Raw genomic sequence first — 227,265 nt, 5'->3', positions numbered from 1 at the left:
GTCAGGGTGCGCTCGATATCGGCGGACAGCGCGCGGATCTGGCTGGCGACGTCGGACGACGACGACACCAGGGTCGCCTGCGCCTCGCGGGCGCTGTTCAGCACCGAGGTCGAGGCGGTGCCGCCGACGTCGGTCAGCGTGCGCTGGATTTCGGCCGACAGCGACCTGATCTCGTTGGTGACGTCGGTCGAGGTGGCGACCAGCGTGGTCTGCGCCTCGCGCGCGCCGGCCAGCACCGATGCCGCGGTCGAGGTGCCGGCGACCGCGAGGGTGCGCTCGACGTCGGCCGACAGCGACTTGATCTGGGCGAGCGTATCGCTCGACGCTGCGACCAGCTTGGACTGGGCCTCGGTCGCGCTGAGCAGCACCGTGTTCGCGGCGCTGGTGCCGACCGCGGTGAGGGCGCGTTCGATCTCGGACGAGGTGAGTTGCAGCTGCGCGCCGACCTCGGTCGACACCGACAGCATCGCTTCCTTGGCGGAGCGGGTGCCGCTCTGGATCGTGTCGCTGGTGCTGACGACGAGGCCGGTGAGCGAACGCTCGGCGTCGGCGACATGCGACTTGATGCCGAGCGAGAGTTCTTCGGCGCGCGCCATCAGCAGATCGCTGGCTTCGCGCCCGGTGTTCTCGAATCGACCGGCCACCGCGTCGATGCGCGAGCCGAGCAGGTCCTCGAATTGCGACACGCGCAGGTCGATGTCGGTCAGCACGGTGCCGACCCGGCCTTCGAGGCCTTCGTGGATCTCCTGGAAGCGGGCGCTGACGGTCGCCGCCAGTCCGGCGCTGCGGCTGTCGATCGTCTCGGTGACGTTGCCGATGCGCTGATCGATCGCGTGGATCGCCTGCGCGGTGCCGTCGGTGAGCGAGTTGGTGAGATGCGACAGGCGCTGATCGATTGCCTCGATCGCCTGCACCGCGCCCGCCGTCAGCGTGCCGGAGAGCTTGTCGATGCGGGTGTCGATCAGATCGACGGCCTGGCTCGTGCCGCTCGACATCGTGGTCGACAGTTCGGCGATCCGGCTGTCGATGGCGACGATCGCCTGATCCGAGCCGGTGGTCAGCGTTTCCGAGAGCCGCGCGATCCGGCTGTCGATCGATTCGGTGACGATCTGGGTGCGCGATGCGAAGCCGTCTTCGAGCGAGCGCAGGTGTTCGCTGACGGTTTCGTCCAGCAACTTGATCTTGACGTCGAGCGAGCCGTCGAGGCTGCCGACGCGGGTCTCGAACACGTTCTCGAAATGCGACAGGCGCTGATCCAGCGTGGCGCTGAGCTCGCCGCCGCGCGCGGTGACGCGCTGGTCGAAATTGTCGACGTAGTCCTTCAGCGTGGTCGAGATGTCCTGGGTACGCTGGCCCATGCGCTCGACGATGTCGCCGCCGTAGGTCTTCACGGTGCGGTCGAATTCGGAGATGTGGCGGGTGATCAGCGCGCCGAGCGTGCCCGAATCGCGCGCGAACTTCTCGGCGAGCTCGGAGCCCTGCTGCTTCACCAGATCGTCGAACGCGCTCATCTGCATGCTGAGGGCGTCGTGGGCGTTCTCGGTCTGGCTGACGACCTTGGCCACCAGCGTATTCACGGTGACGTCGAGCGCTTCGCTGGCCTTGTCGCCGCTGGTCAGGATCTGGTCTGCGAGGCGGTTGCCGGCGTCGTCGATCTTGCTGACGAGATCACCGCTGCGCAGCTCGAGTTCGAGCAGCAGCGAGTCCGAGGAGTTCTTCAGCGAGTCGTGGACCTGCTCGGTGCGCTCGGAAATGCCGTCGACGATGCTGGACGAACGCTGTTCGAACTCGCCGGTGATGCGATCGAGCCGCTCGTTGAGCATGTCGTGGACGCGGTCGGCGAGTTCGACGAATTCGTCGTGAACGTGCCCGGTCTTGAAATTCAGGCTGGCGGTCAGCCGCTCGCTGGCGTCGAGCACGGCGCGCGTGGTCTCGGCGCTGGCTTCTTCCAGGCGGTCGAGCAGATCGCCGCCGCGCTCGCCGAGGGCGAGGATCATGTTGTCGCCGGCGTGGCTCAGCGCACCGGTGATGTGGGCGCCGCGCTCTTCCAGCGCGCTGGTGATGCTCTTCGCAACTTCGTCGACGCGGCTGGCGATCGCGTCGGAGATCAGCGCGATGTCGTGGCGCAGATCGATCTGCACGCCGGAGATGGCGCTACGCACCTGCTCGGCCTGGCCGACCAGATTGTCGCGCTGATGCGCGATGTCCTGCAGCAGGGCGCGGATGCGGACTTCGTTGTCGGAGTAAGCGCGTTCCAGCGCCGAGACCTCGTTGGCGACCAGGGTCTCGAGCTCGCCGGCGCGCGCGATCGCGCGCTCGACGCCGTCGCCCATCGCCGCGACCTCGCGGCGGATCGCCTGACCGACGGTCACGACGGAATCGCTCGCCGCGATCTCGGGCTCCGAGAATCGGATCGCGACCTGCGCCATCGACTGCGCGATCATCCGCAGTTCCTGGCCGCGCCAGGTCAGGCTGGCGAGGAAGTAGAACAGCATCACCGGGGCGAGGAACAGCGCGATCAGGCCGACCAGCGCCATCGTGCCGCCGGCGCCCTGGCCGACCATCGCCTGCAGCGAGGGCAGGAAGCTGATGGTGAGGACGATGCCGCCGAAGATCCAGACCCCGGCGAAGATCGAGGCGAGGGTGTAGACGTTGCGGGCCGGACGGCCCTTCTGCAGCGCCTGCAGCAACTGGCCGATGGTCTCGCGGTCGTCATTGGCGGGGCGCTGCGCGAACTGACGGTCGTCGTCGTGTTGTTCGAATCCGGGACGGTCGGTTGCGATCCGCGGCTCCGGCGCGCCGTCGTTGAAAGCGGGCGGCGGCGAGAGCGCCGGCGAATTGTCGCTCCGCGCCGAGATCGGATCGTCGGTCGCCGCAGGCGCATCGCTGATGTTCAGGGCTTCCTGAATCGCGGACAGCGCCACTTCGGTCGGATCTTTGATCTTCTTGGGATTATTCGCCATGTGACCTACGCCCTCGTTCTACGCATCCGGGGACACTGCATGAAATCCGATCGCAGTTCGCCGGCTCCGGTCTGATGCTCAAAGCCGGCGCCGTCGAACCCCTCGACGCCGGACTTTTGTCCACCACTTCCGCAAACATCCTATTGGCTCGGTGCATCGAATGAAATGGCCGACGTTAAGACATTCTTAATCATCGTTAACGGGAGTTGCCGCTAACTCCTTCGGCTGACGTGAAAATCCCGATTGGCCCCGGAAACCGGCGGAAAATACCGGACAAAATGGCCTCAAACTTGCGGCGTTGTCCCGAAATGATCCGTTAACCAATCCCGTGCTTGGATCGGTAATTCGTCGACCGCGCCGTGGAAAACGCCGAATCCGCCGGGAGAGAGCCTGTTGTCGCTGCAGCTGGATGGGGTCGAGTGGATGGCGTCGCCACCGTTGGTGCCGGATTCCGGGGCGATCGATGAGGCCCATTTGGCGCGGATGACGCTTGGGGATAAGTCGCTCGCGCGCGAGGTTCTGACGATGTTCTCGGCGCAGGCGTCCCGCCTGGCGGCGGTGCTGTCGTCCTGGCCGGCGGACGCGGCGGCGCTGGCGCATACGCTGAAAGGCTCGGCGCGGGCGATCGGGGCATTCGCGGTGGCGGATGCGGCCGAGGAATTCGAGGATGCGCTGCGGCGCGGCAACGACGCCCCCGAGCGGCTCGCGGCGCTCGACGCCGCGGTCGATCACGCCCGGCGCGCGATCGGCGAACTGCTGGAGCGCTGATCCGCCATGCCCGGCGGCCGCAAAGCTCGCTGCGGCGAAAGGCCGATTGCAGTTCCCGATTTTGCTCGCCGCGGCGCTGGCGGAAAGCCGATCGACCCGCTATAGGACAGCCCGTCATCCTTCCCCTGTCCGAACGAGCAGAGCGTCCGACGAGCAATCATGGCCAAGATTCACTTTGTTGATCACTCCGGAGAGACCCGCATCGTCGACGTCGAGAACGGCGCGACCGTGATGGAAGCGGCGATCCGCAACGCCATCCCCGGCATCGAGGCCGAATGCGGCGGCGCCTGCGCCTGCGCGACCTGCCACGTCTATGTCGACGAGGCCTGGCGCGAGAAGGTCGGCGGCCCCTCGCCGATGGAAGAGGACATGCTCGACTTCGGCTACGACGTGCGCCCGAACTCGCGGCTGTCGTGCCAGATCAAGGTCTCGGACGAACTCGACGGCCTGGTGATCTCGACCCCGGATCGTCAGGCGTAATCACGCCCGCGGCGTCCGCTCTGCGTGATCGACGCCGCGCAGCCACCACGGCGCCAGGTTGGCGATCAATTGATCGGGCAACGGCGTCGGCTTGCGGCTGGTTGCGTCGACCAGCACGGTCACGGCGCGTGCCGAGGCGACGCAGACGCCCTCTGAAAACACCACCTGATCGAAATGCGTCGAGGTCCGGCCGAGCTTGACCAGGCCGATGCCGAGCTCGATGGTTCCCGGCCAGTGCAACTCGCTGCGGAAGTGGATATCGAGCCGCACCAGCACCCAGGACAGCCCCTCCGGGATCAGCCCGTGCGACGGCTGCTTCATCAGCGTGACCCGGCCGGTCTCGAAATAGCTGGCATAGACCGCGTTGTTGACGTGGTTGTTCGGATCGAGGTCGGCGAACCGGACATTGTCCGAAAGTCGGTAGGGGAAGTCCTCCAGCAGAGGCACAGCGTGGTCGCGGGATCGTGCAGACAAGGGCCATTCTCCGGGCTTCTGGAAACCATTGAGCGCAGTTCTTGAGCTAGAACAAGGTGCCGCAAGCCATTTATGGCTTTTCTCCCCCGCCGGGCTTGGCTAGACAAGCCGCGGCCGGACCGCCCGCGTCCGAAAATTCTTCAACACGAAAAGAATCACCATGACCGAAACGATCAAAACCGATGTGCTGATTGTCGGCGCGGGTCCGTGCGGACTATTCGCCGTGTTCGAACTGGGCCTGCTCGATATCAAGACTCACCTCGTCGACATTCTCGACAAGGTCGGCGGCCAGTGCGCCGAGCTGTATCCGGAAAAGCCGATCTACGACATTCCCGGCGTTCCGATGATCACGGGCCACGGCCTGACCGAAGCGCTGATGGAGCAGATCAAGCCGTTCAATCCGACCATCCATCTCAACGAGATGATCGAAAGCGTCGAGAAGATCGGCGACCCGGAGTTCCGCGTCACCACCAATGCCGGCACGGTGTTCGAGTGCAAGGTGCTGGTCGTCGCCGCGGGCGGCGGTTCGTTCCAGCCGAAGCGGCCGCCGGTGCCGGGCGTCGAAGCCTATGAAGGCAAGTCGGTGCACTACGCGGTGCGCAAGATGGAAGAGTTCCGCGGCAAGGACATCGTCATCGTCGGTGGCGGCGATAGCGCGCTGGACTGGACGCTGAACCTCAACCCGATCTGCAAGAGCATGACGCTGGTGCATCGCCGCGACGATTTTCGCGGCGCGCCGCACTCGGTCGAGCAGATGCGCCAGCTGGTCGCGAGCGGCAAGCTCGATCTCAAGATCGGCCAGATCACCGAACTGCAGGGCGAGGACGGCCAGCTCTCGGGCGCCACCATCAAGCTCAACGGCAACAGCATCGCGCAGATCAAGTGCGATGCGATGCTGCCGTTCTTCGGGCTGACGATGAAGCTCGGCCCGGTGGCGAATTGGGGCCTGCAGCTCGAGAACAATCTGATCCCGGTCGACACCGGCACGTTCGAGACCAACGTCCCCGGCATCTTCGCGATCGGCGACATCAACACCTATCCGGGCAAGCTGAAGCTGATCCTGTCGGGCTTCCACGAGGGCGCGCTGATGGCGCAGAAGGCGGTGAAATACGTCTATCCCGACAAGCGCGTCGTGTTCCAGTACACCACCTCGTCGACCAATCTGCAGAAGAAGCTCGGCGTGAACTGAGCGCGCGAACAGCTCGGCGGCGCTGCTGCCGGGCGATCACAGCAAGTCGTTAGTTCAGGGCGCGCCGCAAGGTGCGCCCTTTGTTTTGCGCCTGCCTGCGGCGTTTCGAGCTGTTAGAGCAGCTCTGGTTTTGATGGAATCACCGCCGTCATCCTGAGGTGCCCGCTGGCCGCGCCATGCGCGGCGCTGCGGGCCTCGAAGGATGAGCCGCAAGCGCCTTGGCGCATCCTTCGAGGCTCGCTGCGCTCGCACCTCAGGATGACGACTCCGCACGCGAGAATGCCGCGTCGCTTCAATCATTCGATGCGCGCGCCCCGGAACGACGGGGGCGTTTCGTGACTTGTGACTTCGAGGCATCGAAGGGCGGCGGCTCCGGGTGTCGCTGCGCTCAGCCGGACGACGCGTCTCCTCGGTCGCTCGCTGTTACTTCGTCCGTATCAGCTTCTTCATCGCCTTCGCCGGTCCCAGCCATAGCAGCAGGGCGATCAGCCTGGCGCGGGAGACCGGGAGGTCGCGGCGCTCGCGCAGCAGGTTCAGCAATGCGGCTTGCGCGAACTTCCGTTCGCCGGCGGTCAGCGTGGATCGCTGCGAGGTGATCGCAGCGAGGTCGATCGCGGACGCTGGCGCCGTGCGCGCCAGCGAGGGGTCGGCGAGTTCTAGCATCCGGAACAGCCGCGAGCTGTCGCGCTCGAAATTGCCGGGATCGTCATCGTGCCAGTCGGGCGGCGCGGTCAAGATCGCCGAGGGATCGGGGCCGCCGTGGCTGCGGGCGGCGCTGGCGAGCTTGGCGAGGCGGGCGGAATAGATCTGCCGCAACTCGCGGGTGCGTGTAACGCTGCCGCCGTGCTCGCGATAGCGGATCAGCACCTCGGGCAGGATGGCGATGGCGCCGATATCGGCGAGGCGCAGCCAGAAATCATAATCCTCGCCGGCCTCGAAGGCGGCGCGATAGCCGCCGATGCGCCGCGCGGCGTCTGTGCGGAACATCACCGTCGGATGGATGAACGGGCTCTTCTTGGTCAGCGTCTCGCGCAGGCCGTCCGGGCTCGGCCGCATCTGGCGGCCGGACGATGCGCCCTGGGCGTCGATGATCTCGGCCCAGCCGCCGAGCAGCACGACGTCCGGGTGCGCCTGCAGATAGTCGCGCTGCCGCGCGAGCCGCTCCGGCAGCGCGATGTCGTCGGCGTCGAGTCGCGCGATCAGCGGCGCGCGGGCCCGCGCCAGGCCCAGATTGAGCGCCGCGACCAGCCCCTCGCGGCTCTGCCGCAGCACGACGACACGCGGATCGCGGGCGCGCGCTTCATCGAGGATCGCCGGCGTCGCGTCGGTCGAGCCGTCGTCGATCACCAGGAGTTCGAGATCGGACAAGGTCTGCGCCAGCACGCTGTCGACCGCCTCGCGCAGCCAGCGCTGGCCGTCGCGAACCGGCAGGATCACCGAGACTTGTGGCGGCCGATGCGGCGACACTGTCGTCCTCACTCGATTTGTGCACGCGGCACGGACCCCGAGATAGACCGCGCCGGCCGCCGCTTTGCAAGCGGCGCGCGGTGGCGCGAATATCGGCGGTCGCGGCGAATTCGCGGCCGTCAACAATTACTTGCCATTGACGTTGCGAAGCCCGACCCGCTAGACCCGAGTCGACCTCGATCCGATTGATTGCAGCGCGGGCCTCGCCGCGCATGAATATTATTCAGGCCGGCTCCGAAGCCGGCACCACGCGACGGACAGAACTTGGCGCAGCCCCCCGACAGCCAGACCCCGCCGCCGCGACAACCCTGGCTGTGGATGGACGTATCGACCAGCGCTCGCGCGCGCTCCGGCCAGATGAACGGCACGCTGCGGGTCGAGCACAGAATCGCCACCGCGTTGCGCGAACGGATCGGACCGCAGCTCGGATTTTGCCGCTACGAACCGCTGCGACAGGACTACGTGCCGGTTGCGGCGGTGCCCGATCTCGGCGCCAAGCCGGTCGCCGCGGCGAAGCCGAAGGCGGCGCGTGCCACGATGCTGTCGTCGATCAAGCCGCTCGGCAAGAAACTCGAACGCGCGGTTCGTACTTCGGTGCGTGGCGCTGTCGCGCCGCTGCTGCAGAAAATGGCCGGCGGCGAGGGGCTGCCGCCGCCCGGCCCGGCTGCGGGCCACGAGGTGCTGCTGCTCGCCGGCGAGAACTGGTCGCGGGTCGACTACGCAGCGGTGGCGCGGATGCGCCGCGCGCGCGGAACCCGGATCGCGGCGGTGTGCCAGGACTTCATCCCGGTGGTCGCGCCGCAATTCTTCGCCGACGGCGAGTTCGTCACGCAGTTCGAGGCCTATGCGCAGTTCCTGATCCGCGAATGCGACATGGTGATTTCGATTTCCGACTCCACCAGCGCCGACGTGCGCGCCTATGCGCAGCGCCATGGCGGGTTGCGCGGCGCGATCGAGGTGGTGCATCTGGGCGCCGATCTGGCGACGCCGGCGACCGCGCGCCGGCCCGCTGCGCTCGGCGACGGGCAGGCGCAGCGCTTCGTGCTCAGCGTCTCGACCATCCAGTCGCGCAAGAATTTCGATCTGCTGTATCACTTGTGGCGGCGCTTGACCGAGCAGGGCACGCCTCGTCTGCCGACGCTGGTGATCGTCGGGCAGCCCGGCTTCGGCAGTGCCGACCTGCTGTGGCAGATCGCGCATGATCCGGTCACCGCGTCGTCGATCCTGCATCTGCCTCGCGCTGGCGACGAGGAACTGGCGTGGCTGTACCGGAACTGCGCGTTTACGCTGTATCCCTCGTTCTACGAGGGCTGGGGACTGCCGGTGTCGGAGAGCCTCGCCTTCGGCAAGTACTGTCTCGCATCGAACACGTCGTCACTGCCGGAAGCCGGCGCCGGCCTCGCGGGGCACCTCGATCCGCTGGATTTCGCAGCCTGGCGCGATGCGGTGCTTGACCTGATCCATTCCCCTGAGCAACTTGCCGGATACGAAGCCGCGATCCGGTCGAACTATCGCCCGGTAACCTGGGCGCAATCCGCCGGCCGGATGGTGGAGGTGCTGCGCAGCGTAGCGGCTGCCCCTGCCGGTTTCACGAGCTAGGAGTCCAATGGTATCCGTCGTCGCCCGATCGTCGCGCGCCCGGCAGACTCTGGCGCAGACCCGCGACTGGCTGATACGCATGCGGGCCGGCGAGAAGCTGTTCATCCTGTCGATGTGCCTGATCTATGCGCTGCACAGCATCTGGCTGGCGCGCACCGTCTTGTGGTTCCTGGTGCTGCCGGTGATGCTGATCACGGCGGCGCCGTATCGCAACCTGCTGCCGATCGCGAAATCGGGCGTGTTCATCGCTTCGGCGGTGTTTCTGTTGCTGATCATCGGCACCTCGGCGCTCGGCGGCGAGACCCCGTGGCCGATGCTGCTGCGAAACCTGCGCTACTTCGCGGCGGTCGTCGCCTTCGTGGCGATCGTCGCGCAATTGGTGCGCGGCGACGGCGATTTCCTGCGGCTGCTGTTCCTGGTGCTGGCGCCGGTGGCGGCGCTGGCGGCGATCCGCGACGTGGTATCGTTCACCGGTCTGTCGCTGGAGACGCTGATGACCACCCGGCTGCAGGGCGTCAGGGGGCTGACGGTCTACTACAACTCCAACGTCATCGGCATGATGTTCGCGATGCCCTGCGTCGGCGCGGCGGCGGTGATGGCGTCGCGCAGGTTACGGCGATGGCAGTTCGCGATGCTGGCGGCGTCGGTTCTGATCCTGCTCGGCGCCGTCGTGCTCACCGGCAGCCGCGGCTCGCTGATCGCCGCGACGGTCGGCATCGGCGTGTCGATCCTGTCGGCGAATTGGCGGCTGGCGGCGGCGATCGTGGCGCTGGTGGCGGTCGCGGCGGCGGTCACGCTGCTGACCCCGCTCGCCGGCGAGTTGCTGCAGCGGCGCGACAGCCTGCGATTGACGCTGTGGCCGATCTATTTCGACATGGCGATGCTGAAGCCGTGGCTCGGCTATGGTCTCGCTTTCGACACCCAGCGCATGCTGCCCGATGGCACCATGGTGATGAACGGACACAACATCTTTCTGTGCGCGGCGGTGAGGGGCGGCGTGTTCAGCGCGCTGGCGCTGTTCGGCATCGTGCTGGCCTCGTTGGTGAGCGCGCTGCGGGCGTGGTTGCGCCGCCGCGAGATCCTGGGGCTGGCGTTGCTGGCGGTCTGCCTCACCGCCACCACCGTCGACTACGAGATCATCCCGACCGACCTCGGCTATTTGTACGTTCTGTTCTGGCTTCCCGTCGGCATCTGCCTCGGCGCGGCGCTGGCCGAGGCGCCGCGCGGGCTTTCGGGCCGACACGCCGGTGCCGCGGGAACCGCTGCCGACGCGGCGCCGACCGTGACGTCACACAATCGCCAGCCGGCGGGTGCTTAGCTTTGCCGGCTGGATTGTCATACCGTTCCGCCATATTGTCGTCTCATCGCGATGTTTCAGGTGTTGCCATGAATACACATCGACCGATCCGTATCGTCGCATGGGCGGCTGTCGCCGCCTTTACCTACTTGCTCGCTGCGGCCGCGCCGGCCGCCGCGGCCGAACCGACCGCCGTCGGGCTCTGGCAACGCACTGATACCGGCAAGCCCACCGGCAAGCCGGTGGTCTGGGTGCTGATGCTGGATCGCGGCAACAATCTGTACGAAGGCATCGTCGCCAAGACCTTCGCCCAGCCCGGCCAGCCCGAAATCGCCGTTTGCGAGGAGTGCGAGGACGACCGCAAGGACCAGCCGGTGCTCGGCATCTCGCTGATCCGCGACATGAAGCGCAAGGGCCGGGTCTATGAGAACGGCAACATCCTCGACCCGCGCAACGGCGACGTCTGGAAGGCGATGCTCACCGTCAGCCCCGACGGCCAGATCCTGACGCTGCGCGGCTATCTGATGACGCCGGCGCTCGGCAAGGACGAGGACTGGTTCAGGCTGCCCGACACCGCGATCGCCCAGCTCGATCCCGCGATCGTCGCCAAGTTCATGCCGGAACAGGCCGCGGCCGCCGCCGCCCCGGTCGGCGCCAAGCCCGGCACCACCGCCGGCAAAGCGAAAGCCGCCCCCGCCCTGATGCAGAAGGGCGGCATGATGGCGCCCCCGCCGGCGAAGTAAGGGGACGGCACGGGCTGCGTGTTGCCCGGCTCGAGAATCAAACGGCGACCGCCCCGGCTGGCGGTCGCCGTTTTCGTATCAACTGTCTGCTGACGCGCCCGGCTTCCAGTCGTCGTACTTCTTCAGCAGTTCGGTTGGCTTGTCGAAGTTTGCTTCGAGGTCGAGCGCGGTCGCCATGATCTCGCAGCTCCTGAGGCCGAGGTTGCGGTACGCCTGGAACTGATCGGGATCGAAAAACTGATCTGCGGTTGTCTGGTGCGGAAAGTCGGCGTTGAGCGCGCGATAGCCGAGGGTGGCGAAATCCAGCCCCTCGACGATGGTCGATTTCAAATAGATCAGCACGCCGGTCTTGTTGGGCTCGCCACTCTTCGTCGCGGGATATTCGATTCGCGCGACCATGAACGGCGATTTGGCGAGAGGTAGGCCGCGCGGATATCTGTTCTTGGCCTCTTCGCCGAGAAAGAGTTCCGGTCCCTTGCCCTTGTCGGATGGGGCGAACTTCAGAGCGACGCCAAAGTCTTCCTTGATGCGATTGTGCGACGACACCAGAGCCGACAAGTTGATGTCCTTGTCCTGTTCAGCGTCGACCACGATGATCAGGTCGAGCCGCCGCCGCACCAGTTCGTACAGGCCGAGATTCTCGAAGTGGCCACCGTCGGAGAGTTCGAGGAATTTCGCCTTTCTGTGGTGACCGAATCCGAGAATGCCGGCGGTGAGTCCGGGCTGGAAATAGGTCGGAGCCTTCAGGACTTGCAGGCCGAACAGAGATTTAGCGGCGAGCCATCGCGGGTTCCCGACCCACAGTCCCAGCCTGATGTTGAGGATGGACATCACCGCCGAGAGGAAACGGTCGCGCGTCACGCCGGTTCCGATATAGCCGGCATTCGCATTGGTGGCCGCGCCGGAGGCCGCCATTGCCGAGGCCAGTGTCAGCGGACCCTGCAGCCGAAGGTAGTCGCGACTGCGCATCCAGCCGGTAGCCGAGGAGCCGATGATTGCCGGCGATATCAGAAAATTGTCGCCGCCGCGGAGCGCCAGCTTCGGATCGTCCGGCTCGTTGACCAGGATCGCATGGGCGTTGAGCAGGTGATAGGGCCGGTCGCCGCGCTCCTCGGCGCTGCGCACCACATCGACGACGGTGAGCGTATCGGCAACGTCGCTTTGCCGCGCTGTGCCCTGGCTGATAGCGTCGGTCATCGGCATGAAGGTTTCCATCAGCCGATCGCGATAGAACCGGTGGAGGCCGGTGGCATTGAGGCTGCCGGCGACGCCGATGGCGATCGACAGCATGAAGAGACCCGCGCCTCCCGTCAGAGCCCAGTTTGTATTGAGAAGAAACAATTGCCGGGCGGTAGCAAAGGAGAGAATAAGCAGTCCCGAAAGGAAGAGCAGCGACCCAGCTATCGCGAAGAATTTGCCGGCGACGCCCGGCAAGAGACTCTTGGCCTTGAGATAGTAGCCGTAAAGTGCGGTGCCGACTCCACTCAGCAGCGTGACGGTTCCCCAAACCGGCTCGAAAGCGCCGAGTTTGGACGGATCTGTCAGCTTCAAGGTGGCGACGATTAGGGGTAGAAGGCCGATAGACACTGCCGTGATCGCGATCGGGAGACCCTTGCTCGAGGCTTTTTCGAAACGTCGTCGCAGCGAATAGCTCCAGTTTTCGGGCAGCGACATCTGGGAAATTGCCACACTGATCGCGGCCGCGATCATGAATAATTCCAGCAGAAGCTGGGCGCCCAAGAGCGGCTGTAACGTTGCCGAACTATTGTATTTCCAGATCACATGAGCGGCCAAGCCGATGCCGACCGAAGCTGAGAGTGCGATCCAACGGCCTCGCTTGCCGGACGCCCTGATTGACGCCAGGTGACCGAGAAACGCGAAAAGGATCGTTCCAATAAAGATTGCGACGCCGACCGCGCCGGCCAATGACAGGAGAGCAATGAACGAAGGGCGGCAGGCGAACACGGTAGTTCCGACAGCGGTCTCGCATTTCGCCGCCAACTCGCCATCCGAGCTTGCGCCCGACAGAAAACTATCCAGGACCTCGAAGGACAGGAAGATCGCAATCAGCAGCGGCATCCAGACAGCGAGGCTCAGCAACACCGTACGCAGCACGGCCATGATCAGGCCGGCGAAGCCGATGCCGTCTCCCGAGGTGAGATACGAGCCGTGCTGACGAAGAAATTTGAGATTGAGGGCCGCCGCCTCCGCAACCGGGGACGCGTTCGCCCGCTCCTCCTGAAACGGGAAGCTGGCGGTGTCGGCTCCGAAACGATGAACGGTGCGCTCTCTCGACTTCTGCAGCGCCGCTTCAGCAACCACGCGGCGTTCGCACCAAAACCAGGACAATGCCGATCCGATATAGCCGCCGCCGGACACGGTGGACAGGTAGTGAATTCGTTGCAAGAGACCGCGTGACGCCAATCCCTCGAGCACGCCGAGGGCCACCGTGGCGGCGCGGATGCCGCCTCCCGACAAAGAGAGGCCAGCACGGTAGTCAGGTTTCGTCGTCGGCCATAGAAACGCTTCTTCTTCCGCCAGCATTGTGGCTTCATCGAGCAGCAATGTCGCGGTCGACCCAGCCGCCGGCGCGTCGCCAACCATCTGCACTGACTTGCCCTCGGTGCGCTCGCGTCGCGTCGCATCAGCCCCGAGCATGTCCATCATTGCTTGGCGCTGCCTGGCCACGTCCACGACTGTTCGTCGGTCCGGAAGGCGCCTTTCCTGCGTTCGAGATCGTTGATGCGTATGAAGCCTCCCGGTCTCAGGGTGGATTCGAAGGTCACGCAGGCGAGGCCCTCCGCATCAGCGATGTATCGCTTGATGGTGACCTGTCGATCAGCCAACGGTTCCGCATAGGCGGTGCCGAAGCCGAATTGCGCCCAAAACTGGCTGCGCTGACCGCTCTTGACGATTTCGGGATTGAACGAAAAGTCAGATGCGTTGCTCCGGCCTTGGTAAGGATCAGCGTTCGCGTCGTCCGAGCGCTTGCATCCGCGCGGTTGTGTCAGATAGCTCACATGAAAATTCTGAAGCGTCTTGCTATCGGCGCGATCCGTGATCTCACCATAGTCGTGGTAAAAATCGTAAGAGCGTATCCTCACGCTCTTGTTGGACGGAAAATTCGGATAGTTCTCGCATGTCTCCGATGGATGGTAACGCGTGTAGTTTTCCCGTATGAGCGCGACGCGACCGGTATTGGTGGCATAGGGTCCTTCGACGCCGGTCTTGATGATCAAGATCCCACGGCGCGCGGCACGCAACGCGGCGTCGCGTGCGATGTAAGCGAATGTCATCGTTCGTTGGCGACCGTTCGCGATCTCCGCCGTGAGAGCTCCAATTGGCCACCAGCCACCGTTCTTTCTGTACAGCCACGTGCCGTCGGCGTACGAGCCAGCGTTGTCGATCTGGCGACAGTCGGCGCTGGCGGTGGTTGCAGATGCGGCAATGGTCAAACAGGCAATTGCTAGTGTCTTTCGAACGCTCATGACTTCCTCCGCAATCGGCGTGTGCGGCACGCCGGCAAGAGTTAAGGCAAGGTGTTCTGCTCGCTCGCTGGGCGATTGGCATGTGCGTGAGAAGAAACGTTCAGGCCGAAATGCGCCTGCACTTTCAACATTCTGATAGTTCTTATCGATCGAACTTGAAACTAATCATACGCGCGCAGTTTGGCTGTCCGGAAAACAGCCCGCAGCACACGGCAAAACGCGCGACAGGCCGACTATAGCACGGCAGGTGCCGCCGTCCATAGCGTTCAGCGCCAGCTCGCCGCTACCAACTTCGCCGTCAGTCCGTATCGCCTACTCCACTGCTCCCGGCGGCGGCAGCGGTGCGCTGATCACGTTCGGTCCCGACTCCAGTTGCAGCACCGCTTCGGCGGCGGGCACCGCGGCGTCGGCCATCGCGGCGTGGCCTTCGGCGGAGGGGTGGACCGCGCCGCCATAGACCGCGGACACCACGCCCCAGGTGGCGTCGTGAATGTCGGCGGGCTGGATCGCCGCGGGCAGGCCTTGCGGGAACGTCATCGCCGCGAAGTAACTGTCATTGGCGTCGCGGATCCAGCGCGCGCGCGGCAGATAAGCGCGGTAATTGCTGGCGCCGGCACCGCAGCTCATCGGCGAATTCGCCGCCGCGACGATGTCGCTGGTGAAGCTGTCGCCGCGCGGCGAAAAGCAGGCGCGGTCGAATTCCGGATCGGTGTCGGCACGGGCGCAGAAGCCGTGATGGGCGAAGGTGCGCTGATGCGCGTCGACGAAGGTCATGGCGTCGGCGGACGGATTGCGGCACAGCACGCCGCCGCTGCATTGCGCCAGATCCTTCAGGCGCGGCAGGAACTCATTGTCGACGAAGGAGGCCACCGCGGCCAGCCGGTTGGGGTCGGCGTCGAACGAGGGATGGATGTCGAAGCCGGCGCGGCCGCCGGGGCAGGGGACGCCTCGGTTCGCCAGCGCCGGATTGGCGTAGGTGACGTAGACCACGCGCGACATGTCGTCGACCAGCCCCTTGAGCGCTTCACGCATCTTCGAAAAGCTCTGCGGCAGGGTTCGCGCCAGCGCGCTGCGCGACTCCTCGATCGAGCCGATCACGCCGGAGCGGCGGAAGATGCCGCGCTCGGTCGGGCTATCGACGATGACGTCGGCGACCAGGCCGGAGAAGTTGATGTCGTTGGCGCCGACCGACAGCAGCACCAGATCGAGCCCGCGTTGCGGCTGGCGTTTGCGCGCGGCGGCGAGCGCCTCGCGCAGCTCGGCGAGCTGGCTGTTGACGTTGCCGGGACAATTGGCGCCGGTCTTGGTGCGATAGCATTCGCGCGGCCGCTGCGAGCCGAACAGCCCGTCGGCGATGGTCGCCCCGGTGCAGGCCAGCGGCAGATAGGTCACCGCGATGTGCGGGTGACGCGCCGCCAGCGCCAGCGCGGTGCGGGTCTGGTAGCTGTACAGCGAGCGATGGCAGGCGGCGTTGAACCAGGTCGCCGAATAACGCTGCCAGTTGGCCAGCGTGTCCGGCGCCTCGCAGGCGCGGCCGCCTTTGTAGCCGGCGCGGCTCGGCCGATAATACTGGCCGGGGCGTGCGCCGGACCCGATGCCGAGATAGGAGCGATAGCAGAAGCCGTCGTCGGACAGCGCGATCGGCCGGTCGGGATTGCCTTCGCCGGATGCGATCGAGTCGCCCAGCCCCGCGATGAAGAAATCGCGCACCATGATCTCGGTGGTCACCCGGAGCGGCGCGTCGGCGCCGCTGGTGACGTCCACGGTCGCCACCGTCGGCTTGCCGTAGCGGGCGCGGAAATTGATCGGCTCGGCGCAGTCCAGCGTCGACGCCCGCGGGCCGTCGCCGTCGTCGAACAGCCAGGCGCAGATCGCGCCGACCGGGATCGCGCCGGTCAGCCGCACCGTGACCGGGTGTTCGGTCGGCGTCAGGTAGCTTTCCTTGACGCCGTCGCGGGTGCAGGGCTCGTTGACCCGGCCGGTCAGATCGATGCACAGCCGGTTGACGACGTTGCGGGCCCAGCCGCGGCCCTCGCTCTGCAGCCCCAGCGCCTGTTCGGAGGCGAGCACGGTGAGCCCGCGCAGCGCTTCGGCCTGCTCGCGAAAGTCGCGCTCCTCGCGAAACAGCCGGAAGCGGTTGCGGACCTCCCAGACGATCTGCATCGAGCCGTCGGTGACCGGGATCGCGGCGACGGGAGGCATGATCGGTAGGGCGGCGCCGGGCTGTTCGGGGCCCGGCGGCGGAGGCGCGGTCTGGGCGAGCGCGACGACGGACGGCAGCAGAACGGCCGCGGCGAGCGCGACCAGGCGGGCCGGAAGACGGAGCAGGGACAGTGTGATCATGCAGCGTTTGACGCCTCGGATGGGGCGAAAATATGGGAAAACGGCGGGTCCTATCTATACCCGCTCTGTCTCAGTCCCGCGAACCGCCGGCTGGTCGAGACACCGGCTTTGATCCGGGGTCGCACCGAGCCCGGCACCGACGAGGGACCGCTTCAAGCCGTGGAGATCGTTCGGGTCGTCGACGGCCGGCTGGACCTGCCCGCCTCGCCTCGTCTTGACGCCGCGCCGGCGCTCAGCCTTGCTTGCGCGGGCGCTGCGCGATCTGCCGGACCGGAGCCGCGGCGACCGGGTGGCCATTGCCGGCGCGTTTCTCCTGCCACGGCTTGATCACGCTCAGCCACAGCTCGCGCATGCCGAGGATCGAGATCGCGACGCCGAACGGCAGCAGGAAATACAACACGCGATAGATCAGCAGCGTGGCGATGATGTCCTCGCGGGCGAACATCGGCAGCGCCACCAGCATCGCGGCGTCGAACACGCCGAGGCTGCCGGGGGCATGGCTGGCGAAGCCGAGTAGCGTGGCGAGGATGAACACCACCGCCAGCGAGACGAAGTCGATATAGGGCTCGGACGGCATCAGCATGTACATCGCCATGGCGCAGAAGCCGAGATCGACCACGCCGATCAGCACCTGCACCAGCGTCAGCTTGGCCGACGGCAGTACCACCTTCCAGCCGTTCTGGCCGAGCTGGCGGCGCTTCTTGCCGGTCGCCAGCCACACGAAATACGCCGCGATGCCGGTGAGGCAGGCGACGCCGATCAGCTGGTTGACGCTGTCCGGCAACAGATCCATCGCGCTGGCGGCGGCGGGGTGCCAGATCATGCCGATGCCGAGCACGAACAGGTTACCGAGCCAGAACGTCAGGCCGGAGATGAAGCAGATCTTGGCGACGTCGATCGCGGTGAGGCCGTAGTCGGAATAGATCCGGAACCGGATCGCGCCGCCGGTGAACACCGTGGCGCCGAGATTGTGCCCGATGACATAAGAGGTGAAGGCCGACAGCGCCGCGATCCGGTACGGCACGTGCAGCTTGCCGATCGTTCGCAGGGCGAAGAAATCGTAGAAGGTCAGCGTGCAGAACGCGCCGACCACGAACAGCGCGGCGAGCCCGATCTGAGTTGGGGACTTCTCCGTCAGCGCGGTCAGGATGACGGCGCTGTCGACCCCCTTCAGGGTGTTGACCAGCGACGTGATCGCAAAGCCGATGATCAGAATGCTCGCGACGATGCCGAGCCGTTTCCACCCGACATACGTCTTGAAGCCGCGCCCCAGCGCGCTCAGCAGTCGATACATTCGTCCTCCCGGCGGGGCGGCAACGCGACGGGAGCCGCACGTATCACGGCCTGGCACTCGGCACCCGACAAACTCATCCGCGCAATTCCTTAGGGCATAACCGGCCCGTCGCGCAATCCGGCCCGCGGCCCGAACGACGCATCCATGGGACGGCCGGCGCGGTTGGCCCTTGACGTGGCGCAAACCAGCCGTCCGGCCTCGGCATGGCGGCCCACACGCATGGACAGCCCTTGCCACCGGCCAGGTCCATATAAGGGGCCACAGGTCCATGCGCCATCGGATAGGAGGCTTTCGTGCGGCATGCGGAACGGGTGTCCGGCGGGCTGGTTAATCCGGTCTCCAGGACGAGGCGGACTGCGAAACCGTCCGTGCCAACCCCGAGAGGAACCGCGATGGGACTGTTCACCAAAGACATCAAGACCATGGATGACCTGTTCGTGCACCAATTGCAGGACATCTATTACGCCGAGAAACAACTCGTGAAGGCGCTGCCGAAGATGGCCGACAAGGCCACAGATCCGCTGCTGAAGCAGGGTTTCATGACCCATCTCGAAGAGACCAAGGGTCATGTGAAGCGGCTCGAACAGGTGTTCGAGATGCACGGCGCGCCGGTCAAGGCGGTCGACTGCCCGGCGATCGACGGCATCATCGAAGAAGCCGACGAGACCGCCGGTGAGGTCGCCGACAAGACCGTGCTGGACGCCGCGCTGATCAACGCCGCGCAGGCCGCCGAGCACTATGAGATCGTCCGATACGGCAGCCTGGTGGCATGGGCGAAGCGGCTCGGCCGCAACGACTGCGCGGCCGTCCTGCAGAAGACGCTGGACGAGGAAAAGGCCACCGACAAGAAGCTCACCACGCTGGCCGAGAGCTCGATCAACATCCGCGCCGCGGGGTGATCGCGCCTCGCCGTGGTACAAAGTAAGCTGAGGCTAAACGCCGCGCGAAAAAAACGCGCGGCGTTTTTTGTTTTGCGGTGCGAGAGTTGAGCTCGTGTCGTCGCGCCTGGGTTGTGTCACCCGCTGATTGCGACGACCAAGTGACAATCAGGCGACGGTTCGACCAAGCTACGCAGATTCGTTTGGCCGCATCACTGTTCGTCTCAGAATCGCTCCGGCCGCACCACGGCGATATCCGAGACGGCGACGAAGCCGATCTGGTGAGACACCAGCGCGAACACGGCCTCGAGCACGGTGTCCAGTCTGGCTGCATCGACGATGCTGATCAGCATCAGCATTTGCGATGCGCTGCTGATCTGTCCCTCGGCGGTCCAGTCGCCGTCGCGGCCGTGACCGGCCAGGATCGGGACCACCGACCAGCCGGTGGCGCCGGCTTCGTCGAGCCGGGACGTCAGTCGCCGCAACAGCGGCGCCTCGACCACGATCTCGATACGCTTCTTGGGAAAAGTCTGCATGGCGAGCACTCCAGAGCGAGCGGGCGTTGTCATGGCGCGATACGGCCGGCGACGGCAATGTAGAGCGGGATGCCGACCAGCAGATTGAACGGGAAGGTGATGCCGAGCGACAGGGTCAGCGCCACCGCGGGATTGGCCTGCGGCAGCGCCAGCCGCATCGCTGCCGGCACCGCGATATAGGAGGCCGAAGCGGCCAGCGTGATCAGCACCGCGGTCGAGCCGGTCGACAGCCCGATGATCCAGGCGAGGCCGCCGGCGAGCGCGCCGCCGATCAGCGGCATCACCACCCCGAAGATCGTCACCGGCAGCGAGAGATGCCGCCTGCCTTGTGCCAGCCCGCGGCCGGCGACCAGGCCCATGTCGAGCAGGAACAGGCACAGCACGCCGGCGAAGGCGTCGGTGAGGAACGGCTTCAGCATCGCCGCCCCGCGGGCGCCGGTCAGCGCGCCGATCACGAAGGCGCCGAGCAGGATCACGATCGAACCGCTGAGCATGACCTCGCGCAGCACCGCACCGCGGCTTTCGCCGGGCGCGGCGGTGTCGGTCCGTCCGCGCGCGATCAGCAGCGCGGCGACGATCGCCGGGGTTTCCATCGCGGCGCCGACCGCCACCATGTAGCCGTCCCAGGCGATGCCGAGCTGGCCGAGCGTGCCGGTGACGGCGACGAAGGTGACGGCGGAGATCGAGCCGTAATGCGCCGCGACGGCGGCGGCGTTGACGGGGTCGAGCCGGCTGGTCGCGCGCAGGATCAGATAGGCCAGAAACGGCATCGCGAACGACAGCCCGATGCCCGCCGCGATCGTCGCGATCATGGTGCCGTCGACGCCCTGATGCGCCACCTCGACGCCGCCCTTGAAGCCGATCGACATCAACAGATACAGCGCCAGCAGCTTGGCCACCGGCTCGGGGATCGACAGATCGGAGCGCGCCAGCGCTGCGGCGACGCCGAGCACGAAGAACAGCACCATCGGCGAGAGAAGATTCTGCAACGCAAGATCGAGCATGGTCGGCCCCCTGATGCCGGGCGCGCCGATCCGGCCCGCGTCTCGGCAAGAGCGGGCGGGCTAGTTCGGTCGCGCGGCGGCGTGAGGCCCGCGGCAGCGGGCGGGGCGGAACCTAGGTGCGGTTGCAGCATCTTGGAAATTGATTATAGAAACTTCTATCATTGCATTTTACAATGGTTATCCGGATGCCGCGCCCGCTGCTCAATCTCGATCTCGACCTGGTCCGGGCATTCGTCGCCATCGCCACGCTGGGCAATTTCACCCGCGCGGCGGAGTCGCTGCGGCGCCAGCAATCGACCGTGTCGCTGCAGTTGCAGCGGCTGGAAGACGCGCTCGGCCGCAAGCTGCTGGAGCGCAATCCGCGCAGTGTCCGGCTGACGCCCGAGGGCGAGGTGTTTCTCGCCCATGCGCGCCGGCTGCTCGACGTCAACGACGAACTGGTCGCCCGCGTCACCGAGCCGGCGCTGCACGGCGCGGTGCGGCTCGGCACGCCCGAGGATTTCGCGACGCGGCATCTGCCCGAGGTGCTGTCGCGCTTCGCCCGGGCCTATCCGGCGGTGGCGCTGGAAGTGACCTGCGATCTGACGCTGCATGTCATCGACGGCTTCAGGAAAGGCAGCTTCGATCTGGCGCTGATCAAGCGCGAGCGGGTCGGCGAGGCCGCCGGCATCCGGGTGTGGCGCGAGCCGCTGGTGTGGGTCGCCGGCGAGGCGGCGCCGCAGCAGCGCGACGGGCCGCTGCCGCTGGTGGTGTCGCCGAGCCCCTGCGTCTACCGTAAGCGCGCCACCGAGGCCCTCGATAAGGCGCGGCGGCCGTGGCGGATCGCCTATACCTGCGGCTCGCTCGCCGGCTCGCTGGCGGCGGTGCGCGGCGGGCTCGGCGTCACGGTGCTGCCGAAGGACATGGTGCCGGAGGATCTGCACGTGATCGACGGAGGCCCGCTGCCGAGCCTCAGGGACACCGAGATCGCGTTGCTGCAGCGCGAGCGATTGTCCCTGCCGGCGCAGCGGCTGAAGGAGCACATCGTGCGCTCGCTGGGGTGAGTCATGCGCGAATGAGCTGCTTCCCGGCGGGCCGACTTGTGAGTATCAGCCCTTGCGCAGCGCGAAATGCGCTCCGCAGAACGCCATCACGGCGCCGAGCAGCAGCGTCGCGAGGCCCGAGACCACGCCCGCGGTGGTCGGCCCGGCCGACGGTGCCGAGGCCGCCTGGCCCGCGGCGGCCAGCACCAGCACGCCGATCGCGATCAGGAACTGCCGCATCCGCGGCGGGATCTGGCCGGCGACGGCGTGGTGCATCAGCGTCGCGGTGAAATAACCGCCGGCGAAGCCCGCGGTCGCCACCAGCCACCACGCCAGCGCCGCGCGCGCCGGCATGAATTCGGCGAGATCCGTGCGCCACAGCCCGCCGAGATCGAGCCCGATCCGCATCCCCAGCATATGCAGCGCCAACGCCAGCAGCACGCCGCTGACCAGCGCGCCGGCGAAGATCAGATGGCGGGGAAAGTAGGTGGTCTCGGATGTCGGCATCGGGCCTCGACGATCGATCGGCCAGGACGTTGTAGGAAACCGGGAGGGCGCGGGCAAGCAGCCGGGCGGCGCGCCGTTATCAGTTACGCCGTAGTCATCGTCTTTTTCGCCGCCTGGGCCAGGAAGCCGGAGCGGGTGAAGCCCTCGCGCTCGGCATGTTCGTCGATCTGCGCGAGCAGATCGGAGGGTAGCGTGATGTTGATTCGCACCGAGCGCACCGCCTGTGGCGTCACCGGGATCAGCACTGCGACGCCGTCGCGATTTTGCGGGTCCTGCATGATCTTCTCCAGCGTCGACGGTTCCGGGACCGCCTCGCCGTCCTCCGCCATGCCTTCGAGATGCAGCGCCAGCGCTTCCGCCGCCATGTCGCGCGCCTCGTCGAGGGTGCGGCCGGCGCTGATAGCGCCCGGCAGATCCGGAAACGACACGCCGTAGTCGCTGTCGGGGTCTTTGTGGATCAGCGCGATGTAATGAACCATGGCGTCACCTCAGTTTCAGGCCGGACTGCTGTTCGATGCTGCGCAACGTTCCGATCGGGACGTCGCGCTTGGGATGCGGCACAGTGGTGCGGCCGGGCTTGGTCGGATGCTTTGAACTGCAGGTGGCTGCCCTTCTGGGCCACCACGTACCAGCCATCGGCCTTCAAGGCCGCAATCACGGTCCGCGAGTTCATGGTGTATTTATACACATTCGCGCCGACCGCGAAAGGGCGGCCGCGCTGCCGCGAGCCGCGACGCGGCATTGCATCGCGACTGCCGCTGCGGCAATGACGCGCGAGCAGGAGGCGGCGACAGTGACAGGACCGGATCGGAACGCGGGCGCGGAGAGCGGGTCCTATGCTTTCAGGGCGTCGCTGATCGGCGCGGCGCAGCAATTCGAGCTCACCGACGACGGCCTGGTGTGGCGGATCGGTCCGAAATCCGGGCTGTGGCCCTATGCGACGATCGCGCAAGTGCGGCTCAGCTTCCGCCCGGTGTCGATGCAGTCGCAGCGCTATCGCGCCGACCTCGAGGACATCAATGGCGCGCGGCTACGCATCCTGTCGACGACCTGGCAGACCGTGACGCTGATGGCGCCGCAGAACGACGCCTATCGTGGTTTCATGCTGGAGCTGCACCGGCGGATGCGCGACGCCGGCAGCCGGGCCGAACTGATCGGCGGGCTGCGGCCCGGCATCCATACCGCCGCTCTGGTGCTGATCGCGCTGCTGGCGGCGGCGATGACCGGCCTGCTCGCCCGCGCGGTGGCGACCGGCTCGTGGTCGGGCGCGCTGTTCATCGTCGGATTCGCCGCGTTGTTCGGCTGGCAGATCGGCGGCTTCATTCGCCGCAACCGCCCGCGGCGCTACGGCTTCGACGAGGTGCCGAAGGATCTGCTGCCGTCGTGACACCTACTACTTGTCGTCCCGCACCACCAGCACCGAGCACGGCGCGTAGCGGACGACGTGGCCGGCGTTGGAGCCGAGGAAGTAGCTGCGCATCGCCGGGCGATGCGAGCTCATCACGATCAGGTCGGCCTTGATCGCGCCGACTTCCTCGATGATCTCGTGATAGATGCCGCCCTGGCGCACCGCGGTCGAGAGCCGCTCCGGCTCGATGCCGGACTCGCGCGCGACCTCGGCGAGCGCGACTTCGGCGTCGCCGCGCTGCTGGTCGTCGAAATCCGCCGGCACATATTCGGCCAGCACCACCGGAGTGATCGAGATCACGTGCAGCAACCGCACTTTGCCGTCGTAAGTCCGTGCCAGCGTCGCCGCGGTCTCGATCGCCCTCCGCGCCAGCGCAGTGTCGGCGAGATCGATCGGCACCAGAATCGATTTGAACATCGAAGGCCTCCCGCGACCGGATGGCGATGCACGTCAGTATGACGCAATGGTGGGAGCGAGCCAATCGACAAGAGGGCGGAGGACGGCAGGGAGATCGACGGCGCGAAGCGCCGTGCCCGGCTGTCGCCGCAGCCGGCTAACTCGCCTCGCGAAGGATCTTCGGGCTGATGAAGTGCTGCAGCTTGCCGGTGCCGAAGCGGGCGTCGGCCCAGTCGGCGATTGCAAAGTCGATCACCGCGACCGCGCTGGTCGGCATGCTGCCGGACAGCAGCTTGCGGTCGCCCTCGCTGGCGCCGCAGGTCAGGCCGAGCGCCAGTTCCTGCAGGCCCGGATTGTGGCCGACCAGCATCAGCTGGTTGATGCCGGCGGCGACGTCGTGGATCGCCTGCAGCAATTGGGCGGGGCTGGCGCTGTACAGTTCCGGAAGATGCTCGACCTGCGGCTCGGTGCCGGCCGGGAATAGGTCGGCGAGGATGTCCCAGGTCTGGCGGGTGCGCGTCGCGGTCGAGACCAGCACCTGATCCGGCACCAGTCTGTGCTCGGCCAGCCATTCGGCGATCGTCGCCGCGTCGGTCCGGCCGCGATCGTCGAGCCGGCGGTCGTGATCCTTGCCGCTCGGCGCATCCGTTTCGGTCTTGGCGTGACGCAGCAATATCAGACGGCGCATGGATCCCTTCCGGCGGCGCGAGCTTGCGGATTAATCGAGAACCCGGGACAGGACAAGGTGACAAGCGCCCGGGCTGTCCGTAAGGAAACGTCATGACCCCTCCGGCGACAAGTGCGACCAATGGACCGGACCCGTTCGCGCCCGACACGGCGGCGAATCCGCACGCGCGGCTGACCTTCGACCTCGACGTCGACCTGTGCGTGATCGGCGCCGGCCTGGCCGGATTGTCGGTGGCGCTGGAGGCGGCGCAGCAGGGCCTCAGCGTCGCCGTGCTCGAAGCGCGGCGGGTCGGCTGGGGCGCGTCCGGCGCCACGCTCGGCAGCGTGATGCCGGGCTACGGCGTGCCGATCGGCGACCTGATCGAACGGATCGGCGTCGCCCACACGGGCGAATTGTGGACATTGTCGCGCGAGGGCATGGCGATCGTCCGCGCGCGCGCCACCGAGGAGACGATGCCGGGCATCGCGCTGACGACGGGCGCGCTCGAAGTCTCCAATGTCGATCTCGGCGACCGGCTGATCGATCGGTTGCAGACGCTCGGCGTCGATTTCGGCACCGCGGTCGAGGGCTGGCAGATCGAGCGCGTGCGCGACATGCTGCGGACCAACCGCTATTTCCACGGCATCCATTTTCCCGACGCGTTCCAGCTCGATGGCCGCCGCTATGTTCGCGGGCTGGAGGCGATGGCGCGACGCGCCGGCGTCCGGATCTTCGAGGACACGCCGGCGCTCGGGATCGACTTCTCCGGCATCCGCAAGCGCGTGGCCACGCCGAACGCGCGGCTGCGCGCCTCCGACATCGTGCTCGCCGGCAATGTCGATCTCGGCGCGCCGTCGCCGCGGCTGACCGCGACGCTGCTGCCGATGTGGCGCGCCGCCGTGCTCACCGAGCCGCTCGGGGAGCGCCTGGCCGACGCGATCGCCTTTGCCGGCTCGATTGCCGATACCGACGGCGTCGATCACTACCGCATCGTCGGCGGCGACCGGCTGCTGTGGACCGGGCCGGAGACGACGTTCGAGGTCGCACCGAAGCGGCTCGAGGGCCTGATCCGGCGGCGGATCGCGGCGCTGTATCCGCAACTCGGCGCCGTGGCGATCGCGCAAAGCTGGAGCGGGGCGATCGGCCAGACCGTGCACGGCATGCCGCAGATCGGCGAATTGCGCCGCGGGCTGTGGGTGGCGAGCGGGTTCGGCCGACAGGGGCTGGCGACCACCGCGATCGCCGGCCGGCTGATCGCGCAGGGCATCGTCCATGGCGACCAGCGCTGGCGGCTGTTCGATCCGTTCGAACTGGTCTGGGCCGGCGGCCGGATCGGCCGCGTTGTCGGCCAGGGCGTCAGCATCGTCGAACGCCGCGCCGCGATGACCGCGGGCCTGCTGGCGCGCTATCGCGAACGCGCCGCCGTGCGCAGCCGGCTCCGCGAGGAGCGGCTGCAGGCCGCCAACAGCCGCGTGCGAAGTGCCGGGGGGCAGCGGCGGGCTGACGCGCCGCCGCGGGATCGCGCCGAGCCCGGCGCACAGGACGCCCGCCGCGGTGAACCCGGCCCGATCGAGTGATCTTGCCGCAGCGCACGCCGCGCTTGCTCGCGACAATGTGAGCGCGCCGGCAGGGCGCTGATGTAACTTTGAGGGTGCCGCCTGCGTATCTCGGACCAAGGCCACACAATCCGATCCGCCCCGCCCGCGCACCGCACGGAGACACCATGATCGACCGCCGCATCCTGCTCGCTTCCGCCGCGCTCGCGGCGGTGTTCGGATTCCGCTGGCTGCGGCCCGACGACGCCCGCGCCGCGGAAAAATTCGAGATCGAAAAGACGCCGGAGGAATGGCGCAAGCAGCTCACGCCGATGCAGTACCACATCCTGCGCGAGGAAGGCACCGAGCGGCCGTTCTCCAGCCCGCTGCTGAAGGAACACCGCAAGGGCACCTTCGCCTGCGCCGGCTGCGACCTGCCGCTGTTTTCGTCCGAGACCAAATACGACAGCGGCACCGGCTGGCCGAGCTTCTGGCAGCCGCTGCCGAACGCGGTCGGCGAGCGCAAGGACTCGACGCTCGGCATGGTGCGCACCGAAATCCACTGCCGCCGCTGCGGAGGCCATCTCGGCCATGTGTTCGACGACGGCCCGAAGCCGACCGGCCTGCGCTACTGCATGGACGGCTTCGCACTGACCTTCAAGCCGGAGACGTCGAAGCCGAGCTGACGGGCTCCCTGGGGCGGTTCGTCGCGGAACGGGCCGCCCCGAAGCATTTTGCTTGTCGCTACGTCTCAATTCGAGGTTTTCAAGCCGCGAAAGCCTCCGGCTCGATTGACAAGGCTGCGCCACCTCGCATCTAACCGCCACAATTCAACATCTGGAAATGTTGCGGCTGGCGGATGGATCGAGTTTTGTCCCGGTGGGGGTTTTCCATCGGTCTGTCGGCGTTGGTCGTGGCCGCGCTGGTGTTGCCGGTGGTGCTCGCTGCGTTGGTGTTTCCCACACCGCTCTACGACACCCGCGAACTGGTCGCCTGGGGCCGGCATTTTCCGCTGCTGACGCCTGTGCATCCGCCGATGATGGTGTGGGCCGGCGGCGCGGTGGATCGCCTGTTCGGGCCGTCCGGCACGGCGATCGTGTTCGTCAACCAGATCTGCCTCGCGATCGGGCTCGGCTATCTCTACGCCACGCTACGGCTGCTGGTCGACCGGGCGATGGCGGCCTACGTCCTGGCGCTCGCCGCGGCGTCGTTCTACGTCGTGTTCGCGCCGCTGTCGTGGGCGCTCAATGCCGACATCCTGCAGCTCATGTCCTGGCCGGCGGTGCTGTATCACTTCCTGCGCGGGCGCAGCACCGATCGCTGGCTGCATTGGATCCTGCTCGGCATCTGGGCGGCGATCGCGGCGCTGACGAAGTACAACGCCGCCGTGCTGTTCCTGGCGATGGCGGCGGGCATCGTCGCGGTGCCGTCGGTTCGCGCCTGCCTGCGCCGGCCGGGGCCCTATGTGGCAGTGCTGGTCGGCGCGCTGTTGTTCCTGCCGCACGCGATCGCGGCCTGGCGCTACGGCACCACCATCGCCTATGGCGAGCGGCATTTCACCGGCTTCGGTTCGGTTGCGGACACCGCGCGGCGGCTCGGCCTGCTGGTCGCCGGCTATCTGCCGCTGCTGCTGCCCGGCGCGATCGTGCTGGCGATCGCGGTCGGGCGGCGGATGATCGCGTGGCGGGTGCCGCGGTTTGCCGAGGCCAGTGACGAACTCAAGTTCATCGTCATCGTCAATGTCGCGATGTTCGCCGTGCTGGTGGTGCTGATCGCCGGCTGCGGTCTGGAATACATCGCCCGCTACGGCGCGCCATTCGCCGAACTCGCGGTGCTGGCGCTGGCGCCGCTGTTCACCTGGAACGAGTCGCGGCGCGCCGTGGCGGTGCGCCAGACCGTGCAGTCGCTCGGCGTGCTGTATGCTGTGCTCGCCGCCGGGGCTTCGGTCGTCTATCTGTTGTTCGCCTCGCATAGCGGGCTGCAGGAGCCGACCGCGCAGGCGGCGCGCGTCATCCTTGCCGACTGGAACAGCAAGTACAAATGCGGTCCCGGTTACTATCTGGGCGACCGCCAGACCGTCTACGGCATCGGCATCGCCGCCGGCCCCGACGGCGATTCGATGACCATCAACTTCATTCCGAAGGCGCGCTGGTTCGATACGGCGAAACTCGAAGCGAACGGCGCGGTGCTGGTCTACACGCTGCCGCAGGTCCCCGGCGATTTCGCCACGGCGTTTCCCGGTGCGACGATGTCCGAGGAAAAGCGCATCAGCGTGCCGGTGCTGCGCACCCACACCGGCAAAACCAAGGACTACTTCTATCGCTTCGTCGCGCCGAAGGCGTGCACGGGCTGAGGCCGGAGAGCCTTCGCTCACCGCGCGAGCGCGGACCATTTCTCGGCGGCGGCGATCGCGGCGGGACGCAGCGTATCGGCCGGCAGGCCGCGGTGCAGCGCCTTGGCGTATTCGCAGACCGCCATGAAGGTCGAGGCGCGGGCCTCGTCGACCTCGAAGGAATGCGGCGTGCCGTCGCCGGTCACCAGCCCGACCAGCCCGTTGAGGATCTCCAGCGCCGCCTTCGAATCCGCGAGCTCGGTCTGCTGCAAGCTCTGCAGCACCTGCTGCGCCATCTCGCCTTCGCTCATGCTCTCCCGCTCCGGCCTCGCGTTTCGATCGTCCGTGTCCGATGCCATAGCGCAATGCCGGATGTCGTGATCTGGCGCAAGGCGGAACCGCGTGCGGCGCGTCAGCTCGTCGCGCGGCGGCTGTCCATCAGCGCCCGGCGCAGCACCTTGGACAGGTCCTCGACCGAATACGGCTTGTGCAGCAATTCGAAGCCGTGATGGCCATCGTCGGCCAGCACGTGGGCGTAGCCCGAATTCAGCACCACCGGCAGGTGCGGCAGGCGCCTCCTGATCTCGCGGCCGAGCGCGACGCCGTCCATGCCGGGCATCACCACGTCGCTGAGCACCAGATGAAAGCGGGCGGCGTCGTCTTGGTCGAGCAATTGCAGCGCCTGCTCGGCGCTCGTCGCCAGCACGGTCTCGTAGCCGAGGTCGTGCAGCAGCTGGGTCGAGAACTCGCCGACCTCGGCGTTGTCTTCGACCACCAGCACGCAACGGCGCTCGGCTGGTCTGGTCGTATCGCCGTTGGGCACGCGATCGCGCACCTCGATCGGCTTGGAACTGAGCGGCAGCCGCAGCGTGATGGTGGTGCCGCAGCCGAGCGCGCTTTCGACGGTGACGTTGCCGCCGGATTGCTTGACGAAGCCGTAGACCTGCGACAGCCCGAGGCCGGTGCCGCGGCCGACGTCCTTGGTGGTGAAGAACGGCTCGAAGATGCGGTCGATCTGGTCCTGCGGAATGCCCGCGCCGGTGTCGGCGATCGACACCGCGACCACGTCCATGACGCCTGCGGCGGTTTCCTGCGCGGTCGGCGCCGCCGCTGCGACACGGATTTCCAGCGCGCCCTGGCCGTCCATCGCGTCGCGGGCATTGGCGACGAGATTGACCATCGCGGCGTCGAACTGATTGGCGTCGGCTTCGACCGCGAGCGGCCGCTGGTCGATCTTCAACGCGAAGCTGGCGCGCGAGCCGAGTGCGGTGCGCAGCATCTCGGCGGTCTGCTCGATCTGCCCGGCCGCGTCGAACACCTGGCGGTTCTGGGCGTGTCGGCGGGCGAAGGTGAGGAGCTGACCGGTCAGCTTGGCGGCGCGGTCGGCGGTGTCGGAGATCGCGTCGACGTAGCGGCGCATCCGCTCCGGCGGCAATTCGCGCCGGCGCAGCAGATCGGCGGAGGAGCGGATCACGGTCAGCAGATTGTTGAAGTCGTGCGCGACGCCGCCGGTGAGCTGGCCGATCGCTTCCATCTTCTGCGCCTGGCGGAAGGCTTCCTCGGCCTTGCGCCGCTCGGTGATCTCGACCGCCTCGGGCACGATCGCGATGATCTGCCCCTGCGCGTCGTGCACCGGGCGCATCTGGAAGTCGAACCAGCGCCAGCCGCCGACCGGCAGATCGAGCTGCATCTCGCGCCGCACGCTCTGGCCGGCAGCGACGGCGGCGACGTCGTCGCGGATCGTCTGTTGCATCCCGGGCGTGCCGGCGAACCACGGCGTGTCCCACAACGGCTGGCCGACGACGTCCTCGAGCCTCGCGCCGATGCCGGAGAGCGAGGTGAGGTTGGCGTCGATCACCGCGCCGTCGACGTCGAGCAGGGCCTGATAGGTGTAGCTCGCGGCGAAGATGGTGCGCAGCCGCGCCTCCTTCTGCCGCAGCTCGGCGGTGCGCTGCGCGACCTGCTCCTCGAGCCGGTCGTTGAGGTCGCGCAAGGCGGTCTCGGTCCGCTTGCGTTCGGTGATGTCGCGGAAATACACCGAGACGCTCTCGCCGTTGGTCGGCGCGACGCGCAGGTGAAACCAGCGGTCGCTCGACGGATGCTCGATCTCGAACTCGGATCCGATCCGCTGGGTGAGGGCGCGGCGAAGGCTGTCCTCGATCCGGCTGCCGACCACCGCCGGATAGGCCTCGGCGGCGACCTTCCCGATCAGGTCGGATGCGGAGCGCCGCATCATCCGTTCGGCGGCGGCGTTGACGTAGGTGAAACGGTAGTCGGCATCGAGCGCGATGAAGCCGTCGCTGATGCTGGCGAGAATGCCCTCGGCCCGTTGCCGCGCGGCCTGGGACTCCTGCCGCAACGCGTGCTCGGTGCGCAGCGCCTCGCGCCGCACCTCGGCGATGTCGAGATTGGAGCGCACCCGCGCCAGCAATTCGCGGGCGCTGAACGGCTTGCTGAGATAATCGTCGGCGCCGGCCTCGAGGCCCTCGACCCGCGCCTCTTCGCCGGCGCGCGCGGACAGGAAGATCACCGGCACGTCGGCCAGCGTGGAATCGCTGCGCAGCGCCTTCAGCAGGCTCAGGCCGTCGAGCCGCGGCATCATGATGTCGGAGATCACCAGGTCCGGCCGGTGCTTCCACGCCGCCTCCAGCGCGGCGACGCCGTCGCCGACGGTTTCGACCTCGTAGCTTTCGCCGAGCAGCCGGGTGACGTAGTCGCGCATGTCGGGATTGTCGTCGGCGAGCAGGATACGCGGCCGCGCCGCACCGCTGCTGATGGTGCCGCGCCCGAGATCCTCGGCGGTGGAGGCGTAGGGGGCGTCGGTCTCCGGGTCGCGTTCGCCCTGCAGCCAGCCCATCGCCTCGTCGAGATAGGCCTGGGCGCGGATATTGGTGGTGACCTGCAGCGCATCGTGTCTTGGGCGGTCGGCGGGCAGATGCGCGGCGCCGAACGGCAGCGTGACGCGGAAGGCGCTGCCGCGGCCGAGTTCGCTCTCGACGCCGATGCTGCCGCTGTGCAGCTTGACCAGTTCCTGCACCAGCGCCAGCCCGATGCCGCTGCCCTCGATCGAACGGCCGCGCGCGCCGTCGATGCGGCGGAAGCGCTCGAACAAATGCGGGATCTCGTCCGGCGGAATGCCGGTGCCGGTGTCGCGGACCACGATCTCGGCGGAGCGGCCGTCCGGCGTGGGGCGCAACGTGACGGCGATCTCGCCCTCGAAGGTGAACTTGAACGCGTTGGACAGCAGGTTGAGAACCACCTTCTCCCACATGTCGCGATCGACATGGACCGGCTGCGGCAACGGCGGCGCGTCGATCGTCAGGCGCAGCCCGGCCTTGTCGATGGCGGAGCGGAAGTTGGAGGCGAGCTCCGCCGTGAACGACGACAGGTCGACCGGGGTGAAATGCGCCGTGACCCGGCCGGCCTCGATCCGGGCGAAGTCGAGCAGGGTGTTGACCAGCTTCAGCAGCCGCAGGCCGTTGCGATGCGCGATGCCGAGCAGCGCCTGCTGATCGTTCGGCAGAGTCGCCTGATTGAGCACGTCCTCGAGCGGGCTGAGCATCAGCGTCAGCGGCGTGCGGAATTCATGGCTGACATTGGAGAAGAACGCGGTCTTGGCGCGGTCGATCTCGGCCAGCGCCTCGGCGCGGCGGCGTTCTTCCTCGTAGGAATCGCCGTTGGTGATCGCGGCGGCGATCTGCGCCGCCACCAGCGTGAGGAAATCCCGATAGGCGGTGTCGTACAGCCGGAACGGATTGAGGCCGGCGATCAGAAAGCCGGAATGGCCGGTGTCGCCGCTCGACTGGATCGGCACGACGATCGCCTGGCTCGGCGGCTGGCGCCAGCCGCCGGCCGGGAAATCGAACCCGAAATGCCCCGGCAGGTCGCGCATCAGCCGCGGCTCATTGAACTGAAGCGCCTCTGCCAGTGGCCAGTATTCGGCGCCTTCTTCCAGCGACAGCACCGGCTTGACGCCGGGGTGGTCGGCGTCGATCCCGGCCGAGGCGGCGAGCCGGACGCTCGCGTCGCCAGGTTCGACCAGATAGATCAGCGCGAAGGGCAAGTCGCGGGCATCGGTCGCAAGCGCTCGGGCGGCGCTGTCGCAGGCCTGCGCGACGGTGCGGGATTGCGCGGCGCTGCTGGCGAGATCGCGCAGCAGCGACAATTGCCGCTCGCTGATGACACGCTTGGTGTCGTCGGTATTGGCGCAGAAGATGCCGCCGGGGGAGCCGTCTTCGGTGGGGATCGGGCTGTAGGAGAAGGTGTAATAGGTTTCCTCGGGAAACCCGTTCCGCTCCATGATCAGGAGCTGGGCTTCGACATAGGTGCCTTCGTCGCCGCTGGTCGCCTTGGCCAGCAGCGGCGCGATATCGTCCCAGATTTCGTGCCAGACCTCCCGGGTCGGCCGGCCCAGCGCCCAGGGATGCTTGCCGCCGATGATCGCCTTGTAGGGGTCGTTATAAAGATAGATCAAATCCAGGCCCCAGCCGATCCAGATCGGCTGCTGCGAGGTCAGCATGATGCGCACGGCGGTCTTGAGCGCCTGCGGCCAATGCTCGGGCGGACCGAGCGACGTTGCCGCCCAATCGAATTGCCGCAGCAGGGTCGTGAGTTCGCCGCGCCCGAGAAACAGGTTCTCGTGACCAGCGGACCCGCGCCCCGGCGATGACCCCGGCCATTCGACGTCTGCCAACACTTCCCCCGCCAATTTGAACGGGCCGAACGCCCGAACCCGGCGAAAGGTTCCATCGGAACAACGGCTCCCGACGCCGTTTTTTGCTCCCCGCGATCGGCAAGAGTTGCCGCGCCCGGCAATTCCGCCACGTCGCCAGATGCTCCGGCGGTCATTCAAGTCTCTGAAAAACAACGAATTTACGGATTGGCACGGAGCTTGCGGGGAGTTTGCCGGATCGTGTCGTGAAGTCAGACAACAAACGGCCGCGTGTCGGCTCGAATTGGGAGAAGTGAGTAATGGGTATCTTCGGCGCTCTCACCACCTCGGTCGCGGGCCTGCGTGCGAACTCCTATGCGCTCGAGAACATCTCGGGCAACATCGCCAATTCGCAGACCACCGCCTTCAAGCGCGTCGACACCTCGTTTCTCGACCTGATCCCGCAGGCCGGCACCAACCAGCAGCTCGCGGGCTCCGTGACCGCGGAATCGCGGCTGACCAACACGCTGTCCGGCTCGGTGCAGTCGGCGTCGGTGTCGACCTACATGGCGATCAACGGCGAGGGCTTCTTCGCCGTCCAGAAGCCGGGCTCCTTCTCCGACAACAGCCCGGTGTTCACCGGCGTCAACAACTACACCCGCCGCGGCGACTTCTCGCTCGACAAGAACGGCTATCTGGTCAACGGCGCCGGCTATTATCTGCAGGGCGTGGCGATCGATCCGACCACCGGCAACCCGGTCGGCAGCACGCCGACGGTGCTGAAGTTCCAGAACGACTTTCTGCCGTCGCAGGAGACGACCAAGATCAACTATCGCGCCAATCTGGCGCGCTATCCGCTCACCACGAAGCAGGACACCTCGATCCCCGGATCGGAACTGCTGCGCGCCGCCGACTTCGCCAACAACCCGCAGGTCAGCGGCACCACGCCGCCGCCGTTCGGCGACAATTCCAGGGCCGGCCTGCAGATCAACGCCAAGGACGCCACCCCGATCACCGGCGCCACCACGCTGAGCGGCGCCGCCAGCACGGATTCGATCGGCGTCAACTTCGCGGTCGGCGACACCATCGTCGTCAACGGCACCACCATCACCTTCACCGCGTCCGGCGGCACCGACGACGCCACCAATATTCCGGTCGACTCGACGATCACCAATCTGCTGAGCAAGATCGACGCGATTTCCGGCGGCGGCGCGGCGTCGACGGTGACGTCGGGCGCGCTCGAATTGCACACCGGCACGGCCAGCGATCTGACCATCACCTCCACCAGCGCAGCCTTCGCCTCGCTCGGCCTGACCAGCCCGTTCAGCGTGATCCGCACCGGCGGCGGCACGGTCGGCACCGGCCAGGTGATCGGGACGGACAACCAGACTTTCCTCGACGAGTCGATCTCGGGTGGCGCCACCACCGCCTATGACGGCTCCGGCGCTCCGGTGAACGTGCAGTTCCGCTGGGCGAAGATCGACTCCGCGACGCTCGGCACCGGCCATTCCGACGTCTGGAACCTGTTCTATCAGGTCAATCCCGACGCCACCGGCACCGCGGTCGCGTGGCAGAACGTCAATACCAACTTCACTTTCAACTCCAGCGGCCAGATGAACCCGGTGATCGGCCAGCTCACGCTGACCAATCTGACGGTGTCCGGCGTGTCGCTCGGCAACGTGACGATGTCGTTCGGCACCGGCGGCCTGACGCAGTTCTCCGACACCAACGGCAACGTCCAGGTCAACCAGCTGCAGCAGGACGGCTACGCCGCCGGCCAGCTCACCAGCGTCTCGGTGAGCAACGAGGGCCGCGTCGTCGGCTCCTACTCCAACGGCCGCAACATCGATCTCGCCGAAGTCTCGGTCGCCACTTTCAACGGCGCCAACTTCCTCAAGCGCATCGACGGCGGCGCGTTCGAGGTGACCAACGAATCCGGCGAGGCGCTGTACGGCAAGGGCGGCAGCATCTCGGGTTCGTCGCTGGAATCGTCGAACACCGATATCGCCGACGAATTCACCAAGCTGATCGTCACCCAGCAGGCCTATTCGGCCAACACCAAGGTGATCACCACGGCCAACACCATGGTGCAGGACCTGCTCAACGTGATGCGCTGATCGGCGCGTCGCCCCTTTTCGTTCGTCCAACCGGTAGTCGGTCATGAGTCTCGGAGACGCACTTTCGATCGCAATGGCGGGCCTGCGCGCCAACCAGGCCTCGATGTCGCTGGTGTCGTCGAACGTCGCCAACGCCGAGACGCCGGGTTACGTCCGCAAGACCGTCAATCAGGTCACGACGCTGTCCGGCCCGTCGGGCAGCGGCGTTTCGATCACCGGTGTCAACCGCGAACTCGACGCCTATCTGCAGGCGCAGCTCCGCACCGAGACGTCGGGCGCGTCCTACGCCTCGTTGCGCTCCGACTTCCTGCAGCAATTGCAGGGACTGTTCGGCGATCCGAACTCGAACGGCACGCTGGAGGACGCGTTCAACGGTCTCACCGCGGCGACGCAGGCGCTCGCCACCAGCCCCGACAGCACCTCGGCGCGGATCGGCGTGCTCAACGCCGCGCAGGTGGTGTCCGGCGTGCTGAATTCGATGTCGAACGGCATCCAGACGCTGCGCACCGGCGCCGAGACCGGCCTGACCGACGCCGTCAACACGGCGAACAATCTGCTGCAGCAGATCGCCTCGATCAACAACAACATCCGCACCAACCCGGCCGGCGGCACCTCCACCGACGCGGCGACCGCGTCGCTGCTCGACCAGCGCGACGCCGCGATCAACCAGCTCGCGCAGCTGATGGACATCCGCGTCGTCACCGACGCCTCCAACCAGGTCACGGTGTTCACCGGTTCGGGCATGCAACTCGTCGGCATGCAGGCCGCCCAGCTCAGCTTCGACGCCCAGGGCACCGTGACGCCGAGCACCACCTGGAATCCCAACACCTCGGCGAGCGAGCTCGGCTCGGTCCGGATCGTCTACCCTGACGGCAGCACGGCCGACCTGACCAATTCGCTGAAGTCCGGCAAGATGGCGGCCTATGTCGAGCTGCGCGACAACACGCTGGTGCAGGCGCAAACCCAGCTCGACCAGTTCGCCGCGGCGATGGCCAGCGCGCTGTCGGACAAGACCACCGCCGGCACGCCGGCGACCTCCGGCGCGCAGACGGGTTTCGACCTCGATCTGACCGACATGAAGGCCGGCAACACGGTCAACATCACTTACACGGACACCACGACCGGCGCGCAGCGGACCGTCTCGGTGATGCGCGTCGACGATCCGACGGCGCTGCCGCTGCCGCAGACCGCGACGCTCAATCCCAACGACTACGTGGTCGGTATCGATTTCTCCGGCGCCTCGGGGTCGGTCACCGCGCAGCTCAACGCCGCGCTGAACGCGAGAAACCTGCAGTTCACCGGGACCTCGCCGAACATCACCGTCCTGAACAATCCCGGCTTCTCGACGGTGAATTCCGCCTCGGTGACGTCGACGGTGACGTCGCTGACCGGCGGCAGCGCCGAGGTGCCGCTGTTCACCGACGCCGGCTCGCCCTACACCGGCGCGATCAGCGGCAACGGCACGCAGATGACCGGCCTCGCGCAGCGCATCTCGGTCAATCCCGCGCTGGTCACCGATCCGTCGCGGCTGGTGGTGTATTCGACCACGCCGCCGACCGCGGCCGGCGACACCACGCGGCCGGATTTCATCACCAAGCAGCTCACCAGCAGCAAATATCTGTACTCGGCGACGACCGGCATCGGATCGAATGCCGCGCCCTACAACGGCACGCTGGAGAGCTTCCTGCAGCAATTCGTCAGCCAGCAGGGCTCGAATGCGCAGGCGGCGACACAGCTCGCCAGCGGACAAAGCGTCGTCCTGAATACGCTGCAGCAGAAATACGCGACCAATTCCGGCGTCAACATGGACGAGGAAATGGCGCATCTGCTTTCGCTGCAGAACGCCTATTCGGCGAACGCGCGAGTGATGTCGACGGTCAACCAGATGTATCAGACGCTGATGCAGGCGATGTGAGGCGGCGATGGCAATCGATGGCGTAAGCGGGCGTACGTCCTATATCGGCTCCGGGATTCTCAATCTCCGCAGCCAGATCGAGGATATGACCGCGCAACTCGCGAACGGGCGGGTCGCGACCAACTATGCGGGCATGGGCACCGGACGCGGCCTCGCGATCGGGCTGCGCGCGCAGGTGGCGAACATCGCCAGCTATTCCGACACCATGACCAACATCAACACCCGCATCAGCGTCGCCAATCTGGCGCTGCAGCGGCTCAACGACATCGGCAGCGAGGTCAAGGGCGCCGCCGCGAGCGCCGGCTCGACGCTCGACAACACCGGCCAAACGCCGGGGCAGAAGACCGCATCGCTCGACTTCTTCGATTCCGTCGACATGCTGAACTCGCAGACCAGCGACCGCTATCTGTTCTCCGGCCGCACCACCGACACCGCGCCGGTGACCGCCGCCGACCAGATCATGGACGGCAACGGCGCCGCGATCGCCGGGCTGAAACAGGTCATCAGAGAACGCCTCGAGGCCGACCTCGGCACCACCGGCATGGGGCGCACCATCGTCTCGGCCGGCGCCACGCCGACCTCGGTTCAGATCGGCGAGGATTTCGCCGCCGATCCGTATGCGTTGCCGACGCCGATCGGCGCCTCGCCCTACGGGCTGAAGATCTCGGCGATCTCGACCACGATCACCGGCGCCACGGTGACCCAGCCGACCGAGACGCCGCCGACCATCCCGCCGGCCGCGCCCAACCCGGTCGCGATGGGGATCGATCTCGGCGCCGTCGTGCCGACCGAAGGCCAGACCGTCTCGTTCACCTTCGACCTGCCGGACGGCACCCAGGAAACCATCAAGCTGACGGCGTCGTCGCAGACGCCGCTGCCGGCCAACAGCTTCGCGATCGATCCCGGCGACCCGCTGGCGGTGCCGCCGGTGCCGGCGTCGCCGGCGATCACGGCCGCCAATATGCAGGCGGCGCTGACCGATGCGGTGCAGAAATTGTCGGGCAGCGCGCTCGCCGCCGCCTCGGCGATCAAGGCCGGCGACGATTTCTTCAGCAACACGCCGCCGCTGCGCGTCGCCGGCACCGCGCCGTTCGGCAATGCCACCGCTTCGGTCGCGGGCACGCCGGCCGATACAGTGTTCTGGTACCATGGCGAGCCGGACTCGGCGTCCGACCCGGCGCGCGGCACCGCGGTCGGGCGGGTCGACGACGCCATCACCGTGCAATACGGCATCCGCGCCGACGAGCAGGCGTTGCGCAAGCAATTGCAGACGGTGGCGGTGTTCGCGGCCGTCACCACGTCGGCGACCGACCCCAACGGCTCCAACAAGCTGGCCGCGCTGAACCAGCGGGTGGCGGCGAACCTCGCCACGGTCCCGGGGCAGCAGACGATCCAGAACATCCAGGCCGATCTCGCCGGCGCGCAGGCGGCGATGAAGTCCACCGCCGACCGTCAGACCCAGACCAAGGCGCTGGCGCAGACCATGCTGGACTCGATCGAAGGCATCAACAACGACGAGGTCGCGACCAAGATCCTGGCGCTGCAGACCAGCCTGCAGGCGTCGTATCAGTTGACCTCGCAGCTCTATCAAATGAGCCTGGTCAAGTTTCTCTAGTTAACGATCTCTCAACAGATCGGCCGCCGTTGCGTCGAACGCACGGCGGCCTTTTTGTTTGTTCGCGGCCGGCACGGTCGGTCCAAGTCACGCGGATTCCAACATCTTTCGACTAAATGACTGCCCACCGGAGCGGCAGCGAGGCTTCCCAGGCGGGGCTCGAGGCGCCGGAAGCCCGTGGTTTTACGCGGATTTTGGTCGGTTAAAGCCGCTGCCGCTCCTTTACGCATTTTTAGAGTCTGCCGGTCATGGTTCCGCGGTCGATCAAGAAGATCGCAGTTGTGCACCAGGAAGGTAGCAAAAAATGTCAGGTATCGTTCTCTCGAATGCCGTCCGCCAGAACCTCTCGTCGCTTCAGGCCACGGCAGACTTGCTCGCCACCACCCAGAGCCGGCTCTCGTCCGGTAAGAAGGTGAACTCGGCGCTCGACAATCCGACCAACTTCTTCACCGCCGCCTCGCTCGACGCCCGCGCCAGCGACATCAACAACCTGCTCGACGGCATCAGCAGCGGCGTGCAGATCCTGCAGGCCGCCAACACCGGTATCACTTCGCTGACGAAGCTCGTCGACAGCGCCAAGTCGATCGCCAACCAGGCCCTGCAGACGACCTCGGGCTATGCCACGAAGTCGAACGTGTCCGCCACCATCTCCGGCGCCACCGCCGAGGATATCCGCGGCACCCAGAGCTTCGACAATGCGGTTGCGACCGGCAACGTGATCTTCGACGGCACCACCGGCGGCACCACGGCTGCGGCCGGCACCGATACGCTCGGTGGCGCGATCGTCAGCATCGCGGCTTCGGCGGCTGTGACCGTCCTCGGTGCGGTCGACGCGACGGCGACCGGCGCCGTGCTCTCGGTCGGCACCGCCGCCGCGACCGCGGCCGGCACCAACCTGATCAGCGAACTGACCAACGGTTCGACCGTGACGGCGACCGGCCCTGCCGCGGGTGACTCGATCACCGTCAACGGCAAGACCATCACCTTCACGACCGCCGGCGCGTCCAGCAAGGACTCCTCGGGCAACTACACGATCGGTCTCGACCAGACCGTCAACTCGCTGCTCGACACCATCGACACCGTCAACGGCAACACCGGCCTGTCCTCGGCCGTTACCGCCGGCCGGCTCGAACTGCACTCGGGCACCAACAGCCCGCTGACCGTTGGTGATAACGCCGGTGGCGCCGTTCTGGCCAAGCTCGGCCTGACCGCGCAGACCGTCGATACCGCTGCCGCCACCGCGTCGGCGAACATCTCGGCGAGCACGCAGCTGTTCAACACCCATGGTGGCCTGACCACCACGGCGATCGCCGACGGCACGACCTTGTCGGTCAACGGCAAGACCATCACCTTCAAGACCGCCGACGCGCCGCAGGGCAACAACATCCCGACCGGCACCGGCGTCCTCGGCCGCATCGGCACCGACGGCAACGGCAACTCGACGATCTATCTCGGCGACCAGACCAAGTTCACCAACGCGACGGTGGGCGATCTGTTGACCGCGATCGATCTCGCGAACGGCGTCAAGGCGGCGTCGATCTCGTCGGGTGTCGCGACCATCAGCACCAACTCCGGCCAGACGGCTTCCGCCGTCGCCGCCGGCATCACCACCATCCAGAGCTCGACCGGTGGCGATCTGAACGTCACGGCCTTCACCGACCTGTTCAAGAACCTCGGCCTGACCACTTCGAGTGGTACTGGTCCGCTGACCCTGACCAAGCAGCGCACCACCAGCGGCACCACGATGGGCACGCTGATCGCCGACGGCTCGACCTTGAACGTGAACGGTAAGACCATCACCTTCAAGAACGCCGCGGTTCCGACCGCGTCGTCGAGCCACACCGGCATCTCCGGCAACGTCGAAACCGACGGCAGCGGCAATTCGACCGTGTACCTGCAGAAGGGTACGCTCGATGACGTGCTGAAGGCGATCGACCTCGCCACCGGCGTCCGCGTCGCCACGCTCGGGATCTCCGGCGCGACGATTGCGACCGCCAATGGCTCCGCCAACTCGTCGATCACCAGCGGTTCGCTGAAGCTGTCGACCGGCCTCGCGTCGGATCTGACCATCAACGGCACCGGCAATGCGCTGGCCGCCCTCGGCCTCACCGGCCCGAGCGGGACCTCGACCTCGTTCACCGCGACCCGCGGCGTTGCCGCCGGCAGCCTGAACGGCAAGAGCTTGACCTTCTCCTCCTTCAATGGCGGTTCGGCGGTCAATGTCACGCTCGGCGATGGCAGCAACGGTACCGTCAAGTCGCTGGCCCAGCTCAACGTCGCGCTGGCTGCCAACAACCTGACGGCGTCGATCGACAACGCCTCCGGCAAGCTGACGATCGCAGCGTCGAACGACTACGCCTCCCGCACGCTGGGCGGCGCTGACGGCGGCGTGCTCGGCGGCACTCTGGCCTCGCAGTTGACCTTCACCGTGCCGACCGCACCGGTGGCCGACGTCAACGCCCAGAACACCCGCGCCGGCCTGGTCAAGCAGTTCAACGACGTGCTCGACCAGATCAAGACCACCGCGCAGGACTCTTCGTTCAACGGCGTCAACCTGCTGAACGGCGACAACCTGAAGTTGGTGTTCAACGAAACCGGCAAGTCCACGATCTCGATCCAGGGCGTGACCTTCAACCCGACCGGCCTCGGCCTGTCGACCCTGGCCTCGGGCACGGACTTCATCGACAACAACGCCACCAACTCGGTGTTGACCAAGCTGAGTGCCGCCTCGACCGCGCTGCGGTCGCAGTCGTCCGCTTTCGGTTCGAACCTGTCGATCGTGCAGGCCCGTCAGGACTTCTCGAAGAGCCTGATCAACGTGCTGCAGACCGGCTCGTCCAACCTGACGCTGGCCGACACCAACGAAGAAGCGGCGAACAGCCAGGCGCTGACGACCCGTCAGTCGATCGCGGTCTCGGCGCTGTCGCTGGCCAACCAGTCGCAGCAGAGCGTGCTCCAGCTGCTGCGCTAAAACTGAAGCGATCGTCGAACTAACGATCTGGAGAGCGGCGGGGGAAACCCCGCCGTTTTCTTTTGCCGCGCCGCCCCGATCGCGCCGGCGTCGACCGATCCGATCCGGCCGCGGGGGCATCGCTTGCCCTGTGCGTCGAAATGTGGTCGGAGTGAGTGATCGGCAAATCAGCGACGGCATCTCACCATGAGCCAGACCGCCCCGGTATCAGGTAGCAACGATTTGTCGCAGGCCGTCGTCGCGCCTCGCGCGCCGGCCGCCGAAGACGTTCTCGCCGCGATCATCGCTGCGTTGCCGGAGCTCGCGCATCACCATGCGCCGGGCGGGGCGGCGTATCAGGCGCTCGCCGCCGCGGCCCGCCAGGCGGTGGTGACGCTGTTCGCGCAGGGCGGCAAGGACGTGGCGTTCGGCCCGTTCGGGCCGATCAGCTTCCCGTATCATGCGATGGGGGCGGTCGATTCGCTCGACCTGTTCGGCCTCGACGAGCTGATCCTGTTCGCGTTTTATTGGCAGAACCGCGGCGTCTACCGGAAGACCGCCGACATCGGCGGCAATATCGGCCTGCACAGCCTGGTGATGGCGCGCTGCGACTTCGAGGTGCAGAGCTACGAGCCAGATCCCGAGCACATCGCGCTGTTCAAGGCCAACATGGCCGCCAACGGCGTCAGCACGGTGACGGTGCACGAGGCGGCGGTGTCGGCCGAGGCCGGCCAGGCGGAATTCCTGCGGCTGCGCGGCAATACCACCGGCAGCCATCTCGCCGGCGCCAAGAGCGATCCCTACGGCCAGATCGACCGCTTCGCCGTCCGGCTCGAGGCGTTTGCCGCGATCGCCGCACAGGTCGATTTCGCCAAGATCGACGCCGAGGGGCACGAGGCGGTGATCATCACCTCGCTGCCGGCCGAGCGCTGGGACGGCCTCGACGTGATGCTGGAGATCGGCAGCGACGCCAATGCCGCGGCGATCTTCGACTACGCCGCGAACGCGGGCGTGCATCTGTTCACGCAGAAGACCGGCTGGCGCAAGGCGGCCAAGATTGCCGACCTGCCGACCTCGTACAAGCAGGGCAGCGCCTTTCTCACCCGCAAGCACGCGATGCCGGGCCTGCCGCCGACCTAGGCGCGGACGAGCGCGACCGACCCCGATCCCACCTGCAAGAACACGCCGCCGGCCGCGCCGGCTTGCTCCCGTAGAGTCCCGAGGGGGCCTTCACGGACGACGCGAGGGCGGCTCACGCCGGCGCTGTTTTGTTTCCGCTCCGTGTCTGCGCGTTGCCAGTTTGTTGCGATTCAGTCATTAGTGACGAATCACGCGCATCTTGGGCGCCTGGAACGCAGATGATGAAGTCGCGCAAGACGAAGACCCGGGAGCCGCTCTCCCCAGAATCGTCGGGTGATATCCACGCGGATGTCGCCCCGAGCCCGCTGGTCTCCAAGGCGCAGCTGCTCGGCTATTTCGACTTCCTCCGTGACACGCTCGCCGCCACCCAGGTCTCCGATCGCGAAGGCCGGACCTTCGGTCCGGAGGTCGCGGCTTCGCTGGTGATGGCCTGGGCGCGCGAGGCCCATGCCGACGGCCGCAAGCTGATCTTCATCGGCAATGGCGGCAGCGCCGCGATCGCCAGTCACATGGCGACCGATTATTCCAAGAACGGCGGCATGCGCGCGCTGTGCCTGAACGACGGCGCGATGCTGACCTGCCTCGGCAATGACTACGGCTACGAGCAGGTGTTCGCCAAGCAGATCGAGCTGTTCGCGCAGGACGGCGACCTGCTGATCGCGATCTCGAGCTCGGGCCGCTCGCCGAACATCCTCAACGCGGTGGCGGTGGCGGAGCAGCGCGGCTGCCGAATCGTGACGCTGAGCGGCTTCTCCGCCGACAACCCGCTGCGCGGCCAGGGCGATATCAATTTCTATCTCGCTTCGGAGCAATACGGCTTCGTGGAGATCGGCCATCTGACGCTGTGCCACGCCATCCTCGATTTCGCCTGCGGCCAGCGCGTGCCGCTGCCGGCCGCCCCCTGATCGCGCCGCGCGGCCCTACCAGCGCGTGAAACAATGCACGTATGTCTCGCCGGCGATGCAGCAGTAGTTCGGGAATGCGGCGGATACGCCGCGATCCAGACTTTGCATTTGTGTGCTGACCGCGACGGCGGAGCCGATGGTTCCGGCGTGGCCCGCGACGCCCGACGTCTGCTTGTGCGAAATCTGCCCGTGAACCAACTCGATGGGATGACGCGATGAAGATTCTGGTGACCGGCGCCTGCGGCTATGTCGGGACCACGCTGGTGCCGAAGCTGCTGGCGCGCGGCGACGAGGTGGTGGCGTTCGACATCATGTGGTTCGGCAACGACCTCACCCCGCACCCGGCGCTGACGGTGGTGCGCGGCGACGTCCGCGACGCCGCGACGATTCCGCTCGACGGCATCGACGCCATCATCCATCTGGCGTCCGTCGCCAACGATCCGTGCGGCGATCTCAATCCGAAACTGACCTGGGAGATCAGCGCGCTCGCCACCATGCAGCTCGCCGACCGCGCCGCGCGCGAAGGCATCAAGCGCTTCATCTACGCGTCGTCCGGCAGCGTCTACGGCATCAAGGACGAAGAGCAGGTCACCGAGGATCTGACGCTGGAGCCGATCTCGGAATACAACAAGACCAAGATGGTGGCCGAGCGGGTGATGCTCAGCTACGCCGACGACATGGCGGTGCAGATCGTGCGGCCGGCGACGGTGTGCGGGCCGTCGCCGCGGATGCGGCTCGACGTCTCGGTCAACATGCTGACCATGCAGGCGCTGACCAATGGCGAGATCACCGTGTTCGGCGGCAATCAGGTCCGCCCCAACATCCATATCGACGACATCACCGACCTCTATGTGATGCTGCTGGAGCGGCCCGAGCTGCGCGGCGTCTACAATGCCGGCTTCGAGAACATCTCGATCCTCGACATCGCCAGGATGGTCGACGCCCAGGTGCCGACGAAGATCACCGTCACCGAATCCAACGACCCGCGCTCCTACCGGATCAATTCGGACAAACTGCTGGCGACCGGCTTCAAGCCGAACAAGACGGTGAACGACGCGATCCGCGAGATCATCGTCAAGTTCCAGCGCGGCGAATTGAAGAACGAGGACCGGCACTACAATCTGCGCTGGATGCAGCGGGGCGTGCAGGCGTGACCCGACCGATCCCGGCATCCTCTCCCGACGCGAAGGCCGGCGCGGCGTTCGGCAAGGTGCTGGTGATCGGCAGCAATTCCTTCACCGGCGCCGAGATGGTGCGCGATCTGCTCGACCACGGCGCCGAAGTGGTCGGCGTCAGCCGCTCGCCGGAGCCGCACCAGGCGTTCCTGCCGTATCGCTGGACCAACACCGAGCGGTTCCGCTTCCGCCAGCTCGATCTCAACCACGACCTCGACGCGCTGATGGCGCTGATCGAGGCCGAGCGGTGTCCCTGGATCATCAATTTCGCCGCGCAAAGCATGGTCGGCGAGAGCTGGCTCAATCCCGACCACTGGTTCATGACCAACGTGGTGTCCACTGTGCGATTGCACGAGCGGCTGCGGCACTGCGACTTCCTCGATCGCTACGTCCACGTCACCACGCCGGAGGTCTACGGCAACGCCACCGGCACGCTGACCGAGGAGGCGCCGTTCGATCCCTCGACGCCCTATGCGGTGTCGCGCGCGGCCGGCGACATGAGCCTGCGCTCGTATTTCCGCGCCTATCAGTTTCCGGTGCTGTACACCCGCGCCGCCAATGTCTACGGGCCGGGGCAGCGGCTGTACCGGATCGTGCCGCGCACCATCTTGTTCATCCGATTGGGCCGCAAGCTGCAACTGCACGGCGGCGGCACCTCGGAACGCTCGTTCATCGCAGCTTCCGACGTCGCCGACGCGACGCGGCGGATCGCGGCCGCAGGCACGCTCGGCGACACCTACCACATCGCGACCGACCGCATCGTCACCATCCGCGAGCTGGTCGAACTGATCTGCGCGACGATGGGCGTGAAGTTCGAGGATCACGTCGAGATCGTCGGCGAACGGCTCGGCAAGGACTCGGCTTACCGACTCGACAGCGGCAAGATCCGCCGTGAGCTCGGCTGGAGCGACCGCGTCACGCTGGAGCAGGGCATCGACGATACCATCCGCTGGGTCGATCGCTGGTTCGATGTGTTGAAGGACCAACCTTTCGACTATGCGCACAAGCCTTGAGGACATCGATGGGCCAGGAAATCGATCTGCTCGTCAACTACCCGCGCACCAAGCGCAATGTCGACGAGCGCGGCCAGACCAAATCCGAAGAGGACCGCGCGGTCGCGCGCCAGTTCGGCAAGGAGTTCTTCGACGGCGACCGCCGCCACGGCTATGGCGGCTTCAACTACATGCCGCGATTCTGGCAGCCGGTGATTCCGACGTTCCAGGCGCATTTCGGCCTCGACGCGTCGTCGTCGGTGCTCGACGTCGGCTGCGCCAAGGGCTTCATGCTGCACGACATGGCCGAGCTGATCCCGGGCATCACCGTCAAGGGCGTCGACGTCTCGGCCTATGCGATCGAACACGGCATCGACGACATGAGGCCGCATCTCAGCGTCGCCAGCGCGGTCGATCTGCCGTTCCCGGACAAATCGTTCGACGTGGTGATCTCGATCAACACCGTGCACAATCTCGTCCGTGACGACTGTGCGAGGGCGCTGCGCGAGATCGAGCGGGTGGCGCGCCGCGGCGCCTTCATCACGGTGGATGCCTATCGCGACGAGGAGGAGAGGCGTCGGATGATGGCGTGGAACCTCACCGCGCAGACCATCATGCATGTCGACGAATGGACCGCGTTCTTCGACGAGATCGGCTACACCGGCGACTACTACTGGTTCATCCCATGATCGGGTTGGTGCCATGAGCGAGCTGCCGCGCCGCCTGCTGTTTGACATGATGCGCATCCGCGCCGTCGAGGAGACGATCGCTAAGCGCTACGGCGAGCAGAAGATGCGCTGCCCGACGCATCTGTCGGTCGGGCAGGAGGCGGTGGCGGCCGCGGCCGGCGCGGCACTGGAACCGGCCGATCTCGCCGTCAGCGGCCACCGCGCGCATGCGCATTATCTCGCCAAGGGCGGCTCGCTGAAGGCGATGATCGCCGAGATCTACGGCCGTGTCACCGGCTGCTCGCGCGGCAAGGGCGGCTCGATGCATCTGATCGACGAGAGCGCCGGCTTCATGGGCTCGACCGCGATCGTCGGCGGCACCGTGCCGGTCGGCGTCGGGCTCGCTTATCCGATGAAGCTGAAGCGGACCGGGCAGATTGCCTGCGTGTTCCTCGGCGACGCCGTGCCGGAGACCGGGGTGTTCTTCGAGGCGGTGAACTTCGCTGTGCTGAAGAAACTCCCGGTGCTGTTCCTGTGTGAGAACAACGGCTATTCGGTGTATTCGCCGCTGTCGGTGCGCCAGCCGCCGGGGCGCAGGCTGTACGAGATGGTCGCGGGCTTCGGCCTGCCCACGCATCACGGCGACGGCAACGACGCCCGCGCGGTGCACGCCGCGCTGAGCGAGGGCGTCGCGGCGATCCGCGCCGGCGAGGGGCCGCGGTTCTACGAGTTCGAGACCTATCGCTGGCGCGAGCATTGCGGCCCGAACTACGACAACGACATCGGCTATCGCAGCGCCGCCGAATACGAAGCGTGGAAGCTGCGCGATCCGGTGCCGGCGCTGCAGCGCGCGCTGATCGGCGAGGGCGTAGTCAGCGAGTCCGGCATCGCCGCGATGCAGGCCGAGATCGACGCCGAGATCGACGAGGCGTTCGCCTTCGCCGAGGCGTCGCCGTTTCCCGACGCGGGCGAGGCCTTCACCGACGTCTATGCGAGGCCGGCATGAGCACGAGTTTCGCCGCCGCCATCCGTGATGGCCTCGCCACGGCGCTCGCCGCCGACGACAGCGTCATCTGCTTCGGGCTCGGCACCGACGATCCCAAAGGCGTGTTCGGTACTACGCTCGATTTGCACAAGCAATTCGGCCCGGACCGGGTGTTCGACATGCCGACCTCGGAAGCGGCGATGACCGGGATCGCGATCGGCGCCGCGCTGAACGGGCTGCGCCCGGTGATGACGCATCAGCGGCTCGACTTCGCGCTGCTGTCGCTCGATCAATTGGTCAACAACGCCGCCAAATGGCGCTTCATGTTCGGCGGCGCCCGCGGCGTGCCGATCACCATCCGGATGATCATCGGCCGCGGCTGGGGCCAGGGGCCGACGCATTCGCAGAGCCTGCAATCCTGGTTCGCGCATATTCCCGGGCTGAAAGTGGTGATGCCGACCACCGCCGAGGACGCCAAGGGCCTGCTGCTGGCCTCGATCTTCGACGACGATCCGGTGATCTTCCTCGAGCATCGCTGGCTGCACAATATGAATGGCGAGGTGCCCGCCGGCGACGTCCGCGAACCGCTCGGCAAGGCGCGCGTGGTGCGTAGCGGTGACGCGGTGACGATCGTGGCGATGAGCTACATGACGGTGGAGGCGCTGCACGCGGTCGATCACCTCGCCGCGCAGGGCATCAGTTGTGAGCTGATCGATCTGCGCACGATCCGCCCGCTGGACTGGCCGGCGGTGATCGCCTCGGTGCACAAGACCGGCCGGCTGCTGGCGCTCGACCCCGGCCATCTCACCGGCGGCGTCGCCGGCGAGATCGTGGCGCGGATCGCGACCGATCATTTCAGCAGCCTGACATGCGCGCCGCAGCGGCTCGCCGCGCCCGACGTGCCGGAAGCGACCAGCCCGGCGCTGACCAAGAATTATCACGTCCGCGCCGAGCACATCGCCGAGGCCGTCGGCCGGATGCTCGGCCGCGAGGTCGAGACCGCGTCGCTCGTTTCCAGACGCCAGTTCCCGCACGACGTGCCGGGCGACTGGTTCTCCGGGCCGTTCTGAGGGGGCGGTGATGGCACAGACATTCAACCTCATTGCGAGGAACGAAGCGACGAAGCAATCCAGGGGCGCCGACCGCGGCGCTCTGGATTGCTTCGCTTCGCTCGCAATGACGGGGATGGGTTCGATTTCCAAAGAGCGGAGTTCGCGATGCCCGTGACCTTCCGCGCCGCCGTTCTTCGTGAGCTGAATCGGCCGCTCGCCATCGAGACCGTCGAGGCGCCGCCGCTCGCGGCCGGGCAGGTGCTGGTCAAGCTGGCGTATTCCGGGGTGTGCCACAGCCAGGTGATGGAAGCGCGGGGCGGCCGCGGCGTCGATCGCTATCTGCCGCACATGCTCGGCCACGAGGGCTCGGGCGTCGTGGTCGAGACCGGCGCCGGCGTGACCAAGGTGAAGACGGGCGATCGCGTCATCCTCGGCTGGATCAAGGGCAAAGGCGCCGACGCGCAGGGCATCCGCTACAAGAGCGGCGACGGCTTCATCAATGCCGGCGCGGTGACGACGTTCAACGAATACGCCGTGGTCGCGGAGAACCGCGTGACCCTGCTGCCGCAGGGCCTGCCGATGGACGTCGCGGTGCTGTTCGGCTGCGCGCTGCCGGTCGGCGCCGGCATCGTCATCAATATCGCCAAGCCCGCGCCCGGCAGCACGCTCGCGGTGTTCGGGCTCGGCGGCATCGGGTTGTCGGCGCTGATGGCGTGCAAGCTGTTCGACTGCAGGCAACTGATCGCCGTCGATGTCGAGCCCGCGAAGCTGGCGATGGCGCGCGAACTCGGCGCCACCGCGACGATCGATGCGTCGCAGCAGGATCCGGTCGCTGCGATCCGGGAGCTGACCGGCGGGCTCGGTGTCGACTACGCCATTGAATCCGCCGGCCTGGTGCGCGTCATCGAGCAGGCGTTCGACGCCACGCGGCGGTTCGGCGGGCTGTGCGTGTTCGCCTCGCATCCGCGTTCCGGCGAAAAGATCGCGCTCGACCCGTTCGAACTGATCTGCGGCAAGCGCATCCTCGGCACCTGGGGTGGCGACGCCAATCCGGACCGCGACGTCGACCTGCTCGCCGGCCTGTTCCGCGCCGGCAAGCTGCCGCTGGCCTCGATGTTCAGCCGCCGCTACGCGCTCGACGAGATCAACATCGCCCTCGACGATCTCGAACAGCGCCGCAGCGTGCGGCCGCTGATCGAAATCGATGCGACATTGGGCTGACCGCGATGCTGCATCCCGAGACCGAAGCGACGCTGCAGGGGATCCGGGCCGAAGCCGGGCCGGACCGCGCCATCGTGTTCGTCTCCGGCAATTTCAATATCGTCCATCCCGGCCATCTGCGGCTGCTGAAATTCGCAGCCGAATGCGGCGACGTTCTGGTCGTCGGCGTCGTCGCCGATCCCGGCTTCGACTGGATGCTGCCGAGCGATCTGCGGCTCGAGGGCGTGCATGCGATCGGCTTCGTCGATCATGCCTTCCTGCTGCGCGACAGGCCCGAGGACGTCGTCGCCGCGTTGAAGCCCGCGGTGGTGGTGAAGGGCAAGGAGCACGAGGGCGCGGACAATCCCGAGAAGCCGGTGCTGGATTCCTACGGTGGTCGTTTGCTGTTTTCGTCCGGCGAGGTCGCGTTCTCGTCGCTGGATCTGATCCGGCGCGAATTCCGCGAGTTCAATCCGTCGTCGATCTTCAAGCCGCTGGACTATCCGCGCCGCCATCGCTTCGACGTCGCCGATCTCAAGACGGTGCTGGCGAAATTCCCGACGCTGAAGGTGCTGGTGATCGGCGATCTGATCGTCGACGAATACATCGCCTGCGATCCGCTCGGCATGTCGCAGGAAGATCCGACCATCGTGGTCACGCCGGTGCTGCGTGAATTGTTCGTCGGCGGCGCCGGCATCGTCGCCGGCCATGCCGCGGGGATGGGCTGCAAGGTCAGCCTGCTCACCGTCGGCGGCAAGGACGCGATGGCCGATCTCGCCCGCGAGCGGCTCGCCTCGTACGATGTCGACGCGACCATCCTGACCGACGAGAGCCGGCCGACCACCTGCAAGCAGCGTTTTCGCGCCGGTAACAAGACGCTGCTGCGCGTCAGCCACCTCAAGCAGCACGACATCGACGTCGATCTGCAGGACAGCATGCTGGCGACGGTGCGCGACAAGCTACCGAATATCGACCTCGTGGTGTTCTCCGATTTCAACTATGGCTGCCTGCCGACCAAGCTGGTCGAGGCGATCTCGGCGCTGTGCCGCGAGCGGTCGATCCCGATGGTCGCCGACAGCCAGTCGTCGTCGCAGGTCGGCGACATCTCGCGCTTCCGCAACATGTTGTTGATCAAGCCGACCGAGCGCGAGGCGCGGCTGGCGCTGCGCGATTTCGACTCCGGCCTGGTGGTGCTGGTCGAGGCGTTGCGGCAGAAGGCGAAGGCGAAGAACGTGATCCTGACGCTCGCCGCCGAAGGCCTGCTGGTGCACGCCGCCGGCGGCCGCGGCGGCTCGGTGCTGACCGATCGGCTGCCGGCGTTCAACACCGCGCCGAAGGACGCCGCGGGGGCCGGGGATTCGTTCTTCGTCTGCGCGGGGCTCGCGCTCGCCGTCGGCACCGACATCTGGCGCGCCGCCTATCTCGCCTCGATCGCGGCGGCCTGCCAGGTCGGCCGCATCGGCAACATTCCGGTCACCGCCGCCGATATCATCAAGGAACTCGACGCGTGAGCGCGCCGGCGAAAGCGCTGCTGGTTGCGGCGGGGCTCGGCACGCGGCTGCATCCGCTGACCGATGTGCTGCCGAAATGCCTGATGCCGATTGCCGGCCGGCCGCTGCTCGGGCTGTGGCTGGCGATGCTGCGCGACGCAGGCTTTTCGGAGATCGTCGTCAATCTGCATCACCACGCCGAATTGGTGGGCGAGTACATCCGGCGCTCGCCGTGGGCCGCCCACGTCGTGCTCGCGCCTGAAGAGACGCTGCTCGGCACCGGCGGCACGCTGCTGCGGCACCGCGAACGCTTCGCCGAAGGACCGACGCTGTTCGCCCATGCCGACAATCTCAGCCTGTTTTCGCCGCGCGATTTTCTTGCTGCGCACGCCGCGCGGCTGTCGGATTGCGCGATGACGATGATGAGTTTCGTCACCGATCATCCGCAGAGCTGCGGCATCCTCACGCTCGATGATCGAGGCCGCGTGCTGCAGATGGACGAGAAGCCGCAGCAGCCCAAGGGCGATCTCGCCAATGCGGCGGTCTATGTGATCGAGCCCGCAGTGATCGATTTCATTGCCTCGCTCGGCAAGCCCGTGGTCGATTTCTCGACCGAAGTGCTGCCGGTGTTCATGGGCCGGATCTTCTCGTTTCACAACGGTAGCTATCATCGCGACGTCGGCACGCCAGCCAGCCTGGCGCTGGCGCAGCTCGATTATCCGCTGGCCGTCGCGCAGTTCGACGCCTCTCGTCGTCATTGCGAGGAGGCGCAGCCGACGAAGCAATCCAGCTCAGTGCACGGGGCCATGGATTGCTTCGCTTCGCTCGCAATGACGGGGGATGATCCCTGGTTCGGCCTGATGACCGACAACGATGGCACGCTGGCCAAGGCGTTCGCGCGCGCGGCGGCGAAGACCTATGGCGGAGCACGCTAGATGCCCGGCAGTGTGATCATCGCGGCGATCTCCAGCGACATCGGCGTGCAACTGGCGAGGCTGTATCGCGCGCAGGGCTTCGCGGTGATCGGGACCTATCGCTCGACCGAAGACCTGGATCAACTGAAGGCCGACGCCGGCATACATCTGGTGCCTTGCGATTTGTCGGACGCTGACAGCGTGCGGCGAGCGAGCGCCGAGATCGCGGCGCTGAACAAGCCGTGGGAGCGCTTCATCAGCGCGGCGGGGCAATTGTCGCCGATCGGCGATTTCTTCGGGCGCGATTTCGGCGAATGGGAAGCGTCGCTGTCGTTGAATGCGGTGGCGCAGATGCGGCTGCTGCACGCGCTCTATCCGCTGCGTCAGACCAGCGCCGTGGCGAAGGTGGCGTTCCTGGTCGGCGGCGGCATCAACGGACCGTTCCGCAACTACTCGGCTTATTGTCTCGGCAAGGTGATGCTGCTGAAGCTGTGCGAACTGCTCGACGATGAATATCCGGACGTCCATGCCATCGCGGTCGGCACCGGCTGGGTCAACACCAAGATCCATCGCCAGACCGTCGCGGCTGGTGACTCCGCCGGTGTCAATCTCCGCCGCACGCTGGAATTTCTCGACAGCGGCCAGCAGGGCACCAGCATCCCGGATATTCTCGGCTGCATCGAATGGGCATTCGGCGCTGGCCGCGCCGCCACCGGCGGGCGCAATTTCTCGGTGGTGCACGATGCCTGGCGCGACGGCGGCGCGACGCTGGCCGCGCGGCTCGAAGCCGACGGCAACATCTACAAGCTGCGGCGGCACGGCAATTGAGCGCGCCCGCCCGCATCAGGAGGTTCGCGTGAAGCTCTCCGACTACGTCATCGACTTCCTCGCGCAGCGCGGCGTCAGCCATGTGTTCGGCATTTCCGGCGGCGCGGCGGTGCATATGTTCGATTCGGCGGCGAAGCATCCGGATGTCACGCCGATCTTCCCGCAGCACGAGCAGGCCGCCGCGATCGCCGCCGACGGCTACGCGCGCGCCACCGGCAAGCTCGGCGTCGCCATCACCACCTCCGGCCCCGGCGCGACCAATCTGCTGACCGGGGTGTGCTGCGCGTATTATGATTCAGTGCCGACGCTGATGATCACCGGGCAGGTCGCGACGCATCGGCTCAAGGGCAACAACGACGTCCGCCAGCTAGGCTTCCAGGAGACCGACGTGACGTCGATCTTCGCCACGGTGACGAAATATGCGGTGCAGATCTCCGATCCCGCGACGATCCGCTATCATCTGGAAAAGGCCTACTATCTCGCCTTCGAGGGCCGGCCCGGCGCGGTGCTGATCGATCTGCCGGACGATCTGCAGCGCGCCGAGATCGATCCGGAGGCGCTGGCGTCGTTCGTGCCGGAGACGCAGATCGCCACGACCGATCTCGACGCCGAGATCGTCGCCTTGCTGCCGCTGATCGCGCAGGCGAAGCGACCGGTGCTGGTGCTGGGCGGCGGGCTGTCGACGCCGCGGATCGGCGCCGCGCTCGATCAACTGATCGACCGGCTCGCCATGCCGGTGCTGACGACCTGGGCCGCGACCGATCTGATCGCGCATGATCATCCGCTGCGGGTCGGGCCGTTCGGTGTTTACGGGCCGCGGCTCGGCAATTTCACCGTGCAGAATGCCGACCTCATTCTCTGCCTCGGCAGCCGGCTGTCGCAGAACGTCACCGGCGGCATCCTGCCGTCGTTCGCGCGCGAGGCGACGATCGTGATGGTCGACGCCAGCCGCGGCGAGATGGACAAGTTCGACGCGCGCGGCATCGCCGTCGCGACGCGGATCGAGGCGCGGCTCGACGGGTTCGTGCCGAAGCTGCTCGGAGCGATCGAGGCCGCGCCGCCGCGCGACGAATGGCTGGCGCAGATCGCGCATTGGCGTAGCGCGCTGCCGGACGATCGTCCCGGTCCCGCGCCCGCCAATGCAGGCTTCGTGGACGCCTACGACTTCGTCGACAAGTTGAGCGAGACCGCGCCCGCCGACGAGCTGATCTATGTCGACACCGGCGGCAATCTGACCTGGACCTGCAACGGCTTCCGCATCCAGCGCGGCCAGCGGCTGATCTCCGACTGGAACAACACCGCGATGGGCTATGCGCTGCCGGCCGCGATCGGCGCGGCGGTGCAGGCGAAGGGCGGGGTGAGCTGCATCATCGGCGATGGCGGCCTGATGCTGTCGCTCGGCGAACTGGCGCTGCTGTCGCGTCACAGGCTGCCGGTGCGGCTGTTCCTGTTCAACAATCACGGGCACGGCATCCAGAAGCAGACATTGGAGACCTGGCTCGACGGCAACTATGTCGGCGTCGATGCGCCGAGCGGATTGTCGTTCGTCGATGTCGCCAAGGTCGCCGAGGCGATGGACCTGCCGGTGGTCACGATCAGCCGCAGCGCGGACATCGCCGCCAAGCTGCGCGAGGTCTATGCGCGGCAGGGACCGGTGTTCTGCAATGTCGAGATCAATCCCGCGCAGAAGCTGTATCCGGTGCTGAAATTCGGCGCGCCGCTGGAAAGCCAGATGCCGGCGATCGACGACGCGCTGATCGCGCGCGAGATGATCGTGCCGCCGTTCGTCCCCGGCGCGGCGCCGAAGCACAGCGGCGGCGCGGGGGTGTGAGGCTGCGGAATGCTGAGTGTATTGCGTGTTCGCTTACTTGCTCGGCTCATACTGAATCGCCACTCGCTCTACCGTCATCCTGAGGCGCGAGCGCAGCGAGCCTCGAAGGATGCGGCGGCGGGCATCATGTGCGGCCCATCCTTCGAGGCCCGCCGCGCCGCGCAGGGCGCGGCCCGACGGGCGCCTCAGGATGACGCTGTGCGTGGTGGTAGTGCGTAGTGGTAGGTCGTGTATCCCGACCTCAGCGCCGCTTGCCGTCCGCCGGCTTCGCGTCCGCCGGCGTCGCGCACCAGCGGCGCCACATCGTGCGGTAGGCGTCCTCGACGGCGCGGGTGTAGGCGGCGGGGCCGCAGCGCTCGGCGATGAAGGCGGGCAGGCCGCGGCGGATCGCGCGCAGCCGCTCGCGATCCGGATCGAGCGCGATCGCGATGTAGCGCTCTTCGCTGGTGGCGATGAAGTCCGGCAGGCCGGCGGCCGACAGGATCGCAGAGCCAACCCGGCTGGCGACGGTGTTGCCGAGCCGGCTCACCACCGGCACGCCCATATGCAGCGCTTCCCAGGTCGAAACGCCGCCGGCTTGCGGGAACGGATCGAGGCCGAGGTCGATCTGTTGCAGCGTCTCCAGATGCTCCTGCCGCGACGTCGAACCGAGCAGCGTGAGGCGTTCGGCGGCGATGCCTTGCGCGGCGAACTTGTCGAGCAGCGTCTGTCGCACGGCGGGATCGTCGATCTGGTGATCCTTCAGGATCAGCCGCGAGGTCGGATTGCCGGTCATGATCCGCGCCCAGGCCGCGATCGCCGCATCCGAGATCTTGCTGATGCGGTTGAGCGAGCCGTAGGTCAGATAGCCGTTGCGGTCGAACGGCAGCTCGGTGGCATGCAGCCCCGCAGGCGGCGGTTCGATGATCACGATCGAGGGCAGATCGTAGATCGCTTCCGCATAGAACTGTCGAACCTCGTTGGGTACCGCGACCGGATCGGCCAGCAGATAGTCGATCACCGGCAGGCCGGTGCCGGTGGCGTGGCCCCAGGCGGTGACCTGCACCGGCGCCGGCTTTCGCGCGAACACCCGCAGGCGGTTGCCGGCCGAATGGCCCGACAGGTCGATCAGGATGTCGACCTTGTCGGCGCGGATCGTGTCGGCGAGCCTGGCGTCGGTCCACTGCGAGGAGTCGCGCCACCTGTCGGCGATCGCCTCGAACGATTTGGTCGCGGCGTCGGGCAGCACGACGCCGGAGTAGCAGATCACTTCGACCTGCGTGCGGTCGTGATTCTCGATCACCGGGCGGAACGAGAACGCCGCGGAATGCTGGCGGAAATCGGCCGAGACGTAACCGACCACCAGGCGGCGCTCTGGGTCGCGATCGTTGGCGAGCGGCGCCGCATGGCTCTTGTACAGCCGCGCGCCGACGTGCTTCCACCAGTCCGCGCGCGCGGCCTGCTGCGACTGGAAGTCCGCATCGGAGCAGAAGTCCATCGAGAAGATCCGGCTGGAAATTGCCGGCTCGTAGTCCGGCTTCAGCGCCAGCGCGCGGCCGTGCAGCGCGGTCGCGGTGTCGGCGTCGCCGAGCGAGGCCATGCAATTGCCGAGCAGCGTCAGGGCGGGGACGAAGTCGGGCTCGATCTTCAGCAGCGCCGTGCAGGTCGCGAGCGCGCCCTCGACGTTCTTCATCTGCAGCAGCAGATCGGCGCGCGCGATGCCGGCGTCGATCGGTCGCTTGCCGATCGACAGCGCGCGGTCGTAGCTCGCCAGCGCCAGGTCGAACTGCTTCATCTCCTTCAGCGTGGTCGCCTGGTTCATGAAGGCGACGTCGTGCAGCGGATCGATCCTGATCGCCTGGGCGTAGCTGTTCAGCGCCTCGTCGTAGCGGCCGAGCTTGTGCAGCGCGTTGCCGCGGTCGTTCCAGGTGTCGGTGTGGTCCGGAACGAGCTCGAGCGCCCGGTCGAGGCTGGCGACCGCTTCGTCGTAGCGGCCGAGCGTGATCAGCACGTTGCCGCGATTGGCATGGGCGAAGGCGAGCGCCGGATCCAGCGCGATCGCCTTGTCGCAGGCGACCAGCGCTTCGTCGTAGCGCTGCGCGGCGTTGAGCACGCTGCCGAGGTCGGACTGCGCCTGCGCCGATTTCGGGTCTTCGATCAGCGCGCGCTTCAGCGAGCGGATGCCGGCGTCGAAATGTCCGGTCTGAAATTCGGCGAGGCCGAGAAAGTGCAGCGCCTGGAAGTTGTTCGGGCTCTTCTTCAGCACCTTCTTGTAGGCGGATTTCGCCTCGTCGTATTGCCCGGCCTGGTGCATCACCCGCGCCCGCATCAGCAGCAGCACGGGCTCGTAGGATTTGTCGTAGGGCGGCGAGGCGCTGGGGGCCTTGTTGCGTCCGGGCTGCATGGCGTTTCCGAATCGGCCTGAGGAAGACTGCTCGTCGGGCGATCCTACGCACCTTGGAGTCGATCGGGTAGATCGCGCGGATACTCGGAGGTTCGCGTAAAAACATCATTAACCATAAGGCCGCGCGTCCCCGCCGGACCGAACCTCAACAACGGATTAACGGCGACGCTGCGGAAAGCCACGAAACCGGCGAATCAGCGACCATTTCGCGCCTCCAGGGCCCGCCGAGGCCCGGGTCAGATCGATTCCTTGCGTTGATTTTGCTGCCTTTTTTGCCGCCGACGCGGCCTTAAGGCGCTGTTAACCATATTTTAAAGGCCGGCGGCCATAGTCTCGATGCTCAGGAAGAAGGTTGGCCGAGAATCGGCCGCGTTGATCCGGATCGCATCCGTGTATGTGCGACCGAGGTCCCTCTCCAGAAACAGGCGTCTCAACACAACCGGCAAACGTCGCGGCAAAGTCCGCGACGCGAGCAGCAGCGCGCGACTGAAGTCGCCGCCCAGCGCGGATCAGGAAGGTTTGCACCATGTCTGATGTGGTTCTTTCAGCAGCAGTTCGCCAGAATCTGCTTTCGCTGCAATCGACGGCGGATCTGCTCTCGACCACCCAGAATCGTCTTGCGAGCGGCAAGAAGGTCAACACCGCGCTCGACAATCCGACCAACTTCTTTACCGCCGCGGGGCTCGACAGCCGCGCCAGCGACATCAACAACCTGCTCGACGGCATCAGCAACGGCGTCCAGATCCTGCAGGCGGCCAACACCGGCATCACCTCGCTGAACAAGCTGATCGACACCGCCAAGTCGATCGCCAACCAGGCGCTGCAGTCGAACGTCGGCTACTCCACGAAATCCAACGTCTCGGCGACCATCGCGGGCGCCACCCCGGACGATCTGCGCGGCACCCAGACCTTCGCCAGCGCGACCGCCACCAGCAACGTGGTCTATGATGGCACCGCCGGCGGCACCAACGGCGTGTCGCTGACGGATACGCTCGGCGGCGGCGTCGGCAGCATCACCGGCACCAACATCACCAAGGCGGTCGCGGCCGACGCGACGGCCACCGGCGGCGTACTCTACACCGGCACGGCGACGGCGACGGCGACCAGCGCCGACCTGATCAGTTCGCTGACCAACGGCTCGACCGTGACGCCGACCGGCCCGCAGGCCGGCGACATCATCGTGGTCAACGGCAAGAACATCACCTTCACCACCACGGGCTCGGCGACCGCAGACAGCAACGGCAACTATACGATCGGCATCAACCAGCCGATCAGCGCGCTGCTGGCGAGCATCGACACCATCAACGGCAACACCAGCAACCCGTCGGTCGTCGACGCCAACGGCCATATCCAGCTCCACACCGGCACCAACCGTTCGCTGTCGATCAGCGACACCAGCAGCGGCACGGTGCTGGCGAAGCTCGGCTTCGGTTCGACGGTCACGGTCCCGCTCGGCACCGGCGCCGCCACGGCGATCACCGCGACCACGAAGCTGTTCAATTCGGTCGGCGGCCTCGGACCGGCGATCGCCGACGGCACCACGCTGACGGTCAACGGCAAGTCCGTCACCTTCAAGGCGAGCGATCCGCCGAGCGCCGCGGGCCTGCTCGCGGGCTCCGGCGTGCTCGGCAATATCGTCACGGATACGGCCGGCAACTCCACCATCTATATGGGGACGAGCAACACCTACACCTCGGCCACTGTCGGCGACGTGCTCACCGCGATCGATCTCGCCAGCGGCGTCAAGTCGGCGACGATCGCCAACGGCATCGCGACCTTCGCGGCCAACGGCACGCCGTCGCAGATCTCCGCCGGCGGCGCGGTGACGCTGCAGACTTCGACCGGCGCCGATCTCAGCATCACCGGCCCGGCCGACTTCCTGAGCTCGCTGAACCTGACCGCGTCGACCGGCCCGGGCCCGGCGACGCTCACCGCCACCCGTTCGACCGGCGCCGGCACCATCGGCACGCTGATCGAGGACGGCTCGACGCTGAACGTCAACGGCAACATCATCACCTTCAAGAACGCCCCGGTGCCGCTCGCCTCGGCCAGCCACACCGGCATCAGCGGCCATGTCGAGACCGACGGTCTCGGCAATTCGACCGTGTATCTGCAGGGCGGCACCATGGCCGACGTGCTGAAGGCGATCGACCTCGCCACCGGCGTGCAGACGGCGACGCTGTCGCAGACCGGCGCGACGCTGACGACGCAGACCGGCTCGGCCAACTCGTCGCTGTCCAGCGGCTCGCTGAAGGTCTCGACCGGCAGCGCCTCCGACCTCACCATCAGCGGCACCGGCAACGCGATGCTGGCGCTGGGCCTCGCCGGCAACACCGGCACCTCGACCGAGTTCAAGGCGTCGCGCTCGTCCGGCACCGGCGGCGTCAGCGGCAAGACGCTGAGCTTCACCTCGTTCAAGGGCGGCACCCCGGTCAGCGTCACCTTCGGCGACGGCACCGGCGGCACCGTGAAGACGCTGTCGCAGCTCAACGTCAAGCTGGCGACCAACAACATGATCGCGCAGATCGACGCCAACGGAAAGCTGACGATCTCGTCGAACAACGACTACGCCTCCGCGACGCTCGGCTCGACCACGGACGGCGGCACGCTCGGCGGCACCATCACCGCGACGCTGACCTTCTCGACGCCGAACCCGCCGGAACCGGACGTCACCGCGCAGGTGGCGCGCGCCAAGCTGGTCGAACAGTACAACAACGTCATCCAGCAGATCACCACGACGTCGCAGGACGCGTCGTTCAACGGCGTCAATCTGCTCAACGGCGATACGCTGAAGCTGGTGTTCAACGAGACCGGCAAGTCGACGCTGAACATCGTCGGCACCGCGCTGAGCCCGGCGGCGCTCGGCCTGCCGACGCTGGTGTCGGGCGTCGACTTCATCGACAACGCCTCGACCAACAAGACGCTGGCCTCGCTCAACACCGCGGCGACCACGCTGCGGTCGCAGGCGTCGTCCTACGGTTCCAACCTGTCGATCGTGCAGATCCGGCAGGACTTCGCCAAGAACCTGATCAACGTGCTGCAGACCGGCTCGTCGAACCTGACGCTGGCCGACACCAACGAGGAAGCCGCCAACAGCCAGGCGCTGTCGACCCGCCAGTCGATCGCGGTCTCGGCGCTGGCGCTGGCCAACCAGTCGCAGCAGAGCGTGCTGCAGCTGCTGCGATAATCGCGGCGGCGCGCGAACCGAGGCGAGGGCGCCCAGGCCGCCCTCGCGCCACCCGGCGATTCGGTTCGCCCGCAACGACGCGCTCGACTTATCCCCTGAAACACGGCATTGGATCGCGATGCAAAGCCTGCGCATAACAAGCGCGCGGGCTGGCGGAACGAGTCGTCCTTGGTCGCAATGACCGCAATCAAAGGAAAACACGATGCCATTGCGAGTCGAATTGAAGCCGTTCGAGCGGATCGTGATCGGCCAGAGCGTGATCACCAACTCCGATTCGCGCACCACGTTTCTGATCGACGGCGACGCGCCGATCCTGCGCGAAAAGGACATCCTCACCGCGGAGACCGCCAACACGCCGGTGAAGCGCGTCTATCTCTGCGTGCAGATGATGTATCTGCAGAACGACATTCCCGCCTATCAGGAACTGTATCTCGGCTTCATCAAGGAATTGCTCGAAGCCGTGCCGAGTTTTAGAGACACGATCGAGGCCACGAGTAATCTAATTTTAAGCGGCCAACTTTATAAGGCGTTGAGGGAAATACGCCCGCTGATCAAGCGTGAAGAAGAACTGTTACAGAGGTAACGATGTCGAGTGCTGCTCAGGCGTACGCCCGCACCGCGCAACGAACGGCTTCTCCGAGGGAGATCGAAGCGCAAGCATTGCTCAAGGCGGCGAGGCAACTCCAGGATGTCGTCACCAGTTGGGACGAGCGCGGCGCGATCGGACTCGACGCGGCGCTGATGTTCAACCGCAAGCTGTGGTCGATCTTCGTCAGCGACGCGATGCGCGACGACAATCCGCAGACCCTCGAGATCCGGCAGAACATCGCCAATATCGGCGTGTTCGTGCTGAGCCAGTCGACCGCGTTGCAGATGTCGCCGCAGGTCGAGCCGCTCAATGCGCTGATCGAGATCAACCGCAACATCGCCGCCGGTCTCAGCGGCCGCGGCTGACGCGGTCATTCCAATTCTCCGAGAGTGAAGCAGACATGCGTCGACGCCCGCGCTTGCGTCGGCAAGCCGGGGGCGTTGCATTCAATCGCCGTCCGCGTTCAGACGGTGCGGTCTGTCGGGATCGGGCCGGCGCGCTGCTGCAGCTTCGACTGATCCTGTTCGCGGAAGTAGGCGCGAGCCCGCAACTGCCACGATTCCGGATATTGGTTGACCACCTCGGCCGTTGTCTCGTCGACCAGCACGTAGACCATCGCGGCCGACGCCTGATCGAAGATCACCTGACGTGAGATGGTGTCGGCGCCGACTCTGGCGGCATTGCTGGCCACGGCATTGCTGCCGGCGCTATCGGCCGTCGCGGTGACGCTTTGCGGCGCGGGCAACTGCGTCGTGACCGCGGTTTGCACCGACTCAGGCTCCGGCCTGACGACGGGCGAGACCACCAGCTGCCCGACGGGCTTTATGGTGAAGTCGAAACTCATGGCAGCCTCCTGGCTCCATCTAGGTCAATGCACCCCCCCACCAAACATGGTGCACGGAACCCCTAAAGCTCCTCCTGCAAGCTGGTCGCGCATTTAATTCAATTGCCGCGCACGACAACGCCGCCGGCGGAGGGCCGGCGGCGCCGATTTGGCGGGCTGCGATCGGTCCGGCCGTCAGAGCGAGCGGCTGACGGCGATCGGCGTGAGATTGCGCGGGCCGGGTACGGTGCGCTTGCCGGCCGCGGTGTAGGTCTGCGGAATGTTGCGGCGCTGGATCTCGGCGTTGACGCCGCGCACGATGCCTTCCGACACCGCGTGGGCGGTGGCGAGCACCGTGAGGTTGACCTGCAGCATGGCGCGGAACACCTCGTGGTGGCGATGCAGTGCGCCGAGCAAATCGGGCGTCGCCTTCGCCATATAAGGCTGACTCGCCTTCACCAGCGTGATCGCGGTGATGTAGCTTTTCGTCAGCTCGTTCTTCTGGCTCTCGAGCCGCAGCGCATCCGGGATCTTGCCGGCGCGGACCAGTTCGGTTTCGCGTTCGATCACCGCCAGAAGCGCGTTCATGACCTCGGTCAGGCCGTTGGCGAGTTTGCGCGCGTCGGCCGGCGACGCGACCGGTTGAACCGGGGCGGGAGCGGGGGGCTGCGGGCGTTGCATCTGCGTCATGGCATCGTCCTTTGCGATCAGGTTGCGGCGTTCGCCTGCTGGAGAATCAGGGTCCTGAACACGTCGTTGGCGATGCCGACGCCGCCGGCCTTGGCGATGGTTTGCGAATATTGTTCGGTCAGCATCGACCGCCACACGCCGGTTCCGACGGTGTCGCCGAACGGGCCGTCGCCCTTCAGGCCGCTCGTCATCTGCGAGAACATCGAATTCAGAAACATCGCCTCGAACTGCTCGGCGGATTCCCGCGCCTTGGTCTGCGCCTTGGGCGAGACCTTGGTCAGCGCGGCGTTCAGGTCGATGTCGGGCCGGCCGTCGTGGGTGAGGGCGGTCCGCGCATAGGTGGTGGGAACGATCGACATCACATCACCTCGATATCGGCTTCGATGGCGCCGGCGGCCTTGATCGCCTGCAGGATGCCGATCAGGTCGCGCGGGCCGATGCCCAGGCCATTGAGGCCATCGACGAGCTGTTGCAGCGACACGCCGTCCTTGACCAGCGCCAGCTTCTTGCCGTCCTCGGTGACGCCGATCCGCGAATTCGGCGTGACCACGGTGCGGCCGTTCGCCAACGGATTGGGCTGGCTGACCTGCGGGCTTTCGGAGATCGAGACCGTGAGGTTGCCCTGCGCCACCGCGACGGTGGCGACGCGGACGTCGCGGCCCATCACGATGATGCCGCTGCGCTCGTCGATGATGATCTTGGCGGCCTGGTCCGGCTCGACCTGCAACTGCTCGATCTCGGTGACGAAGGCGACCGCGTTGCCTTTGAATTCCGCCGGGATCGTGAGCTGCACGGTCGAGGGGTCGATCGGCTCGGCGCTCTTGGTGCCGAGGAAATCATTGACCGCGGCGGCGATCCGCTTGGCGGTGGTGAAATCGGCGTTGCGCAGCGCCAGCCGCACCATCGGCAGCCGGTTCAGCGCGAATTCGATCTCGCGCTCGATGATCGCGCCGTTGGCGATGCGGCCGACGGTCGGCACGCCGCGGGTGATCTTGGCGGCCTCGCCCTCGGCCTGGAAACCGCCGATCGCGAGCGAGCCCTGGGCCACCGCGTAGACATTGCCGTCGGCGCCGAGCAGCGGCGTGACCAGCAGGGTGCCGCCCTGCAGATTCTTGGCGTCGCCGAGCGCCGAGACGGTGACGTCCATCCGGGTGCCCTGGGTGGCGAAGGCGGGCAGATTGCCGGTGACCATCACGGCCGCGACGTTGCCGGTGCGGATGGTGGCGCCGCGGATGTTGACGCCCATCCGCTCCAGCATCGCCTGCAGCGACTGCTTGGTGAAGGGAATGTTGTTGAGGGTGTCGCCGGTGCCGTTGAGGCCGACCACGAGGCCGTAGCCGATCAACTGGTTCTGCCGCACGCCCTCGATATTGGCGAGGTCCTTGATCCGCGAGGTGGCGTTGGCGGCCACGCCCGACAGCAGCAGCGCGGACAGGGCGGCTGCGGCCAGCTTCAGGATCACGGCGGAAACGCTCGGCATTCCAGTCTCCTCGGCGGCTGACGCGGCGGCACGCAGCGCAGTCACGCCAGCTTCCCTTGCGAGAGCCGTGCCAGTCCGGCGAGGCGGCGTAATCGATTGAAAAACCAGGGATAAAATACTGTCCGAGCGGCTGCGCGGCGGCCGTCACCGCGGCAAATCTGGCGCAACCGGCAAAATTTGCCGATCGTTTACCAGCTGTTAACCATAAACGACGACGCTGGGTTCCGAGGGCCTCGGGATGCCGGCCGGGTTGGGTGTAAGCTGTTCCCGCGCGGCGCCTGCCAGGACCTGTCCGGCGAGAGAGACCATGCGAATCTACGGCCCAAACGGCACAACCCCCTCGACGCCCTCCGGAACCACCCGGCGCACCGGTTCGAGCAGCTTTTCGCTGCCGACCAGTTCCCCACAGCCGGGGCAGGAGGCCCGCACCGCGAGCGCGCCGCTGGCGCCGACCGGGCTGGAGGCGCTTCTGGCGATGCAAGGGGTCGAGGACGCCACCGAGCGGCGCAAGCGCTCCGTGGCGCGCGGCCGCACCGCGCTCGACGTGCTCGACGACCTCAAGATCAGCCTGCTGGCGGGCACGTTCGACACCGCCACGGTGGCGCGTCTGCGCGCCGCGGCCGCGGAACTGAAAGCCTCCTCGGGCGACCCCGGCCTCGACGCGGTGCTGTCGGAGATCGAGCTGCGCGTCGAGGTCGAACTGGCCAAGGCCGGGCAATACTGATCAAAGACGCGGCAGGTTCTGCCGCGCAAACGCTGTGCGGCGGGCGCGAAGCCGGCGGCGGACGATATTGTCTGTCATCTGCGCGCGCTATATAAGCTGCCGCGCAGGCGGGGCTATTGCCGCCCAACAAGATCATGGATTGCCCCTTGGATAAGTTGAAAACCTATCGACCCTCCGAGAAAGAGCCGTTCATGAATGAACGGCAGCGCGAGTATTTTCGTGCCAAGCTATTGGCCTGGAAGGACGAGATTTTGCGCGAAGCAAAACTCACGCTCCAGACCCTCCAGGAAGAAAACGTCAATCATCCCGACCTGGCCGATCGCGCCTCGTCGGAAACCGACCGCGCCATCGAACTGCGTGCGCGCGATCGGCAGCGCAAGCTGATCTCCAAGATCGACGCTGCACTGCAGCGCATCGACGACAACACCTACGGCTATTGCGAAGAAACCGGCGAGCCGATTTCGCTGAAGCGGCTCGAAGCCCGCCCGATCGCCACGCTGTCGGTCGAAGCCCAGGAGCGCCACGAGAAGCGCGAGAAGGTCTATCGCGACGAGTAGTTGCGGTGCGCTTCTTGGCACTTCAATCGCGAAAGCGAAGCGGGCCTCGTGCCCGCTATTTTTTTGTCAGAGAGAGGCGGGCCTCGTGCCCGCTTTTTTGTCAGACACAAGAGCAGTCCGACCTCGCGCTGGCGATGACGCCGGTTCGCTCCGCGGCCAGCCTTCAATACCTGCGCTGGCTCTGGGGTGTTCGCGGCTGAGGCTGCTGGTCCTGCTGCCGCCGGCGGAAGGCGACGACCGGATTGATGTCGCAGCCGGCGCGGGTGCCCGACGCGGTGGTCATGCATTGCTCGTAGGAGTCGAACTGGCAATTGCCCGGATAGCCCCAATCGCCGCCCTGCAGGCAGTAGGGAAAGTCGCGGGCCGAGGCCGGCGCCGCCGCGAGCGTCAGGATGGCCGCGGCCGCAAGCAGGACGGCGTCGATCTTGGGCAAGTTGGTTTCTCCATCGCGAATGCCGGGATTCGACTTCCCAGATGCATCGATGTGCGGCAAATCCTTCGCACCTCGGATGAGCGCAGCGACCGACGGCAACTGCGCCGTCCAACTAACTGGACCGACTGGGCATTGCGTCCAGTGCGTGAAAGCACTGCAGCATTGTCACAATTCCGTCCCGTGTCTGATACATTTCCCTGGCGGATCGACCGGCCGGAAACCGCCTGTCGAGGGCCGATCGTCGCACCCATCCGGCAGAATCAGACCGCTATTCCACCCCCGGCGCGTTCGGTGCGGCACCGCGTTCTTCGACCTCACGGAAGTCGAGCTGGGATCTGATCGCGGCCTCATAGGTGCCATAGCCAGGCATCGTCTTTCCCGCCTCGACCTCTTTCGAGGACGTGACCTTCCTGCCTCGTTCGGCGATCTGCTCAACGACGTTTCTGGCCACGAGGATCATGCTGTCGTCTCAATGGAAGTTGGGACCACGTATACATACAGCGCATTGGTTTTCCAATTGCTTATCCGCACACGGTTTGTTTATCGGAAGCTAACGTGCCCGACAGGCAACAGTTTCTCGCGCTGTGTCGGATTGTCACTTGTCTGGATCCTCTCGTCGCACGGCGAGGTCATCCTCTCCGAGGACGTCACGGAAATTCTCCTCCACATGGTCGAGGCGCACCGAAACGTGATTGGCGTACCGCCATGCCACGGCGCTGCGATCTTCTCGCCCATCCAGCGTCCGATCGACTACCGGCACCCCCGACAACGTCAGGCGGACCGCCTGAGCTTCGCTGGGGCAGCTGATTTCGATCGGATCCGTCCTATCGTCGTCGCGCCAGAGCGCAATCACTCTGTCCATTGGACCCTTGGATCGATACTTGCCGATCTGATGCTGCCGCGTCATCAAACCACGAGAGGTTAGCGTCAGCACGGCGCAACCCGGATCCTCCGCCAGCACGGTTGCGTATCTCGCGGGCCAACGCGCTTTCAATTGCGGCGCGTCCATCAACAAAGCGAAGATGATGCTCGAACCGATCGCGCGTATCAGTTCCTGACAAGGATCAACACGTGCGAGATCTTCACAGATCATTGCCGAGATGACCGATGACTGCCGTACCACCGCGAAGTCGACGCGGCGGCTGAGCAGATCGATGTCTTCCGACCACAAGATCGATGGACTGAGTCTCCCCTCCAGCCCATAGGAGAGAACCTCGTCGCGATCCAGTGTCCAACGATGATGCTTCTCGCGTTTCGACAGAAAGCCGATCTTCTGGCTTCGGTCGTCACCCGTCGAGCCAGGTCCGGCCGATCGCTGAAAGGCGGCAACGCTGACGAAATTTCCGTGCCGACTGCCGTCCCCGGAAACGCCGGCGATGATGAACTCAAGGTCGGGAAGCGCTTGTGGCAGGCTTTCGCAAAGCTGATCCCAAGTGTCTTCGTCGAGCGCAAGTTCGGGAAAGACGATGCCGTGGACGACGTCGGCCTCTGTCTTCGCCGCCGCGGCGAGTTGCTTCACGAAGTCGACCAGCGTCGCAGTCGAGACACGCTTGAGCCACGTCTGTTCGAGATTGAAGAATCCCCAGCGTTTGGCGCCTTCGCCCGCATAGCCGGGCTGGGGCTGAAAGGCGGATGCCGGGATCGTATACGGAAACGGGATCAGAAGCAGATTCATGTGGCGCTCGTCGGGCGGTGCCTCCGACAGGAGATAGGGCAACCATCCCGCCCGAGCGATGCTGCGCGGCGGTAGCAGCGCCAAGTGATGTGACAGCGAGCGTAGAGTGCAGCCGACCGCCGCTGTACGCGCTTTGGGGAGCACGCAGACCACGTCCTGCGATGCGCCCGAAAACGAACTGATCGGACTATGCTGCAGGAACGGTGCGCCGCCCCGCGCTGCGCTTGATTTCGTGCTCGGCTTCTCGGTGGCGCGCCGCGCGATGTCGAAGAATATCTCATTGACCGGTGCGAAGAACCACGGCTGCTGCCCCGTCGGGCTGGCCTGCTCGATCTGGGAATACTCTGCGAATCCCATGTTCCTCGCTGCTTCGTCAGCGGCTATGAACAGAAACAGGGCCTCGGACCACCACGGCGGGGGTGGCGTGCTGGACTTGTACTCCGAGAAGATCGGGACGGCTCCGGCATGCTTCCAGACTGCGGTCCAGGCCTGGTGCAAGCGCCGAAGCGGTTCGCCGTCCCTCCCTCCGATCCAGTCGGCGAAGATCTTCGGCTTCTTGCTCGAGTAGTGTTCCAGTGGATTGAAAAGTCTCCATGCGGCGGCCGTCGCCCGCGCTTCTGCTATGAACTCCGGAGTTACCTCCACCTGCAACGCAGGCCGAGCGGGCCGGCTAGCGACGTGGGCGATGACATGGTGGTACGCGCCGCTGTACTGCAGAGCGTAGCCGGCGGCCGCGAAAATATCGGGCGGTAGAACCGGTGGAGTTTCGTATGCAGCCGGATATCTTCCGTCGAGCTTCGGGAAGGCAATGTAAGGCAACCCATTCCCGCCGTCGGGTCGGCGGCGGGCGAGGGGGAATAGTCTTTTCAAGCAATCGAAAAGAGTTTCGTGAGATTGAGCCGAACCATGCGCAATCAATCTTCAATATCCTTCAGCGTCTCAATTAGTTCATTTGTCACCGGGCGAATGCGGAAGTCAATTCTGTGTTGCGACCGAACAGCCCGCTCAGTGGTAGTGTGATCTGGTATTGGCGCGACCATCCCTCGAAAGACTGATACGGACGCGTGCTCCGCCTGATCCCAAAACAACCGCGGCCTCCGTCCGGGGGAGAGCCGGAGGAGGCCGCGTCGGAACACCTGACCGCGCCTAGGTTCGCGGCCGGGTGTGGGAGCTCGTTGGTTCAGGTCATGCGGATCAGAACGGCAGCAGCACGTCCATCACCTGCTGGCCGTAGCGCGGCTGCTGCACGTCGGTGATCTGGCCGCGGCCGCCATAGGCGATGCGGGCCTGCGCGATCTTGCTGGAGTCGATGGTGTTGTCGCTCTGAATGTCTTCCGGGCGGACGATGCCGGCGACGATCAGTTCGCGGACTTCGAAATTGACGCGGATTTCCTGCTTGCCCTCGACCACCAGATTGCCGTTCGGCAGCACCTGCGTCACCACCGCGGCGACGCTGGTCTGCAGTTTTTCCTGACGGTCGACGGTGCCCTTGCCGCCGCTGGATGACGATGAGTCGGTTGTCAAGATCCGGCCCGGCAGAACCTGCGCGGCGTCGCCGGTTAGCAGCTTGCTGCCGGCGAAGTCGGTGATGCCGGAATCTTCGCTGCCACTCCGGCTGCGCTTGGTCTCGTTGGCGATCGCGGCCTTGTCGGTGAAGTTCACCGTCACCGTCATGATGTCGCCGACCTTGGCGGCGCGCTGATCGCGGAAGAACGCGCGCGAGCCGTTCCGCCACAGCGAGTTGGCATTGTAGGACGCCACCTCGGGCTTCGGCATCGGCATCTGCACCGGCTTGTAGCCGGGCTGCGTGGTCGGATTTTCGATCGCGCTCAGCGCCGGTTTCTCACCGATCGCGGCGAGGCGGTCGATCGAGGAGCAGCCGCCGGCGAGCCCTCCCGTCGCGAGCAGCGCGGTGATCAGGACGATGCGGTTGGTCGATACTGACTTGAACATGGAACTTACTCGGTCCTGGCGGCGGCGGGGGGCGCGGCGGTGGGAACAGCGTTCGGCGCTGCGGCGGGATTGGCGCTGGCGAGGATGCGCGGGACGGCGACGTTCACCATCACCTGTCCGCGTCCGATCACGGTCGCGGCCACGGTGCGCTTCGAGTGCAGATTGAGCACGTTGATGACATCGCCCTCGGTGCCGGTTTCGAGCGCCTTGCCGCGCGATGTCAGATAGATGCCGGCGGCCTGATAGATCAGCGTGACACCCTGATCGCGGGTCACCAGATCGGGCTTGGCGAGATCGGCGGACCGCACCAACTGGCCGCTGCGCAAGGTGCGCCGCGCCTGCATGCCGATCGCGACCTCGCGCACGACGATGTCGGATGCGGCCTCGGCCTTGGGGCGGCGTTCGATCGCGACGTCGGAGGCCTTGATGACTTCGTTGCGTTCGATCGAGCGGGTCAGCACCGTGGCCGGGACGGTCTCGACCGCGGTGCCGGTCAGCCGCAGCCGTACCGGCGCATTGTCGGAGCCCGCGATCTCGAAATTGATGTCGAACCGGCCGCTGCGCCGATCGAACCGCTCGGAGACCAGTTGCAGCGCGCCGGTGTAGCTCGCCGGCAGCGTCTGGGCTTCGATCTCGCGATCCCAGGTCAATGTCAGGTCCTCGGCCTCGCCGAATCCGTGACGGCGCTGCAGCGTCTCGATCACCTGCTGCTCGATCTCCTTCGCCGCAACGCTGCGGGCGAGACGGGTGACGGTGACTTCGCGGATGTCGCGGGTGTCGACGCCGATCACCTGATGCGCCCGCAAGGCGGCGAGCACGGCGGCGGTCGGCAGCGCGCCGGTGGTGCCGAGGTCGGGCGCGCGATAGATCGCGATCTTCGCTGCGACGCCGGCATTCTCGATGACGTCGCCGATCCGCACCAATTCGTCGGCCACCTCGACATGCGCGCGCAACACCGGCGAGCGCAGCGCGTCGCCGGTCCGTTGGTCGAGCGCCGGCGCGGCGGGCGGCGGCGCGGTCTCCGCGGCGGTCGCGGCGAGCGGCGCGGCGAGCAGTGCGGTGATCAGGAGTGAGCGGATCATGGATCAGCTCCCTCAGCGGTACATGTTGGAAGTGGACTGCAGCATCTGGTCGGCGGCGCTGACGACCTTGGCGTTCATTTCGTACGCCCGCTGCGCGGAAATCAGGTCGGAGATCTCCGTCACCACTTCGACGTTCGCCTGTTCCAGCGTCTTCTGCATCATGTCGCCGAGGCCGTCGGCGGTGGCGATGCCGTCCTGCGGCGGGCCGGACGCTTGCGTCTCGATGAACAGGTTGTCGCCCTGCGGCTGCAGCCCGGTCTTGTTGATGAAGCGGGTCAGCCCGATCTGGCCGAGCACGGTCGGCGCGGTCGCGCCCGACACCGTCACCGACACCTGACCGTTGGTCGCGACTGTGATGCTGGTGGCGCCGTTCGGAATGGTGATGGTCGGCTGCAGCGGGTTGCCGTTGGCGGTGACGATGCGGCCGGTGTTGTCGGTGGTGAACGAGCCGTCGCGCGTGTAGCTGAAGGTGCCGTCCGGCATCTGGATCTTGAAGAAGCCCTCACCGCGGATGGCGAGATCGAGATCGTTGCCGGTGGTCGACAGCGTGCCCTGCGTCATCAGCCGCGGCGTGCCGACGGTCTTGACGCCGCCGCCGATGTCGACACCGACCGGCAGGATCGTGCCCTGGTCCGACGCCTGGGCGCCGACCCGCCGGACGTGGTCGTAGATCAGGTCCTGGAATTGAGCGGTCTGCTTCTTGAAGCCCGTCGTCCGCATATTGGCGATGTTGTTGGAGATCACCTGGACGTTGAGCTCCTGGGCGGCCATGCCGGTCGCCGCTGTGTAGAGTGCGCGCATCGTCGTTCTCCTTACGCCGGGACTTCGGCGAGCCGCTCGATGGCGGTCTTCTGCAGGTCGCCTTCCTGCTGCAACAACGACGACATCTTCTGGTAGGAGCGGGTGACGTCGAGCATCCGCGTCATTTCGAGCACCGAGTTCACGTTCGATTTCTCGACGTAACCCTGGCGTACGATGGCCTTGGTGTCGGGCGCGCCGGGATCGGAGGTCGCGGCGAACAGATTGTCGCCCTGCTTCTCCAGGCTCTGCGGCCGGGCGAACGACACCAGCCGCAGCTTGCCGCGCAGCGAGTCGATGGTGGCGGTGCCTTCGACCACGCTGACATTGCCGTCCTGCGCGATGTTGATCGCCTTGTCGGTCGGCTGGAACACGATCGGGCCGGAATTGCCGAGCACCGGATAGCCGGACGAGTTGACCAACTGGCCGCGCGGATTGATCGACAGCTTGCCGTCGCGGGTGAAGCGCTCGCCGGCGGGAGTCTGGACGACCAGGAACGCCGAGCCGTCGATCGCGACGTCGAGCGGGTCCTTGGTCTGGGTCATCGGACCGGTGGAAAAATCGAGATACGCGGCGCGGTCCTGTACGAAGCTGACGCGACGGTCGGGCCTCTGGAAATTGTCCTCATGCGCGCCGGTGTTCAGGTATTCCTGAAACACGGAGCGCTGGGCCTTGAAGCCGTTGGTGTTCATGTTGGCCAGATTGTTCGCGACGACATCCATCTGCCGTTCGAGCACGACCTGCCGCGACAAGCCGACCAGAAGCGTATTCTGCATCGGTGGTTCTCCCTTCTCGGATCCGCCCCCGGTCCTCCCAGACCTTCCGCGGATCGCCTCGAACCGGCGCTCTCCCAAGCAGCGGCTCGCCGATGTTTCTTGCGAGGGTCGTGCCAACTCGAAAAAATAAGTAAAATCAATATTTTACTCGTTTTGTAGGGTGGGAAGGCCCGGCAAATTAGGGACTTGTTGACCATGTCACCCGGCAGAATCTTCCTAGCTGGGGCTGCCTGGAAAGGTTCCGTTAACCATTGCGCCATAGCGTTGTCGGATCAGGGCTTCGTGCGCTGGCGGCTTCAGTCTCGCGTTTACGGTTCGCCTGGGCGGCACAGCGGCTCTTCTCGCAACGCGGACCTGCGGCCACATGGCAGACCCAGACAAACCGGAAGACGGCGCCGAGGCCGGCGAAGGCGGCGCGCCGAAGAGCAAGAAGAAGCTCATCATCATTGCCGCCGCGGCCGCGCTGGTGCTGATCGGCGGTGGCGGCGGCGCGTGGTTCTTCATGTCCAAGGGGCACGACGCCGAGAAAGAACACGCAGAGGCGGCCGAGAAGGTGAAGCCGCCGACCTTCGTCGAGGTACCGGAGATCATGGTCAATCTCGCCGGCTCGCCGGGCGAGCGGGTGCAGTACCTCAAGGCCAAGATCGTGCTCGAGCTGAAGGACGAAAAGCTGGTCGAGCAGATCAAGCCGACGATGCCGCGGATCACCGATCTGTTTCAGACGTATTTGCGCGAACTGCGCTCCGGCGATCTCAACGGCTCGGTCGGGATGTTCCGGATGAAGGAAGAACTGACCCGACGCGTCAACGTCGCGATCGCGCCGGCGCAGGTGACAGCGGTGCTGTTCAAGGAAGTACTGGTGCAGTGAGCTGACATGGCTGGCCAGGAACAACTCGATCAAGACGCCATCGCCGCCCAATGGGAAGCGTCGATGGCGTCGGAAGACCCCGAGGCCGCCGCGAAGGCGGCCGAGGAGAACGAACTCACCGGAACCATGGCGGAACAATGGGCCGCCATGGTCGAGGACGGCGGTCGCGATCTCGGCGGCACCGGCAAGAACAGCGGCGAGCGCGTGTTGTCGCAGGAGGAGATCGACAATCTCCTCGGCTTCAGCGTCGGCGAGGTGCATCTCGACGAGAACTCCGGCATCCGCGCGATCATCGATTCGGCGATGGTCTCCTACGAGCGCTTGCCGATGCTCGAAATCGTGTTCGACCGCTTGGTGCGGTTGATGACGACGAGCCTGCGCAATTTCACCTCCGACAACGTCGAAGTCTCGCTCGACCGCATCACCTCGGTGCGCTTCAGCGACTACATGAACTCGATCCCGCTGCCGGCGGTGCTGTGCGTGTTCAAGGCCGAGGAGTGGCAGAATTTCGGATTGGCCACGGTCGATTCGAGCCTGATCTATTCGATGATCGACGTGCTGCTCGGCGGCCGGCGCGGCCAGGCCGCGATCCGGATCGAGGGTCGGCCCTACACCACGATCGAAACCAATCTGGTGAAGCGGTTGCTGGAAGTCGTGCTCGCCGACGCCGAGCAGGCGTTCCGGCCGCTGTCGCCGGTGGCGTTCTCGATCGACCGGCTCGAAACCAATCCGCGCTTCGCCGCGATCAGCCGCCCGGCCAATGCGGCGATCCTGGTCCGTCTGCACATCGACATGGAAGACCGCGGCGGCAATATCGAGCTGCTGTTGCCTTACGCCACGATCGAACCGATCCGCGGCGTGCTGATGCAGATGTTCATGGGCGAGAAATTCGGCCGTGACCAGGTCTGGGAGGGCCATCTCGCCACCGAGATCGGCCAGGCCGACATTTCCGTCGACGCCGTATTGTACGAGGCGGAGGTGCCGCTGCGGCAGTTGATGGCGCTGCAGGTCGGCGACACGCTGCCGCTGGATCTGCGCGCCGACGCGCTGGTCGCGGTGCGCTGCGGCAGCGTCACGCTGACGGAAGGACGAATGGGCCGGGTCGGCGATCGCGTCGCCATCCGCGTCACCAAACCATTGCGCAAGCCGGTCACGACCTACGCGATGTTCGAGCGGACCGACGAGCAAAGCAAAATGATGGAGGCACAATGAGCCATACTCTCGGACTGGTCATCGAAAGTCTGGTCGCTGTGCTGCTGATCCTGACGATCGGCTATTGCTGGCTGCTCAACAAGCGGCTGCTCCGCCTCAGGGCCGACGAGCAATCATTGAAGGCGACGATCGGCGAACTGATCACCGTCACCGAGATCGCCGAACGCGCGATCGGCGGGCTCAAGCTCACGGTGCGTGAGGTCAACGACAATCTCGGCCGCGACATCGCCTCGGCGACGGCGCTGTCCGAACATCTCAAGAAGCAACTCGCCGAAGGCGACAGCGTGCTGCGCCGGCTGTCGAAGATCGTCGCCGCGGCGCGGCCGTCGTCGGAGCAGACCGACGAGGCGGTGTTGTCGCCGGCGCGCGCCAATGCGGCTGCCGCGGAGGCCTTCGCCGAGCGGCGACGACACAGCGGCCTGGCTGCATGAACGCATTTCGAGACATCCGCATCCTTCCGGTGGTTCTGGTCGCGATCCTCGGCCTCGCAGTGCTGAAGATCGCCGGCCTGCTGCTGGATGGCGGCTATGTGTTCGATTACGATCCGAAAGCGACCAAGCCGTCATGGGCGCAGTCCAACTTCAACTTCCCGGGCGGCAATACCAAACCGGTGGATTCCGAACTCGCGTCCGACATCACTGGCTCGGTGCCGGCGCCGCCGAAGAAGGAAGAGCCGGCGGTGGCCGCGCCGGCGGAGGTCAAGCTCGTCGAGCCGCCGGTCGAACAGCCGCCGGGCATTTCTCCGTCCGAGCGTGCGATCCTGGAGCGGCTGCAGGCGCGTCGGCAGGAGCTCGATGCGCGGGCGCGCGAAGTCGAGATCCGCGAGAGCCTGCTCAAGGCCGCGGAGAAGCGGATCGAGTCCCGCGTCGAGGAGATGAAGGCGACCGAGGGCCAGATCGGCAAGGCGACCGAACAGAAATCCGAGGCCGACGTCGCGCGCTTCAAGGGCATCATCACGATGTACGAGGCGATGAAGCCGAAGGACGCCGCCAAGATCTTCGACCGGCTGGAAATGCCGGTGCTGATCGAGATCGCGTCGCAGATCGCGCCACGCAAGATGTCCGACATCATGGGGCTGATGACTCCGGAGGCCGCCGAGAAGCTGACCGTCGAACTGGCGCGCCGCGCCACCGGCAAGAGCGCGGCCACTGCGTCGGCCGCGGCACTGCCGAAGATCGAGGGCCGGCCGATACCGGCCCGGCCATAGCTCGGCCGGACCCGACGGGCGTGGGGTCAATCGCAGATCCGCGTCAGCACGGCCTTGAAGCCCAGCGTCGGGGCTTCCGCCGCGACGCCTTCGACCTGCGCGAAATCGCCGATCGACGAGCCGTGGAAATCGACGCGGACCTCGTCGACACCGAACACGGAGGGAAGGCTCGGATCGACGGTGTGGCGGCGACTGGTCACCTCGCCGCGGATGGAGCGGCCGTCCTGCTCGTAGGATCCGATGAAGGCGAACGCCGAACTACCGCCGCGCAGCTTGCCGCCCTCTGCAAACAACACCCCCACGGCCTTGCGGCGAGGTGTTTCGAATTCGACTTTGTACAATCCCTTCAACAGCATGACGGACGCGATCCTAAGTGAAGCCGCTGCAATAACTACGCGTGGGGCAATTGGATACCATTCAACAATCGAGGCTGGGATCCGGGCCGGTCATACTACGAATAACGTGCTCAGCCGACCGATTTAAATCACAGATTGTAGAATCGGTGAAAATACGGCCGTGGGGCGATTTCCGGGCGGTCGCTTTTCGCGGTGTGACGCGATGGTTAAGCCATCGTTAACGGCTTCCGTGGTGGAGTGCGATGCGGATGGCCGCGCCGTGTCGGCGCGTGGCGACGTGCGAGCAATGCGAGAAGGCGGGGCGCGGCCCGCCCGGCAGAACAGGGTCGTTGACCGGAAGATACGAATGGCGCGGATGGCTGCCGCTGCAGTTTGGTCGCAGGCGCTCTGTCGGCGCCTCGCACGAGTCTGCCTGGCGTTAGGGCTGGTGCTCGCCGTCGCGCTGTCGCCCCGGCCGGCGTCCGCGCAGGCGGTTCGCGGCGAAGCGATTTTCGAGTCGGGCGGAGGCTACGGGCGGCTGCTGTTCAAGCTCGCCGAGGACGTCGAGTCCGACGTCGTCATGGCCGGCCTGATCGTGGTGATCCGGTTCAAGCGGCCGGTGGATATTTCGATCGACAAGCTCGCGGAGTCCGCGCCGAACTACATCGGCTCCGCGCGGCTGGATCCCGACGGCTACGCGGTTCGGTTGGCGCTGCTGCGCAAGTTCAGCGTCAATCCGATGTCCGCGGGCGAGCGGCTGTATATCGATTTTCTGCCGGACAATTGGGTCGGCGCGCCGCCCGGCCTGCCTCCGGACGTCGTCAAGGCGCTGGCCGAACGCGCCCGCGCGGCGGAGCGCGCGCTACGCGCCCAACAGGCCAAGGCGGATGTCAAGAAGAAGCCGCCGATCCGCGTTCGGGCGTCGATGCAGCCGACTTTCGTGCGCTACATCTTCGAAGTGCCGCCCGGCGTGCAGGTGTCGTCGACGCTGACCGACAAGAAGCTGACGGTGCTGTTCAACACCGGACTGAGTTTCGATCTCGCCGATGCACAACTCGCCGGCGCGCCGAATGTCGGATCGATCGGCCAGAAGATCGACGGTGACGGCTCGAGCGTGGACTTCGCGCTGATTGGCGGCGCCGACGTGCGTTCGTTTCGTGAGGACAAGAACTTCATCGTCGACGTCAGTTTTCAGCCGCAGGACGCCGAGCCGTCGAAGAAGACGTCGCAGGCGCCCATCCTGCCCGAAATCGCCCGGCTCGAACGCGAAGCCGCGCCCGCCGCACCGCGCGCCCCGGATGTCGCCCGAGCCGAGGCGAAGCCTGAGACCAAATCCGATGGCAAATCTGAAGCGAAGTCCGGTACCAAGCCGGAGGTGAAGCCGGCTGCCGCCGCAGCGACGCCGCCGGTGATCGCGCCGCCCCAGGCCGTCGCATCACCTGCCGGCCCGGCGGCGCGCAGCGACGCTCCAGCCCCTGCCGCGGTCGCGGCACCGGCTGTCGCGGCGCCTGTGGTCACGGCCCCGGCCGCGCCGGCTCCGGCCACGGTGGCGCCGGTTGCGGCGCCGCCTCCCGCAGCGAGCGAGACAACTCGGCCGTCGACGGAGACGGCCGTCCGCGCCGGCGCTCGCGCCGCGGCGGTCGAGGCTCCGAAGCTGCCACCTGCGCCCGAACCGCCGGCGGCGGCGGCGAACCCGGCTTTATCCAGCGCAGCACGACCGGTCGAGGCGCGCCGCAATACCGATGGCCTGCACCTCGCATTCGCGTTCGCGGCGCCGACGCCGGCCGCGCTGTTCCGGCGCGGCGACATCATCTGGCTGGTACTCGACAACACGACACCGTTCGACCTCACTTCGATCCGCCGCGAAGGTGGCGGCATCGTCGGAGATGTCAGCCGCGTCGAGCTCCCGAACGGGCAAGCGATCCGCCTGCGTCTCGATCGTCCGCAACTCGCGACGCTGAGCGACGACGACGGCTCCGGCAAGAACTGGTCGATCACGCTCGCGGATTCGGGGCGCGGCGCCGCGCGGCCGTTGACCGCGGTGCGCAACATCGCCGATCCGGCCCGCGCCACCGTTGCCGTGGCGCTCGCCGGCCTCGGCCAGATGCATCGCCTGACCGATCCGGAGGCCGGCGACGCGCTGACGGTGATCACCGCGCTGCCGCCGCCGCGCGGCTTCATCAAGCGGCAGAGTTTCGTCGAGTTCAGCCTGCTGGAATCGCTGCACGGTGTGGTCATCGAACTGAAATCCGACGACGTCACCGTCGAGACCGTCGCCGATGCGGTGGTGCTGTCGCGGCCCGGTGGACTGACGCTGTCGTCGGCCGAGCCGGCCGGGCAGGCCGGCTCTTCGGCAGAGCGGCCGTTCTTCGACATCACCCAATGGGCCAAAGACCAGGAGGGGCGTTTCTCCGACGCGCTCGACGCGCGGATCAGGACGGCGTCGACCGCCACCGGCGACGACCGGCTGCCGGCGCGGCTCGATCTGGCGCGGTTCTTCATGGCGCGCGGTCTGTATCACGAAGCCAAGGGCGCGCTCGACCTGGCGCTGCTCGGCGTCAAGCCCGGACAGGAAGACGTCGCGACGATGATCGGCCACGCCGCGGCGAGCGCGCTGATGCAGCGGCCGGAGCAGACACTGAAGGATGTCGCCAATCCGGTGATCGCCTCGACCTACGACGCGCAATTGTGGAAAGGCGTCGCGCTGGCGGGCCAGGGCAAATGGCCGGAGGCGCGCGAGAAGCTGAAATCGGTGCAGTTCGCGATTACCGCGCTGCCGCTCGACATGCAGCGCGAGGTGCTGGCCACCGCGATGCGCGCCTCGCTGGAAGTCCGCGACTACGCCGGCGCCGCCAAGATCAGCAGCGATTTCGATCTGGTCGGCATTCCGCCGGAGATGAAGCCCCCGCTCGCGGTGATGCGCGGCTGGCTCGACGAGGCGCTCGGGCGGGATCCGGAGGCGCTCAAGAGGTACAAGGAAGCGATGGCGTCGGCCGATCGCCAGGCCGCCAGCGAAGCCAAGTTCCGCGACGTCGTGCTGCGCAGCAAGCGCGGTGAGATGACGCCGGAGGAAGCGCTGCCCGAGCTCGAACGGCTGTCGACGACGTGGCGCGGCGACGATCTCGAAGTCCGCACCCAGCAATTGCTGTCGAAGCTCTACGCCAATGCCGGCCGCTACCGCGATTCACTGGCGGCGGCGCGGACCGCGACGCAACTCGCGCCGAATTCCGAATATGCCCGCCAGGCGCAGGACGACAGCCGGGCATTGTTCTCGCAGCTGTTCCTCGGCAACAAGGGCGACGACATTCCGCCGATCGAGGCGCTGGCGACGTTCTACGAATTTCGCGAGCTGACGCCGATCGGCCGCCGCGGCGACGAGATGATCCGCAGGCTCGCCGACCGCCTGGTCGCGGTCGATCTGCTGGATCAGGCGAGCGAGCTGTTGCAGTACCAGGTCGACAAGCGGCTCGAAGGCGCCGCGCGCGCCCAGGTCGCGGCGCGGCTGGCGATGGTCTATCTGATGAACCGCAAGCCGGATCGCGCGATCGCCGCGCTGCATTCGTCGCGAATCGCCGATCTCGCCGGTGAATTGCGCCAGCAGCGGCTGCTGCTCGAGGGGCGGGCGCAGAGCGACATCGGCCGCCACGATCTCGCGCTCGACATCATCACCAATATCAGTGGCCGCGAGGCGATCCGGCTGCGCTCCGACATCTACTGGGCGTCGCGGCGCTGGCGCGAATCCTCCGAACAGATCGAACTGTATCTCGGCGACCGCTGGCGCGATTTCACGCCGCTGTCGCAGGCCGAGAAAAGCGACGTCATCCGCGCCGTGGTCGGCTACGCGCTGGCCGAGGATGCGCTCGGTCTCGACCGTTTCCGAGAGAAGTTCGCGCCGTTGATGACCGACCCGGCCGACCGCGCCGCGTTCGACATCGCCAGCAGGCCGGCCGCGGGCGATACCGCGGCGTTTGCCGCGATCGCCAAGATGGCGGCGAGCGTCGATACGCTGGAGGGCTTCCTGCGCGAAATGAAGCAGCGCTTCCCCGACGCCAGCGCCCGCGCCACGCCGCCCGGCGCCGACATGACGTCGACCGGCGCGCTGCCGGAGATCCCGAAGATCCGCGTCATCAAGATGACGCGGTAGCTATCGCCTCTTCCGTCATTCCGGGGCGCGAGCGCAGCTCGCGAACCCGGAATCCGGAGGTTGTTTGCGCGGCCGAGATTCCGGGTTCGCGCCTTGCGGCGCGCCCCGGAATGACTCGGGGAGAGCGCGGACGAAACACGGCCCGTGCGACGTCAGAACTACCCGCTACCCGAATAGCTCTGCACCAGCGAGCCGGCGACCAGCGACCAGCCGTCGACCAGCACGAAGAAGATCAACTTGAACGGAAGCGACACCACCACCGGCGGCAGCATCATCATGCCCATCGACATCAGCACCGAGGCGACGACGAGGTCGATGATCAGGAACGGCAGGAACAGCAGGAAGCCGATCTCGAAGGCGCGCTTCAGTTCGGAGATCATGAAGGCCGGCATCAGGATGCGCAGCGACAAATCTTCCGGCGTCGCCGGCGGCGGCTCGCCGGAGAGGTCGAGGAACAGTTTGAGGTCCTTCTCGCGCACGTTCTTCTGCATGAAGATCCGCAGCGGGCCGGAGGCGCGCACCAGCGCGTCCTCGACGCTCATCTCGTTGGCGATCAGCGGCTTGATGCCGTCGTCGTAGGATTTCTGCAGCGTCGGCCCCATCACGAAGGCGGTGAGGAACAGCGCCAGCGCGATGATCACCATGTTGGGCGGCGCGGTCGCGGTGCCGAGCGCGGTGCGCAGCAGCGACAGCACCACCACGATCCGGGTGAACGACGTCATCATGATCAGGATCGACGGCGCGATCGACAGCACCGTCAGCAATGCGATCAACTGGATCGCGCGCTCGGTGACTCCGGTGCCGCCGCCGCCGAGATTGATGCTGACGTCCTGCGCATGGGCAGGCGCCGCCAGCGCGGCTGCGGCGGCGATCAGGACGGTGAGAAAAAGAACAACTCTACGCGGTGTGGCCGGGCGGCTCACGAAGGAGTCTTCGGACGCCCCAGCAGCGACGCCATCTCGTCTTCGAGGCTCTCGAACCCCGATTTCGGCGCTGCGGGCGGGGCGGTCGGCGGCTCGGGCGCGCGGGCTGCCGGGCGGGCCGGCGGTTCGGGCGCGACCGGCGGCGCGGCTTCCGGCTTGGCGTCGGCCGGGCGCCGCAGCGCGGCTTCCAGCCGGTTGGCCATCTCGGCGAGATTCTGGTCGGCGGACGACAGCGCGGACGGCGACGTCTGCGCCGGGGCAGGTGCCGCAGGCGGCGTGGGCCGCTCCGTGCGAATCGGCGGAGCGACCCTCGGCGGCTCGGGCCGCGGCGGGCGCGGCATCGCCGGCTCGGCGCGCGGACGTGGCGCGGGATCCATCCGCGGTTCTGGCCGCGGTTCGGCGCGCGGCTCTTGCCGAGGCTCGGATCTGGGCTCGGGGCGCGGTTCCGGACGCGGCTCGGGCCGGCTGATCGGCGGCAAATCGGGCCGGGTCATCGGCTCGGGGACGAGGCCGGCGAATGGATCGCTGGCGGGAAATTCACTGGCGCGGCGCGGCGGCATTGCCGGCGGGGCCGGCCTGCGCGCCTCATCGGCGAAAGACGGCCGCGCCGGGCGCGGCTGCGGCTCCGGTTCGGGCGCTTCGGCAGCGCCTTCGGCCTCCCAGTCCATCGGGCTCATCCGCGGCTCCACGCCGAGCCCCGGACGCGGCGCCTCGCGCGCCGGGTTGGCGCGCACGATGTTGGGTTCGACGACGATGTCGCTCGGGCCGCCGATCATCAACAGATGTTCGACATTGTCGCGGCGCACCAGAACCAGCCGGCGCCGGCCGTCGACTGCGGCGGCATCGATCACCGCCAGTCGCGGCATCCGGCCGCTCTTGGTGTGAGCGCCGAGGCGGTTGCCGGCGAATCGGCGGACCAGCCAAGCGGCTGCGCCGATCATCGCCAGGACGGCCAGAAACGCAAAAAAGAACAACAATGGTTGCGACATGCTCGATCCCCGGAGAGAAGCGGGTCGGTTCCGGCGTCTCCCGCCTTCACTGCCCGGATGAAGGTAGATGTCCGGCGACGCTCGGCGCCCCTCGTTCATCCTTCTTAATAAGCAGCGGCAAGAACTGCCATCCGATTTTTCTCATACGCCACGAATCATGGGGACCAAAACGGCCTCCGAGCGCGACAAACGCGATTTCGCGCAGCGTTCCGAAAGACATTCGTAACGAAATCGCAAGCCTTTCGTAACCAATCTTAACCGGCCGTTAACCATACCCCCGGCAAATTCTGCCTACTCCCCGGCGGAGTCGCAAAGTGGTGGCGACCGGGACGGAGGCGGCGATGGCGATCAATGATCTTCCGATGCTGGCGGCGCTGCGCACCAAGATGCAATGGCATCAGGAGCGCCAGAAAGTGCTGGCCGAGAACGTCTCGAACTCGGACACGCCGGGGTTCCAGCCGCGCGATCTGGTCGCGCCGAAATTCAATTCGGCCGGCCAGCTGACCGCCAGTTCCGCCGGCGGCGCGCTGCCGATGATGATGACGAGCGCGTCGCACATGAAAGCGCCCGGCGGCGCGGTTTCGTTTGCGGAGGATCGCCGCGCCGGATTCCAGACCCGTCCGGCCGGAAACGCCGTCAATCTCGAGGACCAGATGATGAAGGTCTCGGCCAACCAGATGGACTATGCCGCCGCGACCTCGCTCTACACCCGCAGTCTCGGCCTGCTGAAAACCGCAATCGGCAAGCGCTGACCCACGCCACCCGGGAGATTGAACCATGGCAGACGACGCAGGCGATTTTGCAAGGTCGATGGGCATTGCCACCTCCGGGCTGCGTGCCCAGGCCGGGCGGATGCGAGTGATCTCCGAAAATATCGCCAATGCGGATTCGACCGCGCAGAAGCCGGGCGGTGATCCGTATCGGCGCAAGGTGCCGACCTTCACCTCGGCGCTCGACCGCTCGCTCGACGCCCGCACTGTGGCGCTCGGCCGGGTCAAGCCGGACACCTCGGCGTTCCGGCTGAAATACGAACCGACCAATCCGGCCGCCGACGCCGCCGGCAACGTCAAGTACCCGAACGTCAATTCGATGATCGAAATGACCGACATGCGCAGCGCGCAGCGGTCCTACGAAGCCAACCTCAACGTCATCAGCGCGACGCGCCGGATGATCCAACGCACCCTCGATATCCTCAAGGCCTGAACCGGGCCCGAGCCGGGAGACCACCCATGGCGTCACCGATTTCCGCAGCCAATGCCTATGCGAGCCTCGCCCGGCTCGCCAATCCCGGCGGTGCCGGCAAGCCGACAGACAACGGCCCGTCGTTCGGCGCGCTGGTCAAGGACGCGATGGGCAGCGTCCTCGACGCCGGCCGCAAGTCCGACGCCCAGACCGTGGCGATGGCCAACGGCAAGTCGAACGTGATGGACGTGGTCACTGCGGTCGCCGAGACCGACGTCGCGGTGTCGACGCTGGTGTCGGTGCGCGATCGGGTGATCCAGTCCTACGAGGAAATCCTCCGGATGCAGATCTGATCGGCGACCGCTCGCAGATGGGTCGACGCCAACAGGTGCCGTCATTGCGAGCGAAGCGAAGCAATCCAGGACAAATTGGTGAAGCATCTGGATTGCTTCGTCGCTGCGCTGCTCGCAATGACGCCACACTGTAACGAAGGATCTCCAATATGACCGGTGCTGAAACTCTCGATATCGCCCGCGAAGCGGTCTGGACGATCGTGATCGTCTCGGCACCGCTGATGGTGGTCGGCCTGGTCGTCGGCGTGGCGGTGTCGCTGGTCCAGGCGCTGACCCAGATCCAGGAACAGACGCTGGTGTTCGTCCCGAAGATTCTGGCGATGTTCCTCACCTTGGTGCTGACGCTGCCGTTCATGGCCGACCGGCTGCACGCCGAAATGCTGCGGATCTCATCGCGAATCGTCGGCGGTTGACGCATGATCGGAGCCCGTGCCACCGGCCGGTGCGTGGGGGGCGTGGCGGTTCGCCGCGACGCCGGCGCGGCCACATCCGGTCCTGACGCAGTTTCTCGCCATGCGCATCGACATCTCGTTCCTGCCCGCGCTCGGCGCCGCCTTCATGCTGGTGTTCGCCCGCGTCGGCGCGATGGTGATGCTGTTGCCGACGCTCGGCGAGAGCAACATCCCGACGCGGATCAAGCTGTCGATCGCACTCGGCCTGACGCTGATCATCCTGCCATTGCACCGCAATGCCTATCAGGTCGACATGTCGTCGCTGACGCCGCTGCTGGTGCTGATGATTCAGGAAATCATCATCGGCATCGTGCTCGGCGCCACCGCGCGGGTGACGCTGTCGGCGCTGCAGGTCGCAGGTTCGGTGATCGCACAGCAACTCGGGCTCGGCTTCGTCACGGCGGTCGATCCGACCCAGGGGCAGCAGGGGCTGCTGATCGGCAATTTCCTCACCATCCTCGGCGTGACGATGCTGTTCGCCACGGACTCGCATCATCTGGTGATCGAGGCGCTCAGCGACAGCTACAAGATCTTCGCGCCCGGCGAATTGCTGAACAGCGGCGACGTCGCCGCGCTCGCCACCAAGGCGTTCGCCGCCTCGTTCAAGATCGGCATGCAGCTCGCCGCGCCGTTCCTGGTGTTCGGCCTGGTGTTCAACATCGGCCTCGGCATCCTGGCGCGGCTGATGCCGCAGATGCAGGTGTATTTCGTCGGCGTGCCGCTCTCGATCATGATCGGGTTCGTCATCTTCGCCGCCGTGCTGACGACGATGATGGGCACGTTTCTCGCCTATTTCGGCGGCGTCATGCAGGAATTGACGCCTCGCTGAGCCCGATCGCGCAGGATAGCTGAGCGATGTCGGACGACAGCGACCAGGAGAAACAAGAGGAGCCGACACAGAAACGCCTCGACGACGCGCTCGAGAAAGGCGACGTCGCCAAGAGTCAGGAGGTCAACACCTGGTTCGCGATCGCCGGCGCCACCCTGCTGCTGTCGTCGTTTTCGGGGTCGATCGGCTCCGGCATCACCGGGCCGATGCGGACGCTGATCGAGAAATCGTGGATGCTGCCGGTCGACGGCGTGGGCCTGCTGGCGCTGACCAAGAGTCTGCTGCTGATGCTGATCTCGGTTCTCGGCGTTCCGCTGGGGCTGCTGGCGCTGGTCGCGATCGGAAGCAATCTGATCCAGCATCGGCTGGTGTTCTCCACCGAGGGGCTGAAGCCGAAATTCAGCAAGCTGTCGCCGCTCGAGGGCGCCAAGCGGCTGTTCGGCAAGCAGGCGCTGGCGAATTTCCTCAAGGGCCTGTTCAAGGTGATCGCGCTCGGCGTGGTGATGGTCGCGGTGCTGTATCCGGAGCGCGACCGGCTCGACGCGCTGCTGCAAATGGACGTCGTGTCGTTGCTCGGCGTCACGGTGTCGCTGACGCTGAAACTGATGGGCACGGTGGCGGCGGTGCTCGCCTTCGTCGCCGCCGGCGATTTCTTCTTCCAGTATCACACCTGGCGCGAGCGGCAGAAGATGTCGCTGCAGGAGGTCAAGGACGAATACAAGCAGTCGGAAGGCGACCCGCACATCAAGGGCCGCATCCGGCAGATCCGCTATCAGCGGATGAAGAAGCGGATGATGGCGGCGGTGCCGGGCGCCTCCGTGGTCATCACCAACCCGACCCACTTCTCGGTGGCGCTGAAATACGAGCGCGGCATGCAGGCGCCGATCTGCGTCGCCAAGGGCGCCGACGCGATCGCGTTCAAGATCAGGGAAGTGGCGAAGGCGAACGACGTGCCGATCGTCGAAAACGTTCCCCTGGCGCGCGCGCTGTTCGCCACCGTCGAGGTCGACGAGGAGATTCCGGTCGAACACTACCACGCCGTCGCCGAGGTGATCGGCTATGTCATGAACCTGCGGCGACGCTTCGGCGGACGGCGGACCTAGGCGGTGGCGATGCCCGGGCCAGCCGATGTGGGTGAGCGGATTTTCCGGAGTTGCGGCTCCGATCGCGCCCTTCCGGCCGGTCGGGGGAGGCGCGGGGACAGAGGATGTACTTGCGCGGGCGGCTCCGATTCAGGCAGGTGGAGCCGGGCCGCCGCAGCGCCGGCGGGCAAGGGAACGGTTCGGTGACCATGACCATCAACGACCATCAGGCTCCGCCGCCCGCCGCGGAGCCGGCGCGCCGCGGTGGCAGCATCGCTCTGGTGTTGCTGGTGGCAGGCGCCATCGTCGCCGCCGCTGTGGCGTTCATGACGCTCGGCCGCGCCGAGGCGCAGCCCTATATTCTCGGCCTGCTGGCGCTGTTGGCGATGGTCGGGCTGTTCATGCTGTTCGCCTTCGCCGCCGGCATCGTCGGCTTCGCCGACCGGGCTGCCGACGATCCGGTGCTGCGGGCAATCGCGGAAGGCGCCTTCGACGGTATCGCCGTCACGGACGCGCGCGGCCATGTGGTCTATGCCAACCCGGTCTATCTGGCGCTGACTGGTGCGGCGACGATGCAGGACGTCCGTCCGGTCGAGCGGGTGTTCATCGGCAATCCCGATGTGTCGGAAGCCGTGTTCCGGCTGCTGAAGGCGGCGCGCGAGGGCAAGCGGCTGCAGGAAGAGGTTCGCGTCGCCGGCGCCGACGGCGCGCAGGGCCGCTGGATGCGGATGCGGGTGCGCCCACTCGGGCCCGGCAAGCGCGAGGCGAAGCAGACGGTGTGGTCGCTGGCCGACATCACCCGCGACCGCGAACACCAGGAAGACGTGTTCCAGGAGCTGCAGCACGCCATCGAATATCTCGACCACGCGCCTTGCGGGTTCTTTTCGGTCGATTCCGCGGGCAACCTCGTTTACGTCAACGCGACGCTGGCGAACTGGCTCGACCACGACCTCGCGGAGATCGGCTCGGGCGGCCTGAAGCTCGGCGACATCGTTTCCGGCGACGGCGCGGCGCTCTTGACCTCGATCGTGCCCGAGCCGGGCGAGGTCAAGACCGAGGTGTTCGACATCGATCTGAAGATGCGTAGCGGCAAGACCATGCCGGTGCGGCTGTATCACAAGCTCGCCTTCGGCGCCGACGGCGCGCCGGGCGCGTCGCGCACGCTGGTGATCAGCCGCGCCCGCGATGAGCGGCTCGATCCGCAGCGCGCCGCCGAAATCCGCTTCATGCGGTTCTTCGACCACACCCCGATGGCGATCGCCACGGTGGACAAAGCCGGTGCGGTGGTGCGCGCCAATGCCCGCTTCGCCAAGCTGGCGCAGAGTCTCGATCCGTCGGGTGGCGCGGCGAGATCGATCCTCGCCGCGGTCAGCACCCGCGATCGCGCCACGCTCGGCGCGGCGATCGATCAGGCCGCGCAGGGCCAAGCCGACATCGCGCCCGTCGAGGTGATGCTCGACGGTGCCAAGGAGCGCTGGGGCCAGTTCTTCGTCACCGCGGTCGCCGACGACGGCGACGCCGAGGCCGCGATCGTCTATCTGCTCGAGACCACCGAGCGCCGCGCGCTGGAGAACCAGGTCAACCAGGCGCAGAAGATGGACACGATCGGCCAGCTCGCCGGCGGCATCGCGCACGATTTCAACAACGTGCTCTCGGCCATCATGATGGCCAACGACTTCCTGCTGAACGCGCACAAGCCGACCGACCCGTCGTTCCAGGACATCATGCAGATCAAGCAGAACGCCACCCGCGCCGCCACGCTGGTGCGGCAGCTGCTGGCGTTCTCGCGCAAGCAGACGCTGCGGCCGCAGGTGCTCGATCTCGGCGAGGCGCTGACCGACATCGACCGGCTGCTGAAGCGGCTGATCGGCGAGAAGGTCTCACTCGAGATGCAGCACGGCCGCGATCTGTGGCGGGTCAAGGCCGACGTCTCGCAATTCGAGCAGGTGATCGTCAATCTCGCGGTCAATGCCCGCGACGCGATGCCCGACGGCGGCAAGCTGGCGATCCGCACCTCCAACGTCCCGGCCGCCGAGGCGGCGCAGCTCGCCCACAAGGGCATGCCGGCGGCGGACTACGTGCGGATCGACGTCAGCGACACCGGCACCGGCATTCCGGCCGACATCGTCGACAAGATCTTCGAGCCGTTTTTCTCGACCAAGGAAGTCGGCAAGGGCACCGGCCTCGGGCTGTCGACCGTGTACGGCATCATCAAGCAGACCGGCGGCTTCGTTTACGTCGACTCCGAGCCCGGCAAAGGCACCACCTTCCACATCTTCCTGCCGCGCCACGATGCGCTGCCCGAGGCGCAGCCGGACGCGCCGGCGCCGATCAGCAGCGCGACGACCGCCGCCGCGAAGCCCCGCGCCGACATGACCGGGCAGGGCACCATCCTGCTGGTCGAGGACGAGGAGGGGCTGCGCTCGCTCAACGCCCGCGGCCTGCGCTCGCGCGGCTACAACGTGATCGAAGCCGGCAACGGCATCGAGGCGCTGGAAGAGTTCGACGCTCATGGCGGTGCGGTCGATCTCGTGGTCTCCGACGTGGTGATGCCGGAGATGGACGGGCCGACTTTGCTGAAAGCGATGCGCGCGCGCAATTCCGAGCTCAAGATCATCTTCGTCTCCGGCTACGCCGAAGACGCGTTCGAGAAGAGCCTGCCGGAGAACGAACAATTCGCGTTCCTGGCGAAGCCCTTCGCGCTCAGCGCGCTGGTCGCGAAGGTGAAGGAGACGATGGGGGCGAACTAATCGCTCCATTGACCTATGCCTGCGCGCAGGCGGGGCGCGGTCCAGTCGAGGAAACTCCGCACCTTCGGCGGCAAGGGAACCGCCGGCGCATGGATGAGGTTCACCGGCAACGGTTCCGGTGCGAAATCCGGCAGCAATTCCCGCAACTGTCCGGCGCGCAGCTGGTCGGAGACTTGATAGGACAGCACGCGGATGATGCCGACGCCCGCCAATGCCGACTGGATCGCAGCCTCCGTCGTATTGACCGCGAGTTTGGGGCGCGGGTCGACGGCGAAGGCGGCGCTGTCCCGCCGGTAGCGCCATTCGGGCGCGGTCGCGAAGCCCTGGAAGCTGATGCCGTCGTGGCCGGCGAGGTCGTCCGGCCGGCGCGGCACGCCCCGGCGAGCGAGATAGTCGGGGCTCGCGCACAACACCCGGCGCACCGTGCCGACGCGCGTCCCGATCAGCGCGCTGTCTGCCAGATGCCCGATCCGCAGGGCGACGTCGATCTGCGCGTCGGCGAGGCTGACCTGTTGGTCGGCGAGCGTCAGGCGCAGATTGATTTCCGGCTGCTGCTTCAGAAAGTCCAACGCGATCGGCAGCAGATGCCGCTCACCGAATGCGACCGGCGCGGTGACGTGGAGTGCGCCGCGCAGCGCGCCGTAGTCGCCGGCGGCCTGTCGCTCCGCCGTCTCCAGCTCCTCGAGGATGCGGCGCGACGCGGCGACGAAGGCGCGTCCTTCCTCGGTCAATGTGAGGCCGCGGCTGGTCCGCCGAACCAGGCGGACGCCGAGGTGCTTTTCGAGCTCGCCGACCTTGCGGCTGATCGTTGCCAGAGGGGCGTGCAGCCGCCTTGCGCCGGCCGACAGGCTGCCCGCATCGACAACCGCCAGCAGCACCGACATCGCCTCGAACCGGTCCATGGCGCCCTTCCATAAATCGAGAGGCTAACTCTCAGAACAGCAAGATACCCCGTCGATTTTGGATGTCCTAACATTCTTCGAAACGGACGGCCGACGGGCTTTTTCCGCATGTCCAACGTCGCAAGAGAGAGCGCCAATGCCTCAACTGTCCCGCCGTAGCTTCGCCAGTGGCCTTCTCGGAGGGAGCCTCCTGGGAGGCGGCCTGATCGGTGGCGGTCTGGCGCCAGTCCAGGCCAAGACCCAGGCTGCTGCGACCGCGCCGGTCAGCGTGACTCCGCTGGCGCAGATCAAGATCGGCCGCTTCACCGTGACGGCGCTGACCGACGGCTATGCGGACATGCCCTACACCTTCTTCCCCGGCCGCTCGGCCGACCAGGTCGAGCAGGCCGCGGTGGCGCAGCACACGGCGCGAGCGAGCGGTGTGCGGTTTCTGTTCAACCAGTACCTGGTGGAAGACGGCGAGCGCCGCATTCTGATCGATGCCGGACCGGCCGGATCGATCGGGCAGACCGGCGCGCTGCCGCAGGCGCTCGGCGCCCTCGGCCTGCGGCGCGACCAGATCGACGCAGTGATCGTGACGCATATGCATCAGGATCACATGGGCGGACTGATCGTCGACGGTCGGATGAACTATCCCAAGGCGGAGCTCTATATCGATCGCCGCGACGTCAAACACTGGACCGACCCGGCGAAGGCGAACGGCGCACCGGATTATCTGCAGACCAGCTTCCGCATGGCGGGCGAGGTCGTGCGCCTCTACCCGAAACTGCAGGCGATCGACGGCGAGCGTGAGATCGTGCGCGGCGTCTCGATCGTCGATCTGACGGGACATACGCCGGGCCATATCGGGGTGCGCATCGAGGACGGCGGCCAAAGCCTGATCATGGTCTCCGATATGATTTTTCCGGTGGTGCATCCGGTGGCGACGGACGTGTTCTTCCTGTTCGAGCAGGACCGCGCCGCGGCCCAGGCGATGCGGGATCGCTTCTTTCCGCGTGCCGCGTCCGAAGGCGCGCTGATCGCCGCGACCCATATGCCGTTCCCGGGGCTCGGCCGCATCGTGGCCGACCGGGGGCAATTGCGCTGGCAGGTGGCCGACTGGGCGTTGCAGCTCTGAATACGGCCATTGGTTGATCCCGCGACCGAGGGCCGCAGGCTTGCGACGGCCCTGCGACGCTGAGAAGGCTTCCAATTTAGGCAGCGCTGCCCATTTTAGCCGAGCTTCCCCCTGACGGGGATTGAGGAAAACCAATGAACTTCTTGCATCGCACGCGTGGCGTTGTTGCTGCACTGGCCGTGACCCTGTCGCTGGCCATGCCGCTGGCGCTTGCGCTCTCGTCGGCAGCCGAAGCGCGCGTGGGCGGCGGCGGCAGCTCGGGCTCGCGCGGCTCGCGCAGCTTCATGGCGCCGAAAGCCACGCCGACGGCGCCGAATGCCGCGCAGCCGCTGAATCGCACCATGAGCCAGCCGGGCAGCCCCGGCATGGCCGCGCCCGCGGCCGGCGCTGCCGCCAAGGGCGGCTTCTTCAACCGGCCCGGCATGGGCATGCTCGGCGGCCTCGCCGCCGGCTTCCTCGGCGCCGGCCTGCTCGGCATGCTGTTCGGCGGCGGCTTCCTGTCCGGCCTCGGCGGCTTCGCGTCGATCCTGGGCCTGATCCTGCAGGTCGTCTTGGTGGTGGTGGTCGCGCGGCTGGCGTGGTCGTGGTGGCAGCGCCGCAACAACCCGCAGCCCGCGCCGGCCTATGCCAATACCAATGCCAACAATAACGCCGGCCCGACCGTCGGCCCGGGTCCCGAGCCCGCGCCGGCCTATCGCACCGGCTTCGGTTTCGGCAGCGGTGGCGGCAGCGCCTCGAACCTGCCGCCGCTCGAGATCAAGCCGGAGGACTACGAGGCGTTCGAGCAATTGCTCGGCGACATCCAGTCCGCCTGGACGAACGAGGACACGGAGAAGCTGAATCAGCTCACGACCCCCGAGATGGCGTCGTATTTCGCCAAGGATCTGGCGGAGAACAAGGCTGCCAACGACATCAACAAGGTGTCGGACGTCAAGCTTCTGCAGGGCGACCTCGCCGAAGCGTGGCGCGAAGGCGAGACCGACTATGCCACCGTGGCGATGCGGTTCTCGCTGGTCGACAAGACGCTGGAGCGCGGCACCGACCGGCTGGTCGCCGGCAGCGAGACCCCGATCGAGGTCACCGAAGTGTGGACCTTCGCGCGGCGGCCCGGCGCCCACTGGGAACTGTCGGCGATCCAGCAGACCAACTGACCCTCGCGCAAGCGAGCGATCGAAGCGCCGCGGAGGTTTCCGCGGCGCTTTTCGTTTGGGCGGGCTGCGGTCGGCCGCCCGGGGCTGAACCGTGCCACGGCTCGCGCATTGGACTATCCTCGACGCCGCCGAACCGGAGAGAGGACCGCCGATGCGCTACGAACTGTACTACTGGCCGACCATCCAGGGCCGCGGCGAGTTCGTGCGGCTGGCGCTGGAGGAGGCCGGCGCCGACTATGTCGACGTCGCCCGCCGCAGCAAGGCAGGGCTGTCGGCGATGATGAAGCTGATGCAGGCCAAGACCGGCACGCCGTCCTTCGCGCCGCCGTTCCTCAAGGCCGGATCGCTGACGATCGGCCAGACCGCCAACATCCTGCTGTATCTCGGCGCGCGCCATGGTCTCGCGCCGAAGACCGAAGCCGGGCGGCTTTGGGTGCATCAGCTCCAACTCACCATCGCCGACTTCGTCCAGGAGGTGCACGACACCCACCACCCGATCGGCACCTCGCTGTATTACGAGGATCAGCGCGGTGCGGCGAAGCAGCGCAGCGCCGAATTCCGCAAGCAGCGCGCGCCGAAATATCTCGGCTATTTCGAGCGGTTGATCGCGGGCGGCGGCGGGCCGTTCGTTACCGGCCGCAAACTCGGCTACGCCGATCTGTCGCTGTTTCAGGTGGTCGAGGGGATGCGCTACGTGTTCCCGAACTACATGAAGAAAGCCGAGCGCGATGTTCCGGGCTTGATCGCCCTGCATGATCGCGTTGCCGCGCGGCCGAACATCAAGGCCTATCTCGACAGCTCCCGCCGCATCCCGTTCAACGAGGACGGCATCTTCCGGCACTACAAGGCGCTGGACAAGTAGTTGGGCCCCCGAAACGCAAAAAGCCCCGCGCGAGGGCGGGGCGTTTCGCCGAGGCGGATCGCCGCTCAGGCGAGCTGATCGACCCGCGTTCCCTGCCCGGGCGGCAGCGCCGCCTTGACGGGTTGCGTCGTCGTCGAGTCGTCCTTGTCCTTGGGCGGGGGCGGCGGGGGGCTCGCCTCGACGGTCGGCTTCGAGACGGGCGTCGATGACACGCTCGAAATGCTACTCATCATGGATCCTCGTAGGTTTGCGAGTGTGTCCGACGATCACATGGTGCGGCTTCAATCCGGAAACTCGCGCCCGTCGTCGGATCGCACGATCATCCCCCACGCGGGTGAACTTTGCGCGCAATCGCCCGATCGCATTTGCCTCAAATGCCACGATGAGTTCGCGTCGGGTCGGCCTATTCCGCGTTGCTGCGCGACACTGAAATCGACGCCTCGGCCTTGCCGCGGATGCAGCGCATGTCGAGGCGGCGGAAGCGCGTCTTGATGTCGTTGCCGCGCAGCAGGCCGACCCGGCCGAAGCAGCGCTTGACGCCGCGCAGCGTGTCCGCCTTCGGGATCGTGAACACGATCGCCGCGGCGCTGGCGACGACCTCCTGAAACGCCGCCGACGGCTTTCGCGACGGCGCGATCCCGAACACCTCGTTCTTGACGGTCCGGCTCGGGCACCCCAGCCGCAGCGACTTCGCCGCCGGATGCGACAGATAGATCACGTTGGCGACCGTCTTGCCGACCGCCACGCCGTCGATCTGCGATTTCAACGCCGCCGCCAGATCGTCGCACCGATCGGCGCGGGCCGGGGAGGCGGCGAGCACGAACGCGGCCAGCGCGAGGGTGGCGAGCGCGCCGCGGCGCGGGCGAGACGAGGCGGCTGAAACGACGATCATCAGGCAATGCTCCAAGACCAATCCGACCAGGCTTCATAGCGAAGGCGGCGCGGAATGCAAAATCGGGGGCTGCGGCGCCCAACAGGACGGGCCGCGGTACCGCTTTGGATGCAGCAAGCCGGCTCGTTGTTGGCCATAAGAAAATATGGTAAGGTAACCATATCGAGTCCAGCCGGGTGGCGCTGATGTCGGACTTCGAATGGGACGACGCCAAGAATCGGCTCAACCAGACGAAACATGGCGTCGGATTCGAACTGGCCCAGCGGGCATTTCTCGATCCGCACCGCGTGATCGCCGAGGATCTCGATCACAGCCGGGACGAGCGGCGCTATTTCTGTTTCGGCAAAGTGGAGGGCGGCATCGTCACGGTGCGGTTCACGATGCGCAGCGGCAGGATCAGGATCTTCGGCGCCGGCTATTGGCGCAAAGGAAAGGCGATCTATGAGGAAACCAACGGTCAAGTATAGCAAGGGCGAGATCGGCCGCGTGCGGATCGTCGAGGATTTCCTGCCGTCGCCCGATCAACTCGTGCTGCGCGAGAACAACGTCAAGGTCACCCTCAGCCTGTCGCAGCGCTCGGTCGATTTCTTCAAGCGCGCCGCCGCGAAGCAGAAGGTGCCCTATCAGCGCATGATCCGGGCGCTGGTGGATGCGTATGCGGAGAAGCAGCGGAAGGGGTGAAGAAAACGGGTTTGTATAAACAAGACAATGTCAGGACTGCTCTCGCACGGCGAGCTGACCTAGTGTATCCCGCAGTGCGGGAATGATCGCGAGGAGTAGTGTCGGTGGTTGCGACAAGTATCTATTTGGATACGCATCACATTTCCAGGGCTGCGGATGGTTTAAACCGAATACCGGACCTTCTTGGAGATAAGAGATATCGCTTTGTATTCTCCGCAAGCCACGTTGTTGAGAGTTTACCGAAAGGGGCGGCCGAAAATCATTCGGCGGTGAAGCGCCTCTCTCTAATAGTCCAACCTTGTAACACGAGTGTGGTTGGTTGGGGAAATGTTTCAGAAAATGAACTTCGGTACGGATGCTGTCACCTTGAAGATATCGTCTGTAGCCAGCAAGATATGCTGTTTCCAGGGTTCGTATTCGATCGTACTACATGGACAGCGAAAGTCCGCCAAGGGCTAAAGGCTGTTTTGCTGGAGCGGGTGCCGGATGAGAATTTTCGGAGGTCGATACTCTCCAAGTTGATAAAGCGCGGTCGGCTGACTCCTGAAGCCATCCAGTTGCTGCGGATTCGTCAAGATGAAACGTCGGCTCAATTGCAAAGGGAAATGCCGCAGGCTGTGCCGTTGTTGAACGAGCTTTATCGATTTCTAGAAGGCAGTATCTCAGATAAGCTCTTTCTCGATCGCTTCAAAGAGACCCTCGCGAATCCGATTGCGCTTGCGCATCTATCTCAAAATCCAGAGCTATCTTCAATTTTGGAGTTTTCTAAGTTCTTTTGGGCGTACAATGATAGGCTAGCCAAACTTTTGAGGGAGCTCGCCGTCAAGTTGGTGAAGGTCCAATGTAGTGGGATTGGTTTGGAGTATGCTCAGATACGACGAAATCTCGTCGGACATCTCAATTCAGCGGAATTTCGATCTCTGGTAGCTAAGCAATTTGCGGGCGTAGAAGTTTCCTCGGAACGGTTGTGCCGAATGCCCGGCACGAAGGTGTTCGTTGACGTATTCTCTTTGTTTGTCTTGGAAAAAATGGATCGATTTGCAAATGACAGAAGTGCCGATTTCGGTGGGGCGCTTCAGCTAAAGCGCAGTGATGCGGCCGACCTAAGCCATTTGTTCTATTTTCCGTATGTCAATCTGTTCGGTTGCGACGGAGCGATGCGTGATCGTATCAGAAAGGCGGGGTGGTCGACCAAAAATGTGTTCACGACGGATGTGGAACTGGAGCGCCTCCTGAGAGCGGACAATGAGGTTTAGAAGGTGCTATGAATCCAACAACGGCGGGCATGGGCGCTTCTAGTTTCAGGATCTCCGAATTCGGTCCCGTTTTGAACCCTTCAAAACCTCTCCGAAACCGACTAGACAGGGCCGCAAATCCATCCTGAGGCCCCGCCCATGAACGCACCCACGCCGATCCCGTCCGCCGCCACGCCGGTTCCGCCCTACACCCACACGCCGCTGTTTCCGCTCGGCAAGGACGAGACGCCGTATCGCAAGATCACGTCGGAGGGGGTGCGTGTCGAGACGGTGCTGGGCCGGGACATGCTGGTGGTCGAGCGCGAGGCGCTGCGGGCGCTGTCGGAGGCGGCGTTCGGCGACATCAACCATTATCTGCGGCCGGGCCATCTCGCCCAGCTGCGCAAGATCCTCGACGATCCGGAGGCCAGCCCGAACGACAAGTTCGTGGCGCTGGACTTCCTGAAGAACGCCAACATCGCCGCCGGCGGCGTGCTGCCGATGTGCCAGGACACCGGCACCGCGATCATCATGGGCAAGAAGGGCTGCAACGTCATCACCGACGGCAGCGACGAGGCGGCGCTCTCCGAGGGCGCGCGCGATGCCTATCTGCGCCGCAATCTGCGCTACTCGCAGGTGGCGCCGCTGACGATGTACGAAGAGAAGAACACCGCCAACAACATGCCGGCGCAGTGCGAGATCTACGCGGAAGGCCAAGGGGACTCAGCAGCCGCCTACAAGTTCATGTTCATGGCCAAGGGCGGCGGCTCGGCCAACAAGAGCTTCCTGTTCCAGGCGACGCCGTCGGTGCTGACCCGCGACCGGCTGCTGGCGTTCCTGAAAGAGAAGATCATGACGCTCGGCACCGCGGCGTGCCCGCCCTATCATCTGGCGATCGTGATCGGCGGCACCTCGGTCGAGTCGACCATGAAGACGGTGAAGCTCGCATCCGCGCGCTATCTCGACGCGCTGCCGACGCAAGGCTCCGAATTCGGCAACGCCTTCCGCGATCTCGAGATGGAGCAGGAAATCCTGAAGATGACGCAGAGCCTCGGCGTCGGCGCGCAGTTCGGCGGCAAGTATTTCTGCCACGACGTCCGAGTCATCCGGCTGCCGCGCCACGGCGCGTCGTTGCCGATCGGGCTCGGCGTGTCGTGCTCGGCGGATCGCCAGGTGCTCGGCAAGATCACCAAGGACGGCGTCTATCTCGAGGAGCTCGAGCACCATCCGGCGCAATATCTGCCGGAGGTCGAGCAGGCGCTCGGCGGCGAGGTGGTGCAGATCGATCTGAACCAGCCGATGCAGGACATTCTCGCCACGCTGAGCGAACACCCGATCAAGACCCGGCTGTCGCTGACCGGCACCATGATCGTGGCGCGCGACGCCGCCCATGCGAAATTGCGCGAACGCCTCGACAAGGGCGAGCCGTTGCCGGACTATTTCAAGAACCATCCGGTGTACTACGCCGGCCCCGCCAAGACGCCCGACGGCTACGCCTCCGGCGCGTTCGGCCCGACCACGGCGGGGCGGATGGACTCGTTCGTCGATCAGTTCCAGGCCGCCGGCGGCTCGATGGTGATGGTCGCCAAGGGCAACCGCGCGCCCGCGGTGCGCGAGGCCTGCAAGAAATACGGCGGCTTCTATCTCGGCTCGATCGGCGGCGCCGCGGCGAACCTCGCCGAGCACTGCATCAAGAAGGTCGAGGTGCTGGAATATCCCGAGCTCGGCATGGAGGCGATCTGGAAGATCGACGTCGTCGACTTCCCGGCCTTCATCATCGTCGACGACAAGGGCAACGACTTCTTCAAGGAACTCAATCTGGGCTGAGGCGGCGCCAACAACCTCGCACCGTCATTCCGGGGCGCCGCGCAGCGGCGAACCCGGAATCCAGAGGTTGTTGCAGTCAGGTGCTCAACAACTTCGAGATTCCGGGTTCGCGCGTTTCACGCGCGCCCCGGAATGACTCCCTGGGGCAATCTGTTACGCCCGCGTGCCGGTGAAGGGGAACGAGCCCATCGGGCCGATGCCCATTTCACCGGAGATGCTGTCGCCGCTCACCTTGCCGGTGTAGGCCAGCGTCAGCGGCATCGGGTTGGTGATCGACAGCTTCCAGGCGACGTCGTCGCCGTTCACCGTGCCGTCGAAGATCTCGCCCGCATCGCCGTCGGCGGATTGCGTGCCGGTGAGCGTGGTTCCGTCGGCCTTCAGCGTCAGGTCGGCCTGCCGCTCGCCCATCGGCGTGCTCATGGTGATCTTCCAGTTTCCGTCGACTGCCATCTGTCTCTCCCTTGGGGCCGGCTTCAAAAGATGCCGGGCGGCCCGTCTTAAACTGCCGCAGGGCGGGCGAACAAGCCCGATCGCGGATCGCGGCTGCGGCGAGGGGCCGCGACGATCGCCCGGCCGACCGCGACGGTGTTCGGCTCTACCGATTGTGCACGAGAATACCAGTCGTGCGGCCCCGCGGCGCGCGCCGTATCGTCGTGAGTATCAGGGCGAGGGGCAGTCGCCGGGGCGGCGGGAGAAGTCGACCATCGTGTGATTGGCGACCGCCGCCTCGGCCCGCGCCGCGGATGGCGCGGCGATTCGGTGCCGACTGCGGATCACCAGCCGGAACACCAGATATTGAAGCGCCATGGCGGCGACTTTCGCGGCCGGGGCGATCACCATCACGACCACCGTCCAGGTCGTCACGCTGCCGGTCAGCGCAGCCGCCACGATGCCGACGCCGAGGCCGATCATCAGCGCCGCCCACAGATAGCCGGCGGCCCGGACGTATTCCGGGATCGTCGTCGCCACGATCGGCGGCACGTAGCGCAGCATCCAGTCTCGCCGCAACATGATCGCGCCGACGGCGATATGGCCGACGCTGGGTTTGATCAGCACGAAACGCGGATCGTTGGTGAGCAGCGTCGCGCCGCCGAGCACGACCACCAGCGCGACGCTGGCATAGGCCATCACGTCGAGCCGCAGGCCCTTGATCCGTGCGTAAACGAACTGGCCGACCGCGCCCACCACCGCCACGATCGTCGCCAGCGCCACATTGCCGGTCGAGAAATACAGCACCACGAAGATGATCGTGGAGAAGAAGTCGCTGCCGAGCTTGGCGAACACGGCCTTCATGGTGGTCCCTCTCGGCGGGTTCGCGGTGCAGGCGCTCAGGTGATGACGCCGCGTGCGGGTGCGTCGGCGGCGTCGCCAGCGTCGCCGCCAAGTGTGCGGGGTACACTGCACGAAGTAAACCTCGCACCGGCGCGAAGCCGGCCGTCGCGGCTCACGCCCGCGTGAGATCCGGCGGCCTGTGCCCCGTGCGGCACATTCGAGGCCGTCGCGCGCGGCCGACGATGCCAGGCTGAACCGCAGATTTCGCCAGGCTGGGGAAGGTTCGTCGGGGGGCCACGAAACCCCTGCCAATTGCCGTGGAATCGCTCTAGAAGACAGCCTCGCGATCCGTTCACCGCCTGGAAGATCATGCCCGCTTTGTCGAACAAGCCCTACCGCATCGGCCGCTCCAAAACCGGGCTCGGCCTGTTCGCCACCCAGCCGATCAAGAAGGGCACCAAGATCATCCGTTATTTCGGGCCGATGCTCGACTGCAACAAGAAGAAGGACGACGCGGTCGAGAACAAATATCTGTTCCAGATCAGCAAGCGCTGGACCGTCGACGGCTCGGTGCGCAAGAACATCGCGCGCTACATCAACCACGCCTGCAATCCGAACGCGGAGTCGGATGTGAACGTGCGCAAGCGCAAGATCATCATCCGCGCGATCAAGAACATCGAGCCCGGCGACGAGATCAACTACGACTACGGCACCGATTACTTCAAAGAATATCTGAAGCCGATCGGCTGCAAATGCGAATCCTGCGAAAAGAAGCGCAAGAAGAAGGCCGCCGAAGCCCGCGCCGAGAAGGCGAAGCTGAAAGAGAAGGCCGCGCGCAAGGCGCAGAAGCAGGCCGACAGGGACGCTGGCAAGGCGAAGGCCGGCGGAAAGGCGAAGCCCGAGAAGGCCGTCAAGGCGAAGACGCCGAAGGGCAAATCTGCGAAGGCCAAGACTTCCAAGTCCGCGGCGTCCAAGTCCGATGCGTCCAAGTCCGCGGCGTCCAAGCCCAAGGCTTCGAAGACGTCGACGTCCAAGATGTCGAAGTCCAAATCGAAAGCCGCCTAGTTCGGTTCCCACCAAGGTCGTCATGCCGGGCTTGTCCCGAGCATCCACCAACGACGGCAGTTGCGGCGGGGAAGAACGTGGATGGCCGGGACGAGCCCGGCCATGACGTGGTGTGGGATCTCGATCGTTCAGAAGCTCCTCGACGTCATTGCGAGGAGCGAAGCGACAAAGCAATCCAGCTCCGCGCTCGGCGCGTGGATTGCTTCGCTGCGCTCGCAATGACGGCCTCAGGCCGTCACCGCCCGCTCGCTCCGCCGCAGCCCGATGAACTGCAGCTCGGCGAACACGCCGACGGCGATCGCCTGCATCACCACGAAGGCGATGCCGAGCGCGTTGGGTGTCACCGCGCCGCTGATCAGCAGCGCGATGCTGCCGAGCGTCCACAGCGCGTTGCCGACGATCACCAGCAGCACCAGTGGCCGGATCAGCGCGGCGCGGGTAGCGAGCCAGCCGACGAAGGCCGCATAGGCGATCAGGAACAGCCCGGTCTCGAGCAACAGCGGCTGCGGCAGCGCCAGCAGCGGTGACAGCGCGCCGGCGCCGAATGCGCACAGCAGCGCCATCGCGCCGCTGACCAGCGCATCGGCTTGCAGCGCGCGGCGGAGCAGCACGGACGGTCGGATCATGGTGGTCTCCTTCGGTTCGGTTGCGATGCGCCACCCTGACCGCCTCCGCTGCCGAATTCGATTACCCCGCAGGTCATGGAAGCTGCGACGGACGCGTGATAGATTTTCGCCATGAACACAACCGTCTCGTCAGCCAAAGCGGCCGCCGGCGCGCAGCCGGTCCGCATCGGTGATTACTTGCGGCAATGGCGCCAGCGCCGTCATCTGAGCCAGCTCGATCTCGCGCTCGATGCGGAGATTTCCGCGCGGCATCTGTCGTTCGTCGAGACCGGCCGCGCCGCGCCGTCGCGCGACATGGTGATGCGGCTGGCGGAGCGGCTCGACGTGCCGCTACGCGAACGGAACGTGCTGCTGGTGGCGGCGGGCTTCGCGCCGGCGTTCCCGCAACGGACGCTCGACGATCCGGCGCTGCATGCGGCGCGTGCCGCGGTCGATCAGGTGCTGACCGCGCACGAGCCGAATCCTGCGCTTGCGGTCGACCGGCACTGGAACCTGGTGTCGGCCAATCGCATGGTGATGCCGCTGCTGGACGGCATCGCGCCGGATCTGCTGGCGCCGCCGCTCAACGTGCTGCGGCTGTCGTTTCATCCGGAGGGGCTGGCGGCGCGCACCGCCAATCTCGGCGAATGGTGCGCGCATCTGCTGGAGCGGCTGCATCGGCAATGCGAGGCGACCGCCGATCCGAAGCTGATCGCGCTGTATCAGGAACTGAAGACCTATCCGGTGCCGGCCCGCGCCGCGCCGATCGCGCCCGATGCGGTGGCGGTGCCGTTCAGGCTTAGGCTCGGCGGCGAGGTGCTGAGTTTCATCTCGACCACGATGGTGTTCGGCACGCCGGTCGACGTCACGCTCTCGGAAATCGCGATCGAGACCTTCTTCGCGGCCGACGAAGCCACGTCGGCACGGCTGCGCAGCATGGCGGCCGGGCTGTAGCGCCTTGCGGGCGGTTGTCGCGGTCCCATCTGTATGGGACTGTCGGGCGGGTAACGAAGAACAAGGAGGCGCCGATGAGCGCGATCAAGCCGTTGAAGATCGATGTCGTCTCCGATGTCGTTTGCCCGTGGTGCTACATCGGTAAGCGCCGCATCGAGCAGGCGCTGGCGCTGGTACCCGATGTGCCGGTCGAACTCAACTACCGGCCGTTCTTTCTCAACCCGTGGGTGCCGCGCGAGGGTATTGCGCGCGACGAGTATCTCACCAAGAAATTCGGCTCGCCCGAGCGCTACAAGGAGATCGCTGCCCGCGTCGTCGACGCCGCCGCGCAGGAGGGGCTCGCCTATCACCCGGACCGCGTGCAGCGGCAGCCGAACACGATTGACTGTCACCGGCTGATCCATTGGGCCGAGGCGATCGGTCAGGGGCCGGCGATGAAGCAGCGGCTGATGGAATTGTACTTCTGCGACGGCGGCGATCTCACGGACATCGACGTGCTGGTGCAGGCCGCGGCCGATATCGGCCTCGATGCCGGCGACGTGCGCACCAGGCTCGCCGGCGACGAAGACGTCGCGCTGATTTCGGGGCAGGCGGAGGAGGCGGCCGAGAAGGGCATCTCCGGCGTACCGACCTTCGTGTTCGCGCAGACCTATGCGGTGTCGGGCGCGCAGGATCCGGCGCAGCTCGCCAAGGCGATCCGCCACATCTCGGCGGAGATCAACGCCGAGGCGGCGGAGTAACCATAGCGTTTTCGAGCGAAGTGGATCCCGGTTCGCGTGAAGAAAACGCGTCGACTGGCAATCTATCGCTTGAGCATGCGCTTCGCCGTCTGGCGCAGCGCTTCGCGGGCGCGCAGGGCGAGCGTGATCGGTCCGAACAGCGGATCGCGCGATCGCAGCGGGATCAGCACGTCGCCCATCGCCAGCCGCCCGCGCCAGATCGGGTCGATCATCGGATGATCGGGCGCAGCGGTGGAATCGACCATCGCGATCGCCGGATCGGCGCAAAGATGCCGCGTCAGTTCCAGTGTCAGCAGCACGCCCGGCGAATGCCGGGCGAAGCCTTCGGCGATGCCGAGCTTGAAGAAGAAGGCGCGGTCGCCTTGCCGCAGCACGATGCCGGCGGCGATCGGCTCTGCGCCCGCGTGCAAAAGCGCGATCTCGCAGGCGCCGCGCGCGGCCAGCGCGATCGCGGCTTGCCGCAGCCGCCCGGCCAGCTCCGGCTGGTGCATCAGCGCGGTGCCGCGGCGGCCCTTCCAGCCGCTGGCTTCCAGCGCGAGAAACAGATCATAGGCCTCGGCCACCGCATCCGGCGTTCGCGCCATGCTGAAGCGCGCCTCGCCGTGGTCGCCGAGCCGGCGCGTCAGCCGGCGATATTCCTTGAGACGCTTGCCGCCGAGCGCGTCGCGCAGCAATTCGTCGCCGTCGCGCGTGGCGTCGAGGCAGGCGCGCGACCAACCGCGCAGCAGCACCGGCGAAAGGCCGTCGGCAGCCGCGGCGCGCGACAATGTCTGCATGGCTTCGCCGTCGCGCGCGACGTCGCGCAGCAGCAAGGCGTGGGCTCCGGTCGCGCGGGCCTGAGCCAGCATTGCGGCGGCGGCGCGGTCGGCAGCGCCGCGGTCGAGCACGGGCGTGTCGAGCGAGCGGAACGGATCGGCGGAGACCAGCACCGGCAGCGGCAACCGAAACGCTTGCCAGGCCGACAGCACCGGCAACAGGCCGATCAGCGCCCCGCTCGCATCATCGGCCGTCAGCGCGTGGGTCACGGCGCGGGCACGGGCGTCGCCGTTCGCGGCCATGGCCCATTCCGGCAGGTAATAGGCATTCGGTTCGAGCGCCCGGTCGGCGAGATCGCGCCAGCCGCCGGCGTCGATCGCAGCCATCGCCGGCAAAACCGCGCGTGTCGCCGCCCCGCCTCGCGGGGCGCGTGTGATCGGCGTTGAAGTCGCGATGTCGGCCACGTCAGCATCCTGCCCATAGCGCAGCCGTCGCGGTCGATCGCGACGTCCGGCGTCGATGGAAAAATAAAGGAGACAGATGGGAAATGAGTGAGTTCACCGCGGATTTCACCGGGTAATGTTAACTGCAGCTTGCCCCGCGCAGATTGCTGCGCGCGGAACCCGGACGAGGTCCGGGGCGCGGCGTCCAATTGCCACGGGCTTGCGGTGAACCCGGTCGCTGCGGCGGCCGACCAACTGCGGGAAATTGCTTTGGAACAGGAGAGGTCGATGTTGCGTGCGATGCTGTGGAACGCGGCGGTAGCTGCAACGATGATGCTGGGGGCGGAGGCTGCGCTGGCGGAAAGCCGCGTCGCCCTGGTGGTCGGCCAGTCGGCCTACCGCGCCGTGCCGGCGCTGCCCAATCCGGTCAATGACGCCAAGGCGATCGAGAAGCTGCTCGGCGATGCCGGCTTCGAGGTCACGGCCGCGAACGATCTGACCCAGACCGAGTTGCGCCAGATGGTCGGCGATTTCGCCGCCAAAGTCGCAGCCAAGGGGCCGGACACCGTCGCGCTGATGTTCTACGCGGGCCACGGCATCCAGGTCGACGGCGAGAACTATCTCATCCCCATCGACGTCGATCCCAAGCGCGAGGCTGATATTCCGCTGCAGGCGGTGCGGCTCAACGACGTGCTCAACACCCTGACCTCGGTGCCGACCCGCAGCCGCATCATCATGCTCGATGCCTGCCGCAACAATCCGTTCCCCGAGATCCGGAAGACCACCGGGCAGGGGCTGGCGCTGGTCGACGCCAAGACCGGCGCGCCGGGCACCTTCCTGTCGTTCTCGACTGCGCCGGGCACCGAGGCCGAAGACGGCGGCGGCGCCAACAGCCCCTATACCGCGGCGCTGCTCAAGGCGGGCCGCGAGAGCGGGCTGCAGATCGAGGATACGTTCAAGCGGGTGCGGCTGGCGGTCAATCAGGCCACCTCCGGCCGGCAGACGCCGTGGGAGAGCTCTTCGCTGTTGGATGATTTCCGCTTCTTCGGCAGTGCCGAGGACGGCCTCAAGCCGGAGAAGAAGCGCAGCGTCGAGGAATGGAAGGCCTTCCTCAAGGGCAAGCCGATCGAGCAGGCCAACGAGTTGATCGTCTCAGACGGCTCCGGCGACGCCTATGAGGCGTTCGTGTCGCTGTATGCCGAGCCGCCGCTCGGTCCCGAGGCGAAGCGCTGGCTCGACCGCTTTCGCCAGATGCAGGCCTGGAACCGGGCGGTGCTCGCCAACAGCGGGCCGGCCTACCGGTCCTTCCTCGACCAGTATCCCGACAGCGACCTGACCCCGACCGCGAAGAAACTGGAAGAACGCCAGCGCAACAAGCCGGTGCCCGCGGTGGCGATCCCGGCTGCGACGCAAGCCAGCCTGACCCCGGTGGCGCCTGCGTCCGCGGCGACCTGTCCGTGCAGCACGCCGCCCGCGATCCAGAAGAAGGTCGACAAGCCCAAGCGCGTCGAGCGCGCGGAGCCGCCGAAACGGACCGCCCAGCCGCCGCGCGGCCGAGTCTACTATGAGGATGACGACGTCGTCGTGGTGCGCCGCCCGCCGGTCTATTACGACCCGCCGCGCGGCCCGAGCATTTCGATCGGCGGTGGCATCCGGGGCGGCGGCTATGGCGGCGGCCCGAGCCGAGGCGGCGACGGCGGCCGCGTCGGCGGCAGCCGCTACTGACCGTCCGTGGCGCATCGAGGGCGCGTGCGTGCCCAGCGGGGCGCAGGCGGCGATCGGAGGGGCGGGTGCGGGAAGCCGTTCTACTGAAAGGCGACGCCGATCCGCTGGGCGGCGCCCCACACCGGGCGGCAGCGGTGGCTCACCTTGTCGGTCTCGATCACCAGCACGAATTCCTCCGGCAGGGCGACGGGGCCTTCGACGTCGATCCGTGCGCCCGTCGCCGACAGATTGCGCACGGTGCAGTCGAAGCCTGCGCCGCCGATGGCGATCGTGCCGCGCTTGAAAACTCGATGGCGCGGCGCGCCCCGTCGCTCTGTCATGGTGGTCGTCCGATTGATCGATTGCTGCGGCGAGTGTTGCGGCAGACAGTTTGCAAAGTTCTGAAAATACCGACGAATTCCGGGGCGTTCTGATTCAGAATAATTTTACCACGAGCGACGGACCCGGCGGATTGCGATTCAGAGGAAGTTGGAGCGAAGTCGACGGGCGGAAATGCCGTCAGGGGAGGGATGAGATGTTGAAATTTGCGGGTGTGCTCGTGGCGGCTGTCGGTCTGCTGGCGGCACCGGTCGGCGCCAGGTCGGAGACGCTGGATCTGGCGACGATGTCGTGCAAGCAGTTCGTCGAGTCCGACCCGGACACGATCAAGATGGTGCTGACCTGGCTGGACGGCTGGTACAAGGGCGATTCCGACGACGCCCTCATCGACACCGAGGTATTCGTGTCGAACGCCAAGAAGTTCGGCGTCTATTGCGGCGCCAACCCCAGTGTGAGCATCGTCACCGCGGCCGAGAAGATCCTCGGCAAGTGATCGCCACGCCGGTCACAGCATCGCGAACGCGCTCGACACCATCGCCACCGGCTTGCCGTCGGCGGCGCTGAGCAAGGTCACGCGGCCGAAGCTCATGGTGCGGCCGAGCCGCACCACCCGCGCGTCCGCCAGCACGTCGGACGAGGTGACCGCCTTGAGGAAATGCGTGGTCTGATCGACCGTGGTCATCGGCCGGAATCCGCGATTGGCGGCCAGGATCGCGATCACCATCGCGGTGTCGGCCAGCGCCATCAGCGCTTGGCCGCAGACGATGCCGCCGCTGCGGCACAGCCGGTCGGAAAACGCCATTCGCAACGTCGCGCCGGGCTGCCAGTCGTGGCCGGCGCCGGACGGCGCTGCCGTCTCGATCGCTTCCACTGACAGGCCGAGGTCCTGCACCCATGGGGCGAAAACCTCTCCCAGCGTGCGCCGCGCATCCGCGAGGCCGAATTCCGCCACCTGGCCGCTCTCCGTCATCTCGTCTCCCATCGATCTGTTTTTTTGGTTTCTGTGCGTTGCCGCGCCGGGTTGAATGCCCGGATGTCGTTGAATTTACAAGGCATCCGACCCGATTCGCGGCGGCTTGAAAACGCCACGGTCGTTCCCTTATGGTCCCCGCAGTTGTGGTGGGGTGGCGTATGGCGAAGCGTTCGGCTTTGATCCTCGGTCTGGTTGCTGCGGCGATTCTCCTCGATGGCTGTACCAAATGCGGCCCGATCTGGGAGGATTGGATGCAGTCGCCGAAGTCCTGTCGGTCCGATCGTCTGTAACGCCGCCGAAACCGTCGAGCGCGCGAAGGGAGTCTCCGATGAAGTTGTTGCGCGGCGTCGCACTGAGCGTGCTGCTGGCCGGGCCTGCCTATGCGCAGATGCCGAACGTCAATCTGATGCCCGAGGTCCAGCACAAGTCGCCGGAAGAGAAGGCGCAGGATGCGATCAGGGACAAGGCCTATCGCGAGTCGCTGCGCAAGATCCCCGATGCCAAGGCACCGAGCGATCCGTGGGGTGACGTGCGTAGCAACGAACCTGCAACGGCGAAACCGAAGACCGCGACGACGAAGTCGAAGAAGACCGGACAGGCCGCGAACTAATTTCGGTCTGGACGCGCGTAGTGCGTGTTCAAAACGGCACAGATTTTTTCTGGAAATTGATGTTGATGGACCGACGCGGCGAGTGTTTCGCCGCGCGGCTCTTCCAGCGATCGATGGCGGAGGGCTTGCTCCGCGATTGCAGGATGAGACGTGAATTCCAACGAAGCGGCGTTCGATCCCACCGCGTTTCTCGGCAGCGCTGGACCGGGCCGGTCCATACAGCAATTCCGCAAGAACCAGAGCATTTTCGCGCAAGGCGACAAGGCCGACAGCGTGCTGTTTCTTCAGCATGGTCGCGTCAAGCTGGTGGTGATGTCGGAGCAGGGCAAAGAGGGCGTCGTCGCGATCCTTGAATCGGGGCAGTTCTTGGGCGAGAGCGCGCTGATCGGCCGGCGGCGCCTGTCCACCGCGGTGGCGCTCGAGGACTGCATCGTCACCACGCTGACCAACACGGTGCTGATCGCGACGCTGCAGCGCGAGCCCGGCATGTGCGAGTTCTTCATGACTCACCTGCTCAGGCGCAATTGCCGCGTCGAGGAGGATTTGATCGATCAGTTGTTCAATTCCAGCGAGAAGCGCCTGGCACGACTGTTACTTCTGCTCGCTGATTTCCACCCGGGCGACACCGCCAAATCGCTGCCTGTCGATGTCAGCCAGGAGACTCTGGCGGAGATGATCGGCACGACGCGATCGCGCGTCAGTCACTTCATGAACAAGTTCCGCAAGCTCGGCTTCATCGACTACAACGGCCACATCGAAGTGTATCCGTCGCTACGCAGCGCTGTGTCGCCGGACAAGGCGCGGCTGCCCGAAGGCGATGCGCGGCCTTTCGACTGAACGGCCGGATGGCGATCGCCGAAGCGACCGGTGGGCGGTGCGACCCCGCTCAGCCCCTGTCGCCGAGCAGCCGGCCCGACGAGCGATTGATGAAATGCACGTGGGTGCAGGCCGGGCAGCGCACCGGTTCGAAGGTCGTCGTCGGATCCGGATGGGCCACTTCCTCGGCGATCCAGGTCTGCACCTTCATGGCCGTCCGTGGACATTTGTAGATGAGATGCGCCATCGGGTGGGGCCGGAGCTTCCGCGAGTTTTCACGACAATTGCCGGTCCCGCCCCCAATCGTTTGATCTAAATCAATAGTAGTAATATTATACCTTAAGTTGCCGGTGAGGGCTCTCGGCACGGTCAACGTGCGCGCACGCCCGGTAGCCGGGAGCCCGGTTTGCCGAGCAACCCGTGGATGTGGCCGTCAAAAGCTGCCCGCGCGCGGGCAGCTCTCGGGGGCGAAGGGCGACGCTATTGGCGCGCGCAGGTCAGCACGATGCTGGTCGAGCTGGGTCCGCAGCGCGCGGTCATCACGCCGTTTTCCACGACGATGGTGTCGCTGAACCTGGCGGACGCATTGCCGATGCACAGCGCGGACACCAGCGTCTCGCCGCTGTCGCAGGTCATCGGGCAACCGTTCGACGAACAGGTCGCCGAGCTGGCGGTGCGGATGCTGCTGGCGGACGCGCCGTCCTTGCCGGGAGGTCCGGGAGGGCCCGCCGGTCCCTGGGCGCCTTGTTCGCCCTTCGGCCCGGGCGTGCCCTGGCCCACCACGTCACAGCCGGCCAACGCGATGGCCGCCGTCATCATCACGATCAAAGTCCCGAGACGCATTCCCTCACTCCCTGTGACAGACGGCCCGTGCATTCGGCGACAGGCCTGCGACGAGCATGTCCACGCCCGCCGATCTTGCTGCATCACGCCCTCGCGCGCGAGGCCTCAATGCGGTCGCAACTGATCTACGTCAGCGGCGATCGGAAAACGTTGCGATGGCGCAAGCGGCCGGGATGGCGCGCGGCTGTCGTCGCCGGCAAGGCGCGACGCGCGATCGACGACAGGGCGGCGGCGGTCAGATCGCGCGGAAGCCGGCCCGCATGGCCAGCGCCCGCACGGCATGCAGCCCGACTGCACGCAGGTGGCTCCAGAATCAAAGAGCCCCGAACGAGGCCATGTTCGGGGCTCTCCGTCAGCGTCGGAACTCCCCACCTCTAGAAAGCTCGGCAATGACGGAAGGCAAGCTATTCATCAGCGCTTCCGACGCATTGCGTGAAATCAAATACCGACTTGGCAGCAACCGACTTGGCAGCAAAGCCGACTCGTCCGTTGACGACAGTCCACACACAACGCCGCTGCGCCGCGCGGGTCGTTGCCGCGGGCCGGATCGTCGATCGCTCGATCACGTCGGGCGTTGATCGGACCGCTCCGGTCGCGTGAGGCCGGCGATCAGTTGCAACAACACGCGGCGACGCTCCTCGTCGTGCGCCTCCAATAGTAGCCGCCGATACAGCTTCAAGTTCTCCTCGCGAACAAAATCGTCCAAGGCTCTCCCCATTGGTGTTCGGGCGGACCGAGCCGGCCTCGCAACAGGCGGTGATGTCTGCGACGACGCGCGTGTCGCAACTATAGCCGACTGCGAATCGCTGTCGATCCGAAGTCACCGCGCCTGATCCTGGAAAACGACGGACGTTGTAGGGGAATTGCTGGCAGGATGAAGTGGGTGGAAGACGCGCGTTCGACGGCGCGTCAGGCGTCCGCGTCGACGGTCAGGCCGTCGTCGGTGGACCGCCGGGGGTGGGGCTGTTGAGGAGCTGCGCCACGGCGGCCACCACCTGCGACGGCGCGAACGGCTTGGTGATCAGCAGGCTGCCGGGCACGCCGCGGGCCGCCCATTCGCCGGCGCTGTCGCCGGTCATGTAGATCACCGGAAACGCGGGGTCGGCCTCGCGCGCGGCGCGGCCGACATCCCAGCCGTCCATCCGGCCGCGGCCGAGATTGACGTCGGTCAATAGCGCGCGGAAGCGCTGCATGTCGTCGAACAGTTTCACGGCGTCCTCGCCCGAGGACGCGATCTCCACGTCGAACCCGCCGTCTTCGAGAGCTTCCTGCACGACGGTTTGGATCATCGGGTCGTCTTCGACGACCAGGACGACGATGGAATTGTCCAAGATATTCCCCTGCCTCAGGAAAATCAGTGTTGATGCGGTATCGATAAGTCGGAGCGGCGCCCGAAGTTCCCGCATGGCGCCGGGCGGTCGGGCAAAGCCGCAATGATTCCAATTGCGGATGGCCGTCCTCTGCCGGCACGCTAAAGCAATCGTGAACAACGTGGGGATCGTCGCAGATGAGCTGGTACGTCGACGCCATTCTGATCGGAATTGTCCTGCCCTGGATCATCGTGACCTACCGACTGATCGCGGCGTTTCGCCAGAGCGCAGCGAAGGGCGTGATGCTGTGGGCGATGTGGGCGGCGGCGTGCGTGCCGGTGATGCTGCTGCTGATGTGGGGCGTCACCAGCCTGCGTCAGTGAACGTGCGCTGGCGCACGCAGAGCCGCTGCGCCGAACCAGCTGCCCGAGCGTCCCGTGCCGCGGCCGCTCGGTCGCTTACAGGCCGTCGTCGTCGCTGCTGCGATGAATCGACAGCATCAGGCCGTTCTTGATTCGCCGAACCTCGGTGAACGCGCGCTGCACCCCGAGATCGGCGGAGTCGGTCGAGAACGTGATCAGCCTGTTGCAGTTCGGGCACTGCACCTGCGTGCCCTCGCGCACGTTTCTGATTTTCTCACGAAACGGCACCCGGCACTTGGTGCACAGCACCCGGATCTTGTCCGGTGACTTCGGGGGAGCGAGCTGTAACGTCATAGCGCAATTAGTGCGCGGTCATTGTTGACAAAGGATGAACGCTGACATCCGGGCGATAGGCCCTACGGCTCGCACACTAAGGCTCGCCCTTCGGAGCGGTCAAGGCGCGGTCGGGATCGATCGGGGGCGCCGGGCGCCCCGAGCCAGGCTCGGCCTTCGACTGACGCCAATGCGTCGGCATCCGTGCGACGAATTCATAGGACGCGCAATCCACCCACCCGCCGACGACCCGCCAACAAGGTCCGGCCATCCATTCGATCCGGCCGTCGACGATGACTGCCAAATCCAGCCTTTCGTCGTAGCTATCGGAACCGATAGGTGTCCACATCTGACCAATGATGCACGACCTGTGCAATTCCACATTGTTGTGAATCAATCCGTGGGGAGATGCAGTGGATATCCACAGGAAGGAGCGAACGGCGCCGGGCTCGCAGTGGTAGCTGCGTGTACCTGGCGATCAGCGGCTGGCGTGTTGCTAATCATGTGGCGATGGGCGAGGGGCGCGGCTCCTCAGCGGTGCGGCGATCCGCGTTGATCGGCCTTCGCAGCGCTCAGACCGGTCCCCGCCGTCAGCACGGCGGCGAAAGTCATCGATGTGAGTTTGGACATGGCTCTCTCCTGGGTTTGCTCCGTCCGAGCGGCAACGACGCCCCGGGGAGTTTGGTTCGGCGATGAGTGAGAGAGTGAACGTTGGCCGGAGGCCGGACCAGGACGACGGGCCGGCCGCAACAGGGGCCAGTCCCGGTATGAGGCGCTGTCCAACAAACAGTCCGCGAAAATCTGCGCGGAACATATTGCGAACGGAGAACAAAAAGTGTACATAGATTTGGCCGGTCATTGGGCCGGCGCGGTTTGTCCCATCGGCGAATCCCGTTCATAAGGAGCTTCATATGGCTGCTGCCCCCACTGCTTTGCGTATCGTCGAAGGATCCTCCATGGACAAGACCAAGGCCCTGGCCGCTGCGCTGTCTCAGATCGAGCGCCAGTTCGGCAAGGGCTCGGTGATGAAGCTCGGCAAGAACGACCGGTCGATGGATATCGAGACGATTTCCTCCGGGTCGCTCGGGCTGGATATCGCGCTCGGTGTCGGCGGCCTGCCGAAGGGGCGGGTGGTCGAGATCTACGGGCCGGAATCCTCGGGCAAGACCACGCTGGCGCTGCATTGCGCCGCCGAGGCCCAGAAGAAGGGCGGCATCTGCGCCTTCATCGACGCCGAACACGCGCTCGACCCGGTCTACGCCCGCAAGCTCGGCGTCAATGTCGATGAACTTCTGATCTCGCAGCCGGATCATGGCGAGCAGGCGCTGGAAATCGCCGACACGCTGGTGCGCTCCGGCGCGATCGACGTGCTGATCGTCGATTCGGTCGCGGCGCTCGTGCCGCGCGCCGAACTCGAGGGCGACATGGGCGATGCGCTGCCCGGCCTGCAGGCGCGGCTGATGAGCCAGGCGCTGCGCAAGCTGACCGCCTCGATCAACAAGTCCCACACCATGGTGATCTTCATCAACCAGATCCGGATGAAGATCGGCGTGATGTATGGTTCGCCCGAAACCACCACCGGCGGCAACGCGCTGAAATTCTACGCCTCGGTCCGGCTCGACATCCGCCGCATCGGCCAGATCAAGGAGCGCGACGAAGTCGTCGGCAACCAGACCCGCGTCAAGGTGGTGAAGAACAAGCTGGCGCCGCCGTTCAAGCAGGTCGAATTCGACATCATGTACGGCGAGGGCGTTTCCAAGATGGGCGAGATTCTCGATCTCGGCGTCAAGGCCGGCATCGTCGAGAAGTCCGGCGCCTGGTTCTCCTATGACAGCCAGCGTCTCGGCCAGGGCCGCGAGAATTCCAAGGCGTTCCTGCGCGCCAATCCGGACATGACCGCCAAGATCGAAGCCTCGATCCGCCAGAACTCCGGCCTGATCGCCGAACAGATTCTGGCGGGTTCGCCCGAGAGCGACGCCGACGGCGAGGAGCCCGGCGACGAGTAAGACGCCACTGCGGAAGTTGCCGTCCACGGCGGCTTCCCGACCCACGAGTCCAAGCCGGCGGGCGCCGCGAACCCCTGTTGCCGGGGATCCCGTAGCGCTCGCCGCACCTTTTTTGAGTATCAGCAGATGAAGCCGTCATCCTGAGGTGCGAGCGTAGCGAGCCTCGAAGGATGACAGCAACGCGTTTGTTGCTTCGCGTCGCGCGTCGCCCATCCTTCGAGGCAGGTCATGATCCGCCGATGGCCGATCACGACCTGCGCCTCAGGATGACGCTCTCCCGTTGAAGGTCAGCGGGCGGCTGTCTGCCGGCTCGCCCCCGACCTCCGCGCTTGCTCCGCCGCCTGCGCTTACTCCGCCGCCCGCGCGTAGTCGGCGGCCAGTGCGTAGTCTTCGATCGGCGGGCACGAGCACACCAGATTGCGGTCGCCATAGACGTTGTCGACGCGGCCGACCGGGCACCAATATTTGTCGGTGCGCGAATGCGGCGCCGGGAAACAGCCCTCGGTGCGCGGATAGGGCCTGGTCCATTCCGCCGAGGTGACGTCGTGCACCGTGTGCGGCGCGAACCGCAGCGGCGAGGCCTCCACCTTGAAGCGGCCGTCCTCGATCTGCGCGATCTCCTGCCGGATCGCGATCATGGCGTCGCAGAACCGATCGATCTCGGCCTTCGATTCCGACTCCGTCGGCTCGATCATCAGCGTGCCTGGCACCGGGAAGCTCATCGTCGGCGCGTGGAAGCCGTAGTCGATCAGCCGCTTGGCGATGTCGTCGACGGTGACGCCGGTGGTGGTCTTCAGCGGCCGCGGATCGACGATGCACTCATGCGCGACGCGGCCGCGCAGATTGCGATACAGCACCGGGAAATGCGGCTGCAGCCGGTCCGCGATGTAGTTGGCGTTGAGGATCGCGATCTCGGTGGCGCGCTTGAGGCCGGCGCCGCCCATCATCAGGATGTAGATGTAGGAGATCGTCAGGATCGACGCCGAGCCGTAGGGCGCCGCCGACACCGTGCCGCCGCCGTGCAGCACGCCGTTCAAAGCCTCGCCCTCGGCCGGATGGCCGGGCAGGAACGGCGCCAGATGCGCCTTGACGCCGATCGGGCCCATGCCCGGGCCGCCGCCGCCATGCGGGATGCAGAACGTCTTGTGCAGATTGAGGTGGCTGACGTCGGCGCCGTAGTCGCCCGGCCTCGACAGCCCGACCTGCGCGTTGAGATTGGCGCCGTCGAGGTAGACCTGGCCGCCATGGGCGTGGACGATGTCGCAGATGTCGCGGATATGCTCCTCGAACACGCCGTGGGTCGACGGATAGGTGATCATCACCGCGGCGAGTTCGGCCGAATGTTTCTCGGCCTTGGCGCGCAGATCGTCGACGTCGACGTCGCCATGGCTGTTGCAGGCGACCACCACGACGTCCATCCCGGTCATCGCCGCCGACGCCGGGTTGGTGCCGTGCGCGGAGGAGGGGATCAGGCAGATCCTGCGATGCGGCTCGCCGCGCGATAGATGATAGCCGCGGATCGCCAGCAGCCCGGCATATTCGCCCTGCGCGCCGGAATTCGGCTGCAGCGACACCGCGTCGTAGCCGGTGATCTCGGCGAGCCAGGCCTCGAGCCGCGCGAACATCTCGTGATAGCCCTGCGCCTGCGCGCGCGGCACGAACGGATGCAGGCTGCCGAAGGCCGGCCAGGTCAGCGGCATCATCTCGGTGGTGGCGTTGAGCTTCATGGTGCAGGAGCCGAGCGGGATCATCGCGCGGTCGAGCGCCAGGTCGCGGTCGCTGAGTTTGCGCATGTAGCGCAGCAGTTCGGTCTCCGAGCGATAGTCCTGGAACGCCGGCTGGGTGAGATAGTCGCCGGTCCGCGTCAGCGAGGCGGGCAGCGTGTCGGTCGCGTCGCGCTCGACTGCCGCGTAGTTCAGCTCCCCGCCGAAAGCGCGCCACAGCGCCTCGACGGTTGCGGGCGTGGTGGTCTCATCGAGCGCGATGCCGAGCGACGACGCGCCGATCCGCAGATTGATCTTTTCGGCCTCGGCGCGCGCCACGATGGCGTCGCGCTTGCTGCCGACCTCGATCGTCAGCGTATCGAAGTAGGTCTCGTTGATCGGCGCGAAGCCGAGCTGCTTCAGCCCGGCCGCCAGCGTCGCGGTGCGCCGGTGCACCCGGCGGGCGATCGCGGCGAGGCCATCGGGGCCGTGATACACCGCATACATCGCGGCGATCACCGCGAGCAGCACCTGCGCGGTGCAGATGTTGGAGGTCGCCTTCTCGCGGCGGATGTGCTGTTCGCGGGTCTGCAGCGCCAGCCGGTAGGCCGGCTGGCCGTGGCTGTCGATCGACAGGCCGACGATGCGGCCGGGCAACGAACGCTTGAGGCTGTCGCGCGCCGCCATGTAGCCGGCATGCGGGCCGCCATAGCCCATCGGCACGCCGAAGCGCTGCGCCGAGCCGATCGCGATGTCGGCGCCGAGTTCGCCCGGCGAGGCGATCAGCGTCAGCGCCAGCAGATCGGCGGCGATCACCGCCAGCGCGCCCTTCTTGTGTAGCGTCGCGATTACCGCGCGCGGGTCGCGCAAGGCGCCCGACGAGCCTGGATATTGCAGCAGCGCGCCGAATACGTCGGCGGCTTCGAGCTCGGTGTCCGGATCGCCGACGATGATCGACCAGCCGAGCGGCTCGGCGCGGGTGCGCAGCACCGCCAGCGTCTGCGGATGGGTGTCGCGGTCGACGAAGAACGCCTTGGTTTTCTTCGCGACGGCGCGCTCCGCCAGCGCCATCGCTTCGGCCGCCGCGGTTGCGTCATCGAGCAGCGAGGCGTTGGCGACGTCGAGCCCGGTGAGGTCGCAGATCATGGTCTGGAAGTTGAACAGCGCCTCCAGCCGGCCCTGGCTGATCTCCGGCTGATACGGCGTGTAGGCGGTGTACCAGGCGGGATTCTCCAGAATATTGCGCTGGATCACGGTCGGCAGGATCGTGCCGGAGTAGCCTTGGCCGATCAGCGAGGTGAACACCTGGTTCTTCGCCGCCAGCTCGGTCATATGCGTCAGCGCGTCGGGTTCCGACAGCGGCGTGCCGAGCGACAGCGGCTGTTTGATGCGGATCGAATCCGGCAGCGTCTCGGCCATTAGCTGGTCGAGGCTGTCCGCGCCCACCGTTGCCAACATCGCATCGATGTCCTGGGGCGACGGGCCGATATGGCGTCGCACGAAGTCGTGGGCTTCGTCGATCGGTCGGCGATTCGGCATGCGATGCTCCTGGTCCTTCAAGACTGACTGAAACGCGCGCCGCGCTTCAGAGGTCGCTCAACTACTCACATCTATCGTTTTTCCGTCATGGCCGGGCTCGTCCCGGCCATCCACGTCTTGCAGCCATCGATACGCCAAGGGCGTGGATGCCGGGACAAGCCCGGGCATGACGGCTTGGGTTCAGGCCGTGTGCGCCGCGTAGGCGGCTTCGTCCATCAGGCCGTCCAGTTCGCTTTTGTCGGCGATCTTCAGCTTGAAGAACCACGCCGCGCCGCCGGCGTCGGAATTCACCAATGCAGGTTCGGTGCCGAGCGTCTCGTTGACCTCGAGCACTTCGCCGGTGATCGGGGCGTAGACATCCGAGGCGGCCTTGACCGATTCGACCACGGCTGCGGCTTCCGCCTTCTTGACGCTACGGCCGACCTTCGGCAGTTCGACGAACACCACGTCGCCGAGCTGTTCCTGCGCGTAGTTGGTGATGCCGATCGTGGCGACGTCGCCGTCGATTTTCAGCCATTCGTGATCGGTGGTGTAGAGCGTGGTCATGAGCATCCCTCAGCGCTTGTAGGTGTTGGTTACGAAAGGCATGGCCGCGACGCGCAGCGGCAGCCGCTGGCCGCGCACTTCGGCGAAAACCAGGCTGTCGATGGCGGCCTGGGAGGCGGGCAGATAGCCCATCGCCACCGGCGCATTCAGGCTCGGGCCGAAGCCGCCCGACGTCACCGAGCCGATCGCATCGGTTGTGTCCGCACCGGCATAAAGCGGCGCGCCCTCGCGCACCGGGGCGCGGCCTTCCGGCCGCAAGCCGACGCGCTTGCGCGTGGCGCCGGCGTCGAGCTGCGCCAGGATCGCGTCCGCGCCGAGGAACCCGCCCGGCCGCGCGCCGCCGGACCGGCGGCTCTTCTGAATCGACCAGCTCAATCCGGCCTCGACCGGCGTCGTGGTGGGGTCGATGTCGTGGCCGTAGAGGCAAAGCCCGGCCTCCAGCCGCAGGCTGTCGCGAGCGCCGAGCCCGATCGGCTGCACGCCGGGGCGGTCGAGCAGCGCCTGCGCGAACGCCTCGGCGCCGTCGGCCGGCACCGAAATCTCGAAGCCGTCCTCGCCGGTGTAGCCGGAGCGCGAGACGACGCAGGGCAGGTCCATCAGCGTCAGTTCGGCGACGTCCATGAATTTCAGTGCGACGACGTCTGCACAGAATTTCGCCAGTGCGGCTTCGGCCTTCGGTCCCTGCAGCGCCAGCAGCGCGCGCCCGGGCAGGGCCGTGATCTCGCAGGTCGCGCTCATATGCGCGCGCAGATGCGCCTCGTCCTCGGTCTTGCAGGCGGCGTTGACCACCAGGAACAGCCGGTCGCCGAGATTTGTGACCATCAGATCGTCGAGGATGCCGCCGGAGTCGTTGGTGAACTGTGCGTAGCGCTGGCGGCCTCGCGCCAGCGCGACGATGTCCTGCGGCACGAGCGTTTCCAGCGCCTGCGCGGCGTCGTCGAGCCTGCCGGATCTGGCGCGCAACTCGATCTGGCCCATATGCGACACGTCGAACAGGCCGGCGCTCGCGCGGGTGTGGAGATGTTCCTTCAGCACGCCCGGCGCGTATTGCACCGGCATGTCGTAGCCCGCGAACGGCACCATTTTTCCACCGCGCGCCAGATGCAGCGCGTGCAGCGGGGTTCGTTTCAGGGCAGGCGAATCATCACGGGCCAGCATGTTCAGGCTCCCACGGTTCCCGAGACCTATTTCTCGTCACCATTCGAGCCCCATCTGTCGCTGCGCCTGAGAGCATTATCCCGTCGGCGGACCCCGCATTGGGCTTGCGCCCGACCGGGTCTCTTTCCAGATGTCATCCTGTCGCGCGGTCCGTTTGCCTGAGAGTTTCCGGGGCGGTTGCTCCTTCGGCGCCGGCCCACCTTCACTGAAGGATTGGGCCGATCTCTCCCGACGCGACTTAGTCTCAACAGGTAGGACACAAACACGGCTTCAGCAAGGCTGTCAACGCAGTGCAGCGAGCTATCAACGGGTCTTCGTCGCCGCCGGGGCGAGCCCCGGGACGGGGGCAAACGATTGAATATGTGCCCACTTTCTGGACAGCGCGCGGCCCCGCGTCTAAAAGGCTTGGCACCCCGACAGCGGTGGACCCGGCGGGCGTTTCGCGGGCATCCCGGACGATTGGACGAACATGAGCGGCGTTAACGATATCAGGTCTGCGTTTCTGAACTACTTTGCGAAAAATGGTCACGATATCGTGCCGTCGTCGCCGCTGGTGCCGCGCAACGACCCGACATTGATGTTCACCAATGCGGGCATGGTGCAGTTCAAGAACGTCTTCACCGGGCTCGAGAAGCGGCCGTATCAGCGCGCCACCACCTCGCAGAAATGCGTGCGCGCCGGCGGCAAGCACAACGACCTCGACAATGTCGGCTACACCGCGCGGCATCTCACCTTCTTCGAGATGCTCGGCAATTTCTCGTTCGGCGATTACTTCAAGGAACGCGCGATCGAGCTGGCCTGGAACCTGATCACCAAGGAATACGGCCTCAAGAAGGACAAGCTGCTGGTCACCGTCTATCACACCGACGACGAGGCCGCCTCCTACTGGAAGAAGATCGCCGGCTTCTCCGACGACCGCATCATCCGGATTCCGACCTCGGACAATTTCTGGGCGATGGGCGACACCGGCCCGTGCGGCCCGTGCTCGGAGATCTTCATCGATCAGGGCGAGCACATTTTCGGCGGTCCGCCCGGCAGCCCGGAGGAGGACGGCGACCGCTTCCTCGAATTCTGGAATCTCGTCTTCATGCAATACGAGCAGGTGACGAAGGACGAGCGCCTGCCGCTGCCGCGCCCGTCGATCGACACCGGCATGGGGCTGGAGCGGATGGCGAACATCCTGCAGGGCGTCGACAGCGTGTTCGAGACCGACCTGTTCCGTAGCCTGATCGACGCGACCTCCTCGGCGCTCGGCCGCGGGCCGGGCGAGGAGGACGCAGCCTCGTTCCGCGTCATCGCCGACCATCTGCGCTCGTCGTCGTTCCTGATCGCCGATGGCGTGCTGCCGTCGAACGAAGGCCGCGGCTACGTGCTGCGCCGGATCATGCGCCGCGCGATGCGCCATGCGCAGCTGCTCGGCGCCAGCGAGCCGCTGATGTGGCGGCTGGTGTGGGCGCTGGTGCGCGAGATGGGCCAGGCCTATCCCGAGCTGGTGCGCGCCGAGGCGATGATCGAGGAAACGATGCGCCTGGAAGAGACCCGCTTCCGCAAGACGCTCGATCGCGGCCTCGCGATCCTCGACGAGAAGAGCGCGTCGCTGAAGAAGGGCGACATGTTCGACGGCGACACCGCCTTCACGCTGTACGACACCTACGGCTTCCCGCTCGACCTGACGCAGGATGCGCTGCGCAACCGCGGCATCAGCGTCGACATCGCGTCGTTCACCGACGCGATGGATCGCCAGCGCGCCAAGGCGCGGGCGTCGTGGGCCGGCAGCGGCGAGGCCGCGACCGAGACGGTCTGGTTCGGCCTGCGTGAGAAGCTCGGCGCCACGGAGTTCCTGGGCTACGATACCGAGACCGCCGAAGGCGTGGTCACTGCGCTGGTCGCGGATGGCAAGGAAGTCGACGCGCTGAAGGCCGGCGACAGCGGCGCGATCGTGCTGAACCAGACGCCGTTCTATGCCGAGTCCGGCGGGCAGGTGGGCGACACCGGCGTGCTGTCGGGCGACGGCGTACGCTTCCGCGTCACCGATACGCTCAAGAAGGCCGGCGATCTGTTCGTGCATTTCGGCACTGTCGAAGAAGGTGCCATCAAGCGCGACGCCGCGTTGCAGCTCGACGTCGATCACGCGCGCCGCTCGTCGATCCGCGCCAATCACTCGGCGACGCATCTGCTGCACGAGGCGCTGCGCCAGGTGCTCGGCGATCACATCGCCCAGAAGGGCTCGATGGTGGCGCCCGACCGGCTGCGGTTCGACTTCGTGCATCAGAAGCCGATCACGCCGGACGAACTGCGTCGCGTCGAGGACATCGCCAACGACATCGTGCTCGAGAACGACGAAGTCACCACCCGGCTGATGGCGGTCGACGACGCCCGCGAGGCCGGCGCCCGCGCGCTGTTCGGCGAGAAATACGGCGACGAGGTCCGCGTGGTGTCGATGGGCAAGACGGCGCGCGACAGCGGCAGCAACGCGCTCGGCTGGTCGGTCGAACTCTGCGGCGGCACCCACGTCAAGCGCACCGGCGACATCGGCCTGGTGTCGATCACCGGCGAGAGCGCGGTCGCCTCCGGCGTGCGCCGGATCGAGGCGCTGACCGGCCGCTACGCGCGGCAGAGCGCCAATGCGGCGATCAATACCGCCAAACAGGCCGCCGCCGAACTACGCACCACCGTCGACGACATGCCGGCGCGGATCGCGGCCTTGATGGAGGAGCGCAAAAAGCTCGAGCGCGAACTCTCCGACGCCCGCAAGAAGCTGGCGATGGGCGGGGGCGGTGCGGCCGGCGCGGCCGATGGCGGCGCGGATGTCCGCGAGGTCGGCGGCGTCAAGCTGATGGCGCGCGCGGTCGAAGGTATCGAGATCAAGGATCTCAAGAGCCTGGTCGATCAGGGTAAAAAGCAGCTCGGCTCCGGCGTGATCGCGCTGGTGGCGACCAGCGAGGATGGCAAGGGCTCGATCGTGGTCGGCGTCACGCCCGATCTGGTGGCGCGGTTCTCCGCGGTGGACCTTGTGCGCACGGCGTCCGTAGTGCTCGGCGGCAAAGGCGGCGGCGGCAAGCCCGACATGGCGCAGGCCGGCGGCCCCGACGGCTCCAAGGCGCAGGCCGCGCTCGACGCCATCGCCGCGGCGATCGGCGGCTAGCATGACGACGGCGTTGGCGTGGCGGGCCGAGCAGGCCTGCCTCGACGCCTGGCCGGCGCTGCGCAGCGCGCATCACGGCGACTGGCTGCTGCGGTTCGGCGAGGGCGTCTCGCGCCGCGCCAATTCGGTCAACCCGCTGCACGACCGCGCCGAAACCATCGCGGACGACCTCGCTGACTTCGCGCGGATCTATCGCCACCACGGCCTGCCGCTGATCGTCCGCGTGCCGACGCTGCTCGCAGGCGCCGCGCAGATCGATCGCGAACTCGACGCCAACGGCTTCGGGCGCGAGGGCGAGACCTGCACGCTGTTCCGCGCTTTCGGCGACGAGCGCTTCGACGCCGATCCGGACGTCACCATCACGCTTTCCGCCGATGCCGACTGGCTCGCCGCGATCGGGCGGTTGCAGGCGCAGTCGCCGTCGCACGCGGCGGTGTACGCCCGCGTCGTCGATGCGATCGCCCTGCCGGCCGGCTTCGCTGCGCTCCGCCGCGACGGCCGCATCGTCGCCACTGCCTACGGCGCATTGTCCGGCGAATTGCTGGCGATCGAGTCGGTCGTGGTCGACCCGGCGCTACGCGGGCAGGGATTGGCCCGCCGCATGATGCGCACGCTGTTCGGCTGGGCGCGTGGTCACGGCGCCAACGCGGTGTGTCTGCAGGTCGTCGCCGACAACACCGCCGGTCGGGCGCTGTACGCAAGTCTCGGCTTCGACACTGAACTCTATCGCTATCATTATCGCCGCGCGTCGGCGTCCTGATCGTCGGCGATGAACCTTTGCGACGCGCCGCACGACGCATCGACAGCCTGATGCGGGAGCGGCGTGCCATGCGGATGACGACGGTTCGACACGGAATGGTTGGAGCCCTGCTCGCTGTGCTTGTGCTGGCTGCGCCCGGCAGCCTCGCCCCGACATTGGGCGGCGTCGCGGCGCATGCCGAAACCACGCCGTCATCGGCGCGGCCCGGCCACCGCGCCTGCGCCGAGCGGTCCAAGGTGCGCCCGGAGAGGTCCGCCGAGCCGACCAGGCTCACCTTCGTCAACAATTCCGGGATGTATCGCGCGCTGCTGCGGATCGACGCCAGCGGCACGCCGAAGGACGTCGCCGGACTGAATCCGGGCGAACAGACCACCGTCGACACCTTCCGGACCCATCCGTGGATGATCACCGACGGCCCCGGCGATTGCATCGAGATTATCATGCCGGCGGCCGAGCCGGGGATCGTGGTGCTGAAGTAGCAGCCTTGCCCGAGTCCGAACGCACCCGAGCCCGAACGCAGGACGCTCGGGCTCGCGCCACGTCGGCCGCGACTACTCCGACGTCATGCCCTCGCGCACCTGCTTCTTCCGCGCGTCGCGTTCGTCGTGGATGACGGCGATCACCTTGCCGACCGGCATGCCGACGGTCTGCAGCACGGTGCTGGCGATTTCGAAACTGGCTTCCAGCACTTCGCGGACGACGTCGGTGGCGCCGAGCTTGAACAGCCGCATCGCGTGTGCTGCGTCGCGGGCGCGGACGATCACCGGGAGATCGGGCCGCTCGGCGCGGGCCGCGGCGACGACGTGCTCGGCGGCGTTGGCGTCGTGCATCGTCACCACCAGCGCCGTCGCGTCGGCCAGCCCGCATTTGCGCAGGAAGGCGCGCTGCGTGGCGTCGCCATAGACCAGATTGTGGCCGGCGCGGCGCGCCTTCCTCACGGCATCCGGGTCGATCTCGATGCCGATGAAGGCCTTGTCCTGCTTCGTCAGGATATCGCCGAGGATCCGCCCGACCCGGCCGTAGCCGACGATGATGATGCCGCCCGCCTCGGCGGGGCGGGGATCGCCGTGGCCGTCGGCCAGTGCGGTCGCGTTGTGCACCCGCTTGCTGGCCTTGCGGGAGAGCCGCGCCAGAAACGGGGTCAGCAGCATGGTGCCCGACGACACCAGCAGCATGAACTGCTCGACCTCGCGGGTGACCAGCCCCGAGGAGGAGGCGAGCCCGAGCACCAGGAAGGCGAATTCGCCGCCGCCGGCGAGCAGCAGGCTCGCTTCCGCCACCACCGGCCATGACAGCCCGAAGCCGCGCGTCAGCGCCGCGATGATCACCGCCTTCAGCGCCACCATGCCGAACACCGAGGCCGCCACCATCGCCGGGTAGCGCGCCACCTCGGCGACGTCGATCCGCATCCCGACCGAGATGAAGAACAGCCCGAGCAGCATGCCTTTGAACGGCTCGATATCGACCTCGACCTGACGGCGGAATTCGGTCTCGGCCAGCACCAGCCCGGCGAGAAAGGCGCCGAGCGCCATCGACAGCCCGGCGACATGGGTCAGTAGCGAGGTGCCGACCACGACGAACAGGATGGTCGCCATGAACAATTCGCGGTTGTGGGTGTGCGCCACCAGCCGGAACAGCCGGCGCAGCACCAGCCGTCCGAAGCCGATGATCAGCAGGATCGCGGCGGCCGCCTGCACGATCGCCATGCCGAGGCCGAACCAGATCGATCCAGACGCGGCCGCGCCTGCGCCCGCAGCGCCGGTGGAATTGCCCAGCACCACGATCAGGAACAGGATCGGCACCACCGCGAGATCCTGCGCCAGCAGCACCGCGAAGATGCTGCGCCCGGCGATCGTCGCCAGCCGCTTCTGCTCGGCGAGGAGCTGCAGCACGATGGCGGTCGAGGACAGCGCCAGACAGGCGCCGATCACCAGACCGGCTTCGACGGTATTGCCGAACGCCAGCGCGATACCGCTGATCGCTGCCGTGGTCAGCACCACCTGCGACATGCCCAGGCCGAACACCAGCCGGCGCATCGTCCACAGCCGGTCGAATGACAGTTCCAGTCCGATGGTGAACAGCAGGAAGGCGACGCCGAGTTCGGCCAGGCGATCGACCGCATCCTGTGAGGTGATGGTAATCGCCTGCAGCCACGGCAGGCCCTCACCGAGCCGGCCGAGGCTGTAGGGGCCGAGCACCAATCCGGCGACCAGAAAGCCGAGCACCGGGCTGATGCGCAGCCGCGCCATCAATGGAATGAGCACGCCGGCAGTCCCGAGAAAAACCAGGGCCTCCCGGTAGACGCCGATATCGCTCGTTGCTGCCATGATGATTCCATCAATCACGGCATCGCCGTGCCGGCGAGGGGTTCGATCAAATTGAGTCTCGCTGCGGCAAAAGATCGCAATTCGGTCGCCAAGGCCAGCGCGATTTGGTCGCCGCGATCGATTGCGATCACTGCGGCGATGGGTAGCCGGATCGAAGGTGGCATCGCGCGTCGTCATGCCACACAACAGGGACATGGATCACAACACCCCCCTGATTTCCACCATCGTGGCCGGCCTGGTGCTGGCGTTCATCCTCGGCGTCGTGGCGCAGCGGCTGCGCGTGTCGCCGCTGGTCGGCTATCTGCTCGCCGGCGTGGTGATCGGCCCGTTCACGCCGGGTTATGTCGCCGACCAGAAGCTCGCCAACGAGCTCGCCGAGATCGGCATTATTCTCTTGATGTTCGGCGTCGGCCTGCACTTCTCGCTGAAAGACCTGCTGTCGGTGCGGGCGATCGCCATTCCCGGCGCGGTGGTGCAGATCAGCGTCGCGACGGCGCTCGGCGTCGGCCTCGGTCACATGCTCGGCTGGTCGTTCGGCGGCGGGCTGGTGTTCGGTCTGGCGCTGTCGGTCGCCAGCACCGTCGTGCTGCTGCGCGCGCTGCAGGAGCGCCGGCTGATCGACAGCGATCGCGGCCGCATCGCGGTCGGCTGGCTGATCGTCGAGGATCTGGCGATGGTGCTGACGCTGGTGTTGCTGCCGGCGGTGGCGGGCCTGCTCAAGGGCGAGGCCAACGGCGCGAGCTGGGACAGCGTGGCGGTGCCGATCGCGCTGACCCTCGGCAAGGTCGCGGCTTTCGTGGCGTTCATGCTGGTGGTCGGCCGGCGGATCATTCCGTGGATGCTGCACTACGTCGCGCATACCGGCTCGCGCGAATTGTTTCGGCTGGCGGTGCTGGCGATCTCGCTCGGCGTCGCGTTCGGGGCGGCGATGCTGTTCGACGTGTCGTTCGCGCTCGGCGCGTTCTTCGCCGGCATGATCCTGTCGGAATCCGAACTCAGCCAGCGCGCCGCCAACGAGACGCTGCCGCTGCGCGACGCCTTCGCGGTGCTGTTCTTCGTCTCGGTCGGCATGCTGGTCGATCCCGCCATCCTGATCCGCGAGCCGCTGCCGGTGCTCGCCACCGTGCTGATCATCGTGTTCGGCAAGTCGCTCGCGGCGTTCCTGATCGTGCGGATGTTTGGCCATCCCAACATGACGGCGCTGACGATCTCGGCGAGTCTGGCGCAGATCGGCGAGTTCTCCTTCATCCTCGCCAGCCTCGGCGTCAGCCTGGCGCTGCTGCCGGAGCGCGGCCGCGATCTCGTGCTGGCGGGGGCGATCATTTCCATCCTGCTCAATCCGCTGATGTTCGCGCTGCTGGATCGGTTCGGCTTGCGCGAGACGCTGGCGAAGGCGAAGGCGAAGACGCCGGATCCGGACGCCGCGGTGAACACCACGCTCGGCGCGGGGGCCAAGCCGGCGCATCACGACGGCCACGTCGTGCTGATCGGCTATGGCCGGGTCGGCTCCACCGTCGGCGCGGCGCTGCGTCAGGAGGGCGCGGACGTGGTGGTGATCGAGAACGACGCCGAGCGCTTGGCGCAGTTGCAGCGCGAGGGCATCACCGCGGTCGGCGGCAACGCCGCCGCGCCGGACATGCTGGAAGCCGCGGAGATCGCTGGCGCACGCGGTCTGCTGGTGGCGATCCCCGATGCCTTCGAAGGCGGCCAGATTGTCGCCAAGGCCCGAGCGCTGAACGCCGCTCTGCCGATCATCGCCCGCGCGCATTCGGCCGAGGAGGTCGCGCATCTGAAGAGCAACGGCGCCGACGTGGTGATCATGGGCGAGGACGAGATCGCCCGGGCGATGCTGGCGAGGCTGGCCGCCGGCGCCGCGCGCCCGGCCGAGAGCGCAACGGCATAGGTCGGATTGCCAGCCGGCACAGCGTCATCCCGAGGGTACTCGCCGCAGGCCGCAGGGCGAGCCTCGAAGAAGGACCGCTGGCGCGGACGCTGGCAGGCTCCGGGGCTCGCAGACGCTCGCGGACGACGCTTGGAACAAGCCCACGAAAAAGGCGCGGGGGCCGGGCCCCGCGCCTTTCGTCAGTCCGGATGCTGCGCGCGGCTTACGCGGCGGCGGGTTCGCTCATCGCCTTGTGCAGGTTCTGCGCGACCTTGTCGAGGAAGCCTTCGGTCGACAGCCAGCGCTGGTCGGCGCCGACCAGGAGGGCGAGGTCCTTGGTCATGGCGCCGGCTTCCACCGTCTCGACGCAGACCTTCTCCAGCGTGTCGGCGAACTTGGCCAGTTCCTCGTTGCTGTCGAGCTTGGCGCGATGGGCGAGGCCGCGGGTCCAGGCGAAGATCGAGGCGATCGAATTGGTCGAGGTCGCCTTGCCCTTCTGGTGCTCGCGATAGTGCCGGGTGACGGTGCCGTGGGCGGCTTCGGCCTCGACGGTCTTGCCGTCCGGGGTCATCAGCACCGAGGTCATCAGGCCGAGCGAGCCGTAGCCCTGCGCCACGGTGTCGGACTGCACGTCGCCGTCGTAGTTCTTGCAGGCCCAGACGTAGCCGCCCGACCATTTCAGCGCCGAGGCGACCATGTCGTCGATCAGCCGGTGCTCGTAGGTCAGGCCCTTGGCGTCGTATTCCTTCTTGAACTCGGCGTCGAAGATCTCCTGGAAGATGTCCTTGAAGCGCCCGTCATAGACTTTCATGATGGTGTTCTTGGTCGACAGGTAGACCGGATAGTTGCGGATCAGGCCGTAGTTCAGCGAGGCGCGGGCGAAGTCCTTGATCGACTCGTCGAGGTTGTACATCGACATCGCGACGCCGGCGCCGGGCGCCTTGAACACTTCGCGCTCGATCACCTGGCCGTCGTCGCCGACGAACTTCATGGTCAGCGTGCCGGGGCCGGGGAACTTGATGTCGGTCGCGCGATACTGGTCGCCATAGGCGTGGCGGCCGATCACGATCGGCTTGGTCCAGCCCGGCACCAGCCGCGGCACGTTCTTGCAGATGATCGGCTCGCGGAAGATCACGCCGCCGAGGATGTTGCGGATGGTGCCGTTCGGCGACTTCCACATGCTCTTGAGGCCGAACTCCTGCACCCGCGCTTCGTCCGGCGTGATGGTGGCGCATTTGACGCCGACGCCGACCTGCTTGATGGCGTTGGCCGCATCGATGGTGACCTGATCGTCGGTCTTGTCGCGGTGTTCCATGCCCAGATCGAAATACATCAGCTCGACATCAAGGAACGGGGTGATGAGCTTGTCCTTGATCATCTGCCAGATGATGCGGGTCATCTCGTCACCGTCGAGTTCGACGACGGGGTTGGTCACCTTGATTTTCGCCATGCGGGATCGGGCCTTCTTTGCGACAGCGTGGGGCGGGATTGGGCGTGAGCCGCGCCCGCTATAGCACCGGGGGCGGTCCGCCGAAAGGTGAATGGACGGGCAAAATGGCAGGTTTCGCAGTCGTTCCAGCCGTCGGCCGGCGAGCCGTGGCGGGCGCAGCGCGCACGGCCGCTGGAAAACCGCGCCTCATGTGACGGGTGAAGCCGTCTTCAGGTTCTTAACGAATCGTCAAAGTTCACGGTAAACACATTATTTCGCTTGAGAAATCGCTCCGGAATTGGCACCCGAAGGGCGGCTGAGAAAGGCCGCCGCGGCCGCCTTGTTCAAGCTCCGCTATAATCTCAACACGCGCATACGGCGCGCCTTGGTCGAACCCGAGGCGGTTCTTTGAAAGCTCGTTTGATGGCCGGTTCCGGCACCGATAAATCCAAGCCCGCTGCGGACCTGGCCGGTCCCGTTGTGATTCTCGTTGAACCTCAACTGGGCGAAAATATCGGGATGTGCGCCCGCGCCATGGGTAATTTCGGCCTGAAACGTTTACGTCTGGTGAAGCCGCGCGACGGCTGGCCCAATGTCCATGCCCGCCGCTCGGCCTCCGGCGCCGATCACATCCTGGACGCGGTCGAACTGTTCGAGACGGTGGGCGAGGCGGTGGCCGACTGCACGCTGCTGTTCGCCACCACCGCGCGCGCGCATGATCAGGCCAAGCCGGTGCGAGGGCCGGAGGCGGCGGCGCAGGAGATGATCACCGCGGCCGTGGGCGGCGGCACCGCCGGCATCCTGTTCGGCCGCGAGCGCTACGGCCTCGAGAACCACGAGGTGGCGCTCGCCAACCGCATCGTCACCTTCCCGGTCAACCCCGCCTTCGCCTCGCTGAACCTCGCCCAGGCCGTGCTGCTGATGGGCTACGAGTGGTTCAAGCACGCCACCGGCGGCGCGCTGCCCTATGCGATGCCGGAGCGCTCCGAGCCCGCCTCGCAGCACCAGATGACGGCGTTCTTCGACAACCTGGTCGCCGAGCTCGACCGCGTGGAATTTCTGCGCCCGCCGGAGAAGCGCGACACCATGCTGGTCAATCTGCGCAACATCTTCACCCGGATGGACCCGACCAGGCAGGACATCCACACGCTGCACGGCGCGGTGATGGCGATCGCCGAGGGCCGCAAGGGCCCAGCCAAGGGCGGCGTGCTCGACGGCGCGCAGGCGACCAAGCTGCGCGCGCTGTTGGCCGAGCGCGCCGCCGCGGGCCATGGCGACGACGCCGGCTCGATGCGCGGGCTGGCGCGAATGCTCCGCCGCAACCCGACCGACGCCGAGCGGCTGCTCTGGGAGCACCTGCGCAAGGACCGCCGCTTCGCCGGCCAATTCAAGCGCCAGACCCCGGTCGGCCGTCACATCCCGGATTTCGTCTCGTTCCCCCACCGCATCGCGATCGAGCTGGTCAATCCGGACGAAAGCGACGCGATCGCGACCGACCGCGCGGCGCGCAAGGACTGGCTGGAAGCGCGCGACTATCGCGTCGTGCTGATCGAGGCGGCGATGGTCGAGCGGGATATCGCCGAGGTGCTGGGGCGGCTGGAGGCGGTGGTGAAGGGGTAGGGCGTCATCCGGGCGGTCTTGTGAGGGCCGGCGCGATGGCATATGTTAATGGCATATGCCATGGAGGTCAGCATGCCGGTCCACCGACACGTCCGGTTGTTTCGCAACGGCAGGAACCAGGCGGTCCGCATTCCGGTGGAATTCGAATTGCCCGGAGATGAAGCCATCATGCATCGGGACGGTGACCGTCTGGTGATCGAGCCGGTGCGTAAACGCGGTCTGATCGCCTTGTTGGCATCGATGCCCCCGCTCGACGAGGCGTTTCCGGAGATTGACGATCCGGCGCCGGCGCCGGAGAAAATCCTGTGACGCGCTACCTGCTGGACACCAACATCCTTTCCGATCTGATCCGGAATCCGCAGGGCGCGGCCGCGCGCCGCATCGCCAAGGTCGGCGAAGCCGGCGTCTGCACCAGCATCATCGTTGCGTCCGAGCTGCGCTATGGCTGCGCCAAGAGTGGGTCGGCCAAGCTGAGCAAGGCAGTCGGCGATCTGCTCGGCGAGATCGACGTGTTGCCGTTCGAGGCGCCGGCCGACGCCGAATATGGTGCCATCCGTTCGGCGCTGGAGTCCGCCGGGACGCCGATCGGCAGCAACGATCTGCTGATCGCCGCCCACGCGAAATCGCTGGGCGCGATCATGGTCACGGCCAATACGCAGGAATTCAAGCGCGTCCGGGGATTGAAGGTCGAGAACTGGCTGGCGTGATGCAGGACGGCCGACGACAGGATCCGTCCCTTTATTTTTGGCTCCGATCAGGTTTCGCAACAGCGCGGTTAGTCCCCGATTGACTTGCGCCCCGGCGCGCTATTGGCTTGATCGCAAGCGGCGATGCGCCGCGCGAACAACGATCAGGGGGGGGACATGCGGACAACATCGATATCATCACGTCGCGTCGGCTCGGGGATGGTGGCCGGGCTGGCGCTGTTGGCAGTCGCCGCGATGACGGCCACGGACGCCCGCGCCGACGACGTCGCCGGCACCTGGCTGCGCGATACCGGCCTGTCCAAGGTCAAGTTCGCGCCCTGCGGCGGTGCGGTCTGCGGCACGCTGGTCTGGTTGAAGCCGGGCGTCGAGACGCCGGCCAAGATCGGCCAGAAAGTGTTCTTCGACATGAAGCCGTCCGGGCCGAACGCCTGGGCCGGCAGCGCCTTCAATCCCGAAGACGGCAAGACCTACACCGGCAAGATGAATCTGGCCGGCGGCACCCTGACCACCCAGGGCTGCGCGATGGGCGGCATGATCTGCAAGTCCTCGACCTGGACCCGGGCGAACTGAGCGCAGACCGCGGCCCTGCGGCGGGACGCAGGCCGTTTCGCGGCGCCGCGATCCTCGCCCCGGGCGCTCTGGCCCTGGTGGCGCGGCTGTGCGGGCAGGGGCGCTCCGTCGTCCACCCTCGGCCGATCTCTGCCGCCAGCCGGGCGAAAATAATCTGTCGGCAGCGGTCAAATCCGACCAGCGGGCTTTCCTCATCGGCAACACGCTTGTCGTTACGACGCACTTCATGAAAGCCCGCCGTTGACAGGACGACCGCCGGTCGCGTGCCCGCGATCATTGCCGGACTTCTCGCTGCCCGGGGAGTTGAGGTGGTGACCAGGAGTCTCGGGCAGTCATGCCCGAGACTCCTGACCCGGCGGCCGCGCTGCCGGCCACGATCCGGCGTGCCGTCTCGATTTCGGCAGTGTGAGGACGAGGAGTTCGATGACTCATTGCAGATGGCCGAGGTCGCCTTCGCGTGGTCCGATGTCGTCCTGGTCGATCGTCCCGGATCGCGTCGCGATCGCGATTGTGTGGCGTCGCCCGGGACGCCGTGACATCACCTCGTGCGAGCCGCCGGCTCGTCGGGCGGCTGCCGCTTTCGCCGACCGGGCGGGATCGTCGTCGGTCTCGGTCCATGATTGAGCGTCTGACCTATCTCCAGTCCGTCGCCGATCGCTGCCGCCTGGTCGCCGCCGCTGCGGCGCCGAATCCCGCTGAAAGACTGATCCTGTTGGCGATCAAGCTCGAAGCGATGAAGCGCGACCAGAGCGGGCCGCAGCCGCCACCCGGCAAATAATCCTACTTCCATCGCTCCAAGCCGGATCCGCGCGGGATCGTCGACCCGCCGCGGGCGTCCGAACCAACGCGCCAGCGCGGCGTTGCTCGAACTGGCCGAGCCGCGATAGGTTCGGCCGCATTCCCTCGTACGGAGATATCGATTGAGCGTCGCCTTCACCAAGGAAGACAGTGCCGAAACCGCGTCGGAGACGATGCTGCCGGATCGGCCGATTTCGGAGCATCCCAATCTCGTCACCGCGGCGGGGCTGAAGGCGCTGGAGGCGCAGCTGGCCAAGGCGCGCGCCGGCGTCGAGGCCGCGGCCGAGATCGAGGACGTCAACGAGCGCCGCCGCGCCGAGGCGATCCCCGCCCGCGACCTGCGCTAGTTCGACATCCGCGTCCGCAGCGCGCAACTGATGCCCGAGCCGGAGACGACCGACATCGTTGCGTTCGGCTGCACCGTCACCTTCCGCCGCCCCGACGGCCGCGTCCAGACCTACCGCATCGTCGGCGAAGACGAAGCCGACCCGAAGCAGGGCACGATCTCGTTCGTGGCCCCGGTAGCAAGGCTGCTGATGGGCAAGCGCGTCGGCGACGTGGTGGGGAAGGGCGCGCAGGAGCTGGAGGTGGTGGGGATCGGGTAGAGTGTTGGAGGTGAGCGAAGCGACATCTGCCGCTCAGCGCACAACACGCTTCGCTATTGCGCCCTACGGCTCCTTCACCAGCCTGACCGCTTCGACCTGAACTCTCGACTGAACTTACATTGCTGCATGGGCCACCTCCGGCTTCATCAAACACTCGCGGTGCCCATTAAATCCGCAGTATCTCAGTCAAACCGTCAAAGTCTTGATTGCCGCGCCAAATGTCATCCCGATTAGTGCGGCAATAGATTCCTTCCCAGCCTTCATGGCCCCGTCTTTTCCGGCTTCGAGAGCCGCCTCTTTCAGACGGACCCCGAGTGGCTTACTGAGACTGTCTGGAATGTTGCCGAGGATCTCGTATCCCTTCGAAGTGAGGGCTACGCCAAAGACATTGCCTTCTGGTGCGTCTTGGGGGCTGGTCCGAATATAGCCTTCCGCCTCCAGCCAAGAGATGAGGTCATCAAAGAGAATCTCTTCATCGCGTACCGGAGCAACCTTTGTTCTTGAACCGATGTCGAGATGATTGAGATTGATCTTCATGGGCCAGCTTTCGTATAGCTCGCCCAGAATAAACGAGGTCCAAGCATTCCCGACCTCTCGATTGGAAAAAGACGTCATAGAAAATCCTCCCAGTCGGTACTCAAGCGATTGTAGTAAGCGCAGCAGCGTAACCCGGGTGAGCGCAGCGACACCCGGGGTCTTCCTGCATGTCGCTTCGCTCATGCAGGCTACAGCTGAATTCGACGCATGTCGCGTCGGCCTTGTGGGTAACACGGCGCCTGGAGCGTAACGCGCAATAGCGAAGCGTATTGCGCCGCCTAACCGCCGTAGGTGACGGAATACGTTCCGCCAATCCGTCCTACCGACTAGGAGCTGCTTCGGTTCGTCTGTTGCTGCTTGTAGCGATTTTGCACGTTGGGGTCGGACATCTTGCCCAAGACGACGTTCGTGTCGTCGGGGTCACCGGCCAGGCCGGGTGTCTGCATGATCGAATCCCCCAAACGTTCATAGGCGATCGGATCGCGGATGAGAGGTTGGAGATATCGATCGAGAATGCTCTTGCCAGGGGTTTCCAGTTCCTCGGTGAGAGCAGCGAGATAGCTGGATTTGTCGGTCTTGGCCCAATCGATGCTGAATCCGGCCCGCTGCGCCAGAACCGAATGGACGACCATGATGGTTCGGCCGTTGCCGTCGAGGAAGGGGTGGCCATAGGCCAGATAGCCCATGACTTCGCCGGGTTTCGAGGCCATGAAGGACGTGTCCTGTCCGTGCGTCAACGCGTACTCCACGGCCGGGCGTATATCGTTTGGATGGGCGAAGAGGATGCGGCCCTTGCTGACGGCAATGTCCGGAGCCGTCTTCGTTCGATCTTGCCCGGCCCACGGATAGAGCGCTTCGAACAGGATGCGATGGACGTCGAGTACGTGCTCGTAGCAAATGGCTTCATAGCGGGCGAGCGTGGCAAACGCCTCCGACAGGCCGGTCGCAAACGAGGCGTGTTCGAGCCTGCGGAGGATCGCGAGATCCTTCTCCTTCTCGAAGTTGCGCAAGTAACCTTGCGTGTCCAGATCGCCGAAGGGATCGAATGTCACGGCTTGGCTTCGCGCAGATAGCGTGCCTGCAGGTGGAGGAGGTCTCTGCGGCTCAAATGCCCGGCGCGCTGAAGGGCGAGAAGGGTCTGTTCGATGTCGTCGAAAACGACGCTGTCGCCGGCCAACCGCGTGATGTGATGGGCAAGGTCGTCGGACGCCGTCGCGACGTACTGCACCTGGTGTTGCCGCGCCATCTCGCTGATCAGGCCGGCAGTGGCACTTCGACGGCGGGACATCGTGGTCTCCTCGCCGACCAAACTAGCCGATAAGCGGCTGTCAATCCACTCGAATTGAACTCAAGGAAGGGCCTGCTGGAGCGGCGGCTCAACGATGTTTCGCGGAGTTCAGCCCGCAGGACGCAACAGCCAAGCTCAATGCGCGGCCTTTAGCCGTCGATGGCGAATTCCGTTCGCTCATCCGCTGCCGGCGCGGCGTGGTGAACCCATCCTTCCATGACAGCCGCGTCCTCCGCCGAGCCATTTCATCGTGCCTCAATCCGGCGATGCTAGCCTCGCGCCATTCTTGTTGGAGGATGCGTCATGTTACCATTGAGATATTATCTACTCGCCGCGACCGTTGCGGTGGTGCTGGTCGGTCCTGTCGCCGCGCAGACGGCGCCGGCCGGGGCCGACGGGCAAAGCACGCCGGTCCGGATCCAGACCAGTCTCACCTTCTTCCTGCCCGGCGCGGTGTCCGGGGACGAGCTGCCGCAGAAGATCGATCAGGCGCGCAAGATCGTCTACCAGCTGGCGATGCGGGAGTGCGAGACGCTGCGCAGCACGATCGCCAGGGACTGCAAGCTGGAATCCGTCAACAGCAACATCCGGCAGACCGAAACCCGGCCGCAGCAGCTTCAGCAGCCGGAGGGCTATCACGTCAGCGGATCGATCCAGTCGGTGATCACTCTGAAGCCGCAGCCCTAGCCTGTCCGCCAGCCGGCGCGCTCGGGGCCGTCGGCGTTAACGTTTCGCCCTTGGCGGCATCGGCGGGGCGAACATCGGTCCCCAGAGCTTGTGCGCATCGGCGCGTCCGCGCGCCAGATGCGGGGCGGTGCTCTCCGCGAGTCGCGATTCGCAGTGATTCGTCGCCGCTTTGTTCCGCCGGCGTTCCGAGCGTTAACGCCGGCGGGATGGGCTGTCGCAGGGTGGGACACTTTCGGCCGCGCGGAGCCCGATCGAAACAGCGCGCGCCGTGCTACCCTGCCGCAAAAATCAGGGAGTCACGCCGATGCCCACCTCCACTGCCGCCAAGCGCGCCGCCTTCCGCAAGCTGCACGCCTCCGGCTGCTTCGTGCTGCCGAATCCGTGGGACGTAGGCTCCGCGCGGCTGCTGCAGCATCTCGGCTTTCAGGCGCTGGCCTCGACCAGTTCGGGCTATGCGTGGTCGACCGGGCGGGCCGACAATCATGTCACCTGCGACGACGTGCTGGCACATCTGACGACGCTGAGCGCCGCGGTCGATCTGCCGATCAACGCCGATTTCGAGGGCGGCTTCGCCGATGCGCCGGAGGGCGTCGCCGCCAATGTCACCCGCGCGGTGGCGACCGGGATCGCCGGGCTGTCGATCGAGAATTCGACCGGCGACGCGGCGCGGCCGCTGTATGACGACGCGCTCGCCGTCGAGCGCATCAGGGCGGCGCGGGCGGCGATCGATGCCACCGGCGAGGATGTGCTGCTGGTGGCGCGCTGCGAGGGGTTTCTGTGCGGCGAGCGCGATCTGGCGAAGACCACGGCGCGGCTGGTCGCCTTCGCCGACGCCGGCGCCGATTGCCTGTATGCGCCGGGCGTGTCGACCGAAGCCGAGATCACCACGCTGGTGCAGGCGATCGCGCCGAAGCCGCTCAACGTGCTGATCGTGCAGCCGACGATGAGCGTCGCCGCACTCGCCGACCTCGGCGTCCGCCGCATCAGCGTCGGCGGCGCATTGGCGCGGTCGGCCTGGGCCGGGTTTCTCAACGCGGCGCGCGAGATCGCCGAGGAGGGCACGTTCACGGCGTTTGCGGGCGCGACGAAGGGTGCGGAGTTGAACGGGTTGTTTGGGGGGAAGTAGCGGCTGTCATTGGCAGACGCGTCGAAGTCTTGGCAGTCGACGCCAAGGAGTTCTGTTATCTCTGATCTATTTGCAATGTCTTGCTATTGCATTGTTGGTGCACCAGCGTAGCTCTTCAGGATAGCTTCTTCGGCGGTTTTTTGACCTCAGGGCGTGGCTTCGACGATCGCGCCTGCTGCTCGAGTTCAGTCAGCTCGCTGATCGCCTCCGCCTCGGCTGCATCGGTCTCGGCGGCGCGACGGCGTTTGTCGAAAGTCTCGAAGCGCTCGGCCACGACCTGCTCCATGCTCGTATGGGAGACGCGGCCGGCGCCCTGCAGCACGCCGCGTTCGTTGAAGGCGACGAAGCGATCGGTCTGCGCCATCCATTCGGCCATGGTGGTCGGCTGGCGGTTGCGGGCGCGCAGCTCGGCAAAATCCAGGAAGGCCGTGGTCAGCAGGTTGAGGTCGCTGATCTCGTCGGCGGTGAGATAATTTTTCGAGATGGTGACGTCGCTTTTGCGGACGCGATCGCCCTTCCAGCTGGTCAGCGCCATGTTCGGCCGCGCAGGATCGGCCCTCGTGACGATCAGTTCGGCGGCGTTCATCCCGGTGATGGCGAACACCAGCTTGTTCTGGATCGTGGCGAAGAAGGCCTTGGCGGCCTCCGCCTTGGGGTCGTAGTCGGCGCTGGTGGCGGCGAACAGGTCGCGGACTTTCTGGTAGAACCGTTTTTCGGACGCCCGGATGTCGCGGATGCGTTCGAGCAGCTCGTCGAAATAATCGAAGCCGTCAGGATCCTTCAGGCGCTCGTCGTTGATGACGAAGCCCTTGACCAGATAGTCGTTCAAGACCTCGGTGGCCCAGCGCCGGAACTGCACCCCGCGGGCGCTGCGCACGCGGTAGCCGACCGCCAGGATGGCATTGAGGTTGTAGAGCTTTGTCGTATAGCGTTTGCCGTCGGCCGCAGTTGTCAAGGAATCCTTGACAACTGCCCCCTCGGGCAGTTCGGCGTCGGCAAAGATGCTCTTGAAGTGCAGGCTGACGTTCTGCTTGGTGGTGTCGAACAGCAGCGCAATTTCGGCCTGGGTCAGCCAGACCGTCCCGTCCACCAGCCGCAGTTGCAACGCATCGCGGCCATCCTCCGTGCGGTAGAGGATCAGTTCGCCTTCGCCCTTGCCGTCGTCAGGATTCATGCCGCCTCACCGACGCTGTTCCGGCGTCGCAGATGCCGTTAGGCCAGATGTTGTGTTCGACCGACCTGCCGCAGCGCCCCCAACCAACAAAATGCCCGGGACCAGCCCGGGCATTTTCTAGCATCGATTTTCCGACAAAAGGACCCGGGCGCGCCGCGGTGGCCCGCCCGGCGCGGCCTATTTGCCGGCCTTGATCTCGATCGCCGCCTGGGCGAGGAATTCGCCCATCTTGAGGCGGAGTTCCTGCTCGGAGACCGTGATGCCCTTGTCGGTGAGGTCCTTGGTGACCTTGCGGATGACGTCGGCGTCGCCGGCCTCTTCCAGGTCCGAGATCACCACCTCTTTGGCATAGGCGGCGGCGGCGTCGCCGCTGAGCCCGAGCTTTTCGGCGACCCACAGGCCGAGCAGCTTGGAGCGGCGCGCCTCGGCCTTGAATTTCTGCTCTTCGTCGAGCGCGAACTTCCTCTCGAAGCCTTCTTCGCGCTTGTCGAAACTGGTCATGTGCGAATTCCGATCTCTCTGCGGGGGGACGGGGCCCCGCCGGTTTGCGGTGGGCGGTTCGGATGCCTAGATATCCAGCAGGAACCACAATGACAACCGCCCACAACAGCGCAGGCGGCGGGTAAAACTTCGGTGCGACCGGCCTGATCGATTGTGCCGGGGCCCCCAATCAGCTAGGTTGCGGCAAGGCTAGGTTCTTGTTCTGTTTCCTGTTCCGGCCTTCACGGCAGCTCCGCCGTGGGTCCCCATCGTCAGACGGAGCCACCCATCCATGGATTTCAACAAAACACGGTACATCCCCATGAGCCGGCGACGTCGCATTTATGAAGGCAAGGCCAAGGTGCTGTATGAAGGCCCCGAACCGGGAACCCTGATTCAGCACTTCAAGGACGACGCTACCGCGTTCAACGCCAAGAAGCATCAGGTGATCGAGGGCAAGGGTGTCCTCAACAACCGGATCTCGGAGTACCTGTTTCAGCACCTCAACGACATCGGGGTGCCGACGCATTTCATCCGCCGGCTGAACATGCGCGAGCAGCTGATCCGCGAAGTCGAGATCGTGCCGCTCGAAGTGGTGGTGCGCAACGTCGCCGCCGGTTCGCTGTCGCAGCGGCTCGGGATCGAGGAGGGCACCCAATTGCCGCGCTCGATCATCGAGTTCTACTACAAAAACGACCAGCTCAACGACCCGATGGTCTCCGAGGAGCACATCACCGCGTTCGGCTGGGCGACCCCGCAGGAGATCGACGACATCATGGCGCTGGCGATCCGCGTCAATGATTTCCTCACCGGGCTGTTCCTCGGCATCGGCATCCGCCTGGTCGACTTCAAGATGGAATGCGGCCGATTGTTCGAAAACGACATGATGCGGATCATCGTCGCCGACGAGATCTCGCCGGATTCGTGCCGGCTGTGGGACATCAAGTCGAACGAGAAGCTCGACAAGGACCGCTTCCGCCGCGACCTCGGCGGCCTGCTGGAGGCCTATACCGAAGTCGCCAAGCGCCTCGGCATCCTGATGGAAAACGAGCGCCCGGCCGGCTCCGGCCCGGTGCTGGTGAAGGGCTGACAGGCCCCACCGGAGCCGTCGTCCTGAGCCGCATCCGCGGCTCGTCATCCTGAGGTGCGAGCGCAAGCGAGCCTCGAAGGATGGCCGCCGCGGGCACGGTGCGAGTTGGCACCCTTCGAGGCCCGGCTTCGCCGGGCGCCTCAGGGTGACGTCGACATTGTTGGAACGAGAGTCCGGGTTCGCGAGCGTCGCTCGCGCCCGGGACGACCAGCGGGGCGCGGCTGCGCCCGGCACGACGAGGGGACCATGAAAGCGCGAGTGACGGTGACGTTGAAGAACGGGATCCTCGATCCCCAGGGCAAGGCGATCGAGGGCGCGCTGAAGTCGCTCGGCGTGGACGGCATCGCCAGCGTGCGGCAGGGCAAGGTGTTCGACATCGAGCTCGCCGGCGCCACCGACAAGGCCGCGGCCGAAGCCGCGCTGAAAGACGCCGCCGACAAGCTGCTCGCCAACACCGTGATCGAGAATTATGCTATTGAGGTGAAGGGGTAGTCGCCCTACGGAGCGCCGCTATGGCTGAAATTAGCGCAGACCTCGTCTATGAAGTCTTGAAAGCCGTGCAACGCGACATCTCGCAGATTAAAGGCGAGATCAGCGAGATGAAGCTTGATATTCAGGGCTTACGTCTCTCCCAAAACGGAATTCGCCAGGAGATCATTGGCGTCCACAATGAACTCGCCGGCATCCATGCCACGTTGATGCGACACGATCAGCAACTCGACCGCATCGAACGGCGCCTTGAGATCAACGACATCCCTGCATTGACATGAAATCCGCTGTCCTCGTCTTCCCCGGCATCAATCGTGAGCGCGACATGGCGCGCGCGCTGAAGCTCGTCTCCGGCCATGACGCCGCGATGGTCTGGCATGCCGACACCGAACTGCCGAACGGCACCGATCTCGTGGTGGTGCCGGGCGGCTTCTCCTACGGCGATTATCTGCGCTGCGGCGCCATCGCGGCGCGGGCGCCGGTGATGGACGCGGTGCGCAAATTCGCGAGTGACGGCGGCCTGGTGCTCGGCGTCTGCAACGGCTTCCAGATCCTGTGCGAGTCCGGCCTCTTGCCAGGCGTCTTGATGCGCAACGCGCGGCTGAAATTCATCTGCCGCGACGTGCATCTGCGGGTCGAGCGCAACGACAGCCCGTTCACCCGCGGCTATGCGGCCGGGCAGGTGATCAAGGTGCCGGTCGCGCACGGCGAAGGCAATTACGAAGCCGACGAAGAGACCGTGAAGCGCCTCGAGGGCGACGGCCGTGTGCTGTATCGCTACTGCTCGCCCGAGGGCGAGATCGGCGAGAGCCATAACATCAACGGCGCCGCCGCCTCGATCGCCGGCATCGTCAGCGAGCGCGGCAACGTGCTGGGCATGATGCCGCATCCGGAAAACCACGTCGAAGACATCATGGGCTGCACCGACGGCCGCGGCCTGTTCGCGGGGCTGGTGGAGCATTTGAAGACGGCGGCGTAGTTAGTTAGCGCCGGGGCGCGCGGCGTCGCATCCCTCGTCATTGCCGGGCTTGACCCGGCAATCCATCTTCTTCGTCAGAACGACCTTGTCGTGCTCACCGCGGATGACCAGCCCCCCGTTCGTCGTTCCGGGGCGCTCACGCAGTGAGCGAACCCGGAATCCATAACCACTGCACTCTCAATGATGCGCGGCGTCGCAGCGCTCTTTGATCAGCCGTTACTCCAGGGGCTATGGATTCCGGGTTCGCGCTATGCGCGCCCCGGAATGACGGGGGAGGGCCGTGCTCGCCCCCTCAATGACTATCCGCCACTTCGGTCGCCGGCACCTTCCGCCGCACCCGCTTGATTGTCCCTGAAAATGTGAACAGCGGCCGCTCGCCGCTTTTCAGCATGCCGCGGACGAAGATCAGCGACTTGCCGGCGCGGGTGACTTCGCCCGTGGCTTCGATCAGTTCGCCTTCGAAGGCCGCGTCGAGGAATTCGGCGCCGAAGGCGACGGTGACGCCCGGTCCGTCGAGCTCCTTGGTGGCGATCGCGAACAGGCAATAGTCGGCGAAGGTCATGAAGCAGCCGCCGTGCACGGCCTTCATGCCGTTGAGGTGCTTCTTCTCGACGCGAAAGGCGCAGCGCACGCGGCCGTCGTCGTCGAGGCGGTGCCAGAACGGCCCGTTGTGGGATTCGAAGGTGTCGCGCGTCCAGGTCCGCCAGCCGGCGAATTCGCCCTCGGTCGCGATCGTCAGGTCGGGGCGATGGGAACGCTTGCTGTCGGCGGTTTGCTGCACGGCGGAATTATCCTTTGGTCGGGTCCCTTCCATAAATCCGATGATGCGCTGCAATGCAAATCGCCGCCCGGCGCGGGCGGCGTGATTCAATTGACACGGCGCAATTGGCAGGCCGCCGGCCGCTGTATTACCCTCCCGGCCGCACCAAGGGGCCGCGTGAGGGGAGACCAGAATGAGCGACCAGATCAAGTACGTCCTGGACGAGGAGAACATCCCGAAGTCCTGGTACAATCTCAATGCCGACTTTCCCAAGCCGGTACCCGACGTGCTGCATCCGGGCACGCATCAGCCGGTCGGCCCGTCCGATCTGGAGCCGCTGTTTCCGATGGAGCTGATCCTCCAGGAGGTCGCCACCGATCGCTACATCGACATTCCCGCGCCGGTGCGCGACGTGTTCCGGATGTGGCGGCCGTCGCCGCTGGTGCGTGCGCGCCGCCTCGAGCAGGCGCTCGGCACGCCGGCCAAGATCTACTACAAATACGAAGGCGTCTCGCCGGCCGGCTCGCACAAGCCGAACACCGCGGTGCCGCAGGCCTGGTACAACAAAGAGGCCGGCATCAAGAAGCTGTCGACCGAGACCGGTGCCGGGCAGTGGGGCTCGTCGCTGGCCTTCGCCGGCTCGCTGTTCGGGCTCGACGTGCTGGTGTTCCAGGTCCGCGTCTCGTTCGACCAGAAACCGTATCGCCGCGCGCTGATGGAAACCTACGGCGCGCGCTGCATCGCCTCGCCCTCGACCGAGACCGAGTCCGGCCGCGCCATCCTGGCGCAGCATCCCGACAGCCCCGGCTCGCTCGGCATCGCGATCTCCGAAGCCGTCGAAGTCGCGGCGAAGAATCCGGATATCAAATACGCGCTCGGCTCGGTGCTCAATCACGTCATGCTGCACCAGACCATCATCGGCCAGGAAGCGATCAAGCAGTGCGAAATGGCCGGTGACGATCCCGACGTGATCATCGGCTGCGCCGGCGGCGGCTCGAATTTCGCAGGCCTTGCGTTCCCGTTCCTCGGCCTGCAGCTGCGCGGCGGCCGGTCGCGGCGGATCATCGCGGTCGAGCCCGCGGCGTGCCCGACGCTGACGCGCGGCACCTACGCCTATGATTTCGGCGACACCGCGCATCTGACGCCCTTGGTGAAGATGCACACGCTGGGCTCGACCTTCATTCCGCCGGGCTTCCACGCCGGCGGCCTGCGCTATCACGGCATGAGCGGGATGGTGTCGCACGCCTACGAGCTCGGCCTGATCGAGGCGCGTGCCTATCACCAGGTGAAGTGCTTCGAAGCCGGCGTGCAGTTCGCCCGCAACGAGGGCATCGTGCCGGCGCCGGAATCGACCCACGCGGTGCGCTGCGCGATCGACGAGGCGCTGCGCTGCAAGGCGGAGGGCAAGGCGGAGACGATCCTGTTCAACCTCTCGGGTCACGGCCATTTCGACATGCAGGCCTACATCAACTACTACGAAGGCAAGCTCGTCGACGTCGACTACAACGAAGCCGACCTCGCGACCGCGCTGGCGGGCCTGCCGGCGGTGGCGGCTTAGTCTCGAGCCGGCCGCAAGGCACGGACCAAACCTCTCCCCGCCATGCGGGGAGAGGTCGGATTGCGCAGCAATCCGGGTGAGGGGCCGGGCACGGCCGTCGAGCGAATGCAGCCTCCCAGGCCGGCACCGCGTCGCCTCACGTCCCCGCCCGACCTCCCCCGCTTCGATTCACTGCCCGGCCCCTCATCCCACCCTTCTCCCCGCGCAGAGCGGGGAGAAGGAGCCGGCCGCGGCTGGGGCGGCGCCGTGCCTCCATTCTCACCACCGTCGTCATGCCCGGGCTCGTCCCGGGCATCCACGCCTTCGGGCACAGTGCTCGTTTCCGTGGATGGCCGGGACAAGCCCGGCCATGACGAGTTGTGACAAGATCTGTCGAACAGCCAATGGGTTAAGAGCGCGGCCGCGCGCCCGCTGCCATCCCCAGCCGCGCAGAAAACCCTTTCCCGCGTCCCCCGATCTTTCTAAACAACAGCCACGCGCGGGCCCCTCCCGCGCGACGACAGGATTGCGCCGAAATGTCCGCTCCAGAGCCGAAAATCACCCCGGAATTGATCGCCAGCCATGGCCTCAAGCCGGACGAATATCAGCGGATTCTCGACCTGATCGGGCGCGAGCCGACGTTCACCGAGCTCGGCATCTTTTCGGCGATGTGGAACGAGCATTGCTCGTACAAATCCTCGCGGATCCATCTGAAGGGGCTGCCCACCAAGGCGCCGTGGGTGCTGCAGGGGCCGGGCGAGAACGCCGGCGTGATCGACATCGGCGACAACCAGGCCGTGGTCTTCAAGATGGAGAGCCACAACCACCCGAGCTATATCGAGCCGTATCAGGGCGCCACCACCGGCGTCGGCGGCATCCTGCGCGACGTCTTCACCATGGGCGCGCGGCCGATCGCCTGCCTCAATGCGCTCTCCTTCGGCGATCCGAGCCATCCCAAGACCCGCCACCTCGTCTCGGGCGTCGTCGCCGGCGTCGGCGGCTACGGCAATTCGTTCGGCGTGCCCACCGTCGGCGGCCAGACCCGGTTTCACACCCGCTATGACGGCAACATCCTGGTCAACGCGATGGCGGTCGGCCTCGCGGATTCCGACAAGATCTTCCTCGCCGCGGCGAGCGGCGTCGGCATGCCGATCGTCTATCTCGGTTCCAAGACCGGCCGCGACGGCATGGGCGGCGCCACCATGGCGTCGGCCGAGTTCGACGAGGGCTCGGAAGAGAAGCGTCCGACCGTGCAGGTCGGCGATCCCTTCGCCGAGAAGCTGCTGCTGGAAGCCTGTCTGGAGATCATGGCCAAGGATTGCGTGATCGCGATCCAGGACATGGGCGCGGCCGGCCTGACCTGCTCGGCGGTGGAAATGGGCGCCAAGGGCGACCTCGGCGTCGATCTCGATCTCGACGCGGTGCCGACCCGCGAGACCGGCATGACCGCCTACGAGATGATGCTCTCCGAGAGCCAGGAGCGGATGCTCATGGTGTTGAAGCCGGAGAAGGAAAAGGAAGCCGAAGAGATCTTCAGGAAGTGGGGCCTCGACTTCGCGATCGTCGGCTACACCACGCCGACCAAGCGCTTCGTGGTCAAGCACGGCGGCGCGGTGAAGGCCGATCTGCCGATCAAGGAACTCGGCGACGAGGCGCCGCTGTACGACCGCCCGCACGTGCCGTCGCCGAAGCTGCCCGTCATCCACGCCCGCGAGGTCAATGCGCCGATGCCGGTGCCCGAGGCGCTGGAGAAGCTGCTGGCGACTCCGGACCTGTGCAGCAAGCGCTGGGTCTGGGAGCAATACGACCACGTCATCGGCGGCAACACGCTGCAGCGCCCCGGCGGCGACGCCGCGGTGGTGCGCGTCGAGGACGGGCCGAAGGGGCTGGCGCTCACCGTCGACGTCACGCCGCGTTATTGCGAGGCCGACCCTTACGAGGGCGGCAAGCAGGCGGTGGCGGAGGCCTATCGCAACATCACCGCGGTCGGCGGCAAGCCGCTGGCGATCACCGATAACCTCAATTTCGGCAATCCGGAGCGGCCCGAGATCATGGGCCAGCTGGTCGGCTGCCTGAAGGGCATCTCGGAAGCCTGCATCGCGCTGGATTCGCCGATCGTGTCCGGCAACGTCTCGCTCTACAACGAGACCTCGGGCCGCGGCATCCTGCCGACGCCCTCGATCGGCGGCGTCGGCCTGCTCGACGATTTCACCAAATCGGCGACGCTCGCCTTCAAGGCCGAGGGCGAGGCGATCCTGCTGATCGGCGAGACCCATGGCTGGCTCGGTCAATCCGTGTATTTGCGCGACGTCTGCGGCCGCGAAGAGGGCGCGCCGCCCCCGGTCGATCTGGCCTGCGAGAAGCGCCACGGCGACGTCGTCCGCGGCATGATCCACGCCGGCACCGCGACCGCCGTGCACGATTTATCCGACGGTGGCTTGTTAGTTGCGCTCGCCGAAATGGCGATCAGCGGCAATATCGGCGCGTCGCTCGATGCGCCGCCGGATTCGACCGTCGCGCACGCTTGGTGGTTCGGCGAGGACCAGGGCCGCTATCTCGTCACCGTGAAGGAAGACGATCTGCTGACCGTGCTGTCGAAGCTGAAGAGCGTCGGCGTGCCCTGCACGCAGATCGGCACCACCGGCGGCCACACGCTGAAGATCGACGGCGAACGCGCGATCGACGTGAAGGCGCTACGCCACGCCCACGAGCACTGGCTGCCGGATTATATGGCGGGGAAGAACTAAGCTTCGCCGGCGCGAGGCCCTGCGGCCTGACGCCGTCATCCTGAGGCGCGCACTGCGCGCTTCGCAGCTTGCCCCAACGCCGTCATCCTGAGGCGCGAGCGCAGCGAGCCTCGAAGGATGCGGAAACGCGTAGCAGCGTTGGTACTCGCGGCCCATCCTTCGAGGCGCACGCCAAAGGGCATGCGCACCTCAGGATGACGCAGAGTGCGTCGGGTAGCCGTCGGTGCTCACAACACCCGATACGCCCCTGGAATCCTCCGCAGCCCCGCCGTCGTCGCCCAGCTCAGCAGCAGGCCGAGCGTGAACACGATCGCCGCCTTGGCGATCGCCGGGATGTCGACGTTGAACAGCGCGTATTGCAGCCACAGCATCCAGGCATAGTGCACCAGGAAGATGCCGTAGGCGTCGTGCTGCAACGGGTCGAGGATGCTCCAGCCGGCGCGCTTGAAGCGCAGGAAATACGCCAGGATCGCGAAGATCACGGTGACGCTGAAGGCGGCGAAAGCGAGCCCGTAGCCGGCCTCGTACCACGCCGGCAGATCCGGCGGATTGTCGAGAATGCCGCGCTTGATGCCGATGAAGCCCCACATCGCCGCATAGGGCAGGAGCGCGAGCAGCGCCCAGACGTGCCATTGCTGCGGCAGCTTGCCGCCGGCGCTGAGCACGCCGCGCTCTGGATGGCAGGCGCCGATCCCGGCGCCGATGAAGAAATACGCCGCATACAGCAGCACGCGGCTTGCCTGCACCGAGAACGGGCCGAACTCGAACCAGGCGTTCGGCCCGAAATACACCCGCGCCGGCACGTAGAGCACGGCGGTGATCGCGAAGGTCGCGAGGATGTAGACGAACGGCCGTCGAAAGCCGAGCGCAGCGAGCCGGTTGAGCGGATCGAGCGTCCGCCGCGAGATCCGGTAGGCGGTGCCGCCGATCACGCTGAAGATCAGCAGTACCCACAGAAACCACAGCGGCCCGCTCGGCCACGGGCCGACGGTGATCATGTTGCGATAGAATTCGACGAAGCCCAGCGCCGGATCGGCGCGCAGCGCGATCGCGTAGTAGGCGATCGGTATCACCGTGAACGCCGCGATCACGAACGGAATTCCGAGCCGGATCAGCCGGTCGCGCGCGAACGTCCCCATCTTCGGCCGGTGGTCGAGGCTCGGCCACAGGAACAGCCCCGACAGCATGAAGAACATCGCCATGAAGAAACTGTCGGTGGCGAGCACGACGCAATCGAAGCCGATCCAGGATTTTCCGTCGGTGTGACCGAAATGCGTATAGGGGATCACCGAATGATGAATCAGCACCAGAATGGTGAGGAAGGTCCGCGCACGATCGAGCGACAGATCGCGCGCATGCGCTGCGGTCGCGGCTGAGGGCGCGGCGAGGCCGCCGGGCGTCGGATAGGTTGTCGTCACGCTCTCTCTCCGTCGAGCCGCGGCGGGACAATGTCCGCGAAATGCCGGTCCGGCAAGTTTGAAGACTTACGAGGGGAAAGGCCCGCGCGTTACGCCGGTAATTCCTCGATCCTGACCTTGTCCGGATAGAACGCGAGGTAGCCGGCGATCTCGGCCATCGCCGGAAACGGCGCCTCGTAGCTCCAAATCGCATTCGCCAGCGTCCGGCCGCCGGCTTCGATGCTGAAATAGCTGGCGTCGCCCTTGTAGGGGCAGTGGGTGCTGCGATCGGTCGCGGCCAGCAGCGCCATCGCGACATCGGCGCGGGGCAAATAGTGCACCGGCGGATAGTTGGCTTCCTTCAGGGTCAGCGCGCGGGTGGTGTCGGCGATCACCACGTCGCCGGCGGTGACGCGCACCCGCTTCGGATTCGGCGTGATCGTGATCGGATGGTCGGGGCCGGGGATCTTCATGGATGGTCCTCGCGATAGGCGGTCGGCCGCGGCCCTGGAACAGCCGCGGGAGCCGAGCGGCGCTGGGCTAGATGTGCCCAGACTGCGGGCTTTGAAAGGGGCGCATGGCAATATAGTATTGCACAAATCGACGACGGTCTGCGGCCGCGACCGGCCGGACCGGATCAAATTCTGGAGGACACGGAATGCCGATGGATGCCCGCGACATCGAGGCCATGATCAAGGCCGCGATTCCCGACGCGGAGGTGACGATTCGCGACCTCGCCGGCGACGGCGACCATTATGCGGCGACGGTGGTCTCCGAATCGTTCCGCGGCAAGTCGCGGGTGCAGCAGCACCAGATCGTCTATCAGTCGTTGCAGGGGCAAATGGGTGGCGTGCTGCACGCGCTGGCGCTGCAGACCGGCGTTCCGGAAGGCTGACGGTGCGGCGAGGCGCCGCGCGGTGACGACGGAGGCATCGAGCGCCGCCAATCTGCTCCGCGTGCGAAGACCGCACGAACACAGCCGCGTCACCTATGTCGAATTGTTCTTCGACCTGGTGTTCGTGTTCGCCGTCACCCAGGTGTCGCATTTCCTGCTGGGGCATGTCACGCCGGTGGGCGCGCTGCAGGCGCTGATCCTGATGTCGGCGATCTGGTGGGTGTGGGTCTACACTTCCTGGATCACCAACTGGCTCGACCCCGAACTCACCCGCGTCCGGCTGATGCTGTTCGCGCTGATGAGCGCCGGGTTGCTGCTGTCGACCTCGATCCCGCGCGCCTTCGAGAGCCGCGGCCTCGCTTTCGCGCTGGCCTTCGTGGCGATGCAGGTCGGACGCAGTGCCTTCGCCTTTCTCTCGACGCCGAAAGCCGAGCCGCTGCGGATCAATTTCTTCCGGATCACGAGTTGGCTGTGCGTCAGCGGCGTGTTCTGGATCGCCGGCGGCCTGCTCGATGGCCCCGCGCGGATCGCGCTGTGGATGATCGCGCTGGCGATCGAATATGCCGGGCCGGTGGCGGGCTTCTACGTGCCGTGGATCGGCGCCTCGACGACGCAGGATTGGAGCGTCGAGGGCGGCCATATGGCGGAGCGCTGCGCGCTGTTCATCATCATCGCGCTCGGCGAATCGATCGTGGTGACGGGCGCGACCTTCGCCGGCATCGAATGGACCGTGACGACCTTCGCCGCCTTCGGCTCGACGCTGATCGGCGCGATCGCGATGTGGTGGATCTACTTCCACATCGGCGTGCATCTCGGCTCGGAGAAGATCTCGCAGTCGAGCGATCCCGGCCGGCTGGCGCGGCTCGCCTACACCTACATCCACCTGCCGATCGTCGCCGGAATCGTCGTCACCGCGGTCAGTGACGAACAGGTGCTGGCGCATCCCAGCGGCCACGCCGACATCAAGGTGACCCTCACCACGATCGGCGGCCCGCTGCTGTTCCTGATCGGCGTGCTCTTGTTCAAGCGCGCGGTGCGCGGCCATCTGCAGCCGTCGCACATGGCCGGCATCGCCGCGCTGCTGGCGCTGATCCCGGTGGCGCCGCTGATGGCCCCGCTGGCGCTGTCGATCGCGACCACGGCGATCCTGTTGGCGGTCGGCATCTGGGAAGCCGTCTCGCTCGGCGCCGCCGCGCGCTCGCCGGTGGAGTGAGGGGCGGGGCGGATTCGGGAGAGCGCGATGTCCGGCGAGACCCGTAGCGGCCGTCAAGCAGCGCCAGTTCGACGCGTTACCGACGCTGACTGTTGCATCTGGACCGTATGATCATCGCCGAACCGACCGTCAGCAATGCGGACGCGATCCAGATCGGCCCTAGCATGAAGATGGCGATCGCGCCCTGGCCGCAGTTGCTGGCGATGCACGCGGTCTCGAACAAAATCGGGAAGCCGCCTAGTAGCAGCACGACGGAGAAGCCGGTGCTGAGCCAGATTCCTTTGGCTCCCCATCGCGCCCCGAACAGCCACGGCATGGCGGGAAAGCCGAACGACAGAACAACCAAAAGAATCATCAGATTGTCGAACATGCTGTTGGTCTGTGACGCGACGCAAACAGTTCAAACGACGAACGCGAGCTTGTATCGTCACTTGCTATCCCGATTTCGGCAGCGGGATCGAATGCCGGCAAATGCCGCGCCCACTGAAAGACGGACCGCGCCGCCGCCCGCTCGCCGATCGACGGGCGGGCGCGCAGCCTTAACGAAGGCTTTAGGGCGACGAGGCACCGTGGCTCGGAGTGGAGGGACAGGTTTGTCGAACTGGCGGGACGAGAAGGCGAAGGCTAACGCGCAGGCGCTTGCGCGGCTGACCAAGCGTTTGCCGCTCGCCTTTCCGCAGGCCGTGCTGGTGCGCGCGAAAAGCTGCGCCTACGCGCCGTCGACTTTGCGCGTCGCGGTCGACGGTTATTGGCGCGCGCATCCGCTACGCGCCGATCGGCTGGCGCGGGCGCTGGCGGCTCGCAGCGGGGTGCCCGATGGATGGTCCTGGCGGGTCGGTGATCCGGAGGCCGGGCTGCCGGCGACGTTTCGCACGCCGCCGGCGCCGTATCGGGAAACGGCCTTCGCGAAGGGAGCAGGCTTCTGCTGCGTCTGCGGCCAGCCGGTCTATCGCTTCGGCTGGCACGCCGATCTGTGGAACGCCGGCGCGAACAGGAATGCGACGTGGCACAGCGCCTGCGTCACGGCGTGGCAATTCTGGAACGCGCCGAGCGGACAGACCAGGCTGCTGCGCCGGCTGCAGGGCCGGCGCTGCCGCGAAACCAAACGGCGGCTGCTGAAGACCGCCGAGGTCGATCACCGCGTGCCGCTGTTTCAGGTCTGGCGCCAGCACCGCGACACGCCATGGCCGGCGCTGCTTGCCTATTGGGGACTACCGAACCTGCAGGTGATCAATCGCGAGGTCCATGTCGAAAAATGCGCGGTGGAAGCGAAGGGCCGACGCGTGGTGCGGGTCGTGGCGGCCGAGCTTGAGACGACGAGCTAACGTCTTCGTGAGATACCCTTCGCGCCCGTTGGCCGATGATAGTCACAAACTATCGACGTCGTCATGGCCGGGCTTGTCCCGGCCATCCACGTCTTGTTGCCGCAGGCGCCGTAAGACGTGGATGCCCGGCACAAGGCCGGGCATGACGGAGTCAAAGGTTGGCGGTTGATTGAAAGGCTGAAATCAGCCCTCCGCCTCCAGCGCATGCACCGAGAACAGGCCGTCGGCGTCGGTCCAGCTCTGCTGCAGGGTCCAGCCGGTTTGTCGGGCCAGCGCGCGGAAACGGGCGAGGCTGTATTTGTAGCTGTTCTCGGTGTGGATGGTCTCGCCGGCGCGGAAGCCGATGTCCTCGCCGAGGATGCGCACGCTCTGGTCGCGCAGGCTGACCAGATGCATCTCGATGCGGTGGAGGTCGCGATTGTAGATCGCGCGATGTGTGAACGCCGACAGGTCGACGTCGCCGCCGAGCTCGCGGTTGATCCTCTGCAGCACGTTGAGATTGAATTTCGCGGTGACGCCGGCGGCATCGTCATAGGCCGGCACCACCAGCCGCTCGTCCTTTTCCAGATCGACGCCGATGATCAGCCGCGCGCCGTCGCCCAGAATGTCGCGGGCGCTGTTCAGGAAGCGGGCGGCGTCCTGCGGCTCGAAATTGCCGAGCGTCGAGCCCGGAAAGAAGCCGACCTTCGGCAGATCGCGCACCGCCTCGGGCAGCGCGAAAGGCTCGGTGAAGTCGGCAGCCACCGGATGGATCGCGAGGTCGGGGAAGTCACCACGCAGCGCTTCGGCCTGCGCGGTGATGAAATCGCCGGAAATGTCGACCGGCACATAGGCCGCGACCGCGTGGGCGGCGAGCAGCAGCCGGATCTTGGTGGTGGCGCCGGCGCCGAATTCGACGATGGCGGCGTTCGGCGGAATCAGCGCGGCGATCTCGCCCGCGCGGTCGCGCAGGATGCCGAGCTCGGTGCGGGTCGGGTAGTATTCCGGCAGCTTGGTGATCTCGACGAACAGCTCGGAGCCGGCGTCGTCGTAGAAGTATTTCGGCGACAGCGACTTCTGCGGCCGCGACAGGCCGTCCAGCACGTCGGCCGCGAAGGTTCGGGTCGGCGCGTCGAGCTGATGCGCTCGCGCGTGCACGGCGACGTGCATATTCATGGGCGGTCTCCCGGATGCGCGCGCGGCGCGTCTTGTTGCGAATTGCTCAGCTGTCGTAATCGGCGAGCCGGAGTCCGGTGAACTGCCAGCGGTGGTGCGGATAGAAGAAGTTGCGATAGGTGATACGGCTGTGATCGGCCGGTGTTACGCAGGACGAGCCGCGCAGCACCAGTTGGTTGACCATGAACTTGCCGTTGTATTCGCCGAGCGCGCCTTCGATGGCGCGATAGCCCGGATAGGGCGCATAGGCGCTGCGGGTCCATTGCCAGACCAGGCCGAAGGCGTCGTTCAATTGCCCGGCGCGCGCCGCCACTTCCCATTCCATCTCGGTCGGCAGATGCCTGCCGGCCCAGCGCGCGAACGCATCGGCCTCGTAATAGCTGATATGGCAGACCGGCGCGTCGGGATCGATGCGCTGCAGCCCGCCGAGCGTCATGATGGTCCACTCGCCGTCGACCTGACGCCAGTGACCCGGCGCTTCCCAGCCCTCGCGTTCGCAGCTCGCAAAGCCGTCCATCAGCCACAGCGTTGGCGTGCGATAGCCGCCGTCGGCCATGAATTGCAGCCACTCGGCGTTGGTGACGAGGTGGCGGGCGAGTTTCACCGGCCCGACCAGCGCGCGATGCGCCGGCTTCTCGTTGTCGAAATGGAAGCTGTCGCCGGTATGGCCGATCGCATGGATGCCTTCGGGCAGATCGACCCAGCCGTCGCCGCTGCGGTCGGCGGCGGAGAGCGTCCAGGCCGGATCGTAGGCCGGCGGAATCGGGTTCTGCGCGAAGGCGTGCAGGATGTCGGTCAGCAGCAATTCCTGATGCTGCTGTTCGTGATTCAGCCCGACCTCGACCAGCGGCGCGAGCCGGGCCAGCGTCGCGTCGTCGGCCTCGGCGAACAGCCCGAGCATCGCCTCATCGACCGCGCGCCGATAGGCGGTGACGTCGTCGGCGCCCGGCCGGGTCAGCAGCCCGCGCGCCGCGCGGGTGTGCCGCGGGCCGGCGGAGACGTAATAGGAATTGAACAGGAAGGCGTAGTCGGGGTGGAAGACCTGGTAGCCGGGCTTGTGCGGGCCGAGCAGGAACTGCTCGAAGAACCACGTCGTATGCGCGCGGTGCCATTTCGCCGGGCTGGCGTCCGGCATCGACTGCACCACCTGATCTTCAGGGCCCAGCGGCGCCGCGCGGCGCTCGGTCTCGTCACGGACGGCGCGATAGGCCGCGGCGAGGCGATCGGCCGGAGCAGGGGCTGCGGTGTCGGCGGAAGCAGCAGAATCGACCACAGTGGCTGCGGCGGAGGACATATTCGGCACGAGCAACTCCGGTTTGAAGAAAAACGCCGCTGTCCGGCAGCGGTTCCACAGTTTCGGACATAGGCGCTCGTTTCAGGGATGTAAGGCCGCAGCCGTACAATCCGCGCCGGGACGCCGCCGCGGGAGCCGGGCGGGTCGCCGCGCCCCGCCGCTCCGATTGTTGAGCCAAATCAGCACCTCAGCCGGCCTGTCGGGCATTTTACTTGGGCTGCGAAACGTTTTCGGGCTACATATATGAGCATTCGACCCGGCCGCTGGTGGTCAGCCGGCCGCGCCGCAAAAGGATCCGCCATGAGCATCGAGCAATTCATCGACAACGAAGTGAAGGCCAACGACGTCGTGCTGTTCATGAAGGGCACGCCGCAGTTTCCGCAGTGCGGCTTTTCGGGTCAGGTGGTGCAGATCCTCGATCACATCGGCGTCGCCTATAAGGGCCACAACGTGCTGGAAAACGCCGAGCTGCGCGACGGCATCAAGCAATTCTCGAACTGGCCGACGATTCCGCAGCTCTATGTGAAGGGCGAATTCGTCGGCGGTTGCGACATCGTCCGCGAAATGTTCCAGGCCGGCGAATTGCAGAAGCTGTTCACCGACAAGGGCATCAAGGCCGCGGCCTGAGCATTTTCGCACGCCGGTGCGGGACGGCGACCTGTGAGGTCGTCGTCGCCGACATCACGACGCTCGCGGTCGACGCGATCGTCAACGCCGCCAACGGCTCGCTGCTGGGCGGCGGCGGCGTCGACGGCGCGATCCACCGCGCCGCGGGGCCGCAATTGCTGGCCGCGTGTCGCAAGCTCGGCGGCTGTGCCACCGGCGATGCCAAGATCACCTTGGGCTACGATCTGCCGGCGCGCCATGTGATCCATGCGGTCGGCCCGGTCTGGCACGGCGGCCGGTCGGGCGAGGACGAAGCGCTCGCCTCCTGCTATCGCCGCGCGCTGCAACTCTGCCGGCAGCACGGCCTCGCTTCGATCGCGTTTTCGGCGATCTCCACCGGCGTCTACGGCTTTCCCCCCGAACGTGCCGCGCCGATCGCGGTCGCCGCCTGCATCGACGCGCTACGCACCGCGGCGCCGGTCGATCGCGTGGTGTTCTGCTGTTTCTCCGAACCGAGCGCCGCTTTGCACCGCGCCGCGCTGGCGGCGGCTCTTGATTAGCGGCACGCGAGCGTTACCATCCGTCCCGTCACAATCGGGAGGAAGACTGATGATGTTGCGTCATGCCGTGCGGACGCTGTTGGCCGGAGCGCTGGTCGCGTTCGCCGTTCAGGCGTCCGGCCCTGCCGCCGCGGAAGGAACCTTCGACCCGCCGCCGGGCGCGCAGTTCTCCCAACCCAAGCTCGAGCGCATCGACGCGTTCTTCAACGGCATCATCGCCGAGGGCAAGATCCCCGGCGCGGTGGTGTATATCGAGCAGCGCGGCAAGCCGGTCTACCACAAGCATTTCGGCGTGCGCGACGTCGCCACCAAGGCGCCGATGACCGACGACACCATCTTCCGGCTGGCGTCGCTGACCAAGCCGTTCACCGCCGTCGCGGTGATGATGCTGGTCGACGACGGCAAGCTGAAGCTCGACGATCCGGTGGCGAAGTACATTCCGGCCTTCGCCGACACCAAGGTCGGCGTCGAGAAGAAGCGCGACGACGGCGAAAAATATCTCGATTTCGAGACGCTGAAGCGGCCGATCAAGATCAGCGATTTGCTGTTGCACACCTCGGGCATCACTTACGGCTTCTACGGCGACAATCTGGTGCGCAAGGCGATCGCGGCGGCGAAGATCTACGACGGCGATCCGAGCAACGCCGAATTCGCCGAGCGGATCGCGAAAGTGCCGCTGCAGGAGCAGCCCGGCACGCTGTGGGACTACGGCAATTCCTACGAAGTGCTCGGCCGTGTCATCGAAGTGGCAGCGGGCAAATCGTTCTATGAGTATCAAAAGGAGAAGCTGTTCGACCCGCTCGGCATGAAGGACACGCGCTATTATCTGCCCGAAGACGGGCAGAAGGCGCGGATGGCGCAGCCGATGCCGAACGATGCCGATTTTCGCGTCGGCCGGCCGAGCCGGCCGGACATCGTCAAGAAATGGGAGTCGGGCGGTGGCGGCCTGACCTCGACCCCGTCGGACGTGATCCGCTTCGTGCGGATGCTGCTGCACAAGGGCGAACTCGACGGCAAGCGCTATCTCAGCGAAGCCGCCTTCAAGGCGATGACCACCGATCACATCGGTCCCAGCTCCGGCATCGCGCGCGATCATTTCTATTTCCCCGGCGACGGCTTCGGCTACGGCTACGGTCTCGCCGTGCGCACCGACCCCGGCAACGCCAAGCCACCGCCGCCGGGTTCACTCGGCGAGTTGAAATGGGACGGCGCCAGCGGCTGTTACTTCGTGGTCGATCCGAAGCAGGAGATGTTCTTCGTGCTGATGGAGCAGACCCCGTCGCAGCGCCAGCCGGTGCAGCGCGAGCTCAAGAAGCTGGTCTACGAGGCGCTGGCGAACTGAGCGCGTGCCGGCGCTCCGGCGTCCGTCGGGAATCCGGTTCCGCGCCGAACGGCCGGGATATCACGCCCGCATCGTTGTGACGCGGGCGCGACGGCTGTTTCGATCGTTGCGCATTTCTCCACTGCGACACCTGGATCGCACTGCACGCGGCGGGGCCTGACGCCGCCGCGAGCAAGTTCCTGCAATCAGCATTGAACCGAGTGGTGGGTTTCGAATTGACCCTGTGACAATTTGGGCCCACCGTCGCCGCCCTATATGGAAAGGAATCTCATGACCTACAGACAACCCGGTCGCAAAAGCCTCGTGTCGCGCGTGCTCGCGGCTGCAATTTTGACCAGCATCTATTGTTTCAGCCTCGTCGGCGCGACCGCTTTGATCACCGGTGCAACCACCTCGGAAGCGTTCGCGCAGCGCGGTGATCGTGGCGATCGCGGCCGCGGCCGCGGCCGTGGTCGCGGCTATGACCGTGGTCGGGGGCGTGGCCGGGGCGATCGTGGCCGCGTTCGCGGCGGTGGCCGCCCGGGCGCCTGCGTCGTCAACGCCGCCGGCGTTCGCCTCTGCCTGTGACGGTGCTCACACGCCGCTCTCGGCGGCGCGTGTGAAAACGAAGTCATCGACGCGCGCTGCTCTCCGAGCGGCGCGCGTTTTTCGTTCAGGCCTTGCGCACGATCTCGCGCACCAGCGCCAGCGTCTCGTCGATCATCGCGGCGCTGACGTCGAGATGGGTGCAGGCGCGGATCCGGCCGTCCATCATCGCCAGCAGCACGCCGCGCTGCCGCAGCTCGGCGACCATCGCGTCGCCGGCAACGCCCGCGCCGTCGGGCCGGAAGAACACCAGATTGGTGTGCGGCTGCTGCACATCGACGCCGGCGATCTGCGCCAGCCCTGCGGCCAGCGCGCGGGCGTTGGCGTGATCCTCCGCCAGGCGTTCGACGTGATGATCGAGCGCGTAGTGGCAGGCGGCGGCGATGATTCCGGCCTGCCGCATCGAACCGCCGAGCCGCTGCTTCCAGCGCCAGACCTCGTCGATGAAGGCGCGTGAACCGGCGAGCGATGCGCCGACCGGCGCGCCGAGGCCCTTGCTGAAATCGATCCACGCCGAATCCCAGCCCGCCGCCATCTCGTGCGCCGCGATGCTGGTGGCGACCGCCGCGTTCATCAGCCTTGCGCCGTCCATATGGGTGGCGAGCCCGGCTTCCTTGCCGGCCGCCGCGATGGCGTCGAGCGTGGCCTGCGGCCAGATCGTGCCGCCGCCGATATTGGCGGTCTGCTCGACGCTGACCATGGTCTGCGGCGGCTCGTAGCGCGAGCGCGGATGCAGTGCGGCGCGGAACGCATCGAGCGAGAACTGTCCGTCGTCGCCGTCGAGGCCGGTGATCTGGAAACCGCCGAGCGCCGCATGCGCGCCGCCCTCGCGCGACAGGATGTGCGCGGTGCGATGCGCGATGATCTCGTCGCCGGGGCGGCAGGTGGCGAGCGTCGCGGTGACGTTGCACATCGTGCCGGACGGCAGGAACACCGCGGCTTCCTTGCCGAGCAGTGCGGCGACCCGTTCGTTCAGCGCGTTGACGGTCGGATCGTCGCCGGTCTGCTCGTCGCCGACCGCGGCCCGCGCCATCGCCTCGCGCATCGCCGGCGTGGGGCGCGTCTGGGTGTCGGAGAGAAGATTGATCCGGACGGGCGGCGCGTTCGGATCGGGCGGGGCAGGGGTGTAGGCCATGGCGCGCAGATTAGCACGGCGGCGGCGGAGCGAGGAATGGCCGTGATCTCGCAGACGAGATCGAGTTTTGGCGCCCCGGACGCTACGCAGCGCGCCGCGCTCACCTCTCCCCGCGCGGGGCCGGGCTACAGCAGAAGGAACTCGACGGGTTCACCGGAGCTCTCTTCACCCTCCCCTGGAGGGGGAGGGTCGGCGGGTAGCGCGCGTAGCGCGGTGCCCGTCGGGGTGGGGTGAGCCGCGGGCACGGCGGATGAACTCTTCGCCACCCCACCCCGCTCGCTGCGCGAGCGACCCTCCCCCTCCAGGGGAGGGTGATCCTCGCAGCGGCCGCGAACAAGAATCCGCCCAAAACAAAAAGGCCCCGGCGAACCGGGGCCTCGATGCATCGGACTGAGCAGCAATCAGTACGAAGAAAATTCGATCGCCGGCGCCAAGAGCGCTTAGCGCGAATAGAATTCGACGATCAGATGCGGCTCCATCTGAACCGCGAAGGGCACGTCGGTCAAAGCCGGGATGCGGCCGAACTTGGCGGTCATCTTGTTGTGGTCGACCTCGATGTAGTCCGGCACGTCGCGTTCGGCGAGCTGGCTCGCTTCGAGCACGAAGGCGAGCTGCTTCGAGGATTCCTTGACCTCGATCAGGTCGCCGACGCGAACCTTGTAGCTCGAGATGTTGACCCGCTTGCCGTTGACCTTGATGTGGCCGTGATTGATGAACTGGCGCGCCGCGAACATCGTCGAGACGAATTTGGCGCGGTACACCACGGTGTCGAGCCGGCGCTCGAGGAGGCCGATCAGGTTCTCGCCCGAATCGCCCTTGAGGCGGGTGGCCTCGACATAGATCGAATGGAACTGGCGCTCGGAAATATTGGCGTAATAGCCCTTCAGCTTCTGCTTGGCGCGCAGCTGCACGCCGAAGTCGGAGAGCTTGCCCTTGCGGCGCTGGCCGTGCTGGCCGGGGCCGTATTCGCGGCGGTTGACCGGGCTCTTCGGGCGGCCCCAGATATTCTGGCCCATCCGGCGGTCGATTTTATACTTGGCTTCACTGCGCTTTGTCATCGCGTCCTCGGTTGATCAGGGATGAGGAGACGCGCCCTCCTGTGCGGCCGGAAAATTCCCGCCGCCGACAGGTCCGGCCCCAAAGCTTAAGAGGGGTGGACCACGGGTCGCGAAACGCAACGCGGGCCGAAAGGCCCGCGTTGTTGGCGGCTTTCTAGGGAGAATCCGCGGGGATGTCAATTCGGCCCGGGGCGCGGCCTTTGCCCGTCCGCGATGGGAAAGCCGCAAATCAGGCCGCTTCGAGCGACCGGGCGTAGGCTTGCACGCTGCTTTCGAGTGACTCGCGAAACTGCGAGTCGCGGGAGGTGACGGCCGTGTTGGCCAGGCGAACCGCCTCGGCCTCGATTGCCGCCTCCCGGCTCAGCTTGTTGTTGGCATACAGCCATTTCGCCACAATGGCCCAATCCCAGAGCGGACTGTCGGAGGTCACCCGCGCGATCGGCGGGGGAAAGTTCTTGCCCCTTTGCCGTTTCGAATACTGGGTCATCGCGGCCCGCGTCAGACCTGTTCGCGCTGCGATGTCCGACAGGCTGACCAGCGGATCCGGCTCGATCCGCTCCACAGTTGCGCCCGCTTTCCGGACGGACTCCATCGCCGAGGCGATGGCTTCGCCGATCGAGCGCGCGCTGCGATCGAAGTCGAGGACGATTCGTCCCCGCTGGAAGGAGATCGTGGCGTCGTCGCAGCCGGCCTGAAAGAATCGGTCGGCAAAATCCTCCGCGTCGGGGTCGAGGCCGGAGGCGATGACGCGGAACTCAAAGGTTTTCATCGTTTTCTCCTGCCGGACGGTGCGGGCATCGCGCGATCTGCCTGCGTAGCTGTTTGGCGTGGTTCTCCGGGTTGCGCGGCGTCGACCAGACGAACAGCGCGCATCCATCGCGGTCGTGATGGGGACACAGCAGCTTGGCCCACGCATGTCCGCTGACCTTGACCCACGACCACCCTTGCTCCTCGGCAAACGCGACGGCGGCCTCGATCTCCTTGCTCGGATGCGATGGCCGCCCAGCCATCACGCCCCTCCAAATCTGGGAGTCGTGTTAACAAATGTCAACATTAGAGTTGCTCAAGCCGGAGATCTTAGAAATTCAATATAAAATATAGATACTTAATGAGTCCTGGCCAGATGGTTCCGGCTACGCCCCCACCGCCCGGACCGGCGGCTTTGCCGCAGCGGGGCCGCGCTGCATCGCCTGTAATTCGCTGGTGATGGCGGTGTTCAGCACCTGTTCGAGCCGGGTCATGATCCGGGCGATCGGGGCGGCGTCGATCAGGCGGTGGTCGAATCGGATCACCATGTCGAGGCCGCCGTCCTCGTCGAGCCGGCCGAAGCTCAGCATGTAGGGACCGGGGCTGATCGGGTAGAGGTCGCCGGCGCCGATCGCCGACACCGAGGACAGCCCGAAACTGCCGAAATAATTCGCGCGCTGCCGGGCCAGCGACAGCCCGCCCCACCAGATGAATCGCCGCAGCGGCCAGGGCAGGGCGCTGATCCGCATCATTTTGCGGAACATCGGCACCTCCTCGACCGGCGCGGATTGCGCCTCGCGGATCAGGCCGTCGACGCAGGCCAGCGACAATTCGTCGGGCGCGACCACCTTTTGCGCCAGGACGCAGTCCTCGCCGTCGATCTGCCGGGCGATCGCGATCACCCCGACGCAGCGCGGCAGCTCGTAGAAATGCGACCAGGGGAAATCCATCACCAGCGTGCGCAGCACCGGCTGCTCCCGCGCCACCAGCGCGAATGCCTTGGCGATGATCGCGGCGAAGCCCGGCGGCGAGGTCAGCCTCGCCCGGGCCTGCGCCAGCGGCGCCAGACCGAGCCGGCGCTGATAGGTGATCAGCGGCACGCCCTCGGAGGCCCACATCAGGTCGGCGACCAGCCGCCGCCGCAGCGGGATGCGTCGAATGGTTCCGCGCACGGGCTAAGGCGCCGGCGTGGCGAGCGGCTTGGTCTTGTCGACCACCCAAACCGCCAGCACTTTCGCGCCCTTGTCGCCGTGGACCCTGGCGTCGTGCACGACGCCTGCGGGAATCGCATAGGAATCGCCGGCCTTGAGGTGTTTGTCGGCCTGGCCGTCGATGCTCATCACAGCTTCACCTTCCAGCAGATACCCGGTCTCGATTCCGGGGTGGGTGTGGCGGCCAATGCTGCCGCCGGCAGGAAGTTCCGCAAGCCCGCTGATCGTCACAAAGCCGTCCGGGAACTCGACCTTCTGCAGCGGCGTCCGCTTGATCCCGCTTTGCTGGGCGAAGGCGGCGCCGGCAAGCGCGACGAAAGCGAGAGCGATCAAGGTTGTTTTGGTCATTGCGGCTCCTCCCTGCCTGCGAAACTAGCAGTCCCGGGGCTCGGCGGAAAGCATTCAGGCCGAAATGTGTCCGCCCAAATACGGAGAAATAGTCGTGGTGAGACGGTGTAGCCGTCCGGACGTGAACACCATCCGAACGCCGGGGGCGTCGCCATGGCCGGACCCCGCGCCGAGCAGCGTGGCCACCCGCCGGGCGATCGCCGGCGCCGGGTCGATCCAGTCCACCGGCCACGGCGCCAGCCGAACCAGCCGGTCGAGCAGCAGCGGGTAATGCGTGCAGGCGAGCACGATGCTGTCGGTGCGGTCGTCCGCGCCGTCGCCGGCGACGAAGCAGGGCGCGATCTCGGCGCGGATCGCCTCGTCCGGCACGTCGGCGCCGCCGAGCGCGGCCTCGGCCAGCGCGGCCAGATGCACCGAGCCGACCAGATTGACGTCGCAGCCGCCGGCGAAATCACGGATCAGCGCGCGGGTGTATTCCAGCCGCACCGTGCCGCTGGTGCCGAGCACCGAAACGCGCTTGGTCCTGGACGCCGCGCAGGCCGGCTTGATCGCCGGCACGGTGCCGACGAACGGCACCGCGTAGCGCGCCCGCAGCGGCGCCAGCGTCATGGTCGAGGCGGTGTTGCAGGCGATCACCACGAGGTCCGGCGCGTGTTCCGCGATCAGTTCGCCGATCAGCGGCACGACGCGGCCGATCACCGCCTCCTCGCTCTTCTGGCCGTAAGGGAAGAACGCATCGTCGCCGACATAGACGTAGCGCGCATCCGGCCGCAGTTTCACGACCTCGCGCAGCACCGTCAGCCCGCCGAGGCCGGAATCGAAAACCAGAATGTTCGGATGCGAACCCACGACGCGATCCTAGTCCAGCTTGGTTAGTTTTCGGTAGCCGCGCAACGGGATGGCTGTGCCCCGCGGTTCCTGTCCCCGCGAGCGGCAGGGCTATCGCATCTGAACGTTCGCGGGCGCGACGCGCATCACCCTCCCCTGGAGGGGGAGGGTCGCTCGCGTCAGCGAGCGGGGTGGGGTGGCGAAGAGTTCGTCCGCCGTGCCCGCTTCTCACCCCACCCCGTCACGCATCCCGCACTGCGGGCTGCGTGCCGACCCTCCCCCTCCAGGGGAGGGTGAAGAGGCGTCGCTCAGTTCTCGCCGAACACCCGCCGGAAGATCGTGTCGACGTGCTTGAGGTGATAGCCGAGGTCGAACTGCTCCTCGATCTCCGCATCCGACATGTACTTCTTCATGTCCGGATCCTTCTTCAGCAGCGTCAGGAAGTCGCCTTCGCCGCGCCACACCGGCATCGCGTTGCGCTGCACCAGCTTGTAGCTTTCCTCGCGCGAACAGCCCTTCTGGGTCAGCGCGGTGAGCAGGCGCTGCGAATGGATCAGGCCGCCGAGGCGGTCGAGATTTTTCGCCATGTTGTCGGGATACACCACCAGCTTCTCGATCACGCCCGCCAGTCGATTGAGCGCGAAGTCGAGCGTCACGGTGGAGTCCGGCGCGATCATGCGCTCGGCGGAGGAATGCGAGATGTCGCGCTCGTGCCACAGCACGACGTTCTCCATCGCCGGCATCGCATAGGCGCGCACCATCCGGGCGAGGCCGGTCAAATTCTCGGTCAACACCGGGTTGCGCTTGTGCGGCATCGAGGACGAGCCCTTCTGGCCCTCGGAGAAGTACTCCTCGGCCTCGAGCACCTCGGTGCGCTGCAGATGCCGCAGCTCGGTGGCGAGCCGCTCGACCGACGAGGCGATCACGCCCAGCGTGGCGAAGTACATCGCGTGGCGATCGCGCGGGATCACTTGCGTCGACACCGGCTCGACCGCGAGGCCCATTGCCTTGGCGACGTGTTCTTCGACCCGCGGATCGATATGCGCGAAGGTGCCGACCGAACCGGAGATCGCGCAGGTCGCGACTTCTTTGCGCGCGGCGACCAGGCGATCGCGGGCGCGGGAGAATTCGGCGTAGGCGTAGGCCATCTTCAGGCCGAACGTCACCGGCTCGGCATGGATGCCGTGCGAGCGGCCGATCGACGGCGTCATCTTGTGTTCGAACGCGCGCGTCTTCAGCGCCGCGAGAACCTTGTCGAGATCGGCCAGCAGGATGTCGGAGGCGCGCACCAGCTGCACGTTGAAGCAGGTGTCGAGCACGTCCGACGAGGTCATGCCCTGATGCACGAAGCGCGACAAGGGACCCACGAACTCGGCCAGATGCGTCAGAAACGCGATGACGTCGTGCTTGACCTCGCGCTCGATCTCGTCGATCCGCGCCACGTCGAACGCCGCGTCCTTGCCCTTGGCCCAGATCGTCTCCGCCGCCTCTTTCGGGATCACGCCGAGCGCCGCCTGCGCGTCCGAGGCGTGGGCCTCGATCTCGAACCAGATCTTGAAGCGGGTGAGCGGCTCCCAGATGGCAGCCATTTCCGGACGGGTGTAGCGCGGGATCATCACAGACTCTTCGTGTTGGGGGATTACGCCGCGCTTTAGCAGAAGCGCGGCGGGGAGGCCACAGTCCACCAGATCTTCCCTGACATAAGTGAATAATCCTAGGATAATATCCATTAATAGATGGTTGGATGGAAGGAACAGAATCTGTGCTGGGGTCGAGCGAATTTGTGCGAACGTTCGTGAAATCGCCAAACTGAGGGTGGGATCCGAGCATTCGGCGCTTCCACATGAGGCTGTGGCTGCGCGAAAGCATGTACTGGCTGCGGCGGGGTTGTCCGCGGGCGTGAGTAGGCCGATCGATGTCGTCCTCTGAGGATCTTCAGGACCAAATCTGGGACAGGCTGTATGCACAGCTTGTCGCCTTTTTCGAACGGCAGGGGAAAGAGGATGCCTTCGGCCGAGGCGATTTCTGGGTGGTTGACGACAACTACGGCTGGCCGAACAACATGGTCTATTTCTTCAATCTCGACCTGATGACCGTCGCACACATTCTGCACGTTCAGAGCCTGCTCGCCGACTGCCCGCCATGGAGTGTCTATCTGGTCGTCGATGTGGTGGGCAAGGAGACCGAATGGCCGCCGATGGGCGTCACCGTCCGTCGCCATGAAATCATCGACGGCCTGGTGCGGAAGTATTTGCCGGAGAAATTCAAGTTCTTGAAAATTCCGGGGAGCAGGCCCGGGACGGGGTACGATTGAGCGCGTCGCCGCCTCCAGAAAATGGTCCGATAACGACTATCATCCGCTCGTCCGGGGCGGGGAGGCCACCGAATTGCCGCGCGTTCAGCGGCGCCCGTGCGGGCCGGCGGCAGCGCGGGCCGCTTCCAGGGCGCCGCGCGCCTCCGCGACGTCGGGCAGGAAGCGGAAGCCGTAGCGGCCGGTGAAGTCGGTGTCGGGCGAGGCGGTGGAGGCGCGGGAGGCGAAGCTGAGATGGCCGCGGCGGCCGCGAATGTCGAGCACTTCGAGCTGGTTCATCGCGCCGAAATCGGTCGCCACCGCGCCGTCCCGGCCGAGCCCGGCGCGCAGGATCAGCGCGCGGCGATCGGTGACGACATAGAGCGTATGCAGGTGGTGCAGCAGCACGACGAACGGCCCCAGCACCAGCGCGACGCCGAACAGCAGCGGCAAGCCGATCCAATCGCCGAGCCAGCCGCGCGACAGCCCCACCAGGGCAAGCGCCAGCCACGGCACGCCGATCCACCACAGCGCCCGCACCATCATCATCGCCGCGGAGGCATCGGGCTGCGCCTGCCACAGGACGCGCTCGCCGGGCTGCAGCGCGGCATCGAGCGCGCGGCGCAGAGGCGCTTCGAACAGCGTGGAGCGGAACGCGTCGGGGATCGTCGTTTCAGAAGCCATACCGGTAAGTCATGCGGGCGCGTCGGCCGGTTCACCACGTCGCCATTGGCCGCAGCCCGGAACGGGACCTTTTCGGGCGTCGGCGGGTTGGTCATCTCAACCGACGCAAAGGAGATCGTCATGCCGGCAGGTCAACGCAGCGGAACGGGCGCCATGTCCGAGCTCGAAGACGAGAAGGTGCGCAAGGACGACATCCTCAGCAACCGCGACAAGGCCCAGCGCCCACCCGGCCGCGGCCTCGACGGCAAGGGCACCGAGATCGACGAATACAAGGACATCCCGAGCAATCAGCGGGAGAAGTAGTCCGCGGCGCAGTCGGGCCTGAACGACTCCCAGACGAAACGTGTCCCGCACGCGGTGCAGCGCGCAGCGCTGCGCCGCAGATGCGGGCCCCCGGTTTCTGGCGTCGCCCCGAGAACCGCAGCGCGATCGAATATCGATTCCCGCCCGGCGTCGATCAGCGGTTTGGCTCTGCCTATCCCCTGTCGTCCCCGCGCAGGCGGGGACCCATACGCCGCAGCATCCCGATTGAATCGCTGCGGCAGAGTTACTCACTTGAAAAGCCAGGGGTTATGGGTCCCCGCCTGCGCGGGGACGACGCGATGCGGATGCAGCGGCTGAAACATTCTGGAACCACCAGATTAGCGCTGCGGCCCGGCATGCCGCGGAGCGTCCGGCGCAAATCCGCCTCTTGACATAATTCCTATTATGATTATAGTCCGCGCTGTCCTGTCCGTGAGGGGCGCTTCGCGAGGCGTCGTACAAGCGGGACAGATCGGCGGGCCGGGTAACCGGTCCGGAACGATGGTTCGAGGACGCCGGCACCGTGCCGGGGAAATCGAACAGACGCGGCGTCCTGCGCGTCGTGCCTCGCAAGCACGCGTCCGGGAGGCTTCGGGGACCCGTCCGGGCCTACTACGAGGCTCTGCGACTTGTTAGTTCGCTGCACGGGGGCAGGCGAAGGCGGCGTAATCCGCCGGACCGTGGGGTTTCATTACCCTTGCCTGTCAACGGAAGCACGGGCCCGAAGACAGAAAGCGCCGCGGTGGGCGCGCCGGAAGGCGACGCGCGAGGGATCGCAAGCCCTCGCGAGAAACCACCAAACCCCGCGCCGGCCGGCGCGCCCCCACCCCTCGCTGTGACAGCGACGGGTGCACAACTCGGGCTCGATGGAGCCGCGAGAGAGAATTGCCGTGGCTGTTTGACAGGTCGATCAACTTGCACAACGTCATCCTGAGGCGCGAGCGCAGCGAGCCTCGAAGGATGGGCCGCAAGCTCAGCCCTCGTGTCCGCATCCTTCGAGGCTCGCCCTGCGGGCGAGCACCTCAGGATGACGGCGCTCAGGATGACAGCTGCTGAGATGGTAGCAGCGCTCGCCACCTCCACTCCCGTCATGCGCGGGCTTGACCCGCGCATCCATCGCGCGCGAAGCGCGCGGACCGAAGTGCATCTTACGAAGAGGATGGATTGCCGGGTCGAGCCCGGCAATGACGGCGGAAAGCTAAACCACTTCTCCTCTCGCCATCGCCGCCGCATTCCTGATCGCGTCGATATTCGCCTTGTAGCTCTCCACCGTGCCGCCCTTGAACACCGCGCTGCCCGCCACGAACGCGTTGGCGCCGGCGGCTGCTATTTGCCCCGACACTTTGTCGCTCACCCCGCCGTCGACTTCGATGTCGATCGGGCGGCCCGCGGTCATCGCGCGGATGTCCTGGATCTTGTTGATCGCGGAGGGGATGAAGGCCTGGCCGCCGAAGCCGGGGTTGACCGACATCACCAGCACCAGGTCGATCATGTCGATGACGTATTCCAGCGCGGAGGCCGGCGTCGACGGGTTGAGCGAGACGCCGGCCTTCTTGCCGAGCGCGCGGATCGCCTGCAGCGAGCGGTGCAGATGGGGACCGGCTTCGGCGTGGATGGTGATGTGGTCGCAGCCGGCTTTGGCGAAGGCTTCGAGATAGGGATCGCACGGCGCGATCATCAGATGCGCGTCGAAGATCTTGGTGGTGTGCGGCCGCATCGCCTTGATGACGTCGGGGCCGTAGGAAATGTTCGGCACGAAATGCCCGTCCATCACGTCGAGATGGATCCAGTCGGCGCCGGCCTGATCGACCGCGCGGACCTCTTCGCCGAGCCTGGAGAAATCCGACGCCAGGATCGACGGCGCGATGACGAGGGGGCGGGGCGCGAGCTGGGTCATGGGAGCTTCCGGTGCGGCGTGAGAGCGATCAGCCTCGCTATCACGCGGACCGGGACCTCGCAATGCGGCCCCGCAAGCTGCCGCGGTGCACCGATGGGGCCGGCAGGTTGTGCCGGTGCGGCAGAAATTTCCGCCCGGGCGGCGCCGCACCGCGGCGAAAATCCCTGCAATTCCAAGCGCTCTCCGGCTGGCACGGCGATTGCTGAACGATGGCACAGAATGCGCGTGCGTAGTTGCGGCCGCGGTCCGCGGCGTTGAACGGAGTCTCGTCATGTTGCCAGCCCTCGGCGCGCTCGGTGCGCTGTCCGGATTGCTCAATTCGCTGAGCTCCACGTCGTCGTCGGGGTCGTCCTCGAAGACGACCAGCCTCAGCAACCCGTTCGAAACCTCCAGCTCGGATTCGAGCTCCAGCTCCAGCAGTTCGCTGCTCGACTCGTCGAGCAGCAGCAGTTCGTCGCCGGCGAGCAGCCTGTCGCCGGAGATGATGCAGGCGCTGCTCGCAGCGCAGCAGCAGAGCCAGACGTCGACCACCGACGCGTCGACCACCGCCACGAAAAGCCGCGACACCGCGCTGAAGGATCTGTTCTCGCAACTCGACGGCGATGGCGACGGCGCCATCAGCCAGTCCGAATTCCAGGACAAGCTCGGCGCCGGCGGCACCAATGCCGAGAATGCCAGCAAGGTGTTCGCCAAGCTCGACGCCGACAATGACGGCTCGGTCAGCCTCGACGAATTGTCCTCGGCGCTGAAGGGCAGGGGCCAGCAGGCTCAGGCGGGCGGCGGCGGCGCGGGCGGCGGGTCGCAGGAGAGCTCGGGCGCGTCGACCACCAGCGTCACCAATGCCGACGGCTCGGTCACGACCTCGATCACCTATGCGGACGGCTCGACGGTGTCGACGACCTCGGCCGCCAGCGCCAGCAGCGCGTCGAGCAAAGCGACCGCGTCCTACAATTTCATCGAGCAGTTGATCCAGCGCCAGGCGGCGCAGCTGCAGGCCTCGGCGACCTCGTCGGTGTCGCTCAGCGCCTGAACTGATCGCGCCACGCCGGCTGCGCGTCCTTGAACGGCAGCGCGGTCGCCTCGTAGACGCCGCGCGCGATCGCCCGCGCCACCGTGTTGGCGGCGATCGCGCCGAGTTCGGTGAGCCCCGCCAGCGGATCGACCGGCTTGTTGCCGGTCGCGGCGGCGAACACCACGTCGCCGTCGAGCGGCGCATGCACCGGATAGATGGCCCGCGCAAACCCGGTCTGCGCCATCATCGCCAGCCGCTTCACCTGCGTCTTGGTCAGCAGCGCGTCGGTGACGACCGCGACCAGCGTGGTGTTCTCCGCGGTCGCGGCGGCGGCGCCCTTGATCTTCACCGCCAGCATCTCGTCGGTGAAATGCTGCGGCATGCCGCAGCCGCCGAACTCATCGCCGACTTCGTAAGGCGCCGACCAGAACCACGGGCCGTCGCCGATGGTGACGCTGCCGATCGCATTCACCGCCGCGATCGCGCCGACCATGATTCCGCCCGGCGTCGTCGCGGAGGCCGAGCCGAGCCCGCCTTTGTAGTTCGCCGTGGTCGCGCCGAGCCCCGCGCCGACGCTGCCGAGCGCGAAGGCGTCGCTTGCCGCCGCTGCGGCCTGATAGCCGAGCTCGCGATAGGGCGAGAATTGCCCCCACGCCTTGTCGCCGCCATTGAGCATGTCGAAGATCACGCCGCCCGGAACGATCGGGATCGTCGCGGTGCCGATCGAGAAGCCGCGGCCCTGTTCGGCGAGCCAGGCCTGCACGCCGCCGCCGGAATCGAGCCCGAACGCCGAGCCGCCCGACAGCGTGAAGCCGTCGACCTGCTCGACGGTATTGACCGGCTCCAACAGCACGCCGTCGCGAATCCCCGGTCCGCCGCCGCGCACGTCGATCGAGGCGACGGCCGGCGTGTCGAACAGGATCGCGGTGACGCCGGAGGCCAAGCGTTCGTCGTGGGCGTGGCCGACGCGGACGCCGGCAATGTCGGTGATGAGGTTCTTCAAGGCAGTTCCAACGGTGAAGGTCATGAGGAGAGCGATATTGTCGGCATAAACACTTCGTCGAGCAACCCTCACGCCGCGATCACAAGCTGCGGAAGCTCGCCGCAGCGGGCCTTGCGCGGCCGACGAGGGCAGGTGCATGTAGCCGCATGATCCATGACGTCTCGATCCCCGCGGCGCTGCTCGCCGGCTTGGTCAGCTTCCTGTCGCCCTGCGTGCTCCCGCTGGTGCCGCCATACCTGATCTATCTGACCGGCGCGACCATCGAGCACGTCGCCGCCGACGAATCCCAGCGCAATTCGAAACGCGCCGTGATGATCTCGGCGCTGGTCTTCGTGCTCGGCTTCTCGACCGTGTTCGTGGCACTCGGCGCCAGCGCCAGCCTGGTCGGCGGCCTGATCCGGGCCTGGTCGGCCGAACTCGCGATCGTCGCCGGCATCGTCATCATTCTGATGGGGCTGCATTTCCTCGGCCTGACGCGGCTCAACATCCTGATGCGCGAGGGCCGGCTGCCGATCCCAAAACCAGTGGGCCTGTGGGGCGCCTATGTGATGGGGCTCGCCTTCGCGTTCGGCTGGACGCCGTGCATCGGCCCGATCCTCGCCGCGATCCTGTCGGTCGCCGCGGCCGAAGCCACGGTGGCGAAGGGCGCGGGGCTACTGGCGGTCTATTCCGCGGGCCTCGGCATTCCGTTCCTGCTCGCGGCCTTGATGGTCGAGCAGTTCTCCGGCCTGTTCGCGCGGATGAAGAAGCACCTCGCCATCGTCGAACGCGTGATGGGCGCGCTGATGGTTCTGACCGGCATCGCCTTCCTCACCGGCGCCATCACCGACGTCAGCGTCTGGCTGCTGAATACGTTCCCGGCGCTGGGGACGATCGGGTGAGGCGGCCGGCGCTGAATTGGTAAGGCGCCGATATTCGTCGAACGCGCATCGCCATCAAAGGACGTCATCCTCCGCGAACGCGGAGGATCCACTATCCCAGAGTGTCAGTTGCTCTGATGGATTAGACGGTCGCGCTCTGGAATACTGGGCCGCCCGGTCGAGCCGGGCGGTGACGGCTTTGCACCGTTGTTTCAACGTCATTGCGAACGTAGCGAAGCAATCCAGAGCAGCAAACACTGTTTGGATTGCTTCGTCGCTTCGCTCCTCGCAATGACGATCGAAAGCCCAACGCCTCACATCGCCTTGCCGGGGATTTCCGCGTAGTTGCCCTTGGCGTCCCATTTGTAGACGACGTAGTCGATCGCCTTGATGTCGCCCTTGGCGTCGAACGCCATCTTGCCGAGCACGGTGTCCCATTCGCCGGCCTTGATGGTGTCGATCACCTTCTTCGGATCGGTGGTCTTGGCCTTGGCGACGGCCTGCGACCAGACCTGGAACGCGGCGTAGGTGTAGAGCGTGTAGCCTTCCGGATCGATGCCCTTGGCCTTGAACTTCTCGACGATCGCCTTGGCGGTCGGCTTGTTGCGCGGGTCGGGGCCGAAGGTGAACAGCGTGCCCTCGGCGAGCGGGCCGGTGATCGAGGCGAATTCCTTGTCGTTCATCGCGTCGCCGGCCATCATCGCGGTCTTCAGGCCCTGGTCGCGCATCTGCCGCAGGATCAGCCCGGCTTCCTGATGGTAGCCGCCGATATAGACGAGATCGATCGAGTCGCGCTTCAGCCGCGAGACGATCGAATTGAAGTCCTTGTCGCCCTTGTTGTAGGACTCGAACATCTTCTCCTGGAAGCCGGCCTTGTTCAGCGCCTTCTTGGTTTCATCGGCGAGACCCTTGCCGTAGGTGGTCTTGTCGTTGAGGATGGCGACGTTCTTGCCCTTGAAATTCTTGGTGATGTACTCGGCGGCGATCAGGCCCTGCTGATCGTCGCGGCCGCAGACGCGCAGCACGTTCCACAGCTTGCGCTCGGTGAACAGCGGGTTGGTCGAGGCGGGCGTGATCTGCAGCACGTTGCCGTCCGCATAGGCTTCCGACGCCGGGATCGACGACGACGAACAGAAATGCCCGGCGACGAACGGGATGCCTTCGCCTGCCAGTTTCTCGGCGATAGAGCGTGCCTGCTTGGGATCGCAGGCGTCGTCGCCGATCTGCAGCGCCAGCTTCTTGCCGAGCACGCCGCCGCCGGCGTTGAGATCGGCGACCGCCTGATCGGCGCCGTTCTTCAACTGCCGTCCGAACGCGGATTCGCTGCCGGTCATCGGCCCCGAGACCGCGACCTTGATGTCCTGTGCCAGCGCCGTGGTCGACAGCGCCAGCGACGCGCCGAATGCCAAACCGAGAAGCTTGAGTTTCATGGATCGATCCCTGCGGTAATGTGCGAACGAACAGCGCGCCCGAGCCGTGCCGAGGCGCGAAGCCTGGTGGCATTGTTGGCTGATTTTCCGGCCAAGTCATCGACAAAATGCGCACTTCGCCGCAGCGCTCTGGCACATTCTGCCGCAGGCGGTCGACGGCGGTGGTGTCACACCTTGCGGCCGCCTTCGAGATAGGCGGCGCGGACTTCCGGGCGCGCCAGCAATTCGGCGCCGCTGCCGCTCAGGGTAATCAGTCCGTTGACCAGCACGTAGCCGCGATGCGCCAGCCGCAGCGCGTGGTTGGCGTTCTGCTCGACGATCAGCACGGTCAGGCCGTCCTGCCTGTTCAGCGTGCGGATGGCCTCGAAGATCTGCCGGGTGATCAGCGGCGCGAGGCCGAGCGAGGGCTCATCGAGCAGCAGCAGCCGCGGCCGGCTCATCAGCGCGCGGCCGATCGCCAGCATCTGCTGTTCGCCGCCCGATAGCGTGCCGCCGCGCTGGCCATAGCGTTCGCGCAGCCGCGGAAACAGCGTCAGTACGCGTTCCAGCACGTCGGCGCGCTCGGCATCGGTGCTGTCACCGGCATCGGCGCCCATCTGCAGATTTTCGGCGACGCTCATCCGCGGAAAGATCCGCCGGCCCTCGGGCGATTGCGCGATGCTCATCCGCGCGATCAGGTGGGTCGGCATCTGTGTGATGTCGATGCCGTCGAATACGATGCGGCCGGTTTTGGCGCGCGGCTTGCCGAAAATCGTCATCATCAGCGTCGACTTGCCGGCGCCGTTGGCGCCGATCAGCGCGACGATCTCGCCGGGCTTGATATCGAGATCGACGCCCTTCAGCGCCTCGATCTTGCCGTAGGCTGCGCGCAGGTTTTCGATACTGAGGAGAGGCGGGGCGGAGGTCATGACGCGACCTCGATGAACCCTACGCCCTCCGCGACCGTCATTGCGAGCGAAGCGAAGCAATCCAGCGCTGGGCACTGCGCTGGATTGCTTCGTCGCTTCGCTCCTCGCAATGACGAAGCGGGGGATGGCCGGGTCAAGCCCGGCCATGACGCCGCAAATGGGGAGAGCCAGGTCACAGCCCGAGCTCCTGCTCGACGGCTTCGACCTCTTCGTCCTCGACGCCGAGATAGGCGGCGATGACGCGCTGGTCGTCGCGGATCTGCTGCGGCGTGCCCTCGGCGATCTTGACGCCGTAGTCGAGCACGACGACGGCGTCGGAGATTTCCATCACCACGCTCATGTCGTGCTCGATCAGGAGGATCGAGGTCCCGTGGTCGTCGCGGATCGAGAGCAGCAACTCGCTGAGCGCCGCGCTCTCGCGCGCATTGAGGCCGGCGGCCGGCTCGTCGAGGCACAGCAGCACCGGCTCGGTGCACATCGCCCGCGCGATCTCCAGCCGCCGTTGATCGCCGTAAGGCAGATTGCCGGCGGCCTCGTCGGCGCGCTCCAAGAGGCCGATCTGCTTCAGCCAGAAGGTGGCGCGCTCGATCGCCTGCTTTTCCGCCGCGCGCCAGGACGGCGCGCCGAACAGGCCGAGAAAGGTCAGACCGGATGCGAGCATCAGCTTGTTGTGCTGCGCCACCATCAGGTTTTCCAGCGCGGTCATGCCGGCGAACAGCCGGATGTTCTGGAAGGTGCGTGCGACCTTGGCGATCTTGGTGATGCGGAAGTCGTTGAGCTTGTCGAGCCGGTAGCTGTCGCCGCCGGGATGCTGCAGGCCGATCGCGCCGGCGCTCGGCTTGTAGAAACCGGTGATGCAATTGAACACCGTGGTCTTGCCGGCGCCGTTCGGGCCGATCAGGGCGGTGATCTTGCCGCGCTGCGCCTCGAACGACAATTCGTTGACGGCGACGATGCCGCCGAACCGCATTGTCAGTCCCTCGACGCGGAGAATGGGGGGGGCGTTGCTCATCCATGGCCCTCCTTGACGAGGTCGGACGAGATCGCCTGATTGTGCTGCAGATACACGGTCGGCGCGCGGTGGCCGATCAGGCCGCGCGGTCGCCATACCATCAGCAGCACCATCGACAGGCCGAACACCAGCATGCGGAACTGATCGAGCCCGCGGAACAGCTCGAAGCCGCCGATCAGCGCCAGCGCGGCCAGCGCGACGCCGAGCTGCGAGCCCATGCCGCCGAGCACGACGATCGCCAGCACCAGCGCGGATTCCTGGAAGGTGAAGGATTCCGGCGAGATGAAGCCCTGCCTTGTGGCGAAGAACGCGCCGGCGAAGCCGCCGAACATCGCGCCGGTGGCGAACGCCGTCAACTTGGTCGTGGTGGTGTTGATGCCGAGCGCGCGGCAGGCGACCTCGTCCTCGCGCAGCGCTTCCCAGGCGCGGCCGATCGGCAGCCGGCGAAGCCGGATCGTCGCCCAGTTGGTGATCAGCGCCAGCGCCAGGATCAGATAGAACAGGAACACCAGCCGGTGCGACGGCGAGAATGGAATCCCGAGCATCGCGGCGAGGCCGTTCTCGCCAGGCACCAGCGGGATGCCGAACAGCGTCGGCCGCGGAATGCCGCTGATGCCGTTCGGACCGCCGGTCAGGCTCTGCCAATTGATGATGACGAGGCGGATGATTTCGCCGAAGGCCAGCGTGACGATGGCCAGATAGTCGCCGCGCAGCCGCAGCACCGGAAAGCCGAGCAGCACGCCCCAGAACGCGGCGAGGATGCCGGCGAGCGGCAGGCAGATCCAGAACGACAGGTCGAAATTGGTGGCGAGCAGCGCGTAGGAATAGGCGCCGACGGCGTAGAACGCGACGTAGCCGAGGTCCAGCAGGCCGGCGAGGCCGACCACGATATTCAGGCCCCAGCCGAGCATCACATAGGTCAGGACGAGAATGCCGAGGTCGAGAATGTAGCGCTGGTCGTAGAAGATCACCGGCACCAGAATCGTGAAGATCAGCAGCACCGGCGCGACCGCGCGGCCGGCGACACCGAGCGTCTTGCGGGCGCCTTCGGGCATCAGCCGCGGCGTCTCGACCGGTCCCCACCAATGGCGCAGCAGTTCGACGACGATCGAGCCGACGAATACCGCGGCGACCATGCCGGCAAGGTCCCCGAACCGGGTCCAGTAGATCAGTTGTCCTTCGGGCCCGGCCTCGGTTCGCACGCCGATCATCAGCGAAAACAGAACCAGCGCCACGAGGGCGCTGATCAGGGCTTTCTTGAGGATGAAACCGATATTCGCGGCCGGTTTGGCGGCGGTGGCAGCGGCGGCGTGAACGGGATGAGCCACTGCGCCCGCTCAGACTTTTTCGACTTCCGGCCGGCCCAGCAGGCCGGTCGGCATGAAGATCAACACGACGATGAGGATCGAGAACGCCGCGACGTCCTTGTACTCGACCGAGAAATAGGCCGACCAGAACGTCTCGATCAGCCCGATCAGCAGGCCGCCGAGCATCGCGCCGGGCAGCGAACCGATGCCGCCGAGCACGGCCGCGGTGAACGCCTTGATGCCGGCGACGAATCCCATGAAGAAATCGACCAAGCCGTAATACAGCAGGTACATCATGCCCGCGACCGAGGCGAGCGCGGCGCCGATCACGAAGGTCATCGAGATGGTGCGGTCGACGTCGACGCCGAGCAGCGAGGCCATGGTCCGGTCCTGCTCGCAGGCGCGCATGTCGCGGCCGAGCCGGGTTTTCGCCACCAGCCATGTGAAGATCGCGAGCAGCACGATCGTGGTGATCACCACCACGATCTGCACATTGGAAAGCTGAACGTTGAAGCCGTCGGCGCTCTCGTGAAGCGTGTAGCCGCCGGTGATGATCGGCGGCACCGGCTTGACTCGGGCGCCCTGGGCGACCTGCGCGAAATTCATCAGCACGAACGACATGCCGATCGCCGACAGCATCGGCGCGAGCCGGAACGAATTCCGCAGCGGGCGATAGGCGATGCGCTCGACCGTCCAGCCGTACAGCGCCGTGATCGCCATCGACACCAGCAGCACCACCAGCAGGATCAGCGGCACGAAGGTGAGGCCGAACGACACCAGGATCAGGAAGCTGATCAGGGCGATGAAGCCGCCGATCATGAAAATGTCACCATGGGCGAAATTGATCATGCCGACGATGCCGTAGACCATCGTGTAGCCGATCGCGATCAGGCCGTAGATCGAGCCGAGGACGAGGCCGTTGATGAGCTGCTGAGCGAAATAATCCATGCGCTGCCGTGGTCTGAGGTCCGAATGGATCCAAATCTCATAGGCGAAGTCTCACCGGCGATGCGAGCCGCTGTCAGGCACCCGCCGCGCTGGAGACGCGATGCGGCGAGGGCCCCGGCAGCCGGAACGTCGCGTCGCTTTGAGATTTTGTAACAGTTGTAACTGGTTACGGCAACAGCCCTGCCAATGCGACCTTCTTCCCTGTGGACGACGATGGTTCCCGGGGGGCCGATTGGTCGGCGCCGGTCGCGCGCGGCAGGCCACCAGGCCACTCAGCAAAAGGCAAATTCCGTTCCCGAAGGGGTGATTCAGGGCGGGGCGGTGGCGTCATCCACAGGGTTAACGGCCATTAAGGTTAACAAAGCCTTTCCGTTGTCGCTCGTCGTTAACCGGGATTAGCTCGACGCAAACTTCCCCGGTCGGGAAGGCCGGCAGCGGGAATCTACGATGATGACGACGAATTGGCGGATCAGCTCTGTAAACGGCGTGCTGCTCGCGGCCTATTTCGTCCCGACCTGGCTGATGGTCGCCTTCAAGATCATGGTGTCGCCGATCCATGCTTTGTACGATCGGCCGAATATCTCGGTGGCGATCTTCCTCGGCGATCACTTCCATCTCGCCGCCACCGACACGGTGCGGACCGCCTGGATGCTCGCACTCGCCAAACTCACAGTGGCGGCGTTCTTCATTGTATTCGTCGCGCTGCTGACGCGACCGTCGATCCGGAAGACCGGCGGCTCCGACGAGCCGCTGGCGATCGCGCTGACGCTGGGCAGCGTGATCAGCTTCGCCAGCATGATCATGGCCTCCCAGGTCGGCGAGGCGGAAGCGATGCGGCTGCACGCGACCGAACTGCTGTTGCTGCTCGGCACTGCGATCGTGATGCTGGTTGAGCGGCCGGTGGAATCCGTCGCCAAGGTTGCGGCGCAGCCCGAGATGATGCCGAACTATCCGCACGCGCAGCAGAATTCCTGATCGCGATCCGACAACCTCCGAAGCCGACCTATATCGCAATGCGCAAAGCTTCTATGCTTGGCCCGTAGCGACTTGCGGTGCCTTGCTACTTTTGCTTTTGCAAACGGCGTGCTTTAGTCGTCCGGCAATGCCGCCGATCAAGGCGGCTGACGATTGCGGGAGGAGAATCCATGGCCATGACGATGAACGGCGAAGTCCAACTGGGCGCGCCGAAAGATCTGGTGTGGAGCAAACTGAACGATCCTGACGTGCTGAAGCAGTGCATCCCCGGCTGCGAAGAGCTGGAGAAGACCGAGGACGACAGCGGTTTTCGCGCGGTGGCCAAGTTGAAGGTCGGCCCGGTGTCGGCGCGCTTCAAGGGCCGCGTGACGCTCAGCGATCTCGACCCGCCGAACGGCTACAAGATCACCGGCGAGGGCGAGGGCGGCGTCGCCGGCTTCGCCAAAGGCGGCGCCGTCGTCGGCCTGTCCGACAAGGACGGCGGCACGCTGCTGTCCTACGACGTCGAGGCGCATATCGGCGGCAAGCTGGCGCAGCTCGGGCAGCGGCTGATCAACGGCTCGGCCAAGAAGCTCGCCGACGAGTTCTTCGCCAATTTCTCCAAGGCCGTCGAGGGCAATGGCGGCACCTGATTGCGCCGCAGCGATCCCCGATCACGCTCTCGTTATCACTGTCCTTGTTCATGGGCCGCGCGATTTCGACAATCCGATCCGAGGTTGCCGATCCGGGTGTTGCCCCCTAAGATATGTTCAAGAAACACAACTAAGACGCGAGCTGACTGCCGTGCAACGCGGCGGTGTGACATGAATGAGAGGGCCGATGGCCAAGATTTCCCTGATCGTGAATGGCAATCCCGTGACCGCGAATGTCGATCCGCGCACGCTGCTGGTGCAGTTTCTGCGCGAGCATCTGCGGCTCACGGGCACCCATGTCGGCTGCGACACGTCGCAGTGCGGCGCCTGCGTCGTGCATCTCGACGGCAAGGCGGTGAAGTCCTGCACCACGCTGGCGGTGATGGCGGACGGCCATGAAGTGACGACGATCGAGGGACTGGCCGCCGATGGCGCGCCGCTGCATCCGATGCAGGAGGCATTTCGCGAACATCACGGGCTGCAATGCGGTTTCTGCACGCCGGGCATGATCATGACCGCGGTCGATCTGGTGCACCGCAAGGGGCATGAGCTGTCAGACGCCACGATTCGCGAGGAGCTCGAAGGCAATCTGTGCCGCTGCACCGGCTATCAGAACATCGTGCTGTCGATCGCGGCCGGCGCCAAGGCGATGGCGAATTCCGATCTCGCGTAACCAGTTTCGGGCAACGATCAAAGCGCAGGCCGAGCGGCCCAGGGAAGCTCAATGTACGATTTCAAATATCACCGCCCCGCGACGGTCCGCCAGGCCGCGAATCTGCTGATCAAGAACGAGGATTCCAAGCTGATCGCCGGTGGCCACACGCTGCTGCCGGTGATGAAGCAGCGGCTCGCCGCGCCGCCGCATCTGGTCGACCTGTCGCACATCGAAGGGCTGAACGGCATCGAGATGAAGGGCCGCTCGCTGGTGATCGGCGCCACCGCCAAGCACGCCGAGGTCGCCGCATCGCCGATCGTCGGCGAGGCGATCCCGGCGCTGGCGGAGCTGGCGTCGCTGATCGGCGATCCCGCGGTGCGCCACAAGGGCACAATCGGCGGCTCGCTCGCCAACAACGATCCGACCGCCGACTATCCGGCGGCGGTGATGGCGCTCGGCGCCACCATCGTCACCAACAAGCGCAAGCTGAAGCCGGAGGAGTTCTTCCAGGGCCTGTTCACCACCGCGCTGGAGCCGGACGAGATCATCGTCAAGGTGCAGTTTCCGCTGCCGAAGAAGGCCGCCTACGTCAAATTCCGCAACCAGGCCTCGCGCTACGCGCTGGTCGGCGTGTTCGTCGCCCGGCGTCCGTCGGATGTCGGCGTCGCGGTCACCGGCGCCGGTTCGGACGGCGTATTCCGCGTCACCGCCTTCGAGGAGGCGCTGAAGGCGCGGTTCAATTCGAAGTCGCTCGACGGCATCCATGTCCCGCATGACGGGCTCAACAGCGATCTGCACGGCAGCGCCGAATATCGCGCGCATCTGATCGGCGTGCTGGCCAAGCGCGCGGTCGATGCCGCCAACGGCAAGGCGTGACCTTGCGATCGGTCCGCCCATGAGCGTCACCCCATGAGTGCTACCCCATGAGCGTCACGGCGCCTCCCGCATCGGTCGACGCGACGCTCGCAATGCTGACGAGCCGCGGCTATCTCGCCGAGCGGGCGCTGGCGACGGTGGTGTTCCTGGCGCTGCGGATGAACCGGCCGCTGTTTCTCGAAGGCGAGGCCGGCGTCGGCAAGACCGAGATCGCCAAGGTACTTTCGGCCGCGCTCGGCCGCCGGCTGATCCGGCTGCAGTGCTACGAGGGCCTCGACGTTTCGTCAGCGGTCTATGAGTGGAACTCATCGGCGCAGATGATCGCGATCCGGCTCGCGGAGGCCGCCGGCGACACCGATCGTGCGCAGCTCTCCAGCGACATCTTCTCCGAGCATTATCTCATCAAGCGGCCGCTGCTGCAGGCGCTGGAGCCCGACATGGCGGGCGCCCCGGTGCTGCTGATCGATGAACTCGACCGCGCCGACGAAGCCTTCGAGGCGTATCTGCTCGAAGTGCTGAGCGACTATCAGGTGACGATCCCGGAATTCGGCACCATCAAGGCGCCGCAGCCGCCGATCGTCATCGTCACCTCCAACCGCACCCGCGAAATCCACGACGCGCTGAAGCGGCGCTGCCTGTATCACTGGGTCGACTATCCGAACGCTCAGCGCGAGCTGGCGATCGTCAAGTCGCGCGTGCCCGGGATCTCCGCGAAGCTGTCGCAGCAGGTGGTGAACTTCGTGCAGGCGCTGCGTGCACAGGATTTCTACAAATCACCCGGCGTCGCCGAGACGCTCGACTGGGCGACTGCGCTGACCGAACTCGACGCCCGCGCGCTCACCGCCGAAGTCGTCGGCGACACGCTCGGCGCGCTGCTGAAGTACCAGGACGACATCACAAGGATGCAGGGCGACACGCTGCAGAAGGTCCTGAAGGAAGCGACCGAAGAGACGTAGTCAGAATCTCTGCGTTTGTTGTGTGGCTCGGCCTCCGCCGCATCGGCAGCGCGCTCCCTCTCCCGCTCTTGCGGGGGAGGGTTGGGGTGGGGGAGCAACGGGCACTGTGCTCGCGTCGCCCTCACGCAGCCCTCTCCCGCAAGCGGGAGAGGGAGCAGACCGTGCGAGCGGCAAGGTTGTGAGACCGACTATGAGTTTGTCATTCCGGGGCGCGAGCGCAGCTCGCGAACCCGGAATCTGAAACGGGCATTGACGATGTGATTCCGGGTTCGCGCCTTCGGCGCGCCCCGGAATGACTGGTCGATAGGTTGTCAGCAGATGCAGCGTAACCCGATGACCGCGATGGATCACCTCAACCCGCCGACCGGCAAGATGGCCGACAACATCGTCGGCTTCGCCCGCGCGCTGCGCGCGGCCGGCCTGCCGGTCGGGCCGGGCGCGGTGATCGATGCGCTGGAGGCGTTGCAGCTCATCGACATCGGCAACCGCGCCGATCTCTACGCCACGCTGGAGGCGATCTTCGTCAAGCGTCGCGAGCACGCGCTGATTTTCGCGCAGGCGTTCGCACTGTTCTTCCGCGCCGCCGAAGAATGGCAGCACATGCTGGATTCGATCCCGCTGCCCGATCACGCCAAGAAGAAGCCGCCGCCCGCCTCGCGCCGCGTGCAGGAAGCGATGGCGCCGTCCACCACGCGCGATTTCCCCGCCGCCGAAGAGCAGGAAGTGCGACTCGCGGTGTCCGACAAGGAGATCCTGCAGAAGAAGGACTTCGCCCAGATGAGCGCGGCGGAGATCGCCGAGGTGACGCGGTCGATCGCGCGGATGCGCCTGCCGCAGGCGGAATTGCGCACCCGCCGCGTCCGCCCGGACAAGCGCGGCCTCAAGCTCGATCTGCGCCGCACGCTGCGCGCGTCGCTCCGCACCGGTGGCGACATCGTCGATATTCGCAAGCTCGGGCTGATCGACAAGCCGGCGCCGATCGTGGCGCTCCTGGATATCTCCGGCTCGATGAGCGAGTACACGCGGCTGTTCCTGCATTTCCTCCACGCCATCACCGACGACCGCAAGCGCGTCTCGACCTTCCTGTTCGGCACGCGGCTGACCAACGTCACCCGCGCGCTGCGGGCGCGCGATCCGGATGAGGCGCTGGCGAGCTGCACCTCGTCGGTCGAGGACTGGGCCGGCGGGACGCGGATCGCGACCTCGCTGCACGGCTTCAACAAGCTGTGGGCGCGCCGCGTGCTCGGGCAGGGCGCGATCGTGCTGCTGATTTCGGACGGGCTCGAGCGCGAGGCGGACTCCAAGCTGGCGTTCGAGATGGACCGGTTGCATCGCTCCTGCCGGCGGCTGATCTGGCTCAATCCTCTGCTGCGGTTCGGCGGCTTCGAACCGCGCGCGCAGGGCATTAAAATGATGCTGCCGCACGTTGACGAATTCCGCCCGGTGCATAACTTGACCTCGATGCAGGGGCTGATCGAGGCGCTGTCGTCGGCGCCGCCGCCGCACCATTTCAGCGCGATCCGCTCCGCCGCCTGACGCGGCCCTCGCCAAGGAGACCTCCGATGCTCGACCGCGACGAAGACATCCTCAAAGCGGCGGAAGACTGGAAAAAGGCCGGCCATGGCGTCGCGCTCGCCACCGTGGTCGAGACCTGGGGCTCGGCGCCCCGCCCCGCCGGCTCCAGCCTGGTGATCAACAATGATGGCACCTTTCTCGGCTCGGTGTCCGGCGGCTGCGTCGAAGGCGCGGTGGTGACCGAAGCGCTCGATGTGATCGAGAGCGGGCAGCCGAAGCTGTTGGAATTCGGCGTGGCCGACGAGACCGCCTGGAAGGTCGGGCTGTCCTGCGGCGGCACTATCCGGGTGTTCGTCGAAAAGGTCGGTTAGTTCGACCAGCGAAACAAGTGGGGCGGTCTCCGTGAAGCTCGAAACATTGCAACAACTCAATGCCGAGCGCGCCGCCCGGCGGCCGGCGATCGTCGTCACCGACACCGCGACCGGCGAGCAGCGCCTCGTCAAAGCCGCCGAGATCGCCGCCGATCCGCTCGCCGCCGAACTGTCGAAGCAATTGCGGATGGGCAAGAGTGCGACCATCGAGGCCGGCGACCGCAAGTTGTTTCTCAACGTCTACGCGCCGACCGCCAAGCTGGTGATCGTCGGCGCGGTGCATATCAGTCAGGCGCTGGCGCCGCTCGCCCGTTCGCTCGGCTACGATGTCACCGTGGTCGATCCGCGCACCGCGTTCGCGAGCCCGGAGCGTTTCCCCGACGTGCCGCTGATCGCCGAATGGCCCGATGTCGCGCTGCCGCCGCTGAACGTCGATCACTACACGGCGTTCGTCGCGCTGACGCATGATCCGAAGATCGACGATCCGGCACTGCTGCACGCCTTTGCGCGCGACTGCTTCTATATCGGCGCGCTCGGCTCGAAGAAGACCCATGCCCGGCGCGTCGACCGCCTGAAAGAGCAGGGCGCGAGCGACGCCGACGTCGCGCGCATTCACGCCCCGATTGGGCTCGCCATCGGCGCGGTGTCGCCGTCGGAAATTGCGGTGTCGATCATGGCCGAGATCACCGCGACGCTGCGGATGCCGGGGCCGTCCAAGGCAGCCGCGGTATGAAGTTCGGGCCGCGCCGTCCGGCCGATGCGATCGGCGGCGTCACCGTGCATTCGCTGCGGCAGAACGGATTGCTGCTGAAGAAGGGCACCGCGATCGGTCCGGCCGAAGTCGACGCGCTGGAGCGCGCCGGCGTCGGTGAAATTGTCGTCGTTCAACTCGAGTCGGGTGATGTCTCGGAGGACGTCGCAGCAGCGGACGTGGCGCAGGCCGTCGCCGGCGACGGTGCCAGCGTCGAGCGCGCCTTCACCGGCCGCGCCAATCTGTTCGCGCAGCGGCCCGGCGTGCTGGTGGTTGATCGCGCCGCGGTCGATCGGGTCAATGCGGTCGACGAGGCGATCACCTTCGCGACGCTGCCGGCGTTCAAGCCGGTGGTCGAAGGCGAGATGATCGCGACCGTCAAGCTGATCCCGTTCGGCGTCGAGGGGAGACTGCGCGACGCCGCGGTGGCGGCTGCACGAGGCTCCGCGCTGCAGGTCGCGCCCTATGTCATCAAGCGTGTCGGCATCGTGTCGACGCAACTGCCCGGCCTCGCGTCCAAGGTGATCGACAAGACGCTGCGCGTCACCGCCGAGCGGCTGGCGCCGGCGGGTGCCGAGATCATCGCCGAGCGCCGCATCGCTCATGACGAATCTGCGCTCGCAACGGCGCTGCAGGAATTGCTCGGCCTCGGCGCCGAGCTGGTGATCGTGTTCGGCGCCTCGGCGATCGCAGACCGCCGCGACGTCATCCCGGCGGCGATCGGCGCCATCGGCGGGCAGGTCGAGCACTTCGGTATGCCGGTCGATCCCGGCAATCTGCTGCTGATCGGCAGCGCGTCGGGCGTCCCGGTGCTGGGTGCGCCGGGCTGTGCGCGCTCGCCGGTCGAGAACGGCTTCGACTGGGTGCTGATGCGGCTGCTGGCGGGATTGCCCGTGACGCGCGCCGATATCACCGGCATGGGTGTCGGCGGGTTGCTGATGGAGATCGTGACCCGACCGCAGCCGCGCGTGCCGGTAGCCGAAGGTGGCCGCAATGTCGCGGCGATCGTGCTCGCCGCCGGCCGCTCGACCCGGATGGGCGGGCCGAACAAGCTGCTCGCCGAACTGAACGGCACGCCGCTGGTGCGGATCGTGACCGAGCAGGTATTGGCGTCGAAGGCATCGCGCGCGGTCGTGGTCACCGGGCATCAGGCCGACAAGGTCGAGGCGGCGCTGTCCGGGCTCGATGTGTCGTTCGTCCATAACCCGGCGTTCGCCGAAGGGCTGGCGTCGTCGGTCAAAGCCGGTATCGCCGCTGTGCCGGACGATGCCGATGGCGCGATTGTTTGTCTCGGCGACATGCCGCTGATCGATTCCGAACTGATCGACCGGCTGATCGACGCGTTCGATCCGGATCGCGGCGGGCTGATCGTGGTGCCGGTCGCAGATGGCCGCCGCGGCAATCCAGTGCTGTGGTCGCGGCGGTTCTTCGCCGAGCTGATGACGCTCGACGGCGACATCGGCGCGCGCCACCTGATCGCCAAGCATGCCGAGGCGGTGACCGAAGTGCCGGTCGATGGCCACGCTGCGTTTCTCGATATCGATACGCCGCAGGCGCTCGAGGATGCCCGCCGGGGCTGAACGCGGCGCCTCGACGGATTATTCACCAAGTTGAAAGCCCTCTCGACCTAAAGTTCCACCGGGTTACTTGGGGAGGGGATCTTGGGGTTGTCTGCTGCTCCGCGCCGCCGCGGCGCGCTTCTTGCTGCCTTGTCGATCGCTTTGTCGATCGCGACCGTGCCGGCCCATGCCGCCGGAGCCCTTGCCGTCGGCAAATGCGGGGCCTACGGCAAGGCCTTCGACTATGCCGCCGATGCCGCCGCCGTCGAAGCGGCGCGCAAGCAATGCAACGGCGATTGCACCACGATCACGATGCGGCGCGCCTGCGCGGCGCTGGCGATCGACCTGTTGAATCCTTGCGGCGCGCACGGCTATGCCGTCGAGCCGAAGATTTCATCGACGCTGAATGCCGCCACTCGCAAGTGCTACGAATACGGCGGCAAGGAATGCGTGATCCGCGCCTGGGCGTGCGACGCCAAGGGCTGACGCGGCTGCGACGCTGTTCGGCCTCGGCTAAGGCATCGACTGCGGAGTACGATCCTCGGGCCGCAGCTTGCCGTCTTCCTTGCGCTGCGCGGCGCGATAGACATCCTCGGTCCCGGCTTCGGTCTGCCGCTTCTCCGATGCGGTGCGGCTGCGATTGCGCATCAGCGCGAATGCGATCGCGAGGCCGAGAATGATGATGCCGACGCCCCACATCCATTCGGTCGATGCCATGTCTCTCTCCCTTTTGTGATCTCCAGGGACAATCCCGGTTGCGAGCCGTCGTTCCGCAACTTGTCCGGAAGGACCCCGACCGGATTGACGCGGCATCCGTAAAGATCCAGTCTTGAATATGACTGACTGGTCAGTCATAAATACGGAATGAAAGATGCCCCCCGTCGGCCGACCAAGCGATCCGCAACTTCCGTGACCCCGGGTCCGGCACCGGCCGCGCGCGGCCGGGCCAAGCCCGCCGATGCGACGAGCGACCCGTCGCGCAACGCCGCCGCCTCGACACGGGCGCTGCGGGCGGCGGAGCGCCGCGCCGCGATCGTTGACGCCGCGCTCGATGAATTCATCGCTCGTGGCTTCGCGGCGACGCGGCTCGAAGACGTGGCCAAGAGCGCCGGCGTCGCCAAGGGCACGATCTATCTGCACTTCGCCGACAAGGAGGCGTTGTTTCAGGAACTGCTGCGCGCGGCGATGCTGCCGCTGATCGAGAAGCTCGACGCGCCGCCATTGCCGGGCGTATCGGCGCGCGCCATGTTCGAGATGTTCGCCGAGGTGTTCGTTCGCGAGGTGACGCAGACCAAGCGCGCCGATCTGCTGCGACTGATGATCACCGAGGGGCCGCGTTTTCCGTCGCTCGCCGAATTCCACTATCGGGAAGTCGTGGTGCGCGGCCTCGCGGCGATGCGCAGGGTGATCGCCTACGGCATCGAGCGCGGCGAAATCCGCAACGACACACTCCTGCAATTTCCGCAACTGATCATGGCGCCGGCGATGCTGACAGTGATCTGGCAGGGCCTTTTCAATCGCTATTCGCCGTTGGATTCGCTGGGGTTGCTACGTAGTCACATCGCCATCATTTTCAACGAAGGGAAAGCGACATGATCGCGCGCCCGATCCACGCCGCTGCCGCGTTCGCATTGCTGTTCGCGCTCGCCGGCTGTGGTCCGAAGCCAGATCCAGGCTATCAGGGCTGGGTCGAGGCCGACCTGATTTTCGTCGGCCCGGACGAATCCGGTCGCATTACCCGGCTCACGGTCCGCGAGGGCGACGAGACCCGCAAGGGCGATCTGATCTACACGCTCGACGACGACCTGCAGCAGGCCGACCTCAACCAGAATAATGCGACGCTGGCCAACGCCAGGCAGAGTTTCGATCGCGCGCAATCGCTGTCGAAGACCGGCTCCGGCACGCAGGCCAATCTCGATTCCGCGGTCTCGGCGCTGCACGTCGCCGAGGCCCGGGTCGAGACCTCCAAGACCCGGCTGATGCGCCGCCAAATCTACGCGCCAGTCACCGGCAATGTGCAGCAGATCTACTTCCGGGAGGGCGAGATGGTGGCGGCGCAGAAGCCCGTGCTGTCGATCCTGCCGCCCGGCAACATGAAACTGCGGTTCTTCGTGCCGGAGCCGGCCTTGCCGACGCTGGCGATCGGCGACACCATTCGCGTGAGTTGCGACAATTGCGCGCCGGATCTCACCGCGAAGATCTACTTCATTGCGACCACGGCGGAGTATACGCCGCCGGTGATCTACAGCCAGGACGAGCGCAACAAGTTGGTCTATCTGATCCAGGCGCGGCCGGAGCGTCCGGCCAGCCTGCGCGTCGGTCAGCCGGTCAGCGTGTATCCGACGCCGAAGACCCCGGTTCCGGCTTCCGCGGGTGGCAAGTGATGACCGTGGCGGCCCCCGACATTGCCATCGAGGTCAAGGGCCTGACCAAGTCCTTCAACGGCCGCGAGGTGGTGCATGATCTGTCGATGCAGGTGAAGCGCGGCTCGATCTACGGCTTCCTCGGGCCCAATGGTTCGGGCAAGACCACGACGATCCGGATGCTGTGCGGCCTGCTGACGCCGGACAGCGGCGAGGGCACCTGCCTCGGCTTCGACATCCGGCGTGACGCCGACAAGATCAAGCGCCAGGTCGGCTACATGACCCAGCGCTTCAGCCTGTATCAGGACCTCTCGGTGCGCGAAAATCTCGAATTCGTGGCCAGACTTTACGGCGTGCGCGACGCCCCCGCGGCCGCGCGGGAGATGATCGGAAGGCTCGGTCTGTCCGGCCGTGAGAACCAGCTCGCCGGCGAACTCAGCGGCGGCTGGAAGCAGCGGCTGGCGCTCGGCGCCTGCACGCTGCCCAATCCGCAATTGCTGCTGCTCGACGAGCCGACCGCCGGCGTCGATCCGAAGGCGCGGCGCGATTTCTGGAACGAGATCCACGGCCTCGCCGCCGAAGGGCTCACTGTGCTGGTCTCCACCCACTACATGGACGAGGCCGAGCGCTGTCACGAGATCGCCTACATCGCCTATGGCAATCTGCTCGCGCACGGCACCGTCGACGAGGTGATCGCGCAGTCCGCGCTGGCGACTTATGTCGTGACCGGCGAGGGGCTCGGCGCGCTGGCGCACGAGCTCGCCGGCAGGTCCGGCGTCGACATGGTGGCGCCGTTCGGGACCAGCCTGCACATTTCCGGCCGCGATCACGCTGCGCTGGAGGCGACGATCGCGCCCTATCGCAGCCGGACCGGCCAGCACTGGCAGCACGGCGCCCCGTCACTCGAGGACGTGTTCATCGAGCTGATGAGCCGCACCAGGGACAATTTCCAATGAGCGCCGCGGACGACAGCGCCACCGGCCGCATCCAGCCGATCAAGCCTCCGCGTTTCGGCTTCCTGCGCCGCACCTATGCGATGCTGGTGAAGGAACTGATCCAGCTCCGCCGCGACCGTCTCACCTTCGCGATGATCGTGGTGATCCCGGTGATGCAGCTCCTGCTGTTCGGCTACGCCATCAACACCACGCCCCGGCATCTGCCGACCGCGGTGCTGCTCCAGGAGGACAGCGATCTCGGGCGTTCGATCCTGAAGGCGCTGGAGAACACAGCGTATTTCGATTTCGTCCAGGAGGTGCAGAGCGTCGAGCAGTTCGACAATCTGCTGTTGTCCGGCAAAGTGCTGTTCGGCGTCGAGATCCCGCGCGGCTTCGAGCGCGCGGTGCGGCGCGGCGAGCGGCCGGCGCTGCTGGTCGCCGCCGACGCCACTGATCCGGTCGCGGCCGGCTCTGCCCTGTCGGCTCTCGGCCGGATCGTGCAGACCGCGCTGGAGCACGACCGCGTCGCCGGCGATCCCGGCAATCCGCCGTTCGAGATCCGCGCGCATGCGCGCTACAATCCGGCGGCGTCGTCGCGGCTCAACATCGTGCCCGGCCTGGTCGGCACCATCCTGACGATGACCATGCTGATCTTCACCGCGCTGTCGGTGACGCGCGAGATCGAACGCGGCACCATGGAAAACCTGCTGTCGATGCCGATCACACCGGTCGAGGTGATGCTCGGCAAGATCCTGCCTTATGTCGGCGTCGGCTTCATTCAGGCGTCGCTGATCATCGGCATCGGCGTGTTCTTGTTCGGCGTGCCGCTGCGCGGCAGCCTGTTGCTGCTGGCGCTGCTGTCGACGTTGTTCATCACCACCAATCTGGCGATCGGCTACACTTTCTCGACGCTGGTGCAGAACCAGTTGCAGGCGATGCAGGCCTCGATGATGTTCTTCCTGCCGTCGATCCTGCTGTCCGGCTTCATGTTCCCGTTCGCCGGGATGCCGCAATGGGCGCAGTATCTCGGCGAATGCCTGCCGCTGACGCATTATGTGCGGATCGTCCGGGCGATCATGCTGAAGGGATCGACGCTGGAGAATCTGCGCTACGACACGCTGGCGCTGGCGGCCCTGATGCTGATAGCGATGACGATCGCGGTGACCCGATTCCGCAGGACGCTGGACTGAGGCGGCCCCGGGGCTGGAGGATTCGTCCAATGCAACTGCCGTGGCGACGGTCGTCGAGAATCTCCCAGCGCTCGACGCTGTCCGACGAAATCCGCAGCGCGTTGGCGCGGGAAGTTCTGAAGACCGAACTGCTGCGCGCGAAGGTGCTGCTGTTCACCGTATCGGCGCTGATATCGACGCTGCTGGTGGCGTACTGGATTTCCCCCGCGCAGATCGAGCGGATCTGGCGCGGCCAGTTCTCGCTGATGCCGCTGCTGTTGTCCTATGCGCCGCTGCTGGCGATCGAAGTCAGCGTCATCATCATGCTGCGCCGGCGGTTGGCACGGGGGCACAATGTCCTGCATTGGGGCCGCTATCTCGGCGTGCTGGTCGAGACCAGCCTGCCTTCGGTCGGCCTGTATCTGCAGATGACGACGATGGGCCCGGCCCAGGCGCTCGCTTTCGCCGTCCCGTTCGCCTATTTCATCTTCATCATCCTGTCGACGCTGTGGCTCGATTTCTGGCTTTCGGTCTTCACCGGATTCGTCGCCGCCGCCGAATTGCTGGCGCTCGCGATGCTCTACCAACCGCCGGGATTCGTGGGCGAGCCTGCGCCGGATTTCGCCTTTCATCTGCTTCGCAGCCTGGTCATCCTGATCTGCGGCGTGCTCGCCGGCGGGGTCGGGATGCAGTTGCGCCGACAATTCGAGGCTTCGATCGGCGCGGCCGACGCGCGGGATCGCATCACCAGCCTGTTCGGCCAGCACGTCTCGCCGCAAGTGGTCGAGCAACTGCTCGCGGCGGGCACGGAGGTGACCGGCGAGACCCGGACGGTGGTGGTGATGTTCGTCGATTTCCGCAATTTCACCGGCGCCGCTCGGACGCGGTCGCCGGAGGAGGTGGTCGCGCGGCTTGACGATGCTTTCGCCGTGCTGGTCGACATCCTCGAGCGCCACGGCGGCATCGTGAACAAATTTCTCGGCGACGGATTTCTCGCGCTGTTCGGGGCGCCGATCGATGATCCGCGCGCGGCGTCGTGCGCTGTGGCCGCGGCGCGCGAGATGCTGGCCGCGATGGATGACGACAACGCCGGACGGGACTGGCCGTTGCGGATCGGCATCGGCATTCACACCGGCGATGCCGTGGTCGGCACTGTCGGCTCACCGCGGCGCAAGGAGTACACGGTGATCGGCGACACCGTGAATTTCGCGTCGCGGCTGGAGTCCCTCAACAAACACTTCGGCACTCAGCTTCTGATCTCGACGGCGATCCGCGACGAACTCGGCGATGCCGCGAGCGACGCCGTCCTGCTCGGCAACGTCGCGATGCGCGGCTACGCCGAGCCGATGGCGGTCTGGCGGCTGGGCTGACGGGCCGTCGTCGCTGCATCGGCAGCCCCGGACCGCCGCGCGCGAACTCAGAAGTATTGATTAGTATATAAAATTCGAGATTGAGGACATTTTTACTGAATTGTTATCCTTAACCAAGTATTAACGCGGTCGTTTACATAGTGAATACGTTGTTTACCGTGACTCCCGGAAGAGGACGGGAGTCGTAAATGTCTATGTTGTTGAATCGCTGCCTGGTCGTCGCAATCTTGAGCTCGCTGGGGGGGCACGTCGTCGCGCAGGCGCAATCAGCTTTGCTTGGCGTCAGGCCAGAGGCCGAATTGCTCGAGCCCGGCCCGGCGCAAAGCTGTCCGCCGAACGAACCGTCCGACCCAGTGACGACCTCATCGGTGGGCGATCGCTTCATCGCGGAGCGACATTTCCGCGAGGCTTCGACGGCGCGCGACGGCGTATCGATTGCCTGGCTCGGCACCACGTTCCGGCAGCGTTTCGCGTCCAAGACCGAAAGCGGCGCGGTGCGGACGACGTTGCAGCCGTTCCGTCTTCGTCGTGCCGCGCGCGCCAGCGAGATCGTCGCCTGGCTCGGCGACCGCGGCGAGAGTTCGCTCGGCGAGTTGTGGTGCCTGCTGACGCTGCAGCCCAATGGCGAAGCGGGGGCGTTGCTCACAAGCGCGGTCCCCAATCTCTTCTTCGTTCGCGACCGCGACGGCAAATTGTGGACTGTCGACGTGCTGTGGGGCGGACCCGGCTGGGAGATCGGCGCGAGCGCGATCGATGGCGACCGTCCCTGGGACGCCGGCGCGCAGGCATTCTCGCGTTGAGTCAGCGAAGGAAATTCAAGGTCGCAGTTGTGTCGCCAGCCGCGCGTAAGTGCCGCTGCGGCCGAAACTGTCGCTGACCATTCCGATTGCCGCGGACCACTCGAAGGCGCCGGATTGCAGTCCTGTGACATGAACGCCGAAACGGGTCTGGCGGCTGAACTCGTCGCGCGATCCGGACAATTCGGGCCCAAGCCAGAATGCATCGATCAATCGCCAGCCTGCGGCGGCGCGGAAGCCGTAGCCGCGGGCGATGGTGGTGGCGTAAAGCGAGGCGGCGAGCATCGTCTGCGGCGTCGGCTGCGCCCATGTCTCCGCGGCGATACGCAAGCCGGGATGCGGCCCGCGCCATTTGGACTCGTGGTTGTCGGGCGTGAAATTGTGGTTCTCGAAATCGGGGCCGGCGAACAGCCTCAGTTCGAATTCGCCGCGCTTGAACCGCCAGCCGGGCAGCAGCGCGGCGCGGAAGATGGACGTCGTGTAGGTGCGCGTGGGCGTGCGATAGCGCTCCAGCGCGTTCGACATCGAGAGCCTGAGAATGAAGCCGTCGTTGCTCGGGTCACCACGTGCCCAGTGTACGCCGGCGTAGGAAGACATGCCGTTCCGCCACACATCGTAGCCGCCGAACAGCAACACCTGATCCGGTTTCGCGCCGCCGCTGAGGACATCGGCCGGGCTTGGTCCCGTTGTCCAAGCAATATCGGCCGAGGATAGAATTGCGGATAGCTGCGCATCATCGGCGCCCCACGGATCGAATACTCCAGACCGCGCAGACGATTGGAAATCACCGGGGTCGAAATCGCTCGGTCCGAAATCGTCCGGCTCGAGGGATCCGGCTTCGAGCCGCGCCGGCTCGCTTTCGCCGATCTGACTTGCTGTGGCCTGATCTGCTGTAGTCCGACTTGCTGTGGCCTGACTTGCGTTGATATTGCTGATTTGCGCATTCGCGCCCAACAGCCCGGCCGTCAGGACCGAGGCGACGACCCACGCGCACACCCAACCGACGCACCGCACCGCTACTCATCCTGAACGCAATGACTTGCTAAGAATAAGGGCGGATTAAAGCAGTGGACCTTTGAGTTGTCCAGCGGCGTGCGCGCAACTAATCGACTACCTCAACGCTCGCCGTCTGCGATAGCGTGTTCCAGCGCGATGGCGATCTTCTTGTCGATATCGGCCATACCGTCGACGTAAGCCTCCGAGAGCGACAGCCCTTCGGGCGACGTCGGGTCGGCGCGGGCGATCGTCTCGAAATGATGGCGCAGTCTGTCCGGTGCAGGATGGGCCTTGATGACAGCATTGGCAAAATTCAGCAGCGCCTTGATCTGGCCGTTCATGAAGTCGAGTTTGTCCATCTGACACCACCTGTTGTGTTCGTTTGCGCGACCCTAGCAAGCGATCCGTGTCGCAGGATTGATCCCGCGCAAGCGACCGGCAGGCGCGGTCGGCGGCGGGCTCAGAACTCGCCGCCGACGCCGACATAGGCGGTGTGCTCGGCGCCGCCGCCATTGCCGTAGCCGCCGACGATGTTGAGCGGCATCGCCGTCCGCAGTTGGTGGGCAAAACCGACGCCGATGCCATATTCGTTCTGGAAGGTGGAGCCGCGGATCTGCCACGTCGTCTTGCCTGGCGCCGAGGGCATCGGCGCGCTGGCGGTGGCGACCGCCGCGGCGATGCCGCGCCGCGCTTCGGAGCGGTTGTTGGTGATCTGCGACTGAAGGCCGCTGGTGACTGCCGCGAGCTGCCCGACATTGACCGCGTCGGTCTGGCTGATGCCGGCGGCCACGTTGGTGAGCCGGCGCTCATTGCCGGGCGTCCCGAACGATGCCGTGTTGGGCGCGCTCGTGACCGAACGCGAGCCGATCGCCACCGAGTTGGAAGCCGTCGCCGAAGCCTCGGCACCGAGCGCCACGCTGTTGACACCGGTGGCCGCTGAATTGAAGCCGGTGGACACAGCGTGGGTCCCTTGGGCAAACGAGCCGTCTCCCAGCGCCACCGACGACGCGCCGGCGGCGACGCTGTTGGCGCCGAATGCGGCGCTACGCGCCCCGCTGGCGATCGAGAAGGCGCCAAACGCCGCGTCGAACTGGTTCGCCGCGATGCTGGATGCGCCGACCGCGGTGCCGAACGCCGCATTGGAAATGGCACCGTTGGCCGATAGGCCGTCGCCGCCGCCGATCGCGATGCTGAAATTGCCGATTGCATGCGACGCGGACTGCGCGGTATCGCCGCCCGCGCCCATCGCGATGCTGTACTGACCCGAGCCCAGTCCGACGCCGGCGCGATGTCCCACGGCGATGGCTCCTTCGTTGCCGGTGGCCGCCCCGCTGCCGATAACCGTGCTGCGGGCTCCTCCAGATCCGGCGCCGGAGCCGATCACTGTCGAATCCCCAAATCCAACCGCGTTGGCGTTGTCGCCGATAGCGGTCGAGTTATTGCCGGTTGCTATGGAACTGCTACCGATGGCGACAGAGCTGCCGTCGGATTGAGCGTTGCTGCCGATGGCCGTCGACCGATCATTGCTTCCGGCAGTGCTGGCGCCCGGGCCGCAGGCCAATTGCCGGTCTGCGACATTGGCGACGCAACCCGACACGACCTGAACCGGGTCGGTGGTTTGCGCCATCGCGCGGCCCGGCTGCAGCAGAAACGCCGCGAGAATGAGAGATGCGCCAATCCACGCCGCGCCAACTCTGTCGTTCATCCGGGCTGTCATGATGCGCTCCGCTCCCCGCTGATTGAGGTTTCGTCGTCAACCTCACCGGATTGGACGGCGTCGTCTTGGGGCGGACCGCAGCCGAGTTGGGTTGGAGCGCACTCGCGACGGAATCCAGGTAGTTGTTGCATTTCCGCATCGGGCGCCGACCTAACTATCAGTTTGCACTGGCGATGCCGGATCGGGCGCGTTACGCTGATCGGGTGCTCACCGTTGTGAGAGCGAGGTCTGCTTTGCAGAGAGTTGTGTACAGCGCCCATGATTTGTCGCCCGGGCTCGACGACCAGGCGCGGTTCTCGCGGTGGCGCGATATCTACACGGCCAGTTTCCTGCAGAGCGGCAACGTGGTCCGATTATCCGACAGGCCGTTCGCTGCGACCTGGGAGCACGCCCAGATCGGCGATAGTCTGGTGGCGCGTTTCGAAGGCACGTTGCAGCGCGTATCACGCGATGCCCAGCAGGTTGCGGCGCATCCGGTGGACAGATTCTGCATCAGCTACAATCGGGCGTCGTCGCGGCAGGCAATGGTCCAGCGCGGCAGGGAACTGACGCTGGAGCCGGGGACGCCGGCCTTTTTCAATCTGTCGGAGATGCTCGACTGCCGCTCCGAGCACGGCGAGGCCCGGATCGGATTCACCCTGCCGCGCAAGACATTGCTGGATAGCATTCCGCATGCGGAAGATCTGGTGTTGCGACCGCTCGACCCGGGCGACGACGCGCTGCTGCACCTGCGCTGGTATCTCGACTTCCTGCTCGAACGAGACGGTGCCGCGCTCGATCCGGCGATGGTCGCGCATGTGCAATCGGTCTTAATCGATCTGCTCGGTCTCGCGCTCGGCGTCGGTCGCGATCTTGCAGAGGCCTCGAAACTGCGCGGGCTGCGCGCTGTGCGTTTTATGACCATCGTCGCGGAGATCGGGGCCGGCTTCGCCGATCCAGGATTTTCGGCGGCGCGGCTTGCCGCGAAGCTCAACCTGTCGTCGCGTTATATCCAGGACATCCTGCACGAAAGCGGGGTGACCCTGACCGAGCGGGTGCTCGAGCTGCGGCTGCAGAAGGCCCGCAGATTGCTGGCATCCGGCCTGTCGCCCGCCTTGAAAGTCACCGATATCGCGCTGAGTTGCGGCTTCAGCGACGTCTCCCACTTCAACCACAGCTTCCGCCGCCGGTTCGGCGCGTCGCCGACCCAATTCCGGCCGCCGCGCATCAACTAGCTATCCGACCAGCCTGATCAATTCCATCGCCGCCGCAGGCGCGCGGACCTTGCCTTCATGAATGACGTAGGCGAACACGTCGCGCTTCTGTTTCTTCGCCTTGCCGTCGCCGATCTTGGGTAGGTCATCCGGCTCGCCGCCCTCGGCCCAGGTCTCGAACCGTTTCGCCCAGGCGGCGAGCGCCTTGGGCGGGTAGCCGGTCGCGATGTCGTCCTTGCCCTTCTGCAGCCGGGCGTACACGAAGTCCCCGACGACATCGGCAATCTCCGGGTAGATCGCGTGCTCCGAATAAACCACCGGAATGTCATGCTGCCGTAACAGCGCGATGAACGCCGGGGTGCAGAAACTGTCGTGGCGCACCTCGACCACGTGGCGCAGCGCCCGGCCGTCGATCGTCCGCGGCAGCAGGTCGAGAAACGCGCCGAAATCAGCTTCGTCGAACTTCTTGGTGGGCGCGAATTGCCACAGCACTGGACCGAGCCGGTCACCCAGCTCCAGCACGCCGGAATCGTAGAACCGCTTGACGCTGTCTCCGGCCTCGGCAAGCACCTTGCGGTTGGTCGCAAAGCGCGGCCCCTTCAGCGCGAACACGAAGCCGTCGGGCACTTCGCTCGCCCATTTACGGAAGCTCTCCGGCTTTTGCGAGCCGTAAAAGGTGCCGTTGATCTCGATCGAAGTCAGCCTGGAGGCAGCGTATTCCAGTTCCTTCCGCTGCGGCAGCTTGTCCGGATAGAACACACCGCGCCACGGCTCGTAGGTCCAGCCGCCGATGCCGATGCGAATGTTGCCTGACTTGCTCTTCATCCCGGTCTCCCTCTTGCGAAACGGCGACTGCGCACCTATCTTGGTTCTAACGGCGATGCCGGTGCTGATGGCTCAACAGCCACGCGCGGGCAGCCGAACGACCACAGAATAGTAGGGAGCGCCGGATGTACGCGCACCTGTTGTTCGTGGTCGTTAACGTTTGGGTGGTCGTCTCAGGCGGTTCTCATTCATCGGGCCAGGTGCCCTCGTGATCATGGAGCCTCTGGAGCCTCTGGAGCCTCTGGGTCCTTTGGGACACTGAACGCCCCGTCTCCACCCGTTTTCCGCCTTCTGCTACATATTTTGTAACGCAACGCGCCTTGGCAGCGCCCATCGGCCTCGATATACGCTGGCGCCATGAATCAAGCCAGTCCAGCGGCCTTGGAAACGTGCGCGGCGCCATCGTCCGCGCTTCAGTTGTCCGTCGTCGTTCCCACCTTCAACGAGCGCGACAATGTCGAGGTGCTGTTCCACAAGCTGGAAACGGCACTCGCGGGCGTGGCTTGGGAAGTCATCTTCGTCGACGACAACTCGCCGGACGGCACTTGGAACGTGGTGCGCGAACTGGCGCTGCGCGAACCGCGGGTGCGTTGCATCCGGCGGATCGGGCGACGCGGGCTTTCCGGCGCCTGTATCGAGGGCATTCTCGCCGCCAGCGCGCCGTTTGCCGCGGTGATGGATGCCGACCTGCAGCACGACGAGACTCAACTGCCCAAGATGCTCGGCCTGGTCGAAAGCGGCTCGGCCGATCTCGTGGTCGGCAGCCGCTATGTGGCAGGCGGCAGCGCCGACAGCTTCGACCGGCAGCGGGCCGGCTTCAGTGCGCTGGCGACCGCGCTGGCCCGCAAGGTCCTCAAGGTCGAGGTCGCCGATCCAATGAGCGGCTTCTTCATGATCCGGCGCGATCGTTTCGAAGAGCTTGCGCCGAAGCTTTCGACCCAGGGCTTCAAGATCCTGCTCGACGTCGTCGCCACCGGGCAGGGCAGCCTGCGCACCATCGAGGTGCCTTACAGCTTCGGATCCCGGCTGCACGGCGAAAGCAAGCTCGACTCGATGGTGGCGCTGGATTTCCTCGGCCTGGTGCTGGCGAAGTTCAGCAACGATATCCTATCCCTTCGGTTCATCCTTTTCGCGCTGGTGGGCTCGACCGGCGTCATCGTGCATTTCCTGACGCTGTACCTGGTGCTGAAGGTGTTCGAGCAGCCGTTCGCCGAGGCACAGGGCGCCGCGGCTGTCGTGGCGATGACCAGCAACTTCATCCTCAACAACTTCCTGACCTATCGCGACCAGCGACTGAAGGGGTTTGCCATCCTTCGCGGGTTGTTGCTGTTCTATCTGGTGTGCGGCGTCGGTCTGCTCGCCAATGTCGGCGTCGCCTTCGCGGTTTACAATGAGCACATCACTTGGTGGCTGGCGGGGGCTGCCGGCGCGGTGATGGGCGTGGTGTGGAACTACGCGATGTCGGGCCTGTTCGTCTGGCGCAAGCGTTGATGCAGCCATGACGGCGGCCAAGCGCTACGTCGGTGGTACGGCTCTGGCGATCGCCGCGATGGTGGCGCTGCGGCTGGTCGCTGCGGCGGTCACGCCGCTGACCTTCGACGAAGCCTATTACTGGACCTGGTCGAAGCATCTCGCCGCCTCCTATTTCGATCACCCGCCGATGGTGGCGTGGCTGATCAGGCTCGGTACCCTGATTGCCGGCGACACCGAATTCGGCGTGCGGCTGATCTCGGTGCTGCTGGCGCTGCCGATGAGCTGGGCGACCTGGCGTTCCGCGGAATTGCTGTTCGGCGGCCAGCGTCTGGCCGCGCATGCGACACTGCTGCTCAACGCGACGATGATGGTCTCGGTCGGCACCGTGATCGTGACGCCGGATGCGCCGCTGCTCGTGGCGTCGAGCTTCGCGCTCTACGCGCTCGCGCAGGTGCTGTCGTCGGGCAAAGGCGTGTGGTGGCTCGCGGTCGGCGTCGCGGTCGGCGCGGGGCTGCTGTCGAAATACACCGCGCTGTTCTTCGGCCCGGCGATCCTGATCTGGCTGCTGTGGGTGCCCAAACAGCGTCGCTGGCTGCTGACGCCATGGCCCTATCTGGGCGGGCTGATTGCGTTCGCGATGTTCACGCCTGTGGTGCTGTGGAACGCCGAGCATCAGTGGATCTCGTTTGCCAAGCAGCTCGGCCGCGCCAGGGTCGACGGTTTTCATCCCGGCTATCTGCTCGAACTTGTCCCGACCCAGTTCGTGCTCGCGACCCCGCTGGTCTACATCCTCGGGTTGATGGGTTTGTACGCGCTGGCGCGTGGCGCCGGCGCGTCGGGCGCGCGCGTGCTGATCAATGCGATCGTCTGGACCATCGCGCTGTATTTCGCCTGGCAGGCGACCCATGACCGCGTCGAGGGCAATTGGCTCGGCGCGCTGTATCCCGCCTTTGCGGTCGCCGCCGCGGTCGCCGCCGCTTTCGTGCCATGGGGACCGAGGGCGCAACGTGTGGTCGATGTCTGCCGGCGTTGGGCCGCGCCGGTCGGCGTGGTGATGTTCGTGCTGGTGGTGGTCCAGGCCAACACCGGGGTGCTGACCGGCTATCGACGCGACGCCAGCGTGCGTGCGGTCGGCGTCGGCTATCCCGAGATCGCCGCCGAGATCGCGGCGGTGCGCGAGGCGACGGGGGCGACCTGCGTGCTCGCCGACGATTACGGCAACACGGGGTGGTTGGCGTTCTATCTGCCGAAGGGCACCTGCGTGGCGCAGCGCAACGAGCGCTATCGCTGGCTTGCGGCGCCGCCGCCGAGCCCGGAGCAGCTCGCCGGCAAGCTGCTGCTGGTCGGTGAGACCAATGCCGCTGCGCACCCGGCGCTGCGGGCGACGTTCAGCCGGATCGAGAAGGTCGGCGCGGTCGAGCGCAAGCGCGGACCGCTGTTGATCGACACCCTCGAACTCGACATCCTCGACGGTGCCAAGGGTCCGGTGCTGGACAATTCGCCGCCCGTCTATTGAAGCTGGCCGGACGCGGGTACTTTAGTCTAAACAGTTGATCCGGCAAGCTGACCGGCCTGACGTCTTTGTGCTAGAGGCTGCCGCACCCTTCGCCCGCCTGGCGCGTGCCGCGCCTTATCCAACGCCACGAGTGACATGATGAACGACACGGTCTTGATTGCTGGAGCCGGACACGCCGGATTTCAGGTCGCCGTCTCGCTGCGCCAAGCCAAGTACACCGGCCGCATCGCCCTGATCAACGACGAGAAGCATCTGCCGTATCAGCGGCCGCCGCTGTCGAAGGCCTATCTCAAGAGCGGTGGCGACCCCAATTCGTTGATGTTCCGGCCGGAAAAATTCTTCCAGGATCAGACCATCGAATTGATCGACGGCCGCGCCGTCGCGATCGACCGCGACGCCAAGACGCTGCTGCTCGCCTCCGGCGACAAGATCGAATACGGCCATCTGGTGCTCGCCACCGGCGCCCGCAACCGCCAGCTCGACGTGCCGAACGCCACGCTGGACGACGTGCTGTATCTGCGCACGCTCGACGAAAGCGAAGTGGTGCGGCAGCGGATGCCGGAGAAGAAGCACGTCGTGGTGATCGGCGCCGGATTCATCGGACTGGAATTCGCCGCCACCGCACGCGGCAAGGGCATGGAAGTCGACGTCGTCGAACTCGCCCCGCGGGTGATGGCGCGCGCGGTGACGCCGGAGATCTCGAGCTACTTCCACGACCGCCACACCGCGGCCGGCATTCGTATCCACTACGGGGTCCGCGCCACTGAGATCGAAGGCGAAGACGGTCGCGTCACCGGCGTCGCGCTGAGCGACGGCCGGACCTTGCCGTGCGATCTGGTGGTCGTCGGGGTCGGCGTGATCCCGAATGTCGAACTGGCCTCGGCGGCCGGGTTGCCGACCGCAGCCGGCATCATCGTCAACGAGCAGCTTCTCACCGAAGATCCGAACATCTCGGCCATCGGCGATTGCGCGCTGTTCAACAGCGTACGGTTCGGCGAGGTGATGCGCGTGGAATCGGTGCAGAACGCCACCGACCAGGCGCGCTGCGTCGCGGCGCGGCTGACGGGTTCCCCCGCGACTTATGACGGCTATCCGTGGTTCTGGTCCGATCAGGGCGACGACAAGCTGCAGATCGCCGGTCTCACCGCCGGCTTCGACCAGGTCGTGCTGCGCGGCAGCGTCGCCGAGCGCTCGTTCTCGGCGTTCTGCTACAAGGACGGCCAACTGATCGGCGTCGAATCCGTCAACCGCGCGGCCGACCATGTGTTCGGCCGCAAAATCCTGCCGCTCGGCAAGTCGGTGACGCCGGAGCAGGCCGCCGATCTCAGCTTCGACCTAAAGAAGGCGATGGCGTAACGGCGTCGGTCCGCCGCAACACTGTCATTGCGAGCGGAGTGAAGAAATCGAGCTTCTGAAGAGCGCTAACATCGCTTTGGATCAGAAGCGGGAGTTGCTAGGCGTAAGAGACCCAGCCTCTGAAAGCGAAGCCAGCATAGAAGAGGCTGATCCCACGAAAGCCCGCCTCCCGCAGCAACTGTTCGTCGTCCGCGGGAGAGAGAATCGGCAGACGCTCGGCGATCCCTGCACGTGCGGCATTCGCCTGCGCAGGATCGATACCTGACGTAATCGAAAAGGCAGCATATCGGGACAGCCACAGGTCAAGCTCGCCTTCCGGGATGCTGTAATGCGCAGCGATGAAAGGAGCACCTGGCTTCAAACGTCGCTTCACCTCTTTGAGGGTGCGCAGCCGCTCCTGACGTTCGATGAAGTGCAGGGTTAGGATACAGGTTGCACCATCAAATGGGCCTTCTGGCGCACTTTCGATAAAGCCTTCATGAAATTGCGTGCGACCGGCGAGGTCGCCGAGGGTTATCCGCGCAAGGTCGAGCATTGCAGCGGCGGGATCGACCCCGACGAACGACCACTCAGGCTGTGCTTCGGCAAAAATTTTGAGTTCGAGGCCGCCCCCGGCGCCGAGTACAAGCACCTGCGCATCTGACGGAGCGCGTTCCGCGAGCAGGAGCATAGCCATGCGCTGCATGTCAGCGAAGCCGGGCACCATACGCGGCGAGTTTTCAGCGTAGCGGGCAACAGCCTGCGGGTCAGAGAATGCATTCATGTTTTGATTACACCATAATTCATGGATGTTTTGATTGTCCGGTCAGGGGTAATTCGGACGGAACTATGATGGTCGCCGGTCGCCTGAAGTCTGCTTGTGTTCGCTAGCGCCGATCCGGCGCCAGCGTTCATCTCAGGGATGCCCATCCGCAGCCGAGCCGCGCCGGTGCTGCGATGGGCCGCCCAGCCATATTCATCTGCAAGTCAGCGCGTTCGTTGGTGGATGCCCGGCACGAGGCCGGGTATGACGACAGAGAGGCGATTAGTTCGCCGCCACCGTCGCCCCGAATTCCCGCTGCACCGCCTCGATGTCCGCCACTGTCGGCAGGCCGGCCTCGTTGCCGAGCCGTTGGATCTTATAGGTCGAGGCGGCGCGGGCGAATTCGAAGTGCTGCTGCCAGCTCTTTTCCGGGCTGTTGAGATACGAGAACACATAGGCGCCGTGAAACACGTCGCCGGCGCCGTTGGTGTCGAGCACGCGTTCGCGCGGGATCGACAGCGCCGGCAGGGTGCGCACCGTGCCTGTCTCGTCGTACCAGATCAGCCCGCGCTCGCCCTGGGTCACGCCGCCGACCCGGCAACCGCGCGACTTGAGATAATCGAGCATCTTGTCCGGCGTCATGTCCATCTGCTCGCAGAGCCGTTCGGCGACGATCGCCACATCGATGAATTCGAGCAGTTCGTGGGTGTTGGTGCGCAGGCCGCCGCCGTCGAGCGAGGTCAGGATGCCGGCCTCGCGGCACAGTCTGGCATAGTGGATCGCGGCGTCGGGCTGATGGCCGTCGACATGCAGCGCGCGGCAATTGCCGAGGTTGAGCAGCGGAAACGGATGAATGTGCTCGTCGTCGCGGCAGCGCACAATTGCGCGCTTGCCGTCCTTCGGCATGATGAAGGACAACGACGAGGAGGCGACCTTGCGCGGATGAATCTCGATCCCGTACTTCGCGCTCATGTCCTGAAACATCCGCCCCAGCCAGTCGTTGGCGATGGTGGCGATCAGGTCGGGCACGATCCCGAGCTTGGCGCAGCAGAATGCCGCTGTCACCGCGTTGCCGCCGAACGACACCGCGTAGTCCGACGCCACGTGCTTCTCGTCGCCGGTCGGCATGTGGTCGGTGATGAAGGTGACGTCGATATAGGTCTGTCCGATGAAAAGTGCGTGCATGAGCGTCCCGTACTGCGAGCCTGACCCGGCCTGGATACAATAGCACTGCTTATCGCGGTGCATTCGCTAAAATAAGTCGCAACATCAAGGGGGAGTGGACAGTCCCTGGGCTGAAATTGCGGCCATGACGCGGAACGCAGGGTGCCCTATTGCGGTTTGATTGACGCAAGGAGAATCGGCGGGATGCCTGTCGCTGACGTCGGGCGCGGGGATCCTCATCGGGATCGAGCCCATCAGAAACTGTAAAGCGTTCGGCAAGAAACGGAAACCACCCCGCGGCAATACCAGGTTCTCTATCGCTCGTTTGACCATATGATGAATCTGATGCGGGGCGACGACGGCGATTCGTGAAGAGATGTGCTCGACCATGACCATCGAGGGTCGGTTCCATGAGCGTCAAGGAGCGTAATGCTGAGGACAGGCATATCGTGACACTGGCCGCATCGGCAGAGCGTTCGGCGATCACGGCGATCGACCACCTTGTTGTTCTGGTCAGTGACCTGCCGGCTGCCGTCGCGGCATACCGAACGCTTCTGGCGCGCGAACCGGCCTGGCACGGTGCCGATGACGGCTCCGAGAACGTCTTGTTCACGCTCGACAACATGTCGCTCGAATTGATGGCTCCGTCCGGCCTCGGCGGCAACGCCGATCGTATCCGCACCGTGATCAAGCTGCAGGGCGAGGGGTTGGCGAGCCTGTGTTTCCGCGTCTCCGATATCGGCCGGATGCACCGCCGGCTCGATCGCCTCGCCATGCAGCCGGACCCGATCGCCTCGGTCCAGGGGCGCGATACGCAGACCGGCGCGACCCTGAAATGGAAACGAACCCGCGCCGCCACCGGCCTCACCCGTGGGGTTCGGCTGTTCTTTGTCGAACTCGATGCCGAACGCCCGCGATCCCAGGTGTCGGGTCCGGCCGCCGTCAGGGGGCTCGATCATATCGTGGTCTCGACGTCGGACCCGGAGCGCGCCGCGGCGCTGTACGGTTCGAGACTGGGACTCGAGATGGCTTTGGACCGATCGAACCAGCAGGCGCGCCGGTTGATGTTCTTTCTCTGTGGCGACGTCAACGTCGAGGTCGTGCATCGGCCCGTCGCCGGTTCGGATGACGAGCACGACAAGTTGTGGGGAATCAGTTGGCGCGTCGACGATCTCGATGTTGCCCGCGCCCGCCTGATTGATTCCGGAATCACCGTGACCGAGCCGCGCGTCGGCCGCCGTCCCGGCACACGGGTGGTCACCGTCCGCAGCGGCACCTGCCGGATTCCGACTCTGCTGGTCCAGACAACTTTGATCTAAAGCGTTTTCGAGCAAAGCGGAACCGTTCGCGCTGGTACGATGCGTTGCATTGCGAAGCTGGGGGCCGGTTCCGACTCCGTTTCTGGGAGAGCGGAAGTTGCTCCAGGAGGTCGGCAAGTCCGCGACCAGATTGCTGCGTTGGCCACTTTGAGGTCGCCTACAGGCGGCATGGCACGCGCAGATAGCCGCGAAACCGCACCCGCCCGCCGCGCGACGGCGTGCCGTCGAGCGTGTAGTTCGGGAAGCGCGCCAGGAATCGCGTCAGCGCGATCACGCCTTCGAGCCGCGCCAGCGCCATGCCGGCGCATTGATGTGGCCCCGTGGCAAAAGCGAGGTGCCGGTTCGGCGTTCGTCCGACGTCGAACCGGTCGGGATCGGGAAACTGCGCCGGATCGCGGTTGGCAGCGCCGATGCACAGCGTCAGCGAGGTGTTGGCCTGCATCGTTACGCCTCCGATCTCGACCTCGGTGGTGGTGATGCGGTTGCCGAGCTGGTTCGAGCTCTCATAGCGCAGGATCTCTTCGACCGCGGTGCGGGCGAGGCCGGGCTGGCCGATCAGCCGCTGTTTTTCCGCAGGATTGTCTGCGAGCGCCACGAGCCCGTTGCCGATCAGGTTGGTGGTGGTTTCATGTCCGGCGTTGAGCAGGAAGATGCAATTGTGCAGCAGCTCCTTGGCGGAGAGCTTCTCGCCGGTGCCGTCGTCGCCCTGGATCAGCCGGGTCAGAACATCGTGCTCCGGATCGCCGGGCTCGGCGCGACGGCGCGTGATCAGGATTTCGAGATAGGCGAGGAAGTCGCGGACAGCCTCATTGCCGCGCGAAAACGTCTCCGGCCCGATCACCGGCTCGAGTGCGCCGAGAATCGCCAGCGACCAGTCGCGGAGCGGGCCGCGCTCGTCGTGCGGCACGCCGAGCAGATTGCCGATCACCTCGATCGGGATCGCGGCGGCGAAATCCTCGATCAGATCGACGCCGGCTTTGGCCGCCATCGCATCGAGCAGGCGGTCGACCAGCGCGATCAGATCCGGCTGCATGCCGGCGATCGCGCGCGGCGACAGCGCGCCCGTGATCAGCCGCCGCACTCGCGTATGCGCCGGCGGGTCGTTGAACACCAGGCTGGTAGTGTGATGCTCGAACAGCAGCGAGTCGCCGTATTTCGGCGCGAATTCGCGCTTCTTGTCGGAGCTGAACAGCGTGGTGTTCTTGTAGACCGTCACCAGATCGTCATAGCGCGTCAGGATGTACCCGCCATTGCGCAGCCGCTTGACCGGCTGATGCGTCTGCAGGGCGCGATAGGTGGGGTAGGGATTGTCATAGAACTCCGGCGTCAGCCGTTCGAGTTCGAACTCCGCCGCCAGTTCGCGTGAGGGCATTTCCATGTCATTCCCGTTTTCTTGGTTATAGAGCGTTTCCCCGCGAAACGCATATCGGCTGGCCGGAGGCGGCAGGCACGAGGCTTCGAGGGATACCGCCGGGCGGAATGGCCGACCCAGGCAAATCCAGACCGGGCCTGAAAGACGGGCATCTTAGGCGATTTCCACACTCACGATTCTGTGCGTTGCAGCGAACCCAATTGACAATCCGGCAGGTGAGTGCCTACTCACGAAAATGAACTCATTGCGAATGACGCGCGATTTGCGGCGGGAATTGATTCTTGGCGCCGCAAAGCGATGCTTTGCGCGAAACGGCTTTGCGGGGACCACGACCAGGAGCGTCGCTACGGCGGCGTCGATCTCAGAAGGGTTGCTGTTCAAGCATTTTCCGAGCAAATCAGCACTGTATGCCGAGATTCTGGCGGAAGAGTGCGAGGCCGACCCCGCGCTGGTCCACCTGCTCGACCTGCCGCCGTCGACCGAAGCGCTGGTCGTCGTCGTTCGCAATATGGTCGTGCATTTCTTGCATGTTTCGGATCAGCCGGACGGCGAGGAGGCGCAGCGTCTACGGCTTCTGGTCACGAGCCAGCTCGACGACGGCGAGTTCGCCAGGCTGGTGTTCGAGAAGATCTCTGGGCTGATCGGACCGAAGTTCGCCGCTTCGCTCGATCGCGCGGTAGCGGCCGGAGAGGCGACGCGGATCGGGCAGGAGCCGATGAACCTGTTCTGGTTCGCGTACCATACGCTGGTGACGATGGCGCTCGGACGACTGCCTGCGGTGCCATGCCTCGCTTACGGCGAGGCCGCCGCTCTCGAGAGGCAGACCTGTGAATACATCTTGCGTGGGATTGGACTGAACGACGACGTAATTGCCGCCCATCTGGATCGCGAGCTATCGCCGGAGCAGACGAGCGCGGAAACGACAGAGAGTGCATAAATGACGCTTGCGACAGAAACCCCGCCCGCTGCGCGGTCGGCCCCTGAAAAGCCGCGCCCCCGTCCGGTGCGGATGATCCGATGGTTCATCATCATCGGGTTGCTGCTGGCGATTCTGGTCGGCGGGCTGGTCGGCTTCAACGCCTTCCGCAGCCACATGATCGCGCAGTTCTTCGCCAACAACAAACCGCCGCCGATCAACGTCTCGATCGCCGAGGCGAAGTCGGAGGTGGTGCCGAACCTGCTGACCGCGGTCGGCGATCTCGCCGCCGTGCATCAGGTCAACGTCACCTCCGACGTCAACGGACGCATCACCGACATTCTGTTCACGCCGGGTGCCGAGGTCAAAGCGGGCGCAAAACTGCTGCAGCTCTACGACGCGCCGGAGCAGGCCGACCTCGCCAATTACCGGGCGCAGGTCAAGGTCGCCGAGCTGTCGCTCGACCGCGCCAAGCAGCTCGCCGCACGGCAGTTCGGACCGCAGGCGACGGTCGATCAGGCCCAGGCGTCGTTCGACCAGGCCAATGCCGGCATCGCGCGGACGGAAGCGGTGATTTCGCAAAAGCTGGTGCGCGCGCCGTTCGACGGCGTGCTCGGCGTCCGCCGCGTCGAGGTCGGTCAATATCTCACGGCCGGCACCCAGATCGTGACGCTGACCGACCTGTCGCGGGTCTATACGAACTTCACCGTGACCGAGAAGGACAGCGGCACCTTGAAGGTCGGGCAAGCGGTGCGCGTCACGGTCGACGCCTATCCGGGCCGCGTGTTCGAAGGCAAGATCACCACGATCGAGCCGCAGATCAGCGCCGAGACCCGCAACATCCGGGTGCAGGGCACGCTGGATAATCCCGAGCACATCCTGAAGCCCGGCATGTTCGCGACCACCACGGTGGTGCTGCCGGACAAGCCGGCGGTGATCACCGTGCCGGAAACCGCCGTCGACTATACGCTGTACGGCGACTCCGTGTTCCTGATCAAGGAAGAGAAGGCCGACGACGGCAAGACCAGCCTGACCGCGGTGCGGACCTTCGTGCGCACCGGGGAGCGGATCCACGGCCGCGCCGTGATCCAGAGCGGTCTGAAAGCCGGCGACCGCGTCGTCGCGGTCGGCCAGCTCAAGCTGCAATCCGGTGCCGCGGTGGCGATCTCCAAGGACCCGCCGCCGCCGATTCCGGCCACGCCGCCGCGCTACTGAGCGAGGCGCGGGACGGCGCATCGGCGCGTCCCGCCGACATCGAATCTGTCCGGCCGGCGATCGTCGCCGTCCGGTAGCAACTGAACAATTCGCCGCCTCGCGCCGCTGGATGCGCGAGACGCGGGCGTCACGGAGCGACCGCACTATGGGTGCCCTCACCGATATCTTCATCAAGCGGCCGGTGCTGTCGCTGGTGGTCAGCCTGCTGATCCTGCTGATCGGCTTCAGGGCCGCGACCACGCTGCCGATCCGCCAGTATCCCAAGCTGTCGAACACCGTGATCACCGTCACCACGGTGTATCCCGGCGCCTCGCCGGACCTGATGCAGGGCTTCATCACCACCCCGCTCGAGCAGGCCGTCGCCTCGGCCGAGGGCATCGACTACATCACCTCGTCCTCGACCCAGGGCCAGAGCCTGATCACGGTCTACGTCAAGCTCAATTTCGATCCGAACCAGGCGCTCACCGAGGTTCTGGCGAAGGTCAATTCGGTCAAATATCTGATCCCGCGCGAAGCCAACGATCCGGTCATCGTCAAATCCACCGGCGAGACCACGGCGGTGATGTATATCGGCTTCTCCAGCAACGAGCTCTCCGGCTCGGCGATCTCGGACTATCTGACGCGCGTGGTGCAGCCGGTGCTGTCCACCGTCGAAGGCGTGGCCTCCGCCGACATCCTCGGCGGCCAGACCTTCGCGATGCGGATCTGGCTCGATCCGATCCGCATGGCCGGGCGCGGGGTGTCGCCCGACGATGTCGCCGCCGCGATCCGCGCCAACAACTTCCAGGCGGCCGCGGGTCAGACCAAGGGCTATCTCACGGTCTCCAACGTCAGTACCAACGCCGATCTCCAGAACGTCGACCAGTTCAAGCAGATGACGGTGAAGGCCAAGGACGGCGGCTTCATCAGGTTGCAGGACGTCGCCACGGTCGAACTCGCCGCGCAGAGCACCGATTCCAGCGTGGCGTTCTCCGGCGAGCGGGCGATCTTCATCGGCGTGCAGGCGACGCCGCAGGGCAACCCGCTCAATATCGTCAGCGGTGTTCGTGCGCTGTTTCCGGATATCGAGCGCAATCTGCCGCCGTCGCTGAAGATGAAGGTCGCCTATGATTCGACCAAATTCATCCGCTCCTCGATCGACGAGGTCGAGATGACGCTGATCGAGGCGGTGGGGATCGTCATCGTGGTGATCTTCCTGTTCCTCGCCTCGTTCCGGTCGGTGATCATCCCGGTAGTGACGATTCCGCTGTCGCTGATCGGCGTCTGCACGGCGATGCTGGCGATGGGCTTCAGTATCAATCTGCTCACGCTGCTGGCGATGGTGCTGGCGATCGGCCTCGTGGTCGACGACGCCATCGTCGTGGTCGAGAACATCCATCGACATCTCGAGGAGGGCAAGAGTCCCGTCCAGGCCTCGCTGATCGGGGCCCGCGAGATCGTCGGGCCGGTGATCTCGATGACCATCACGCTGGCCGCGGTGTACGCGCCGATCGGCTTCCTCGGCGGCCTCACCGGTGCGCTGTTCCGCGAATTCGCCTTCACGCTCGCCGGCGCGGTGATCGTATCCGGCATCATCGCGCTGACGCTGTCGCCGATGATGTGCTCGGTGCTGTTGAAGCATCAGGAGAGCCAGGGCTGGTTCGCCCGCAAGGTCGACAGCGTGTTCGGCGCCACCACGCGCTGGTACGGGCGCCAGCTCGATCGCTCGCTGGACTATCGGCCGATCACCGGGATGTTCGCGCTGGTGATCCTGGGCCTGGTCGGATTCATGTACATGAATACGGCCAAGGAACTCGCGCCCGAGGAAGACCAGGGTATCGTCTTCGCGGTCACCAAGGGGCCGAAATACGCCAATATCGACTACTCCAACTACTACGGAGAGAAGCTCGACAAGGCGTTCGCGGGCTTCCCGGAGACCGACCTGCGCTTCATCCTGAACGGCACGTCGGGCCCGAACAACGGCATCGCGGGCATGTTGCTGAAGCCGTGGGACGAGCGCGAGCGGTCGTCGATCAAGCTCAAGCCGCTGGTGCAGGCCGAACTCAGCAAGATCGAAGGCGTCAACGCCTTCGCCTTCAACCTGCCGCCGCTGCCCGGCGGTCCGGGCGGCCTGCCGATCCAGATGGTGATCAACTCCACCACCGGCTTCCGCGCAGTTTACGAGGAGATGGTCAAGCTCAAGGACGCCGCGCGCAAGAGCGGGCTGTTCATCGTCGCCGACAGCGATCTCGACTTCAACCAGCCGGTGGTGCGGGTCAAGATCGACCGCAACAAGGCCAACGATCTCGGCATCACCATGTCGCAGATCGGCGGCACGCTGGCGACACTGCTCGGCGGCAACTACACCAACCGCTTCAATCTGGAAGGCCGGTCGTATCAGGTGATCCCGCAGGTGCCGCGCGCGGATCGGCTGTCGCCGAATTCGCTCGACGGCTATTATGTGCCGAGCGCCACCGGGCAGCAGGTGCCGCTGTCGACGCTGGTGTCGATTGAAACCGCGACCGACCCGAACGCGCTGACGCACTTCAACCAGCTCAACTCCGCCACCTTCCAGGCGGTGCCGATGCCGGGCGTCACGGTGGGGCAGGCGGTGGACTTCCTCGAGCAGCAGGCGAAGAACCTGCCCTCCGGCTTCAACCACGATTATCTGGCCGACGCGCGGCAATACGTGAAGGAGGGCAATCAGCTCGCCATCACCTTCGGCTTCGCGCTGATCATCATCTTCCTGGTGCTGGCCGCGCAGTTCGAAAGCCTGCGCGATCCGCTGGTGATCATGATTTCGGTGCCGATGGCGATCTCGGGCGCGTTGATCCCGCTGTTCTTCGGCGTGGCGACGATCAACATCTACACCCAGGTCGGGTTGCTGACGCTGGTCGGCCTGATCAGCAAGCACGGCATCCTGATGGTCGAGTTCGCCCGCGAGCTGCAGCTCAAGGAAGGGCTCGACAAGCGCTCGGCGATGGAAATGGCGGCGCGGGTCCGGCTGCGGCCGATTCTGATGACCACCGCCGCGATGGTCACCGGCCTGCTGCCGCTGCTGAGCGCGTCGGGCGCCGGCGCGGCGAGCCGGTTCTCGATCGGCCTCGTGGTGGTGTCCGGCATGTTGATCGGCACGCTGTTCACGCTGTTCGTGCTGCCGGCCGTCTACGTCGCGATCGGCACCGACCACCGCGCGGCGTCGGAGTCCGAGCGCGCCAAACAGATCGAGGATTACGAGATGGAGCAGGCCTCGCCGTCGCTGAAGCCGACCTGAACCTGCTGCGCCTCGAAGCGCGTCGAAACAAGGCGGATCTGCGAGGGTCCGCCTTTTTCATGGCCGGCGCCGCGCCGATCGCCGTGGCCATTTGCGGAATCGCCGCTCGGCCCTTACCTGATGCTCCATGAAGCAGGACGAGACGGATGTTCTGGTGCTCGGCGCCGGGATCGTGGGCGTCGGCGCCGCGCTGCATCTGCAGCGACGCGGCCGCGACGTCGTGCTGGTCGATCGCAACGCCGCGGCGGGTGACGAGACCAGCTACGGCAATGCCGGGCTGATCGAGGTCGCCTCGGTGCTGCCCTACATGTTCCCGCGGGATCTCGGGCATCTGCTGCGCTACGCCTTCAACGGCTCGGCGGACGTGCACTACCAGTTGTCAGGCCTGCCTGAATTCCTGCCCTGGCTGCTGCGCTATTTTCAGGCCTCGTCGCCGGAAGGTGCGGAGCGCACCGCGCGCGCCGCGTTGCCGCTGATCCGGCAGAGCCTCGCCGAGCATGAAGCCCTGATCGCCGAGGCCGGCGTCCCGGAGCTGTTGCGCAAGACCGGCTGGATCAAGCTGTTTCGCTCCGAGGTCTCGTTCGGCAACAGCGTGGCCGAGCTCGACCGGGTGAAGCGCTTCGGCGTCACCGCCGATGTGCTCGACGACGCATCGATCGCGGCGCGCGAACCGAACCTGATGGGCAAATTCGCCGGCGCGATCCATTGGCTCGAGCCCGGCTTCGTGCCCGATCCCGGCGCGCTGGTGAAGGCCTATGCGGCATTGTTCACGCGCAAGGGAGGCCGGTTCGCCCGCGGCGACGCGCGCTCGCTGCAGCAGCAAGGCGGCGGCTGGCGGATCACCGCCGACGATGGTCCAATCACCGCGCGCGAAGTGGTGGTGGCGCTGGGGCCGTGGTCTGATCTGGTGTTCAGGCCGCTCGGCTATCGCATTCCGCTCGGCGTCAAGCGCGGCTATCACCAGCATTTCGCGGCGCGCGGCAACGCGGTGCTGCAGCATCCGGTTCTCGATGCCGATCGCGGTTATTTGCTGGCGCCGATGAAACGCGGCATCCGGCTCACCACCGGCGCCGAGTTCGCCCGCCGCGACGCGCCGCCGTCGCATGTGCAGATCGACCGGACCCGTGCGATGGCGCGCGATCTGTTTCCGCTCGGCGATGCGGTCGAGCAGCAGCCCTGGATGGGCGCGCGGCCGTGCCTGCCGGACATGCTGCCGGTGATCGGCCGGGCGCCGCGTCACCCGGGGCTGTGGTTCGATTTCGGTCATCAGCATCACGGCCTCACGCTCGGCCCGGTCACCGGACGGCTGTTGGCCGAGATGATGACCCGCGAGGAGCCGTTCGCCGATCCGGTGCCGTTCGCCGCCGAACGATTCGGTTGAGGCGCACGTGCCACACCTCAGATCGCTTGCATCGCACTGCGTCTCGCGGCGATACTGGCGGCCGTGTTCAGGATGCTCCGCCGGGCGTCGCTGAGACGTCCCTTCGCGTTGTGATGTGAATTGGAGACCGGTTCGCATCGACACGACGCGCCACTGCAGGAATCCGGAGCGGCCATGAAAGTCAACGTCGAGATCGATTGCACCCCCGAGGAAGCGCGCGCATTCTTCGGCCTGCCCAACGTGCAGCCGATGCAGACGGCGGTGATGGACAGGCTGCAGCAGCAGATGCTGTCCAACATCGACAAGGTGTCGCCGGAGGCGTTGATGCAGAGCTGGTTCACCTTCGATCCGAAGATCGCCGAGCGCTTCCAGGATATGTTCGTGACCATGGCGGGCCTGGGCGGAAACAAGAAGTAAACCGCCACGACAGGAGGCAGGATGGCCGCCGTCGACCGCGCGACCCCTCACCATCGTCTGCGTCCGCCGAGCCTCGCGCTGCTGCTGGCGGAGGCGCGCAGCCTGCTGGAATTCAACGCCAGCATCCTGTTGTCGCCGCTGCTGCTGCAGGCGCCGAAAGGCGACGGCCATCCGGTGCTGGTGCTGCCGGGGCTGCTCGCCAGCGATCTGTCGACAGCGCCGCTGCGGCGCTATCTGCGCGCGCTCGGCTATCAGCCGTTCGCCTGGGAGCTCGGCCGCAATTTCGGCGGCGTCTACCGGATGCGCGACCGGCTGCGCCGGCGCCTGACTACGATCCACGAGGCATCCGGCCGCAAGGTCAGCGTGGTCGGGTGGAGCCTCGGCGGCGTCTATGCGCGCGACCTCGCGCTGCATGCGCCACAGATGATCCGCGGCATCGTCACGCTCGGCAGTCCGTTTTCCGGCGACATCACCGCCACCAATGCACGGCGGGTCTACGAGAAGCTGTCGGGCGAGGATCTCGACGAGATCAGGCCCGACGATCTACAGGCTCTCACCAGCGACATGCCGGTGCCGGCGACGTCGATCTATTCGCGCACCGACGGCATCGTGAACTGGCGCACCTCGCGGCTGCGGCCGTCGCCGACCGCCGAGAACATCGAGGTTCTGCTCGCGAGCCATATCGGGCTCACCGTCAACCCCGCGGTGCTGTGGGCGATCGCCGATCGGCTGGCGCAGCCGGAGGGCGCATTCGCACCGTTCGATCGCTCAGGGCCGTTCGCGCTTGCCTATGCGGCACCGCCGGCCCGAGGCACATGACCGGTTCAGAAGAGGCTTCTGCGATGTCCTCGTCCAACAAGCTCGCGCCGATTCCGCATCCACCGAAGCAGCCGGTGGTCGGCAACATGCTGTCGATCGACACCAAGGCGCCGGTGCAGCATCTGGTGCGTCTCGCCGAGGAACTCGGGCCGATCTTCTGGCTCGACATGATGGGCGCGCCGATCGTGATCGTGTCGGGCTACGATCTGGTCGACGAGATCAGCGACGAGAAGCGTTTCGACAAGGCGGTGCGCGGCGCGCTGCGTCGGGTCCGTACGGTCGGCGGCGACGGGCTGTTCACGGCCGACACCAGCGAGCCGAACTGGAGCAAGGCACACAACATCCTGCTGACGCCGTTCGGCGGCCGTGCCATGCAGTCGTATCATCCGAGTATGGTCGATATAGCCGAGCAGCTCGTCAAAAAATGGGAGCGTCTCAACGCCGACGACGAGATCGACGTCGTTCACGACATGACCGCGCTGACGCTCGACACCATCGGCCTGTGCGGCTTCGACTATCGCTTCAATTCGTTCTATCGGCGCGACTACCACCCCTTCGTGGAATCGCTGGTGCGCTCGCTCGAGACCATCATGATGACCCGCGGCCTGCCGCTGGAAAATCTCTGGATGAAGAAGCGGCGCGACACGCTGGCCGAAGACGTCGCCTTCATGAATGCGATGGTCGACGAGATCATCGCCGAGCGACGCAAGGCGGCCGCCGTCGCCGACAAGATGGACATGCTCGGCGCGATGATGACCGGCGTCGATAAGGTCACCGGCGAGCCGCTCGACGACGTCAACATCCGCTATCAGATCAACACCTTCCTGATCGCCGGCCACGAGACCACCAGCGGGCTGCTGTCCTGCGCGATCTATGCGCTGTTGAAGCATCCCGAGGTTTTGCAGAAGGCCTATGACGAGGTCGACCGCGTGCTCGGCGCCGACACGTCGGTCGAGCCGAGCTATCAGCAGGTCAATCAGCTCGGCTATATCACCCAGATTCTCAAGGAGACGCTGCGGCTATGGCCGCCGGCGCCGGCCTACGGCGTGGCGCCGATCCAGGACGAGACCATCGGCGGCCAATATCATCTGAAACGCGGCACCTTCACCACGGTGCTGGTGCTGGCGCTGCATCGCGACCCGAGTATCTGGGGTCCGAATCCGGATGCGTTCGACCCGGAGAATTTTTCGCGCGAGGCGGAATCCAAGCGCCCGGCCAATGCGTGGAAACCGTTCGGCAACGGCCAGCGCGCTTGCATCGGCCGCGGCTTTGCGATGCACGAGGCGGCGCTGGCGCTCGGCATGATCCTGCAACGCTTCAAGCTGATCGATCACACGCGCTATCGCATGGTGCTGAAGGAAACGCTGACGATCAAGCCGGAGGGCTTCAAGATCAAGGTGCGGCCCCGCAGCGACAAGGATCGAGCCACGCGGATCGCGTCGGGAGTATCGCACTCTGTGGCCCCGGCCCCGGCCGCGCCGCGCGCGCGGCCGGGCCACAACACGCCGCTGCTGGTGCTGTACGGCTCCAATCTCGGCACCGCCGAGGAGCTGGCGCACCGCGTCGCCGATCTCGCCGACCTGAACGGCTTCGCGACGCGACTCGGCGCGCTCGATCAGTATGTCGGTCAGTTGCCGGAAGAGGGGGGCGTACTGATCTTCGCCGCCTCCTACAACGGCGCGCCGCCGGACAACGCCACGCAGTTCGTGCGCTGGCTGTCGGGCGATTTGCCGCCCGATGCCTTTGCCAAGCTGCGCTATGCCGTGTTCGGCTGCGGCAATCGCGACTGGACCGCGACCTATCAGGCGATCCCGCGGCTGATCGACGAGCGCCTCGCCGCGCATGGCGGCCGCAACATCTTCGTGCGCGGCGAGGGCGACGCCCGTGACGATCTCGAAGGCCAGTTCGAGGCCTGGTTCGCCACGCTCGGCCCGCTGGCGGTGAAGGAGTTCGGCATCGACGCTGCGTTCGATCGCGGTGCCGACGATACGCCGCTGTATGGAATCGAGCCCCTCGCGCCGGCGGCGTCGCAGCCGCTGGCCGCCACTGGCGTCGCAGTGGCGATGCGCGTGCTGGAGAACCGCGAGCTGCAGGATCGCGCAGCCTCCGGCCGCTCGACCCGGCACATCGAGATCGCATTGCCGCAGGGCATGAGCTACCGCGTCGGGGATCATCTCAGCGTGATCCCGCGCAACGATCCGGCGCTGGTCGCCGCCGTCGCGCAGCGCTTCGGCTTTGCGCCCGACGACCAGATCAGATTGTCGGCGGCGCCCGGGCGCCGCGCGCAATTGCCGGTGGGTGAAGCCGTGTCGATCGGCGGCCTGCTCGGCGACCATGTCGAACTGCAGCAGGTGGCCACCCGCAAGCAGATCGTGGCGCTGGCCGCGCACACGCGCTGTCCGCAGACGCGACCGAAGCTGCAGGCGCTCGCCGGCGGCGACGGCGCGGCCGACGATGCCTATCGCGCGGAGGTACTGGGTAAGCGCCGGTCGGTGTTCGATCTCTTGCAGGAACATCCCGCTTGCGAGTTGCCGTTCGCGGCCTATCTTGAAATGCTGACGCCGCTGCAGCCGCGTTACTACTCGATCTCGTCGTCACCGGCGCGAGATCCGGCGCGGGCCTCGGTCACCGTCGCGGTGGTCGAGGGACCGGCGCTGTCCGGCCGTGGCATCTATCGCGGCGCGTGCTCGAGCTGGCTCGCCGGCCGCGGCAGCGGCGATACCGTTCAGGCCACGGTACGTGCGACCAAGGCCTGCTTCCGTCTGCCGGACGACGATCGCGTGCCGTTGATCATGATCGGGCCGGGCACCGGGGTGGCGCCGTTCCGCGGCTTTCTACAGGAGCGTTCCGCGCGCAAGGTCGGCGGCGCAACGCTCGGCCCAGCGCTGCTGTTCTTCGGTTGCCGCCATCCGGCGCAGGACTATCTCTATGCCGACGAATTGCAGGGCTTCGCGGCCGACGGAATCGTCGAATTGCACGCCGCGTTCTCGCGCGGCGACGGGCCCAAGACCTATGTGCAACATCTGATCGCCGCGCAAAAGGATCGGGTGTTCGCATTGATCGAGCAGGGCGCGATCGTTTATGTCTGCGGCGACGGCGGCCGGATGGAGCCGGATGTCAAGGCCGCGCTGTGTGCGATCCATCGCGAGCGCAGCGGCGCCGACGCGACGGCCGCCGCGGCATGGATTGCGGATCTCGGCGCGCGCGATCGCTACGTGCTCGATGTTTGGGCGAGCGTGTAAGTCCAACGAGGAGAAGGTAGTGGCCGACAAGGACAACGACCCGGCCGCGGCCTGGCAAGCGATGTTCGGCGAGATGAGCAAGGGCTTCACGGCGCTCGCCAGTCAGGCGATGGCGACCCCGGAAATCGCCAAAGCGGTCGGCCAGGTCGGCGGCGCCACGGCGGAGGCGCAGAAACAGTTCGGCGAGATGGTTGAAAAATACCTGGCCGGTCTCAACCTGCCGACGCGCGCGCAGATGGACGAGTTCGGCGCGCGGCTCTCGGCAATCGAAGCCCGGCTCGATCAGCTCAAGGCAGCGGTCGATCAAGGGCGCAACGAGTCCGGCGACACCACGGCACCAAAGCCGACGCGCGCGAAATAGGCGGCCGAGCTACATCCAAAAATTGCGAAATTTGTTTCGCGCACGCGGATTAGAGAATATTCATTAATCGGATCAACGACTTAGGTGCAAGCTGAAATGCTGCAATGCAATATTATATTGCAATGCAACATAAACTGTGCCATATGAAGGGTGTCCCGGGCCGCATTCGGACGGGGCGAGACCATAGCTCAATCACCGAGGATGGAGACACCCGATGACCAACGAAACCTATTCCGAGACGCATCAGGCCGCGTTCGACAACGTCAAACAGGCATTTGCGCCGGTTGGCGACGCATTCAAGAACTTCCAGAATCTGGAAGTTCCGGAAGCCACCCGCGACTTCGTCAAGCGTGCGGCCGGCACCGCCAAGGAGAAGGCCGCCGACTTCCAGGCGGGTTCGGAGAAGGTCACCTCCGCGATCGAAGAGGCTGTCAGCCATTCGGTCAGCGAGGCCGCCAAGATCAGCCGCAACATCCAGCAGGCGATCTATGCCGACACCCAGGCGTTCTTCTCCGGAATCGACAAGCTGGCTTCGGCGAAGTCGTTGAACGAAGCGGTGCAGATCCAGTCGGATCTGGTTCGCTCGCACGGCGAAGTGCTGGTGTCGCGCGCCAAGTCGACCACCGAATATCTCGGGAAGCTGGTCGCCGACAGCGCCAAGTCGGCCCAGGACAACCTGAGCAAGAGCTTCAGCAAGCCGCTCTGATCGACACATCGATCGATCACAGGTCTTGCTGATCACTGAATTCTGGGCCCGCGCAAGCGGGCCTTTCTTTTTGGGCGCCACCCTTCAACGTCATTCCGGGGCGCGAACGCAGTTCGCGAACGTGGAATCGCGAGGTGTTCATCCGGTAGTCGCAACAACCTCGGTATTCCGGGTTCGCTCGCTTCGGCGAGCGCCCCGGAATGACGTGGAGAGGATGTGCAGAAGTCGCTACCCTGCGCGCCGCGCCACTGCCGGCCGCTCGTTCTTCCTGCGCGACGTTGTGCGCCCGGGCTCGGCGTCGTCGTCTTCGACCGCGTCCATCGCCTGTTCTGCGCCGGCGACCATCAGCGTCGTCACCATTTTCGCATAGGTCTGGCGGTTCAGCCCCTTGCCTTCGCGGAACCACAAATAGTGCCAGTTCAACATGCCGAACAGCGACATCGTCAGCGGCTTCAGGAGATGCGGCTTGGCGGCGGTCGCCGGGATCGCAGCGCTGATTGCATCCGACATCAGGCTGACGAGACTGCGCTCCAGCGCCTTCAGTTCCTCCTGCTGCTCGCCTGGTAACAACTTGAGGCTCGAGATCTGCACCTGATGTTCGGCGTCGGCGCCGCGATAGGCTTCCAGCAGTGCCGCCGCGATGGCGAACAGCCGCTCGCCAGCGTCGCCCTCGGACCGCGCAGCAGATTCGACCACGCCGACGAGATGCTGCAAATGGTCGGCGAGCAGATCGAACAGCACCGCGTCCTTGGAGCGGTAGTAGTGATACATCAGCGCCTTTGAGACGCCGCAGGCCTCCGCGATCATGGTGATCGAGGTTCCGGTATAGCCGTGCTCCGCGAACAGCTTCGCGGAACGGCTGAGGATGCCGCGGCGTTTCTGGTCGTAGTCGTTCGCTCGCGTGCGAGCCATGCGATGCAACATCCTGCTTGGTGCGGCACGCCCGACACGAACCGCGGATGACTGGTTCCGACACTTGCATTGACCGTCCAATTGGTCAATTATATTTCCAACAAGGCCGGGCCGCGCGCCCGAGCCTGCGAGGAAACTGCCGAGGACGCCGCCATGTACACACAGGCGCTCAACACCACCGAGGCCGAGGATCGCAACCTCGAGGACGCCGGCCGCGCCGCGCTGTTCCAGGCGCGGATCGATGCCGAAGAGCGGATCGAGCCCAACGACTGGATGCCGGCGGCGTATCGCAAGACGCTGACGCGGCAGATCTCGCAGCACGCCCATTCCGAGATCGTCGGCATGTTGCCGGAAGGCAATTGGATCACCCGCGCGCCGACGCTGCGCCGCAAGGCCGCCTTGCTCGCCAAGGTGCAGGACGAATGCGGCCACGGGCTGTATCTCTACGCCGCCGCAGAGACGCTCGGCTCGTCGCGCGAAGAGCTGGTCGATCAGATGCTGAGCGGCAAGGCGAAGTACTCCTCGATCTTCAACTACCCGACGCTGACCTGGGCGGATATCGGCGCGATCGGCTGGCTGGTCGACGGCGCCGCGATCATGAACCAGATTCCGCTGTGCCGCTGCTCCTACGGCCCCTATGCGCGGGCGATGATCCGCGTCTGCAAGGAGGAGTCGTTCCACCAGCGCCAGGGCTACGAGATCATGCTGACGCTGTGCCGCGGTTCGGCCGAGCAGAAGGCGATGGCGCAGGATGCGCTCGACCGCTGGTGGTGGCCATGCCTGATGATGTTCGGCCCGCCGGATCAGGCCAGCCAGCACAGCGACACCTCGACCAGATGGAAGATCAAGCGCTTCTCCAACGACGAATTGCGCCAGAAATTCGTCGATGCGACCGTGCCGCAGGCGCACTATCTCGGGCTCACGATTCCCGATCCGGCGTTGACCAGGAACGAGTCCACCGGGCACTGGGACTACGGCACGATCGACTGGGACGAATTCAAGCAGGTGCTGGCCGGCAACGGCCCGTGCAACCGCGACCGGCTGGCGGCGCGGCGCAAGGCGCATGACGACGGCGCCTGGGTTCGCGAAGCCGCGATGGCCTTCGCCGAAAAGCGCAAGAAGAAGATCGCGGCCTAGACGCCGCGGGATTGTCCATCTTCGGGAGGCATTCGATGAGCACGCCGAATACGGCGCTGTGGGAAGTCTTCATCCGCAGCCGCAATGGCCTCGCGCACAAGCACGTCGGCTCGCTGCACGCCGCCGACGCCACGCTGGCACTGCAGGCGGCCCGCGACGTCTACACCCGCCGCGGCGAGGGGCTGTCGATCTGGGTGGTGCCGTCGAGCGCGATCACGGCGAGCGATCCCGCCGAGGCGGGCATGATGTTCGAGCCGGCCGAGAGCAAGATCTATCGTCACCCGACGTTCTACGAGGTGCCCGATGAAGTCGGGCATATGTAGTTCGCCGCCGTGGCCGGCACATAACGCGACGTCATCCTGAGCTGCCGCCGCGCAGCGGCGGCTTCGAAGGATGCGCAGCCGGTACCCGTCGCCGCATCCTTCGAGGCTCGCTGCGCTCCCACCTCAGGATGACGCCGCGTGTGTGGCGAACGCTTCATTCGAACCCGAGTAACAGCCGATGCCCGCCGCCTCGATCGAAATCACCGACACCCCGCTGTTCACCTACGCCCTGCGCCGCGCCGACGACGCGCTGATCCTCGGGCATCGGCTGTCGGAATGGTGCGGCCATGCGCCGATGCTCGAAGAGGACATGGCGCTGTCGAACATCGCGCTGGATCTGATCGGGCAGGCGCGCGAACTGTACAGCTATGCAGGGCGCGTCGAGGGCAGGGGGCGCGGCGAGGATCAGCTCGCTTATCTGCGCGAGGAGCGCGATTACCAGAACCTCTTGCTCGTCGAGCAGCCCAACGGCGACTTCGCCCGCACCATCGCGCGGCAATTGTTGTATTCCGCCTACGCCGATCCGTATTGGCGGGCGATGATGCGCTCGGCCGACCCGACGCTCGCCGCGATCGCGGCGAAGTCGGAAAAGGAAAGCGCCTATCACCTCCGCCACACGTCGGAATGGATGATCCGGCTCGGCGACGGCACCGACGAAAGCCATCGCCGCGCGCAGGACGCGATCGACGCGCTGTGGCCGTTCACGGGTGAGCTGTTCGAGGCCGACGATGGCGAGCGCAGCCTGATCGAGGCGGGCGTCGTGATCGATCCCGCGAGCCTGCGCGAGCCCTGGCAGGCAACGATCGCCGCCGTGCTGGGCGAAGCGACCTTGACGCTGCCGAGCGGCACGTGGGTGCAGCGCGGCGGCCGCAGCGGCCGGCACAGCGAGCATCTCGGCCATCTGCTCTCCGAGCTGCAATACATGCAGCGGACCTATCCGGGCCAGACATGGTGACGCGCGCCATCAGCGATTCCGAGCTGCGCGCCCGCGCCTGGGATGCGGCCGCGACCGTGGTCGATCCGGAGATTCCCGTCCTCACCATCGCCGATCTCGGCGTGCTGCGCGACATCAGCGTCAACGACGGCCGCGTCGAGGTCACGATCACGCCGACCTATTCGGGCTGCCCGGCGATGAACATGATCACGCTGGAGATCGAGACCGCGCTGGCGCGCGCCGGCATCGGCGACGCGAGCGTTCGAACCGTGCTGGCGCCGGCCTGGACCACCGACTGGATGAGCGCCGAGGGCCGCGCCAAGCTGAAGGACTATGGCATCGCGCCGCCGCAGGCCGCGACCGGCCGCCGGGCGTTGTTCGGCGCCCTTGAAATAGCCTGTCCGCAATGCGGTTCGATCGACACCGAGCAACTGTCCGAATTCGGCTCGACCTCCTGCAAGGCGCTGTGGCGCTGCAAGGTGTGCCGCGAGCCGTTCGATTACTTCAAATGTCACTGATAGGTCAAATGTCATTGAGCCGATGCCCGCCATGAACATCTCTGCCACCATTCCGCGCTTCCATCCGCTGGTGATCCGCGATCTGCGCCGCGAAGGCCGCGACGCGATCTCGCTGAGCTTCACCGTCCCGCCGGATCTCGCCGACGCCTACCAGTTCGCCGCGGGTCAGTATCTGACGCTGCGCACCACGATGGACGGCGAGGAGGTGCGGCGCTCCTATTCGATCTGCTCGGGCCCCGACGACGGCGAATTGCGGATCGCAGTGAAGAAGATCGACGGCGGCGCGTTCTCGGTGTGGGCGACCGAGGAGCTGAAAGCCGGCGACACGCTCGACGTGATGACGCCGACCGGCCGGTTCGGCGTCGCGCCTGCGCCGGACGAGGTCCGCACCTATGTCGGCTTCGCCGCGGGCTCCGGCATCACGCCGATCTTGTCGCTGATCAAGGCCGTGTTGGCGCGCGAGCCGGCGAGCCGGTTCTTCCTGTTCTACGGCAACCGCAGCACCGATCAGATCCTGTTTCGCGACACGCTGGAGACGCTCAAGGATCGTTACTTGCAGCGCTTCGCGGTGTTCCACGTTCTCTCTCAGGAAGAGCAGGACGTGCCGGTGATGCAGGGCCGGCTCGATCGCGACAAGGTGCGGCTGCTGCTGACCGCGATGCTGCCCGCCGCGAGCGTCGATCACGTCTTCGTCTGCGGCCCGATCGGGATGAGCGACGACGTCGAGGCCGCCTGCCGCGAACTCGGCATCGCCGAGGCGCGCATTCATGTCGAGCGCTTCGTCTCCGGCCTCGGCGGCAAGCCGCGACCCAAGGCGGTGGTCGCGCCGGGCGCGCCGCCGAAAGCGATCGCGTCGCTGATCATCGACGGCAAGCGCCGCGAAGTGCCGGTGGCGGAGGGCGAGGCGATCCTCGACGCAGCGTTACGTGCCGGCGTTGACCTGCCCTTCGCCTGCAAAGGCGGAATGTGCTCCACTTGCCGCGCCAAGCTGGTCGAGGGCCAGGCCCCGATGGAGCTGAACTACTCGCTGGAGCCGTGGGAGCTGAAAGCCGGCTTCATCCTGACCTGCCAGGCGAAACCGACCACCGATCGGGTGGTGGTGGACTACGATCACTTGTAGAGAGCCGGCCGCGCCGAATGGCGCGTGCCGGATGCCGCTATGTCGGCCGGGCACTCATCGTCAGCAGGTCGTAGCGCGCGACCGGCTCGTTGTTCTGGTTCACCACCTCGACGTCCCACCGCACCTCGCCGTATTCCGGCCGCCGCGCGGAGGATTTCTGCTTCACGGTCAGCTTCACGCGAATGGTGTCGTCGGGTGAGACGGGCTTGAGGAAGCGCAGATTGTCGAGGCCGTAATTCGCCAACAGCGGCCCCGGTGCCGGGTCGACGAACAGGCCGGCGGCGAACGCCAGAATGAGATAGCCGTGGGCGACACGGCCGGGGAAGAACGGGTTGGCCTTGGCCGCCGCCTCGTCCATATGGGCGTAGAACGTGTCGCCGGTGAAATGTGCGAAGTGCTCGATGTCGTCGAGGGTAATCGGCCGGCTCGCGGTCTCGATGCTTTCGCCGACGGTCAGTTCGTCGAAGTTGCGCTTGAACGGATGCAGATTCGAGACCGGCGACGGTGCGCCGCGGCTCCACGTGCCGGTCAATGCCGCCAGCCGGCGCGGCGAGCACTGGATTGCGGTGCGCTGCATGTAGTGATGCACGCTGCGCAGGCCGCCGAGTTCTTCGCCGCCGCCGGCGCGGCCAGGGCCTCCATGCAACAACGCCGGAAGTGGCGTGCCATGGCCGGTGGATTCCGCGGCGCAATCGCGGTCGAGGATCAGCAATCGCCCGTGCCACGGCGCGATGCCGAGCGCGATCTGCTCGGCGACCTCGTTGTCGTAGGTGAACAGCGACGCGACCAGGCTGCCTTCGCCGCGGCGAACCAGCTCGATCACCTGGTCGACGTCGTCATAGGCGATCACGGTCGCGACGGGTCCGAACGCCTCGATGGCGTGGAGCTTCTCTGCGCGCATCGGGTCCGTTGCGCGCAGGAGTATCGGCGAGAGGTAAGCCCCCGCCGTGGTGTCGATGCCGTCGCCGCTGCAACGCTGCGGGTCTCCGAACACGATGTCGGCCTCGGGGGCGAGCGCTGCGATCGCGGCGCGCACCGTGTCGCGTTGGCCGCGGCTGACCAGCGGGCCCATCGCCTTGTCGTCTTGGCGCGGATCGCCGAGCTTCACGTCGGTCAGCGTCGCCTGCAGGGCCGCGATGACAGCGGCTTCCTGCGCGCGGGGCACAAGCACGCGGCGGATCGCGGTGCATTTTTGCCCGGCCTTGCTGGTCATCTCACGCGCCACCTCCCGCACGAACAGATCGAACTCCGGGTCGGTCGGGGCGATATCCGTGCCGAGGATCGCGGCGTTCAGCGAGTCGCGCTCGGCGATGAAGCGGATCGAATGCCTTGCGACGTTGGGATGCGCGCGGAGCTTGTCCGAGGTCTCGATCGAGCCGGTGAAGGCGATCACATCCTGGCCGGTCAGATGATCGAAGAGATCGCCGGTGCTGCCACAGATCAGCTGAAGCGCGCCCGGCGGCAGCAGGCCGGATTCGTGGATCAGCTTGACCAGCGCCTCGGCCACATAGGCCGTCGCCGTCGCCGGCTTGGCGATCACCGGGACGCCGGCGAGCAGCGCCGGCGCCAGCTTTTCGAGCAGACCCCAGCACGGAAAATTGAACGCGTTGATATGCACGGCGACGCCGTGTAGCGGTGAGAGAATGTGTTGCCCGACGAAGCTGCCGCGCTTGCCGAATTGTTCGACCTCGCCTTCGATGATGAATTTCGTATCCGGCAGTTCGCGCCGGCCGCGCGAGGCGTAGGCCGCGAGCGTCACCAGGCCGCCGTCGATGTCGATCGCGTTGTCGCGGCGATTGGCGCCGGTGTCGGCGGCGATCGCGTAGAGCTGCTCCTTGCGCTCGATCAGATACGCGCCGATTGCCTTCAGCCGGTCGGCGCGCTGGTGAAAGCTCAGCGCGCGCAGGCCGGGCCCGCCGACCTCGCGCGCGTGGCGCACGATCGCGGCAAAGTCGAGCCCGGCGCTGGAGGCGCGCGCCACCACTCGGCCGTCGATCGCGCTCGGAATGTCGACGAGGCCGGTGTCCGGCGTCACCCAGGCGTCGCGCGCGAGGCTTTGCAGCGTGGTGGTCATGGCGTCCTCCCCGATTTTCTTGTTCGGCCCGCGGCGCCGCGCGGTTTGACGTGCGCGGCGGCCGTTGACACGATGGTGGCTTGGGCTAATAATTGACTGACCGATCGTTCAATTCAAGAGGCTTTCAAAGAGCCCGGACGTGGTGGGTGAAATTGGGAGCGAAACGTGAATGACGACATGATCGCCGACCGGAAGCGGCGACGCATCGCGATGCGTGCCTGCCGCGCTCGGACCATGCGGTGACCGTGGCGCGCTCCCCCGCTGCCGCGGAGTTGTCGCCCGACGAATTGGCGCGCGCCTGCGCCGACGCGATGTGGGCCAACGATCATGCCAGCAAGGCGCTCGGCATGGAGATCGTCGAGATCGGCCCCGGCTTCGCGACGCTGGCGATGACGATCACCACCGAGATGGTGAACGGCCACGGCATCGCCCATGGCGGCTTCATCTTTACGCTGGCCGACTCCGCCTTCGCCTATGCCTGCAACTCGCGCAACGAGAACACCGTGGCGGCGCAGGGCCAGATCAGTTTCATCCGCCCGAGCAAGCTCGGCGCGAAGCTGGTGGCAAGCGCGCGCGAAGTCACCCGCGCCGGACGATCCGGCATCTTCGATGTCCGCGTTTCCTCGGCCGGAATCGTGATCGCCGAATTCCGTGGCCATTCGCGGTCGATCGGCGGAACGCTGGTGCCGCTGCAACAACCCGATCAACGCTGAGAGAGGATAGAGCGATGGCCGCGAGCATCCATCAATTGCGGGCACCTTCCGGCTACAGCGCCGAGCTCGACGAAGCCGAGCGCGCCTCCCGCGACGCGATCGTCTCGCTGCAGACCGAACGCCTGGCCTGGACGCTGACGCATGCCTACGACAACGTCCCCCACTACAGGAATGCGTTCGACCGAGCCGGTGTGCATCCGCAGGACTTCCGCGACCTCGCCGATCTGGCGAAATTTCCATTCACGTCGAAGACAGACCTGCGCGACAACTACCCGTTCAGCATGTTCGCGGTGCCACGCGAGCAACTGGTCCGCGTCCACGCGTCGTCGGGTACCACCGGCAAGCCGATCGTGGTCGGCTACACGCTGAAGGACATCGACACCTGGGCCACGGTGATGGCGCGTTCGCTGCGCGCCGCCGGCGCACGCCGCGGCATGATCATTCACAATTCCTACGGCTACGGCCTGTTCACCGGCGGGCTCGGCGCGCACTACGGCGGCGAGAAGCTCGGCTGCACCGTGGTGCCGGTCTCCGGCGGCATGACCGAGCGGCAGGTACAACTGATCAACGATTTCAGGCCCGATGTGATCACCGTGACGCCGAGCTACATGCTGGCGATCCTCGACGAATTCAAACGGCAGGGACTCGACCCGCGGCAATCGTCGTTGAAATACGGCGTGTTCGGCGCCGAGCCCTGGACCAACGCGATGCGTGCCGAGATCGAGCAGGCGTTCGACATGGACGCGACCGACATCTACGGGCTGTCCGAAGTGATCGGCCCGGGCGTCGCGCAGGAATGCGTCGAGACCAAGGACGGCTTGCACGTCTGGGAGGATCACTTCCTGCCCGAGGTCATCGATCCTGTCACCGGCGCAGTGCTGCCCGATGGCGAGAAGGGCGAGCTGGTGTTCACCTCGCTGACCAAGGAAGCCTTCCCGGTGATCCGTTATCGCACCCGTGATCTGACCCGGCTGATGCCGGGCACGGCTCGGCCCGGGATGCGACGGATGGAAAAGATCACCGGCCGCTCCGACGACATGATCATCCTGCGAGGTGTCAACGTGTTCCCGACCCAGATCGAGGAAGTGTTGCTCGGGACCGATTGGTGCGGTGGCCATTTCATCATCGAACTGACGCGCGAGGGACGGATGGACGAGATGACCGTGCTTGCCGAAGCGCGGACGGAGAGTTGGGACGGCGCCGGCCTGGTACCGCACGCCGAACGCGTTGCGGCCTACATCAAGAACACCATCGGCATCTCGACGACGATCAAAGTCGTGCCGCCCGACACGCTGGAGCGTTCGCTCGGCAAGGCCAGGCGGGTGATCGACAAGCGCCCGAAGTCGTGAGGCGGCCATTGCTGACTGCAGACTGCTGAACGAGGCGGGCGCGAGTGTCCCGGCTGACCGCACGTGGCGACATCACTCCGCCGCGCGGGTGACGATCTTCACTTCCGAGGTCAGGGTGCGATGCACCGGGCATTTGTCCGCGATCTCGATCAGTCGGGCGCGCTGATCGGTGTCGAGATCGCCGTCGATCGCGATCACGCGGTCGATCCTGTCGAGCAGGCCGACCTTGGTCTCGCATTCGACGCAGTCCTCGGCGTGGATCTTGGCGTGGCTCAGCGTCACGGTCACGCGGTCGAGCGGCAGCTTCTTGCGTTCGGCATAGAGCCGCATCGTCATCGAGGTGCAGGCGCCGAGCGCCGAAAGCAACAGATCGTACGGGCCGAGCCCGGAATCCGCGCCACCGACCGCGACCGGCTCGTCGGCGAGCAACTGATGCGGTCCGACGCTGATCCGCTGCTGGAATTTGCTTTCGCCGGTTTCCTGCACAATGACGGCGCGCAGCACCTCCGGCGCACCGGCGGCGGCGGGTTGCCGGGCGTCGAGATAGCGCTCCGCCCAGGCGGCGATCACATCGGCCGCGTAGTTCGCATCGCGGCGGTCGCTCAGGAGATGATCGGCATGGTCGAGCGAGACGAAGCTCTTGGGATGCCGCGCAGCCAGAAAGATCCGGGTGGCGTTGTCGATATTGACGGTGGCATCGGTCGGTGCGTGCATCACCAGCAGCGCCTTGCGCAGCTTGGTCACCTGCGCCATCAGATTGTGTTCGCCGGCGTCGTCGAGGAATTCGCGCTTGATCGTGAACGGTCGGCCGGCGAGCGAGACCTCGACGCTGCCCTGTTCGCGGATCGCATCGACATGCTCGGCGAACAGGCCGGCGACATGCGATGGATCCGACGGCGCGGCGATAGTCGCGATCGCCTTCGCTTCGGGGATCTGCGCTGCGGCCGCCAGCACCGCGGCGCCGCCGAGGCTGTGGCCGATCAGCAGCGACGGCGCCCGATGGACCTTGCGCAGATGATCGGCGGCGAGAACCAGATCGGCGACGTTTGACGAGAACGTCGCATTGGCGAAGTCGCCCTCGCTGGCGCCGAGCCCGGTGAAGTCGAACCGCAGCACCGCGATGCCGCGCGCCGCCAGCCCCGCCGCGATCCGCCGCGCGGCCAGATTGTCTTTGCCGCACGTGAAACAATGCGCAAACAGCGCGAAGGCGAGCGGCGCCGAGCCCGGCAGTTCCAGCGCAGCCGCGAGTCGATGTCCGCCGCTGCCGGGGAATTCAAAGCGTTCGATCGGCATGGTGGGTACTCCGAGTGGGATGTCATTCCGGGATACGTGCGTGGACGCGCAGACACGGAATCAGGAGGTCCTGGAACGAAGTTCGGATTCGCGCTGCGCGTGCCCCGAAATCACGATATCAGATCAATCCTCCGAGTAGCGCTGCTCGGTCCACGGGTCGCCGCGGTTGTGATAGCCGCGGACCTCCCAATAGCCCGGCTGATCGTCGTCGCGGACTTCGATCGCCTGCAGCCATTTCGCGCTTTTCCAGAAATACAGGTGCGGCACGACCAGGCGCACCGGGCCGCCGTGCTCCGGCTCCAGCGGCGCGCCGGACCACGCATGCGCGATCAGCGCGTCGGGAGCGGCGAAATCCTCCAGCGACAAATTGGTGGTGTAGCCATCATAGCAGTGGAGCACGACGTAGCGCGCTTGCTCGCGCGGCTGACAGGCGTCGAGCAGCGCTCGGGTGGCAAGCCCTTGCCAGCGGTTGTCGTAGCGCGACCATGTGGTGACGCAATGGATATCCGAAACGAAATCCGATTGCGGCTGCGCCATGAACTGCGACCAGTCCCAGAACAGCGGTTGCACGACCGAGCCGTAGACATCGAGTCGCCAGCGTTCGCGAGAGATCTGTGGCGACAGGCCGAGATCGAGCACCGGCCAATCCTGCGTGAGATGCTGCCCGGGCGGCAGGCGCTGTTCGTCCGGGCGCGCGTGACGGCCGGTGATGAATTTGCCTTCGGCCGCCCAACGCTGCTTGCTCCGAGTGAGCTTGGAGTCGGGAGGAAGGTCGGCATCGTCGGACATCGGGTCTCTTTCGGCCTCGTTCAGCTCGGCTGGCCGAGCAGCAGCGGCAGTTGGCGCGGGCCACGAACCGTACCTTCCGACCAGCGCACATTTTGTGACGAATCCAGTCTAAACTCCGGAATCCGTTTCAGCCATTCCTCGATCGCAACCGTCATCTCCATTCGCGCCAAGTTGGACCCGACGCAGCGGTGAATACCGAGGCCGAACGCGACGTGAGGATTTTCTTGGCGGTCGATCTTGACCCGATCGGCGTCGGGGAAGACGTCGGGATCGCGGTTGGCGGCGGGGAACGACAGCAACACCATGTTGCCGGGCTTCACCGGGCAGCCGGCGATCGTGGTCTCCTTCATCACCTCGCGGGCCATGGTGACCGGCGCATAGGCGCGGAGAAGTTCTTCGATAGCCGTCGACATCAGGTCCGGCTCGGCGACAAGCCGGACGCGATCTTCCGGATGCGTCGCCAGATGCCACAACGCCGCGCCGATCGCGCTCCACGTCGTGTCGATGCCGGCGATCAGCAGCAGGCGCAACGAGCCGAGCACATGGACATCGGACAGTGGCTGGCCGTCGGCATCGCGCGCGTTCATCAGCGTGCTGATCAGATCGTCGGTCGGATGCTGCTTGCGCTTCGCGATGTGGCCGGCGAAGTACACGCTCATTTCCTGAATCGCCTTCATCAGCATCGCGTCGTCATGGATACCGAGTTCGAGGATTTCGTGAATCCACTGGATGAACCGGTCGCTGTCGGTCTCTGGAATGCCGAGCATCGCGCAGATCGTCTTGACCGGAATGTGCTTGCTGTAGGCCTTCGCGGCGTCGCAGCGACCATCCGCGATGAAATCGTCGATCAGTTCATTGCAGATCGAGCGAACCCGCGGCTCGAGCTTGGCCACCGCATCGGGCGTGAACGGCGGCAGCAGCAGGCGCTTGGCCGGCTTGTGTTCCGGCGGATCTGAAGTAATCGGCGGCGCCGATTGCACCGGCTCGGGCCGGCTGTTGCGGACGATGATGCGCCGCGACGAGAAGTGGTCGGTGTCGTAGGAAATCTCCTTCACCGCCGCGAAGGTGGTCGGCATATAGACGCCCAGGAAGCGGTCGGTGTGGACGACCGGGCTCGCCGCGCGCAGTTCGTCCCAGATCGGATAGGGGTTTTCGGTCCAGCGCGGGTCGGTGTGGTCGAAGTCGCTGGCCCAATCGGTGACAGGCGCTCGCTCGGTCATTGCGCGTTCTCCCTCCGGCTATCGTTGGCGTCACGGTCTGCGCCGCGACTTGAATGAACGAGATCAGTCTTCTGTGATGTCGATCGCGTTTTCCGGGCAGTTGGACTTCGCGAGCCACGCCTTGTCGATCAGGTCGGCGGGCACGACGCCGTCGCCTTTCTCGTGAGCGTTGCCGTAGTCGTCGAGATCGAACAATTCGGGCGCCAGCGCCTTGCAGCGCGCATGGCCCTGGCACTTGTCCTGATCAACATGGATGGTCAGCATTTCGGACATGCGGCGTTTCCTCGTCGTCCGCCTTGGCGGCGGATCTGTGAGTGTCGTGACGCGCCGAGACTAGCACAGCGCGTCACGTCCGCCAGTGTCCTTTGGAAGGCTCAGAGGCTCGCTGGCGCGGGCCGCGGATCGATCGGCGTGGTGCCGCGCAGGCCGAGAACGTCTTCGAGCAATGCGGCGCCGGCGAGCAGGCCGGCCTCGTTGCGCGGCCGAGCAATCATCTGCAGCCCGACCGGCAGGCCGGCCGACGTGAAGCCGCAGGGCAGCGACAGCGCCGGGCAGCAGACCAGCGTGATCGCGTAGACGATGCCGAGCCACTCGACGTAGTTGTCGAAGGTGTGGCCGTTGCATTCTGCGAGGTAGCGCTGCTCCACGGGGAAAGGCGCGGTGATCGTCGCCGGACACAGCAGCAGATCGTAAGTCTCGAAGAACGCGATGGTGCGTGCGGCCATCGCCACGCGCTGCGCCTCGGCCCGGGCCAGATCGTCGACGCTGAGCGCGAGCCCCTGCTCGATGTTCCAGATCACCTCCGGCTTCAGCAGATCACGCTTGGTGCGGAGCAGTTCCGCCTTGCT

At 66.1% G+C, this 227,265-nt stretch carries 215 protein-coding genes, 2 pseudogenes and 1 riboswitch (2 of these 218 running past the window's edge); of the genes and pseudogenes, 126 read left to right on the top strand and 91 right to left on the bottom strand.

Going from position 1 to position 227,265, the window contains the following annotated elements:
- Positions 1-2,963 carry the 5' portion of a negative regulator of septation ring formation gene (locus tag RPB_RS19385; RefSeq protein WP_041798365.1) on the bottom strand. Its footprint begins 3,022 nt before the window's first position, so 2,963 of the gene's 5,985 nt are visible here — the first part of the coding sequence; the start codon lies at positions 2,961-2,963; the stop codon falls past the left edge of the window.
- A gap of 423 nt (positions 2,964-3,386) precedes the next feature.
- Here RPB_RS19385 and RPB_RS19380 point away from each other — a divergent pair, with 423 nt between their 5' ends.
- Complete coding sequence (locus tag RPB_RS19380; RefSeq protein ID WP_011442721.1) at positions 3,387-3,731, top strand: Hpt domain-containing protein; 345 nt, start codon at positions 3,387-3,389, stop codon at positions 3,729-3,731.
- Between the two features lie 159 nt (positions 3,732-3,890).
- Positions 3,891-4,211 carry a 2Fe-2S iron-sulfur cluster-binding protein gene (locus RPB_RS19375; RefSeq protein WP_011442720.1) on the top strand — a complete coding sequence of 107 codons (321 nt, stop codon included), beginning with the start codon at positions 3,891-3,893 and terminating at the stop codon, positions 4,209-4,211.
- On the opposite strand, the gene RPB_RS19370 is transcribed toward RPB_RS19375, so the two are convergent.
- Positions 4,212-4,685 (bottom strand): acyl-CoA thioesterase, encoded by a 474-nt coding sequence (locus tag RPB_RS19370; RefSeq protein WP_011442719.1) that lies wholly within the window; start codon positions 4,683-4,685, stop codon positions 4,212-4,214.
- A 160-nt stretch (positions 4,686-4,845) separates the two neighbouring features.
- Here RPB_RS19370 and RPB_RS19365 point away from each other — a divergent pair, with 160 nt between their 5' ends.
- The gene (locus RPB_RS19365; RefSeq protein ID WP_011442718.1) at positions 4,846-5,874 is read left to right on the top strand and encodes an NAD(P)/FAD-dependent oxidoreductase; all 1,029 of its coding nucleotides are present in this window, start codon (positions 4,846-4,848) and stop codon (positions 5,872-5,874) included.
- Positions 5,875-6,297: 423 nt separating this feature from the next.
- On the opposite strand, the gene RPB_RS19360 is transcribed toward RPB_RS19365, so the two are convergent.
- Positions 6,298-7,353: a glycosyltransferase gene (locus tag RPB_RS19360; RefSeq protein WP_041798363.1), complete on the bottom strand. Its 1,056-nt coding sequence runs from the start codon at positions 7,351-7,353 to the stop codon at positions 6,298-6,300.
- A 252-nt stretch (positions 7,354-7,605) separates the two neighbouring features.
- On the opposite strand from RPB_RS19360, the gene RPB_RS19355 reads away from it, so the two are divergent.
- The 3 genes from RPB_RS19355 (at position 7,606) to RPB_RS19345 (ending at position 10,980) form a co-directional block, all read left to right on the top strand.
- Positions 7,606-8,940 carry a glycosyltransferase family 4 protein gene (locus tag RPB_RS19355; RefSeq protein WP_011442716.1) on the top strand — a complete coding sequence of 445 codons (1,335 nt, stop codon included), beginning with the start codon at positions 7,606-7,608 and terminating at the stop codon, positions 8,938-8,940.
- Between the two features lie 7 nt (positions 8,941-8,947).
- Positions 8,948-10,258 carry an O-antigen ligase family protein gene (locus RPB_RS19350; protein ID WP_011442715.1) on the top strand — a complete coding sequence of 437 codons (1,311 nt, stop codon included), beginning with the start codon at positions 8,948-8,950 and terminating at the stop codon, positions 10,256-10,258.
- A gap of 68 nt (positions 10,259-10,326) precedes the next feature.
- Positions 10,327-10,980: a DUF2147 domain-containing protein gene (locus RPB_RS19345; protein WP_011442714.1), complete on the top strand. Its 654-nt coding sequence runs from the start codon at positions 10,327-10,329 to the stop codon at positions 10,978-10,980.
- A 78-nt stretch (positions 10,981-11,058) separates the two neighbouring features.
- On the opposite strand, the gene RPB_RS19340 is transcribed toward RPB_RS19345, so the two are convergent.
- The 4 genes from RPB_RS19340 to RPB_RS19325 all read right to left on the bottom strand — a co-directional run bounded on the left by RPB_RS19340 (position 11,059) and on the right by RPB_RS19325 (position 18,105).
- Positions 11,059-13,647, bottom strand: coding sequence for a patatin-like phospholipase family protein (locus RPB_RS19340; RefSeq protein WP_245258260.1), 2,589 nt, complete (start codon positions 13,645-13,647; stop codon positions 11,059-11,061).
- Complete coding sequence (locus RPB_RS19335; protein WP_011442712.1) at positions 13,644-14,468, bottom strand: hypothetical protein; 825 nt, start codon at positions 14,466-14,468, stop codon at positions 13,644-13,646. Before RPB_RS19335 ends, RPB_RS19340 begins: the two co-directional genes overlap by 4 nt.
- 312 nt (positions 14,469-14,780) lie before the next feature.
- Complete coding sequence (locus tag RPB_RS19330) at positions 14,781-16,811, bottom strand: hypothetical protein (protein ID WP_011442711.1); 2,031 nt, start codon at positions 16,809-16,811, stop codon at positions 14,781-14,783.
- Positions 16,812-17,043: 232 nt separating this feature from the next.
- Entirely contained in the window at positions 17,044-18,105 is a 1,062-nt protein-coding gene (locus RPB_RS19325; protein WP_011442710.1) for a UPF0104 family protein, read from the bottom strand.
- Positions 18,106-18,497: 392 nt separating this feature from the next.
- Here RPB_RS19325 and RPB_RS19320 point away from each other — a divergent pair, with 392 nt between their 5' ends.
- Positions 18,498-19,004 carry a ferritin-like domain-containing protein gene (locus RPB_RS19320; protein ID WP_011442709.1) on the top strand — a complete coding sequence of 169 codons (507 nt, stop codon included), beginning with the start codon at positions 18,498-18,500 and terminating at the stop codon, positions 19,002-19,004.
- A 203-nt stretch (positions 19,005-19,207) separates the two neighbouring features.
- Here RPB_RS19320 and RPB_RS19315 read toward each other — a convergent pair whose 3' ends face one another.
- Together RPB_RS19315 and RPB_RS19310 are read right to left on the bottom strand one after the other, a co-directional pair.
- Positions 19,208-19,519: a P-II family nitrogen regulator gene (locus tag RPB_RS19315; protein ID WP_011442708.1), complete on the bottom strand. Its 312-nt coding sequence runs from the start codon at positions 19,517-19,519 to the stop codon at positions 19,208-19,210.
- A 29-nt stretch (positions 19,520-19,548) separates the two neighbouring features.
- Complete coding sequence (locus tag RPB_RS19310) at positions 19,549-20,523, bottom strand: sodium-dependent bicarbonate transport family permease (RefSeq protein WP_011442707.1); 975 nt, start codon at positions 20,521-20,523, stop codon at positions 19,549-19,551.
- A 185-nt stretch (positions 20,524-20,708) separates the two neighbouring features.
- Between RPB_RS19310 and RPB_RS19305 the strand changes: the two genes are divergently transcribed.
- On the top strand, positions 20,709-21,566 hold the full coding sequence (locus tag RPB_RS19305) for a LysR substrate-binding domain-containing protein (protein WP_041798881.1): 858 nt from the start codon (positions 20,709-20,711) through the stop codon (positions 21,564-21,566).
- Positions 21,567-21,611: 45 nt separating this feature from the next.
- Here RPB_RS19305 and RPB_RS19300 read toward each other — a convergent pair whose 3' ends face one another.
- From RPB_RS19300 to RPB_RS24295, 3 genes and pseudogenes are all read right to left on the bottom strand, one after another.
- Entirely contained in the window at positions 21,612-22,052 is a 441-nt protein-coding gene (locus RPB_RS19300) for a hypothetical protein (RefSeq protein WP_011442705.1), read from the bottom strand.
- 83 nt (positions 22,053-22,135) lie between these two features.
- A complete protein-coding gene (locus RPB_RS19295; protein ID WP_011442704.1) occupies positions 22,136-22,531 on the bottom strand; it encodes a type II toxin-antitoxin system HicB family antitoxin in 396 nt (131 codons plus the stop codon).
- A 4-nt stretch (positions 22,532-22,535) separates the two neighbouring features.
- Positions 22,536-22,725, bottom strand: a pseudogene (locus RPB_RS24295) (type II toxin-antitoxin system HicA family toxin).
- A 93-nt stretch (positions 22,726-22,818) separates the two neighbouring features.
- Between RPB_RS24295 and RPB_RS19290 the strand changes: the two are divergent.
- Positions 22,819-23,439 carry a hypothetical protein gene (locus RPB_RS19290; RefSeq protein ID WP_011442703.1) on the top strand — a complete coding sequence of 207 codons (621 nt, stop codon included), beginning with the start codon at positions 22,819-22,821 and terminating at the stop codon, positions 23,437-23,439.
- A 6-nt stretch (positions 23,440-23,445) separates the two neighbouring features.
- Here RPB_RS19290 and RPB_RS19285 read toward each other — a convergent pair whose 3' ends face one another.
- Both RPB_RS19285 and RPB_RS19280 read right to left on the bottom strand, forming a co-directional pair.
- Complete coding sequence (locus tag RPB_RS19285; protein WP_011442702.1) at positions 23,446-23,877, bottom strand: universal stress protein; 432 nt, start codon at positions 23,875-23,877, stop codon at positions 23,446-23,448.
- A 136-nt stretch (positions 23,878-24,013) separates the two neighbouring features.
- Positions 24,014-24,544 carry a SixA phosphatase family protein gene (locus tag RPB_RS19280; RefSeq protein ID WP_011442701.1) on the bottom strand — a complete coding sequence of 177 codons (531 nt, stop codon included), beginning with the start codon at positions 24,542-24,544 and terminating at the stop codon, positions 24,014-24,016.
- A 92-nt stretch (positions 24,545-24,636) separates the two neighbouring features.
- Between RPB_RS19280 and RPB_RS19275 the strand changes: the two genes are divergently transcribed.
- From RPB_RS19275 to RPB_RS19265, 3 genes are all read left to right on the top strand, one after another.
- Positions 24,637-26,100 (top strand): NAD(P)/FAD-dependent oxidoreductase, encoded by a 1,464-nt coding sequence (locus RPB_RS19275; RefSeq protein ID WP_011442700.1) that lies wholly within the window; start codon positions 24,637-24,639, stop codon positions 26,098-26,100.
- Positions 26,101-26,246: 146 nt separating this feature from the next.
- On the top strand, positions 26,247-26,744 hold the full coding sequence (msrB, locus tag RPB_RS19270; protein ID WP_011442699.1) for a peptide-methionine (R)-S-oxide reductase MsrB: 498 nt from the start codon (positions 26,247-26,249) through the stop codon (positions 26,742-26,744).
- A gap of 227 nt (positions 26,745-26,971) precedes the next feature.
- On the top strand, positions 26,972-28,411 hold the full coding sequence (locus tag RPB_RS19265; protein WP_245258259.1) for a glycosyltransferase family 39 protein: 1,440 nt from the start codon (positions 26,972-26,974) through the stop codon (positions 28,409-28,411).
- Between the two features lie 17 nt (positions 28,412-28,428).
- Here RPB_RS19265 and RPB_RS19260 read toward each other — a convergent pair whose 3' ends face one another.
- Positions 28,429-28,701 (bottom strand): hypothetical protein, encoded by a 273-nt coding sequence (locus tag RPB_RS19260; protein ID WP_041798362.1) that lies wholly within the window; start codon positions 28,699-28,701, stop codon positions 28,429-28,431.
- A 101-nt stretch (positions 28,702-28,802) separates the two neighbouring features.
- A complete protein-coding gene (locus RPB_RS19255) occupies positions 28,803-33,083 on the bottom strand; it encodes an ATP-binding protein (RefSeq protein ID WP_011442696.1) in 4,281 nt (1,426 codons plus the stop codon).
- Positions 33,084-33,361: 278 nt separating this feature from the next.
- Here RPB_RS19255 and RPB_RS19250 point away from each other — a divergent pair, with 278 nt between their 5' ends.
- The 16 genes from RPB_RS19250 to RPB_RS19170 all read left to right on the top strand — a co-directional run bounded on the left by RPB_RS19250 (position 33,362) and on the right by RPB_RS19170 (position 54,818).
- Positions 33,362-35,158: a flagellar hook-basal body complex protein gene (locus tag RPB_RS19250; protein ID WP_011442695.1), complete on the top strand. Its 1,797-nt coding sequence runs from the start codon at positions 33,362-33,364 to the stop codon at positions 35,156-35,158.
- Positions 35,159-35,201: 43 nt separating this feature from the next.
- Positions 35,202-37,073, top strand: coding sequence for a flagellar hook-associated protein FlgK (flgK, locus tag RPB_RS19245; protein ID WP_011442694.1), 1,872 nt, complete (start codon positions 35,202-35,204; stop codon positions 37,071-37,073).
- 7 nt (positions 37,074-37,080) lie between these two features.
- Positions 37,081-38,688, top strand: a complete 1,608-nt coding sequence (locus RPB_RS19240) for a hypothetical protein (protein WP_011442693.1) — start codon at positions 37,081-37,083, stop codon at positions 38,686-38,688.
- A 304-nt stretch (positions 38,689-38,992) separates the two neighbouring features.
- Positions 38,993-41,659, top strand: coding sequence for a DUF1522 domain-containing protein (locus RPB_RS19235; RefSeq protein ID WP_011442692.1), 2,667 nt, complete (start codon positions 38,993-38,995; stop codon positions 41,657-41,659).
- 186 nt (positions 41,660-41,845) lie between these two features.
- Positions 41,846-42,778 (top strand): FkbM family methyltransferase, encoded by a 933-nt coding sequence (locus tag RPB_RS19230; protein WP_011442691.1) that lies wholly within the window; start codon positions 41,846-41,848, stop codon positions 42,776-42,778.
- Positions 42,779-42,999: 221 nt separating this feature from the next.
- Positions 43,000-43,683, top strand: a complete 684-nt coding sequence (locus RPB_RS19225; RefSeq protein WP_157038867.1) for an SIS domain-containing protein — start codon at positions 43,000-43,002, stop codon at positions 43,681-43,683.
- Between the two features lie 215 nt (positions 43,684-43,898).
- A complete protein-coding gene (locus RPB_RS19215) occupies positions 43,899-44,837 on the top strand; it encodes an NAD-dependent epimerase/dehydratase family protein (RefSeq protein WP_011442689.1) in 939 nt (312 codons plus the stop codon).
- The gene (locus tag RPB_RS19210; RefSeq protein ID WP_011442688.1) at positions 44,834-45,871 is read left to right on the top strand and encodes a GDP-mannose 4,6-dehydratase; all 1,038 of its coding nucleotides are present in this window, start codon (positions 44,834-44,836) and stop codon (positions 45,869-45,871) included. Before RPB_RS19215 ends, RPB_RS19210 begins: the two co-directional genes overlap by 4 nt.
- Before the next feature lie 8 nt (positions 45,872-45,879).
- Positions 45,880-46,539 (top strand): class I SAM-dependent methyltransferase, encoded by a 660-nt coding sequence (locus RPB_RS19205; protein WP_011442687.1) that lies wholly within the window; start codon positions 45,880-45,882, stop codon positions 46,537-46,539.
- A 13-nt stretch (positions 46,540-46,552) separates the two neighbouring features.
- On the top strand, positions 46,553-47,524 hold the full coding sequence (locus tag RPB_RS19200; protein ID WP_011442686.1) for a thiamine pyrophosphate-dependent dehydrogenase E1 component subunit alpha: 972 nt from the start codon (positions 46,553-46,555) through the stop codon (positions 47,522-47,524).
- Positions 47,521-48,573, top strand: coding sequence for an alpha-ketoacid dehydrogenase subunit beta (locus RPB_RS19195; RefSeq protein WP_011442685.1), 1,053 nt, complete (start codon positions 47,521-47,523; stop codon positions 48,571-48,573). The genes RPB_RS19200 and RPB_RS19195 overlap by 4 nt, the downstream gene beginning before the upstream one ends.
- A gap of 147 nt (positions 48,574-48,720) precedes the next feature.
- A complete protein-coding gene (locus tag RPB_RS19190; RefSeq protein WP_011442684.1) occupies positions 48,721-49,776 on the top strand; it encodes a zinc-binding dehydrogenase in 1,056 nt (351 codons plus the stop codon).
- A 5-nt stretch (positions 49,777-49,781) separates the two neighbouring features.
- A complete protein-coding gene (locus tag RPB_RS19185) occupies positions 49,782-51,266 on the top strand; it encodes a PfkB family carbohydrate kinase (RefSeq protein WP_011442683.1) in 1,485 nt (494 codons plus the stop codon).
- Positions 51,263-52,180 carry a nucleotidyltransferase family protein gene (locus RPB_RS19180; RefSeq protein ID WP_011442682.1) on the top strand — a complete coding sequence of 306 codons (918 nt, stop codon included), beginning with the start codon at positions 51,263-51,265 and terminating at the stop codon, positions 52,178-52,180. Before RPB_RS19185 ends, RPB_RS19180 begins: the two co-directional genes overlap by 4 nt.
- Positions 52,181-52,987 (top strand): SDR family NAD(P)-dependent oxidoreductase, encoded by an 807-nt coding sequence (locus RPB_RS19175; protein ID WP_011442681.1) that lies wholly within the window; start codon positions 52,181-52,183, stop codon positions 52,985-52,987.
- Between the two features lie 28 nt (positions 52,988-53,015).
- Positions 53,016-54,818 carry a thiamine pyrophosphate-binding protein gene (locus RPB_RS19170; RefSeq protein WP_011442680.1) on the top strand — a complete coding sequence of 601 codons (1,803 nt, stop codon included), beginning with the start codon at positions 53,016-53,018 and terminating at the stop codon, positions 54,816-54,818.
- Between the two features lie 241 nt (positions 54,819-55,059).
- Here RPB_RS19170 and RPB_RS19165 read toward each other — a convergent pair whose 3' ends face one another.
- Complete coding sequence (locus tag RPB_RS19165; protein WP_011442679.1) at positions 55,060-57,201, bottom strand: tetratricopeptide repeat protein; 2,142 nt, start codon at positions 57,199-57,201, stop codon at positions 55,060-55,062.
- A gap of 526 nt (positions 57,202-57,727) precedes the next feature.
- On the opposite strand from RPB_RS19165, the gene RPB_RS19160 reads away from it, so the two are divergent.
- From RPB_RS19160 to flaF, 3 genes are all read left to right on the top strand, one after another.
- Complete coding sequence (locus RPB_RS19160) at positions 57,728-60,388, top strand: DUF1522 domain-containing protein (protein ID WP_011442678.1); 2,661 nt, start codon at positions 57,728-57,730, stop codon at positions 60,386-60,388.
- Positions 60,389-60,590: 202 nt separating this feature from the next.
- Positions 60,591-60,971, top strand: a complete 381-nt coding sequence (gene flbT, locus RPB_RS19155; RefSeq protein WP_011442677.1) for a flagellar biosynthesis repressor FlbT — start codon at positions 60,591-60,593, stop codon at positions 60,969-60,971.
- 2 nt (positions 60,972-60,973) lie between these two features.
- Positions 60,974-61,342 carry a flagellar biosynthesis regulator FlaF gene (gene flaF, locus RPB_RS19150; RefSeq protein WP_011442676.1) on the top strand — a complete coding sequence of 123 codons (369 nt, stop codon included), beginning with the start codon at positions 60,974-60,976 and terminating at the stop codon, positions 61,340-61,342.
- Between the two features lie 98 nt (positions 61,343-61,440).
- On the opposite strand, the gene RPB_RS19145 is transcribed toward flaF, so the two are convergent.
- From RPB_RS19145 to RPB_RS19130, 4 genes are all read right to left on the bottom strand, one after another.
- Positions 61,441-61,821 (bottom strand): hypothetical protein, encoded by a 381-nt coding sequence (locus RPB_RS19145; RefSeq protein ID WP_011442675.1) that lies wholly within the window; start codon positions 61,819-61,821, stop codon positions 61,441-61,443.
- Between the two features lie 174 nt (positions 61,822-61,995).
- Entirely contained in the window at positions 61,996-62,490 is a 495-nt protein-coding gene (locus tag RPB_RS19140; protein WP_011442674.1) for a hypothetical protein, read from the bottom strand.
- Between the two features lie 17 nt (positions 62,491-62,507).
- Positions 62,508-62,849, bottom strand: a complete 342-nt coding sequence (gene flgJ, locus RPB_RS19135; protein ID WP_011442673.1) for a flagellar assembly peptidoglycan hydrolase FlgJ — start codon at positions 62,847-62,849, stop codon at positions 62,508-62,510.
- Positions 62,849-63,970 (bottom strand): flagellar basal body P-ring protein FlgI, encoded by a 1,122-nt coding sequence (locus RPB_RS19130; RefSeq protein WP_011442672.1) that lies wholly within the window; start codon positions 63,968-63,970, stop codon positions 62,849-62,851. The genes flgJ and RPB_RS19130 overlap by 1 nt, the downstream gene beginning before the upstream one ends.
- Positions 63,971-64,277: 307 nt before the next feature.
- Here RPB_RS19130 and RPB_RS19125 point away from each other — a divergent pair, with 307 nt between their 5' ends.
- Positions 64,278-64,694 (top strand): flagellar assembly protein FliX, encoded by a 417-nt coding sequence (locus tag RPB_RS19125; protein WP_041798360.1) that lies wholly within the window; start codon positions 64,278-64,280, stop codon positions 64,692-64,694.
- A 191-nt stretch (positions 64,695-64,885) separates the two neighbouring features.
- Positions 64,886-65,251 (top strand): RNA polymerase-binding protein DksA, encoded by a 366-nt coding sequence (gene dksA / locus RPB_RS19120; protein ID WP_198135187.1) that lies wholly within the window; start codon positions 64,886-64,888, stop codon positions 65,249-65,251.
- A 163-nt stretch (positions 65,252-65,414) separates the two neighbouring features.
- On the opposite strand, the gene RPB_RS19115 is transcribed toward dksA, so the two are convergent.
- From RPB_RS19115 to flgF, 7 genes are all read right to left on the bottom strand, one after another.
- Positions 65,415-65,684, bottom strand: a complete 270-nt coding sequence (locus RPB_RS19115; protein WP_041798877.1) for a DUF3551 domain-containing protein — start codon at positions 65,682-65,684, stop codon at positions 65,415-65,417.
- 268 nt (positions 65,685-65,952) lie between these two features.
- The gene (locus RPB_RS19110) at positions 65,953-66,144 is read right to left on the bottom strand and encodes a hypothetical protein (RefSeq protein WP_041798359.1); all 192 of its coding nucleotides are present in this window, start codon (positions 66,142-66,144) and stop codon (positions 65,953-65,955) included.
- Positions 66,145-66,279: 135 nt separating this feature from the next.
- Entirely contained in the window at positions 66,280-68,178 is a 1,899-nt protein-coding gene (locus tag RPB_RS19105) for a hypothetical protein (protein WP_011442668.1), read from the bottom strand.
- 375 nt (positions 68,179-68,553) lie between these two features.
- Positions 68,554-69,312: a flagellar basal body L-ring protein FlgH gene (gene flgH / locus RPB_RS19100; protein WP_011442667.1), complete on the bottom strand. Its 759-nt coding sequence runs from the start codon at positions 69,310-69,312 to the stop codon at positions 68,554-68,556.
- A 5-nt stretch (positions 69,313-69,317) separates the two neighbouring features.
- On the bottom strand, positions 69,318-70,394 hold the full coding sequence (flgA, locus tag RPB_RS19095; protein WP_011442666.1) for a flagellar basal body P-ring formation chaperone FlgA: 1,077 nt from the start codon (positions 70,392-70,394) through the stop codon (positions 69,318-69,320).
- Positions 70,395-70,406: 12 nt separating this feature from the next.
- Positions 70,407-71,195: a flagellar basal-body rod protein FlgG gene (gene flgG / locus RPB_RS19090; RefSeq protein WP_011442665.1), complete on the bottom strand. Its 789-nt coding sequence runs from the start codon at positions 71,193-71,195 to the stop codon at positions 70,407-70,409.
- Between the two features lie 11 nt (positions 71,196-71,206).
- A complete protein-coding gene (gene flgF / locus RPB_RS19085; RefSeq protein ID WP_011442664.1) occupies positions 71,207-71,968 on the bottom strand; it encodes a flagellar basal-body rod protein FlgF in 762 nt (253 codons plus the stop codon).
- Between the two features lie 364 nt (positions 71,969-72,332).
- Between flgF and fliL the strand changes: the two genes are divergently transcribed.
- Genes fliL through RPB_RS19065 form a run of 4 tightly spaced genes read left to right on the top strand, consistent with a single transcriptional unit; the run spans position 72,333 to position 75,255 of the window.
- The gene (fliL, locus tag RPB_RS19080) at positions 72,333-72,836 is read left to right on the top strand and encodes a flagellar basal body-associated protein FliL (protein ID WP_011442663.1); all 504 of its coding nucleotides are present in this window, start codon (positions 72,333-72,335) and stop codon (positions 72,834-72,836) included.
- A 6-nt stretch (positions 72,837-72,842) separates the two neighbouring features.
- On the top strand, positions 72,843-74,048 hold the full coding sequence (gene fliM / locus RPB_RS19075) for a flagellar motor switch protein FliM (RefSeq protein ID WP_011442662.1): 1,206 nt from the start codon (positions 72,843-72,845) through the stop codon (positions 74,046-74,048).
- Complete coding sequence (locus RPB_RS19070) at positions 74,045-74,479, top strand: DUF6468 domain-containing protein (RefSeq protein WP_011442661.1); 435 nt, start codon at positions 74,045-74,047, stop codon at positions 74,477-74,479. The genes fliM and RPB_RS19070 overlap by 4 nt, the downstream gene beginning before the upstream one ends.
- Complete coding sequence (locus RPB_RS19065) at positions 74,476-75,255, top strand: MotE family protein (protein ID WP_011442660.1); 780 nt, start codon at positions 74,476-74,478, stop codon at positions 75,253-75,255. Before RPB_RS19070 ends, RPB_RS19065 begins: the two co-directional genes overlap by 4 nt.
- Before the next feature lie 26 nt (positions 75,256-75,281).
- On the opposite strand, the gene RPB_RS19060 is transcribed toward RPB_RS19065, so the two are convergent.
- On the bottom strand, positions 75,282-75,611 hold the full coding sequence (locus tag RPB_RS19060; protein ID WP_011442659.1) for a hypothetical protein: 330 nt from the start codon (positions 75,609-75,611) through the stop codon (positions 75,282-75,284).
- A 346-nt stretch (positions 75,612-75,957) separates the two neighbouring features.
- Between RPB_RS19060 and RPB_RS19055 the strand changes: the two genes are divergently transcribed.
- Positions 75,958-79,734, top strand: a complete 3,777-nt coding sequence (locus RPB_RS19055; protein WP_041798357.1) for a hypothetical protein — start codon at positions 75,958-75,960, stop codon at positions 79,732-79,734.
- A gap of 158 nt (positions 79,735-79,892) precedes the next feature.
- Here the strand turns inward: RPB_RS19055 and fliP are convergent, their stop codons facing one another.
- Both fliP and RPB_RS19045 read right to left on the bottom strand, forming a co-directional pair.
- The gene (gene fliP, locus RPB_RS19050) at positions 79,893-80,657 is read right to left on the bottom strand and encodes a flagellar type III secretion system pore protein FliP (protein ID WP_011442657.1); all 765 of its coding nucleotides are present in this window, start codon (positions 80,655-80,657) and stop codon (positions 79,893-79,895) included.
- Positions 80,654-81,646 carry a flagellar biosynthetic protein FliO gene (locus tag RPB_RS19045; protein ID WP_011442656.1) on the bottom strand — a complete coding sequence of 331 codons (993 nt, stop codon included), beginning with the start codon at positions 81,644-81,646 and terminating at the stop codon, positions 80,654-80,656. Before RPB_RS19045 ends, fliP begins: the two co-directional genes overlap by 4 nt.
- A 341-nt stretch (positions 81,647-81,987) precedes the next feature.
- Between RPB_RS19045 and flgB the strand changes: the two genes are divergently transcribed.
- From flgB to cckA, 7 genes are all read left to right on the top strand, one after another.
- A complete protein-coding gene (flgB, locus tag RPB_RS19040; RefSeq protein ID WP_041798875.1) occupies positions 81,988-82,398 on the top strand; it encodes a flagellar basal body rod protein FlgB in 411 nt (136 codons plus the stop codon).
- A 25-nt stretch (positions 82,399-82,423) separates the two neighbouring features.
- Entirely contained in the window at positions 82,424-82,849 is a 426-nt protein-coding gene (gene flgC / locus RPB_RS19035; protein WP_011442654.1) for a flagellar basal body rod protein FlgC, read from the top strand.
- A 26-nt stretch (positions 82,850-82,875) separates the two neighbouring features.
- Entirely contained in the window at positions 82,876-83,181 is a 306-nt protein-coding gene (fliE, locus tag RPB_RS19030; protein WP_011442653.1) for a flagellar hook-basal body complex protein FliE, read from the top strand.
- A gap of 149 nt (positions 83,182-83,330) precedes the next feature.
- Positions 83,331-83,594 carry a flagellar biosynthesis protein FliQ gene (gene fliQ / locus RPB_RS19025; RefSeq protein ID WP_011442652.1) on the top strand — a complete coding sequence of 88 codons (264 nt, stop codon included), beginning with the start codon at positions 83,331-83,333 and terminating at the stop codon, positions 83,592-83,594.
- 100 nt (positions 83,595-83,694) lie between these two features.
- On the top strand, positions 83,695-84,462 hold the full coding sequence (fliR, locus tag RPB_RS19020) for a flagellar biosynthetic protein FliR (protein ID WP_011442651.1): 768 nt from the start codon (positions 83,695-83,697) through the stop codon (positions 84,460-84,462).
- A gap of 26 nt (positions 84,463-84,488) precedes the next feature.
- Positions 84,489-85,565, top strand: coding sequence for a flagellar biosynthesis protein FlhB (gene flhB / locus RPB_RS19015; protein WP_011442650.1), 1,077 nt, complete (start codon positions 84,489-84,491; stop codon positions 85,563-85,565).
- Between the two features lie 188 nt (positions 85,566-85,753).
- Positions 85,754-88,294: a cell cycle histidine kinase CckA gene (gene cckA, locus RPB_RS19010; protein ID WP_041798873.1), complete on the top strand. Its 2,541-nt coding sequence runs from the start codon at positions 85,754-85,756 to the stop codon at positions 88,292-88,294.
- Here cckA and RPB_RS19005 read toward each other — a convergent pair.
- A complete protein-coding gene (locus RPB_RS19005) occupies positions 88,291-89,196 on the bottom strand; it encodes a LysR family transcriptional regulator (protein WP_011442648.1) in 906 nt (301 codons plus the stop codon). The genes cckA and RPB_RS19005 overlap by 4 nt on opposite strands.
- Positions 89,197-89,332: 136 nt before the next feature.
- On the opposite strand from RPB_RS19005, the gene RPB_RS19000 reads away from it, so the two are divergent.
- From RPB_RS19000 to RPB_RS18990, 3 genes are all read left to right on the top strand, one after another.
- Positions 89,333-90,313 carry an MBL fold metallo-hydrolase gene (locus RPB_RS19000; protein ID WP_011442647.1) on the top strand — a complete coding sequence of 327 codons (981 nt, stop codon included), beginning with the start codon at positions 89,333-89,335 and terminating at the stop codon, positions 90,311-90,313.
- Between the two features lie 134 nt (positions 90,314-90,447).
- Entirely contained in the window at positions 90,448-91,464 is a 1,017-nt protein-coding gene (locus tag RPB_RS18995; RefSeq protein WP_011442646.1) for a Tim44 domain-containing protein, read from the top strand.
- Positions 91,465-91,615: 151 nt separating this feature from the next.
- Positions 91,616-92,326: a glutathione S-transferase family protein gene (locus RPB_RS18990; protein ID WP_011442645.1), complete on the top strand. Its 711-nt coding sequence runs from the start codon at positions 91,616-91,618 to the stop codon at positions 92,324-92,326.
- A gap of 65 nt (positions 92,327-92,391) precedes the next feature.
- On the opposite strand, the gene RPB_RS24930 is transcribed toward RPB_RS18990, so the two are convergent.
- Together RPB_RS24930 and RPB_RS18985 are read right to left on the bottom strand one after the other, a co-directional pair.
- Positions 92,392-92,556 (bottom strand): hypothetical protein, encoded by a 165-nt coding sequence (locus RPB_RS24930; RefSeq protein ID WP_198135129.1) that lies wholly within the window; start codon positions 92,554-92,556, stop codon positions 92,392-92,394.
- Between the two features lie 173 nt (positions 92,557-92,729).
- Positions 92,730-93,218 (bottom strand): hypothetical protein, encoded by a 489-nt coding sequence (locus tag RPB_RS18985; protein ID WP_011442644.1) that lies wholly within the window; start codon positions 93,216-93,218, stop codon positions 92,730-92,732.
- A gap of 185 nt (positions 93,219-93,403) precedes the next feature.
- Here RPB_RS18985 and RPB_RS24925 point away from each other — a divergent pair, with 185 nt between their 5' ends.
- The 4 genes from RPB_RS24925 to RPB_RS18965 all read left to right on the top strand — a co-directional run bounded on the left by RPB_RS24925 (position 93,404) and on the right by RPB_RS18965 (position 96,961).
- Positions 93,404-93,685 carry a BrnT family toxin gene (locus tag RPB_RS24925; RefSeq protein ID WP_011442643.1) on the top strand — a complete coding sequence of 94 codons (282 nt, stop codon included), beginning with the start codon at positions 93,404-93,406 and terminating at the stop codon, positions 93,683-93,685.
- Complete coding sequence (locus RPB_RS24920) at positions 93,660-93,899, top strand: hypothetical protein (RefSeq protein ID WP_011442642.1); 240 nt, start codon at positions 93,660-93,662, stop codon at positions 93,897-93,899. Before RPB_RS24925 ends, RPB_RS24920 begins: the two co-directional genes overlap by 26 nt.
- A 104-nt stretch (positions 93,900-94,003) precedes the next feature.
- Positions 94,004-95,155, top strand: coding sequence for a hypothetical protein (locus RPB_RS18970; RefSeq protein ID WP_157038866.1), 1,152 nt, complete (start codon positions 94,004-94,006; stop codon positions 95,153-95,155).
- A 138-nt stretch (positions 95,156-95,293) separates the two neighbouring features.
- Entirely contained in the window at positions 95,294-96,961 is a 1,668-nt protein-coding gene (locus RPB_RS18965) for a fumarate hydratase (protein ID WP_011442640.1), read from the top strand.
- 153 nt (positions 96,962-97,114) lie between these two features.
- On the opposite strand, the gene RPB_RS18960 is transcribed toward RPB_RS18965, so the two are convergent.
- Both RPB_RS18960 and RPB_RS18955 read right to left on the bottom strand, forming a co-directional pair.
- Positions 97,115-97,411 carry a hypothetical protein gene (locus RPB_RS18960; protein WP_011442639.1) on the bottom strand — a complete coding sequence of 99 codons (297 nt, stop codon included), beginning with the start codon at positions 97,409-97,411 and terminating at the stop codon, positions 97,115-97,117.
- A gap of 210 nt (positions 97,412-97,621) precedes the next feature.
- Positions 97,622-98,254 carry an inner membrane-spanning protein YciB gene (locus tag RPB_RS18955; RefSeq protein WP_011442638.1) on the bottom strand — a complete coding sequence of 211 codons (633 nt, stop codon included), beginning with the start codon at positions 98,252-98,254 and terminating at the stop codon, positions 97,622-97,624.
- Between the two features lie 348 nt (positions 98,255-98,602).
- On the opposite strand from RPB_RS18955, the gene RPB_RS18950 reads away from it, so the two are divergent.
- A complete protein-coding gene (locus tag RPB_RS18950; protein ID WP_041798355.1) occupies positions 98,603-99,298 on the top strand; it encodes an SET domain-containing protein in 696 nt (231 codons plus the stop codon).
- A 227-nt stretch (positions 99,299-99,525) separates the two neighbouring features.
- On the opposite strand, the gene RPB_RS18945 is transcribed toward RPB_RS18950, so the two are convergent.
- Positions 99,526-99,924, bottom strand: a complete 399-nt coding sequence (locus tag RPB_RS18945) for a hypothetical protein (protein ID WP_011442636.1) — start codon at positions 99,922-99,924, stop codon at positions 99,526-99,528.
- Between the two features lie 111 nt (positions 99,925-100,035).
- Here RPB_RS18945 and RPB_RS18940 point away from each other — a divergent pair, with 111 nt between their 5' ends.
- Positions 100,036-100,857: a helix-turn-helix domain-containing protein gene (locus tag RPB_RS18940; RefSeq protein ID WP_011442635.1), complete on the top strand. Its 822-nt coding sequence runs from the start codon at positions 100,036-100,038 to the stop codon at positions 100,855-100,857.
- A gap of 74 nt (positions 100,858-100,931) precedes the next feature.
- The gene (locus RPB_RS18935; protein ID WP_011442634.1) at positions 100,932-101,597 is read left to right on the top strand and encodes a DsbA family oxidoreductase; all 666 of its coding nucleotides are present in this window, start codon (positions 100,932-100,934) and stop codon (positions 101,595-101,597) included.
- A 62-nt stretch (positions 101,598-101,659) separates the two neighbouring features.
- Here RPB_RS18935 and RPB_RS18930 read toward each other — a convergent pair whose 3' ends face one another.
- Positions 101,660-102,817 (bottom strand): GNAT family N-acetyltransferase, encoded by a 1,158-nt coding sequence (locus RPB_RS18930; RefSeq protein ID WP_011442633.1) that lies wholly within the window; start codon positions 102,815-102,817, stop codon positions 101,660-101,662.
- A gap of 267 nt (positions 102,818-103,084) precedes the next feature.
- On the opposite strand from RPB_RS18930, the gene RPB_RS18925 reads away from it, so the two are divergent.
- Entirely contained in the window at positions 103,085-104,521 is a 1,437-nt protein-coding gene (locus tag RPB_RS18925) for a caspase family protein (protein ID WP_011442632.1), read from the top strand.
- An 80-nt stretch (positions 104,522-104,601) separates the two neighbouring features.
- Here RPB_RS18925 and RPB_RS18920 read toward each other — a convergent pair whose 3' ends face one another.
- Complete coding sequence (locus RPB_RS18920; protein WP_011442631.1) at positions 104,602-104,841, bottom strand: PilZ domain-containing protein; 240 nt, start codon at positions 104,839-104,841, stop codon at positions 104,602-104,604.
- Positions 104,842-105,035: 194 nt separating this feature from the next.
- Between RPB_RS18920 and RPB_RS18915 the strand changes: the two genes are divergently transcribed.
- Positions 105,036-105,332, top strand: coding sequence for an HdeA/HdeB family chaperone (locus tag RPB_RS18915; RefSeq protein WP_011442630.1), 297 nt, complete (start codon positions 105,036-105,038; stop codon positions 105,330-105,332).
- Between the two features lie 12 nt (positions 105,333-105,344).
- Here the strand turns inward: RPB_RS18915 and RPB_RS18910 are convergent, their stop codons facing one another.
- Positions 105,345-105,809 carry a PaaI family thioesterase gene (locus RPB_RS18910; protein WP_011442629.1) on the bottom strand — a complete coding sequence of 155 codons (465 nt, stop codon included), beginning with the start codon at positions 105,807-105,809 and terminating at the stop codon, positions 105,345-105,347.
- 331 nt (positions 105,810-106,140) lie between these two features.
- Between RPB_RS18910 and RPB_RS18905 the strand changes: the two genes are divergently transcribed.
- Positions 106,141-106,422 carry a hypothetical protein gene (locus tag RPB_RS18905; RefSeq protein WP_011442628.1) on the top strand — a complete coding sequence of 94 codons (282 nt, stop codon included), beginning with the start codon at positions 106,141-106,143 and terminating at the stop codon, positions 106,420-106,422.
- A gap of 150 nt (positions 106,423-106,572) precedes the next feature.
- Entirely contained in the window at positions 106,573-107,259 is a 687-nt protein-coding gene (locus tag RPB_RS18900; RefSeq protein WP_011442627.1) for a Crp/Fnr family transcriptional regulator, read from the top strand.
- A 49-nt stretch (positions 107,260-107,308) separates the two neighbouring features.
- Here RPB_RS18900 and RPB_RS24915 read toward each other — a convergent pair whose 3' ends face one another.
- The 3 genes from RPB_RS24915 to RPB_RS18890 all read right to left on the bottom strand — a co-directional run bounded on the left by RPB_RS24915 (position 107,309) and on the right by RPB_RS18890 (position 109,571).
- Entirely contained in the window at positions 107,309-107,485 is a 177-nt protein-coding gene (locus RPB_RS24915) for a hypothetical protein (RefSeq protein WP_011442626.1), read from the bottom strand.
- A 233-nt stretch (positions 107,486-107,718) separates the two neighbouring features.
- Complete coding sequence (locus RPB_RS18895) at positions 107,719-108,081, bottom strand: hypothetical protein (RefSeq protein ID WP_011442625.1); 363 nt, start codon at positions 108,079-108,081, stop codon at positions 107,719-107,721.
- Between the two features lie 929 nt (positions 108,082-109,010).
- Complete coding sequence (locus RPB_RS18890; protein WP_349644114.1) at positions 109,011-109,571, bottom strand: response regulator; 561 nt, start codon at positions 109,569-109,571, stop codon at positions 109,011-109,013.
- A 17-nt stretch (positions 109,572-109,588) separates the two neighbouring features.
- Here RPB_RS18890 and RPB_RS18885 point away from each other — a divergent pair, with 17 nt between their 5' ends.
- Positions 109,589-109,774 (top strand): hypothetical protein, encoded by a 186-nt coding sequence (locus RPB_RS18885; RefSeq protein WP_011442622.1) that lies wholly within the window; start codon positions 109,589-109,591, stop codon positions 109,772-109,774.
- 75 nt (positions 109,775-109,849) lie between these two features.
- Here the strand turns inward: RPB_RS18885 and RPB_RS18880 are convergent, their stop codons facing one another.
- Complete coding sequence (locus RPB_RS18880) at positions 109,850-110,107, bottom strand: hypothetical protein (RefSeq protein WP_011442621.1); 258 nt, start codon at positions 110,105-110,107, stop codon at positions 109,850-109,852.
- Positions 110,108-110,997: 890 nt separating this feature from the next.
- On the opposite strand from RPB_RS18880, the gene recA reads away from it, so the two are divergent.
- Positions 110,998-112,092, top strand: coding sequence for a recombinase RecA (gene recA, locus RPB_RS18870; RefSeq protein ID WP_011442619.1), 1,095 nt, complete (start codon positions 110,998-111,000; stop codon positions 112,090-112,092).
- 347 nt (positions 112,093-112,439) lie between these two features.
- Here the strand turns inward: recA and gcvP are convergent, their stop codons facing one another.
- From gcvP to gcvT, 3 genes are all read right to left on the bottom strand, one after another.
- Positions 112,440-115,334: an aminomethyl-transferring glycine dehydrogenase gene (gene gcvP / locus RPB_RS18865; RefSeq protein ID WP_011442618.1), complete on the bottom strand. Its 2,895-nt coding sequence runs from the start codon at positions 115,332-115,334 to the stop codon at positions 112,440-112,442.
- A gap of 180 nt (positions 115,335-115,514) precedes the next feature.
- Positions 115,515-115,880, bottom strand: a complete 366-nt coding sequence (gcvH, locus tag RPB_RS18860; protein WP_011442617.1) for a glycine cleavage system protein GcvH — start codon at positions 115,878-115,880, stop codon at positions 115,515-115,517.
- Between the two features lie 9 nt (positions 115,881-115,889).
- The gene (gene gcvT, locus RPB_RS18855) at positions 115,890-117,038 is read right to left on the bottom strand and encodes a glycine cleavage system aminomethyltransferase GcvT (protein ID WP_011442616.1); all 1,149 of its coding nucleotides are present in this window, start codon (positions 117,036-117,038) and stop codon (positions 115,890-115,892) included.
- A gap of 136 nt (positions 117,039-117,174) precedes the next feature.
- A riboswitch (glycine riboswitch) is annotated at positions 117,175-117,280 on the bottom strand.
- A 227-nt stretch (positions 117,281-117,507) separates the two neighbouring features.
- On the opposite strand from gcvT, the gene alaS reads away from it, so the two are divergent.
- From alaS to RPB_RS18835, 3 genes are all read left to right on the top strand, one after another.
- Positions 117,508-120,183 (top strand): alanine--tRNA ligase, encoded by a 2,676-nt coding sequence (alaS, locus tag RPB_RS18850; protein WP_011442615.1) that lies wholly within the window; start codon positions 117,508-117,510, stop codon positions 120,181-120,183.
- Position 120,184: 1 nt separating this feature from the next.
- Entirely contained in the window at positions 120,185-120,943 is a 759-nt protein-coding gene (locus RPB_RS18845) for a GNAT family N-acetyltransferase (RefSeq protein ID WP_011442614.1), read from the top strand.
- A gap of 95 nt (positions 120,944-121,038) precedes the next feature.
- The gene (locus RPB_RS18835; protein WP_198135128.1) at positions 121,039-121,422 is read left to right on the top strand and encodes a hypothetical protein; all 384 of its coding nucleotides are present in this window, start codon (positions 121,039-121,041) and stop codon (positions 121,420-121,422) included.
- Positions 121,423-121,494: 72 nt separating this feature from the next.
- On the opposite strand, the gene RPB_RS18830 is transcribed toward RPB_RS18835, so the two are convergent.
- Positions 121,495-123,270, bottom strand: coding sequence for a cation:proton antiporter domain-containing protein (locus RPB_RS18830; RefSeq protein WP_011442612.1), 1,776 nt, complete (start codon positions 123,268-123,270; stop codon positions 121,495-121,497).
- A 193-nt stretch (positions 123,271-123,463) separates the two neighbouring features.
- Here RPB_RS18830 and ybaL point away from each other — a divergent pair, with 193 nt between their 5' ends.
- Positions 123,464-125,173, top strand: coding sequence for a YbaL family putative K(+) efflux transporter (ybaL, locus tag RPB_RS18825; protein ID WP_041798348.1), 1,710 nt, complete (start codon positions 123,464-123,466; stop codon positions 125,171-125,173).
- 202 nt (positions 125,174-125,375) lie between these two features.
- Here the strand turns inward: ybaL and RPB_RS18820 are convergent, their stop codons facing one another.
- Positions 125,376-126,602: an NADP-dependent isocitrate dehydrogenase gene (locus RPB_RS18820; RefSeq protein WP_011442610.1), complete on the bottom strand. Its 1,227-nt coding sequence runs from the start codon at positions 126,600-126,602 to the stop codon at positions 125,376-125,378.
- A 402-nt stretch (positions 126,603-127,004) separates the two neighbouring features.
- On the opposite strand from RPB_RS18820, the gene RPB_RS18815 reads away from it, so the two are divergent.
- The 6 genes and pseudogenes from RPB_RS18815 to greA all read left to right on the top strand — a co-directional run bounded on the left by RPB_RS18815 (position 127,005) and on the right by greA (position 130,881).
- Entirely contained in the window at positions 127,005-128,201 is a 1,197-nt protein-coding gene (locus RPB_RS18815) for a TrmH family RNA methyltransferase (RefSeq protein ID WP_011442609.1), read from the top strand.
- Positions 128,202-128,273: 72 nt separating this feature from the next.
- Positions 128,274-128,510 (top strand): antitoxin, encoded by a 237-nt coding sequence (locus tag RPB_RS18810; protein WP_011442608.1) that lies wholly within the window; start codon positions 128,274-128,276, stop codon positions 128,508-128,510.
- Entirely contained in the window at positions 128,507-128,908 is a 402-nt protein-coding gene (locus RPB_RS18805) for a type II toxin-antitoxin system VapC family toxin (RefSeq protein ID WP_011442607.1), read from the top strand. The genes RPB_RS18810 and RPB_RS18805 overlap by 4 nt, the downstream gene beginning before the upstream one ends.
- 156 nt (positions 128,909-129,064) lie before the next feature.
- Positions 129,065-129,478, top strand: a complete 414-nt coding sequence (locus RPB_RS18800; RefSeq protein ID WP_011442606.1) for a DUF2147 domain-containing protein — start codon at positions 129,065-129,067, stop codon at positions 129,476-129,478.
- A 616-nt stretch (positions 129,479-130,094) separates the two neighbouring features.
- A complete protein-coding gene (locus RPB_RS24720) occupies positions 130,095-130,256 on the top strand; it encodes a hypothetical protein (protein ID WP_157038864.1) in 162 nt (53 codons plus the stop codon).
- Positions 130,257-130,398: 142 nt separating this feature from the next.
- Positions 130,399-130,881 (top strand): annotated as a pseudogene (gene greA, locus RPB_RS18795) (transcription elongation factor GreA).
- A 186-nt stretch (positions 130,882-131,067) separates the two neighbouring features.
- On the opposite strand, the gene RPB_RS18790 reads toward greA, so the two are convergent.
- The 3 genes from RPB_RS18790 to RPB_RS18780 all read right to left on the bottom strand — a co-directional run bounded on the left by RPB_RS18790 (position 131,068) and on the right by RPB_RS18780 (position 132,706).
- Positions 131,068-131,496 (bottom strand): hypothetical protein, encoded by a 429-nt coding sequence (locus RPB_RS18790; protein WP_011442604.1) that lies wholly within the window; start codon positions 131,494-131,496, stop codon positions 131,068-131,070.
- Positions 131,497-131,744: 248 nt separating this feature from the next.
- Positions 131,745-132,470: a Fic/DOC family protein gene (locus RPB_RS18785; RefSeq protein ID WP_011442603.1), complete on the bottom strand. Its 726-nt coding sequence runs from the start codon at positions 132,468-132,470 to the stop codon at positions 131,745-131,747.
- Entirely contained in the window at positions 132,467-132,706 is a 240-nt protein-coding gene (locus RPB_RS18780; RefSeq protein WP_041798870.1) for a hypothetical protein, read from the bottom strand. Before RPB_RS18780 ends, RPB_RS18785 begins: the two co-directional genes overlap by 4 nt.
- A 303-nt stretch (positions 132,707-133,009) precedes the next feature.
- Between RPB_RS18780 and RPB_RS18775 the strand changes: the two genes are divergently transcribed.
- Positions 133,010-133,393 carry a hypothetical protein gene (locus RPB_RS18775; protein ID WP_011442602.1) on the top strand — a complete coding sequence of 128 codons (384 nt, stop codon included), beginning with the start codon at positions 133,010-133,012 and terminating at the stop codon, positions 133,391-133,393.
- A gap of 304 nt (positions 133,394-133,697) precedes the next feature.
- On the top strand, positions 133,698-134,519 hold the full coding sequence (locus tag RPB_RS18770; protein ID WP_011442601.1) for an isocitrate lyase/PEP mutase family protein: 822 nt from the start codon (positions 133,698-133,700) through the stop codon (positions 134,517-134,519).
- A gap of 115 nt (positions 134,520-134,634) precedes the next feature.
- On the opposite strand, the gene RPB_RS18765 is transcribed toward RPB_RS18770, so the two are convergent.
- Both RPB_RS18765 and RPB_RS18760 read right to left on the bottom strand, forming a co-directional pair.
- The gene (locus RPB_RS18765; RefSeq protein WP_011442600.1) at positions 134,635-135,693 is read right to left on the bottom strand and encodes a virulence RhuM family protein; all 1,059 of its coding nucleotides are present in this window, start codon (positions 135,691-135,693) and stop codon (positions 134,635-134,637) included.
- Between the two features lie 177 nt (positions 135,694-135,870).
- On the bottom strand, positions 135,871-136,194 hold the full coding sequence (locus RPB_RS18760) for a DUF1476 domain-containing protein (RefSeq protein ID WP_011442599.1): 324 nt from the start codon (positions 136,192-136,194) through the stop codon (positions 135,871-135,873).
- 301 nt (positions 136,195-136,495) lie between these two features.
- On the opposite strand from RPB_RS18760, the gene purC reads away from it, so the two are divergent.
- The 4 genes from purC (at position 136,496) to purQ (ending at position 138,731) form a co-directional block, all read left to right on the top strand.
- Positions 136,496-137,263, top strand: a complete 768-nt coding sequence (gene purC / locus RPB_RS18755; RefSeq protein ID WP_011442598.1) for a phosphoribosylaminoimidazolesuccinocarboxamide synthase — start codon at positions 136,496-136,498, stop codon at positions 137,261-137,263.
- Between the two features lie 246 nt (positions 137,264-137,509).
- Positions 137,510-137,755 (top strand): phosphoribosylformylglycinamidine synthase subunit PurS, encoded by a 246-nt coding sequence (gene purS / locus RPB_RS18750; RefSeq protein ID WP_011442597.1) that lies wholly within the window; start codon positions 137,510-137,512, stop codon positions 137,753-137,755.
- 20 nt (positions 137,756-137,775) lie between these two features.
- Positions 137,776-138,033 carry a hypothetical protein gene (locus RPB_RS18745; RefSeq protein ID WP_011442596.1) on the top strand — a complete coding sequence of 86 codons (258 nt, stop codon included), beginning with the start codon at positions 137,776-137,778 and terminating at the stop codon, positions 138,031-138,033.
- Positions 138,030-138,731: a phosphoribosylformylglycinamidine synthase subunit PurQ gene (gene purQ / locus RPB_RS18740; protein WP_011442595.1), complete on the top strand. Its 702-nt coding sequence runs from the start codon at positions 138,030-138,032 to the stop codon at positions 138,729-138,731. The genes RPB_RS18745 and purQ overlap by 4 nt, the downstream gene beginning before the upstream one ends.
- Before the next feature lie 292 nt (positions 138,732-139,023).
- Here purQ and RPB_RS18735 read toward each other — a convergent pair whose 3' ends face one another.
- Positions 139,024-139,545: a PaaI family thioesterase gene (locus tag RPB_RS18735; RefSeq protein WP_011442594.1), complete on the bottom strand. Its 522-nt coding sequence runs from the start codon at positions 139,543-139,545 to the stop codon at positions 139,024-139,026.
- Between the two features lie 139 nt (positions 139,546-139,684).
- Here RPB_RS18735 and RPB_RS18730 point away from each other — a divergent pair, with 139 nt between their 5' ends.
- Together RPB_RS18730 and purL are read left to right on the top strand one after the other, a co-directional pair.
- The gene (locus tag RPB_RS18730; protein WP_011442593.1) at positions 139,685-141,049 is read left to right on the top strand and encodes a TrpB-like pyridoxal phosphate-dependent enzyme; all 1,365 of its coding nucleotides are present in this window, start codon (positions 139,685-139,687) and stop codon (positions 141,047-141,049) included.
- Between the two features lie 515 nt (positions 141,050-141,564).
- Positions 141,565-143,775 (top strand): phosphoribosylformylglycinamidine synthase subunit PurL, encoded by a 2,211-nt coding sequence (gene purL, locus RPB_RS18725; RefSeq protein WP_011442592.1) that lies wholly within the window; start codon positions 141,565-141,567, stop codon positions 143,773-143,775.
- A 227-nt stretch (positions 143,776-144,002) separates the two neighbouring features.
- Here purL and RPB_RS18720 read toward each other — a convergent pair whose 3' ends face one another.
- Together RPB_RS18720 and RPB_RS18715 are read right to left on the bottom strand one after the other, a co-directional pair.
- Entirely contained in the window at positions 144,003-145,193 is a 1,191-nt protein-coding gene (locus tag RPB_RS18720) for an acyltransferase family protein (protein ID WP_011442591.1), read from the bottom strand.
- Between the two features lie 89 nt (positions 145,194-145,282).
- On the bottom strand, positions 145,283-145,645 hold the full coding sequence (locus RPB_RS18715; RefSeq protein WP_011442590.1) for a DUF427 domain-containing protein: 363 nt from the start codon (positions 145,643-145,645) through the stop codon (positions 145,283-145,285).
- A gap of 185 nt (positions 145,646-145,830) precedes the next feature.
- On the opposite strand from RPB_RS18715, the gene RPB_RS18710 reads away from it, so the two are divergent.
- The 3 genes from RPB_RS18710 (at position 145,831) to RPB_RS18695 (ending at position 148,605) form a co-directional block, all read left to right on the top strand.
- Positions 145,831-146,067 carry a BolA family protein gene (locus tag RPB_RS18710; protein WP_011442589.1) on the top strand — a complete coding sequence of 79 codons (237 nt, stop codon included), beginning with the start codon at positions 145,831-145,833 and terminating at the stop codon, positions 146,065-146,067.
- Between the two features lie 22 nt (positions 146,068-146,089).
- On the top strand, positions 146,090-147,280 hold the full coding sequence (locus tag RPB_RS18705) for a low temperature requirement protein A (protein WP_011442588.1): 1,191 nt from the start codon (positions 146,090-146,092) through the stop codon (positions 147,278-147,280).
- A gap of 593 nt (positions 147,281-147,873) precedes the next feature.
- Positions 147,874-148,605, top strand: a complete 732-nt coding sequence (locus RPB_RS18695; RefSeq protein ID WP_011442586.1) for a hypothetical protein — start codon at positions 147,874-147,876, stop codon at positions 148,603-148,605.
- A 183-nt stretch (positions 148,606-148,788) separates the two neighbouring features.
- On the opposite strand, the gene egtD is transcribed toward RPB_RS18695, so the two are convergent.
- A complete protein-coding gene (gene egtD / locus RPB_RS18690) occupies positions 148,789-149,760 on the bottom strand; it encodes an L-histidine N(alpha)-methyltransferase (protein WP_011442585.1) in 972 nt (323 codons plus the stop codon).
- Positions 149,761-149,806: 46 nt separating this feature from the next.
- Positions 149,807-151,054: an ergothioneine biosynthesis protein EgtB gene (gene egtB / locus RPB_RS18685; protein WP_041798868.1), complete on the bottom strand. Its 1,248-nt coding sequence runs from the start codon at positions 151,052-151,054 to the stop codon at positions 149,807-149,809.
- A gap of 300 nt (positions 151,055-151,354) precedes the next feature.
- On the opposite strand from egtB, the gene grxD reads away from it, so the two are divergent.
- From grxD to RPB_RS18670, 3 genes are read left to right on the top strand one after another with little or no spacing between them, the layout of a single operon-like run.
- A complete protein-coding gene (grxD, locus tag RPB_RS18680; protein ID WP_041798344.1) occupies positions 151,355-151,681 on the top strand; it encodes a Grx4 family monothiol glutaredoxin in 327 nt (108 codons plus the stop codon).
- Positions 151,678-152,220 carry an O-acetyl-ADP-ribose deacetylase gene (locus RPB_RS18675; protein ID WP_041798867.1) on the top strand — a complete coding sequence of 181 codons (543 nt, stop codon included), beginning with the start codon at positions 151,678-151,680 and terminating at the stop codon, positions 152,218-152,220. The genes grxD and RPB_RS18675 overlap by 4 nt, the downstream gene beginning before the upstream one ends.
- A 52-nt stretch (positions 152,221-152,272) precedes the next feature.
- Positions 152,273-153,562: a serine hydrolase domain-containing protein gene (locus RPB_RS18670; protein ID WP_041798866.1), complete on the top strand. Its 1,290-nt coding sequence runs from the start codon at positions 152,273-152,275 to the stop codon at positions 153,560-153,562.
- Positions 153,563-154,214: 652 nt separating this feature from the next.
- Here the strand turns inward: RPB_RS18670 and RPB_RS18660 are convergent.
- The 8 genes from RPB_RS18660 to purB all read right to left on the bottom strand — a co-directional run bounded on the left by RPB_RS18660 (position 154,215) and on the right by purB (position 161,090).
- A complete protein-coding gene (locus RPB_RS18660) occupies positions 154,215-155,282 on the bottom strand; it encodes a threonine aldolase family protein (protein ID WP_011442579.1) in 1,068 nt (355 codons plus the stop codon).
- 440 nt (positions 155,283-155,722) lie between these two features.
- Positions 155,723-156,340, bottom strand: coding sequence for a 30S ribosomal protein S4 (gene rpsD, locus RPB_RS18655; RefSeq protein ID WP_011442578.1), 618 nt, complete (start codon positions 156,338-156,340; stop codon positions 155,723-155,725).
- Positions 156,341-156,569: 229 nt separating this feature from the next.
- Complete coding sequence (locus RPB_RS18650; RefSeq protein WP_011442577.1) at positions 156,570-157,109, bottom strand: hypothetical protein; 540 nt, start codon at positions 157,107-157,109, stop codon at positions 156,570-156,572.
- Positions 157,096-157,350 (bottom strand): hypothetical protein, encoded by a 255-nt coding sequence (locus tag RPB_RS24280; protein WP_157038863.1) that lies wholly within the window; start codon positions 157,348-157,350, stop codon positions 157,096-157,098. Before RPB_RS24280 ends, RPB_RS18650 begins: the two co-directional genes overlap by 14 nt.
- Positions 157,351-157,473: 123 nt before the next feature.
- A complete protein-coding gene (locus RPB_RS18645; protein WP_011442575.1) occupies positions 157,474-158,259 on the bottom strand; it encodes a hypothetical protein in 786 nt (261 codons plus the stop codon).
- 3 nt (positions 158,260-158,262) lie between these two features.
- Positions 158,263-158,646, bottom strand: coding sequence for a cupin domain-containing protein (locus RPB_RS18640; protein ID WP_011442574.1), 384 nt, complete (start codon positions 158,644-158,646; stop codon positions 158,263-158,265).
- Positions 158,647-158,700: 54 nt separating this feature from the next.
- On the bottom strand, positions 158,701-159,495 hold the full coding sequence (gene murI, locus RPB_RS18635) for a glutamate racemase (protein ID WP_011442573.1): 795 nt from the start codon (positions 159,493-159,495) through the stop codon (positions 158,701-158,703).
- A gap of 287 nt (positions 159,496-159,782) precedes the next feature.
- A complete protein-coding gene (gene purB / locus RPB_RS18630) occupies positions 159,783-161,090 on the bottom strand; it encodes an adenylosuccinate lyase (protein WP_041798343.1) in 1,308 nt (435 codons plus the stop codon).
- Positions 161,091-161,389: 299 nt separating this feature from the next.
- On the opposite strand from purB, the gene RPB_RS18625 reads away from it, so the two are divergent.
- Positions 161,390-161,788 (top strand): hypothetical protein, encoded by a 399-nt coding sequence (locus RPB_RS18625; protein ID WP_011442571.1) that lies wholly within the window; start codon positions 161,390-161,392, stop codon positions 161,786-161,788.
- An 84-nt stretch (positions 161,789-161,872) separates the two neighbouring features.
- Here RPB_RS18625 and RPB_RS18620 read toward each other — a convergent pair whose 3' ends face one another.
- Complete coding sequence (locus tag RPB_RS18620; protein ID WP_011442570.1) at positions 161,873-162,448, bottom strand: hypothetical protein; 576 nt, start codon at positions 162,446-162,448, stop codon at positions 161,873-161,875.
- Positions 162,449-162,601: 153 nt separating this feature from the next.
- Here RPB_RS18620 and RPB_RS18615 point away from each other — a divergent pair, with 153 nt between their 5' ends.
- Positions 162,602-162,751, top strand: coding sequence for a hypothetical protein (locus RPB_RS18615; RefSeq protein ID WP_245258258.1), 150 nt, complete (start codon positions 162,602-162,604; stop codon positions 162,749-162,751).
- 1,198 nt (positions 162,752-163,949) lie between these two features.
- Here RPB_RS18615 and rpe read toward each other — a convergent pair.
- Positions 163,950-164,648: a ribulose-phosphate 3-epimerase gene (gene rpe / locus RPB_RS18610; RefSeq protein WP_011442568.1), complete on the bottom strand. Its 699-nt coding sequence runs from the start codon at positions 164,646-164,648 to the stop codon at positions 163,950-163,952.
- A gap of 271 nt (positions 164,649-164,919) precedes the next feature.
- On the opposite strand from rpe, the gene RPB_RS18605 reads away from it, so the two are divergent.
- Positions 164,920-165,678, top strand: a complete 759-nt coding sequence (locus tag RPB_RS18605; RefSeq protein WP_011442567.1) for an EF-hand domain-containing protein — start codon at positions 164,920-164,922, stop codon at positions 165,676-165,678.
- Here the strand turns inward: RPB_RS18605 and RPB_RS18600 are convergent.
- On the bottom strand, positions 165,668-166,663 hold the full coding sequence (locus RPB_RS18600) for a P1 family peptidase (RefSeq protein ID WP_011442566.1): 996 nt from the start codon (positions 166,661-166,663) through the stop codon (positions 165,668-165,670). The two genes, RPB_RS18605 and RPB_RS18600, sit on opposite strands and share 11 nt — an antisense overlap.
- A gap of 146 nt (positions 166,664-166,809) precedes the next feature.
- Between RPB_RS18600 and RPB_RS18595 the strand changes: the two genes are divergently transcribed.
- Positions 166,810-167,544, top strand: a complete 735-nt coding sequence (locus RPB_RS18595) for a cytochrome c biogenesis CcdA family protein (protein WP_011442565.1) — start codon at positions 166,810-166,812, stop codon at positions 167,542-167,544.
- 293 nt (positions 167,545-167,837) lie between these two features.
- Here RPB_RS18595 and RPB_RS18590 read toward each other — a convergent pair whose 3' ends face one another.
- The 5 genes from RPB_RS18590 to RPB_RS18570 all read right to left on the bottom strand — a co-directional run bounded on the left by RPB_RS18590 (position 167,838) and on the right by RPB_RS18570 (position 173,128).
- Complete coding sequence (locus RPB_RS18590; protein ID WP_011442564.1) at positions 167,838-168,953, bottom strand: branched-chain amino acid ABC transporter substrate-binding protein; 1,116 nt, start codon at positions 168,951-168,953, stop codon at positions 167,838-167,840.
- 167 nt (positions 168,954-169,120) lie between these two features.
- Positions 169,121-169,861 carry an ABC transporter ATP-binding protein gene (locus RPB_RS18585; protein WP_011442563.1) on the bottom strand — a complete coding sequence of 247 codons (741 nt, stop codon included), beginning with the start codon at positions 169,859-169,861 and terminating at the stop codon, positions 169,121-169,123.
- A 172-nt stretch (positions 169,862-170,033) separates the two neighbouring features.
- The gene (locus tag RPB_RS18580) at positions 170,034-170,873 is read right to left on the bottom strand and encodes an ABC transporter ATP-binding protein (RefSeq protein WP_011442562.1); all 840 of its coding nucleotides are present in this window, start codon (positions 170,871-170,873) and stop codon (positions 170,034-170,036) included.
- The gene (gene livM / locus RPB_RS18575; protein ID WP_011442561.1) at positions 170,870-172,201 is read right to left on the bottom strand and encodes a high-affinity branched-chain amino acid ABC transporter permease LivM; all 1,332 of its coding nucleotides are present in this window, start codon (positions 172,199-172,201) and stop codon (positions 170,870-170,872) included. Before livM ends, RPB_RS18580 begins: the two co-directional genes overlap by 4 nt.
- A 9-nt stretch (positions 172,202-172,210) precedes the next feature.
- On the bottom strand, positions 172,211-173,128 hold the full coding sequence (locus RPB_RS18570) for an ABC transporter permease subunit (RefSeq protein ID WP_011442560.1): 918 nt from the start codon (positions 173,126-173,128) through the stop codon (positions 172,211-172,213).
- A gap of 447 nt (positions 173,129-173,575) precedes the next feature.
- Between RPB_RS18570 and RPB_RS18565 the strand changes: the two genes are divergently transcribed.
- From RPB_RS18565 to RPB_RS18520, 10 genes are all read left to right on the top strand, one after another.
- Positions 173,576-174,103, top strand: coding sequence for a hypothetical protein (locus RPB_RS18565; RefSeq protein WP_011442559.1), 528 nt, complete (start codon positions 173,576-173,578; stop codon positions 174,101-174,103).
- 170 nt (positions 174,104-174,273) lie between these two features.
- Positions 174,274-174,735 carry a CoxG family protein gene (locus RPB_RS18560; protein ID WP_041798342.1) on the top strand — a complete coding sequence of 154 codons (462 nt, stop codon included), beginning with the start codon at positions 174,274-174,276 and terminating at the stop codon, positions 174,733-174,735.
- Positions 174,736-174,922: 187 nt separating this feature from the next.
- Positions 174,923-175,408: a (2Fe-2S)-binding protein gene (locus RPB_RS18555; RefSeq protein ID WP_041798341.1), complete on the top strand. Its 486-nt coding sequence runs from the start codon at positions 174,923-174,925 to the stop codon at positions 175,406-175,408.
- 51 nt (positions 175,409-175,459) lie between these two features.
- Positions 175,460-176,266 (top strand): FAD binding domain-containing protein, encoded by an 807-nt coding sequence (locus tag RPB_RS18550; RefSeq protein WP_011442556.1) that lies wholly within the window; start codon positions 175,460-175,462, stop codon positions 176,264-176,266.
- A gap of 47 nt (positions 176,267-176,313) precedes the next feature.
- Positions 176,314-177,222 (top strand): AAA family ATPase, encoded by a 909-nt coding sequence (locus RPB_RS18545; RefSeq protein ID WP_011442555.1) that lies wholly within the window; start codon positions 176,314-176,316, stop codon positions 177,220-177,222.
- 318 nt (positions 177,223-177,540) lie between these two features.
- Positions 177,541-178,758: a vWA domain-containing protein gene (locus tag RPB_RS18540; RefSeq protein WP_011442554.1), complete on the top strand. Its 1,218-nt coding sequence runs from the start codon at positions 177,541-177,543 to the stop codon at positions 178,756-178,758.
- A gap of 26 nt (positions 178,759-178,784) precedes the next feature.
- Entirely contained in the window at positions 178,785-179,108 is a 324-nt protein-coding gene (locus RPB_RS18535) for an XdhC family protein (protein WP_011442553.1), read from the top strand.
- A 31-nt stretch (positions 179,109-179,139) separates the two neighbouring features.
- Entirely contained in the window at positions 179,140-179,841 is a 702-nt protein-coding gene (locus tag RPB_RS18530) for an XdhC family protein (protein WP_011442552.1), read from the top strand.
- Entirely contained in the window at positions 179,838-181,439 is a 1,602-nt protein-coding gene (locus tag RPB_RS18525) for an NTP transferase domain-containing protein (RefSeq protein WP_011442551.1), read from the top strand. The genes RPB_RS18530 and RPB_RS18525 overlap by 4 nt, the downstream gene beginning before the upstream one ends.
- A 129-nt stretch (positions 181,440-181,568) precedes the next feature.
- On the top strand, positions 181,569-181,904 hold the full coding sequence (locus RPB_RS18520; RefSeq protein WP_433993740.1) for a DUF4189 domain-containing protein: 336 nt from the start codon (positions 181,569-181,571) through the stop codon (positions 181,902-181,904).
- A gap of 27 nt (positions 181,905-181,931) precedes the next feature.
- Here RPB_RS18520 and RPB_RS18515 read toward each other — a convergent pair whose 3' ends face one another.
- Positions 181,932-182,135 (bottom strand): hypothetical protein, encoded by a 204-nt coding sequence (locus RPB_RS18515; RefSeq protein WP_011442549.1) that lies wholly within the window; start codon positions 182,133-182,135, stop codon positions 181,932-181,934.
- Between the two features lie 147 nt (positions 182,136-182,282).
- Between RPB_RS18515 and RPB_RS18510 the strand changes: the two genes are divergently transcribed.
- From RPB_RS18510 to RPB_RS18485, 6 genes are all read left to right on the top strand, one after another.
- Positions 182,283-183,014, top strand: coding sequence for a TetR/AcrR family transcriptional regulator (locus RPB_RS18510; protein ID WP_011442548.1), 732 nt, complete (start codon positions 182,283-182,285; stop codon positions 183,012-183,014).
- Positions 183,011-183,802: an HlyD family secretion protein gene (locus tag RPB_RS18505; protein WP_011442547.1), complete on the top strand. Its 792-nt coding sequence runs from the start codon at positions 183,011-183,013 to the stop codon at positions 183,800-183,802. Before RPB_RS18510 ends, RPB_RS18505 begins: the two co-directional genes overlap by 4 nt.
- On the top strand, positions 183,802-184,737 hold the full coding sequence (locus tag RPB_RS18500; RefSeq protein ID WP_011442546.1) for an ABC transporter ATP-binding protein: 936 nt from the start codon (positions 183,802-183,804) through the stop codon (positions 184,735-184,737). The genes RPB_RS18505 and RPB_RS18500 overlap by 1 nt, the downstream gene beginning before the upstream one ends.
- The gene (locus tag RPB_RS18495) at positions 184,734-185,906 is read left to right on the top strand and encodes an ABC transporter permease (protein ID WP_011442545.1); all 1,173 of its coding nucleotides are present in this window, start codon (positions 184,734-184,736) and stop codon (positions 185,904-185,906) included. Before RPB_RS18500 ends, RPB_RS18495 begins: the two co-directional genes overlap by 4 nt.
- A 29-nt stretch (positions 185,907-185,935) precedes the next feature.
- Positions 185,936-187,255, top strand: a complete 1,320-nt coding sequence (locus RPB_RS18490) for an adenylate/guanylate cyclase domain-containing protein (protein WP_011442544.1) — start codon at positions 185,936-185,938, stop codon at positions 187,253-187,255.
- 368 nt (positions 187,256-187,623) lie between these two features.
- A complete protein-coding gene (locus RPB_RS18485) occupies positions 187,624-188,055 on the top strand; it encodes a hypothetical protein (RefSeq protein ID WP_245258255.1) in 432 nt (143 codons plus the stop codon).
- 15 nt (positions 188,056-188,070) lie between these two features.
- Here the strand turns inward: RPB_RS18485 and bcsS are convergent, their stop codons facing one another.
- The 3 genes from bcsS to RPB_RS18470 form a co-directional block, all read right to left on the bottom strand.
- Positions 188,071-189,048 (bottom strand): cellulose biosynthesis protein BcsS, encoded by a 978-nt coding sequence (gene bcsS, locus RPB_RS18480; RefSeq protein WP_245258254.1) that lies wholly within the window; start codon positions 189,046-189,048, stop codon positions 188,071-188,073.
- A 119-nt stretch (positions 189,049-189,167) separates the two neighbouring features.
- Positions 189,168-189,407 (bottom strand): hypothetical protein, encoded by a 240-nt coding sequence (locus RPB_RS18475; RefSeq protein WP_011442541.1) that lies wholly within the window; start codon positions 189,405-189,407, stop codon positions 189,168-189,170.
- Between the two features lie 101 nt (positions 189,408-189,508).
- Positions 189,509-190,765, bottom strand: coding sequence for a YadA family autotransporter adhesin (locus tag RPB_RS18470; protein ID WP_011442540.1), 1,257 nt, complete (start codon positions 190,763-190,765; stop codon positions 189,509-189,511).
- Positions 190,766-190,998: 233 nt separating this feature from the next.
- Between RPB_RS18470 and RPB_RS18465 the strand changes: the two genes are divergently transcribed.
- Positions 190,999-191,979, top strand: coding sequence for a helix-turn-helix transcriptional regulator (locus RPB_RS18465; protein WP_198135127.1), 981 nt, complete (start codon positions 190,999-191,001; stop codon positions 191,977-191,979).
- Here the strand turns inward: RPB_RS18465 and RPB_RS18460 are convergent, their stop codons facing one another.
- The gene (locus tag RPB_RS18460) at positions 191,980-192,783 is read right to left on the bottom strand and encodes a DUF72 domain-containing protein (RefSeq protein WP_011442538.1); all 804 of its coding nucleotides are present in this window, start codon (positions 192,781-192,783) and stop codon (positions 191,980-191,982) included.
- A 357-nt stretch (positions 192,784-193,140) separates the two neighbouring features.
- Here RPB_RS18460 and RPB_RS18455 point away from each other — a divergent pair, with 357 nt between their 5' ends.
- From RPB_RS18455 to RPB_RS18445, 3 genes are all read left to right on the top strand, one after another.
- Complete coding sequence (locus tag RPB_RS18455) at positions 193,141-194,274, top strand: glycosyltransferase (protein WP_011442537.1); 1,134 nt, start codon at positions 193,141-193,143, stop codon at positions 194,272-194,274.
- Between the two features lie 7 nt (positions 194,275-194,281).
- Positions 194,282-195,772: a glycosyltransferase family 39 protein gene (locus RPB_RS18450; RefSeq protein ID WP_011442536.1), complete on the top strand. Its 1,491-nt coding sequence runs from the start codon at positions 194,282-194,284 to the stop codon at positions 195,770-195,772.
- 138 nt (positions 195,773-195,910) lie between these two features.
- On the top strand, positions 195,911-197,128 hold the full coding sequence (locus RPB_RS18445) for an NAD(P)/FAD-dependent oxidoreductase (protein ID WP_011442535.1): 1,218 nt from the start codon (positions 195,911-195,913) through the stop codon (positions 197,126-197,128).
- A 97-nt stretch (positions 197,129-197,225) separates the two neighbouring features.
- Here RPB_RS18445 and RPB_RS18440 read toward each other — a convergent pair whose 3' ends face one another.
- The 3 genes from RPB_RS18440 to RPB_RS24715 form a co-directional block, all read right to left on the bottom strand.
- Entirely contained in the window at positions 197,226-197,891 is a 666-nt protein-coding gene (locus tag RPB_RS18440) for a class I SAM-dependent methyltransferase (RefSeq protein WP_011442534.1), read from the bottom strand.
- A 261-nt stretch (positions 197,892-198,152) separates the two neighbouring features.
- Complete coding sequence (locus RPB_RS18435; RefSeq protein WP_011442533.1) at positions 198,153-199,055, bottom strand: sugar kinase; 903 nt, start codon at positions 199,053-199,055, stop codon at positions 198,153-198,155.
- An 84-nt stretch (positions 199,056-199,139) separates the two neighbouring features.
- Positions 199,140-199,430 carry a hypothetical protein gene (locus RPB_RS24715; RefSeq protein WP_157038861.1) on the bottom strand — a complete coding sequence of 97 codons (291 nt, stop codon included), beginning with the start codon at positions 199,428-199,430 and terminating at the stop codon, positions 199,140-199,142.
- A gap of 14 nt (positions 199,431-199,444) precedes the next feature.
- Between RPB_RS24715 and RPB_RS18430 the strand changes: the two genes are divergently transcribed.
- Positions 199,445-200,353, top strand: coding sequence for a VOC family protein (locus tag RPB_RS18430; protein WP_011442532.1), 909 nt, complete (start codon positions 199,445-199,447; stop codon positions 200,351-200,353).
- Between the two features lie 157 nt (positions 200,354-200,510).
- Here RPB_RS18430 and RPB_RS18425 read toward each other — a convergent pair whose 3' ends face one another.
- Complete coding sequence (locus tag RPB_RS18425) at positions 200,511-201,731, bottom strand: cytochrome P450 (protein ID WP_011442531.1); 1,221 nt, start codon at positions 201,729-201,731, stop codon at positions 200,511-200,513.
- Positions 201,732-201,960: 229 nt separating this feature from the next.
- On the opposite strand from RPB_RS18425, the gene RPB_RS18420 reads away from it, so the two are divergent.
- The 9 genes from RPB_RS18420 (at position 201,961) to RPB_RS18380 (ending at position 214,035) form a co-directional block, all read left to right on the top strand.
- Complete coding sequence (locus tag RPB_RS18420) at positions 201,961-202,662, top strand: TetR/AcrR family transcriptional regulator (protein WP_011442530.1); 702 nt, start codon at positions 201,961-201,963, stop codon at positions 202,660-202,662.
- The gene (locus tag RPB_RS18415; protein WP_011442529.1) at positions 202,663-203,856 is read left to right on the top strand and encodes an efflux RND transporter periplasmic adaptor subunit; all 1,194 of its coding nucleotides are present in this window, start codon (positions 202,663-202,665) and stop codon (positions 203,854-203,856) included.
- A gap of 145 nt (positions 203,857-204,001) precedes the next feature.
- Positions 204,002-207,109 carry a MexW/MexI family multidrug efflux RND transporter permease subunit gene (locus tag RPB_RS18410; protein ID WP_011442528.1) on the top strand — a complete coding sequence of 1,036 codons (3,108 nt, stop codon included), beginning with the start codon at positions 204,002-204,004 and terminating at the stop codon, positions 207,107-207,109.
- Positions 207,110-207,236: 127 nt separating this feature from the next.
- Positions 207,237-208,490: an NAD(P)/FAD-dependent oxidoreductase gene (locus tag RPB_RS18405; RefSeq protein ID WP_011442527.1), complete on the top strand. Its 1,254-nt coding sequence runs from the start codon at positions 207,237-207,239 to the stop codon at positions 208,488-208,490.
- 174 nt (positions 208,491-208,664) lie between these two features.
- Entirely contained in the window at positions 208,665-208,907 is a 243-nt protein-coding gene (locus RPB_RS18400) for a DUF6489 family protein (RefSeq protein ID WP_011442526.1), read from the top strand.
- Positions 208,908-208,928: 21 nt separating this feature from the next.
- Positions 208,929-209,726: an esterase/lipase family protein gene (locus RPB_RS18395; protein WP_011442525.1), complete on the top strand. Its 798-nt coding sequence runs from the start codon at positions 208,929-208,931 to the stop codon at positions 209,724-209,726.
- A 23-nt stretch (positions 209,727-209,749) separates the two neighbouring features.
- The gene (locus RPB_RS18390; RefSeq protein ID WP_011442524.1) at positions 209,750-212,968 is read left to right on the top strand and encodes a bifunctional cytochrome P450/NADPH--P450 reductase; all 3,219 of its coding nucleotides are present in this window, start codon (positions 209,750-209,752) and stop codon (positions 212,966-212,968) included.
- A gap of 19 nt (positions 212,969-212,987) precedes the next feature.
- Positions 212,988-213,329 carry a poly(R)-hydroxyalkanoic acid synthase subunit PhaE gene (locus RPB_RS18385; protein WP_041798336.1) on the top strand — a complete coding sequence of 114 codons (342 nt, stop codon included), beginning with the start codon at positions 212,988-212,990 and terminating at the stop codon, positions 213,327-213,329.
- 214 nt (positions 213,330-213,543) lie between these two features.
- Entirely contained in the window at positions 213,544-214,035 is a 492-nt protein-coding gene (locus RPB_RS18380; protein WP_011442522.1) for a phasin, read from the top strand.
- Between the two features lie 228 nt (positions 214,036-214,263).
- On the opposite strand, the gene RPB_RS18375 is transcribed toward RPB_RS18380, so the two are convergent.
- On the bottom strand, positions 214,264-214,947 hold the full coding sequence (locus tag RPB_RS18375) for a TetR/AcrR family transcriptional regulator (RefSeq protein WP_011442521.1): 684 nt from the start codon (positions 214,945-214,947) through the stop codon (positions 214,264-214,266).
- 153 nt (positions 214,948-215,100) lie between these two features.
- Between RPB_RS18375 and paaA the strand changes: the two genes are divergently transcribed.
- The 5 genes from paaA to paaE all read left to right on the top strand — a co-directional run bounded on the left by paaA (position 215,101) and on the right by paaE (position 218,979).
- Positions 215,101-216,084, top strand: coding sequence for a 1,2-phenylacetyl-CoA epoxidase subunit PaaA (gene paaA / locus RPB_RS18370; protein WP_041798858.1), 984 nt, complete (start codon positions 215,101-215,103; stop codon positions 216,082-216,084).
- A 35-nt stretch (positions 216,085-216,119) separates the two neighbouring features.
- Positions 216,120-216,407, top strand: a complete 288-nt coding sequence (paaB, locus tag RPB_RS18365) for a 1,2-phenylacetyl-CoA epoxidase subunit PaaB (protein ID WP_011442519.1) — start codon at positions 216,120-216,122, stop codon at positions 216,405-216,407.
- A 178-nt stretch (positions 216,408-216,585) separates the two neighbouring features.
- Complete coding sequence (gene paaC / locus RPB_RS18360) at positions 216,586-217,362, top strand: 1,2-phenylacetyl-CoA epoxidase subunit PaaC (protein ID WP_011442518.1); 777 nt, start codon at positions 216,586-216,588, stop codon at positions 217,360-217,362.
- A complete protein-coding gene (gene paaD / locus RPB_RS18355) occupies positions 217,356-217,859 on the top strand; it encodes a 1,2-phenylacetyl-CoA epoxidase subunit PaaD (RefSeq protein ID WP_011442517.1) in 504 nt (167 codons plus the stop codon). The genes paaC and paaD overlap by 7 nt, the downstream gene beginning before the upstream one ends.
- Positions 217,860-217,890: 31 nt before the next feature.
- Entirely contained in the window at positions 217,891-218,979 is a 1,089-nt protein-coding gene (gene paaE / locus RPB_RS18350; RefSeq protein WP_041798335.1) for a 1,2-phenylacetyl-CoA epoxidase subunit PaaE, read from the top strand.
- 37 nt (positions 218,980-219,016) lie between these two features.
- Here paaE and paaZ read toward each other — a convergent pair whose 3' ends face one another.
- On the bottom strand, positions 219,017-221,053 hold the full coding sequence (gene paaZ / locus RPB_RS18345; RefSeq protein WP_011442515.1) for a phenylacetic acid degradation bifunctional protein PaaZ: 2,037 nt from the start codon (positions 221,051-221,053) through the stop codon (positions 219,017-219,019).
- A gap of 311 nt (positions 221,054-221,364) precedes the next feature.
- Between paaZ and paaI the strand changes: the two genes are divergently transcribed.
- Together paaI and paaK are read left to right on the top strand one after the other, a co-directional pair.
- On the top strand, positions 221,365-221,766 hold the full coding sequence (gene paaI / locus RPB_RS18340; protein ID WP_157038939.1) for a hydroxyphenylacetyl-CoA thioesterase PaaI: 402 nt from the start codon (positions 221,365-221,367) through the stop codon (positions 221,764-221,766).
- Positions 221,767-221,780: 14 nt separating this feature from the next.
- The gene (paaK, locus tag RPB_RS18335; protein WP_011442513.1) at positions 221,781-223,115 is read left to right on the top strand and encodes a phenylacetate--CoA ligase PaaK; all 1,335 of its coding nucleotides are present in this window, start codon (positions 221,781-221,783) and stop codon (positions 223,113-223,115) included.
- A gap of 72 nt (positions 223,116-223,187) precedes the next feature.
- Here the strand turns inward: paaK and RPB_RS18330 are convergent, their stop codons facing one another.
- The 5 genes from RPB_RS18330 to RPB_RS18310 form a co-directional block, all read right to left on the bottom strand.
- Positions 223,188-224,408 (bottom strand): bifunctional alpha/beta hydrolase/OsmC family protein, encoded by a 1,221-nt coding sequence (locus tag RPB_RS18330; RefSeq protein ID WP_011442512.1) that lies wholly within the window; start codon positions 224,406-224,408, stop codon positions 223,188-223,190.
- 123 nt (positions 224,409-224,531) lie between these two features.
- Positions 224,532-225,197 carry a sulfite oxidase-like oxidoreductase gene (locus RPB_RS18325; RefSeq protein ID WP_011442511.1) on the bottom strand — a complete coding sequence of 222 codons (666 nt, stop codon included), beginning with the start codon at positions 225,195-225,197 and terminating at the stop codon, positions 224,532-224,534.
- Positions 225,198-225,217: 20 nt separating this feature from the next.
- Complete coding sequence (locus tag RPB_RS18320) at positions 225,218-226,417, bottom strand: cytochrome P450 (RefSeq protein WP_011442510.1); 1,200 nt, start codon at positions 226,415-226,417, stop codon at positions 225,218-225,220.
- Positions 226,418-226,480: 63 nt separating this feature from the next.
- On the bottom strand, positions 226,481-226,690 hold the full coding sequence (locus RPB_RS18315; protein WP_011442509.1) for a ferredoxin: 210 nt from the start codon (positions 226,688-226,690) through the stop codon (positions 226,481-226,483).
- Between the two features lie 101 nt (positions 226,691-226,791).
- Positions 226,792-227,265: the 3' end of an amidase gene (locus tag RPB_RS18310; RefSeq protein ID WP_011442508.1), read on the bottom strand. It continues 960 nt past the right edge of the window; only the last 474 of its 1,434 coding nucleotides appear in the window; its start codon lies off the right edge, out of view; the stop codon is at positions 226,792-226,794.

The organism is Rhodopseudomonas palustris HaA2 (genome assembly GCF_000013365.1).
GTDB classification, from domain to species: Bacteria; Pseudomonadota; Alphaproteobacteria; order Rhizobiales; family Xanthobacteraceae; genus Rhodopseudomonas; species Rhodopseudomonas palustris_J.
This window is presented reverse-complemented; position numbering and strand designations above follow the sequence as displayed.

Bases quoted from the DNA above. Each gene is read 5' to 3' on its own strand.
- rpsD (WP_011442578.1), bottom strand. From the start codon at position 156,340: ATGACAAAGCGCAGTGAAGCCAAGTATAAAATCGACCGCCGGATGGGC.
- RPB_RS18470 (WP_011442540.1), bottom strand. From the start codon at position 190,765: ATGACAGCCCGGATGAACGACAGAGTTGGCGCGGCGTGGATTGGCGCA.
- paaB (WP_011442519.1), top strand. From the start codon at position 216,120: ATGAGCACGCCGAATACGGCGCTGTGGGAAGTCTTCATCCGCAGCCGC.
- RPB_RS18445 (WP_011442535.1), top strand. From the start codon at position 195,911: ATGAACGACACGGTCTTGATTGCTGGAGCCGGACACGCCGGATTTCAG.
- RPB_RS18540 (WP_011442554.1), top strand. From the start codon at position 177,541: ATGCAGCGTAACCCGATGACCGCGATGGATCACCTCAACCCGCCGACC.
- paaZ (WP_011442515.1), bottom strand. From the start codon at position 221,053: ATGACCACCACGCTGCAAAGCCTCGCGCGCGACGCCTGGGTGACGCCG.
- RPB_RS18640 (WP_011442574.1), bottom strand. From the start codon at position 158,646: ATGACCAAAACAACCTTGATCGCTCTCGCTTTCGTCGCGCTTGCCGGC.
- RPB_RS18990 (WP_011442645.1), top strand. From the start codon at position 91,616: ATGCGCTACGAACTGTACTACTGGCCGACCATCCAGGGCCGCGGCGAG.
- RPB_RS19295 (WP_011442704.1), bottom strand. From the start codon at position 22,531: ATGGTTCATTACATCGCGCTGATCCACAAAGACCCCGACAGCGACTAC.
- RPB_RS18650 (WP_011442577.1), bottom strand. From the start codon at position 157,109: ATGAAAACCTTTGAGTTCCGCGTCATCGCCTCCGGCCTCGACCCCGAC.
- RPB_RS18800 (WP_011442606.1), top strand. From the start codon at position 129,065: ATGCGGACAACATCGATATCATCACGTCGCGTCGGCTCGGGGATGGTG.
- RPB_RS19335 (WP_011442712.1), bottom strand. From the start codon at position 14,468: ATGAGCGTTCGAAAGACACTAGCAATTGCCTGTTTGACCATTGCCGCA.
- RPB_RS19230 (WP_011442691.1), top strand. From the start codon at position 41,846: ATGAGCCAGACCGCCCCGGTATCAGGTAGCAACGATTTGTCGCAGGCC.
- RPB_RS18770 (WP_011442601.1), top strand. From the start codon at position 133,698: ATGCCCACCTCCACTGCCGCCAAGCGCGCCGCCTTCCGCAAGCTGCAC.
- RPB_RS19375 (WP_011442720.1), top strand. From the start codon at position 3,891: ATGGCCAAGATTCACTTTGTTGATCACTCCGGAGAGACCCGCATCGTC.
- RPB_RS18420 (WP_011442530.1), top strand. From the start codon at position 201,961: ATGAACTCATTGCGAATGACGCGCGATTTGCGGCGGGAATTGATTCTT.
- RPB_RS18555 (WP_041798341.1), top strand. From the start codon at position 174,923: ATGGCCAAGATTTCCCTGATCGTGAATGGCAATCCCGTGACCGCGAAT.
- RPB_RS18605 (WP_011442567.1), top strand. From the start codon at position 164,920: ATGTTGCCAGCCCTCGGCGCGCTCGGTGCGCTGTCCGGATTGCTCAAT.
- flgJ (WP_011442673.1), bottom strand. From the start codon at position 62,849: ATGTCGATCGTTCCCACCACCTATGCGCGGACCGCCCTCACCCACGAC.
- RPB_RS19070 (WP_011442661.1), top strand. From the start codon at position 74,045: ATGAGCCATACTCTCGGACTGGTCATCGAAAGTCTGGTCGCTGTGCTG.
- fliL (WP_011442663.1), top strand. From the start codon at position 72,333: ATGGCAGACCCAGACAAACCGGAAGACGGCGCCGAGGCCGGCGAAGGC.
- RPB_RS19200 (WP_011442686.1), top strand. From the start codon at position 46,553: ATGAGCGAGCTGCCGCGCCGCCTGCTGTTTGACATGATGCGCATCCGC.
- flgG (WP_011442665.1), bottom strand. From the start codon at position 71,195: ATGCGCGCACTCTACACAGCGGCGACCGGCATGGCCGCCCAGGAGCTC.
- RPB_RS18320 (WP_011442510.1), bottom strand. From the start codon at position 226,417: ATGACCGAGCGAGCGCCTGTCACCGATTGGGCCAGCGACTTCGACCAC.
- RPB_RS19365 (WP_011442718.1), top strand. From the start codon at position 4,846: ATGACCGAAACGATCAAAACCGATGTGCTGATTGTCGGCGCGGGTCCG.
- RPB_RS19215 (WP_011442689.1), top strand. From the start codon at position 43,899: ATGAAGATTCTGGTGACCGGCGCCTGCGGCTATGTCGGGACCACGCTG.
- RPB_RS18715 (WP_011442590.1), bottom strand. From the start codon at position 145,645: ATGAAGATCCCCGGCCCCGACCATCCGATCACGATCACGCCGAATCCG.
- RPB_RS19275 (WP_011442700.1), top strand. From the start codon at position 24,637: ATGACCCCTCCGGCGACAAGTGCGACCAATGGACCGGACCCGTTCGCG.
- ybaL (WP_041798348.1), top strand. From the start codon at position 123,464: ATGGATCACAACACCCCCCTGATTTCCACCATCGTGGCCGGCCTGGTG.
- paaA (WP_041798858.1), top strand. From the start codon at position 215,101: ATGTACACACAGGCGCTCAACACCACCGAGGCCGAGGATCGCAACCTC.
- fliM (WP_011442662.1), top strand. From the start codon at position 72,843: ATGGCTGGCCAGGAACAACTCGATCAAGACGCCATCGCCGCCCAATGG.
- flgC (WP_011442654.1), top strand. From the start codon at position 82,424: ATGGCAGACGACGCAGGCGATTTTGCAAGGTCGATGGGCATTGCCACC.
- RPB_RS18460 (WP_011442538.1), bottom strand. From the start codon at position 192,783: ATGAAGAGCAAGTCAGGCAACATTCGCATCGGCATCGGCGGCTGGACC.
- RPB_RS18375 (WP_011442521.1), bottom strand. From the start codon at position 214,947: ATGGCTCGCACGCGAGCGAACGACTACGACCAGAAACGCCGCGGCATC.
- RPB_RS18790 (WP_011442604.1), bottom strand. From the start codon at position 131,496: ATGACGTCTTTTTCCAATCGAGAGGTCGGGAATGCTTGGACCTCGTTT.
- RPB_RS18590 (WP_011442564.1), bottom strand. From the start codon at position 168,953: ATGAAACTCAAGCTTCTCGGTTTGGCATTCGGCGCGTCGCTGGCGCTG.
- paaC (WP_011442518.1), top strand. From the start codon at position 216,586: ATGCCCGCCGCCTCGATCGAAATCACCGACACCCCGCTGTTCACCTAC.
- RPB_RS18455 (WP_011442537.1), top strand. From the start codon at position 193,141: ATGAATCAAGCCAGTCCAGCGGCCTTGGAAACGTGCGCGGCGCCATCG.
- RPB_RS18620 (WP_011442570.1), bottom strand. From the start codon at position 162,448: ATGGCTTCTGAAACGACGATCCCCGACGCGTTCCGCTCCACGCTGTTC.
- RPB_RS19130 (WP_011442672.1), bottom strand. From the start codon at position 63,970: ATGCCGAGCGTTTCCGCCGTGATCCTGAAGCTGGCCGCAGCCGCCCTG.
- RPB_RS19045 (WP_011442656.1), bottom strand. From the start codon at position 81,646: ATGTCGCAACCATTGTTGTTCTTTTTTGCGTTTCTGGCCGTCCTGGCG.
- RPB_RS18935 (WP_011442634.1), top strand. From the start codon at position 100,932: ATGAGCGCGATCAAGCCGTTGAAGATCGATGTCGTCTCCGATGTCGTT.
- RPB_RS24915 (WP_011442626.1), bottom strand. From the start codon at position 107,485: ATGGCGCATCTCATCTACAAATGTCCACGGACGGCCATGAAGGTGCAG.
- egtD (WP_011442585.1), bottom strand. From the start codon at position 149,760: ATGAATATGCACGTCGCCGTGCACGCGCGAGCGCATCAGCTCGACGCG.
- RPB_RS18995 (WP_011442646.1), top strand. From the start codon at position 90,448: ATGAACTTCTTGCATCGCACGCGTGGCGTTGTTGCTGCACTGGCCGTG.
- RPB_RS19140 (WP_011442674.1), bottom strand. From the start codon at position 62,490: ATGACGCAGATGCAACGCCCGCAGCCCCCCGCTCCCGCCCCGGTTCAA.
- RPB_RS18775 (WP_011442602.1), top strand. From the start codon at position 133,010: ATGTTACCATTGAGATATTATCTACTCGCCGCGACCGTTGCGGTGGTG.
- RPB_RS19320 (WP_011442709.1), top strand. From the start codon at position 18,498: ATGGGACTGTTCACCAAAGACATCAAGACCATGGATGACCTGTTCGTG.
- flgH (WP_011442667.1), bottom strand. From the start codon at position 69,312: ATGTTCAAGTCAGTATCGACCAACCGCATCGTCCTGATCACCGCGCTG.
- RPB_RS19110 (WP_041798359.1), bottom strand. From the start codon at position 66,144: ATGATCCTCGTGGCCAGAAACGTCGTTGAGCAGATCGCCGAACGAGGC.
- RPB_RS18910 (WP_011442629.1), bottom strand. From the start codon at position 105,809: ATGACGGAGAGCGGCCAGGTGGCGGAATTCGGCCTCGCGGATGCGCGG.
- RPB_RS18670 (WP_041798866.1), top strand. From the start codon at position 152,273: ATGTTGCGTCATGCCGTGCGGACGCTGTTGGCCGGAGCGCTGGTCGCG.
- RPB_RS19340 (WP_245258260.1), bottom strand. From the start codon at position 13,647: ATGATGGACATGCTCGGGGCTGATGCGACGCGACGCGAGCGCACCGAG.
- RPB_RS18845 (WP_011442614.1), top strand. From the start codon at position 120,185: ATGACGACGGCGTTGGCGTGGCGGGCCGAGCAGGCCTGCCTCGACGCC.
- flgK (WP_011442694.1), top strand. From the start codon at position 35,202: ATGAGTCTCGGAGACGCACTTTCGATCGCAATGGCGGGCCTGCGCGCC.
- RPB_RS18515 (WP_011442549.1), bottom strand. From the start codon at position 182,135: ATGGCATCGACCGAATGGATGTGGGGCGTCGGCATCATCATTCTCGGC.
- RPB_RS18505 (WP_011442547.1), top strand. From the start codon at position 183,011: ATGATCGCGCGCCCGATCCACGCCGCTGCCGCGTTCGCATTGCTGTTC.
- RPB_RS19260 (WP_041798362.1), bottom strand. From the start codon at position 28,701: ATGAGCGAAGGCGAGATGGCGCAGCAGGTGCTGCAGAGCTTGCAGCAG.
- RPB_RS19055 (WP_041798357.1), top strand. From the start codon at position 75,958: ATGGCGCGGATGGCTGCCGCTGCAGTTTGGTCGCAGGCGCTCTGTCGG.
- RPB_RS18660 (WP_011442579.1), bottom strand. From the start codon at position 155,282: ATGGCCTACACCCCTGCCCCGCCCGATCCGAACGCGCCGCCCGTCCGG.
- grxD (WP_041798344.1), top strand. From the start codon at position 151,355: ATGAGCATCGAGCAATTCATCGACAACGAAGTGAAGGCCAACGACGTC.
- RPB_RS19060 (WP_011442659.1), bottom strand. From the start codon at position 75,611: ATGCTGTTGAAGGGATTGTACAAAGTCGAATTCGAAACACCTCGCCGC.
- RPB_RS18745 (WP_011442596.1), top strand. From the start codon at position 137,776: ATGGCTGAAATTAGCGCAGACCTCGTCTATGAAGTCTTGAAAGCCGTG.
- RPB_RS18330 (WP_011442512.1), bottom strand. From the start codon at position 224,408: ATGCCGATCGAACGCTTTGAATTCCCCGGCAGCGGCGGACATCGACTC.
- RPB_RS19305 (WP_041798881.1), top strand. From the start codon at position 20,709: ATGCCGCGCCCGCTGCTCAATCTCGATCTCGACCTGGTCCGGGCATTC.
- RPB_RS18565 (WP_011442559.1), top strand. From the start codon at position 173,576: ATGATGACGACGAATTGGCGGATCAGCTCTGTAAACGGCGTGCTGCTC.
- RPB_RS18955 (WP_011442638.1), bottom strand. From the start codon at position 98,254: ATGAAGGCCGTGTTCGCCAAGCTCGGCAGCGACTTCTTCTCCACGATC.
- RPB_RS19350 (WP_011442715.1), top strand. From the start codon at position 8,948: ATGGTATCCGTCGTCGCCCGATCGTCGCGCGCCCGGCAGACTCTGGCG.
- RPB_RS24280 (WP_157038863.1), bottom strand. From the start codon at position 157,350: ATGGCTGGGCGGCCATCGCATCCGAGCAAGGAGATCGAGGCCGCCGTC.
- RPB_RS18815 (WP_011442609.1), top strand. From the start codon at position 127,005: ATGGCCGGTTCCGGCACCGATAAATCCAAGCCCGCTGCGGACCTGGCC.
- RPB_RS18490 (WP_011442544.1), top strand. From the start codon at position 185,936: ATGCAACTGCCGTGGCGACGGTCGTCGAGAATCTCCCAGCGCTCGACG.
- purS (WP_011442597.1), top strand. From the start codon at position 137,510: ATGAAAGCGCGAGTGACGGTGACGTTGAAGAACGGGATCCTCGATCCC.
- RPB_RS18880 (WP_011442621.1), bottom strand. From the start codon at position 110,107: ATGACGTTACAGCTCGCTCCCCCGAAGTCACCGGACAAGATCCGGGTG.
- RPB_RS18830 (WP_011442612.1), bottom strand. From the start codon at position 123,270: ATGGCAGCAACGAGCGATATCGGCGTCTACCGGGAGGCCCTGGTTTTT.
- RPB_RS18570 (WP_011442560.1), bottom strand. From the start codon at position 173,128: ATGGATTATTTCGCTCAGCAGCTCATCAACGGCCTCGTCCTCGGCTCG.
- RPB_RS19235 (WP_011442692.1), top strand. From the start codon at position 38,993: ATGTCAGGTATCGTTCTCTCGAATGCCGTCCGCCAGAACCTCTCGTCG.
- RPB_RS18730 (WP_011442593.1), top strand. From the start codon at position 139,685: ATGAGCGACCAGATCAAGTACGTCCTGGACGAGGAGAACATCCCGAAG.
- RPB_RS18585 (WP_011442563.1), bottom strand. From the start codon at position 169,861: ATGACCTCCGCCCCGCCTCTCCTCAGTATCGAAAACCTGCGCGCAGCC.
- RPB_RS18395 (WP_011442525.1), top strand. From the start codon at position 208,929: ATGGCCGCCGTCGACCGCGCGACCCCTCACCATCGTCTGCGTCCGCCG.
- RPB_RS19290 (WP_011442703.1), top strand. From the start codon at position 22,819: ATGACGCGCGAGCAGGAGGCGGCGACAGTGACAGGACCGGATCGGAAC.
- RPB_RS18885 (WP_011442622.1), top strand. From the start codon at position 109,589: ATGAGCTGGTACGTCGACGCCATTCTGATCGGAATTGTCCTGCCCTGG.
- purC (WP_011442598.1), top strand. From the start codon at position 136,496: ATGAGCCGGCGACGTCGCATTTATGAAGGCAAGGCCAAGGTGCTGTAT.
- RPB_RS19125 (WP_041798360.1), top strand. From the start codon at position 64,278: ATGCGAATCTACGGCCCAAACGGCACAACCCCCTCGACGCCCTCCGGA.
- RPB_RS18595 (WP_011442565.1), top strand. From the start codon at position 166,810: ATGATCCATGACGTCTCGATCCCCGCGGCGCTGCTCGCCGGCTTGGTC.
- RPB_RS18895 (WP_011442625.1), bottom strand. From the start codon at position 108,081: ATGCGTCTCGGGACTTTGATCGTGATGATGACGGCGGCCATCGCGTTG.
- RPB_RS19280 (WP_011442701.1), bottom strand. From the start codon at position 24,544: ATGCGCCGTCTGATATTGCTGCGTCACGCCAAGACCGAAACGGATGCG.
- RPB_RS18950 (WP_041798355.1), top strand. From the start codon at position 98,603: ATGCCCGCTTTGTCGAACAAGCCCTACCGCATCGGCCGCTCCAAAACC.
- RPB_RS18315 (WP_011442509.1), bottom strand. From the start codon at position 226,690: ATGTCCGAAATGCTGACCATCCATGTTGATCAGGACAAGTGCCAGGGC.
- RPB_RS18765 (WP_011442600.1), bottom strand. From the start codon at position 135,693: ATGAATCCTGACGACGGCAAGGGCGAAGGCGAACTGATCCTCTACCGC.
- RPB_RS18435 (WP_011442533.1), bottom strand. From the start codon at position 199,055: ATGCACGCACTTTTCATCGGACAGACCTATATCGACGTCACCTTCATC.
- RPB_RS18615 (WP_245258258.1), top strand. From the start codon at position 162,602: ATGTCCGAGCTCGAAGACGAGAAGGTGCGCAAGGACGACATCCTCAGC.
- RPB_RS19000 (WP_011442647.1), top strand. From the start codon at position 89,333: ATGCCTCAACTGTCCCGCCGTAGCTTCGCCAGTGGCCTTCTCGGAGGG.
- RPB_RS18440 (WP_011442534.1), bottom strand. From the start codon at position 197,891: ATGAATGCATTCTCTGACCCGCAGGCTGTTGCCCGCTACGCTGAAAAC.
- gcvP (WP_011442618.1), bottom strand. From the start codon at position 115,334: ATGCCGAATCGCCGACCGATCGACGAAGCCCACGACTTCGTGCGACGC.
- flgB (WP_041798875.1), top strand. From the start codon at position 81,988: ATGGCGATCAATGATCTTCCGATGCTGGCGGCGCTGCGCACCAAGATG.
- RPB_RS18560 (WP_041798342.1), top strand. From the start codon at position 174,274: ATGGCCATGACGATGAACGGCGAAGTCCAACTGGGCGCGCCGAAAGAT.
- RPB_RS18390 (WP_011442524.1), top strand. From the start codon at position 209,750: ATGTCCTCGTCCAACAAGCTCGCGCCGATTCCGCATCCACCGAAGCAG.
- RPB_RS18960 (WP_011442639.1), bottom strand. From the start codon at position 97,411: ATGGCAGTCGACGGAAACTGGAAGATCACCATGAGCACGCCGATGGGC.
- purL (WP_011442592.1), top strand. From the start codon at position 141,565: ATGTCCGCTCCAGAGCCGAAAATCACCCCGGAATTGATCGCCAGCCAT.
- RPB_RS19315 (WP_011442708.1), bottom strand. From the start codon at position 19,519: ATGCAGACTTTTCCCAAGAAGCGTATCGAGATCGTGGTCGAGGCGCCG.
- paaE (WP_041798335.1), top strand. From the start codon at position 217,891: ATGAACATCTCTGCCACCATTCCGCGCTTCCATCCGCTGGTGATCCGC.
- fliQ (WP_011442652.1), top strand. From the start codon at position 83,331: ATGACCGGTGCTGAAACTCTCGATATCGCCCGCGAAGCGGTCTGGACG.
- purQ (WP_011442595.1), top strand. From the start codon at position 138,030: ATGAAATCCGCTGTCCTCGTCTTCCCCGGCATCAATCGTGAGCGCGAC.
- flgA (WP_011442666.1), bottom strand. From the start codon at position 70,394: ATGATCCGCTCACTCCTGATCACCGCACTGCTCGCCGCGCCGCTCGCC.
- rpe (WP_011442568.1), bottom strand. From the start codon at position 164,648: ATGACCCAGCTCGCGCCCCGCCCCCTCGTCATCGCGCCGTCGATCCTG.
- paaK (WP_011442513.1), top strand. From the start codon at position 221,781: ATGGCCGCGAGCATCCATCAATTGCGGGCACCTTCCGGCTACAGCGCC.
- RPB_RS18905 (WP_011442628.1), top strand. From the start codon at position 106,141: ATGAAGTTGTTGCGCGGCGTCGCACTGAGCGTGCTGCTGGCCGGGCCT.
- RPB_RS19345 (WP_011442714.1), top strand. From the start codon at position 10,327: ATGAATACACATCGACCGATCCGTATCGTCGCATGGGCGGCTGTCGCC.
- RPB_RS18400 (WP_011442526.1), top strand. From the start codon at position 208,665: ATGAAAGTCAACGTCGAGATCGATTGCACCCCCGAGGAAGCGCGCGCA.
- RPB_RS18985 (WP_011442644.1), bottom strand. From the start codon at position 93,218: ATGATCGTCGTTTCAGCCGCCTCGTCTCGCCCGCGCCGCGGCGCGCTC.
- RPB_RS19310 (WP_011442707.1), bottom strand. From the start codon at position 20,523: ATGCTCGATCTTGCGTTGCAGAATCTTCTCTCGCCGATGGTGCTGTTC.
- cckA (WP_041798873.1), top strand. From the start codon at position 85,754: ATGACCATCAACGACCATCAGGCTCCGCCGCCCGCCGCGGAGCCGGCG.
- RPB_RS24925 (WP_011442643.1), top strand. From the start codon at position 93,404: ATGTCGGACTTCGAATGGGACGACGCCAAGAATCGGCTCAACCAGACG.
- RPB_RS18820 (WP_011442610.1), bottom strand. From the start codon at position 126,602: ATGGCGAAAATCAAGGTGACCAACCCCGTCGTCGAACTCGACGGTGAC.
- RPB_RS18760 (WP_011442599.1), bottom strand. From the start codon at position 136,194: ATGACCAGTTTCGACAAGCGCGAAGAAGGCTTCGAGAGGAAGTTCGCG.
- RPB_RS18940 (WP_011442635.1), top strand. From the start codon at position 100,036: ATGAACACAACCGTCTCGTCAGCCAAAGCGGCCGCCGGCGCGCAGCCG.
- RPB_RS18925 (WP_011442632.1), top strand. From the start codon at position 103,085: ATGTTGCGTGCGATGCTGTGGAACGCGGCGGTAGCTGCAACGATGATG.
- RPB_RS19380 (WP_011442721.1), top strand. From the start codon at position 3,387: ATGGCGTCGCCACCGTTGGTGCCGGATTCCGGGGCGATCGATGAGGCC.
- recA (WP_011442619.1), top strand. From the start codon at position 110,998: ATGGCTGCTGCCCCCACTGCTTTGCGTATCGTCGAAGGATCCTCCATG.
- purB (WP_041798343.1), bottom strand. From the start codon at position 161,090: ATGATCCCGCGCTACACCCGTCCGGAAATGGCTGCCATCTGGGAGCCG.
- RPB_RS18325 (WP_011442511.1), bottom strand. From the start codon at position 225,197: ATGTCCGACGATGCCGACCTTCCTCCCGACTCCAAGCTCACTCGGAGC.
- RPB_RS18380 (WP_011442522.1), top strand. From the start codon at position 213,544: ATGACCAACGAAACCTATTCCGAGACGCATCAGGCCGCGTTCGACAAC.
- RPB_RS18810 (WP_011442608.1), top strand. From the start codon at position 128,274: ATGCCGGTCCACCGACACGTCCGGTTGTTTCGCAACGGCAGGAACCAG.
- RPB_RS19240 (WP_011442693.1), top strand. From the start codon at position 37,081: ATGGCAATCGATGGCGTAAGCGGGCGTACGTCCTATATCGGCTCCGGG.
- RPB_RS18915 (WP_011442630.1), top strand. From the start codon at position 105,036: ATGTTGAAATTTGCGGGTGTGCTCGTGGCGGCTGTCGGTCTGCTGGCG.
- RPB_RS19185 (WP_011442683.1), top strand. From the start codon at position 49,782: ATGCTGCATCCCGAGACCGAAGCGACGCTGCAGGGGATCCGGGCCGAA.
- RPB_RS18625 (WP_011442571.1), top strand. From the start codon at position 161,390: ATGTCGTCCTCTGAGGATCTTCAGGACCAAATCTGGGACAGGCTGTAT.
- RPB_RS18735 (WP_011442594.1), bottom strand. From the start codon at position 139,545: ATGGAAGGGACCCGACCAAAGGATAATTCCGCCGTGCAGCAAACCGCC.
- egtB (WP_041798868.1), bottom strand. From the start codon at position 151,054: ATGTCCTCCGCCGCAGCCACTGTGGTCGATTCTGCTGCTTCCGCCGAC.
- RPB_RS18545 (WP_011442555.1), top strand. From the start codon at position 176,314: ATGAGCGTCACGGCGCCTCCCGCATCGGTCGACGCGACGCTCGCAATG.
- paaD (WP_011442517.1), top strand. From the start codon at position 217,356: ATGGTGACGCGCGCCATCAGCGATTCCGAGCTGCGCGCCCGCGCCTGG.
- flaF (WP_011442676.1), top strand. From the start codon at position 60,974: ATGTCGAGTGCTGCTCAGGCGTACGCCCGCACCGCGCAACGAACGGCT.
- alaS (WP_011442615.1), top strand. From the start codon at position 117,508: ATGAGCGGCGTTAACGATATCAGGTCTGCGTTTCTGAACTACTTTGCG.
- RPB_RS19145 (WP_011442675.1), bottom strand. From the start codon at position 61,821: ATGAGTTTCGACTTCACCATAAAGCCCGTCGGGCAGCTGGTGGTCTCG.
- RPB_RS19325 (WP_011442710.1), bottom strand. From the start codon at position 18,105: ATGTATCGACTGCTGAGCGCGCTGGGGCGCGGCTTCAAGACGTATGTC.
- RPB_RS19205 (WP_011442687.1), top strand. From the start codon at position 45,880: ATGGGCCAGGAAATCGATCTGCTCGTCAACTACCCGCGCACCAAGCGC.
- gcvT (WP_011442616.1), bottom strand. From the start codon at position 117,038: ATGCTGGCCCGTGATGATTCGCCTGCCCTGAAACGAACCCCGCTGCAC.
- msrB (WP_011442699.1), top strand. From the start codon at position 26,247: ATGATCGACCGCCGCATCCTGCTCGCTTCCGCCGCGCTCGCGGCGGTG.
- RPB_RS18425 (WP_011442531.1), bottom strand. From the start codon at position 201,731: ATGGAAATGCCCTCACGCGAACTGGCGGCGGAGTTCGAACTCGAACGG.
- RPB_RS24720 (WP_157038864.1), top strand. From the start codon at position 130,095: ATGATTGAGCGTCTGACCTATCTCCAGTCCGTCGCCGATCGCTGCCGC.
- RPB_RS19300 (WP_011442705.1), bottom strand. From the start codon at position 22,052: ATGCCGACATCCGAGACCACCTACTTTCCCCGCCATCTGATCTTCGCC.
- RPB_RS19285 (WP_011442702.1), bottom strand. From the start codon at position 23,877: ATGTTCAAATCGATTCTGGTGCCGATCGATCTCGCCGACACTGCGCTG.
- RPB_RS18415 (WP_011442529.1), top strand. From the start codon at position 202,663: ATGACGCTTGCGACAGAAACCCCGCCCGCTGCGCGGTCGGCCCCTGAA.
- RPB_RS18410 (WP_011442528.1), top strand. From the start codon at position 204,002: ATGGGTGCCCTCACCGATATCTTCATCAAGCGGCCGGTGCTGTCGCTG.
- flbT (WP_011442677.1), top strand. From the start codon at position 60,591: ATGCCATTGCGAGTCGAATTGAAGCCGTTCGAGCGGATCGTGATCGGC.
- dksA (WP_198135187.1), top strand. From the start codon at position 64,886: ATGAATGAACGGCAGCGCGAGTATTTTCGTGCCAAGCTATTGGCCTGG.
- RPB_RS19190 (WP_011442684.1), top strand. From the start codon at position 48,721: ATGCCCGTGACCTTCCGCGCCGCCGTTCTTCGTGAGCTGAATCGGCCG.
- gcvH (WP_011442617.1), bottom strand. From the start codon at position 115,880: ATGACCACGCTCTACACCACCGATCACGAATGGCTGAAAATCGACGGC.
- RPB_RS18450 (WP_011442536.1), top strand. From the start codon at position 194,282: ATGACGGCGGCCAAGCGCTACGTCGGTGGTACGGCTCTGGCGATCGCC.
- flhB (WP_011442650.1), top strand. From the start codon at position 84,489: ATGTCGGACGACAGCGACCAGGAGAAACAAGAGGAGCCGACACAGAAA.
- RPB_RS18525 (WP_011442551.1), top strand. From the start codon at position 179,838: ATGAAGTTCGGGCCGCGCCGTCCGGCCGATGCGATCGGCGGCGTCACC.
- RPB_RS19330 (WP_011442711.1), bottom strand. From the start codon at position 16,811: ATGATCACACTGTCCCTGCTCCGTCTTCCGGCCCGCCTGGTCGCGCTC.
- RPB_RS18405 (WP_011442527.1), top strand. From the start codon at position 207,237: ATGAAGCAGGACGAGACGGATGTTCTGGTGCTCGGCGCCGGGATCGTG.
- RPB_RS19195 (WP_011442685.1), top strand. From the start codon at position 47,521: ATGAGCACGAGTTTCGCCGCCGCCATCCGTGATGGCCTCGCCACGGCG.
- RPB_RS18550 (WP_011442556.1), top strand. From the start codon at position 175,460: ATGTACGATTTCAAATATCACCGCCCCGCGACGGTCCGCCAGGCCGCG.
- RPB_RS19175 (WP_011442681.1), top strand. From the start codon at position 52,181: ATGCCCGGCAGTGTGATCATCGCGGCGATCTCCAGCGACATCGGCGTG.
- RPB_RS24715 (WP_157038861.1), bottom strand. From the start codon at position 199,430: ATGGTCATGGTCGAGCACATCTCTTCACGAATCGCCGTCGTCGCCCCG.
- RPB_RS18580 (WP_011442562.1), bottom strand. From the start codon at position 170,873: ATGAGCAACGCCCCCCCCATTCTCCGCGTCGAGGGACTGACAATGCGG.
- RPB_RS18835 (WP_198135128.1), top strand. From the start codon at position 121,039: ATGGTTGGAGCCCTGCTCGCTGTGCTTGTGCTGGCTGCGCCCGGCAGC.
- RPB_RS19160 (WP_011442678.1), top strand. From the start codon at position 57,728: ATGTCTGATGTGGTTCTTTCAGCAGCAGTTCGCCAGAATCTGCTTTCG.
- RPB_RS18965 (WP_011442640.1), top strand. From the start codon at position 95,294: ATGAACGCACCCACGCCGATCCCGTCCGCCGCCACGCCGGTTCCGCCC.
- RPB_RS18495 (WP_011442545.1), top strand. From the start codon at position 184,734: ATGAGCGCCGCGGACGACAGCGCCACCGGCCGCATCCAGCCGATCAAG.
- RPB_RS18430 (WP_011442532.1), top strand. From the start codon at position 199,445: ATGAGCGTCAAGGAGCGTAATGCTGAGGACAGGCATATCGTGACACTG.
- RPB_RS24930 (WP_198135129.1), bottom strand. From the start codon at position 92,556: ATGAGTAGCATTTCGAGCGTGTCATCGACGCCCGTCTCGAAGCCGACC.
- fliE (WP_011442653.1), top strand. From the start codon at position 82,876: ATGGCGTCACCGATTTCCGCAGCCAATGCCTATGCGAGCCTCGCCCGG.
- RPB_RS19065 (WP_011442660.1), top strand. From the start codon at position 74,476: ATGAACGCATTTCGAGACATCCGCATCCTTCCGGTGGTTCTGGTCGCG.
- RPB_RS18920 (WP_011442631.1), bottom strand. From the start codon at position 104,841: ATGACAGAGCGACGGGGCGCGCCGCGCCATCGAGTTTTCAAGCGCGGC.
- RPB_RS19165 (WP_011442679.1), bottom strand. From the start codon at position 57,201: ATGCAGCCCGGACGCAACAAGGCCCCCAGCGCCTCGCCGCCCTACGAC.
- RPB_RS24920 (WP_011442642.1), top strand. From the start codon at position 93,660: ATGAGGAAACCAACGGTCAAGTATAGCAAGGGCGAGATCGGCCGCGTG.
- RPB_RS19250 (WP_011442695.1), top strand. From the start codon at position 33,362: ATGGGTATCTTCGGCGCTCTCACCACCTCGGTCGCGGGCCTGCGTGCG.
- RPB_RS18710 (WP_011442589.1), top strand. From the start codon at position 145,831: ATGCCGATGGATGCCCGCGACATCGAGGCCATGATCAAGGCCGCGATT.
- RPB_RS18475 (WP_011442541.1), bottom strand. From the start codon at position 189,407: ATGGACAAACTCGACTTCATGAACGGCCAGATCAAGGCGCTGCTGAAT.
- paaI (WP_157038939.1), top strand. From the start codon at position 221,365: ATGTGGGCCAACGATCATGCCAGCAAGGCGCTCGGCATGGAGATCGTC.
- RPB_RS19225 (WP_157038867.1), top strand. From the start codon at position 43,000: ATGAAGTCGCGCAAGACGAAGACCCGGGAGCCGCTCTCCCCAGAATCG.
- RPB_RS18500 (WP_011442546.1), top strand. From the start codon at position 183,802: ATGACCGTGGCGGCCCCCGACATTGCCATCGAGGTCAAGGGCCTGACC.
- RPB_RS18535 (WP_011442553.1), top strand. From the start codon at position 178,785: ATGCTCGACCGCGACGAAGACATCCTCAAAGCGGCGGAAGACTGGAAA.
- RPB_RS18780 (WP_041798870.1), bottom strand. From the start codon at position 132,706: ATGTCCCGCCGTCGAAGTGCCACTGCCGGCCTGATCAGCGAGATGGCG.
- flgF (WP_011442664.1), bottom strand. From the start codon at position 71,968: ATGCAGAATACGCTTCTGGTCGGCTTGTCGCGGCAGGTCGTGCTCGAA.
- RPB_RS18945 (WP_011442636.1), bottom strand. From the start codon at position 99,924: ATGATCCGACCGTCCGTGCTGCTCCGCCGCGCGCTGCAAGCCGATGCG.
- RPB_RS18510 (WP_011442548.1), top strand. From the start codon at position 182,283: ATGAAAGATGCCCCCCGTCGGCCGACCAAGCGATCCGCAACTTCCGTG.
- fliR (WP_011442651.1), top strand. From the start codon at position 83,695: ATGCGCATCGACATCTCGTTCCTGCCCGCGCTCGGCGCCGCCTTCATG.
- RPB_RS19005 (WP_011442648.1), bottom strand. From the start codon at position 89,196: ATGGACCGGTTCGAGGCGATGTCGGTGCTGCTGGCGGTTGTCGATGCG.